Source organism: Pseudomonas sp. QC2 (assembly GCF_002859085.1).
Classification (GTDB): domain Bacteria; phylum Pseudomonadota; class Gammaproteobacteria; order Pseudomonadales; family Pseudomonadaceae; genus Aquipseudomonas; species Aquipseudomonas petroselini.
The window spans coordinates 57,672-288,357 of sequence record NZ_PKKS01000025.1 but is presented as its reverse complement, the minus strand read 5'-3'; the positions used below and the strand labels follow the sequence as shown (position 1 = coordinate 288,357).

The 230,686-nt window shown below is 61.4% G+C and carries 207 protein-coding genes and 1 riboswitch (2 of these 208 only partly in view); of the genes, 131 read left to right on the top strand and 76 right to left on the bottom strand.

Features of this window, described 5'->3' with window-relative positions; translation table 11 throughout:
* On the bottom strand, positions 1–153 hold the 5' portion of the coding sequence (locus QCBJ_RS27910; RefSeq protein ID WP_003193095.1) for a hypothetical protein. 27 nt of this gene lie to the left of the window's left edge; the window shows 153 of its 180 coding nt (coding positions 1–153); it begins with the start codon at positions 151–153; its stop codon lies beyond the left edge, outside the window.
* 324 nt (positions 154–477) lie between these two features.
* Here QCBJ_RS27910 and QCBJ_RS27905 point away from each other — a divergent pair, with 324 nt between their 5' ends.
* The 3 genes from QCBJ_RS27905 (at position 478) to QCBJ_RS27895 (ending at position 3,404) form a co-directional block, all read left to right on the top strand.
* The gene (locus QCBJ_RS27905) at positions 478–1,314 is read left to right on the top strand and encodes a S1 RNA-binding domain-containing protein (RefSeq protein WP_015885267.1); all 837 of its coding nucleotides are present in this window, start codon (positions 478–480) and stop codon (positions 1,312–1,314) included.
* Positions 1,315–1,365: 51 nt separating this feature from the next.
* Positions 1,366–1,764 carry a DUF2177 family protein gene (locus QCBJ_RS27900; protein ID WP_093543663.1) on the top strand — a complete coding sequence of 133 codons (399 nt, stop codon included), beginning with the start codon at positions 1,366–1,368 and terminating at the stop codon, positions 1,762–1,764.
* Positions 1,765–1,961: 197 nt separating this feature from the next.
* A complete protein-coding gene (locus QCBJ_RS27895; RefSeq protein WP_102062014.1) occupies positions 1,962–3,404 on the top strand; it encodes an NCS1 family nucleobase:cation symporter-1 in 1,443 nt (480 codons plus the stop codon).
* On the opposite strand, the gene QCBJ_RS27890 is transcribed toward QCBJ_RS27895, so the two are convergent.
* Complete coding sequence (locus tag QCBJ_RS27890) at positions 3,316–4,524, bottom strand: YbfB/YjiJ family MFS transporter (protein ID WP_102062013.1); 1,209 nt, start codon at positions 4,522–4,524, stop codon at positions 3,316–3,318. The genes QCBJ_RS27895 and QCBJ_RS27890 overlap by 89 nt on opposite strands.
* Positions 4,525–4,627: 103 nt before the next feature.
* Here QCBJ_RS27890 and QCBJ_RS27885 point away from each other — a divergent pair, with 103 nt between their 5' ends.
* The 3 genes from QCBJ_RS27885 (at position 4,628) to QCBJ_RS27880 (ending at position 6,613) form a co-directional block, all read left to right on the top strand.
* Positions 4,628–5,521, top strand: coding sequence for a LysR family transcriptional regulator (locus tag QCBJ_RS27885; protein WP_015885263.1), 894 nt, complete (start codon positions 4,628–4,630; stop codon positions 5,519–5,521).
* A 142-nt stretch (positions 5,522–5,663) separates the two neighbouring features.
* Complete coding sequence (locus QCBJ_RS30515) at positions 5,664–5,786, top strand: PA1414 family protein (protein ID WP_003193089.1); 123 nt, start codon at positions 5,664–5,666, stop codon at positions 5,784–5,786.
* Positions 5,787–6,010: 224 nt separating this feature from the next.
* Positions 6,011–6,613, top strand: a complete 603-nt coding sequence (locus QCBJ_RS27880; protein WP_102062012.1) for a peptidoglycan recognition family protein — start codon at positions 6,011–6,013, stop codon at positions 6,611–6,613.
* A gap of 47 nt (positions 6,614–6,660) precedes the next feature.
* Here the strand turns inward: QCBJ_RS27880 and QCBJ_RS30145 are convergent, their stop codons facing one another.
* Genes QCBJ_RS30145 through speB form a run of 5 tightly spaced genes read right to left on the bottom strand, consistent with a single transcriptional unit; the run spans position 6,661 to position 11,447 of the window.
* Entirely contained in the window at positions 6,661–7,011 is a 351-nt protein-coding gene (locus QCBJ_RS30145) for a hypothetical protein (RefSeq protein ID WP_158242102.1), read from the bottom strand.
* 46 nt (positions 7,012–7,057) lie between these two features.
* Positions 7,058–8,440 carry a sodium:solute symporter gene (locus tag QCBJ_RS27870; protein ID WP_046036003.1) on the bottom strand — a complete coding sequence of 461 codons (1,383 nt, stop codon included), beginning with the start codon at positions 8,438–8,440 and terminating at the stop codon, positions 7,058–7,060.
* Positions 8,441–8,463: 23 nt separating this feature from the next.
* Entirely contained in the window at positions 8,464–10,053 is a 1,590-nt protein-coding gene (locus QCBJ_RS27865) for a cytosine permease (RefSeq protein WP_015885259.1), read from the bottom strand.
* A 21-nt stretch (positions 10,054–10,074) separates the two neighbouring features.
* Positions 10,075–10,497, bottom strand: a complete 423-nt coding sequence (locus QCBJ_RS27860; RefSeq protein ID WP_046036004.1) for a nuclear transport factor 2 family protein — start codon at positions 10,495–10,497, stop codon at positions 10,075–10,077.
* Positions 10,497–11,447, bottom strand: coding sequence for an agmatinase (gene speB / locus QCBJ_RS27855; protein WP_015885257.1), 951 nt, complete (start codon positions 11,445–11,447; stop codon positions 10,497–10,499). The genes QCBJ_RS27860 and speB overlap by 1 nt, the downstream gene beginning before the upstream one ends.
* A gap of 296 nt (positions 11,448–11,743) precedes the next feature.
* Between speB and QCBJ_RS27850 the strand changes: the two genes are divergently transcribed.
* The 7 genes from QCBJ_RS27850 to QCBJ_RS27815 all read left to right on the top strand — a co-directional run bounded on the left by QCBJ_RS27850 (position 11,744) and on the right by QCBJ_RS27815 (position 19,588).
* Positions 11,744–12,637 carry a LysR family transcriptional regulator gene (locus QCBJ_RS27850; RefSeq protein WP_015885256.1) on the top strand — a complete coding sequence of 298 codons (894 nt, stop codon included), beginning with the start codon at positions 11,744–11,746 and terminating at the stop codon, positions 12,635–12,637.
* A gap of 6 nt (positions 12,638–12,643) precedes the next feature.
* Positions 12,644–13,249 (top strand): tRNA-uridine aminocarboxypropyltransferase, encoded by a 606-nt coding sequence (locus tag QCBJ_RS27845; RefSeq protein ID WP_102062010.1) that lies wholly within the window; start codon positions 12,644–12,646, stop codon positions 13,247–13,249.
* Between the two features lie 232 nt (positions 13,250–13,481).
* Complete coding sequence (gene cysM / locus QCBJ_RS27835) at positions 13,482–14,384, top strand: cysteine synthase CysM (protein ID WP_015885254.1); 903 nt, start codon at positions 13,482–13,484, stop codon at positions 14,382–14,384.
* On the top strand, positions 14,384–15,736 hold the full coding sequence (rlmD, locus tag QCBJ_RS27830; protein WP_102062009.1) for a 23S rRNA (uracil(1939)-C(5))-methyltransferase RlmD: 1,353 nt from the start codon (positions 14,384–14,386) through the stop codon (positions 15,734–15,736). The genes cysM and rlmD overlap by 1 nt, the downstream gene beginning before the upstream one ends.
* Before the next feature lie 138 nt (positions 15,737–15,874).
* Complete coding sequence (gene relA / locus QCBJ_RS27825; RefSeq protein ID WP_015885252.1) at positions 15,875–18,118, top strand: GTP diphosphokinase; 2,244 nt, start codon at positions 15,875–15,877, stop codon at positions 18,116–18,118.
* Positions 18,119–18,183: 65 nt separating this feature from the next.
* Positions 18,184–19,017, top strand: coding sequence for a nucleoside triphosphate pyrophosphohydrolase (gene mazG / locus QCBJ_RS27820; RefSeq protein ID WP_015885251.1), 834 nt, complete (start codon positions 18,184–18,186; stop codon positions 19,015–19,017).
* Positions 19,018–19,042: 25 nt separating this feature from the next.
* On the top strand, positions 19,043–19,588 hold the full coding sequence (locus QCBJ_RS27815) for a DUF2058 domain-containing protein (protein ID WP_003230516.1): 546 nt from the start codon (positions 19,043–19,045) through the stop codon (positions 19,586–19,588).
* A 199-nt stretch (positions 19,589–19,787) separates the two neighbouring features.
* Here the strand turns inward: QCBJ_RS27815 and QCBJ_RS27810 are convergent, their stop codons facing one another.
* The 4 genes from QCBJ_RS27810 to purM form a co-directional block, all read right to left on the bottom strand.
* Positions 19,788–19,976, bottom strand: a complete 189-nt coding sequence (locus tag QCBJ_RS27810) for a hypothetical protein (protein ID WP_003175379.1) — start codon at positions 19,974–19,976, stop codon at positions 19,788–19,790.
* Positions 19,977–20,239: 263 nt separating this feature from the next.
* A complete protein-coding gene (locus QCBJ_RS27805) occupies positions 20,240–20,953 on the bottom strand; it encodes a DUF3108 domain-containing protein (RefSeq protein WP_015885250.1) in 714 nt (237 codons plus the stop codon).
* A gap of 8 nt (positions 20,954–20,961) precedes the next feature.
* Positions 20,962–21,612, bottom strand: a complete 651-nt coding sequence (purN, locus tag QCBJ_RS27800; RefSeq protein ID WP_015885249.1) for a phosphoribosylglycinamide formyltransferase — start codon at positions 21,610–21,612, stop codon at positions 20,962–20,964.
* Positions 21,612–22,670 (bottom strand): phosphoribosylformylglycinamidine cyclo-ligase, encoded by a 1,059-nt coding sequence (gene purM / locus QCBJ_RS27795; protein WP_015885248.1) that lies wholly within the window; start codon positions 22,668–22,670, stop codon positions 21,612–21,614. The genes purN and purM overlap by 1 nt, the downstream gene beginning before the upstream one ends.
* A gap of 356 nt (positions 22,671–23,026) precedes the next feature.
* Here purM and QCBJ_RS27790 point away from each other — a divergent pair, with 356 nt between their 5' ends.
* The 5 genes from QCBJ_RS27790 (at position 23,027) to QCBJ_RS27770 (ending at position 27,604) form a co-directional block, all read left to right on the top strand.
* Complete coding sequence (locus QCBJ_RS27790; protein ID WP_046036010.1) at positions 23,027–24,067, top strand: DUF2066 domain-containing protein; 1,041 nt, start codon at positions 23,027–23,029, stop codon at positions 24,065–24,067.
* 32 nt (positions 24,068–24,099) lie between these two features.
* Positions 24,100–25,173, top strand: a complete 1,074-nt coding sequence (locus QCBJ_RS27785) for an AI-2E family transporter (RefSeq protein ID WP_064052705.1) — start codon at positions 24,100–24,102, stop codon at positions 25,171–25,173.
* Between the two features lie 203 nt (positions 25,174–25,376).
* Positions 25,377–26,081 carry a DnaA regulatory inactivator Hda gene (gene hda / locus QCBJ_RS27780; protein ID WP_015885245.1) on the top strand — a complete coding sequence of 235 codons (705 nt, stop codon included), beginning with the start codon at positions 25,377–25,379 and terminating at the stop codon, positions 26,079–26,081.
* A gap of 209 nt (positions 26,082–26,290) precedes the next feature.
* Entirely contained in the window at positions 26,291–26,920 is a 630-nt protein-coding gene (locus QCBJ_RS27775) for a C40 family peptidase (protein WP_043205719.1), read from the top strand.
* Between the two features lie 144 nt (positions 26,921–27,064).
* Positions 27,065–27,604 carry a C40 family peptidase gene (locus QCBJ_RS27770; RefSeq protein WP_046036011.1) on the top strand — a complete coding sequence of 180 codons (540 nt, stop codon included), beginning with the start codon at positions 27,065–27,067 and terminating at the stop codon, positions 27,602–27,604.
* Positions 27,605–27,770: 166 nt separating this feature from the next.
* Here the strand turns inward: QCBJ_RS27770 and QCBJ_RS27765 are convergent, their stop codons facing one another.
* Complete coding sequence (locus tag QCBJ_RS27765; RefSeq protein ID WP_102062008.1) at positions 27,771–29,084, bottom strand: sorbosone dehydrogenase family protein; 1,314 nt, start codon at positions 29,082–29,084, stop codon at positions 27,771–27,773.
* A gap of 99 nt (positions 29,085–29,183) precedes the next feature.
* Positions 29,184–29,437: riboswitch (cobalamin riboswitch) on the top strand.
* Positions 29,438–29,514: 77 nt separating this feature from the next.
* On the opposite strand from QCBJ_RS27765, the gene cobO reads away from it, so the two are divergent.
* The 13 genes from cobO to QCBJ_RS27700 all read left to right on the top strand — a co-directional run bounded on the left by cobO (position 29,515) and on the right by QCBJ_RS27700 (position 41,743).
* Entirely contained in the window at positions 29,515–30,126 is a 612-nt protein-coding gene (gene cobO / locus QCBJ_RS27760; RefSeq protein ID WP_015885241.1) for a cob(I)yrinic acid a,c-diamide adenosyltransferase, read from the top strand.
* A complete protein-coding gene (locus QCBJ_RS27755; protein WP_102062007.1) occupies positions 30,123–31,526 on the top strand; it encodes a cobyrinate a,c-diamide synthase in 1,404 nt (467 codons plus the stop codon). Before cobO ends, QCBJ_RS27755 begins: the two co-directional genes overlap by 4 nt.
* On the top strand, positions 31,523–32,173 hold the full coding sequence (bluB, locus tag QCBJ_RS27750) for a 5,6-dimethylbenzimidazole synthase (RefSeq protein ID WP_102062006.1): 651 nt from the start codon (positions 31,523–31,525) through the stop codon (positions 32,171–32,173). Before QCBJ_RS27755 ends, bluB begins: the two co-directional genes overlap by 4 nt.
* Entirely contained in the window at positions 32,170–33,078 is a 909-nt protein-coding gene (gene cbiB, locus QCBJ_RS27745; protein WP_046036015.1) for an adenosylcobinamide-phosphate synthase CbiB, read from the top strand. The genes bluB and cbiB overlap by 4 nt, the downstream gene beginning before the upstream one ends.
* Positions 33,071–34,069, top strand: a complete 999-nt coding sequence (cobD, locus tag QCBJ_RS27740) for a threonine-phosphate decarboxylase CobD (RefSeq protein WP_102062005.1) — start codon at positions 33,071–33,073, stop codon at positions 34,067–34,069. Before cbiB ends, cobD begins: the two co-directional genes overlap by 8 nt.
* Positions 34,066–35,517 (top strand): cobyric acid synthase, encoded by a 1,452-nt coding sequence (locus QCBJ_RS27735; RefSeq protein ID WP_015885236.1) that lies wholly within the window; start codon positions 34,066–34,068, stop codon positions 35,515–35,517. Before cobD ends, QCBJ_RS27735 begins: the two co-directional genes overlap by 4 nt.
* A gap of 937 nt (positions 35,518–36,454) precedes the next feature.
* Entirely contained in the window at positions 36,455–36,976 is a 522-nt protein-coding gene (gene cobU, locus QCBJ_RS27730) for a bifunctional adenosylcobinamide kinase/adenosylcobinamide-phosphate guanylyltransferase (RefSeq protein ID WP_046036018.1), read from the top strand.
* Positions 36,973–38,028, top strand: a complete 1,056-nt coding sequence (gene cobT / locus QCBJ_RS27725; protein WP_102062004.1) for a nicotinate-nucleotide--dimethylbenzimidazole phosphoribosyltransferase — start codon at positions 36,973–36,975, stop codon at positions 38,026–38,028. Before cobU ends, cobT begins: the two co-directional genes overlap by 4 nt.
* The gene (gene cobC / locus QCBJ_RS27720; protein WP_015885233.1) at positions 38,025–38,600 is read left to right on the top strand and encodes an alpha-ribazole phosphatase family protein; all 576 of its coding nucleotides are present in this window, start codon (positions 38,025–38,027) and stop codon (positions 38,598–38,600) included. The genes cobT and cobC overlap by 4 nt, the downstream gene beginning before the upstream one ends.
* 2 nt (positions 38,601–38,602) lie before the next feature.
* On the top strand, positions 38,603–39,331 hold the full coding sequence (locus QCBJ_RS27715) for an adenosylcobinamide-GDP ribazoletransferase (RefSeq protein ID WP_102062003.1): 729 nt from the start codon (positions 38,603–38,605) through the stop codon (positions 39,329–39,331).
* 42 nt (positions 39,332–39,373) lie between these two features.
* Entirely contained in the window at positions 39,374–39,778 is a 405-nt protein-coding gene (locus QCBJ_RS27710) for a MarR family winged helix-turn-helix transcriptional regulator (protein ID WP_015885231.1), read from the top strand.
* A gap of 63 nt (positions 39,779–39,841) precedes the next feature.
* Entirely contained in the window at positions 39,842–41,041 is a 1,200-nt protein-coding gene (locus QCBJ_RS27705; protein WP_162471080.1) for an MFS transporter, read from the top strand.
* Positions 41,042–41,191: 150 nt separating this feature from the next.
* A complete protein-coding gene (locus tag QCBJ_RS27700) occupies positions 41,192–41,743 on the top strand; it encodes a glutathione peroxidase (RefSeq protein WP_102062002.1) in 552 nt (183 codons plus the stop codon).
* A gap of 65 nt (positions 41,744–41,808) precedes the next feature.
* Here the strand turns inward: QCBJ_RS27700 and QCBJ_RS27695 are convergent, their stop codons facing one another.
* From QCBJ_RS27695 to QCBJ_RS27675, 4 genes are all read right to left on the bottom strand, one after another.
* Positions 41,809–43,104 (bottom strand): OmpP1/FadL family transporter, encoded by a 1,296-nt coding sequence (locus QCBJ_RS27695; protein WP_015885228.1) that lies wholly within the window; start codon positions 43,102–43,104, stop codon positions 41,809–41,811.
* 146 nt (positions 43,105–43,250) lie between these two features.
* Complete coding sequence (locus QCBJ_RS27690; protein WP_015885227.1) at positions 43,251–43,733, bottom strand: hypothetical protein; 483 nt, start codon at positions 43,731–43,733, stop codon at positions 43,251–43,253.
* 278 nt (positions 43,734–44,011) lie between these two features.
* Positions 44,012–44,233 carry a hypothetical protein gene (locus tag QCBJ_RS27685; protein ID WP_024076751.1) on the bottom strand — a complete coding sequence of 74 codons (222 nt, stop codon included), beginning with the start codon at positions 44,231–44,233 and terminating at the stop codon, positions 44,012–44,014.
* Positions 44,234–44,676: 443 nt separating this feature from the next.
* A complete protein-coding gene (locus QCBJ_RS27675) occupies positions 44,677–44,982 on the bottom strand; it encodes a hypothetical protein (RefSeq protein WP_015885226.1) in 306 nt (101 codons plus the stop codon).
* A 457-nt stretch (positions 44,983–45,439) separates the two neighbouring features.
* Between QCBJ_RS27675 and QCBJ_RS27670 the strand changes: the two genes are divergently transcribed.
* On the top strand, positions 45,440–45,763 hold the full coding sequence (locus QCBJ_RS27670; RefSeq protein WP_015885225.1) for a hypothetical protein: 324 nt from the start codon (positions 45,440–45,442) through the stop codon (positions 45,761–45,763).
* Positions 45,764–45,938: 175 nt separating this feature from the next.
* The gene (rmuC, locus tag QCBJ_RS27665) at positions 45,939–47,303 is read left to right on the top strand and encodes a DNA recombination protein RmuC (RefSeq protein WP_175538080.1); all 1,365 of its coding nucleotides are present in this window, start codon (positions 45,939–45,941) and stop codon (positions 47,301–47,303) included.
* Between the two features lie 25 nt (positions 47,304–47,328).
* Here the strand turns inward: rmuC and QCBJ_RS27660 are convergent, their stop codons facing one another.
* The 3 genes from QCBJ_RS27660 to QCBJ_RS27650 all read right to left on the bottom strand — a co-directional run bounded on the left by QCBJ_RS27660 (position 47,329) and on the right by QCBJ_RS27650 (position 51,909).
* The gene (locus QCBJ_RS27660) at positions 47,329–50,799 is read right to left on the bottom strand and encodes a PAS domain-containing hybrid sensor histidine kinase/response regulator (RefSeq protein ID WP_102062001.1); all 3,471 of its coding nucleotides are present in this window, start codon (positions 50,797–50,799) and stop codon (positions 47,329–47,331) included.
* 118 nt (positions 50,800–50,917) lie between these two features.
* Positions 50,918–51,301 (bottom strand): YbaN family protein, encoded by a 384-nt coding sequence (locus tag QCBJ_RS27655; RefSeq protein WP_043205714.1) that lies wholly within the window; start codon positions 51,299–51,301, stop codon positions 50,918–50,920.
* A gap of 20 nt (positions 51,302–51,321) precedes the next feature.
* Positions 51,322–51,909, bottom strand: coding sequence for a YecA family protein (locus QCBJ_RS27650; RefSeq protein WP_015885221.1), 588 nt, complete (start codon positions 51,907–51,909; stop codon positions 51,322–51,324).
* 276 nt (positions 51,910–52,185) lie between these two features.
* Between QCBJ_RS27650 and recQ the strand changes: the two genes are divergently transcribed.
* Together recQ and QCBJ_RS27640 are read left to right on the top strand one after the other, a co-directional pair.
* Positions 52,186–54,312 (top strand): DNA helicase RecQ, encoded by a 2,127-nt coding sequence (gene recQ / locus QCBJ_RS27645; RefSeq protein WP_102062000.1) that lies wholly within the window; start codon positions 52,186–52,188, stop codon positions 54,310–54,312.
* 121 nt (positions 54,313–54,433) lie between these two features.
* Positions 54,434–54,868: a MarR family transcriptional regulator gene (locus tag QCBJ_RS27640; RefSeq protein WP_015885219.1), complete on the top strand. Its 435-nt coding sequence runs from the start codon at positions 54,434–54,436 to the stop codon at positions 54,866–54,868.
* Between the two features lie 254 nt (positions 54,869–55,122).
* On the opposite strand, the gene QCBJ_RS27635 is transcribed toward QCBJ_RS27640, so the two are convergent.
* Positions 55,123–57,312 carry a patatin-like phospholipase family protein gene (locus QCBJ_RS27635; protein WP_043205713.1) on the bottom strand — a complete coding sequence of 730 codons (2,190 nt, stop codon included), beginning with the start codon at positions 57,310–57,312 and terminating at the stop codon, positions 55,123–55,125.
* An 84-nt stretch (positions 57,313–57,396) separates the two neighbouring features.
* Here QCBJ_RS27635 and QCBJ_RS27630 point away from each other — a divergent pair, with 84 nt between their 5' ends.
* Positions 57,397–57,684 (top strand): SelT/SelW/SelH family protein, encoded by a 288-nt coding sequence (locus tag QCBJ_RS27630; RefSeq protein ID WP_015885217.1) that lies wholly within the window; start codon positions 57,397–57,399, stop codon positions 57,682–57,684.
* 40 nt (positions 57,685–57,724) lie between these two features.
* Here the strand turns inward: QCBJ_RS27630 and QCBJ_RS27625 are convergent, their stop codons facing one another.
* The 3 genes from QCBJ_RS27625 to QCBJ_RS27615 all read right to left on the bottom strand — a co-directional run bounded on the left by QCBJ_RS27625 (position 57,725) and on the right by QCBJ_RS27615 (position 59,872).
* Entirely contained in the window at positions 57,725–58,006 is a 282-nt protein-coding gene (locus QCBJ_RS27625) for a hypothetical protein (protein WP_015885216.1), read from the bottom strand.
* A gap of 132 nt (positions 58,007–58,138) precedes the next feature.
* On the bottom strand, positions 58,139–59,023 hold the full coding sequence (locus tag QCBJ_RS27620) for a DMT family transporter (protein WP_102061999.1): 885 nt from the start codon (positions 59,021–59,023) through the stop codon (positions 58,139–58,141).
* A 99-nt stretch (positions 59,024–59,122) separates the two neighbouring features.
* Positions 59,123–59,872, bottom strand: a complete 750-nt coding sequence (locus QCBJ_RS27615) for an AraC family transcriptional regulator (RefSeq protein ID WP_046036026.1) — start codon at positions 59,870–59,872, stop codon at positions 59,123–59,125.
* Between the two features lie 137 nt (positions 59,873–60,009).
* On the opposite strand from QCBJ_RS27615, the gene QCBJ_RS27610 reads away from it, so the two are divergent.
* Positions 60,010–60,819, top strand: a complete 810-nt coding sequence (locus QCBJ_RS27610; RefSeq protein WP_015885213.1) for a UDP-2,3-diacylglucosamine diphosphatase — start codon at positions 60,010–60,012, stop codon at positions 60,817–60,819.
* A gap of 126 nt (positions 60,820–60,945) precedes the next feature.
* On the opposite strand, the gene QCBJ_RS27605 is transcribed toward QCBJ_RS27610, so the two are convergent.
* The 3 genes from QCBJ_RS27605 to phhA form a co-directional block, all read right to left on the bottom strand.
* The gene (locus QCBJ_RS27605) at positions 60,946–62,139 is read right to left on the bottom strand and encodes an amino acid aminotransferase (RefSeq protein ID WP_102061998.1); all 1,194 of its coding nucleotides are present in this window, start codon (positions 62,137–62,139) and stop codon (positions 60,946–60,948) included.
* Entirely contained in the window at positions 62,139–62,495 is a 357-nt protein-coding gene (locus QCBJ_RS27600; protein WP_010208721.1) for a 4a-hydroxytetrahydrobiopterin dehydratase, read from the bottom strand. Before QCBJ_RS27600 ends, QCBJ_RS27605 begins: the two co-directional genes overlap by 1 nt.
* 96 nt (positions 62,496–62,591) lie before the next feature.
* On the bottom strand, positions 62,592–63,383 hold the full coding sequence (gene phhA, locus QCBJ_RS27595; protein ID WP_015885211.1) for a phenylalanine 4-monooxygenase: 792 nt from the start codon (positions 63,381–63,383) through the stop codon (positions 62,592–62,594).
* A 257-nt stretch (positions 63,384–63,640) separates the two neighbouring features.
* Here phhA and QCBJ_RS27590 point away from each other — a divergent pair, with 257 nt between their 5' ends.
* From QCBJ_RS27590 to yegS, 51 genes are all read left to right on the top strand, one after another.
* Positions 63,641–65,203 carry a sigma-54-dependent transcriptional regulator gene (locus QCBJ_RS27590; RefSeq protein WP_102061997.1) on the top strand — a complete coding sequence of 521 codons (1,563 nt, stop codon included), beginning with the start codon at positions 63,641–63,643 and terminating at the stop codon, positions 65,201–65,203.
* A 383-nt stretch (positions 65,204–65,586) separates the two neighbouring features.
* A complete protein-coding gene (locus QCBJ_RS27585) occupies positions 65,587–66,327 on the top strand; it encodes a flagellar basal body rod protein FlgF (protein WP_015885209.1) in 741 nt (246 codons plus the stop codon).
* Between the two features lie 62 nt (positions 66,328–66,389).
* Positions 66,390–67,175, top strand: a complete 786-nt coding sequence (gene flgG, locus QCBJ_RS27580; RefSeq protein WP_094951600.1) for a flagellar basal-body rod protein FlgG — start codon at positions 66,390–66,392, stop codon at positions 67,173–67,175.
* 51 nt (positions 67,176–67,226) lie between these two features.
* Complete coding sequence (flgH, locus tag QCBJ_RS27575) at positions 67,227–67,922, top strand: flagellar basal body L-ring protein FlgH (protein WP_102061996.1); 696 nt, start codon at positions 67,227–67,229, stop codon at positions 67,920–67,922.
* A gap of 9 nt (positions 67,923–67,931) precedes the next feature.
* Positions 67,932–69,038, top strand: a complete 1,107-nt coding sequence (locus QCBJ_RS27570; RefSeq protein WP_015885207.1) for a flagellar basal body P-ring protein FlgI — start codon at positions 67,932–67,934, stop codon at positions 69,036–69,038.
* 4 nt (positions 69,039–69,042) lie between these two features.
* Positions 69,043–70,314 (top strand): flagellar assembly peptidoglycan hydrolase FlgJ, encoded by a 1,272-nt coding sequence (flgJ, locus tag QCBJ_RS27565; RefSeq protein ID WP_102061995.1) that lies wholly within the window; start codon positions 69,043–69,045, stop codon positions 70,312–70,314.
* Between the two features lie 10 nt (positions 70,315–70,324).
* Positions 70,325–72,373 (top strand): flagellar hook-associated protein FlgK, encoded by a 2,049-nt coding sequence (flgK, locus tag QCBJ_RS27560; protein ID WP_102061994.1) that lies wholly within the window; start codon positions 70,325–70,327, stop codon positions 72,371–72,373.
* A gap of 14 nt (positions 72,374–72,387) precedes the next feature.
* Positions 72,388–73,989, top strand: a complete 1,602-nt coding sequence (locus QCBJ_RS27555) for a flagellar hook-associated protein 3 (RefSeq protein WP_102061993.1) — start codon at positions 72,388–72,390, stop codon at positions 73,987–73,989.
* A gap of 276 nt (positions 73,990–74,265) precedes the next feature.
* Positions 74,266–75,195 (top strand): ketoacyl-ACP synthase III, encoded by a 930-nt coding sequence (locus QCBJ_RS27550; RefSeq protein ID WP_102061992.1) that lies wholly within the window; start codon positions 74,266–74,268, stop codon positions 75,193–75,195.
* Positions 75,196–75,460: 265 nt separating this feature from the next.
* The gene (locus QCBJ_RS27545) at positions 75,461–76,879 is read left to right on the top strand and encodes a flagellin (protein WP_102061991.1); all 1,419 of its coding nucleotides are present in this window, start codon (positions 75,461–75,463) and stop codon (positions 76,877–76,879) included.
* 74 nt (positions 76,880–76,953) lie between these two features.
* Positions 76,954–77,304, top strand: coding sequence for a flagellar protein FlaG (locus QCBJ_RS27540; protein ID WP_102061990.1), 351 nt, complete (start codon positions 76,954–76,956; stop codon positions 77,302–77,304).
* 80 nt (positions 77,305–77,384) lie between these two features.
* Positions 77,385–78,788, top strand: coding sequence for a flagellar filament capping protein FliD (gene fliD / locus QCBJ_RS27535; protein WP_102061989.1), 1,404 nt, complete (start codon positions 77,385–77,387; stop codon positions 78,786–78,788).
* 140 nt (positions 78,789–78,928) lie between these two features.
* On the top strand, positions 78,929–79,333 hold the full coding sequence (gene fliS, locus QCBJ_RS27530) for a flagellar export chaperone FliS (RefSeq protein ID WP_102061988.1): 405 nt from the start codon (positions 78,929–78,931) through the stop codon (positions 79,331–79,333).
* 26 nt (positions 79,334–79,359) lie between these two features.
* Entirely contained in the window at positions 79,360–79,656 is a 297-nt protein-coding gene (locus QCBJ_RS27525; protein WP_015885198.1) for a flagellar assembly protein FliT, read from the top strand.
* A gap of 171 nt (positions 79,657–79,827) precedes the next feature.
* A complete protein-coding gene (locus QCBJ_RS27520) occupies positions 79,828–81,303 on the top strand; it encodes a sigma-54 dependent transcriptional regulator (RefSeq protein ID WP_015885197.1) in 1,476 nt (491 codons plus the stop codon).
* Between the two features lie 269 nt (positions 81,304–81,572).
* Positions 81,573–82,784, top strand: coding sequence for a PAS domain-containing sensor histidine kinase (locus tag QCBJ_RS27510; RefSeq protein WP_046036084.1), 1,212 nt, complete (start codon positions 81,573–81,575; stop codon positions 82,782–82,784).
* A gap of 7 nt (positions 82,785–82,791) precedes the next feature.
* Complete coding sequence (locus QCBJ_RS27505; RefSeq protein ID WP_015885195.1) at positions 82,792–84,168, top strand: sigma-54 dependent transcriptional regulator; 1,377 nt, start codon at positions 82,792–82,794, stop codon at positions 84,166–84,168.
* 131 nt (positions 84,169–84,299) lie between these two features.
* Positions 84,300–84,629 (top strand): flagellar hook-basal body complex protein FliE, encoded by a 330-nt coding sequence (gene fliE / locus QCBJ_RS27500; RefSeq protein WP_015885194.1) that lies wholly within the window; start codon positions 84,300–84,302, stop codon positions 84,627–84,629.
* A 16-nt stretch (positions 84,630–84,645) separates the two neighbouring features.
* Entirely contained in the window at positions 84,646–86,427 is a 1,782-nt protein-coding gene (gene fliF, locus QCBJ_RS27495) for a flagellar basal-body MS-ring/collar protein FliF (protein WP_015885193.1), read from the top strand.
* Positions 86,420–87,436, top strand: coding sequence for a flagellar motor switch protein FliG (gene fliG, locus QCBJ_RS27490; RefSeq protein WP_015885192.1), 1,017 nt, complete (start codon positions 86,420–86,422; stop codon positions 87,434–87,436). The genes fliF and fliG overlap by 8 nt, the downstream gene beginning before the upstream one ends.
* Before the next feature lie 10 nt (positions 87,437–87,446).
* Positions 87,447–88,211: a flagellar assembly protein FliH gene (fliH, locus tag QCBJ_RS27485; RefSeq protein WP_102061987.1), complete on the top strand. Its 765-nt coding sequence runs from the start codon at positions 87,447–87,449 to the stop codon at positions 88,209–88,211.
* Entirely contained in the window at positions 88,201–89,559 is a 1,359-nt protein-coding gene (fliI, locus tag QCBJ_RS27480) for a flagellar protein export ATPase FliI (RefSeq protein WP_046036030.1), read from the top strand. The genes fliH and fliI overlap by 11 nt, the downstream gene beginning before the upstream one ends.
* Positions 89,560–89,562: 3 nt before the next feature.
* Positions 89,563–90,012, top strand: a complete 450-nt coding sequence (gene fliJ / locus QCBJ_RS27475) for a flagellar export protein FliJ (RefSeq protein ID WP_015885189.1) — start codon at positions 89,563–89,565, stop codon at positions 90,010–90,012.
* A gap of 261 nt (positions 90,013–90,273) precedes the next feature.
* Complete coding sequence (locus QCBJ_RS27470) at positions 90,274–90,579, top strand: STAS domain-containing protein (RefSeq protein WP_015885188.1); 306 nt, start codon at positions 90,274–90,276, stop codon at positions 90,577–90,579.
* A complete protein-coding gene (locus tag QCBJ_RS27465; protein ID WP_102061986.1) occupies positions 90,576–92,294 on the top strand; it encodes a fused response regulator/phosphatase in 1,719 nt (572 codons plus the stop codon). The genes QCBJ_RS27470 and QCBJ_RS27465 overlap by 4 nt, the downstream gene beginning before the upstream one ends.
* Positions 92,295–92,324: 30 nt before the next feature.
* A complete protein-coding gene (locus tag QCBJ_RS27460; protein ID WP_093543716.1) occupies positions 92,325–92,672 on the top strand; it encodes an Hpt domain-containing protein in 348 nt (115 codons plus the stop codon).
* 411 nt (positions 92,673–93,083) lie between these two features.
* Positions 93,084–94,424, top strand: coding sequence for a flagellar hook-length control protein FliK (locus QCBJ_RS27455; protein ID WP_102061985.1), 1,341 nt, complete (start codon positions 93,084–93,086; stop codon positions 94,422–94,424).
* A gap of 221 nt (positions 94,425–94,645) precedes the next feature.
* Positions 94,646–95,146, top strand: coding sequence for a flagellar basal body-associated protein FliL (gene fliL / locus QCBJ_RS27450; protein ID WP_015885184.1), 501 nt, complete (start codon positions 94,646–94,648; stop codon positions 95,144–95,146).
* Positions 95,147–95,155: 9 nt separating this feature from the next.
* Positions 95,156–96,124 carry a flagellar motor switch protein FliM gene (gene fliM / locus QCBJ_RS27445; protein ID WP_015885183.1) on the top strand — a complete coding sequence of 323 codons (969 nt, stop codon included), beginning with the start codon at positions 95,156–95,158 and terminating at the stop codon, positions 96,122–96,124.
* 56 nt (positions 96,125–96,180) lie between these two features.
* Positions 96,181–96,648: a flagellar motor switch protein FliN gene (fliN, locus tag QCBJ_RS27440; protein ID WP_015885182.1), complete on the top strand. Its 468-nt coding sequence runs from the start codon at positions 96,181–96,183 to the stop codon at positions 96,646–96,648.
* Position 96,649: 1 nt separating this feature from the next.
* Positions 96,650–97,087, top strand: coding sequence for a flagellar biosynthetic protein FliO (fliO, locus tag QCBJ_RS27435; protein ID WP_046036033.1), 438 nt, complete (start codon positions 96,650–96,652; stop codon positions 97,085–97,087).
* Entirely contained in the window at positions 97,087–97,830 is a 744-nt protein-coding gene (gene fliP / locus QCBJ_RS27430) for a flagellar type III secretion system pore protein FliP (protein WP_015885180.1), read from the top strand. Before fliO ends, fliP begins: the two co-directional genes overlap by 1 nt.
* A 4-nt stretch (positions 97,831–97,834) precedes the next feature.
* Positions 97,835–98,104 (top strand): flagellar biosynthesis protein FliQ, encoded by a 270-nt coding sequence (gene fliQ / locus QCBJ_RS27425; protein WP_010208761.1) that lies wholly within the window; start codon positions 97,835–97,837, stop codon positions 98,102–98,104.
* A 4-nt stretch (positions 98,105–98,108) separates the two neighbouring features.
* A complete protein-coding gene (gene fliR, locus QCBJ_RS27420; RefSeq protein WP_043205710.1) occupies positions 98,109–98,894 on the top strand; it encodes a flagellar biosynthetic protein FliR in 786 nt (261 codons plus the stop codon).
* A gap of 3 nt (positions 98,895–98,897) precedes the next feature.
* Entirely contained in the window at positions 98,898–100,034 is a 1,137-nt protein-coding gene (flhB, locus tag QCBJ_RS27415; protein ID WP_064052733.1) for a flagellar biosynthesis protein FlhB, read from the top strand.
* 352 nt (positions 100,035–100,386) lie between these two features.
* Complete coding sequence (locus tag QCBJ_RS27405) at positions 100,387–100,590, top strand: cold-shock protein (protein ID WP_102062042.1); 204 nt, start codon at positions 100,387–100,389, stop codon at positions 100,588–100,590.
* Between the two features lie 330 nt (positions 100,591–100,920).
* Entirely contained in the window at positions 100,921–103,035 is a 2,115-nt protein-coding gene (gene flhA / locus QCBJ_RS27400) for a flagellar biosynthesis protein FlhA (protein ID WP_370879642.1), read from the top strand.
* Positions 103,036–103,047: 12 nt separating this feature from the next.
* On the top strand, positions 103,048–104,364 hold the full coding sequence (flhF, locus tag QCBJ_RS27395) for a flagellar biosynthesis protein FlhF (protein WP_015885175.1): 1,317 nt from the start codon (positions 103,048–103,050) through the stop codon (positions 104,362–104,364).
* 105 nt (positions 104,365–104,469) lie between these two features.
* Positions 104,470–105,303, top strand: a complete 834-nt coding sequence (gene fleN, locus QCBJ_RS27390; RefSeq protein WP_003192912.1) for a flagellar synthesis regulator FleN — start codon at positions 104,470–104,472, stop codon at positions 105,301–105,303.
* Positions 105,300–106,040: an RNA polymerase sigma factor FliA gene (fliA, locus tag QCBJ_RS27385; RefSeq protein WP_015885174.1), complete on the top strand. Its 741-nt coding sequence runs from the start codon at positions 105,300–105,302 to the stop codon at positions 106,038–106,040. Before fleN ends, fliA begins: the two co-directional genes overlap by 4 nt.
* 167 nt (positions 106,041–106,207) lie before the next feature.
* Positions 106,208–106,582, top strand: a complete 375-nt coding sequence (locus tag QCBJ_RS27380; RefSeq protein WP_015885173.1) for a chemotaxis response regulator CheY — start codon at positions 106,208–106,210, stop codon at positions 106,580–106,582.
* An 18-nt stretch (positions 106,583–106,600) separates the two neighbouring features.
* Entirely contained in the window at positions 106,601–107,389 is a 789-nt protein-coding gene (locus tag QCBJ_RS27375; RefSeq protein WP_015885172.1) for a protein phosphatase CheZ, read from the top strand.
* Positions 107,390–107,400: 11 nt separating this feature from the next.
* Positions 107,401–109,617: a chemotaxis protein CheA gene (locus tag QCBJ_RS27370; protein WP_102061984.1), complete on the top strand. Its 2,217-nt coding sequence runs from the start codon at positions 107,401–107,403 to the stop codon at positions 109,615–109,617.
* Positions 109,618–109,665: 48 nt separating this feature from the next.
* Complete coding sequence (locus tag QCBJ_RS27365; RefSeq protein WP_102061983.1) at positions 109,666–110,799, top strand: chemotaxis response regulator protein-glutamate methylesterase; 1,134 nt, start codon at positions 109,666–109,668, stop codon at positions 110,797–110,799.
* The gene (locus QCBJ_RS27360) at positions 110,799–111,539 is read left to right on the top strand and encodes a flagellar motor protein (RefSeq protein WP_010166125.1); all 741 of its coding nucleotides are present in this window, start codon (positions 110,799–110,801) and stop codon (positions 111,537–111,539) included. The genes QCBJ_RS27365 and QCBJ_RS27360 overlap by 1 nt, the downstream gene beginning before the upstream one ends.
* Before the next feature lie 205 nt (positions 111,540–111,744).
* Positions 111,745–112,632, top strand: a complete 888-nt coding sequence (gene motD, locus QCBJ_RS27350; RefSeq protein WP_043205705.1) for a flagellar motor protein MotD — start codon at positions 111,745–111,747, stop codon at positions 112,630–112,632.
* A 50-nt stretch (positions 112,633–112,682) separates the two neighbouring features.
* Positions 112,683–113,471, top strand: coding sequence for a ParA family protein (locus QCBJ_RS27345; protein ID WP_015885168.1), 789 nt, complete (start codon positions 112,683–112,685; stop codon positions 113,469–113,471).
* On the top strand, positions 113,471–114,283 hold the full coding sequence (locus tag QCBJ_RS27340; RefSeq protein WP_015885167.1) for a CheW domain-containing protein: 813 nt from the start codon (positions 113,471–113,473) through the stop codon (positions 114,281–114,283). Before QCBJ_RS27345 ends, QCBJ_RS27340 begins: the two co-directional genes overlap by 1 nt.
* 79 nt (positions 114,284–114,362) lie before the next feature.
* The gene (locus tag QCBJ_RS27335) at positions 114,363–114,845 is read left to right on the top strand and encodes a chemotaxis protein CheW (RefSeq protein ID WP_005790025.1); all 483 of its coding nucleotides are present in this window, start codon (positions 114,363–114,365) and stop codon (positions 114,843–114,845) included.
* On the top strand, positions 114,846–115,238 hold the full coding sequence (locus tag QCBJ_RS27330) for a DUF2802 domain-containing protein (RefSeq protein ID WP_102061981.1): 393 nt from the start codon (positions 114,846–114,848) through the stop codon (positions 115,236–115,238).
* Positions 115,239–115,655: 417 nt separating this feature from the next.
* On the top strand, positions 115,656–116,576 hold the full coding sequence (gene yegS / locus QCBJ_RS27325; protein ID WP_102061980.1) for a lipid kinase YegS: 921 nt from the start codon (positions 115,656–115,658) through the stop codon (positions 116,574–116,576).
* On the opposite strand, the gene QCBJ_RS27320 is transcribed toward yegS, so the two are convergent.
* The 3 genes from QCBJ_RS27320 to QCBJ_RS27310 all read right to left on the bottom strand — a co-directional run bounded on the left by QCBJ_RS27320 (position 116,535) and on the right by QCBJ_RS27310 (position 118,902).
* Entirely contained in the window at positions 116,535–117,194 is a 660-nt protein-coding gene (locus QCBJ_RS27320; protein WP_015885164.1) for a response regulator transcription factor, read from the bottom strand. The genes yegS and QCBJ_RS27320 overlap by 42 nt on opposite strands.
* Positions 117,191–118,084: a sensor histidine kinase gene (locus tag QCBJ_RS27315; RefSeq protein WP_102061979.1), complete on the bottom strand. Its 894-nt coding sequence runs from the start codon at positions 118,082–118,084 to the stop codon at positions 117,191–117,193. Before QCBJ_RS27315 ends, QCBJ_RS27320 begins: the two co-directional genes overlap by 4 nt.
* Positions 118,085–118,455: 371 nt before the next feature.
* Positions 118,456–118,902, bottom strand: coding sequence for a hypothetical protein (locus QCBJ_RS27310; protein ID WP_102062041.1), 447 nt, complete (start codon positions 118,900–118,902; stop codon positions 118,456–118,458).
* Between the two features lie 543 nt (positions 118,903–119,445).
* Between QCBJ_RS27310 and QCBJ_RS27305 the strand changes: the two genes are divergently transcribed.
* Complete coding sequence (locus QCBJ_RS27305; RefSeq protein WP_102061978.1) at positions 119,446–120,381, top strand: chemotaxis protein CheV; 936 nt, start codon at positions 119,446–119,448, stop codon at positions 120,379–120,381.
* 179 nt (positions 120,382–120,560) lie between these two features.
* Positions 120,561–121,367, top strand: a complete 807-nt coding sequence (locus QCBJ_RS27300; RefSeq protein ID WP_064052739.1) for an MOSC domain-containing protein — start codon at positions 120,561–120,563, stop codon at positions 121,365–121,367.
* A gap of 66 nt (positions 121,368–121,433) precedes the next feature.
* Here QCBJ_RS27300 and QCBJ_RS27295 read toward each other — a convergent pair whose 3' ends face one another.
* From QCBJ_RS27295 to QCBJ_RS27260, 8 genes are all read right to left on the bottom strand, one after another.
* Complete coding sequence (locus QCBJ_RS27295; RefSeq protein ID WP_015885159.1) at positions 121,434–121,718, bottom strand: pyrimidine/purine nucleoside phosphorylase; 285 nt, start codon at positions 121,716–121,718, stop codon at positions 121,434–121,436.
* Positions 121,719–121,781: 63 nt separating this feature from the next.
* Positions 121,782–122,324 (bottom strand): exonuclease domain-containing protein, encoded by a 543-nt coding sequence (locus QCBJ_RS27290; protein ID WP_015885158.1) that lies wholly within the window; start codon positions 122,322–122,324, stop codon positions 121,782–121,784.
* A gap of 72 nt (positions 122,325–122,396) precedes the next feature.
* Positions 122,397–124,280: an acetyl/propionyl/methylcrotonyl-CoA carboxylase subunit alpha gene (locus QCBJ_RS27285; protein WP_102061977.1), complete on the bottom strand. Its 1,884-nt coding sequence runs from the start codon at positions 124,278–124,280 to the stop codon at positions 122,397–122,399.
* 160 nt (positions 124,281–124,440) lie between these two features.
* Entirely contained in the window at positions 124,441–125,202 is a 762-nt protein-coding gene (locus QCBJ_RS27280) for an enoyl-CoA hydratase/isomerase family protein (protein ID WP_015885156.1), read from the bottom strand.
* Positions 125,199–126,356, bottom strand: coding sequence for a citronellyl-CoA dehydrogenase (gene atuD, locus QCBJ_RS27275; RefSeq protein WP_015885155.1), 1,158 nt, complete (start codon positions 126,354–126,356; stop codon positions 125,199–125,201). Before atuD ends, QCBJ_RS27280 begins: the two co-directional genes overlap by 4 nt.
* A 46-nt stretch (positions 126,357–126,402) precedes the next feature.
* Complete coding sequence (atuC, locus tag QCBJ_RS27270) at positions 126,403–128,019, bottom strand: geranyl-CoA carboxylase subunit beta (RefSeq protein WP_102061976.1); 1,617 nt, start codon at positions 128,017–128,019, stop codon at positions 126,403–126,405.
* 3 nt (positions 128,020–128,022) lie between these two features.
* A complete protein-coding gene (locus QCBJ_RS27265; RefSeq protein ID WP_046036046.1) occupies positions 128,023–128,895 on the bottom strand; it encodes an SDR family oxidoreductase in 873 nt (290 codons plus the stop codon).
* A 13-nt stretch (positions 128,896–128,908) separates the two neighbouring features.
* The gene (locus QCBJ_RS27260; protein ID WP_102061975.1) at positions 128,909–130,687 is read right to left on the bottom strand and encodes an acyclic terpene utilization AtuA family protein; all 1,779 of its coding nucleotides are present in this window, start codon (positions 130,685–130,687) and stop codon (positions 128,909–128,911) included.
* A 153-nt stretch (positions 130,688–130,840) separates the two neighbouring features.
* Between QCBJ_RS27260 and QCBJ_RS27255 the strand changes: the two genes are divergently transcribed.
* Together QCBJ_RS27255 and QCBJ_RS27250 are read left to right on the top strand one after the other, a co-directional pair.
* Complete coding sequence (locus tag QCBJ_RS27255) at positions 130,841–131,464, top strand: TetR/AcrR family transcriptional regulator (protein ID WP_015885151.1); 624 nt, start codon at positions 130,841–130,843, stop codon at positions 131,462–131,464.
* Between the two features lie 94 nt (positions 131,465–131,558).
* Positions 131,559–132,347: an ABC transporter substrate-binding protein gene (locus tag QCBJ_RS27250; protein ID WP_093543728.1), complete on the top strand. Its 789-nt coding sequence runs from the start codon at positions 131,559–131,561 to the stop codon at positions 132,345–132,347.
* Positions 132,348–132,498: 151 nt separating this feature from the next.
* Here QCBJ_RS27250 and QCBJ_RS27240 read toward each other — a convergent pair whose 3' ends face one another.
* Positions 132,499–133,050 carry an RNA polymerase factor sigma-70 gene (locus QCBJ_RS27240; RefSeq protein ID WP_005789991.1) on the bottom strand — a complete coding sequence of 184 codons (552 nt, stop codon included), beginning with the start codon at positions 133,048–133,050 and terminating at the stop codon, positions 132,499–132,501.
* Between the two features lie 301 nt (positions 133,051–133,351).
* Here QCBJ_RS27240 and QCBJ_RS27235 point away from each other — a divergent pair, with 301 nt between their 5' ends.
* The 4 genes from QCBJ_RS27235 to QCBJ_RS27220 all read left to right on the top strand — a co-directional run bounded on the left by QCBJ_RS27235 (position 133,352) and on the right by QCBJ_RS27220 (position 152,799).
* Entirely contained in the window at positions 133,352–134,104 is a 753-nt protein-coding gene (locus QCBJ_RS27235) for a thioesterase II family protein (protein WP_102061973.1), read from the top strand.
* A gap of 51 nt (positions 134,105–134,155) precedes the next feature.
* Positions 134,156–147,046 (top strand): non-ribosomal peptide synthetase, encoded by a 12,891-nt coding sequence (locus QCBJ_RS27230; RefSeq protein WP_102061972.1) that lies wholly within the window; start codon positions 134,156–134,158, stop codon positions 147,044–147,046.
* Between the two features lie 150 nt (positions 147,047–147,196).
* Positions 147,197–149,896, top strand: a complete 2,700-nt coding sequence (locus QCBJ_RS27225) for a hypothetical protein (RefSeq protein WP_145994253.1) — start codon at positions 147,197–147,199, stop codon at positions 149,894–149,896.
* Between the two features lie 176 nt (positions 149,897–150,072).
* Positions 150,073–152,799 carry a hypothetical protein gene (locus QCBJ_RS27220; protein WP_102061970.1) on the top strand — a complete coding sequence of 909 codons (2,727 nt, stop codon included), beginning with the start codon at positions 150,073–150,075 and terminating at the stop codon, positions 152,797–152,799.
* Between the two features lie 62 nt (positions 152,800–152,861).
* Here QCBJ_RS27220 and dsbG read toward each other — a convergent pair whose 3' ends face one another.
* From dsbG to dsbD, 3 genes are read right to left on the bottom strand one after another with little or no spacing between them, the layout of a single operon-like run.
* Entirely contained in the window at positions 152,862–153,623 is a 762-nt protein-coding gene (gene dsbG, locus QCBJ_RS27215; protein WP_093543740.1) for a thiol:disulfide interchange protein DsbG, read from the bottom strand.
* Positions 153,599–154,450 carry a TlpA disulfide reductase family protein gene (locus tag QCBJ_RS27210; RefSeq protein WP_015885144.1) on the bottom strand — a complete coding sequence of 284 codons (852 nt, stop codon included), beginning with the start codon at positions 154,448–154,450 and terminating at the stop codon, positions 153,599–153,601. The genes dsbG and QCBJ_RS27210 overlap by 25 nt, the downstream gene beginning before the upstream one ends.
* Entirely contained in the window at positions 154,450–156,177 is a 1,728-nt protein-coding gene (dsbD, locus tag QCBJ_RS27205) for a protein-disulfide reductase DsbD (protein ID WP_102061969.1), read from the bottom strand. The genes QCBJ_RS27210 and dsbD overlap by 1 nt, the downstream gene beginning before the upstream one ends.
* Positions 156,178–156,339: 162 nt before the next feature.
* Between dsbD and QCBJ_RS27200 the strand changes: the two genes are divergently transcribed.
* The 5 genes from QCBJ_RS27200 to QCBJ_RS27175 all read left to right on the top strand — a co-directional run bounded on the left by QCBJ_RS27200 (position 156,340) and on the right by QCBJ_RS27175 (position 161,422).
* The gene (locus QCBJ_RS27200) at positions 156,340–157,020 is read left to right on the top strand and encodes a response regulator (RefSeq protein ID WP_015885142.1); all 681 of its coding nucleotides are present in this window, start codon (positions 156,340–156,342) and stop codon (positions 157,018–157,020) included.
* Positions 157,017–158,339, top strand: coding sequence for an ATP-binding protein (locus QCBJ_RS27195; RefSeq protein WP_015885141.1), 1,323 nt, complete (start codon positions 157,017–157,019; stop codon positions 158,337–158,339). The genes QCBJ_RS27200 and QCBJ_RS27195 overlap by 4 nt, the downstream gene beginning before the upstream one ends.
* Positions 158,340–158,463: 124 nt before the next feature.
* Positions 158,464–159,231, top strand: coding sequence for an N-acetylmuramoyl-L-alanine amidase (locus QCBJ_RS27190; RefSeq protein WP_102061968.1), 768 nt, complete (start codon positions 158,464–158,466; stop codon positions 159,229–159,231).
* Between the two features lie 492 nt (positions 159,232–159,723).
* Positions 159,724–161,118, top strand: a complete 1,395-nt coding sequence (locus QCBJ_RS27180) for an aspartate aminotransferase family protein (RefSeq protein WP_102061966.1) — start codon at positions 159,724–159,726, stop codon at positions 161,116–161,118.
* An 82-nt stretch (positions 161,119–161,200) separates the two neighbouring features.
* Positions 161,201–161,422 carry an MbtH family protein gene (locus QCBJ_RS27175; RefSeq protein ID WP_102061965.1) on the top strand — a complete coding sequence of 74 codons (222 nt, stop codon included), beginning with the start codon at positions 161,201–161,203 and terminating at the stop codon, positions 161,420–161,422.
* 146 nt (positions 161,423–161,568) lie between these two features.
* Here the strand turns inward: QCBJ_RS27175 and QCBJ_RS27170 are convergent, their stop codons facing one another.
* The 8 genes from QCBJ_RS27170 to minC form a co-directional block, all read right to left on the bottom strand.
* Entirely contained in the window at positions 161,569–162,906 is a 1,338-nt protein-coding gene (locus QCBJ_RS27170) for an amidohydrolase (protein ID WP_102061964.1), read from the bottom strand.
* 17 nt (positions 162,907–162,923) lie between these two features.
* Positions 162,924–165,089 (bottom strand): mechanosensitive ion channel family protein, encoded by a 2,166-nt coding sequence (locus QCBJ_RS27165; protein ID WP_046036054.1) that lies wholly within the window; start codon positions 165,087–165,089, stop codon positions 162,924–162,926.
* Positions 165,090–165,141: 52 nt separating this feature from the next.
* Entirely contained in the window at positions 165,142–165,318 is a 177-nt protein-coding gene (locus QCBJ_RS30250) for a hypothetical protein (RefSeq protein ID WP_015885135.1), read from the bottom strand.
* 208 nt (positions 165,319–165,526) lie between these two features.
* Positions 165,527–166,816 (bottom strand): M18 family aminopeptidase, encoded by a 1,290-nt coding sequence (locus tag QCBJ_RS27160; protein WP_046036055.1) that lies wholly within the window; start codon positions 166,814–166,816, stop codon positions 165,527–165,529.
* Between the two features lie 97 nt (positions 166,817–166,913).
* Positions 166,914–167,549, bottom strand: coding sequence for an RluA family pseudouridine synthase (locus QCBJ_RS27155; protein WP_102061963.1), 636 nt, complete (start codon positions 167,547–167,549; stop codon positions 166,914–166,916).
* 96 nt (positions 167,550–167,645) lie between these two features.
* Entirely contained in the window at positions 167,646–167,900 is a 255-nt protein-coding gene (gene minE / locus QCBJ_RS27150) for a cell division topological specificity factor MinE (protein WP_003175252.1), read from the bottom strand.
* 3 nt (positions 167,901–167,903) lie between these two features.
* Positions 167,904–168,716 (bottom strand): septum site-determining protein MinD, encoded by an 813-nt coding sequence (gene minD / locus QCBJ_RS27145; protein WP_017737535.1) that lies wholly within the window; start codon positions 168,714–168,716, stop codon positions 167,904–167,906.
* A gap of 200 nt (positions 168,717–168,916) precedes the next feature.
* Positions 168,917–169,654, bottom strand: coding sequence for a septum site-determining protein MinC (minC, locus tag QCBJ_RS27140; RefSeq protein WP_015885132.1), 738 nt, complete (start codon positions 169,652–169,654; stop codon positions 168,917–168,919).
* Between the two features lie 119 nt (positions 169,655–169,773).
* On the opposite strand from minC, the gene QCBJ_RS27135 reads away from it, so the two are divergent.
* Both QCBJ_RS27135 and QCBJ_RS27130 read left to right on the top strand, forming a co-directional pair.
* Entirely contained in the window at positions 169,774–170,706 is a 933-nt protein-coding gene (locus QCBJ_RS27135; protein WP_102061962.1) for a lipid A biosynthesis lauroyl acyltransferase, read from the top strand.
* Between the two features lie 161 nt (positions 170,707–170,867).
* Positions 170,868–171,998: a patatin-like phospholipase family protein gene (locus QCBJ_RS27130; protein WP_102061961.1), complete on the top strand. Its 1,131-nt coding sequence runs from the start codon at positions 170,868–170,870 to the stop codon at positions 171,996–171,998.
* Positions 171,999–172,046: 48 nt separating this feature from the next.
* On the opposite strand, the gene QCBJ_RS27125 is transcribed toward QCBJ_RS27130, so the two are convergent.
* The 8 genes from QCBJ_RS27125 to puuE all read right to left on the bottom strand — a co-directional run bounded on the left by QCBJ_RS27125 (position 172,047) and on the right by puuE (position 179,268).
* Positions 172,047–172,832: an outer membrane protein OmpK gene (locus QCBJ_RS27125; RefSeq protein WP_046036057.1), complete on the bottom strand. Its 786-nt coding sequence runs from the start codon at positions 172,830–172,832 to the stop codon at positions 172,047–172,049.
* A gap of 23 nt (positions 172,833–172,855) precedes the next feature.
* Positions 172,856–173,224 (bottom strand): hypothetical protein, encoded by a 369-nt coding sequence (locus QCBJ_RS30110; RefSeq protein WP_145994252.1) that lies wholly within the window; start codon positions 173,222–173,224, stop codon positions 172,856–172,858.
* Positions 173,225–173,266: 42 nt separating this feature from the next.
* Positions 173,267–174,613, bottom strand: a complete 1,347-nt coding sequence (locus tag QCBJ_RS27120; RefSeq protein WP_102061960.1) for a nucleobase:cation symporter-2 family protein — start codon at positions 174,611–174,613, stop codon at positions 173,267–173,269.
* 132 nt (positions 174,614–174,745) lie between these two features.
* Positions 174,746–176,050: a urate hydroxylase PuuD gene (locus QCBJ_RS27115; RefSeq protein WP_102061959.1), complete on the bottom strand. Its 1,305-nt coding sequence runs from the start codon at positions 176,048–176,050 to the stop codon at positions 174,746–174,748.
* Between the two features lie 51 nt (positions 176,051–176,101).
* Positions 176,102–176,605 (bottom strand): ureidoglycolate lyase, encoded by a 504-nt coding sequence (locus tag QCBJ_RS27110; RefSeq protein WP_102061958.1) that lies wholly within the window; start codon positions 176,603–176,605, stop codon positions 176,102–176,104.
* A 187-nt stretch (positions 176,606–176,792) separates the two neighbouring features.
* The gene (gene alc, locus QCBJ_RS27105; RefSeq protein ID WP_015885125.1) at positions 176,793–177,788 is read right to left on the bottom strand and encodes an allantoicase; all 996 of its coding nucleotides are present in this window, start codon (positions 177,786–177,788) and stop codon (positions 176,793–176,795) included.
* Positions 177,789–177,829: 41 nt separating this feature from the next.
* Positions 177,830–178,345 (bottom strand): 2-oxo-4-hydroxy-4-carboxy-5-ureidoimidazoline decarboxylase, encoded by a 516-nt coding sequence (gene uraD, locus QCBJ_RS27100; protein WP_102061957.1) that lies wholly within the window; start codon positions 178,343–178,345, stop codon positions 177,830–177,832.
* Entirely contained in the window at positions 178,342–179,268 is a 927-nt protein-coding gene (puuE, locus tag QCBJ_RS27095) for an allantoinase PuuE (protein WP_064052759.1), read from the bottom strand. The genes uraD and puuE overlap by 4 nt, the downstream gene beginning before the upstream one ends.
* Positions 179,269–179,656: 388 nt before the next feature.
* Between puuE and uraH the strand changes: the two genes are divergently transcribed.
* A complete protein-coding gene (gene uraH, locus QCBJ_RS27090; RefSeq protein WP_015885122.1) occupies positions 179,657–180,010 on the top strand; it encodes a hydroxyisourate hydrolase in 354 nt (117 codons plus the stop codon).
* A 227-nt stretch (positions 180,011–180,237) separates the two neighbouring features.
* Positions 180,238–185,373: a dermonecrotic toxin domain-containing protein gene (locus QCBJ_RS27085; RefSeq protein WP_256581570.1), complete on the top strand. Its 5,136-nt coding sequence runs from the start codon at positions 180,238–180,240 to the stop codon at positions 185,371–185,373.
* Positions 185,374–185,380: 7 nt separating this feature from the next.
* On the opposite strand, the gene QCBJ_RS27080 is transcribed toward QCBJ_RS27085, so the two are convergent.
* The 3 genes from QCBJ_RS27080 to QCBJ_RS27070 form a co-directional block, all read right to left on the bottom strand.
* Positions 185,381–186,007, bottom strand: a complete 627-nt coding sequence (locus tag QCBJ_RS27080) for a LysE family translocator (protein WP_046036061.1) — start codon at positions 186,005–186,007, stop codon at positions 185,381–185,383.
* A 63-nt stretch (positions 186,008–186,070) separates the two neighbouring features.
* Entirely contained in the window at positions 186,071–187,417 is a 1,347-nt protein-coding gene (locus tag QCBJ_RS27075; protein WP_015885119.1) for an NCS2 family permease, read from the bottom strand.
* A gap of 169 nt (positions 187,418–187,586) precedes the next feature.
* The gene (locus QCBJ_RS27070; RefSeq protein WP_015885118.1) at positions 187,587–188,021 is read right to left on the bottom strand and encodes a MarR family winged helix-turn-helix transcriptional regulator; all 435 of its coding nucleotides are present in this window, start codon (positions 188,019–188,021) and stop codon (positions 187,587–187,589) included.
* 82 nt (positions 188,022–188,103) lie between these two features.
* Here QCBJ_RS27070 and QCBJ_RS27065 point away from each other — a divergent pair, with 82 nt between their 5' ends.
* Positions 188,104–189,270: a PLP-dependent aminotransferase family protein gene (locus tag QCBJ_RS27065; RefSeq protein ID WP_046036062.1), complete on the top strand. Its 1,167-nt coding sequence runs from the start codon at positions 188,104–188,106 to the stop codon at positions 189,268–189,270.
* Positions 189,271–189,280: 10 nt separating this feature from the next.
* A complete protein-coding gene (locus QCBJ_RS27060; RefSeq protein ID WP_015885116.1) occupies positions 189,281–189,883 on the top strand; it encodes a glutathione S-transferase family protein in 603 nt (200 codons plus the stop codon).
* Positions 189,884–189,986: 103 nt separating this feature from the next.
* Here QCBJ_RS27060 and QCBJ_RS27055 read toward each other — a convergent pair whose 3' ends face one another.
* A complete protein-coding gene (locus QCBJ_RS27055; RefSeq protein ID WP_102061955.1) occupies positions 189,987–190,883 on the bottom strand; it encodes a LysR family transcriptional regulator in 897 nt (298 codons plus the stop codon).
* A 111-nt stretch (positions 190,884–190,994) separates the two neighbouring features.
* Here QCBJ_RS27055 and QCBJ_RS27050 point away from each other — a divergent pair, with 111 nt between their 5' ends.
* Genes QCBJ_RS27050 through QCBJ_RS27040 form a run of 3 tightly spaced genes read left to right on the top strand, consistent with a single transcriptional unit; the run spans position 190,995 to position 193,919 of the window.
* Positions 190,995–192,287 carry a CitMHS family transporter gene (locus QCBJ_RS27050; protein WP_015885114.1) on the top strand — a complete coding sequence of 431 codons (1,293 nt, stop codon included), beginning with the start codon at positions 190,995–190,997 and terminating at the stop codon, positions 192,285–192,287.
* A gap of 1 nt (position 192,288) precedes the next feature.
* Positions 192,289–193,614, top strand: coding sequence for an acyclic terpene utilization AtuA family protein (locus tag QCBJ_RS27045; protein ID WP_102061954.1), 1,326 nt, complete (start codon positions 192,289–192,291; stop codon positions 193,612–193,614).
* Positions 193,611–193,919, top strand: coding sequence for a hypothetical protein (locus QCBJ_RS27040; protein WP_102061953.1), 309 nt, complete (start codon positions 193,611–193,613; stop codon positions 193,917–193,919). Before QCBJ_RS27045 ends, QCBJ_RS27040 begins: the two co-directional genes overlap by 4 nt.
* A 117-nt stretch (positions 193,920–194,036) precedes the next feature.
* Here the strand turns inward: QCBJ_RS27040 and QCBJ_RS27035 are convergent, their stop codons facing one another.
* The 5 genes from QCBJ_RS27035 to QCBJ_RS27015 all read right to left on the bottom strand — a co-directional run bounded on the left by QCBJ_RS27035 (position 194,037) and on the right by QCBJ_RS27015 (position 196,820).
* On the bottom strand, positions 194,037–194,408 hold the full coding sequence (locus QCBJ_RS27035; RefSeq protein ID WP_015885111.1) for a glutathione S-transferase N-terminal domain-containing protein: 372 nt from the start codon (positions 194,406–194,408) through the stop codon (positions 194,037–194,039).
* Between the two features lie 102 nt (positions 194,409–194,510).
* Positions 194,511–195,056, bottom strand: a complete 546-nt coding sequence (gene folE / locus QCBJ_RS27030) for a GTP cyclohydrolase I FolE (protein ID WP_003442011.1) — start codon at positions 195,054–195,056, stop codon at positions 194,511–194,513.
* A gap of 78 nt (positions 195,057–195,134) precedes the next feature.
* Positions 195,135–195,692: a Smr/MutS family protein gene (locus QCBJ_RS27025; protein ID WP_015885110.1), complete on the bottom strand. Its 558-nt coding sequence runs from the start codon at positions 195,690–195,692 to the stop codon at positions 195,135–195,137.
* A 75-nt stretch (positions 195,693–195,767) separates the two neighbouring features.
* Positions 195,768–196,088 carry a hypothetical protein gene (locus QCBJ_RS27020; RefSeq protein WP_015885109.1) on the bottom strand — a complete coding sequence of 107 codons (321 nt, stop codon included), beginning with the start codon at positions 196,086–196,088 and terminating at the stop codon, positions 195,768–195,770.
* A gap of 141 nt (positions 196,089–196,229) precedes the next feature.
* Entirely contained in the window at positions 196,230–196,820 is a 591-nt protein-coding gene (locus tag QCBJ_RS27015) for a cysteine hydrolase family protein (RefSeq protein ID WP_015885108.1), read from the bottom strand.
* 239 nt (positions 196,821–197,059) lie between these two features.
* Here QCBJ_RS27015 and prmB point away from each other — a divergent pair, with 239 nt between their 5' ends.
* A complete protein-coding gene (gene prmB, locus QCBJ_RS27010) occupies positions 197,060–197,968 on the top strand; it encodes a 50S ribosomal protein L3 N(5)-glutamine methyltransferase (protein ID WP_015885107.1) in 909 nt (302 codons plus the stop codon).
* A 69-nt stretch (positions 197,969–198,037) separates the two neighbouring features.
* Here the strand turns inward: prmB and QCBJ_RS27005 are convergent, their stop codons facing one another.
* Complete coding sequence (locus tag QCBJ_RS27005) at positions 198,038–198,844, bottom strand: hypothetical protein (RefSeq protein ID WP_015885106.1); 807 nt, start codon at positions 198,842–198,844, stop codon at positions 198,038–198,040.
* A gap of 98 nt (positions 198,845–198,942) precedes the next feature.
* Entirely contained in the window at positions 198,943–199,905 is a 963-nt protein-coding gene (locus QCBJ_RS27000) for an alpha/beta hydrolase (RefSeq protein WP_015885105.1), read from the bottom strand.
* Between the two features lie 143 nt (positions 199,906–200,048).
* Between QCBJ_RS27000 and aroC the strand changes: the two genes are divergently transcribed.
* The 4 genes from aroC (at position 200,049) to QCBJ_RS26980 (ending at position 203,396) form a co-directional block, all read left to right on the top strand.
* Entirely contained in the window at positions 200,049–201,140 is a 1,092-nt protein-coding gene (gene aroC / locus QCBJ_RS26995; protein ID WP_102061952.1) for a chorismate synthase, read from the top strand.
* 85 nt (positions 201,141–201,225) lie between these two features.
* On the top strand, positions 201,226–202,389 hold the full coding sequence (locus tag QCBJ_RS26990; RefSeq protein WP_015885103.1) for an MFS transporter: 1,164 nt from the start codon (positions 201,226–201,228) through the stop codon (positions 202,387–202,389).
* Entirely contained in the window at positions 202,386–202,916 is a 531-nt protein-coding gene (locus QCBJ_RS26985; protein ID WP_015885102.1) for an acireductone dioxygenase, read from the top strand. The genes QCBJ_RS26990 and QCBJ_RS26985 overlap by 4 nt, the downstream gene beginning before the upstream one ends.
* Before the next feature lie 210 nt (positions 202,917–203,126).
* Positions 203,127–203,396, top strand: coding sequence for a response regulator transcription factor (locus tag QCBJ_RS26980; protein ID WP_102061951.1), 270 nt, complete (start codon positions 203,127–203,129; stop codon positions 203,394–203,396).
* A gap of 58 nt (positions 203,397–203,454) precedes the next feature.
* Here the strand turns inward: QCBJ_RS26980 and QCBJ_RS26975 are convergent, their stop codons facing one another.
* Positions 203,455–203,733 carry a DUF3509 domain-containing protein gene (locus tag QCBJ_RS26975; protein ID WP_003172952.1) on the bottom strand — a complete coding sequence of 93 codons (279 nt, stop codon included), beginning with the start codon at positions 203,731–203,733 and terminating at the stop codon, positions 203,455–203,457.
* Positions 203,734–204,128: 395 nt separating this feature from the next.
* Here QCBJ_RS26975 and QCBJ_RS26970 point away from each other — a divergent pair, with 395 nt between their 5' ends.
* From QCBJ_RS26970 to QCBJ_RS26950, 5 genes are all read left to right on the top strand, one after another.
* A complete protein-coding gene (locus tag QCBJ_RS26970; RefSeq protein WP_102061950.1) occupies positions 204,129–205,955 on the top strand; it encodes a long-chain-acyl-CoA synthetase in 1,827 nt (608 codons plus the stop codon).
* A 113-nt stretch (positions 205,956–206,068) separates the two neighbouring features.
* Complete coding sequence (locus QCBJ_RS26965) at positions 206,069–206,584, top strand: ankyrin repeat domain-containing protein (protein ID WP_015885099.1); 516 nt, start codon at positions 206,069–206,071, stop codon at positions 206,582–206,584.
* 41 nt (positions 206,585–206,625) lie between these two features.
* Positions 206,626–207,156 carry a hypothetical protein gene (locus QCBJ_RS26960; protein ID WP_015885098.1) on the top strand — a complete coding sequence of 177 codons (531 nt, stop codon included), beginning with the start codon at positions 206,626–206,628 and terminating at the stop codon, positions 207,154–207,156.
* Between the two features lie 68 nt (positions 207,157–207,224).
* Positions 207,225–207,416, top strand: a complete 192-nt coding sequence (locus tag QCBJ_RS26955) for a PLDc N-terminal domain-containing protein (RefSeq protein ID WP_015885097.1) — start codon at positions 207,225–207,227, stop codon at positions 207,414–207,416.
* 366 nt (positions 207,417–207,782) lie between these two features.
* Positions 207,783–209,870 carry an LTA synthase family protein gene (locus tag QCBJ_RS26950; RefSeq protein ID WP_015885096.1) on the top strand — a complete coding sequence of 696 codons (2,088 nt, stop codon included), beginning with the start codon at positions 207,783–207,785 and terminating at the stop codon, positions 209,868–209,870.
* 54 nt (positions 209,871–209,924) lie between these two features.
* On the opposite strand, the gene QCBJ_RS26945 is transcribed toward QCBJ_RS26950, so the two are convergent.
* Positions 209,925–210,077 carry a DUF3309 family protein gene (locus tag QCBJ_RS26945; protein ID WP_015885095.1) on the bottom strand — a complete coding sequence of 51 codons (153 nt, stop codon included), beginning with the start codon at positions 210,075–210,077 and terminating at the stop codon, positions 209,925–209,927.
* A 330-nt stretch (positions 210,078–210,407) separates the two neighbouring features.
* Here QCBJ_RS26945 and QCBJ_RS26940 point away from each other — a divergent pair, with 330 nt between their 5' ends.
* Both QCBJ_RS26940 and csrA read left to right on the top strand, forming a co-directional pair.
* Positions 210,408–211,223: an SDR family oxidoreductase gene (locus QCBJ_RS26940; RefSeq protein ID WP_102061949.1), complete on the top strand. Its 816-nt coding sequence runs from the start codon at positions 210,408–210,410 to the stop codon at positions 211,221–211,223.
* Positions 211,224–211,352: 129 nt separating this feature from the next.
* Positions 211,353–211,556, top strand: a complete 204-nt coding sequence (gene csrA, locus QCBJ_RS26935; RefSeq protein WP_015885093.1) for a carbon storage regulator CsrA — start codon at positions 211,353–211,355, stop codon at positions 211,554–211,556.
* 2 nt (positions 211,557–211,558) lie between these two features.
* Here the strand turns inward: csrA and QCBJ_RS26930 are convergent, their stop codons facing one another.
* From QCBJ_RS26930 to mnmC, 5 genes are all read right to left on the bottom strand, one after another.
* On the bottom strand, positions 211,559–211,786 hold the full coding sequence (locus QCBJ_RS26930) for a YheU family protein (RefSeq protein WP_003236706.1): 228 nt from the start codon (positions 211,784–211,786) through the stop codon (positions 211,559–211,561).
* A gap of 59 nt (positions 211,787–211,845) precedes the next feature.
* Entirely contained in the window at positions 211,846–213,030 is a 1,185-nt protein-coding gene (locus tag QCBJ_RS26925) for an osmoprotectant NAGGN system M42 family peptidase (RefSeq protein WP_015885092.1), read from the bottom strand.
* 24 nt (positions 213,031–213,054) lie between these two features.
* Entirely contained in the window at positions 213,055–214,788 is a 1,734-nt protein-coding gene (gene ngg, locus QCBJ_RS26920; protein ID WP_102061948.1) for an N-acetylglutaminylglutamine synthetase, read from the bottom strand.
* 3 nt (positions 214,789–214,791) lie between these two features.
* A complete protein-coding gene (locus QCBJ_RS26915; RefSeq protein WP_102061947.1) occupies positions 214,792–216,564 on the bottom strand; it encodes an N-acetylglutaminylglutamine amidotransferase in 1,773 nt (590 codons plus the stop codon).
* Positions 216,565–216,904: 340 nt separating this feature from the next.
* On the bottom strand, positions 216,905–218,884 hold the full coding sequence (gene mnmC / locus QCBJ_RS26910) for a bifunctional tRNA (5-methylaminomethyl-2-thiouridine)(34)-methyltransferase MnmD/FAD-dependent 5-carboxymethylaminomethyl-2-thiouridine(34) oxidoreductase MnmC (RefSeq protein ID WP_102061946.1): 1,980 nt from the start codon (positions 218,882–218,884) through the stop codon (positions 216,905–216,907).
* 157 nt (positions 218,885–219,041) lie between these two features.
* Between mnmC and pap the strand changes: the two genes are divergently transcribed.
* From pap to QCBJ_RS26890, 3 genes are all read left to right on the top strand, one after another.
* Positions 219,042–220,556: a polyphosphate:AMP phosphotransferase gene (gene pap, locus QCBJ_RS26905; protein WP_015885087.1), complete on the top strand. Its 1,515-nt coding sequence runs from the start codon at positions 219,042–219,044 to the stop codon at positions 220,554–220,556.
* A gap of 395 nt (positions 220,557–220,951) precedes the next feature.
* Positions 220,952–222,136 (top strand): thiolase family protein, encoded by a 1,185-nt coding sequence (locus QCBJ_RS26900; RefSeq protein WP_102061945.1) that lies wholly within the window; start codon positions 220,952–220,954, stop codon positions 222,134–222,136.
* A gap of 265 nt (positions 222,137–222,401) precedes the next feature.
* The gene (locus QCBJ_RS26890; RefSeq protein ID WP_015885085.1) at positions 222,402–223,358 is read left to right on the top strand and encodes a DMT family transporter; all 957 of its coding nucleotides are present in this window, start codon (positions 222,402–222,404) and stop codon (positions 223,356–223,358) included.
* Between the two features lies 1 nt (position 223,359).
* On the opposite strand, the gene QCBJ_RS26885 is transcribed toward QCBJ_RS26890, so the two are convergent.
* Complete coding sequence (locus QCBJ_RS26885) at positions 223,360–224,742, bottom strand: class II fumarate hydratase (protein ID WP_046036071.1); 1,383 nt, start codon at positions 224,740–224,742, stop codon at positions 223,360–223,362.
* A 193-nt stretch (positions 224,743–224,935) separates the two neighbouring features.
* Between QCBJ_RS26885 and QCBJ_RS26880 the strand changes: the two genes are divergently transcribed.
* The 6 genes from QCBJ_RS26880 to QCBJ_RS26855 all read left to right on the top strand — a co-directional run.
* On the top strand, positions 224,936–225,454 hold the full coding sequence (locus tag QCBJ_RS26880) for a DUF2059 domain-containing protein (protein ID WP_015885083.1): 519 nt from the start codon (positions 224,936–224,938) through the stop codon (positions 225,452–225,454).
* A 6-nt stretch (positions 225,455–225,460) separates the two neighbouring features.
* Positions 225,461–225,754: a BolA family transcriptional regulator gene (locus QCBJ_RS26875; RefSeq protein ID WP_015885082.1), complete on the top strand. Its 294-nt coding sequence runs from the start codon at positions 225,461–225,463 to the stop codon at positions 225,752–225,754.
* 187 nt (positions 225,755–225,941) lie between these two features.
* A complete protein-coding gene (locus QCBJ_RS26870) occupies positions 225,942–226,883 on the top strand; it encodes a rhodanese-related sulfurtransferase (protein WP_093543785.1) in 942 nt (313 codons plus the stop codon).
* Between the two features lie 36 nt (positions 226,884–226,919).
* Positions 226,920–227,522, top strand: coding sequence for a DsbA family protein (locus tag QCBJ_RS26865; protein ID WP_015885080.1), 603 nt, complete (start codon positions 226,920–226,922; stop codon positions 227,520–227,522).
* Positions 227,515–229,317, top strand: coding sequence for an ABC transporter ATP-binding protein (locus QCBJ_RS26860; protein WP_015885079.1), 1,803 nt, complete (start codon positions 227,515–227,517; stop codon positions 229,315–229,317). Before QCBJ_RS26865 ends, QCBJ_RS26860 begins: the two co-directional genes overlap by 8 nt.
* Positions 229,318–229,388: 71 nt before the next feature.
* Positions 229,389–230,686, top strand: the 5' portion of a protein-coding gene (locus QCBJ_RS26855) for an EAL domain-containing protein (RefSeq protein ID WP_015885078.1). Its footprint extends 1,165 nt past the window's final position; only the first 1,298 of its 2,463 coding nucleotides appear in the window; it begins with the start codon at positions 229,389–229,391; its stop codon lies beyond the right edge, outside the window.

Here is a 230,686-nt window from a genome sequence, read left to right as displayed (position 1 = left end):
GGATGGGCCGAAAGTCTGGCCGCTGACGCCCTTGGCAATTTGCTGGATTTCGCCGCCGGACTTGAGGAAAGCAGCAATCTGGCTGTTGATCGATTCGCTGGTTTCAACGGCGGGAGCTGGCTTTGCTTTGCTGTTGGATGCTTTTACACGCATGGCGGCCACTAACCTGTAGAAAATTAACTTGGCCAGGCATCGTACAGGAAATACTTGACAATTGCTTGGTAAATATCCTCGAAGAATAAGTGCGGCGGCTGAAAACAGCCAAGTTTCATCTTTGAAATGAACCCCTAACTTACTGTTTTAATTCGAAACCCTGGTGCTGGCTGCGGTGGGTTGCCTGAGAAAAATCAGCCGGATTGATCGGACGAGCGGGGCGATGCCATCGCAAGGCCACGCCAGGCCGTGATTTTTCAGGCGCGCGCGCGTGACGAGCGCAACTCGGGTAGAATGCCGCCCACGCAATGAGGGTATTTGGAAATGGCTTTAGTCGGGCGCTACAACAGCTTGCAAGTGGTTAAACACACTAACTTTGGTTTGTACCTGGACGGTGCGCAAGATGGCGAAATCCTCTTGCCTAATCGGTATATCCCCAAAGATATTCCCAGTGAAGATGAAGACTGGCTAAACGTTTTCATTTATCTGGACAGCGATGACAAACTTATCGCCACTACCGAAAAGCCCAAAGTCCAAGTGGGCGAATTCGCCAGTTTGAAAGTGGTGGAAGTCAACAGCATCGGCGTGTTTCTCGACTGGGGCTTGCCCAAGGATCTGTTGCTGCCGTATTCGGAAGAAAAGCGTCAGATGACCGCTGGCGAATACTGCGTGGTGCACGTTTATCTCGACAAACACACCAAGCGCATCACGGCCACCGCACGCCTGGACCGCTACCTGGACAAGACGCCTGCCAATTACCAGGTGGGCCAGGAAGTCGACCTGCTGGTGGCCGAAGCCACCGACATGGGCTTCAAGGCGATCATCAACAACAAGCATTGGGGCCTGATCCACAAGAATGAAGTGTTCAAGTTCCTGCGCCCGGGCAAGGAAGAAAAAGGCTTTATCAAGGAGATCCGTGCGGATGGCAATATCAGCCTGAGCCTGCAACCGGTTGGCCAGGAAGCAGCCTCGAGCCTGAACTCGAAGATCCTTGCCAAGTTGCGTGAAAACAACGGCACCTTGCCGGTCAGCGACAAGAGCGACCCGGCGGTGATCAGCAACTTGTTCGGCGTGAGCAAGGGTAACTTCAAGAAAGCCATTGGTGCGCTGTATAAGCAGGGCCAGATTGTGATTCACGCGGATCGCATTGAACTAAGCTGAGTACGCTTTGCTCTTCTGTAGGCGCCCGTTGGCGCTTACAGAGGTGCATCAATGACCAAGAAAACATCTTTCGCCTACCTCGGCACGTTGCTGGCTTTCCTGGTCCTCGACGGCCTTTGGCTCGGCGTGCTCATGGGGCCAACCTACAAGTCCCTGCTGGGCCCGCTGATGCTGGACCAGCCCCGCCTATTGCCGGCTCTGCTCTTCTACCTCCTCTATGTGTTCGGTTGCGTGGTATTCGTGGTTCTGCCCAGTGCCAGTTGGCAGCGCGCTGCGCGCAGGGGGGCGTTGCTTGGGCTGGTCGCTTATGGCACCTACGACCTGAGTAACTGGGCCACGCTGCAGGGCTGGTCAGCCCAGTTAGCGATCATGGACATGGCCTGGGGCACCTTCCTGACTGCCGCGTGCTGCACGGTGGGTCATTGGTGTGCACATCGAGTGCACCGCTGATTGTGTACAGGATTTCGGTGCACCGTTGCTGAGCATCGTCCCATGTCTATACCCATATCAATCCCTTTGGAGCGCCGTGCCAGAGGGATTGCGTTCAATTGGCACGTATTCTGCTGACTCTCTCGTATACAAACCATGCCGCCTTCCGTATGCACACCGCGACGCACGTGCAGGCTGGTATTTCGAGGAGCCCAGCGATGACCGAACAATTGCCCAAAGGCTACAGCCCGCGCCTGTATAACCAGGACCTTGGGCCACTGCCGCAAAAGTGGAACTGGTACAACATCTTCGCCTTCTGGATGAGTGACGTGCACAGCGTCGGCGGTTATGTGTTTGCCGCCAGCCTGTTTGCCTTGGGGCTGGCCAGTTGGCAGGTGTTGATCGCCTTGCTCGCCGGTATCTGCATTGTGCAATTGATCGCTAATCTATTGGCCAAGCCGAGCCAGCAAGCCGCAGTGCCTTACCCCGTCATTTGTCGGTTGGCGTTTGGGGTGTTCGGCGCGAATATTCCTGCGGTGATTCGCGGCTTGATCGCGGTGGCCTGGTACGGAATTCAGACGTATTTGGCGTCGAGTGCCTTGATCATCGTGGTGCTGCGTTTCTTCCCACAGATGGCCGTGTACGCAGAGCCGCATTTCGCTGGGCTTTCCTACCTCGGTTGGTTTGGTTTCCTCAGCCTGTGGCTGTTGCAAGCGGCGGTGTTCTGGGCGGGCATGGAGTCCATCCGCCGTTTTATCGATTGGGCGGGGCCGGTGGTGTATGCGGTGATGTTTGCCTTGGCCGGCTGGATCGTGTGGAAGGCCGGTTGGTCGAACATCAGCTTTACCTTGGCGGAGAAGTCGCTGTCGGGATGGCAGGCGTTTGGCCAGGTGATCGTGGCGACGGCGCTGGTGGTGTCGTATTTCTCCGGGCCGACCCTGAATTTCGGTGACTTCAGCCGCTACTGCCGCAGTATGAACGACGTACGACGCGGCAATTTCTGGGGGCTGCCGGTGAATTTCCTGGCGTTTTCCCTGGTCACCGTCGTGATCGTCTCGGGCACGTTGCCGGTATTTGGTGAAATGCTCCACGACCCGATCGCCACGGTTTCGCGCATCGATAACAACGTGGCGGTATTGCTCGGCGCCTTTGCGTTTGTCACTGCGACCATTGGCATCAATATCGTTGCCAACTTCGTCTCCCCGGCGTTTGACTTCGCCAACGTCGCCCCCAGCAAAATCAGCTGGCGCGCAGGCGGGATGATCGCTGCCGTGGCATCAATCTTCATTACACCGTGGAACCTGTTCAATAACCCGCTGATGATCCACTACACCCTGGATATCCTCGCGGCCTTTATCGGACCGCTGTTCGGGATCCTGTTGGTGGATTTCTACCTGATCAAAAAGCAGAAGATCGATGTGGATGCGCTGTTTGATGACAGCCCCAGCGGGCGCTATTACTTCGACGGTGGCGTGAACTGGACGGCGGTCAAGGCGTTGGTGCCCGCAACGCTGGCGGGCGTTGCGATCACCTTCACCCCTGCGTTGCAGGGCATGGCCAACTTCGCCTGGTTTACCGGATGCTTCCTGGGTGGGCTGTTTTTCCTGGTGCTGGCACGGCGTGAACAGGTGCGCGCACCTGCGCCTTTGGTTGCCGGCTGACCAACACCGAACCCGCCACCAGCAAGCCTGCACCGGCGACTACCAGCGCCGGTTGCAGGCCGCCGCTCAGGTGGCTGCTCACCGATGCCAACAAAGGGCCGCTCAATTGGCCAATGGCAAAGCTTGCGGTCAGCAGCCCGGTGCTGCGCTGGTAGCCGTGGGGCGCGACGTCCCGCAAACGTGCCATCACGAGTTGCATGCACGCCAGGAATGGCCCGCCGCACAGCAACACCCCCAATGCCAGGCCCCAGCCATTGCCCAGCAAGCAGGCAAACACGCCGGCCGCTTGCAGCCATAGGGTGGTCATCAGCCAGCGGCGAGTCGTGTGCGGATCCTTGCGGCGCAGGGTCGCCACGCCGACGCCCATCGCGGCTGCCAGACCAAAGCACGGCCAGAACAGATCGGCCTGCCAGGCGCCCTTGAACTGCGCACTGGCCATCTGCGACAGGAACGTCGCCGGGATGATGTAGCCAAGGCCGAACAACACATAGATCCAGCACAAATGCGCAATGCTGCCGTTGCTGCCCGCGTCCGTAGGGCTGGCAACCGCGGCACTGGCGGCAGGAGGCTTGGGTAGGAACGGCAGAATCGCCAACAACATCACCAGTGCCACCGTGCCGTACACCCACCACAAGGTTGCCGAGCTTTGCCCCAGCAAGTTGGAGCCCAACGCCAGCAACCCGGTCAGCAGGATCCCCAGTCCGGGCCCGGCGAATACCAATGCGCCCAGGCGCGGACGCCCGGCGGCAATCGCCAGTGGCTGGCTCAGGCTGGTGATCATCACCAATGCCCAGGCACTCGCGACACCGGTACCAAAGCGCAGCAACAGATGCGGCCAGAAGCCATGAGCCCAGTACGACGCCAGGGTCAGCAGCACACACAGCCACAACCCGCCGTACAAGCGCCCACGCACATGCTGATGGCTGCGCGCAAAGATCGAATCCACCGCCCCGACGAAGTAGCCCAAGTAGTTGGCGGCGGCGATCAGGCCAGCGCCGGTCAGGTCGATCTGCCCCTCGCTGAGCAGATGCGGCATTTGTGGGGTGAGGGCGAAACGGCCGATGCCCATCGCCATCATCAAGGCGACACCACTGGCAAGTAAGCGAATCAAGGGGGACATGGTCAGGTTTCCTGCGGATAAGCGAATACCCTCAGGCTAAAGCGCATTGACTTTCTGTAAAATTGAATAATAGTGAGCAACTTGTTCAGTTTTGGAGAAAGGTATGGAGTTCAGTCAATTGCGCATTTTCCAGGCGGTGGCGGAAGAGGGCTCCATTACCCGTGCCGCCGAGCGCCTGCATCGCGTGCCGTCAAACCTGTCGACCCGGCTCAAGCAGATGGAGGAACAGCTCGGTGTAGAGCTGTTCGTGCGCGAGCGCCAACGCCTGCAGCTTTCTCCGGCGGGCAAAGTGTTGCTGGACTACAGCGCCCGACTGCTGGCCCTGCACGACGAAGCTCACGGCGCCGTGCAGGGTGGGCAACCGGCTGGCGACTTTGTATTAGGCAGCATGTACAGCACGGGCGCCGTTCATTTACCGAAGCTGCTGGCGCGTTACCACAAGGCTTACCCGACGGTGAACCTACAGGTGCAATCGGCGCCGAGCGGCGAGCTGCTCGAAGGCTTGATTACCGGTCGCCTCGATGCTGCCTTTGTGGACGGTCCTATCACCATCGCGTCCCTGGACGGTGTTCCCCTGTGCGAGGAGCGTCTGGTGCTGATCTGCGAAGCCGATCACCCGCCGGTACGCGGGCCGCAGGATGTGGCGGGCCGGTCGGTGTTCACCTTCCGCCGCAGTTGCGCCTATCGCGCGCGGCTGGAAACCTGGTTTTCCCACGAGCACGTGGCCATGGGGCGGGCGATTGAGATCGAGTCCTATCAAGGCATGCTCGCCTGTGTGATCGCCGGGTCCGGGGTGGCGTTGATGTCCGAGTCCATGCTCAACAGCCTGCCAGGCAAGGACAGTGTGTCCGTTCATCCGTTGACAGGGCCTTTTGCCACTGCGACCACCTGGCTGATGTGGCGAAAGGGTATGCTCGGCGCTAACCTCAACGCATGGATCGACCTGCAGCAAGCTGACAGGGCCGAGGCGCTGCACGACGCACGCGCGATTGCTTGAGCGATCCGTCAGGATTTGGATCAATTCAGTAATAGTTCGTTGTGTTTTCGTTCAAGCAATACGTAGGACTTAGGGCTACTATCAGTGTAGGAAAAGGCGAAAGAACTTGCGCCTACCAGCATTACCCTCAAAGGGGGCAACCATGAAAGAGAAAATTCAAAACTGGCTCCATGATCTGGGTGTTGCACTGGGCTTGATCGAGCCGCCGTTGCAACCCGTGCCGATTCGCACCGATGATGAGCAGCGTCGCCCACGTCGCAGGTAAGCCCTGAAGCGCTCACGCGGCCGAACCGTGCGGGCGCTGTACTATCGGGCGTTTTTCATGGCGTGATGAGGCGCCTGTAATCCGCGCGCAGCCGTGATTTGATGCGTACCCTGTGTGAAGAGGTGCGCTTCATCGTCGGACCCTTCTGCTTAATCCGTCATCCTCACTTTTTCCCTGTTCGTGCTTCTATATTTTTGCCTTCTCATGGACGAAGAGGCATTGAAATGTCGAGCATTGATAGCGAAGGTATGCTGATTTCCTACCGAGTCGAACTCCGTCGGTTTCAAACGATCGAGCATGGTGATCTGCTGGGTGTGCGCGCTTTGGTGATCCACCAGACCGACGCACCGACGGCCCGGCACACCTTTAACGGTTACCTCTCCAAAGGTAATGGTGCGCACTTTTTGATTGAAAAAGACGGCGCCATCTACCAGACAGCCAGCGTCAAGAAGCGTTGTTATCACGTTGGGCGCTACCTGCGTTCCAAGTGCCTGGCGCTGGATAAAGCCACCTGCGATAGCCGTCAGGTCCAAAGCATTCAGGCGCTCACGTGGACATTACAGATTCGGGCGCTGGACCGGTATGAGCGCACCAAGGACTATCCTGAGCGATACCCGATGAATGCGGACTCCCTGGGCATCGAATTGGTCGGCAAACATCTGGATGCTGCACGTTATGAGGAGGTGACTGCTATGCAGAAGCAGTCTCTGCGGTGGTTGGTGTCTGAGCTGCATGGCCATTTCCGCCTGACGCCGAAAGATGTCTACACGCATCCGCAAATCTCATACAAACACCCAGGTGAAGCCAGTACTGCGGAGTGGCAATGAGTCTACGGTCAGCGTTGTTTGGCGTGTGCGCATTACTCGCCGGATGCTCATCCTCCCAGCTGGATCTCGACGACATTCGCATCTCTGGCTTTCACTCCGAAGAGCCCGAACGCTGCCGACCCAGTGACGTTGCGCTGGATGAGCGGCAGATAGCGTCCTTTTTCAAACGCGCCGCGCTTATTGATGGTCGCACGCTGCACGATGAGTTTGACTGGGCCCCTTGTTACCTTGAAGGCACGCTGAAATATCAGCAAACGGCCTGCGTCTGGCGGGTGAGGGCGGGGGCAACCGGGGAAATTGAGTGCCCGGCGACCGAGCAGTATTTTGGCTGCAAGGATTGCGGTGATTTGTTTGAAGGCGCGGCGCAATAGCGACGAATAAAAAAACGGGTGCGACATCCGACGTCGCACCCGCTGAAGAAACCGCTTTAACGCCTGTTGCTGATCAAACGGCGCGGGTCGCCACACCCTCTGGCCGGCGCGACAACACGCTCACCAGCACAAAACTCACCAGCCCAATGGCCAGGCTGTAGTAGATCGGCGTGTTCGCGTCCAGCCCATCCTTGAGCATAAACACCAGCGCGGTCACGAATCCCAGGGTCATGGAGGTGATCGCCCCCGACGTGGTCGCGCGTTTCCAGAAGATCGCGCCAATCAGTGGGATCAACATACCGCCCACCAGCAGGTTGTAGGCCAGTGTCAGTGCGCTGATCACATCGCTCACCACCAGCGCAATGCCCAGCACGGCGATGCCGGTCAGCATCGTAAACAGGCGGTTGACGGCCAGGCTCGACTGTTTGCCGCCACGCAAACGCGGCAACAGGTCTTCAGTCAGCACGGTGGAGGCGGCGAGCAGGCCGGCACTGGCGGTGGACATCATCGCTGCGAGGGCGGCGGCAATCACCAGGCCACGAATCCCGTCTGGCAGCGAGGCTTTCACGATAGCGGCAAACGCGTTGTTGACGTTGTCCAGGTCCGGGATCAGCACGTGTGCCGCCATGCCGATCAACGCACAGGCCAGGCCGTAGAGGATGCAGTAAAAACCGGCGAAAGTGCCTGCGTACTTGGCGACCTTTTCGTCACGGGCGGTGAACACGCGCTGCCAGATATCCTGGCCGATCAGGATGCCGAAGAAGTAGATCATGAAGTAGGTGATGATCGTGTCCCAGCCGATCGCGGTGAAGCTGAAGCTCGACGCGGGCAGCTTGGCCACCAGCTCATCCCAGCCGCCGACGCGGTACAGGCAGATTGGCAGCAGGATAAACATCAGGCCGACGGTCTTGATCACAAACTGCACGATATCGGTGAGGGTCAGCGACCACATGCCGCCGATGGTCGAGTACACCACCACCACACCACCGCCGAGCAGCACCGAGATCCAGAACGGCAGGCCGAACAGCACTTGCAGCACGGTGCCGATGGCCAGGATCGAGGTCACGCCGATCATCAGCGCGTAGGCCAGCATGATCACCGCACTGGCCTGGCGGGCCATGGGGTTGTAGCGTTTTTCGAGGACCTGGGTCACGGTGAAGATCTTCAGCTTCAACAGCGGCTTGGCCAGGAACAGGTTGAGCGCAATGATGCCCATGCCCAGCGCGGCACACAGCCAGAAGCCGGAGATGCCATGCACATAGCCCAGGCGCACGGTGCCGACGGTAGAGGCACCGCCCAATACCGTGGCGGCCATGGTGCCCATGTACAGCGACGGGCCCAGGTTACGTCCGGCCACCAGGTAATCTTCGTGGGTCTTGGCGCGGCGCATGCCGTAATAGCCGAGCACGAGCATGCCGGCGGCGTAGATGAGTACGACGAATAAATCCAAAGCCATGACGGCGGTTCTCCAATTATTTTTTATTGTGGTGAGCGTGCTTGCTGTGGTGAAGGCGCGTGTTGTGGCGAGGGAGCTTGCTCCCGCTGGGCTGCGAAGCGGCCCCAAAAAAGCCGGCTCCAGCTTCGCGGTCGAACGGGAGCAAGCTCCCTCGCCACAACGGTCGGCCCGTAGACAGCCGCCGGTTCCGGAAACACCCGCAGCAAGGTCAGGTACACCACCGACGCTAACCCCAGCGTCACCGGCAAGCTGATATCAATGCCATCGGCCAAATTGCCCAGCGGTCCCACAAACTGCCCCGGCAAATTGACGAAACACAGGCCCACCAATGCACTCGGAATCCACGCCCCCAACCCGCGCCAGTTCCAGCCATGGCTGAACCAGTAGCGCCCGCCGGTCTCACCGCGGGTAAACACCTGCAGGTCATCCGGGCAGTAGAAGCCGCGACGCACGATCAGGCCGATGATCATCATCACCATCCACGGCGTGGTGCAGGTGATGATCAGTACCGCGAACGTCGACACGCTTTGCACCAGGTTGGCGGCGAAACGTCCGATAAAGATGAAGGCAATCGACATCACCCCGATCAGCAGCGTGGCTTTCACCCGTGACAACAGGCGCGGGAACACGCTGGACATGTCCAGTCCGGTGCCATACAGCGACGTGGTGCCGGTGGACATGCCGCCGATCACCGCGATCAGGCACACCGGCAGGAAGAACCAGGTCGGCGCTACCGCCAGTAACCCGCCGACATAGTTATTCGCCGCGATGTAGTCCGGCGCCTTGATCGCGACGATGGTCGCGGTGGCCAGGCCAAACAGGAAAGGGATTAACGTCGCGATTTGCGCCAGCACCACTGCCAGCATGATGCGCATTTTCGGCGTCTCACGCGGGATGTAGCGCGACCAGTCACCCAGGAACGCACCGAAGGAAATCGGGTTGCTCATGGCCACCAGCGCGGCGCCGATGAAGGCGGCCCAGAAGCCCGTCTGGCCCATGGCTACAGTGCCCGCGAAGTGGCTGTCGAACGCCGGCGCGAAGGCAAAGATGCCCAACAGGAACAACAGGCTCGCCGCCCACACCGCAATGCGGTTGACCCACAGCATGAAGCGAAAGCCGTAGATGCACACCGTCAGTACGAGAATGGCGAACACGCCGTAGGCCAGGCCCAGGGTCAAGTCGGTTTCCGGCAGGCCGATCAGACGTTTCGCACCCCCCACCAACGCATCGCCCGAACTCCACACCGACAGTGAGAAGAAGGCAATCGCCGTCAGCAGTGAGAGAAACGAGCCGACAATCCGCCCGTGCACACCAAAGTGCGCACCGGAAGACACCGCGTTGTTGGTGCCGTTGATCGGCCCGAACAGGCCCATGGGCGCCAGGATCAGCGCACCCACCAGCACGCCCAGCACAATCGCCCAGACGCCGGCCTGGAACGACAAGCCGAACAACACCGGGAAGGAGCCCAGCACGGCGGTGGCAAAGGTGTTGGCACCGCCGAAGATCAGTCGGAACAGATCCTTGGGGCCGGCGGTACGTTCGTGGTCCGGGATCTGCTCGACCCCGTTGGTTTCTATCTTTCGAATACTTTTATCGTTGTTTTTATTATTCATGATCAGCTCCGATCACATTGGCTAAGGGGGCGGCAGCCCTTCCGGCATAGCGGACAAATGTTCGTGACAGGCCAGCCACAGGCCTTGTTTTTGTTGTGTGCCAGACCCTTGCCGTGTGAAGACAATGGTCTCGCGTTCCTGGCTAAAAAATTGCTCCCCGTTCATGCGCAGCTCGGTGGCCACGTCATGCATGAAAATCGCCACGTCACCCTGCAGGCTGACCACGGCGTTGCTTGAGGTGCAGGACAGCACCTCGAACCCCTCGTCCCGGCGCCAGCTGTCCCACAACGCCTGGTAGGCATCGCGACTCAGCAGTGGCTGGGGGAGGGTGTAGAACACAAAGCTCGCATCGGCGGTGAACGCGCCGAAGTAGGCGGCGCGGTCATTGCGCGCAAAGGCCGCGACCAGGTCGGCGGCGGCTTGCAGCACTTCGTGGGTGCTCATCAGCGATGGGCCACGCCAGGCAGTACGCAGAGCATTTCGTACAGCAGGTTGGCGCCCAGCAGCGAAGTGTTGCCGGTGGTGTCGTAGGGCGGCGAAACTTCGACCAGGTCGCAACCAATCAGGTCGAGGCCCTGGCAGCCGCGGATGATCTCAATCGCTTGGATGGTGGTCAGCCCGCCGATTTCCGGCGTACCGGTGCCCGGCGCCCAAGCCGGGTCGATGCCGTCGATATCAAAGCTCAGGTACACCGGGCCGCCGCCGACTTTCTCACGCACTTCGGCCATCAACGGCGCGAGGGAGTGGTGCCAGCATTCTTCGGCCTGGACCACACGGAAGCCCTGCTTGCGGCTCCAGTTGAAGTCTTCGGCGGTGTAGCCTTGGGCGCGCAGGCCGATCTGCACCACACGGTCGCAGTCCAGCAAGCCCTCTTCAACCGCGCGGCGGAAGGTGGTGCCGTGGGCGATTTTCTCGCCGAACATATGGTCGTTCACGTCGGCGTGGGCATCGATGTGCACCAGCCCGACCTTGCCGTGTTTCTTGTGGATCGCCCGCAGGATCGGCAGGGTGATGGTGTGGTCGCCGCCCAATGTCATCGGGACTACGTTGTGCTCGAGGATTTCGTCGTAGGCCTCTTCGATGATGCGCACGGCGTCCAGCAGGTTGAAGGTGTTGATCGCCACGTCACCAATGTCCGCGACCGACAGCGAGTCGAACGGTGCGGCGCCGGTGGCCATGTTGTAGGGGCGGATCATGACGGATTCGGCGCGGATTTCACGCGGCCCGAAACGGGTACCGGCGCGCAGCGAGGTGCCGATGTCCAGCGGCACGCCGATAAAGGCGGCATCCAGGCCCTTGGCCGTTTGCAGGTGGGGAAGACGCATCATGGTGGCGATGCCGGCAAAGCGCGGCATTTCGTTGCCGCCCAGTGGTTGGTGGAAAATCTTGTCCACGGGAGTGCCTCATCGTTGTTTTGTTTATTAGGGGCCGATTCTGCGAAATACATCGATACGAAAGAATCGGCAGGGGCAAATACTTAGTTCAGATTTTTCTAAACTAATACCAGCGGTTAAACTACGACAGCTGGACTGTAGTGAGCGGGCTTGCCCCGCGCTGGGGGGCGAAGCCGCCCTAAACCCAGGCACCTCGGTCTCTCTGAAACACTGCGGCGTCCTCATTAGGGCGGCTTCGCCCCCCAGCGCGGGACAAGCCCGCTCACTACAAGTAGCCCGATCATCTTGGAGACCCCATGGCCAACGCCTTGCCCGACCTGAAACTCCTGCGGATCTTCGCCAGCGTCGTGCGGCATCAGGGATTCGCCAATGCCCAGCACGAACTCAACCTGTCCACGTCGGCCATCAGCACTTACATGAGCCAACTGGAATCGGCGTTGGGCCTGGTGCTGTGCCATCGCGGCCGGGGCGGTTTCAGCCTGACCAGCAAAGGCGAGCTGTTCCATCAGGAAACCCTGCGGTTACTGGGCGAACTGGAAGGTTTCGAGCAATACGCCGCAGCCTTGAAAGGCGAGTTGCGCGGCACCCTCAAGCTCGGGGTGCTCGACTCTACCGTCAGCGACAAGGCGCTGCCGTTCGCCGAAGTCATCGGCGCCTACAGCCAGGAGCACCCGGCGGTGCACCTGCATTTGTCGGTGATGAGCCCCTACGAACTGCAACTCGGTGTGCAGGACAATCGCCTCGACCTGGCCATCGGCGCTTTCTCCAACCGCATGAGCGGGCTGATCTACATGCCGCTGTACCGCGAGCAGCACTGGTTGTATTGCAGCACCCGGCACCCGCTGTTCAACGAGCGCCGCATCCCGGAGCAAGTGATCACCCAGCAACGCATGGTCGGTCGCGGCTACTGGAGCCAGGCCGAACTGGCGCGCCATGGTTTCAAACACAGCGCGGCGACCGTGGAAAGTATGGAGGCTCAGTTGATCCTGGTGCTGTCCGGCGCCTATATCGGCTACCTGCCTGAGCACTACGCCCAGGCCTGGGCCGACAAGGGGGATTTGCGCGTATTGCTGCCGGCCACCTTCGGTTACCAGGCGCCGTTTTCGATGATCATGCGCCGCGGGCGCAGCCGTGAACCGTTGATCCAGACCTTCCGCGATCTGCTCAAAGCCCAGCTCAACCAGGCCTGATAATCCATGTCCAGACCCCAATGCCCGCGCTGCCTGCGACCCGCCACCCATTGCCTGTGCGCGCTGATCCCGAGCCTCGACAGCCGCACCCGCGTGTTGCTGTTGCAGCACCCGAGCGAGGTCAACCATGCGCTCAATACCGCGCGGTTGGCGGCGTTGGGGTTGAACAATGCGCAGTTGATAGTGGGTGAGGTCTTTGATGATCTGCCGACTCTATTGAACCCGCCTGGCTATCAGGCGCGGCTGTTGTTTCCGGCTGACGACACCCAGCCGCTGCAAGCCTATGTGCCTGGGGATCAACCGCTGTTGCTGGTGGTTCCCGACGGCACCTGGCGCAAGGCGCGCAAATTGCTGCACCTCAATCCGTTGCTGGCAGCGCTGCCACGGGTGACGCTGGCCGAGGGCGCTGTGTCGCGTTATCGGCTGCGCAAAGCGCCCGGGCCGGGAGCCCTGTCAACGGTTGAGGCAATTGTGCAGGCGTTGCAGGTGCTGGAGGCACCGGCATCGTTCGAGCTGCTGCTCAAACCCTTTGAGGCGCTGATCGACGGGCAGATTGCGGCGATGGGGGAGGAGGTTTTTCAGAAAAACCATGGCGATCGACATTTGGGCTAGGCGGGTTGTCGAGGTGCGGCCATCGGGGGGCAAGCCCCCTCTCACAGTTGACCGAATTCCAGCATGAGAATGCGCGCGAATGTGGGAGGGGGCTTGCTCCCGATAGCGTCTGCCCAGCCACCACCTCGCTCGCTTATTCCTATAAGCCATAAGCACCGCACTTTGCGTGATATGGCCCGCCGGCCTTTCCCGGTATGATGTTCGCCCCCGCAGTCTGGATTGCGAATACGCCATGACCTTGCAGTACCCTACAATCGCCGATTGCGTCGGCAACACCCCCCTGGTCCGCTTGCAACGCATGGCGGGTGAAACCAGCAATACCCTGTTGCTCAAGCTTGAAGGGAACAACCCGGCCGGTTCGGTAAAAGACCGCCCGGCGCTGTCGATGATCACCCGCGCCGAGTTACGCGGGCAGATCAAGCCCGGCGACACCCTGATCGAAGCCACCTCCGGTAATACCGGGATCGCGCTGGCCATGGCCGCGGCGATCAAGGGTTACAAGATGGTGCTGATCATGCCCGACAACGGCAGCGCCGAGCGCAAGGCGGCGATGACCGCCTATGGCGCCGAACTGGTGCTGGTGACCCAGGAAGAGGGCATGGAAGGTGCCCGCGACCTCGCCGAGCGCATGGCCGCCGAAGGCCGTGGCCAGGTGCTGGACCAGTTCGCCAACGGTGACAACCCCGAGGCGCACTACACCACCACCGGTCCGGAAATCTGGCGCCAGACCCAGGGCACCATCACCCATTTCGTCAGTTCCATGGGCACCACCGGTACCATCATGGGCAACTCGCGCTACCTCAAGGAGCAGAACCCGGCGATCCAGATCGTTGGGCTGCAACCCATGGAAGGCGCGGCCATCCCAGGCATCCGCCGCTGGCCCGAAGAGTATCTGCCGAAGATCTACAACGCGACCCGCGTGGACCGCATCATCGACATGGCCCAGCGTGAAGCCGAAGACACCACCCGCCGCCTGGCCCGTGAAGAAGGCATCTTCTGCGGTGTGTCCTCCGGTGGTGCCGTGGCCGGCATGTTGCGCTTGTCCAAAGAGGTGGAAAACGCGGTGATCGTCGCGATCATCTGTGACCGAGGCGACCGTTACTTGTCGACCGGCATTTTCGACGAACCCAACTGATGGCCAAGCACGAGAGAGGCCTGCGCTTCCAGCCGACGGGCGGCAGCCGGGCCCCGCAGATTCCGGTAGGCAAGAAACAACGCTTGACCATCGAGCGCCTGGCCAATGACGGCCGCGGCATCGTGTTCTTTGAAGGCCGCACCTGGTTTGTGAACGGCGCGCTGGCCGGCGAAGACGTGGAAGCGCGCGTGCTGGGCACCCACGCCAAGATCGTCGAGGCGCGCACCGAGCGGGTGTTCAAGGCCAGCGAACTGCGGCGTCCGGCGCCGTGTGCGCACTTCGGTCGCTGCGGCGGTTGCAGCGTGCAGCACTTGCCCCACGCCGAACAACTTGCCCTGAAACAGCGCATGCTCGCCGAGCAACTGTCCCGTGTGGCCGGTGTCGAACCGCAAGAGTGGGCCGCACCCTTAAGTGGGCCGGAATTCGGCTACCGTCGCCGCGCCCGTGTGGCCGTGCGTTGGGACGCCAAGGCGAAACATCTGGCAGTCGGTTTCCGCGCCGTGGCCAGCCAGGACATCGTCGCCATTGACGATTGCCCGGTACTGGTACAGGCCTTGCAACCGATCATGCAGCGTCTGCCCAACATGCTCCGCCGCCTGAGCAAACCTCAGGCGCTGGGGCATGTGGAAGTGTTCAGTGGGACCTCCATCGCCGTGTTGCTGCGGCATATGGCGCCGCTGTCCGAAGCGGACCTGCACATTTTGAAAGAATTCTGCACCTTCCATGATGCCCAGCTGTGGCTGCATGGCGAGGGTCAGCCGGAACCGGTCGACGCCGATGCGGTTCTGGGGTTTCGATTGGACCAGTGGGATCTGGAGCTGGCTTACCGGCCTGGAGACTTCGTCCAAGTCAACGCCGGGGTCAACGCGGCGATGGTCGCCCAGGCCCTGGAATGGCTGGCGCCCCAACCCGATGAGCGGGTGTTGGACCTGTTTTGCGGCCTGGGCAATTTCGCCCTGCCGCTCGCTCGCCAAGTGCGGGAAGTGGTGGCGGTGGAAGGCGTACAGACCATGGTGGACCGGGCGGCCGTCAACGCCGTCAGCAACAATTTGCATAATGCGCAGTTTTTTCAGGCCGATTTGTCTCAGCCTTTGACCGACGCGGAATGGGCCAAACAGGGCTTTTCTGCGGTACTCTTGGACCCACCTCGTGACGGTGCCCTGGAGGTTGTGCGCAAGCTCGCGACCCTCAAGGCCAAGCGTCTGGTGTATGTGTCCTGCAACCCGGCCACGCTGGCGCGGGACACGGTTGAGTTGGTCAAGCAAGGCTACCGGCTAAAACGTGCCGGGATCCTCGACATGTTTCCGCAAACCGCGCATGTCGAGGCCATGGCGTTATTTGAAGCGGGCTAGGATGCCCGTTTAATCCGACTGGCCTGCATTCTCCAAGGCCGCGACCTGCCAGGGAGTGTGTGTAAGCTTTATCAAGGTAAAGCAGGTCAGCGATGATTTTTGACGCATCCAAGGTGCGTCGTAGGGAAGGTAAGCAAGATGGTACAGGTGAGAGCACACCAGCCGATCAACACCGACGGCAGTATCAATCTCGAGGCATGGCTGGATCATGCCGTCAGTGTCGACCCGGCACTGGACCGTGAAGCCTTGAAAGCAGCCTGCGAGTTCGCTCGTGAGTCTGAGCAGCAAGACAATGCGGCCAAGAACCTGTGGGCCGAAGGCACTTCAAGTTTTCGCACCGGCTTGGAGATCGCCGAGATCCTCGCCGATCTTAAACTGGACCAGGACTCGCTGATCGCCGCCGTACTCTATCGCGGCGTACGCGAAGGGCACATCGCGTTGCCCATCGTCAGCCAGCGTTTCGGCACCGTGGTGGCCAAGCTGATCGACGGCGTGCTGCGCATGGCCGCGATCAGCGCCAGCCTCAGCCCGCGTCAATCCATGGTGCTGGGCACCCAGGGCCAGGTCGAGAACCTGCGCAAGATGCTGGTGGCGATGGTCGACGACGTTCGTGTCGCCCTGATCAAGCTGGCCGAACGCACCTGTGCCATCCGGGCGGTGAAGACGGCCGACGATGAAAAGCGCAACCGCGTTGCCCGCGAAGTCTTCGACATCTATGCACCCCTGGCGCACCGCTTGGGTATCGGCCATATCAAATGGGAGTTGGAGGACCTGTCCTTCCGCTACCTCGAACCCGATCAATACAAACAGATTGCCACCTTGCTGCACGAGCGGCGGCTCGACCGTGAGCGCTTTATCGCCGACGTGATGAACCAGTTGCGCTCCGAGTTGCAGGCCACCGGCGTCGAGGCCGACATCAGCGGTCGCGCCAAACACATCTATTCCATCTGGCGCAAAATGCAGCGCAAGGGCCTGGCCTTCAGCCAGATCTACGACGTGCGTGCCGTGCGTGTGCTGGTGCCGGAAATGCGTGACTGCTACACCGCGCTCGGTATCGTCCATACCCTGTGGCGGCACATTCCCAAGGAGTTTGACGACTACATCGCCAACCCCAAGGAAAACGGCTATCGCTCCTTGCACACGGCGGTGATCGGCCCCGAGGGCAAGGTGCTGGAAGTGCAGATCCGCACGCACGCCATGCACGAAGAGGCCGAGCTGGGTGTCTGTGCGCACTGGCGCTACAAGGGCACCGACGTCAAGGCCGGGTCCAACCAATACGAAGAGAAGATCTCCTGGCTGCGCCAAGTGCTGGAATGGCACGAAGAACTCGGCGACATCGGCGGCCTGGCCGAACAGTTGCGTGTGGATATCGAACCGGACCGGGTCTATATCTTCACGCCCGACGGACACGCCATCGACCTGCCCAAGGGCGCCACGCCGCTGGATTTTGCCTACCGCGTACACACCGAAATCGGTCACAACTGCCGGGGCGCCAAGATCAACGGGCGCATCGTGCCGCTCAACTACAGCCTGCAGACCGGTGAGCAGGTCGAGATCATCACCAGCAAGCACGGCACGCCGAGCCGTGACTGGCTGAACCCCAACCTCGGCTACATCACCACGTCGCGGGCGCGGGCGAAGATCGTCCATTGGTTCAAGTTGCAGGCGCGTGACCAGAACGTCGCGGCGGGTAAAACCTTGCTTGAACGCGAACTGGCACGCCTGGGCCTGCCTCAGGTGGACTTCGACAAGTTGGCCGAAAAAGCCAACATGAAGATCGCCGAAGACATGTTTGCCGCGCTGGGTGCCGGCGACTTGCGCCTGGCGCAACTGGTCAACCTGGCCCAGCAGCTGGTCGAGCCGGAGCGCGGCAGCGAACAGCTGGAACTGATCCCACGCAAGGCCACCGGCTACAAGCCCGGCAAGCGCGGCGATATCCAGATCCAGGGCGTGGGCAACCTGATGACGCAAATAGCCGGCTGCTGCCAGCCGTTGCCGGGCGATGCCATCGTCGGTTACATCACCCAGGGCCGTGGCGTGAGTATTCACCGCCAGGACTGCGCCTCGGTGCTGCAACTGGGTGGGCGTGAGCCGGAGCGGATCATCCAGGTCAGCTGGGGGCCGGTACCGGTGCTCACCTACCCGGTGGACATCATCATCCGCGCCTACGACCGTTCCGGCTTGCTGCGTGACGTGTCGCAAGTGCTGCTCAACGAGCGCATCAACGTGCTGGCGGTCAACACCCGCTCGAATAAAGAGGACAACACCGCGTTGATGTCCCTGACCATCGAGATTCCGGGGTTGGACGCATTGGGGCGGTTGCTGGGGCGGATTTCCCAGTTGCCGAACATCATTGAAACCCGGCGCAACCGCACCCCTTGATGCGGTCATAAATGTGGGAGAGGGCTTGCCCCCTCCCACATTTGATCTTCAGCGGAAAGAGACCGATGTATTCACTCGAAGACCTGCTGCACCTGATGAACCGCCTGCGCGACCCGCAATACGGGTGCCCATGGGACATCAAGCAAACCTACGCGACTATCGTCCCGCACACGTTGGAAGAAGCCTATGAAGTCGCCGACGCCATCGAGCGCGGTGACTTCGATCACCTGCAAGGCGAGCTGGGCGACCTGTTGTTCCAGGTGGTGTATTACAGCCAGCTGGCACGGGAGGAAGGGCGCTTCGAATTTGCCGGAGTGGTCGACAGCATTACGCGCAAGCTCATCCGCCGCCATCCCCATGTGTTCCCCACCGGCGATCTGTATGCGCCGCTGGATATCCCGCACCTGAGCGAAGAGCAGGTCAAGGCGCGTTGGGAGCAGATCAAGGCCGAGGAGCGCGCGGAAAAGTCCGACGCACCGGAGCAACTATCCCTGCTGGACGATGTGCCTACCGCGTTGCCGTCCTTGTCCCGTGCCGCCAAATTGCAAAAGCGCGCCAGCCAGGTCGGTTTCGACTGGCCGTCTGCCTTGCCGGTGGTGGATAACGTGCGCGAAGAGTTGGATGAAGTGCTCGAGGCCATGGCCGATAACGATCCGTCGGCCATTGCCGATGAGGTCGGTGACCTGCTGTTTGCCGCGGTCAACCTGGCCCGTCACCTCAAGGTCGACCCGGAAACCGCTTTGCGTGGGGCCAATGCCAAGTTCGAACGACGTTTCCGATTTATCGAACAGGCATTGCGCGACACGCACCAACCCATAGAAGATTGCACCCTCGAAACGTTGGATGCCCTCTGGGGCGAAGCCAAACGTCAGGAAAAGAACGTGTCCAGCTGCGGTTGAGCAGTTGCCTAAGTGAGTAAGCACCATGAGCCTTTCCCTTCGCGACCAGTTGCTCAAAGCAGGTCTGGTCAACCAAAAGCAGGCCAAGCAGGTCGGCAAAGAGAAACAGAAACAGCAACGCCTGGTTCACAAAGGCCAGGCCGAGGTCGATGACACCCAGGCCCGCCTGGCAGCCGAGGCACATGCCGAGAAGGTCAAGCGCGACCAGGAACTGAACCGCCAGCAGCAGGAAAAAGCCGAGGCCAAGGCCCGTACGGCGCAGGTCAAGCAACTGATCGAGACCTCGCGCCTGCCCAAGCTGACCACCGAGGACTACTACAACTTCGTGGATGACAAGAAGGTCAAGCGCCTGTCGGTCAACACGCTGATGCGCAACAAGCTGAGCAATGGCTCCCTGGCGATCGTGCATCACGGTGGCAGCTATGAGGTGATCCCGCGCGAAGCGGCGCTGAAGATCCAGGAGCGCGCACCTGAGCGTATCGTGCAGCTCAACATCCTCACCGAAAGCCAGGTGCCGGACGAGGATGATCCGTACGCCGCCTACCAGATCCCGGATGATCTGATGTGGTAAGGCGGTAGCAACCCATTGTGCTGAGCGGGCTTGTCCTTTGGTGAGCGCGCTTGCCTGGGGTGAGCAGGCTTGCCCTGCGTTGGGCTGCGAAGCGGCCCCGAAAACGCAAACGCCGCATTCTCCCTGAAAGAATGCGGCGTTTTTTGTGGGGCGGCTTCGCCACCCAGCGCGGGGCAAGCCCGCTCACTACACGGTAACTTCAGGAGCTTTGTGCCTGGCGTTTCATCTCAAGCGATTCAAGCTCGTTTTTATAATTATGAGCGTCGCTCTCATTGTGAAACATGCCGACCAGCAGGTCTTGCTGGTGTACATCCCAGATGTGAATCCCATGGCCCAGTGCTTCGTGGGACATATGTTCGTCGTCGCGTTCAGTTACTTTTACAGTCATCTGCTTGCTCCAATCTCTGGTGGATCTGCGGCAAGTCGTCGCAGGCCTTTGTTATATGTTTTGTTAGCTTGCTAAGTAAACCGACTTTTCGCGCAACAATTCATTGCAGCAAATGCAACAGTCCTGCAGGCCGCGTAAACCGCGACATTGCGCCGCAGGGTGCTGAGTTTTATGACAAAAGTTTCATGTTCGCGTCAGGGGCAGCTCAATCGACAGGCGAAAAAAAGCCCCGCATTCGCGAGGCTCCTTGTTCCATCTACCGATCAGCTACCTTTGACAGCCTTACCGTCAACGGTGCCGTCCTGCAGCATGATGTTGTATTCCTTGCCGTCGGTTTCCACCTGGCGCAGGGCAACCAGGATGCCGCCTTGGTCCTTGGCAAACCACATCTGGGTGATGCGCTTGCTTTGTGTCGGGTCACGCACGCGCTCGACCTTGATGGCGTCGATGGAGCCGACCTTGGTCTGGACCTTTTCCGGGCCGATCACGCGGAAGTCGTAGGTGTCGACGTCGGTGCCTTCGACCACGTTGTAGCTCATGCTCTTCTTGCCGGCAGCCACATCGCGCTGCAGGGCCAACTGGTAGGTCGACTTGTCGAGCATGCCGCTTTGCAGGGCGACGTTGACCGGGTCTTTGTTTTCAAAACCGGTGACTTTCTTGGCGGTCTGGTCGAAGTCCAGGTTGATCTTCTTCGCCTTGCCCAGGCCACCGCGCTCGAAGGTGTAGCTCTTCGGTTGCAGGGTGTCCTTGTCAAACTGGATCACGCTGGTTTCGGTCAGGCTGGCGATCATCATGGACGCCTTGAAGTTCAAGGTCCAAGTGCCATCGCCATTCTTGGCCAGGCTGCGTTCGGCCGAACCACTCATGGGCAACTGTTTCCAGTCGGCGGTGTAGCTGACGGAGAAAGGGTGTAGGTCTGCTGCTTGCACGGCAGGCAAGGCGAACAGCGCAAAAGCGAAGAGCAGGGCGCGACGCATAAAATCTCCTAGGTTCGAATCAAGTGGCCGCTGGCCGCAAGTAACTGACCGTCCAATAATGCACCCTGGTCACCGAGAATCAACCGCCCCTCGGCAAACCAGCGAACGGCCAGCGGGTAAATCCTGTGTTCCTGGGTGTGAACCCGTTGCGCAAGGCTCTGCGCCGAGTCGTCAGACTCTACCGGAACCACTGCCTGTACGACCAGAGGCCCGCCATCGAGTTCCTCGGTGACGAAGTGCACGCTGCAGCCATGCTCGCTGTCGCCGGCGTCGAGCGCACGCTGGTGCGTGTGCATGCCTTTGTACTTGGGCAGCAGGGAAGGGTGGATATTGAGCAGGCGCCCTTCGTAATGCCGCACGAAATCAGCGCTGAGGATGCGCATGAAACCGGCGAGTACCACGAGTTTGGGGTTGAAGGCGTCGATGAGTTCGATCAAGGCACTGTCGAAGGCCTCGCGGCCATCGAACGTCTTGTGATCCAGAGAGCGGGTTTCGATACCCGCGTCCCTGGCGCGTTGCAAGCCGTAGGCGTCGCTGCGGTTGGAGATCACCGCAGCAATGCGCACCGGGCTGTCGCCGGTGCGCGTGCTGTCGATCAAGGCCTGCAAGTTACTGCCGGTGCCGGAAAGCAGCACCACGACATCACAGGTCTGAGGCATCAGTGAGCCTTGAGGTTCTTCAGTTCGACCTGAGCTGCGCCTTCCGGGGCAGTGGCGATCTGGCCGATGACCCATGGCTGCTCGCCGGCTTCACGCAATACGTTCAGCGCGGTTTCAACGTGTTCTTGCGCCACGCAGATGACCATGCCGACGCCGCAGTTCAGCACGCGGTGCATTTCGGTTTCGTCAACGTTGCCTTTCTCTTGCAGCCAGTCGAATACCGCAGGACGCTGCCAGCTGGCCACGTCGACGATCGCCTGGGCGCCTTTTGGCAGTACGCGCGGGATGTTGTCCAGCAGACCGCCGCCAGTGATGTGGGCCATGGCTTTGACTGCGCCAGTGTCCTTGATCAGCTTGAGCAGTGGCTTGACGTAGATGCGGGTCGGGGCCATCAGCAGGTCGGTCAGCGGCTTGCCGTCGAGCTGGGTGTTCTCGATGTCGGCGCCGGACACTTCGATGATCTTGCGGATCAGCGAGTAACCGTTGGAGTGTGGGCCGGAAGAGGGCAGGGCCAGCAGGGCGTCACCGGCAGCGACTTTGGAGCCGTCGATGATTTCGGCTTTTTCCACCACGCCGACGCAGAAGCCGGCCAGGTCGTAGTCTTCGCCTTCGTACATGCCTGGCATTTCAGCGGTTTCGCCGCCGACCAGGGAGCAACCCGACAGCTCGCAACCCGCGCCGATGCCGGTGACCACTTGGGCAGCGGTGTCCACGTTCAGCTTGCCGGTGGCGTAGTAGTCCAGGAAGAACAACGGCTCGGCGCCGCACACCACCAGGTCGTTGACGCACATGGCAACCAGGTCGATGCCAATGGTGTCGTGCTTGTTCAGGTTCAGTGCCAGGCGCAGCTTGGTGCCCACGCCGTCGGTGCCGGACACCAGGACAGGCTGCTTGTAGCCGGCCGGGATTTCGCAGAGGGCGCCAAAACCGCCCAGGCCGCCCATGACTTCGGGGCGCGCAGTGCGCTTGGCGACGCTCTTGATGCGTTCGACCAATGCTTCACCGGCGTCGATGTCTACACCGGCGTCCTTGTAGCTCAGGGAGGGTTGCTTGCTCATGATCCAGGCCTTTAGGGGGGATTCAGGGGTAACGACCGAGCGGGCAGGCGCTTTTGGTAAAAGGCCCAGCCGTTGACGGTCTGCGAAGGCGCGCGATTTTATCAGGCTTGAGGGGCAGCGGCCATCCTCGGGCCGACGGGCAGGGCCATATAGGTTAAAAAAGCCGGTTAAAAAAATGCTGATGGGGTCTGCTTCGGCGCGTATTAAGGTATAGCCTTTAACCCGCTATCGTTATGACAGTACGAAAACTTACCAAGACCCTGTGAATGTTTTACCGGTGGCTGTGGTCACAGCCTTGCCAAACCGAGTTCACGCGGTCTGTTCCAGCCGCTAAATTTGTCGTTCGGGAATCTTCCATGCGTCTGTGTAAATTCTTCTTTGTAGGCTGCTTGTCGTTGGTCAGCCTGGCGAGTCATGCCGAAACCCTCAATGGCCTTTATCAAGTACTCGAACCCGTCAGCAGCCAATCGCCGCAAGAGCGCGACCAAGCCACCCAGCGTGCCGTGCAGACCCTGGTGATCCGCCTGACCGGCGACGCCAAGGCCGCCGATGGCCCGGGCCTGGCGGCGGTTCGCAAGGACCCGCAACAAATCATCAGCCAATACGGCTACGACGCCGGCCCGCCGGAAAGCCTGCAAGTGGATTTCGACCCGGTGAGCACTGATCGCGTCCTGCGTGAAGCGGGCCTGTCGATCTGGGGCAGCAATCGGCCATCGATCCTCGGCTGGTGGCTGAACGACTCCACCGAAGGTAGCAGCCTGGTGGGCGATGGCCAGACCGTGGCCCAGGCGCTGCGTCGTGCGGCACAACACCGTGGCCTGCCGCTGCGCCTGCCGCTGGGTGACTTGGATGAGCAGGTGGTCGCCACCGCACCGAATCTGGAAAGTGCTGACGCCACACCTTTGCGTGCCGCTTCCGAGCGTTACGGCGCCGACGCCTTGCTGGCTGTGCATGCGCGCCAGGAAGGGAGTCAATGGCAAGCCAAATGGCGTTTGTGGTTGGGCGACAAGAGCGAGCAGGGCACCGCCCAAGGGGCCGACACCGGCGCCGTGGCGGATGCGGTGATGCTGGCGGTCAGCCAGAAGCTGGCGCCACGTTTTGCGGTCAAGCCGGGTGTGAGCACGGAACAACTGCTCGAAGTGCAAGGCATGACCCTGGAGCGCTATGCAGCGCTGGGCCATCTGCTGGAGCCTTTTGGCGGCCAACCACAGTTAGTGGATGGCAATCGCATTGTGTATCGCGTCAACGGCAGTGCCGATCAGTTGCGCACCCAGTTGAGCTTGGCCAAGTTGCAGGAGATTCCCGCAGGCGAGGCGCCGGCCCAGCAACCCGTGACAGATGGCACGCAGCCTGCGGTAGCACCTGAGCCTCAGGCGCAGCTGCGTTTTCGTTGGTAGAAGTTTTCTTCTTTATATAGGTGGAGTGGTATATGGCGGATACGCGTCGTTGGGTGTGGCTTGGCGGGATCGTCCTGCTGTGCGTTTTTGTCTTCTTGCTGCATTCGATCCTGACGCCGTTCCTGGTCGCGTTGCTGCTGGCCTACCTGTTCGATCCGGTGGTGGATCGCTTGGAGAAGGCCGGGCTGTCGCGGACCTGGGGGGTGGTGGCGGTGTTCGCGCTGTTTACCTTGATTATCACGGCGTTGGTGTTGGTGCTGGTGCCGATGTTGGCCAAGCAGCTGTTCCGCTTGTATGAATTGGCGCCGCAGATGCTCGATTGGCTGCAGCACACGGCCATGCCGTGGGCCCAGGCTAAGTTAGGCCTGGCGGATGGCTTCTGGAAGTTCGATAAGGTCAAGGCGGCCATCAGCGAACACATGGGGCAGACCACCGATATCGTCGGTGTCATTCTCAGTCAGGCAACCGCATCCAGCCTGGCGCTGATTGGCTGGTTGACCAACCTGGTGCTGATCCCGGTGGTCGCGTTCTACCTGCTGCGCGACTGGGACATCATGATGGCCAAGATCCGCAGCCTGCTGCCGCGCAACCGTGAGGAGCGAATCGTCTCGCTCGCCGAGGAATGCCATGAGGTGCTCGGTGCATTCGTGCGTGGGCAGTTGCTGGTGATGCTGGCCCTGGGGATCATCTACGCGGCCGGCTTGATGGCCATCGGCCTGGAACTGGGTCTGTTGATCGGCCTGATCGCCGGCCTCGCCGCGATCGTGCCGTACATGGGCTTTGTGATCGGTATCGGTGCGGCACTGGTGGCCGGGCTGTTCCAGTTTGGCGGTGACCTGTATCCGATGCTGGGCATTGTGGCGGTGTTCATGGTCGGCCAGGCCCTGGAAGGCATGGTGCTGACGCCGTTGCTGGTAGGCGATCGGATTGGCCTGCACCCGGTGGCGGTGATCTTTGCGATCCTGGCGGGCGGGGAGCTGTTCGGCTTTACCGGCATCCTGCTGGCGCTGCCGGTGGCGGCGGTGATCATGGTGCTGGTGCGCCATGTGCATGATCTGTACAAGGATTCGGAGGTGTATACAGGGGTCGAAGACCCCGACCTGTAACCGCTTCTTTGCAAACCCGGCCCAGGCCGGGTTTGTTGTTTCTGGAGCGGCGGCGTCAAACAATCTGCGTAAATCCAACAAGTTAACGCAAACCTTTGATTTTGCTTGGGGTCTGTTGCATTGTGCGCCCGGCGTCACGGGTATAAACTTTGCAAACTTTACACAGAGGCCACTAACGGTTCGTTTGGAGCCGTTCAGTCAGCATGAAACCGATTCAGCTGCCCTTGGGTGTGCGTCTGCGTGATGACGCCACCTTTATCAACTACTACCCAGGCGCCAATGCCGCTGCACTCGGCTATGTCGAGCGGCTTTGCGAAGCCGACGCCGGGTGGACCGAAAGCCTGATCTATCTGTGGGGCAAGCACGGCGTAGGGCGTACCCACCTGTTGCAGGCCGCTTGCCTGCGTTTCGAGCAGATGGGTGAGCCGGCGGTTTACTTGCCTCTGGCTGAGTTGATGGACCGTGGCATCGGCATCTTCGACCACCTCGAGCAATACGAGCTGGTATGCCTGGACGATCTGCAAGCGATCGCCGGCAAGGCCGATTGGGAAGAAGCGCTGTTTCACTTATTCAACCGCTTGCGGGACAGCGGTCGGCGCCTGCTGATTGCGGCGTCCAGCTCGCCACGTGAGCTGCCGATCAAGCTGGCCGACCTCAAGTCACGGCTGACCTTGGCACTGATCTTCCAAATGCGCCCGCTGTCCGACGAAGATAAGTTGCGTGCCTTGCAACTGCGCGCCTCCCGTCGCGGCCTGCACCTCACCGACGAGGTCGGGCATTTTATCCTCACCCGTGGCACGCGCAGCATGAGCGCGTTGTTCGACTTGCTCGAACAGCTCGACCAGGCTTCTTTGCAAGCTCAACGAAAATTGACGATCCCTTTTCTCAAGGAAACGTTGGGCTGGTAACTCGTTGAATTTACGGGTTTCGCCAGTTTTCAGGCGCCAGGAAACCTGCGTTTGAGCCGCGTTGGCTACGCATTTGAACCGATAAATGGAATTACGGCTTAGATGTCATAGTCCAATCGCGAAGTCACATAGATCACGATTGAATTTGCAAATCGATGTGATAGTGGGCATAGTCTCGACTTCTTTACATATCAGCCACGGTCGTGCCCATGCTAAATCGCTTCGCACCCCTCGTGCCTCTCGCACTCGTTACCCTGTTGTTTGGTTGCGCCTCCCACCCTCAGCAGGTGGCGGAACAGCAAAAACCACAGGTTCAAAATCAGGCAAAGTTCGTTGCTGCACAGTCTGCTTCTGTTTACGAAGAAGAAATGGCAACCGAAAAAGAGCTGGCCAACTTCGCCGGCAGCAAGCCTTATCAGCTTCCTGTGCTGGCCGACAGCATCCTCGAACGCGGCATGTCCCTGATCGGTACCCGTTACCGTTTCGGTGGTACCTCTGAAGCCGGTTTCGACTGCAGCGGCTTCATCGGTTACCTGTTTCGCGAAGAAGCTGGCATGAACCTGCCGCGTTCTACCCGCGAAATGATCAACGTGAATGCACCGTTGGTCGCACGCAACAACCTCAAGCCCGGTGATCTGCTTTTCTTCAGTACAGCTGGCCGTGGTCGAGTGAGCCATGCCGGTATCTACCTGGGCGATAACCAGTTTATCCACTCCAGCAGCCGTCGCAGTGGCGGTGTTCGAGTCGACAACCTGGGTGACAGCTACTGGAGCAAAACCTTCATCGAAGCCAAGCGCGCACTCGCCATGGCCCCGACTACGGTTACTGCTAGCAAGTAAACTTAAAGTGATACTTGAAGTTTGACGTGTAAGCGCTAGAATCCCTGGACATTGTTGTAATCCGTTCGCGCGAGCTTTGCTTGCGCGTTCTGGTTTTCAGCGTTCGGCAGCGAAAGCCGCATCCAGACCAGGATTGTTCTGCACATGTCGACCTCGGCCCGCCTGATTCTTATTGTTTGCGCCGCGCTGCTCAGCGCCTGCGCAAGCCGTCCACCGCCGCCCGCGCCTGTCGCGGTGAAACCTAAGCCGGTGTTCAACTACTCCACCCAGAATTTCTCGCCTGCGGCCGAAGACGTGCTTTTCCGTGCGCTTGGCCTGGTCGGCACGCCGTACCGTTGGGGGGGGAATACCCCGGACTCGGGGTTTGATTGCAGCGGCCTGATTGGGTTTGTCTTCCGTGATGCTGCCGGGATCTCCTTGCCGCGTACCACCCGTGAACTGATCGTGATGCGCGCCCAGGATGTCAGCGAGCAGAACTTGCAGACCGGCGACCTCTTGTTCTTCGCCACCGGTGGCGGTTCCCAGGTCAGCCATGCCGGGATCTACGTGGGGGAGGGCCGCTTTGTGCACGCGCCGCAAACCGGCGGTACGGTGAAGCTGGATACCCTGTCCAAGGCGTATTGGCAGAATGCCTACCTGAGCGCCAAACGCGTGTTGCCGGCGAATCTGGCGCGTAATCCCTGAATTAAACCCAGGCCCAAAGGTGGGCTTGCTGTGGTGAGCAGGCTTGCCCTGCGCTGGGCTGCGAAGCGGCCCCACCGGATCCTCAGTGAACCCGGCGGGGGACTAGTCGAATCTTCGCGCCTCCCCTAATCACAGCAAACCCCCTCCCACATTGGTTTTGCGGTGTTTATTGGGCCGCCGACACGCGCCACACTTTATTCCCCACGTCATCCGCCACCAGTAAATCCCCCTGCTGATCAATCACCACACCTACCGGCCGGCCCATGGCTTTCTCATCCTTGTCGAGGAACCCGGTCAGCACGTCCACCGGCTGTCCTTTGGGCTGCCCACCTTCGAACGGCACGAAGATCACCTTGTAGCCACTGTGCGGCTTGCGGTTCCACGAACCATGCTGGCCGATGAACGCGCCGTGGCTGAATTGCGCTGGAAGCTTGCTGCCCTCTGCGAATGTCAGGCCTAACGACGCCGTATGGGGGCCTACCGCGTAATCCGGTGCAATCGCTTTGGCCACCAGGTCGAGATTCTGTGGGTTGACGCGCACGTCTACATGCTGGCCGTAGTAGCTGAACGGCCAGCCATAGAAGGCGCCATCCTTGACCGAGGTGATGTAGTCCGGCACCAGGTCGCTGCCGATCTCATCGCGCTCGTTGACCGCTGTCCACAGCTTGCCGGTCTGCGGTTCCCAGGCCATGCCGTTGGGGTTGCGCAGGCCGGAGGCGAAAATGCGGTGCTGGCCGCTGGCGCGGTCCACTTCCCAGATCGCCGCACGGCCCTGTTCCGCTTCAAGGCCGTTTTCCCCCACGTTGCTGTTGGAACCGACACTCACGTACAGCTTGCTGCCATCCTTGCTGGCCACCACGTTTTTCGTCCAGTGGTGGTTCAACGGCCCGCCTGGCAGGTCGACCACCTTAGTACCGGCTTGCTTGATCGCGGTTTCGCCCGGTTGATAGGGAAAGCGCAACAGCTTGTCCGAGTCCGCCACGTACAGGTCGTTGCCGACCAGTGTCATGCCAAAGGGCGAATTAAGATTCTCCAGGAATACCGTGCGGGTTTCCGCGACGCCGTCGTGGTCGGCATCACGCAGCAGTGTGATGCGATTCGGGCTCGGTACCCCGGCACCGGCGCGGCCTATGACCTTTTCCATGACCCAGCCACGAATACCTTTGGAGTCATCCGGCTTGGGTGGCGCGTTGGTTTCCGCCACCAGCACGTCGCCGTTGGGCAGTACATACAGCCAGCGCGGGTGGTCGAGGCCCTCGGCGAACGCCGCCACCTGAGTGCCGGCAGCGGCGGTTGGCTTCACGCCTTCGGGCCAGCCGATGGCGGGCGCGATATTCACCGTGGGGATCAGGGTTTTGTTCGGTTCCGGCAATTTGGGCGAAGGCCCGGTGCCGTCGGAGACCTGGAGGGTGGAGCTTTCACCGCAGGCGGCGAGGGTGCCGGCGACCATGATGAGTAGGGCAAGTCTGGTTTTATGCATGGTGTTCTCCTTAATACCTGTAAGGGTAGAGGAGGTAGCCGAGGCGTTGGTTCAAGTCCAAGGCCAGCTTTAATTGACGCTCCACCCCCAACCCACTAACCTTCGCGGCTTGTTCCAGGTGCTCCGTGACCCATGGGTCGACGGAGTGAAACAGGGAAGCCGGTGAGTGAGCGCACTTGTACACAGTGCTGCCGCAATTCCGGCGCTGCCCCCGCAACGGTAAATGAGTCAAGACGGTGCCTTTTGCCACTGTATCGCCAGCGATATGGGAAGGCGCACCGTCGGCCTGCCTGCTTGATTAACGCAAGCGCCACTCATGAGCCCGGAGACCGGCCTGAAACATCCAACAGCATCACGGTGGGCGATGCTTGGCTGTCTGTGTTTCTTTTTCCTGCCCGCCGTTTTTGTCCAGCCCCAACGGAGAGCTGCCATGACCGATTCCCCCGAACGCGACGAACGCCATCTGGCGCGCATGCTGCGCAAAAAAGCCGTGATCGACGAACGCATCGCCAATTCCCCCAACGAGTGCGGTTTGCTGCTGGTATTGACCGGCAACGGCAAAGGCAAAAGCAGCTCCGCGTTCGGCATGCTGGCACGGGCCATGGGTCACGGCATGCAGTGCGGTGTGGTGCAGTTCATCAAGGGGCGCAACAGCACCGGCGAAGAATTATTCTTCCGCCGCTTCCCCGAGCAAGTGCGCTTTCATGTGATGGGCGAAGGCTTCACCTGGGAAACCCAGGACCGCCAGCGCGACATCGCCGCCGCCGAAGCCGCCTGGGCGGTTTCCCGTGAATTGCTGCAAGACCCGACCATCGGCCTGGTGGTGCTGGACGAATTGAACATCGCCCTCAAGCACGGCTACCTTGACCTGGACCAAGTCCTCAGCGACCTGCAAGCCCGCCCGCCGATGCAACACGTGGTGGTCACCGGCCGTGGCGCCAAGCCTGAGTTGATCGAAATGGGCGACACCGTCACCGAAATGGGCATGCTCAAGCACGCGTTCCAGGCCGGTATCAAGGCACAGAAGGGCGTCGAACTTTGAATCAGCCCCGTCATTGCCCGGCCGTATTGATCGCCGCACCGGCGTCCGGCCAGGGCAAAACCACCGTCACCGCCGCACTGGCCCGTTTGCACCGCAACCTGGGGCGCAAGGTGCGCGTGTTCAAATGCGGCCCGGACTTCCTCGACCCGATGATCCACGAACGTGCCAGCGGTGCGCCGGTGTATCAATTGGACATGTGGATGGTCGGCGAGCAGGAAAGTCGCCGTTTGCTGTGGGAAGCGGCAGGGGAGGCGGACCTGATCCTCATCGAAGGCGTGATGGGCCTGTTCGACGGTACACCCTCGAGCGCCGACCTGGCGCGGCACTTCGGCGTGCCGGTGCTGGGTGTGATCGACGGCACCGCGATGGCGCAGACGTTCGGCGCGCTGGCGTTGGGCTTGGCGCGTTATCAGCCGGACCTGCCGTTCGCGGGCGTGCTGGCCAACCGCGTCGGCACCCTGCGGCATGCGCAATTGCTTGAAGGCAGCCTCACCGAAGGCTTGCGCTGGTACGGCGCATTGTCCCGCGAGACCGGTATCGAATTACCCAGCCGGCACCTCGGCCTGGTGCAGGCCAGTGAACTGAATGACCTCGATGTGCGCCTGGACGCCGCTGCGCAAGCGCTGGGCAGCAGTTGCGAAGTGGCCTTGCCGCCACCCGTGACCTTTGCCGCGCCGCAAATGATCCCCGCTGAGCCGTTGCTCAATGGCGTGCGCATCGCTGTGGCCCGCGACGAAGCCTTTGCCTTTACCTACGGCGCCAGCCTCGACCTGCTACGTGCGATGGGGGCCGAGTTGAGCTTCTTCTCGCCGATCCACGATCGCGAATTGCCTGACGCCGACAGTCTCTATCTGCCGGGTGGTTACCCGGAATTGCATCATCAGGCGCTGTCGGAAAATACCTCGATGCTTGACGCCATCCGTGCCCATCACGTGGCCGGCAAACCCTTGCTCGCCGAGTGCGGCGGCATGCTCTACCTGCTCGACTCGTTGACTGACGTTGAAGGCACCCGTGCCAAACTGCTCGGCCTGCTGCAGGGCGATGCCGTGATGCAAAAGAAACTGGCGGCCCTGGCGCTGCAAAGTGTCGAATTGCCGGAAGGCACCCTGCGCGGCCATACCTATCATCACTCCCTGACCAGCACCGAGTGGCAACCGATTGCCCGTGGCCTGAGCCCCAACGGTGGGCGCGGGGCCGAGGCGGTGTATCGGCAGGGACGGATGACGGCTTCCTACGTGCATTTTTATTTCCCGTCGAATCCGGCCGCGGTGGCCGCCTTGTTTGCGCCGGACCTTGAGACCGCCATCGCAGGCAAGCCAGCTCCCACCGCGACAGTGTTCACAGATCAACCTGTGGGAGGGGCGGTGCGAGGATTCGACTTGCCCGCGAAGAGGCCATGACCAACAACGCCTTCCCCGAGGCCGACCGCCAGGCCGTCTACCGTGCCATCGCCGAACGCCGCGACATGCGCCACTTCAGCGGCGGCACTGTCGCCCCCGAATTGCTCCACCGCCTGCTGCAGGCTGCACACCAGGCCCCCAGCGTTGGCCTGATGCAGCCCTGGCGCTTTATTCGCGTCAGCGACCGCGTGTTACGTAGCCAGATTCAACAGTTGGTGGAGGAAGAGCGCGTGCGCACTGCCGAGGCCCTGGGCGAACGTTCCGACGCGTTCATGAAGCTCAAGGTCGAAGGTATTCACGATTGCGCCGAAGTCTTGGTGGCGGCGTTGATGGACGATCGCGAGCGGCACATCTTCGGCCGGCGTACCTTGCCGGAAATGGACATGGCGTCGTTGTCCTGTGCAATCCAGAACCTGTGGCTGGCGGCCCGCGTCGAAGGCCTGGGCATGGGCTGGGTGTCGCTGTTCGAGCCTCAGGCCCTGGCCGATCTGCTGGGTTTGCCGCCCGGCGCGAAACCCTTGGCCGTGCTGTGCCTGGGGCCAGTAGCCGAGTTCTACCCGGCACCGATGTTGCAGCTCGAAGGCTGGACCGAACCTCGGCCATTGAGTGACATGTTGTATGAGAATGTGTGGGGAGTGAGTCAATGAGTGTGGCCTTGCTGTGTGTCGCTGCCGTGGCGCTGGACGCGCTGCTGGGTGAACCGAGGCGCTGGCATCCGCTGGTGGCGTTCGGCAATTTCGCCGGGCGCATCGAGCAACGTTTCAACAGCGGCGGTCGCGGCTGGCGCAGCCATGGCGTGACCGCGTGGGTGATCGCCGTGGTGCCGTTGACGCTGCTGGCCACCGCCTTGTCGTGGGCGCCGTATATCGGTTGGGTCCTGGAGATCCTGGCGTTGTACTGCGCACTCGGCATGCGCAGCCTCGGCGAACATGTGATGCCCGTGGCCCAGGCCCTGCGCAGCGATGACCTGGAGGAAGCGCGCAAGCGTGTGAGCTACCTGGTCAGTCGCCAGACCAGTGAGCTGGACCGCACCGAAGTCGCCCGCGCCGCCACCGAGTCGGTGCTGGAAAACGGCAGCGATGCGGTATTCGCCGCGATTTTCTGGTTTGTGGTCGCTGGCGTGCCGGGCGTGGTGCTTTACCGCCTGAGCAACACCCTGGATGCCATGTGGGGCTATCGCAACGAGCGCTTTGAACGTTTCGGCTGGGCGGCGGCAAAAATCGACGATGTGTTGAACTACATTCCCGCGCGCCTGGTGGCGTTGACCTACGCCGTACTCGGCAAAACCCGACTGGCGCTTCAATGCTGGCGCACTCAAGGCCCGACGTGGGACAGCCCCAACGCCGGTCCGGTGATGGCTGCCGGTGCCGGCGCCCTGGGCGTGGAGCTGGGCGGCGCGGCGATCTATCACGGTGAAGTGCACCAGCGCCCGCCATTGGGCGAAGGCCCGGCGGCGGATGCCGATTCCATCGACCGGGGCTGGCAACTGGTGCAGCGCGGCGTATGGTTGTGGCTGCTGATCCTATGTGCGGGGGCGCAATTCTATGCTTGAACACGGTGGCCGGCTGCGCAAGGCAGCGATTCAGTACGGGATAGCCGAAGCCAATTGGCTTGACCTGTCCAGCGGCCTCGCGCCCTGGCCCTGGCCGATTCCCGAGATCCCCTTGCGCGCCTGGGCGCGCCTGCCGGAAACCGACGACGGCCTGGAGCAGGCTGCCGGCGAGTATTACGGCGCTGCGCACCTATTGCCGGTGCCGGGCTCCCAGGCGGCCATCCAGTTGCTGCCACGCCTGCGCCGTGCCGGCAAGGTCGGGGTGTTGTCTCCGTGCTATGCCGAACACGCCGAAGCCTGGCGCCGTGCCGGTTACGTGGTGCGCGAAGTGCAGGAGCAGGAGGTCGACTTCTTTCTCGATAGCCTCGACGTGCTGGTGGTGGTCAATCCCAACAATCCCACTGGCCTGAGCCTCACCCCGCAACGCTTGCTGGACTGGCATTCGCGGCTGGCCCGGCGCGGCGGCTGGCTGGTGGTGGACGAAGCCTTCATGGACGTCACCCCGCAACTGAGCCTGGCGGGCCAGGCGGGCCAGGCGCATCAAGTCGGCCTGATTGTGCTGCGCTCGTTCGGTAAATTCTTCGGCCTGGCCGGCGTGCGACTGGGCTTTGTATTGGCCGAACGCAAGCTGCTCAAGCTGCTCGCCGAACAGGTCGGGCCTTGGGCCGTCAGCGGCCCGACGCGGGTGCTGGGCCAAGTGTGCCTGCGCGACACCGCCGGGCAGGCGCGGCAACGCGTGCGTTGCATTGAGGCGGGACAGCGTTTGTTCGCCTTGCTTGAGCGCCACGGCTTTCAACCCCAGGGCGGCTGCGCCTTATTCCAATGGCTGATCACGCCCCACGCCGAACGCCTGTACGAATTCATGGCCCAGCGCGGCATCCTGCTGCGCCTGTTTGTTCACGACAGTAGCCTGCGTTTTGGCTTGCCCGGCACTGAGGTCGACTGGCTGCGCCTCGACGAGGCCCTGGCCGCCTATAAGGAAGCTGCATGAGTACGCTGATGGTGCAAGGCACCACCTCCGACGCCGGCAAAAGTACCTTGGTGACGGCGCTGTGCCGCTGGCTGATACGCCAGGGCGTGGCGGTCGCGCCGTTCAAACCGCAGAACATGGCGCTCAACAGCGCGGTGACGGCCGAAGGCGGCGAGATCGGTCGCGCCCAGGCGGTGCAGGCCCAGGCCGCCAACCTGGCGCCGCACACCGATATGAACCCGGTGCTGCTCAAGCCCAACAGCGACACCGGCTCCCAAGTGATCATCCATGGCCGCGCCGTGACCAGCATGAACGCGGTGGCCTATCACGACTACAAAGCCATCGCGATGCAAGCGGTGCTGGCCTCCCACGCACGGTTGAGCGAGGCCTACCCGGTGGTGATGGTAGAAGGCGCAGGCTCTCCGGCCGAGATCAACCTGCGCGCCAATGACATCGCCAACATGGGCTTCGCCGAGGCGGTGGATTGCCCGGTGCTGCTGATCGCCGACATCAATCGCGGCGGTGTTTTTGCCCACCTGGTCGGCACCCTGGAATTGCTGTCGCCCACGGAACAGGCGCGGGTCAAAGGGTTCATCATCAACCGTTTTCGCGGCGACATTGCATTGCTGCAACCGGGATTGGATTGGCTGGAAGCACGCACCGGCAAACCGGTGGTGGGCGTATTGCCTTACGTGATGGATCTGCACCTGGAAGCCGAAGACGGCATCGACCGGCGTCAGATCGACAAGGCGGCGCAGGTGCTCAAGGTGGTGGTGCCGGTGTTGCCGCGTATCAGCAACCACACGGATTTCGATCCGCTGCGCCTGCATCCCCAAGTGGATCTGCAGTTCGTCGGCCCAGGCCAGCCGATTCCTGCCGCCGACCTGATCATCCTGCCAGGCTCAAAAAGCGTGCGCAGTGACCTGGCCTATCTGCGCGCCAACGGCTGGGAAACCGCCGTGGCACGGCACCTGCGCTATGGCGGCAAGGTGCTCGGTATTTGCGGCGGTTTGCAGATGCTCGGCGAGCAGGTGCATGACCCGCTGGGCCTGGAAGGGCCCGCCGGTTCCAGCGATGGCCTGGGGTTGCTGGCGTTCAGCACCACGCTGGAAGAAGAGAAGCAGCTGCGCAACGTGCGCGGGCGTTTGTTGCTCGAGGATGCGCAGGTCAGCGGGTATGAGATCCATGCGGGCGTGACGACCGGCGATGGCCTGTCGAATGCTGCGGTGTTGTTGGATGACGGGCGCAGCGATGGCGCCCAGAGTGCGGATGGGCAGATCCTTGGCACTTACCTGCACGGCTTGTTCGAAACAGCGGCGGCGTGCAGTGCTTTGCTGCGTTGGGCGGGGTTGGAGGATGTGCAGGCAGTGGACTATCACGCTTTGCGCGAGCGTGATATCGAGCGTCTGGCTGACTTGGTGGAAAACCATTTGGATACTGAACTGTTACGTGAGCTATGTGGGATTTGACGGTGTGCACGCGATTCCAGTGTGGGAGCGGGCTTGCCTGCGAAGGCGTTGGGTCGGTGTACATATCCATTCCTGTGGTAACGGCTGCTGGTGGTTCCGCTCTTACAGCGGGTCACTTTTGGAAGGACCCAAAAGTAACCAAAAGGTCCTCGCCCCACCACTCGGCACCTCGCCTGGGCTCGGTGTGCCCTCACTCCGGCTTTGGAGCGTGGGCCGCCGCGATGGGCCATCCTTGGCCCAGCGCGGCTAACCCGGCGTCCTGCCGGGTTACCCACGCTCCAAAGCCTGCGTTCGGCCAGCGTGGTTTTACGGGGCGCCTGAGATCAAAATCAAAAGCCAGATCAAACGCGAATCTGCTTTTCTGTGGGAGCGGGCTTGCCCGCGAAGGCGGCCTGACAGCCGACCCCTATTTACTTGATGCCCCACACTCCAAATGTGGGAGTGGGCTTGCCCGCGATGGCGGCCCGACGGCCGCCCCCTATTTACCTGATGCCCCCCACTCCAAATGTGGGAGTGGGCTTGCCCGCGATGGCGGCCCGACGGCCGACCCCTATTTACCTGATGCCCCCCACTCCAAATGTGGGAGTGGGCTTGCCCGCGATGGCGGCCTGACAGCCGACCCCTATTTACCTGATGCCCCCCACTCCAAATGTGGGAGTGGGCTTGCCCGCGATGGCGGCCCGACGGCCGACCCCTATTTACCTGATGCCCCCCACTCCAAATGTGGGAGTGGGCTTGCCCGCGATGGCGGCCCGACGGCCGACCACCCTTTACCTGATGCCCCACGCCCCAAAGGTGGGAGTGGGCTTGCCCGCGATGGCGGCCCGACGGCCGACCACCCTTTACCTGATGCCCCACGCCCCAAATGTGGGAGCGGGCTTGCCCGCGATGGCGGCCTGACAGCCGACCCACTTCAGCCAACCCAAGGTGCCATCCCATGCTTCAACTGATCCTCGGTGGCGCTCGCTCCGGCAAAAGCCGTCTCGCCGAAAGGCTCGCCAGCGACAGTGCCTTGCCCGTCATTTACATTGCCACCAGCCAACCGCTGGATGGCGAGATGAACGCGCGCGTCGCGCTGCATCGCCAACGTCGCCCGGATGATTGGGGCTTGATCGAGGAGCCTGTTGAGCTGGCGCGGGTGCTTCGGGAGAACGCTGCCGTGGGGCAGTGTCTGCTGGTGGACTGCCTGACGCTGTGGCTGACCAATCTGCTGATGCTCGAGGACGTCGAACGCTTGGCGCTCGAACGCGAACAACTGCTGGAAACCCTGGCCTCGCTGCCGGGTGAAATCATTTTTGTCAGCAACGAGACCGGTCTGGGTGTCGTGCCGCTGGGCGAATTGACTCGCCGCTATGTGGATGAAGCCGGTTGGCTGCATCAAGCCTTGGCCGAGCGGTGTCAGCGTGTTGTCCTGACCGTTGCCGGCCTGCCCCTGACTTTGAAAGGTACTGCGTTATGACTGACACCTGGTGGCTCAACCCTTGTAAGGCGATCGACGCTCAAGCGTACGAACAAGCCCTGGCGCGCCAGCAACAATTGACCAAGCCGGCCGGTTCCCTCGGTCAGTTGGAGGCGCTGGCAGTGCAATTGGCCGGTCTGCAGGGCCAGGTCAAGCCGTCGGTGGATTCTCTGTGGATCGCCATTTTCGCCGGTGACCATGGCGTGGTTGCGGAAGGCGTGTCGGCGTTTCCCCAGGAAGTCACCGGGCAGATGCTGCATAACTTTGTCACCGGTGGCGCGGCCATCAGCGTATTGGCGCGGCAGTTGGGTGCGCAGTTGGAAGTGGTCGACCTGGGGACGGTGACGCCGTCGCTGGATCTGCCGGGTGTACGGCACTTGAATATCGGCGCGGGCACGGCCAACTTCGTCAACGGCCCGGCGATGACCGAGGCTCAGGGGCAGCTCGCCCTGCAAGCCGGTCGCGACAGTGCGTGGCGTGCGTTGGCAAACGGGGCGCAACTGTTTATCGGCGGCGAGATGGGCATCGGCAACACCACCGCCGCCAGTGCGCTGGCGTGTGCCTTGCTCGATTGCCCGGTCAGCGACCTCACCGGGCCGGGCACCGGGTTGAATGCCCAGGGTGTCAGCCACAAAGTGGCCGTGATCGAACGCGCGCTGGCGTTGCATGCCGGTCAGCGCGGTAATGCGTTGCAGAGCCTGTTCAATCTTGGCGGCTTTGAAATTGCCGCACTGGTGGGTGCGTATCTGGCCTGCGCCCAGGAAGGCATCGTGGTGCTGGTGGATGGGTTCATCTGCACGGTCGCGGCGCTGGTGGCGACACGCGTGAACCCGGGGTGCCGTGAATGGCTGGTGTTTGGCCATCGCGGTGCCGAGCCTGGCCATCGTCATGTGCTGCAGCGTCTGGACGCGCAGCCATTGCTGGAACTGGGTCTGCGCCTGGGTGAGGGCAGCGGTGCTGCGCTGGCGGTGCCGTTGTTGCGCCTGGCCTGCGCGCTGCACGGGCAGATGGCGACCTTCGCCGAAGCCGCCGTGGCAGACCGTCCGGCATGACCTTGCGCCTGGACCTGCTGCGCCACGGCGAAACCGAGATGGGCGGCGGCCTGCGCGGCAGCCTGGATGACGCACTCACCACCAAGGGCTGGGCGCAGATGCGTGCTGCTGTTGTGGCGCAAGGGCCGTGGGACCGCTTGGTCAGTTCGCCACTGCAACGTTGTGCGCGGTTCGCCGAGGCATTGGGCGCTCAACTCAACCTGCCGGTCACGCTGGAAAAGGATCTGCAAGAGCTGCACTTCGGTGCCTGGGAGGGGCAAAGTGCCGCCGCCTTGATGGAGACCGACGCCGAGGGGCTGGGCTTGTTCTGGGCTGATCCCTACAGTTTTACGCCGCCGGAGGGGGAGCCTGTCAGCGACTTTTCCGGTCGGGTTCTGGGCGCTGTCGCACGTTTGCATCAGGCTTACGCCGGTGAGCGTGTGTTGTTGATCAGCCATGGCGGCGTGATGCGCCTGTTACTGGCGCAAGCGCGTGGCTTGCCTCGGGAGCAATTGCTAAACGTGGAAGTTGGCCACGGTGGGCTATTCAGCCTGCAGGTCGCCAACGACGGCGCGCTGAAGGAAGTGGGGTGACCATGCTGCCATTCTGGATCGCCCTGCAATTTCTCAGCAGCCTGCCGATTCGCCTGCCGGGCATGCCGCAGCCTCAGGAGCTGGGCCGCTCGTTGCTGTTTTATCCCGTCGTCGGTGTGTTGTTCGGTGTGCTGTTGTGGGCCCTGAACACTGCATTGATGGGCGCGCCACTGTTGCTGCATGCCGCACTGTTGCTGACGGCCTGGGTGCTGCTCAGTGGCGGCCTGCACCTGGACGGTCTGGCGGACAGCGCCGATGCCTGGCTGGGCGGCTTCGGCGATCGCGAGCGAACGCTCGCGATCATGAAGGACCCGCGTAGCGGGCCGATTGCCGTGGTCACGCTTGGGCTGGTGCTGCTGCTCAAATTCACCGCCTTGGTCGCCTTGATCGAACAGCAGAACGGCGCCGCACTGATCCTGGCTCCGTTGATCGGCCGCGCATCGATGCTGGCGCTGTTTCTCACCACGTGCTATGTGCGTGCTGGCGGATTGGGCCAGGCATTGTCGGATCATTTACCGAGGATCGTCGGCCAACAGGTGCTGGTCCTCAGTGGGCTGGCGTGCATCCTGATCGGCGGCTTCAGCGGTGGAGTTGCGGTATTGCTCGCGGCGATCTGTTTTATCGGGCTGCGCCAACTGATGGTCAATCGCCTGGGCGGCACCACGGGCGACACCGCGGGCGCCTTGCTGGAGCTGCTGGAAGTCGCGGTATTGGTTGGCTTGGCGCTGTAACACTTTCTTGCATTTCCTTAATCGCGGGTATATACACGTTCCATGCTTGCCTCCCAATGTTTATGTACCAACCTGCGACGTGCCGCCCGTGGCGTCAGCAGGCATTACGACGGCGCCCTTGATGGCTTCGGGATCAACGTCGCCCAGTATTCCTTGCTGTGCAACCTGCAGCGACTCGATCAGCCGAGCATTTCCAACCTGGCCGACGCCATGGGCCTGGATCGCAGCACCTTGGGGCGCAACCTGCGGGTGTTGGAAGGCGAGGGCCTGGTGCAGTTGGTTGAGGGGGATGACTTGCGTAACCGCCTGGTGAAGTTGACCGACGACGGTGAAGCGCGACTCGCCGCCGCATTACCCGCCTGGGAGGCGGCGCAGCAGAAATTGATCGATCAACTCGGCGCGGAAAAACGCGAAACCTTGTTGGCCTTGCTGGACGAACTCGCCTGATCGCGGGTTTGTTCGACTATAAGCGGGTATATACCCGCGAACGGAGAATAAGAAATGACCTCGATGTGGCGCACCAGTGGCTGGATTCTTGTGGGGAGTGCGCTGATCCTGGCGTTGTCGTTGGGTGTGCGACACGGGTTCGGCCTGTTCCTGGCGCCGATGAGCAGCGAGTTCGGCTGGGGCCGTGAAACCTTTGCCTTCGCCATCGCCTTGCAGAACCTTATCTGGGGCCTGGCACAGCCGTTTACCGGCGCCCTGGCCGATCGGTTTGGTGCCACCAGAGCGGTGTTTGTCGGCGGCGTTCTTTACGCGGTGGGCCTGGTGCTGATGGGCATGTCCGATTCGGCGTGGTCGCTGTCCCTGAGTGCCGGCCTGCTGATTGGTATCGGCCTGTCCGGCACCTCGTTCTCGGTGATTCTCGGCGTGGTCGGCCGCGCCGTGGCCCCGGAAAAACGCAGCATGGCCATGGGCATCGCGAGCGCTGCCGGTTCGTTCGGCCAGTTTGCGATGGTGCCGGGCACCTTGGGCTTGATCAGTTGGTTGGGGTGGTCTGCAGCACTGCTGGCGCTGGGCCTCATGGTGGCGCTGATTCTGCCGCTGGTCGCGATGCTCAAGGACCGGCCGTTGCCGGTGATGGCCGGTCAGCAAACCTTGCGTGAAGCGTTGAAGGAAGCCTGTTCCCATTCCGGCTTCTGGTTGTTGGCCTTCGGCTTTTTTGTCTGCGGTTTCCAGGTGGTGTTCATCGGTGTGCATTTGCCGGCCTACCTGGTGGACCAGCACCTGCCGGCCACCGTCGGCACCACGGTGTTGGCGCTGATTGGCCTGTTCAATATCTTCGGCACCTACACCGCCGGCTGGCTCGGTGGGCGCATGTCCAAGCCGCGCTTGCTGACCGGTTTGTACCTGTTGCGTGCGGTGGTGATTGTGCTGTTTCTGTGGGCACCGGTCACCGAAGTCACGGCCTACCTGTTTGGCATGGCCATGGGCTTCTTGTGGCTGTCCACCGTACCGCTGACCAACGGCACCGTCGCGACACTGTTTGGTGTGCGAAACCTCTCCATGCTCGGTGGGATCGTGTTCCTGTTCCACCAGCTTGGTTCATTCCTGGGCGGCTGGTTGGGCGGGGTGGTCTATGATCGTACCGGCAACTACGATTTGATCTGGCAGGTGGCAATTCTGTTGAGCCTGCTCGCCGCGGCGCTTAACTGGCCGGTGCGCGAGCGGCCGGTGGCACGATTGCAGGCGCAGATGGAGGCAGCATGAGCTTAGCGGTACGCGGTGTGATACTTATCGCAGGGTTGGTCCTGGTGCTGCTGGCCTGGTGGGGCTGGCAACACGTCGGGCTGGCGTTGATGCAACTGGGTATGTCGATCTGTTAAGTTCGTAGCCTGAATATTTTGAAGGACACCCGACATGCAGATGCGCTGGCTCGCTGTACCCGTCCTGATGGCAATCGGCAGTGTCGTCTCTGCTGCCAGTTGCCCGCCGCTGCTGGAAGGCCAATTGCCCAAGCTGCGCGCCAAGGAATCCATCGACCTGTGCCAACGTTTTGCCGGCAAACCCTTGGTCATCGTCAATACCGCGAGCTTCTGCGGGTTCGCCCCACAGTTCAAAGGGCTCGAAGCGTTGTATCAACGCTACAAGGGCGAAGGGCTGGAAGTGATCGGCGTGCCGTCCGATGACTTCAAGCAGGAAGCCAAGACCGGTGAAGAGACCGCCAAGGTGTGTTACGTGAATTATGGCGTGACCTTTACCATGACCGAGCCACAAAGGGTCAAGGGGCCGGACGCGGTGCATTTGTTCAAGGTATTGGCGCAGCAGACCGACACGCCGCCGAAGTGGAATTTCTACAAGTATGTGGTGGATCGGCAGGGCAAGGTGATTGCCAATTTCTCCAGCCTGACCAAGCCTGACAGCCCGGAGCTGATCAAGGCGGTGGAGGAGGCGATCGCCTCCAAACCGTGATCGGCGTGCATTAAAAAGCCCCGCCTCCTTTGCAGGAGAGCGGGGCTTTTTTATACGGCGTAGGGTTAGAACTTGTAGGTCAAGCCCAGGCCGAAACCGTTAGCGCTGTTTTCGTACTTGGCGTTGTACGTCTGACGCAGGGCATTGGTGCGCTGCACTTTGACGTCTTCTTCCTTGAGGTACGAGTAAGCCAGGTCGACGGTCATGTTATCCATGACCGCGTAGCCCAGGCCCACACTGAAGATTGTACGGTCGCCAGTAGGGATGCGCGGTGAACGATCGGTATTGTTGGTAGGCGACTGGTCGAAGGTCAGGCCGGTACGCAGTACAACTTGTTTGGTCAGTTGGTACGAAGTACCCACCGCGTATGCCCAAGTGTCATGCCAGTTCTGATCTTCTTTGATAGTACCGACCAGCGCCGGAGCAACGCCGCCGCCGTTGGCAGCGGTGACGCCTTCGTTGTTGACGGTGATGTCTTTCAGGCGGCTCCAACGGGTCCAGGTCGCACCTGCATAGAGTTTCCACGCATCGTTCATGTCCTGAGTGACCGACAGATCCCAGGATTCAGGGGTGTCGATTTTCAGCGAGGCATCGTAACGATTTCCGCGCAGGGCAATGCCTGGAACGCCCGTGCCCGGGGTCACTTCAGTATGGCCTTCGAGCTTGTACTTCACTTTCGAGTGATAAGTCAGGCCCACGCGCGTGGTATCGGTGGCTTGAACCAGAACGCCAAAGTTAAAGCCCAGGGCAGTATCGTCGCCCTTGATCTTGATGTTATTCGGGCCGCTGCCTGGAACCTGAGGCAACGAAACATCCGACTCCAGCACGCCGGAGATCCGGTTGATGGTTGGGCCAAAGCCGATGGAAACCCTGTCGTTAAAGGCATAGCTGACAGTCGGCTGGAAGGTCATGACCTTCACTTCGCTCTTGCTGCCAAAGCCACGGCCCTGGAAGCCATTTTCGTAGTCGGTCACCAAACCGAACGGAGCATAGACGCCGAAACCGATGGCCCACTGTTCATTGAGCTTGTTTGTGTAGAAGCCGAATGGAACGGCGGTGAAGGGCACCATGTCACCTTTGTTGCTACCGGTGGTGTTGGTGTTGCCACTGACGTGGCTGATATCGGTTGAAGCATCAATCGCTGCAACACCGCCCGTGATTTGCTGGCCTTCCAGCCGAGCCATACCGGCAGGGTTACCGTAAACAGTACTTGCATCATCGGCAGAAGAAGAGCGACCTGCGAAACCCGTACCCATCCCGCTGACGCTCTGTTCGTTCAGTGCGAAACCGCTTGCAAACAGTTGGGAGGATGCCATGGCAACGGCGAGGCTAAGTGTGGTCTTGAGCATTACTTTTTTCATTATTAGAACTCCGTGGTGATCACCGCTGCGGAAAGTAACAATAAATTTAAGATCGCGCTATAGGCTGTAATACTGGAGATAGAGCGGTTTTGTAGGACAATCCGACCAGAATTCGGGGTTTTTGGCGAATCTTGCAAATTGCCCGGTCAGCAAGCCACGTGATTCATGGGTGAAACACAGGTTTGCCAGGCTTGAGTGAAATCGCGCAGCCTTCCTTGTGGGTGAAATATTTCTTTCCAGATACGCGCCATTGCCAAGACATCACCGGGCGGTGGCAGGGTGCAGGTGTGTTGTTCAACCAAAAGCCAGGCGATTGCCGTGGCGTAGCGCAGGTTTACCGTCAACTCCAGTTGCGGCGCGCTGAGGAAGGCATGTTGGCTGGCCAGTCCACGCACCAGGCTGGCCCGTTCAGGGTCCAGCGCCAGGTACTTGTCCCATAAATCGCGATGGCGGGGCTCGGTGATGCTGTACAGGCCATGCCCGCGTCGGTCGTGCAAAGCGGAACCGAGTTCCGACTGGCTGGCGGCAATGCCCAGCAGCAGGGACTCAGCCGTCGGGTTATGGCGGCCGAGGTACAGTAATGTCGGCCGGATCACATAACGACACAATTCGCTGGCGGCGATACCCATACGAGCCTCAATCCGTGAAAGTGGTCGGCGAGGCCTGAGGAGGGGGCTTGGCAGCAGTGGATCGGATCTCAGGCTCGCCGGAGGCGGATCATGCCGCCTGAGTTGAAGTGTAGTGTCATATTTGTGATGTAAAGGACTGTTTTTAAAACATCTTATTCATTTAGTTATAACGTTTATATCTATTTGAACTTAATGTCATCACCTGTGCATAAAAGCCAGGCAATAAAAAACCCTGTTTTTTAAACAGGGTTTTTTTATGTTTCAGCGACTCAGGTCGATCAGGCAACCAGTGCCTGACGAGTACGTTCGATCACAGCCTGCAGCGGTTCTGCGCTGGAGTATTGATCGGGGTACAGGCGTTCGCTGTGACGAGCGATGCCGTGTTCATTGACCAGGGTGAAGCTGAAGCAGCCTTTACGAGCGGCCATGATCAGGCAGTTCATTGGGGCAAAAGCATTGGTGAGGGTGCGAATGGCATCCTGAGTATGGATAGTGGACATATTATTGGTGTTCCTACAAATGACACGGTTAAGAACCGTGCAACGTTAAAACGTTCCAGTGACGTTGATCACCATTGATCGAACGAAGAACCCGACTGGAACAAAGCAGCCAGTTTGAAGCGCTAATAAGTTAGGCGCGCTTGGGCTGGCAGGTAGGTACTTAGGAGGGCAGGCAACACAACAGGGGCAAAGGTTCTGGGCCCAGGGTGGAGATCCTGATCAATTTGCAGGCTGGTTCGGTCAGAGTATTGAAACTTCGCGACACCCTTTGTTTGTTCAAAGGCCGTGTCGTCGCAAGTGATACCTGGAAACCATCGAGGTGGTCGATCCCGTGTTGTTCAGGGGAGTTGTTCGACCAGAATTGACTTTCAGCTTGGTACTAACGCCGCGGATAGTAACGGAATGAATCTGGTAATGGAAGGGCTCTGACCAAAAAACTTCAATCAGCCGCCCAGCAGGCCCCGATAGACCAGCACCGTGGTTGCCGCTGCCAACGAGCAGCCCAGCCCGTAAGCTGCGAGGGTCAAGCGCAGGGACTGGCCGGTCTCCACCACTTTCATCACATCGGCCATGTCGTTGATCCGGCCTTCGCCCAGTTCAATGCACAGGCTTACGGCGGTAAACGCCGCCGACAGCAAGATAGCGATGGCAAACAGTGCGCCGTCCGGGGATGGCAGCGCCGCATTGATCCCCAAGGAAATGGCGCAGATGGCCAGTAGCAACACAGCGAATAACAGAATTCCTTTCATCGACCCTTCCAACGTTGCGCTGTAGGTCGGGGAGTGTGGCGAGCCGGGAAAGATTTGAAAAGTCCCTGGTTTGCCCCGGCGGTAACATTTTTGCAGCAAGTTGCTTCAAAAAAAGCCGGCGATATAACCATCGGATGGGTACTTGTGCACATTGGTTGCGCGGGGTGTAACCGCGCTGTCAACTGCACTGCAGCGCCGCCATTTGCCTGCAATGGAAATTTAAGTCAATGAAAAATCTGGCTTTTTTTTATTGGTGAAAAAATCGTCAGTTTGACTGCGGCCCCCATTCCATGGGGGTTTGCGCGGGTTAAAGGGGGGTTGTCCACTGAGTTATCCACAGCTTCTGTGGATTGTCCCGAGCGCTTGCTCTAGAACGGGCGTGCAGAGTTTTTTCAGCTTTACCTGTACGAAAAAAAGAGTAGAGTGGCGCGCCTTCCGTTCTGTCCCACAGTGCTTTATGAAGTTTCGCTCAGTATCACCTTCTGTTACCGACGCCCCTCACACTGTTACCGCCCCCAAGCGCTTTTCCTTGAAAGTGGCTTTGTGGTTGCTCGACAGCCCGCGCCTGGGTCACAACGTCAACGTCAAACACTTCGCCGGGCGCTTGCTCAAGCAGCCGGCCCGTGAAGGCGTGGTCGCTGCCCAAAGTCGCCTGGGCCAACTGATGTGCCGTGAGTGCGGGAATGCCCGTGACCGCCGCATCGGCCACGACCTGCTGCGCCTCGCGGCCCGTGCCGGTGACCGCCGCGCCCAACGTGAACTGGGCCAGGTCGAAGACTGAGCTGTCCTCAGGCCCTGTGCTCCGCTAACCTTGCTTTTTTTCGGTGATGGCAGACATGTCTATGGCGTTTGACTGGACCAGTATTGCCCTTGGCCTTGCTGGCGCTGCTGTGCCGTTATTGGCCCTGTGCTGGCAGCTTCAGCGACGGCTGACCGCGCGCATGACCGGCTGGGAACTGCTCGAAGAGCGTCTGGCCACTGCGCAACTGGCCCAGGAAGGCCTCGCCGCGCAGTTGGATGCCAGTCGCGATGAAATCAGCGACCTGAGCCAGGCCAATGCTGCCAAACAGGCTGACTTGGCGGCTGTGCGCCGCGAGGTCGAACTGCTGCAGATCGACCGCGACAATGCCCGCGACGCCGCGCATGCGTGGAACTTGGACCGCAGCGCCAAGGAGGCCGAGCTACGTCGCCTGGATGCATTGTCGTCCGCCCTGCGCGCCGAACTGCGTGAGCAGCAGGACAGCCATCAACAACGCCTTAACGACCTGCAAGGCTCGCGGGATGAGTTGCGCGCACAGTTCGCCGAGCTGGCGGGCAAGATCTTCGACGAGCGTGAACAGCGCTTCGCCGAAACCAGCCAGGAACGCCTGGGCCAGTTGCTTGATCCGTTGAAGGAACGCATCCAGTCCTTCGAAAAACGCGTAGAAGAAAGCTACCAGAACGAAGCACGCGAGCGTTTTTCCCTGGCTAAGGAGCTTGAACGCCTACAGCAACTGAACCTGCGTCTGTCAGACGAGGCTACCAACCTGACCCGCGCCCTCAAGGGCCAGAAAACCCAAGGCAACTGGGGCGAGCTGATCCTTGAGCGGGTGTTGGAGCATGCGGGCCTGGAGAAGGGCCGCGAGTATCAGACTCAGGTCAGCCTCAAGGGCCCGGACGGCGAGCGTTTCCAGCCGGACGTGCTGATCATGTTGCCCGGCGACAAGCAGGTAGTGGTGGATTCCAAGGTCAGCCTCACCGCTTATCAACAGTACGTGGCAGCGGAGGATGATGTGATCGGCCAAGCGGCGTTGAAGCAGCACGTGCTGTCGCTGCGCAATCACGTCAAAGGCTTGGCCGGCAAGGATTACAAACGCCTGGAAGGCCTGCACAGCCTGGATTTCGTGTTGCTGTTCGTACCGATTGAGGCGGCTTTTTCGGCCGCGTTGCAGGCCGAACCGAACTTATTCCAGGAAGCCTTCGATCGCCATATCGTCATCGTCAGCCCCACCACGTTGCTGGCTACCCTGCGGGTGATCGATAGCCTGTGGAAGCAGGAACGCCAGAGCCAGAACGCCCGGGAAATCGCCGAGCGTGCGGGCTGGCTTTACGACAAATTCGTGCTGTTTATCCAGGACCTGGACGAAGTGGGTAATCGTCTACAACAGTTGGATAAGGCTTACAGCGCCGCGCGTAACAAGCTGACAGATGGACGCGGGAATCTGGTCAGCCGGACCGAGCAATTGAGGTTGCTCGGCGCGCGAGCGAGTAAAAGCTTGCCGGCCGATCTGCTGGAGCGGGCGATGACCGATTCCGACGGCGTGGCCCATCTGCCCGAATAGGTACAAACCAAAATGTGGCACTGACCTAAAGGGGCAGATGCCGACTCAGCAACGCTCGCAACGCCGCCGGCTTCACCGGCTTGGCCAGGTAATCCAGCCCCGCCGCATGCACCTCGGCCACCATTTCCGGGCGGCCGTCGGCACTGATGACCACGCCGGGAATCGGCTCTGCCAATTGCGCGCGCAGCCAGCCCATCAACTCAGTACCGGTCTCGCCATGATCCAGGTGGTAATCCACCAGTGCCAGCTGCGGGCGCACGCCCTCGGCCAGCAGCGCCGCGCATTGCGCCTGGTCGGTGGCGGTCCACACTTCGCAACCCCAGCGCGTCAACAGGCTGCGCATGCCAATCAGGATGCTCTCTTCGTTATCCACGCACAGCACCTGCGCACCGCTCAACGGCAGCCCGGTTTCCTGCGGCGTCTTGACCAGCGGGGTGGCCTGGTTGCGTGCCAGCGGCACGCGCACACTGAACACGCTGCCCTTGCCTGGCCATGAGCGCACGCTCAAGCGGTGGTCCAGCACGCGGCACAGGCCGTCGGCGATCGCCAAGCCAAGTCCCAGGCCTTTCTCCGCGCGGGTCTGGTGGCTGTCCAGGCGCTTGAATTCTTCGAAGATCACCTTCTGTTTATCCTGCGGGATACCCGGGCCACGGTCCCACACTTCCAAGCACAGCTCGCCTTTACGTCGGCGTACGCCCAGCAGCACCGGGCCGTCGGCATAACGGAAGGCGTTGGTGAGAAAATTCTGCAGAATCCGTCGTAACAACTTTATGTCGCTGTCGACGCGCAAACGGCTGCCGCGCAGGCGGAAGCGCAGACCTTGCTCTTGGGCGAGCGCCTTGAATTCCGCGCCGAGGGTGTCGAACAGCTCATTGAGCACAAAGGGCTGGCGCTGTGGGTTGATCTTGCCGTTTTCCAGGCGAGAAATATCCAGTAGGTCGCTGATCAGGTCTTCGGCAGAGCGCAGCGAACTGTCCAGGTGTTGCACCAATTGCCGGGCTTCGCTGGACAGGCCGTCGTTCTGGTGGGAGAGGGCGGCGGAGAACAGGCGCGCAGCATTCAACGGCTGCATCAGGTCATGGCTGACGGCCGCCAGGAAGCGCGTCTTCGACTGGCTGGCAGATTCGGCAACGCCCTTTGCGTCAGTGAGCGCCACGTTGAGCTGGGACAGCTCGTGGGTGCGCTCGGTCACCCGTTGCTCCAGGCCTTCGTTGGCTTCGGTGAGTGCCTGTTCGGCTTCGCGGAACGCGGTAATGTCAGTGAAGCTCATGACGAAACCGCCGCCGGGCATTGGGTTGCCGATCAGTTCGATCACGCGGCCATTGGGGAATAAACGCTCGGACGTGTGCGCGCGGCCCTGGCGCATCCAGTGCAGGCGTCGCGCCACGTGCACTTCGGCCTCGCCCGGCCCGCACAGCCCGCGTTCGGCGTTGTAGCGGATGATGTCGGCAATTGGCCGGCCCACGCTGATCAGTCCGTCGGGGTAATTGAACAGCTCCAGGTAGCGCCGGTTCCAGGCCACCAACTTGAGGGACTGGTCGACCACGCTGATGCCTTGGGTGATGTTTTCGATGGCGCCTTGCAGCAACGCGCGGTTGAACTGCAGCACTTCCGACGCTTCGTCGGCGATGCGTACGACGTCCTCCAACTGCATTTCCCGCCCTTCGATGGCAGCTTTTACCACTGCACGGGTCGAGGATGCACCGAGTACACCGGCCAGCAAGCGTTCCGTGTGGGCGATCCAATCGTTGTCGGCATTCTGGTTGGGGTTGAAGCCTTTACCCTGGCGATAGGCGAAACGGATAAAGCTTTGCTGGGCCCGTTCTTCACCCACAAAGCGCGCAGCCAGGCTCAGCAGATCGCTGATCTGCACGGACAGCATCGAGCGGGCACTGGCGCGCTGGCTGATTTCCTGGCCGATAAAGCGCCCGGCTTGCCAGTGCTCGGACACCCGCGTGCGCGAGAGCATCGAGACCCACACAAACAGCGTGAAGTTACCCGCCAGTGAGAACACGGTGCCCAGGGTCAGCGAAGTGACGGAGAGGCCCAGCGGGTGCGAATGCATCCACGTCAGCCCTGGGAAAAGGCTGAGGGACCAACCCAGGCTTTTCGCCGTCACCGGTAGGACCAAGGTGTAGAACCACAGGAAGGTGCCCGCTGCCAGGCCCGCGAATACACCGCGTCGGTTCGCCTGTTTCCAGTACAGCGCGCCGAGCATCGCCGGCGCCAATTGGGTCACGGCGGCAAAGGCGATCTGGCCGATGGTCGCCAGGCTGGCGGACGAACCCAGCAGGCGGTAACTGACGTAGGCCAGCAACAGGATGATCACGATGCTCACCCGGCGGACCGAGAGCATCCAGTGGCGGAACACTTCGAACGGCCGCTCGGCGCTGGAGCGCCGCAGCAACCACGGCAGCAGCATGTCGTTGGACACCATGGTCGACAGCGCGATGCTCGCCACGATCACCATGCCGGTGGCCGCTGAAGCGCCGCCAATAAATGCCAGTACCGCGAGGGCGGGGTGGGCTTCGGCCATCGGCAGGCTGATGACATAGGAGTCCGGAAGCACCGAGCTAGGCAGCATCATCTTGCCGCCCAAGGCGATCGGTACTACAAACAGCGCGGCAAGAATCAAATACGCGGGAAACACCCACTTGGCCAGGCGCAGGTCCTGCGGGTCGATGTTCTCGACCACCGTGACATGAAATTGCCGAGGCAAGCAGATGATCGCCATCATGGCCACGCCGGTCTGCACCACCATCGAAGGCCAGTTGACGGTCTCCTTCCAGTATTCCTCCAGCCGTGGCGCCAGCATGGCCTGGCTGAACAGGTCGCCGAAACCGTCGTACAGGCCGTAGGTCACAAACGCGCCGACTGCCAGAAACGCGAACAGCTTGACCAGGGATTCAAACGCAATCGCCAGCACCATGCCACGGTGGTGTTCCGTGGCGTCGAGGTTGCGGGTACCGAATACGATAGTGAACAGCGCCAATACCAGCGACACGATCAGTGCGGTGTCCTGCGCGCGCGTGCCGGTGGTGTCGGCACCCGCGCCGATCAGCAGGTTGACTCCCAGCACGATGCCTTTGAGTTGCAGCGCAATATAGGGCAGTACGCCGACCAGGCAGATCAGTGCGACCACCACGGCCAGGGATTGGGATTTGCCGTAGCGCGCCGCAATAAAGTCGGCGATGGAGGTGATGTTTTCCTGCTTGCTGATCAGAATCATCTTCTGCAGCACCCAAGGTGCCAACACCAGCAATAGAACCGGTCCGAGGTAGATCGGTAAAAATGCCCACAGTTGTTCGGCAGCCTGGCCTACGGCGCCGAAGAAGGTCCAGCTGGTGCAGTAAACGGCCAGCGACAGGCTATACACCCAGGCACGTACACGTGGCGGCAAGGGCGCACGGCGACGATCACCGTAGAAGGCGATGGCAAACATAATGGCCATATAGGCCAGGGCAACGGCGGCGATCAGCCCGCTGGACAGCGTCATGGTAACTCCGAGCATAGGAACACCCAGGCATTCCGGGCCCGGTTGGACAGTCTCGCATGATGGCTGGGGTTAGTCAGTGTCGACCAAGGTCGTGTGGGATCGAATGTCGCAGGGGCGCTCAGCGAGGTGGCAGGGTTTTCTGGCGCAGGATGTAGAGTGTCACCAGCACGGCGCTGGTCAGCATGAAGCCACGCGCCCAGGGCAGGGGCACCAGGTAGCAGGAAACACCGATGCTCAGCCACATCAAGCCAATGGCGTAGACCTTGCCTTTGAGGGGGATACCGTTGCCGTCCAGGTAATCACGGATCCACGGGCCCAGGCGCGGGTGTTGCACCAGCCAGTGGTAGAAGCGCGGGGAGCTTCGAGCGAAGCAGGCGGCGGCGAGCAACAGAAAGGGCGTTGTCGGCAATACCGGTAGGAAAATGCCGATCACCCCCAGCGCTACGCTCAACCAGCCGATGGCCAGCAGCACGTAGCGCAGGAGCAGAGAACGATTGCCCATGGGTGTCACGGGCAAGCGACTCAGTGGTGACGTGGCTTGAGGATCGCCGGTTTTTCGTCAGGGGCGTTGCACAGCAGGTACAGCGCGGTCAGGGCTTCCGGGATCTGTACGATCATGTCATCCATCAGGTTGGCGTCGGCGGCGATGTCGGAGAACTCCGGCTGGTCGTCGAACAGGCCCGAACCGACCATGATCGGCAGCAGCATTTCGCTGACTTCTTCCTCGGCGGTTTCGAACCAGGCGGCTTCGCGCAGGAACACGCCTTCCATGAAGCCGATGCACCAGCCGCGCAGGTCGGAATCATCTGGCTCTTCGCCCAGGTCCAGCTCGCATGGCAATTCGAATTCCTCGTCGGAGGCCAGTTGGCGACCGATGTGGGCCTTGAGGGCCAGCAGGGTGGATTCGATTTCTTCGCGCTGGGCGGCGTCGGCGTAGTGCGGCTCTTCGGCGAACAGTGCGTCGATCCATTCGCGGTCGGGCACGACCTCGGAGCAGATCGACAGGGCGGTCAGGTAGCCGTGGGCGGCCACGTAGTCCAGCGCCTCGTCATGCAGCTCATCGGCGTCGAGGAAGGCTTGCAGGCGGGTTAGTTGCTCAGCGAAGGACATTGAAGGACTACCTTGGGAATAAACGATGCTGAATTCTAGGCCTTCTTGAGCGCCCAGGCCAGCCACACTGCATATTTGCCAGGTTTTAGATAGCGCTCGCTGTTCGTCAGTGGCGCCCTTTGCCGGGTATCGCTCGGGTATACTGCCGCGTTTTGTGATGCCCTTGCAGGCCAAGCGCCAGTCCGAGAAAACTTCGCTTACGGATTATTTCCCGTTAGAACGTGTTTTCTCGGCCAGCCTGTACAGAGGGATTTCGGCACTATTTTGGAGTTATACATGCTCGAGCAGGCTCAACGCGTCCTCAAGGACATCTTCGGCTACGACAGTTTTCGTGGCCGCCAGGGTGCGATCATTGAGCGTGTGGCCAGTGGCGGTGACGCCCTGGTCTTGATGCCTACCGGTGGTGGCAAGTCACTGTGCTTCCAGGTGCCGGCGCTGTTGCGCAATGGCTTGGCCGTGGTGGTGTCGCCGCTGATCGCGTTGATGGACGATCAGGTGGCGACCCTGGAAGAGCTGGGTGTCGCCGCCGCGTCCTTGAACTCCACCCTCAGCGCCGAACAGCAGCGCGACTTGGCTGCACGCATCAAGCGCGGTGAGGTGAAGATGCTCTACCTCGCTCCCGAGCGCCTGGTGCAGCCACGCATGCTGGCCTTTTTGCAAAGCCTGGAAATCGCCCTCTTCGCGATCGACGAGGCCCACTGCGTGTCGCAATGGGGCCACGATTTCCGTCGCGAATACCTGCAGCTCGGCCAGTTGGCGGAACTGTTTCCCGATGTGCCGCGCATTGCCCTGACCGCCACCGCCGACAAGCGTACCCGCGAAGAAATCGTCGAGCGCCTGCACCTGCAGAATGCCGAGCGCTTCCTGTCGAGCTTCGACCGGCCGAATATTTTCTACCGCATCGTGCCCAAGGAGCAGCCGCGCAAGCAGTTGCTGGCCTTCCTGTCCGAGCGGCGCAGCGATGCCGGCATCGTCTATTGCCTGTCGCGCAAGAAGGTCGATGAAGTCGCCGCGTTCCTCTGCGAACAAGGTTACCCGGCGCTGCCTTACCACGCGGGCCTGCCTAACGAAACGCGCTCCGCCCACCAGAAGCGCTTCCTCAACGAGGAAGGCCTGATCATGGTGGCCACCATCGCGTTCGGCATGGGCATCGACAAATCCAACGTGCGCTTCGTGGCGCATATGGACCTGCCCAAATCCCTTGAGGCGTACTACCAGGAAACCGGGCGTGCCGGCCGTGATGGCCTGCCGGCGGATGCCTGGATGGTCTACGGCCTCCAAGACGTGGTGATGCTCAAGCAGATGTTGCAAAACTCCGAGGGTGACGAGCGTCACAAGCGCCTGGAGCAGCACAAGCTCGACGCGATGCTCTCGCTGTGTGAAGAGACCCGTTGCCGTCGCCAGACCTTGCTCGCGTATTTCGACGAAGAAATGCCCCAGCCCTGCGGCCATTGCGACAACTGCGTCGACGGCGTGCAGACCTGGGACGCCACCGAACCGGCGCGCCAGGGTTTGTCCGCTATTTACCGCACCGGCCAGCGTTATGGCGTGGGTCATCTGGTGGATGTATTGCTGGGCAAGGATAACGAGAAGGTCCGCAGCTTCGGCCACGAAAAACTGTCGGTCTATGGCGTGGGCAAGGCCCGCGCTGAGGGCGAATGGCGTTCGCTGTTCCGGCAGATGGTCGCGCGTGGCTTGGTGGATATCGACATCGAAGGGTATGGCGGTTTGCGCCTGAATGACAGTTGCCGGCCATTGCTCAAGGGCGAAGTCAGCCTTGAGCTGCGCCGCGACCTCAAGCCGCAGACCACCGCCAAGAGCAGCACCAGCCAGGCCAGCCAACTGGTGCGTGGCGAAGAGCGTGAACAGTGGGAAGCCTTGCGCACCCTGCGGCGCAAACTGGCGCAGGAACACAGCGTGCCGCCGTACGTCATCTTTCCCGACTCCACCTTGCTGGAGATGCTGCGCGAGCAGCCCACCAGCATGGCCGAAATGGCGCGGGTCAGCGGCGTGGGTGCGCGCAAGCTCGAGCGCTACGGCCAGGCTTTCCTCGAAGTGCTGGGCGGCCAGGCCGAAGCGCCGAAGGAAATCGCCGATATTCGCCATGAATTGATCAGCCTGGCCCGCGCCGGCATGACCCCGATCCAGATCGCCGGTCAGCTGCAATGCTCGGAAAAAAACGTCTACACCTTGTTGGCTGAATCCATCGGCAAGCAGCAGCTGTCGTTGGAGCAGGCGCTTGATTTGCCGGAAGATTTGCTCGGCGAGATCCAGGACGCGTTCCTGGACGGAGAGGGCGAATTGCCACCAGTTGCGGAGATCGCACCGCTGTTTACCGGACGTGTTCCTGAGGGTGTCTTGTACTGCGTAAGGGCCGCTTTGCAGTCTGAATTCGAGATTTAGTGCGCCAATTAGGACAATGTAACGAATCAGTACATAGCAACTCTTGCCTACGGGCAGAGCGCATGCTTAGCTGACTAATAATTAGCCACACTTTATTTTCAGTCTAAAACATGAGTTTTTTATGCCGTTAACCGATCAACACCGATTTGGCATGCAGCTGGCGCAAATGTCCCGTGGTTGGCGCGCCGAGCTCGACCGCCGCTTGGCGGGGCTGGGCTTGTCCCAGGCGCGCTGGCTGGTGCTGTTGCACTTGGCCCGTTTCGAGGATGCACCCACCCAGCGCGAATTGGCGCAAAGCGTCGGCGTCGAAGGGCCGACACTGGCTCGCCTGTTGGACAGCCTGGAAGGCCAAGGCCTGGTGCAACGCCAGGCGGTGGTGGAAGACCGTCGTGCCAAGCGCATTCTGCTGTGTGATACCGCCCGGCCGTTGATCGAGCAGATCGAGACGATTGCTACCGCTTTGCGTCATGAGTTGTTTGTGGGGGTGGATGAAGCCGATTTGCGAGTGTGTATGCGGGTGCATGGGCACATTCTGGCGAATCTTGAAAAGTCCTGAGGCAAACAAACGCTGATTGACGCTGGGCGGGCCTGCTGTGGTGAGCAGGCTTTTGTGGTGAATGGGCTCGCTGAGGTGAATGGGCTTGCTGTGGTGAGCGGGCTGTTGTGGTGAGCGGGCTTGCCCCGCGCTGGGCTGCGAAGCAGCCCCACTGCAGTCACCGCGCTTCTTCAGTCAGAAATCAGTCGCCTGGTTTCGGGGCCGCTTCGCAGCCCAGCGCGGGGCAAGCCCGCTCACTACAATCCCCTCGTGTGTCAGAACGTCTGCCCCAGGTTCAGATACACCGCCTTCTGATTATCATCGTTGAACCCATAACTGAAATTCAGCGGCCCCAACGGTGTATCAAACCCCAGGAAGATACTCGCCGCGTTGATGTAGCCGCTGTCGAATTCATTGTCGTTGTTCCACGCCCGGCCGCGTTCCAATGACGCACCGAGGTACAGCGGGAAATCCAGCGGCAGGTACGAACGTGGCGTCAGTCGACGGTAATACACCGCTCGCATCAGGCTGATGTTCTGGCCTGAGATGGCGTCCTGGCGGAAGCCCGACAGCTGCCTCGCACCGCCCAGCAGGAAGCTGGAAATCACCACGTCCGAATCATCCAGCGTGCGCCCGTAGCGTCCCCCCAGCACCAGGGTGTCCGGGCCGTGGCTCATGGCCTTGTCCAACTTGAATTCCCATTGGCGGTAGCGCTGGTCCGAGCCCAGCCCCGGTTCGAATTCGCGGTAGGCCAGGCCGATGTCTTCGCCGGTATGGGGGAAGTACACATTGTCCAGGGAGTCGAAGGAGTACTTCAGTTCATAGAAGCCTTCGCTGAAGCTCACACTGGGCAGGTCCCGGTCGCCGATGCGTACATCCGCCTTGCCCCAGGCCTCGCCGACGCCGAAGCGGATCTCGCCGCTGTTGCCAATCTGCCTGCCGACGTTCAAGCCGAAGCCGTAGCGTTCCAGGCGGTATTCGGAGATGGGATCGTTGTCCAGGATCAGCTCGACGTTCTGTGCTTGGGCGCTGATATAAGGCGCGACAAAGTAACGCGAGCCGGTGTCCATCGGCTGGTAGAACTCGCTGTACAGCTCTTGCCGATCACCGATCTGCACCCGCGTCAGCCACTCGGCGCCGAGGCGGTTGATACCGTTCATGCGGTAGCTGGCGCCGAGGTTGAAGGCGCTGTCGCCGCGCATGTCATCCGAGAGGTTCAGGCCGAGGCGCAGGTAATCGGTGCCGCTGCGTTTGCCGCGCGCGCTGATCACCAGGGTGTTGTCCTGGCCTTTCTTGACCACGCGGTATTGCACCTGCTCGAAGTAATCCAGGCCGTACAAGGTGCCCATGTCCGACTGCAGGCGGCCCAGGTTCAACGGCTCGCCCAGGGGTTGGCGAATGTAGTAGCGGATCACGTCGTCGCTGACTTTCGAATCGTTTTCCACGGTGATCGCGGTGATCACCGGGGTGCGCTCGCCGGGGGTACGCGCGGCCACCAGTTGCGGGTCGATCGGTTCGGCAGGACGCAGGTGGGCCAGGCGCACGTCGAGGGCGCGAGTCGCGCGGTAGCCGGCGTCGATCATGTCCTTGGCGCGGCCGAAGTCGGTCACGCCATAGGCGGCGAGCGGTGGCTGGATCAGCACATCCTTGGGGTGCAAGTCCTTGAGTTGTTCTTCGGAGTTGCGCCGTGTCATCAGCGTGATGGACTGGTTGAGCACGTCCACCACCGTCGCCAGTTGCTTGCGCGAGCGCAGTGGGGTGCCGATGTCGACGACGATGGCGATATCCACGCCCATCTCCCGCGCCACGTCCAGCGGGATGTTATCAGTCATGCCGCCGTCCACCAGCAGCCGACCGTCCAGCTCCACCGGGGCGAATACCGCCGGGATCGACATGCTGGCACGGATCACCTGGGGCAGGTGGCCCTTGCGGAACACCACCTTCTCGCCGGTGGTGATATCGGTCGCTACCGCGCGGAAGGGAATCGGCAGCTTGTCGAAATTTCGCGTGTTGCTGCTGTGGGCGAACATGCTTTCCAGCAGCAGCGCCAGGTTCTGGCCCTGGATCACGCCCAGTGGCAGGCCCAGGCTACCGTCGTCACGAAAGCTGAGTTTCTGTTTGACCAGGAAATCCCGGTCATCCTGCTTGCGCCGGAACGGTACGTCCTCGCGGGGTGGTGCGTCGGACAGGGCCTGTTGCCAGTCGATGCTCAGCGCGAGCTTTTCCAGCTCGTCGATTTTGTAGCCGGAGGCGTACAGCCCACCGATCACCGCACCCATGCTGGTGCCGGCAATCGCATCGATCTGGATGCCTTGCTCTTCCAGCGCCTTGAGCACGCCGATATGCGCCAGCCCACGGGCGGCGCCACCGGACAGCACCAGGCCGATTTTTGGGCGTGGCGGTTCAAGGGCGTCGGCAACAAGAGGGAGTAGGCACAGGAACAGGCAGGACAGCAGGCGGCGCATCATGAATCTCGAGGCTGGGCGATAAAGGCCGCTATTATAGCCACTCGATCCGCCGAGCCCGTTACGCCAGGAGCCTCTCAAATTATGTCCTCGATCAAACCCGAGATCGTTATCACCTATTGCACCCAGTGCCAGTGGTTGCTGCGCGCGGCGTGGCTGGCGCAGGAATTGTTGAGCACGTTCGCCGATGACTTGGGCCAGGTGTCGCTGGCGCCGGCAACCGGTGGCGCATTTCGCATCACGTGCGATGGCGTGCAGATCTGGGAGCGTAAGGCCGACGGTGGTTTCCCTGAAGCCAAGGTGCTCAAGCAGCGCGTGCGCGACCAGATCGACCCGCAGCGTGACCTGGGGCACAACGACCGTACGCAGTAAAAGTCACCGCCGTCGGCAGGCGGTGACCGTGCAGGGGGGATTATTTGGCGGCCATTTTTTGCTTGATGAAGCCAATCACCCAGGTCAGCACCAGCCCGCCGACGCCACCGCCGACAATGTTGCTGCCAACCGTCGCCACATCCAGCGCTTCGCCACCGGAGGCGCCCGTCAGTACCGCGACGATCTGGCCCAGCAGCGCCCCGCCGACACCCCCGATCACGGTGTTAAGCCCTGTCCCAAGGCTCTGCCTGGTCATCCCGGCGATGTTGCCGCCGATGGTCCCGCTGATTATCTGCACCAACAAACTGATGAGCATTTCCATGGTAAAGCTCCCGCATCGCGTTGAGGTTGTGACCACTCGCGTGCAGCAACTTCAGAAAATACCCAGGCTGTCGTCGAGGTGTCGGTTATCCGTTGAACGACGACAAACTGTTGCGGATGTTTAAAGTGTAGATCACGCCGTCGCCGCAGGCTGTTTGGCCTGGCTGGCACTGCCCATCAGTCCGGAAAGCACGATAGCGACGATGATCAGCACGCCACCCAGCAGCATCCGCAGCGTCGGGGTTTCGGCAAACAGCAGCCAAGCCGCGGTGATGCCGTAGACCGGCTCCATGGCAAACACCACCGAGGCCGTGCGCGCCTTGATCACCGCGAGGCTGGCGACAAACAGGCTGTGGGCCAGGCCGGTGCAGAACACGCCGAGCAGGCCGATCCACAGCCAGTCAATCGCCCGCACCTCGGTCAGCCCCGGTGCCGCCACCGGCAACAGGCACACCGCGACCACCACGTTCTGGCACAACGCGGCCTGCACCGCCGGAATGCGGCCCGAACTGGCGCGATTGTTCAGCGACAGCAGGGAAAACAGCAGCCCCGAGGCGATCCCCCAGAGCAAGCCGCCGGTGGCTTCGCTGGCGAGGTTGAAGTCCGGGGTGACCAGCACCAGGCCGACGCTGACCAGTACCACCAGCACTATTTCATTGGCGCGGATACGCTCGCGGAAAATCAGCCCTTCAAGAATCACGGTAAAGGCCGGAAACGCAGTGAAACCCAGGGTCGCCACCGCAACGCCGGCGACCTTTACCGCAATAAAGAAGGTCACCCAATGCGCCGCCAGCAACACGCCGCTTACCAGCAGTCGACGCCAGTCGCGCCGCTCGAGTGTTTTCCAGGCGGTGTTGCTGGCGAACCGTGCGAATGCCGCCAGGGCCACTACGGCAAACACGGCGCGCCCGAAGACGATGATGGCCGGTGAAGCGGCCGCCAGTTTGCCGAATACGCCGGTAAGGCCAAACATCAATGCACCGATATGGAGGGCGCCGAGGGCTGAGCGGGGAGTCATTGCAGTCCTTGAATCAAGCGGGTGACAGAAGCGCAGTTTAGTGGCTCGGCCGTGCAGGCGTCTGTCGTGCGGCTCGCGATTGTTATCGCAAGGCTCTTCCTAGGCGTTGCGTCGCAATGCGCCCGGCGAGGCGCCAAACTCGCGCAGCATCGCGGCCGCAAAGGCACTTTGCGAGGTATAGCCGACGCGATCGGCGATTTCACCAACCGGCAAAGGCGTTTGGCGCAGCAGGTCCAAGGCCATGTGCAGGCGGCGACTGCGGATATAGTCCATGGGCGTTTGCCCGCATTCCGCCATGAAGCGTGCGTGCAAGCGCGCTACCGAGAGGTCGGCGATGCGTGCCAGGTCAGCCACCTGCAGCGGGTGCGCTACGTGGCGCTCGATGTGCGCGTTGAACGCCGCATACGGCAGGCGCCGGCCCGGCAGCGGTTGGGCAGACGGATGGTTGAGGCTGGCCAGCAACAGCACTGCGCCTTGCTGGGCGATCAGCGGGTCATCCACCGGGCTCTGCGCCAGCCATTGCACCAACTGGTGTTGCCGCGAATCCAGGGCCAGCCGTGCCGGTTGGTCGAGCAGGCGGCGACTGGCATCGGCATGCGTGCCCAAGGATTGCAGCACCCAGTGCTCGGTGGGCACGTCCAGCACCAGGCAGCGGCTGCCGTCGCGACTGCCGCAGGCGTGGTGGGCGGAGAAGGGCAGCACCATCACGCTGCTTTCGCGCACTTGGCTGCCACGCCCGTCGACTTCCAGGTCCAGGTGCCCGGACAGGCCGAACACCAACTGCGCATGGTCATGGCTGTGGGCGATGGGCGCTTCGAGGTAGTGGCGTAGCGTGAGAGTGGGGCTCATCGCGGTCTCCTGGGCGGCAAGTCGGCAGTCTACAACGCTTCGTGGTCGGTGGGCGCTGTCATCAGACTGACGCACAGTTGTCATGGGCTATTAATCGCACTGGCGCAAGCTCGCGAAAACACCGTCGAGGGATGCCCATGACCAGTGCCGAGTTGACCAAGCCCAGCCGCAAGCAACGGGTGCGTACCCTGTGGATTTCCGACGTGCACTTGGGCACACGGGATTGCCAGGCCGAACATTTGTCGCAGTTCCTCAAGGGCTACCACGCCGATAAGGTCTACCTGGTAGGGGACATCATCGACGGTTGGAAACTGCGTGGCGGCATGTATTGGCCCCAGGCCCACACCAACGTGATCCGCCGCCTGTTGACCATGGCCAAGCGCGGCACCGAGGTGATCTACGTTACCGGCAACCACGACGAATTCCTGCGCCGCTACTCCAAGCTGATCCTGGGCAATATCCAACTGGTGGACGAGGCCGTGCACGTGACTGCCGATGGCCGGCACCTGCTGGTGATCCACGGCGACCAGTTCGACGTGATCACTCGCTATCACCGCTGGCTGGCATTTCTCGGCGACTCGGCCTATGAGTTCACCCTCACACTGAACCGCTGGCTGAACCATTGGCGTGCGCGCTACGGCTATGGCTATTGGTCGCTGTCGGCGTACCTCAAGCACAAGGTCAAGACGGCGGTGAACTTCATCAGCGATTTCGAAGAAGCCATCGCCCACGAAGTCACCAAGCGCGAGTTGCACGGCGTGGTCTGCGGGCATATCCACCACGCGGAGATTCGCAAGGTGGGCGAGGTGGATTACCTCAACTGCGGGGATTGGGTGGAGTCGTGCACGGCGTTGATCGAGCACTGGGATGGGAGTATCGAGTTGTATCGGTTGGCGGATGCGCAGGCGAAGGAGGCGCAGCTTAAGGCCGAGATGGTCACAGGCTAAAGGGCTACTCAGGTCACAAATGTGGGAGGGGGCTTGCCCCCGATTGCAGAGTGTCAGTCGCTGTAAGCTTGACTGATATACCGCCATCGGGGGCAAGCCCCCTCCCACAGTTTTAATGCTGTTTCTTCAGTTGGACACGTCGGCGATGGCTTTGGCCAGCAGCGTCAACCGCGTGGCATCAATCCCTGCCACATTCGCCCGGCCAGAACTCACCATGTACACGCTGTGTTTCTCCCGCAGTTGTTTAACCTGCTCGGCACTCAGGCCGGTATAGGAAAACATGCCGCGCTGCGCGCCGATGTGCGCATACCGCTCCGACAGGCCATGGGGCGCCAACGCCTCCACCAGTCCGGAACGCAGGTGTGCGATGCGCGAACGCATGGCTTCTACTTCGTCGCTCCAGCGTTTTTTCAGCTCGGCATCGCCGAGGATGGTCGCCACCACCGCTGCGCCATGGTCCGGTGGCGTCGACCACAGGTTACGCGCCGTGTTCGCCAACTGGCTGCGCACATCCGTCAGCTTCTCCGCATCCGCCGCGCACACGATCAACGCGCCGACACGGTCGCTGTACAGGCCGAAGTTCTTCGAGCAGGAACTGGTGACCAGCACTTCCGGCAGCTCGGCTGCAAACAGCCGCACCGCCCAGGCGTCCTGCTCCAGGCCGTCGCCAAAGCCCTGGTAGGCGAAGTCGATCAGCGGCAGCAACTGGCGCTCGCGCACGATTTGCAGCACCTGGCGCCAGTCGTCCTGGGACAGGTCGAAACCGGTCGGGTTGTGGCAGCAGGCGTGCAGCAGCACGACATCGCCCTGGGGCACGCTGGACAGGGTGGCGAGCATCGCGGCCACATCCAGGCGATTGTCGGCGCCCACGTACGGATAATGGCTGACCGGGATCCCGGCCTTGGCAAAGATGGATTCGTGGATCGGCCAGGTCGGGTTGCTCAGCCAGACGCCACGGCCCGGCAGGTTTTGAGCGATAAAGTCGGCGCTCAGGCGCAGGGCGCCGGTGCCGCCTGGGGTCTGGGTGGCGCCGGCACGGTGTTCGCGGATCAGCGCGGAGTCGGCGCCGAGCACCAGCTCGCTGATCAGCTTGCCGAACGCAGCGTTACCGTGGCCGCCGATGTAGGTTTTGGTGGCCTGGGTGTCCACCAGGCGCTGCTCGGCCAGTTTCACCGAGTGCGGGATCGGCGTCAGGCCCTGGTCGTCCTTATAAACGCCGACGCCCAGGTCGAACTTGTTCGGGTTGGCGTCCTGGGCGTACAGGTCCATCAGCCCGAGGATCGGGTCGCCGGGCACGCGGCCAATGGCATCGAAATGCATTACTTGCGGCCCTCGGCGTCCTTGGCCACTTCGTCGGTGCGCGCGGCCATGATGAAGTCGTTGCGGTGCAGGCCTTTGATGGAGTGGCTCCACCAAGTCACGGTGACCTTGCCCCACTCGGTGAGCAGGCCGGGGTGATGGCCTTCGGCTTCGGAGATTTCACCCATGGCGTTGGTGAAAGCCAGGGCGAATTTGAAGTTCTTGAACAGGAAAACCTTTTCCAACTGCATCACGCCGTCGCGCACTTCGATGTTCCAGTCGGGGATCTGCTTGAGCAGCACCGGCAACTCTTCATCGCTGACTTGCGGGGCATCGGCGCGGCAGGCTTCGCAGTGGGCTTGGTTCAAGGTGGTCATGGGGGTGTCCTGAATTCGAAAGTTGAAGGTCAGTAGCGTCACCCTAAAGCAACGCGCGGCCAGGGAACAGACTCACCTGGCCTCAAGATGTAAGGTTCACGCGGCTTTGGGTTTGGGCGGAAACTTTGGAGCATGAAGACCCAACTGCATGCCGCGCTCAACCATGCCCATGATGTCCTCCTGCGCCACTTCGAACAGGCGCTTGAGGTTGGGCAGCACGAAGTACAGCGGTTGCAGGATGTCGATGCGATAGGGCGTGCGCATCGCTTCCAGCGGGTCGAACAGCTGGTGCTCAGGCTCAGAGGACAGGCTATACACCGTTTCCTTGGGCGACGACAGAATGCCGCCACCGTAGATACGCCGGCCTTCGGGGGTGTCCACCAGGCCGAACTCGATGGTCATCCAGTACAGGCGCGCCAGGTAAACCCGTTGCTCCTTAGTGGCCGCCAGACCGAGCTTGCCGTAGGTGTGGGTGAATTCGGCAAACCAGGGGTTGGTCAGCAGCGGGCAGTGGCCAAAGATCTCGTGGAAAATATCCGGCTCTTGCAGGTAGTCCAGTTCTTCGCGGGTACGTATAAATGTCGCCACCGGAAACTGTTTGTTGGCGAGCAATTCGAAGAAGGTCTGGAAGGGGATCAGCGCCGGTACGCGGGCGACTTGCCAGCCGGTTGTCTCGGCCAACACCTGGTTGATTTCGCCCAGTTGCGGAATCCGGTCATGGGGCAGGCCGAGCTTGTCGATGCCGTCCAGGTATTCCTGGCAGGCGCGACCCTCGATCACGTTCAATTGGCGAGTGATCAGGGTGTTCCACACCGCATGTTCTTCCGGCGAGTAGTGGATAAAACCTTGCGCGTCGGGCTCGCGGGCCACGTACTGCGTCTGCTTCATACGGCTCTCCTGCTAGGCATTCGTTCTTGTTATGTCCTGCGATGAGCCTATTGATAACCCGTGCGTGACCGGATTCCATCTGTTTAAAACGCCCTCGTGTAGGAAAATTTACCGATTTCCGTAAAGTATTCGTTACGCTTGTGCGCTCGGCCGTTGCGCTGGGCTGGGAAAACCCTTCTAGCTGTCACATAATCTTGACGACTATCTGCGTCCTGCGACAAAAACACGCGGCGCCTACCTACATTTCGGGCCTCTTCATGCGTATCAAAGTGCACTGCCAGAACCGCATCGGCATCCTGCGGGACATTCTCAACCTGCTGGTGGAGTACGGCGTCAACGTCGCCAAGGGCGAAGTGGGCGGTGAGCATGGCAATGCCATTTACCTGTACTGCCCGAACCTGGTGAACATGCAGTTCCAGGCGCTGCGCCCGCAGTTCGAGGCGATTACCGGGGTGTTCGGGGTGAAAAGGGTAGGGCTGATGCCCAGCGAGCGGCGCCACATGGAGCTGAATGCGCTGCTCGGCGCCCTGGAGTTTCCGGTGCTGTCGATCGACATGGGCGGCTCCATCGTCGCCGCCAACCGTGCAGCGGCGCAGTTGCTAGGGGTGCGGGTGGACGAGGTGCCGGGGATTCCGTTGTCGCGGTATGCCGAAGACTTTGATTTGCCGGAGCTGGTGCGTGCGAGCAAATCGCGGATCAATGGTCTGCGGGTCAAGGTCAAGGGTGACGTGTTCCTGGCGGACATCGCGCCGCTGCAATCGTCCGAACATGACGACAGCGAAGCCATGGCCGGCGCGGTGTTGACCCTGCACCGCGCGGACCGCGTGGGTGAGCGCATCTACAACGTGCGCAAGCAGGAGTTGCGCGGCTTTGACAGTATTTTCCAGAGCTCCAAAGTCATGGCTGCGGTGGTGCGCGAAGCCCGGCGCATGGCGCCGCTGGATGCGCCTCTATTAATAGAAGGCGAAACCGGCACCGGCAAGGAGTTGCTGGCCCGCGCCTGTCACTTGGCCAGCCCGCGTGGGCAATCGCCGTTGATGGCGCTCAACTGCGCCGGCCTGCCCGAGTCGATGGCGGAGACCGAGTTGTTCGGCTACGGCCCCGGCGCGTTCGAAGGTGCACGTGCAGAAGGCAAGTTGGGGCTGCTGGAACTGACGGCGGGCGGTACGTTGTTTCTTGACGGTGTGGGGGAGATGAGCGCGCGCTTGCAGGTGAAATTGCTGCGCTTCCTGCAGGACGGTTGCTTTCGCCGCGTAGGCAGTGATGAGGAGGTTTACCTGGATGTGCGGGTGATCTGCGCCACCCAGGTGGATTTGTCCGAACTGTGCGCCCGTGGCGACTTCCGCCAGGACCTCTACCACCGCCTCAACGTGCTGTCCCTGCATATCCCACCCCTGCGCGAATGCCTCGACGGCCTGGCGCCGTTGGTGGAGCACTTTCTCGACCAGGCCAGCCGTCAGATCGGCTGCCCGTTGCCCAGGCTGGCGCCCGCCGCGATGGATCGCCTGAGTCATTACCATTGGCCAGGCAATGTGCGGCAGTTGGAAAACGTACTGTTCCAGGCGGTATCGTTGTGTGACGGCGGGACGGTCAAGGCCGAACATATTCGGCTGCCGGACTATGGGGTGCGTCAGCCGCTTGGCGATTTTTCGCTGGAGGGTGGCCTGGAAGCGATTATCGGGCGGTTCGAGAAAGCGGTGCTCGAAGCCTTATATGCCGAGCATCCCAGCAGCCGGCAGATGGGCAAGCGTCTGGGGGTGTCCCACACCACCATCGCTAACAAGCTGCGCGACTACGAAATTCTCAAGGCTAATAAATAAATCCTTTGGGAAGGGGCTTGCTGTGGTGAGTGGGGCTTGTGCCCCGACGGGTTCGCCGCCGACTCAAGGGGGGCTGCTTCGCAGCCCGGCGCAGGGCAAGCCTGCTCACCACGGGGCAAGCCTGCTCACCACAGGGTAAGTCTGCTCACCACAGTAAACCCCTCCCACATTCGATCTTTGTCGCTTTCAAGGACGGGGCTTGCCGCAGGCGGCAGTAGTCCGCCGTTTTTTCGACTCTCACTCAATCCTGAAATTTTCATACCTTGCCGCAAACCCCCGCCCCGCCTGCACTTCCTGCTCTTTTCAAAAGTTGGTTCGCAAATTGCTTAAGCCTCATCAGTACAGCGGTGGGCGGCAAGCGTCCGTCAGAAAGAGGAAAGAGCGTGGACAAGTACCTTTATGTGGCAATGACCGGCGCCAGCCAGAATGCTCTGGCGCAGAAGGCCCATGCCAACAACCTGGCGAACATTTCCACCAATGGTTTCCAACGTGACCTGGAGCAGGCGCGTTCGATGCCGGTGTTCGGTGACAGCTTTCCGGCGCGGGCGTTTGCCTTGACCGAACGCCCGGGCACTGACTTCTCTCCTGGCGCGATGATCGAGACCGGCCGTGACCTGGACGTGGCCGTCAGCGGCAATGGCTGGATGGCCGTGCAGACCCCGGATGGCAGCGAAGCCTACGTGCGCAGCGCGAGCATGAACGTCGACGCATTGGGCGTACTGCGGGCCGGCAACGGCATGCCGATCATGGGCAACGGTGGGCCGATTGCCGTGCCGCCGCAGCAGAAAATCGAAGTGGGTGCCGACGGCACCATCAGCATCCGCGCCATGGGTGAAGGCCCGCGCGTGATGGCGGAAGTGGACCGCATCAAGCTGGTCCAGCCGGACCTGAAGAACATGAATAAAGGCTTGGACGGCACCATCCACACCAAGGATGGCCAGCCGGCCCAGGCTGACGCGACGGTCACGCTGACCTCGGGTTTCCTGCAGGCGAGCAACGTCAATGCGGTGGAAGAAATGACCGCAGTGCTGGCGCTTTCCAAGCAATTTGAGCTGCACATCAAGATGATGAACAGCGCTAAAGAAGACGACCAGGCCATGACGCGCGTCATGCAGATGAGCTGATTGCAGCCCATTAACTAATTTGTGATGTCGCGCCAACAAACAGGCGCACAGAGGAGAACAGCATGCTTCCGGCTCTATGGGTTGCCAAAACAGGCCTGTCCGCCCAGGACACCAACCTGACCACCATTTCCAACAACTTGGCCAACGTATCGACCACGGGTTTCAAACGTGACCGTGCCGAGTTCCAGGACTTGCTCTATCAGATCAAGAAGCAGCCGGGCGCTCAGTCGACCCAGGACAGCGAGCTGCCGTCGGGCCTGCAACTGGGTACCGGTGTGCAGATCGTCGGCACCCAGAAGAACTTCAGCGCCGGTAACCTGCAACAGACCGGCCAGCCGCTGGACATGGCCATCAACGGCCGTGGCTTCTTCCAGATCCTGCAACCGGATGGCACTACTTCCTACACCCGTGACGGTACTTTCCACCTGGACTCCAACGGCCAGATCGTGACCGCCAACGGTTTTGCCCTGGAGCCGGCCGTGGTCGTTCCAGCAGATGCCAAGACCTTTACCGTGGGTAACGACGGCACCGTGTCGATTACCGTCGCCGGCAGCCCGGCCTCGCAAGTGATCGGCAACCTGCAAACCGCCGACTTCATCAACCCAGCCGGCCTGCAAGCCATGGGTAACAACTTGTTCCTGGAAACCGCCTCCAGCGGCGCGCCGCAAATCGGCACCCCTGGGCTGAACGGCTTCGGCACCACGCTGCAAAGCACCCTGGAAACCTCCAACGTCAGCACCGTTGAGGAGATGGTCAACATGATCACCACCCAGCGTGCCTACGAGATGAACTCCAAGGTGATCTCCACCGCCGACCAGATGCTTTCGTTCGTAACGCAGAACCTGTAATCAAGTCTGGGGCGCTCTTGAGGGCGCCTGCAACACCGTGAGGTAAGGGTCATGAATCGCTATGTTTCTGTTCTGGCATTGAGTGGGATTGCCGTGCTCGCGGGCTGTGTCGCCCCGACGCCAAAGCCCAATGACCCGTACTACGCGCCGGTGTTGCCACGCACGCCGTTGCCGGCGGCGGCCAACAATGGCTCGATCTACCAGGCCGGTTTCGAACAGAACCTGTACAGCGACCGCAAGGCGTTCCGCGTGGGTGACATCATCACCATCACCCTGAACGAGCGGACCCAGGCCAGCAAGAATGCCAACTCCCAGATCGACAAGACCACGGCGGCCAGCCTGGGTCTGACCTCGTTGTTTGGCGCAGTGCCCAACGTCAACAACCCGCTGGGCGATGGTGACCTGACGTTGAACGCCGGCTACAGCGGCAACCGTGGTACCAACGGCAAGAGCGCGGCCGCGCAGGGCAACAGCTTGAGCGGTTCGGTCACGGTGACCGTGGCCGATGTGCTGCCCAACGGAATCATCGCCGTACGCGGTGAGAAGTGGATGACCCTCAACACCGGCGACGAGCTGGTGCGTATTGCCGGCATGGTGCGTGCCGATGACATTTCCACCGACAACACCGTGTCGTCGACGCGAATTGCCGATGCGCGCATTACCTACTCGGGTACAGGTTCGTTTGCTGATGCGAGTCAGCCGGGCTGGTTCGACCGTTTCTTCCTTAGCCCGCTGTTCCCTTTCTAGGTGGCCACTTTGAACTTCAAACAGCTGTTGGCGGCCGCACTCCTGCTTTCCTTGAGCGCTGTCGCCCAGGCCGAGCGCCTGAAAGACATCGCCAGTATTTCCGGCGTGCGTTCCAACCAGTTGATCGGCTACGGCCTGGTGGTGGGGCTCAGCGGTACGGGTGACCAGACCACCCAGACGCCGTTCACCCTGCAGACCTTCAACAACATGCTCTCGCAGTTCGGCATCAAGGTACCGGCGGGCTCGGGCAACGTGCAGTTGAAAAACGTCGCGGCCGTGTCCATCAGTGCCGACTTGCCGGCGTTCTCCAAGCCGGGCCAGGTGGTGGACATTACGGTGTCGTCTATCGGTAACTCGAAAAGCCTGCGCGGCGGCACCTTGCTGATGACGCCTTTGAAAGGTATCGACGGCAACGTCTACGCCATCGCACAGGGCAACCTGGTGGTGGGCGGGTTCGATGCCGAAGGCCGTGATGGTTCGAAGATCACCGTCAACGTGCCGTCGGCCGGTCGTATTCCGGGCGGCGCCACGGTTGAACGCACCGTGCCGAGCGGTTTCAACCAGGGCAATAGCCTGACCCTGAACCTCAACCGCTCCGACTTCACCACCGCCAAGCGCGTGGTCGACAAGATCAACGACATGCTCGGCCCTGGCGTCGCCCAGGCCATCGACGGCGGCTCGATCCGCGTCACTGCGCCGCTGGACCCAAGCCAACGCGTGGATTACCTGTCGATCCTGGAAAACCTCGAAGTGGACCCAGGGCAGGCGGTGGCCAAAGTCATCATCAACTCGCGGACCGGTACCATCGTGATCGGCCAGAACGTCAAGGTGTCGCCCGCTGCGGTCACCCACGGCAGCCTGACCGTGACCATCACCGAAGACCCTATCGTCAGCCAGCCTGGGCCTTTGTCCAACGGCCAGACGGCGGTGGTGCCACGCTCGCGCGTCAACGCCCAGCAAGAAGCCAAGCCGATGTTCAAGTTCGGCCCCGGCACCACCCTGGATGAAATTGTCCGTGCGGTGAACCAGGTGGGCGCAGCGCCCGGCGACTTGATGGCGATCCTTGAAGCATTGAAACAGGCCGGCGCCTTGCAAGCCGACCTGATCGTGATCTGAGGCCATGGCCATGGATATGCGCAAGAGCGGTATAAGCAGTACGGCGGACTCGGGGTCTTACTCCGACTTGAACCGGCTTAACCAGCTCAAGGTCGGCGACGACAAGAACAGCGAAGGCAACATGCGCAAAGTGGCGCAGGAGTTCGAATCGCTGTTTTTGAGCGAGATGCTCAAGTCCATGCGTTCGGCTACCGAGGCGTTGGGTAAAGACAACCCGCTGAACACGCCGGCGGCCAAGCAGTACCAGGAAATGTACGACCAGCAGTTGGCTGTCTCGATGTCCCGTGAAGGCGGTGGTATCGGCCTGGCCGACGTGCTGATGCGCCAGATGCAGAAGAACAAACCGGTGGCGGCCCAGGCCGCCACGCTGCAAGGCCCGGCGGCGGTCGAGTCGGCGAAAAAAGTCGCGGTGCCGACGGAAATTGCCGCAGGCACCCAGGCTGAGGGGCCGTTGGGCCGCTCCAATGGCCAGCGCCCGTTGTGGGCGTATCGCGTGGCTGAGCCCCAGGCTGGCGCCGCAGCGTCCCACAGCAATGACATGGAGCTGATGAACCAGCGCCGTATCGCCTTGCCAAGCAAACTGACCGATCGCTTGCTCGCCGGCATCGTGCCGAACGCGCCGGTCGCGATCGATGCCAAAAGCGCACCGCTGCGTAACAGTGCTGCCGACGACAACGTGGTCAACAGCACCGCGCGCACCTTTGCCGTGCCGAGCGGGCGCATGCAGGTCTACGGTCGCGCCGTGGCCCAGCCACCGCTGGCGCCGGCGAAAAAAGCCTTCAGTTCGCAGGATGAATTTGTCGCCACCATGTTGCCGATGGCCAAGGCGGCTGCCGCGCGCATTGGTATCGATCCGAAGTACTTGGTGGCCCAGGCTGCGCTGGAAACCGGTTGGGGTAAATCGGTGATGCGCGCCGAAGACGGCAGCAGCAGCCATAACCTCTTCGGCATCAAGGCCGGCCAGAGTTGGCAGGGCGGCCAGGCACGTGCAATCACCAGCGAGTTCCGCGACGGGGCGATGGTCAAGGAGACGGCGCAGTTCCGTTCCTACAACTCGTACCAGGACAGCTTCCACGACCTGGTGACCTTGCTGCAAAGCAATGATCGCTATAAAGAAGTTGTGAAGTCGGCCGACAACCCGGAACAGTTTGTACGCGAGTTGCAAAAAGCCGGGTACGCAACCGACCCGGCCTACGCCAGCAAGATTTCGCAGATCGCTAAAACGATGAACAGTTACCAGAACTACGCTGCCGCTGGCGCAACCACTCATTTATAAGGTCTGAACCATGAGTTTGCTCAATATCGGGATGTCGGGGCTTAACGCCGCTCAAGGATCGTTGTCGGTCTTGAGTAACAACATCGCCAACGCCAATACCGCAGGCTATTCGCGTCAGCAGACCACCCAGAGCGCGAATGCGTCGAACCAGTATGGCGGCGTGTTCATCGGCAGCGGCACCACCCTGGCCGATGTGCGCCGGGTGTACAACGAATACCTGGATACGGCCTACCAGAACAGCACCTCGCTGAACAGCGATGCCAAGGCCTACCTGGACCAAGTCAGTGCCGTCGACAAAACCCTGTCGGACAAGACCACCGGCATGTCGGCCGTGCTCAGTTCGTTCTTCGCTGCGGTTCAAACGGCCTCGGCCAACCCGAGCGATGTGTCGGCCCGCCAAGTGCTGTTGACCAGCGCCCAGACCTTGACGAACCGCTTCAATTCGATCGCGACCCAGTTGAGCGAGCAGAAAGAAACCATCAACGGCCAGTTGACCTCGATGACCGATCAGGTCAACCAGCTGACCTCGTCGATTGCGTCCCTCAACAAACAAATCACCCAAGTGCAGGGCTCGTCGAACACCACCCCGGCCAACCTGCTGGACGCCCGCGCCGAAGCCGTGCGTTCGCTCAATGAGTTGATCGGCGTGACCGCCACCGAGAAGAACGGTGTGTTCAGTGTCAGCACCGGTACCGGTCAGTCCCTGGTGCTGGGCGATCAGTCCAATAGCATTTCCGCCGTGCCGAGCAAGAGCGACACCAGCCAGTACACGATCCAGCTCAACGCGGCCGGCGGTACGACGCTGGATTTGGGCAATGTGATCAGTGGCGGGAGCATCGGCGGCCTGCTGCGCTACCGCAGCGACGCGTTGATGCCGGCGATCAACGACCTGGGCCGCATCGCCATTGTCGCCGCCGATACCGTCAATAGTCAGCTGGGCCAGGGCCTGGATCTTAACGGCGAGTTCGGTGCCTCGATATTCAACGACATCAACAGTGCCACCTCCGTCGCCCTGCGTAGCGTGGCTGCCCAGGGCAACCTGGGCGACGGCGCCCTGGGCGTGACGATCAAGGACAGCAGCAAGCTGACCAACTTCGATTACAAGGTCAGCTTCAACGACGGTACCGACCTCAACAAGGTTACGGTGCTGCGCTCCGACGGCAAGGCGATGGGCACCTATGACCTCAGCGCCACGCCGCCTCCGGTCATCGATGGGTTTACCCTGGCGGTCAACAGCGGTGCGGTGCAGGCGGGTGACAGCTTCAAGGTCAGCCCGACCGCTAACGGCGCCAAGGAAATCGGCACCGTCCTCAGCGACCCGACCAAGATTGCCTTCGCCGCGCCGTTGCTCGGCGAGGCCAGCAAGACTAACCAGGGTACCGGCACCTTCACGCCGCCCACCCTCACTGTGCCCCTGGATATCCAGGGCGGTGCGACCACCGCGCAACTGCGCGTGGGGATTGAACACTCGATGCCGGTGAAGATGGTGTTCGGCAAGCCGGCCGCCGATGGCACCCAGCCGTACACGCTCAATGATGCCCAAGGCAACCCTATCGGCACCGGCAATATCGTCCCGGGGCAGGGTAATAAGGTGACGGTCAATGTGCCGATGCGCGATGCTAACGGCACCCTGGTGGTGCCGGCCAAAAGCTTCAGCTTCGACACCACCGTGGGCGGTTTGCCCACCGATGGCGACAGCACGACCTTCTCGTTCAATGCCTCCGGCAAGTCCGACAATCGCAACGCCCAGCAACTGATAGGCCTGCAAACCAAGGCGACTGTAGGCACGGCGGCCGATGGCAGCGGCGGCAACAGCCTGGTGGGGGCCAACAGCAAGTTGGTGTCCACGGTCGGTGCCAAGGCCGCTTCGGCCGGTACCGACAGCACGGCCACCGGCGCACTGCTGACGGCCAATAAAAACGCGCGTAACTCGGTGTCCCAGGTCAACCTGGATGAAGAAGCGGGCGACATGATCAAGTTCCAGCAGTACTACACAGCGTCGTCGCAGATCATCAAGGCTGCGCAAGAAACCTTCAGCACGCTGATCAATAGTCTTTAAGGGAGTCTGGGACGATGCGCATTTCTACACAGCAGTATTTCGAAACCAGTTCCAGCAAGTATTCGGACAATTATTCGGGCGTGGTGAAGGCTCAGGAGCAGGCCAGTTCCGGCGTGCGTGTGCAGACGGCCGCGGATGATCCGGTGGCGGCGGCACGGTTGTTGATGCTGCAACAGCAGAAAGACATGGTGGCCCAATCCAGTAACAATATCACCAGCCTGAAAAATTCCCTGACCAACGAAGAAAGTGTGCTGGACGCTATCAGCGACGCCATGCAGCGTGCTACACAGTTGGCCCTGCGTGCCGGTGGTTCGATCAGCGACGCCGATCGACGCTCGATTGCCAGCGAGGTCGGTGCGATTGAAGATCAGGTCTTGGGCCTGCTCAACAGCAAGGATTCTTCCGGCAATTATCTGTTCTCCGGGTCCAAGACCCAGACCCCGCCGTATGCCCGTAACAACGATGGCACCTACAGCTATCAGGGGGATGAAACCCCATTGAGCCTGCAGATTTCCAATACCCTGAGTGTCAGCGCGGGTGATACGGGCAAGACCATTCTGGAAGGCGCGGCCAATGCTGGGCGCACCCAGGCCACGTGGCTGGCGCCGAACCCTCAGACGGTGCCGCCTACGGTCAACGACAACAAGGTTGCACTGTCGGCTGGCCTGGTGACTTCCAGCAGTGACTACTCGAACAAGTTCGCCGACGGTGAGCCCTACAAGCTGACCTTCACCAGCAGCACGCAGTACGCCGTGTTGGATAAGAATGGTAACGACGTCACGTCCGAGATTCCCGGCAACGGCACGTTTGACGCCACCAAGGAGGGCAGCGCCAGCGTTGCACTGCGCGGCGTGAAATTTGATATCTCCCTGAACCTTGGGGATGTGACGCCGGGCGCCAACTCCGATGCGCTGGTCAAGGATCGTTCGTTCAGCCTGGCAGCCAAGCCGGACACGTTCAGTGTCTCGCGCACACCCAGCAACCCATCGAGCGTGCAACTCACGGGCGCCCGCGTGTCCAGCCAGGCGGCCTATACCAGCACCTTCCCGAGCAACAGCGGTGCGATCATCAAGTTCACCAGCACGACTGCCTATGAGGTATACGCGCAGCCTTACTCGAGTGCCAGCAAGGCGATCGCCACGGGTGATACCGGCGGTGGAGCCACTGTAACGGCGGCTGGGGTGACGTTCGACATCAGTGGTGGGCTGCCGCAAGCGGGTGATCAATTTTCTGTCGGTGCCAACACCCAGAAGACCCAGAATGCCTTGGATACCCTTGGCCAGTTGCGCAGGGCCCTGGAAATCCCGGCCGACGGCAACCCGGCGGCGACGGTCAAGCTCAAGGATGTCCTGGATACTTCCATCGCCAATCTGGCCAACTCAACGTCCCAGATCCTCAACGTGCGTGGCTCCATCGGGGCGCGGGAGAATGCGTTGGATATCCAGGCCGATGAAAACTCGAGTATTAGCATCGCCACTACCAGCACCATGAGCGACCTGGCCAACATCGATATGGGCGAGGCGGCGATCAACTTGTCGCTGCAGCAGACCATGCTCCAGGCCTCGCAATTGGCCTTCGTGAAAATCTCGCAGTTGAGCCTGTTCAACAAGATGTAAGCGGCATTACGTCAAGCGGCCCGCTCTGGAAACAGGGCGGGCCGTTGTCGTTTATGGGGTTTAATTGTTTGAAGGTTTTGCACAAAGCACACAAAATTGAGTGACCTGTGAGTCATAAAGCGCATCTTCACTGTATCGTGTGAAAAGGATAAGTCGTCACAGGGTCCTTGCGAGGCGGCTTTCAGCGAGATTTTTATGGGGTTATCCCCTTTATTGTCAGCACTCCGGGCCCAGGCCCTGGGGTGTTCTCCAGCTATTTAGTATTGGGAAGCCACAATGATTGGCATAAAAAGCATCGCCAGTTACGTGCCGGCAGACGGGATCGATAACTACGCCCAGGGTGCCAAATTCGCCAAGGATGAAGAGTTCATCATTGGCAAGATCGGTTCGGCGTTCCTGCCGCGCAAGGAAGCTGCGCAGGAAACCTCCGATCTGTGTGTCGAGGCGGTCAACGCTTTGTTTGCCAACAACCCCACGCTGTCGCGCGAGTCGATTGATGCGCTGATCGTCGTTACCCAGAACGGTGATGAAGAGGGCCTGCCGCACACGGCCGCCATCGTCCAGGACAAGCTCGGCCTGCCGACCCACGTTGCGGCCTTTGATATTTCCCTGGGCTGCTCCGGCTATGTCTACGGCATCTATGCGATGAAGGGCTTCATGGAAGCCGCCGGCCTGAAAAACGGCCTGCTGGTCACCGCCGACCCGTATTCGAAGATCGTCGACCCGGAAGACCGCAACACCACCATGCTCTTCGGCGATGCCGCCACCGCCACCTGGATGGGCGAAGACGCGCCGTGGTTGCTCGGCAAGTCCAAGTTCGGCACCGACGGTTCCGGCGCACCGCACCTGAAGGTCAGCGACGGTGTGTTCTTCATGAACGGTCGCCAGGTCTTCAACTTCGCCTTGCTCAAGGTGCCGGCACACTTGCACGAGCTGCTCAACGAGTCGGACCTCAAGGCTGATGACATTGATGCGTTCTGCATTCACCAGGGTAGTGCGGCGATTGTCGACGCCGTGGCCCGCCGTTTCGAAGACGCGCCCGTAGAGAAGTTCATCAAGGACATGGTCGAGACCGGCAACACCGTGTCGTCGAGCATTCCGTTGCTGCTGGAAAAGCACGTGATGGACGCCACCTGGAAGCGCGTGGCCATCAGCGGTTTTGGTGTGGGTCTGTCGTGGGGTTCGGCAATTCTCTATCGCCCATGACGTTTTAGTGGGTAGCACAACAAAACGCCGATGATCGAAAGATCATCGGCGTTTTTTATTTGGCGCCAAAAAAACCAATGAAATCGAGGTTTTTCGCTTACGTAAGCCCTTGAATTGCAAGGGGTGGCACGGCGCCATTAAAAAAATCAAAAAAAATCCTCAAGCAACCGGCTACCACGACGATAACTATTACGTAGGTTCTCAGGCCACACCCGGCGGTTGCCAGGGCCGGAAGCCGCAGTATCCATCCAACGAGGATTTCGTCATGGCTTTAACAGTAAACACCAACATTGCTTCGATCACTACTCAGGGCAACCTGAACAAAGCCGGCGGCGCCCTGGCCACCTCCATGCAGCGTCTGTCTTCCGGCCTGCGTATCAACAGCGCAAAAGACGGCGCAGCCGATCTGGGTATCGCCACCCGTATGACCAGCCAGATTAACGGCCTGGGTCAAGCAATCAAGAACGCCAACGATGGTATCTCCATCGCGCAGACCGCTGAAGGCGCAATGCAGGCTTCGACCGACATTCTGCAAAAAATGCGTACCCTGGCTCTGTCTTCGGCTACTGGCTCCCTGAGCACCGACGACCGTAAGTCGAACAACGACGAATACCAGGCTCTGACTTCGGAACTGACCCGTATCTCGCAAACCACTACTTTCGGTGGCCAGAAGCTGCTGGACGGTTCGTACGGTACCAAGTCCATTCAGGTTGGCGCCAACGCTAACGAAACCATCGGCCTGAGCCTGGAGAACGTTGCAGCCAACAACATTGGTTCGCAGCAAATCAACAGCCTGGGTATCGCCCCAAGCACCACTGGTGTAGCTGGCGGCGCAATCGCCGTTACTGGTAACGGCCAGACTTCCAGCATCACCTTGGCTGCTGGTGCATCGGCTAAAACCATCGCTGCTCAACTGAGCGGCGCCGTCGGTGGCCTGAGCGCTACCGCCAGCACCGAAGCTCAGTTCGTAGTCGGCGCGGGTGCTGCGACTGCTCCAGCTTCGTTCACCATGACCGTTGGCGGCCAAGCCACCACGTTCGTTGGCGTGAAGGATACCGCCAGCCTGGCTGACCAACTGAAGTCGAACTCTGCCAAACTGGGTATCAGCGTTAACTACGACGAATCCAAAGGCACCCTGTCGGTTAAATCCGATACCGGTGAAAACCTGGCATTCAGCGCTTCGACCGCTGCGGGCACCATCACCGTCGCCACCAAAGATGGCGCCGGCGCTTTCGGCACAGGCGTTGCCCTGGCTGACGGCTTGATCGCCACTGGTGCGGTGAACATGAACTCCTCCAAGGGTTACTCCCTGGAAGGCGCTGGTGTAACCAACGTCTTCGGTGCAGCCACTTCGGCAGCTTCGGCCAAGACCTCCGTATCGCAGACCGACGTAACTGACGCCACCAAGGCTCAGAACGCTGTTTCCGTGATCGACCAGGCCATCGCTACCATCTCCAGCTCCCGTTCGGGCCTGGGTGCTGTACAGAACCGTCTGACCAGCACTGTAGACAACCTGTCCAACATTCAGAAAAACAGCACCGCTGCCCGTAGTACTCTTCAGGACGTCGACTTCGCATCCGAAGCCGCTGAACTGACCAAGCAGCAAACCCTGCAGTCGGCTTCCACCGCGATCCTGTCGCAGGCTAACCAACTGCCATCCGCTGTACTGAAGCTGCTTCAGTAATAACGGCACGTGGTGATTGACGGAAGGGCGCGTTTACGTGCCCTTTCGTCTTTTCCAATCAGAGGAGATTGGGCATGGACATGAATGTAAAATTGAACTTGTCTTATCCGCCGCTCGCCCCTCAAGGCGCCGTGGCACCTGTGGTTGCAGACAAAGACAAGAGTAAGGTTGAAGCGACCGCGCCAACCGCAGGCACGTCCGACAAGGGCAGCCTGGAAAAAGCGGTCACCGATATTAAAGAATTCGTACAAGCGGCCCAGCGTAATCTGGATTTTTCGATTGATGATTCCACTCACAGGGTTGTGGTTAAAGTCATTGCCACCGACACCGGTGAAGTGATTCGCCAGATCCCTTCGGAAACAGCCCTGAAGCTGGCGCAGAGTTTGTCCAGTGCCAGTCACGTGTTGTTTGACGACAAGGCGTGAGCTGGCATGAAACTTGTTGCTGTCGCCGTTTGAAGCGATATTCGCCAAGATAACGGCAGCCACCGACTAGGAGAAAGATGATGGCGGGTACAACGATTACAGGCGTGGGGTCGGGCTTCGACACCCAGGCCATTGTGAAGTCCCTGGTGGATGCCGAGCGAGCGCCGAAACAAGCGCAGATCAACCTGCAGTCGCAGAAGGCAACGACCCAGCTGTCGTCTATCGGCAAGATCCAGGCAGCTCTGGACGCCTTCCGTGGTGCGTTGACCAGCATGGGCACCGATAGCAGCTTCAGTGGCTTGACCGGTACGTCTTCGGACGAAAAGGTGGCCACCATGACTGCGAACCAGGGTGCGTCCAACGGCAGCTTTTCGCTGATCGTCAACCAGCTGGCGCAGCCGTCAAAGTTGTCGACCGCCAGCTTCGCCGGTGGCCAGTCCACTGTCGTCAACAGTACTGACAAGGCCACCACGCTGACCATCACTCAGTCGGGCAAGAAGTTCGACCTGAGTGTGCCGGCCGGCGCCACCTTGCAGCAGGTGCGCGACTCGGTCAACTCGACGTTCGGCACCTCGGGCCTGAGTGCCAACATCCTCACCGACTCCAATGGTTCGCGTCTGATTCTGACGTCCACCAATGGGGGTGTGGGTTCGGACTTGACCCTCTCGGGCGACTCCGGGATCGATACCGGCTACAAAGTGGTCGATGTGCCTAAGAACGCCAAGTACGTGATCGATGGCGTTGCGGCGGAATCCAAGACCAACAGCATCTCTGATGCGGTGAGCGGTGTGAGCATCAAGCTGCTCAGCCTTTCGGCTTTGACTACGCCCTCGGATACGACGTCCACGGCGCGAAACGCCATGACCATTTCCGTCAGCACCAGCACCACTGCGCTTAAATCCGGGGTCAAAGGCTTTGTCGACACCTACAACGCGTTGCTCAAGGCGATGAATGCCGAGACCAAGGTGACCAAGGATGCTGCGGGTAACTCCATTGCTGCGACGCTGACCGGCGATGCGACCATGCGCACGCTGCAGTCGGCGATTCGCAACGAGTTCAACGCGCTGTCCGGCAATGGCACCTTGAAGTCGCTGGCGCAATTCGGTGTGACGACTGACCAGGACACCGGCGCACTGAGCATTGATGACAAGCGGTGGGACAAGGCGGTGGTGACCAATGCTGCCGACATCACCAGTATTTTCAGCGGCAAAACCGGTCTGCTGGCGCGTATGACGGCGGCCACCGATGCCTATGCCAAGCCCGCCACCGGGATCCTGGCCACGCGCACTGCGTCGTTGTCCGAAAGCCTGAAAACCTTGATCAAGGATCAGACCAGCCTGGATGATCGTATTACGACAATGCAGGATTCCCTTACCCGCAAATACACCGCGATGGACACGCTGGTCGCGCAATTGCGTCAGCAAAGCAGCAGTATTCTCGGCACGCTCAGTGCGCTGAGTAAATCGCAAACCAGCGATAGCTGATTGATCGCGCATGAAAAAGCCCAGGTCCATTGACCTGGGCTTTGTGTTTCAGAAGATCGCCGGGTTAAAGTTTTTTGCGATCCGGTCGACATAATGGTTACTGCAACCCTTCTAGCTGTTGCCTGTCACGAGGTAGAAACATGAATCCCATGAGAGCCCTTCGCCAATACCAGAAGGTCAATTCCCACGCTCAAATCTCCGAAGCCAGCCCGCATCGCCTGGTGCAACTGCTGATGGAAGGCGGGCTTGACCGTATGGCGCAAGCCAAGGGCGCGCTGGCGCGTGGCGATATCGCGGCGAAGGGCCTGATGCTGGGCAAGGCCACCGATATCCTGATCGGGCTGCGTGATGGCCTGAGCGCGGAAAAGAGCGACAACAAGGATTACGTTCAGCAGCTGGACGGTCTGTACGTCTACATGACCAACCGTTTGATGGAAGCCAATCTGCACAACGATGTCGACATGATCGACGAAGTCGCCCGTTTGCTGATTACCGTGAAAGAAGGCTGGGATGCCATCGGCACGCCACAAGGTGCTGCACAATAAGGCCAAGCGGCCTTGAGGAACACATCATGAGCCAAGCACTGCAACGCATTGATGAAACCCGTGAGGCGCTGATGGGCGCGCTGGCGGACCGCAACTGGGACGCCATCGGCGAACTGGACCTGGGCTGCCGTCACGTGATCGACGAAGTACTCAGCGAAGCACCGGTAGATGAGGATGCGTTGCGGGAGAAGCTTGAAAGCTTGCTGGCGGTATACCAGCAACTGCTTGAGGTGACGACTGGCGAGCGCCAGGCGATTTTCGAAGAGATGTCGCAGATCAACCAAGCGAAAAACGCGTCAAAGGTTTACCATCTGTTCGGCTGAACAGTCGCAGTTAATCCTACCGGTGCGTCATAAATTTGACCGTGCCAGCTTTTTTGACTTAACTAGTGCTGTTTTCAGATTTCAGACGTCTAGTAAGGTAAGAAGTCTTACAGGCGCCTCGATTGCCCTCAATCTCGGGGCAGGAAGTTTTACTAGGGAAGTTGCTATTGCATGTGGCGTGAAACCAAAATTCTGCTGATCGATGACGATAGCGTCCGCCGCCGCGACTTGGCGGTGATTTTAAATTTTCTGGGTGAAGAAAATTTGCCCTGCGGCAGCCATGATTGGCAGCAGGTGGTCAGCTCATTGTCGTCGAGCCGTGAAGTCATATGCGTGCTGATCGGGACGGTAAACGCTCCTGGCGCTGTTTTGGGCTTGTTAAAGACACTGTCTACCTGGGATGAGTTCCTTCCCGTGTTGCTAATGGGCGATATTTCTTCTGTCGAGCTGCCGGAAGACCAGCGCCGCCGCGTGCTTTCCACCCTGGAAATGCCCCCCAGCTACAGCAAATTGCTCGACTCCCTGCACCGCGCCCAGGTCTATCGCGAGATGTACGACCAGGCCCGCGAGCGCGGTCGTCATCGCGAACCCAACCTGTTCCGCAGCCTGGTCGGCACCAGCCGCGCCATCCAGCACGTACGCCAGATGATGCAGCAAGTGGCCGACACCGACGCCAGCGTGCTGATCCTCGGCGAGTCCGGCACGGGCAAGGAAGTGGTCGCACGCAACCTGCACTATCACTCCAAGCGCCGCGACGGGCCTTTTGTGCCGGTCAACTGCGGGGCGATCCCGGCAGAGCTGCTCGAAAGCGAATTGTTCGGCCATGAGAAGGGCGCCTTTACCGGGGCGATCACCAGCCGTGCCGGGCGTTTCGAGCTGGCCAACGGCGGCACCTTGTTCCTTGACGAAATCGGCGACATGCCACTGCCGATGCAAGTCAAACTGCTGCGCGTGTTGCAGGAGCGCACCTTCGAACGCGTGGGCAGCAACAAGACCCAGAGCGTCGATGTACGCATCATCGCGGCGACCCACAAGAACCTCGAAAGCATGATCGAGGTCGGCAGCTTCCGCGAAGACCTGTACTACCGCCTCAACGTATTCCCTATCGAGATGGCCCCGTTGCGTGAGCGCGTGGAAGACATCCCGCTGCTGATGAACGAACTGATCTCGCGCATGGAACACGAAAAGCGCGGCTCGATCCGTTTCAACTCCGCCGCGATCATGTCCCTGTGCCGTCACGGCTGGCCAGGTAACGTGCGCGAGCTGGCGAACCTGGTGGAGCGCATGGCGATCATGCACCCCTACGGTGTGATCGGCGTGGTCGAGTTGCCGAAGAAATTCCGCTACGTCGACGACGAAGACGAGCAACTGGTCGACAGCCTGCGCAGCGACATGGAAGAGCGGGTGGCGATCAACGGTCATACCCCGGATTTCGGCTCCACTGCCATGCTGCCGCCCGAAGGCCTGGACCTGAAGGACTACCTCGGCAACCTGGAACAAGGCCTGATCCAACAGGCCCTGGACGACGCCAACGGCATCGTCGCCCGCGCCGCCGAGCGCCTGCGTATCCGTCGAACCACGCTGGTGGAAAAGATGCGCAAGTACGGTATGAGCCGCAAAGAAGGTGATGAACAGGCGGATGATTGACGCCTGTTTTTCAAGCCGCTGATTTTGGGTGTCCGGCCTCGCCAATACTGTTCCGTTTTTGACGGCGTCTGTTGCCGTCATACTGCGTTGCAGCTCCTCCCCATAGCCAGCTATGAGTCGTCGCTGCGCCTTGTCTGACGGCAACAGCCACTCGTCAAAACGAAACTGTATTGGCGAGGCCGGGCACCTTGGTTTTTTTTCGGCACAAGTATTGCTACAGCCCTCGCAACGTTCCGTTTAACTGACGGTCAGCCAAGCGAGAGAGCATGATGCCCCACGCCGCCCAACTATCTACGGCCCCTGCCATCCAGGGGCTGGTCCCGCCTGTAGAGCCGCCGACCCGGCAGGGTCTTGAACAGGCGTTCTCGCAGTTCAACCAGATGTCGAGCCAACTGACCGATTCCTACAGCCTGCTCGAAGCCCGGGTTTCCGAGCTCAAGGGCGAGTTGGCGGTGGTCAGTGCCCAGCGCATGGAAGAGCTGGCCGAGAAAGAGCGCTTGGCCAACCGTCTGCAAAACCTGCTGTCGCTGTTGCCCGGTGGCGTGATCGTCATCGACGAAGAAGGCCGCGTACGCGAAGCCAACCCGGCCGCCTGCGACATGCTCGGGCTGCCGCTCGAAGGTGAGCTGTGGCGCCACGTCATCACCCGCTGCTTTGCGCCGCGTGAAGACGACGGCCACGAAATCTCCCTCAAGGACGGGCGCCGCCTGTCCATCGCCACGCGTTCCCTGGACGCGGAGCCGGGCCAATTGGTGCTGCTCAACGACCTGACCGAAACCCGGCACCTGCAAGACCAACTGGCGCGCCACGAGCGGTTGTCGTCGTTGGGACGCATGGTCGCTTCTCTGGCGCATCAGATCCGCACACCGCTGTCGGCCGCGTTGATCTACGCCAGTCATTTGACTGATGAACAATTGCCCGTCGCCACCCACCAACGTTTTGCCGGTCGCCTCAAGGAGCGCCTGCATGAGTTGGAGCACCAAGTGCGCGACATGCTGGTGTTTGCCCGCGGCGAATTGCCGCTGACCGACCGCATCACGCCGGCCGAGTTGATGCAGGCCCTGCAAGCGGCGGCCGCTACCCATATCCAGGACGTGCACGTGCGTTGGCAGTGCGACAGCCACCTCGGCGAGCTGCTGTGCAACCGCGACACGCTGGTCGGTTCGCTGCTCAACCTCATCGAGAACGCCACCCAGGCCAGCGGCCCCGGCGCGCGGCTCAAGGTGCACCTGTACAACCGCGAGCAAAACCTGCGCCTGTGCATCAGCGACAGCGGCAGCGGTATCGAGCCCGCCGTGCTGCAGCGTTTGGGCGAACCTTTTTTCACCACCAAGACCAACGGTACCGGCCTCGGCCTGACCGTGGTCAAGGCCGTGGCACGTGCGCATCAGGGAGAATTGCAGCTGCATTCCCGGGTTGGGCGTGGCACTTGTGCATTGATGACCTTGCCGCTGTTTTCATGCGCGGCAAGCGCGGAGTAAAAAGGTTATGGCTATCAAGGTTCTATTGGTGGAAGACGATCGCGCCCTGCGTGAAGCATTGGCTGACACGCTGCTGTTGGCGGGCCACGATTACCGGGCGGTCGGTTCTGCCGAGGACGCCTTGGAGGCGGTGGAGCAGGAGTCCTTCAGCCTGGTGGTCAGCGATGTAAACATGCCCGGCATGGACGGCCATCAACTGCTCAGCCTGCTGCGCGCGCGTCAACCGCAGCTGCCGGTGTTGCTGATGACCGCCCACGGCGCTGTCGAGCGCGCGGTGGATGCAATGCGTCAGGGCGCGGCGGATTACCTGGTCAAGCCATTCGAACCTAAAGCGTTGATTGAGCTGGTCGCACGGCATGCCTTGGGCGTGATCCCGGCCAGTGACGGCGAAGGTCCGATTGCCTTCGAACCCGCCAGTGCACAATTGCTGGAACTGGCGGCCCGCGTGGCGCGCAGTGATTCCACCGTGTTGATTTCCGGCGAGTCCGGCACCGGCAAGGAAGTGCTGGCGCGTTACATCCATCAGCAGTCGACCCGCGCCAAGCAGCCGTTTATCGCCATCAACTGCGCGGCGATCCCCGACAACATGCTCGAAGCCACGCTGTTCGGCCACGAAAAAGGCTCGTTCACCGGCGCCATCGCGGCCCAGGCGGGCAAGTTTGAACAGGCGGACGGTGGCACCATTCTGCTCGATGAAATCTCGGAAATGCCCCTGGGCCTGCAAGCCAAGTTGCTGCGGGTGCTGCAGGAGCGTGAAGTGGAGCGCGTCGGCGCGCGCAAGCCGATCCAGTTGGATATCCGCGTGGTTGCCACCACCAACCGCGACCTGGCGGGTGAAGTGGCGGCAGGGCGCTTCCGTGAGGATTTGTTCTACCGCCTGTCGGTGTTCCCGCTGGCCTGGCGCCCGTTGCGCGAGCGCCCGGCGGATATCATTCCGCTGGCCGAGCGCCTGCTGAACAACCACGTCAAAAAAATGAAGCATGCCCAGGCACGCCTGTCGGCTGAGGCCCAGGCTTGCCTGATCAGTTATCCGTGGCCGGGCAACGTGCGGGAGTTGGACAACGCCATCCAGCGCGCGCTGATCCTGCAACAGGGCGGCCTGATCCAGCCCCAGGATTTCTGCCTGGCCATGGGCAGCGGCGCCGCGCCGCTGCCCACCCTGGCGCCCGCGCCAATCGTCGCGGAAACCGAAACCGCGGGTGCACTGGGTGACGACCTGCGTCGGCGCGAATTCCAGATGATCATCGACACCCTGCGATCCGAGCGCGGTCGCCGCAAAGAGGCCGCCGAGCGCCTGGGCATCAGCCCAAGGACTTTGCGCTACAAGCTGGCACAGATGCGCGACGCCGGAATGGATGTGGAGGCGTATCTTTTCGCCACATAACTGGTAACAAGGTCGACAACCTTTGTCGCCTTTTCTTACGAGTTGATCCAGAGCTGGCACCCTTGTTGCTACTTCCCTAGTAATTGCGGCGTAGCGTCAAAAAACATGCGGGTTGTCGGAGAGAGAAGTTCATGAGCCAGGGTATTGAGTTCAATCGGTTGATGTTGGATATGCGCTCCATGCAAATGGATGCCATGGCTCAACCGAAATCTGTCGCGCCAGCGCCGGAATTGGGCCAAAGCAGCTTCGCCGACATGCTCGGCCAGGCCATCAACAAAGTCAGTGACACCCAGCAAGCCTCCAGCCAGTTGGCCAATGCCTTCGAGATCGGCAAAAGCGGCGTGGACCTTACCGATGTGATGGTTGCCTCGCAAAAGGCCAGTGTTTCGTTCCAGGCGTTGACCCAGGTGCGTAACAAGCTGGTTCAGGCCTATCAAGACATCATGCAGATGCCGGTTTAAGGACGAGATTTAAGTCATGGCAGAAGCAGTCGTGGACAACGCACCCGCCAAGGCAGACGGCAAGCCGCCGCTGTTTGGCCTGTCGTTCCTGGAAAACCTCTCCGAAATGACCATGTTGCGTCAGGTGGGCCTGATGGTCGGCCTGGCTGCCAGCGTGGCGATTGGTTTTGCCGTGGTGTTGTGGTCGCAGCAACCCGATTACCGGCCGCTGTATGGCAGCCTGGCGGGCATGGATTCCAAGCAGATCATGGAAACCCTGGCCGCCGCCGATATCGCCTACACCGTGGAGCCCAACTCCGGGGCCCTGCTGGTCAAGGCCGACGATGTAGCCCGTGCACGCATGAAGCTTGCGGCAGCCGGCGTGACCCCGTCCGACAGCAACATCGGGTTTGAAATCCTCGACAAGGACCAGGGCCTGGGGACCAGCCAGTTCATGGAAGCCACTCGCTACCGTCGTGGCCTGGAAGGCGAACTGGCGCGCACCATCTCCAGCCTGAACAACGTCAAGGGTGCCCGCGTGCACCTGGCCATTCCGAAAAGCTCAGTGTTTGTGCGCGATGAGCGCAAGCCGAGCGCCTCGGTATTGGTCGAACTGTTCTCCGGCCGCTCCCTGGAGCCGGGCCAGGTACTGGCGATCGTCAATCTGGTGGCTACCAGCGTTCCTGAGTTGAGCAAGTCGCAGATCACCGTCGTCGACCAGAAGGGCAACCTCCTGTCCGACCAGGGTGAAAACTCCGCGCTGACCCAGGCCGGTAAGCAGTTCGACTACAGCCGCCGTGTAGAAAGCATGCTCACCCAGCGTGTGCATAACATCCTGCAACCGGTGCTGGGCAACGACCGCTACAAGGCTGAAGTGTCCGCCGACGTGGACTTCAGCGCCGTCGAGTCGACCTCCGAGCAATTCAACCCGGACCAGCCGGCGCTGCGCAGCGAGCAATCCACCAGCGAACAACGCACCGCCGCCAACGGCCCGCCGCAAGGCGTACCGGGTGCCCTGAGCAACCAGCCACCAGCGCCGGCCTCGGCCCCGCAAACCACCGGTGGCGCTGCCGCTACCGCTGGCGCGATCCAGCCAGGCCAACCGCTGTTGGACGCCAACGGCCAGCAGATCATGGACCCGGCCACTGGCCAGCCGATGCTCGCACCGTACCCGGCGGACAAACGTAACCAGTCCACCAAAAACTTTGAGCTGGACCGCTCCATCAGCCACACCAAGCAGCAACAAGGCCGCGTCAATCGCCTGTCGGTGTCGGTGGTGGTCGATGACCAAGTCAAGGTCAATGCGGCAGATGGCGCCGTTACCCGTGCCCCGTGGAGCGCCGATGAATTGGCGCGCTTCACTCGATTGGTGCAGGACGCCGTCGGTTTCGATGCCAGCCGTGGCGACAGTGTCAGCGTGATCAACATGCCGTTCTCCGCCGAGCGTGGCGAAGTGATCGCTGAGCCGGCGTTCTACTCGCAGCCATGGTTCTGGGACATCGTCAAGCAAGTGTTGGGTGTGTTGTTCATCCTGGTTCTGGTGTTCGGCGTGCTGCGCCCAGTGCTCAACAACATCACCGGCAACGGCAAGAAACAACTGGCGGCCTTCGGTGGCAGCGATGTCGAGTTGGGTGGCATGGGCGGCCTGGATGGCGAACTGGCCAACGACCGCGTCAGCCTTGGCGGTCCGCAAAGCATCCTGTTGCCGAGCCCGAGCGAAGGCTACGACGCTCAGTTGAACGCAATCAAAAGTCTGGTGGCAGAAGACCCGGGTCGTGTGGCCCAGGTCGTGAAAGAGTGGATTAACGCAGATGAGTGATCGAGCCGCTGTTGCCAAACTTACCAAGGTCGACAAAGCCGCAGTCCTGCTGCTGTCCCTCGGTGAAACCGACGCCGCCCAAGTGCTGCGCCACATGGGCCCCAAAGAAGTTCAGCGGGTGGGCGTGGCCATGGCGCAAATGCGCAATGTGCACCGTGAGCAAGTCGAACAGGTGATGAGCGAGTTCGTCGAGATCGTCGGCGACCAGACCAGCCTGGGCGTCGGCTCCGACAGCTACATCCGCAAGATGCTCACCTCGGCCCTGGGCGAAGACAAAGCCAACGGCCTGATCGACCGCATCCTGCTCGGTGGCAACACCAGCGGCCTCGACAGCCTGAAATGGATGGAGCCGCGCGCCGTTGCCGACGTGATCCGCTACGAGCACCCGCAGATCCAGGCGATCGTGGTGGCCTACCTCGACCCGGACCAGGCCGGTGAAGTGCTGGGCCACTTCGACCATAAAGTGCGCCTGGACATCATCCTGCGCGTGTCGTCGCTGAACACTGTGCAGCCGGCGGCCCTCAAAGAACTCAACACGATTCTGGAGAAGCAGTTCTCCGGCAACTCGAATGCCTCGCGTACCACCTTGGGTGGCATCAAGCGCGCGGCCGATATCATGAATTTCCTCGACAGCTCGGTCGAAGGCCAACTGATGGACTCGATCCGCGAGATCGACGACACCCTGTCCGGCCAGATCGAAGACCTCATGTTCGTGTTCAACAACCTCTCCGATGTCGACGACCGTGGCATCCAGGCGTTGCTGCGCGAAGTGTCCTCCGACGTGCTGGTGCTGGCCCTCAAGGGCTCCGACGAAGGCGTCAAGGAAAAGATCTTCAAGAACATGTCCAAGCGTGCCTCGGAACTGTTGCGCGACGACCTGGAAGCCAAAGGGCCGGTGCGCGTCAGCGACGTCGAAACCGCGCAGAAAGAGATCCTCACCATTGCCCGCCGTATGGCCGAAGCCGGAGAAATCGTTCTCGGCGGGAAGGGCGGCGAAGAAATGATTTAAGGCGCTTTCCATGTCGAACAAAGATGAGGCTCCCAGCGATCTGATTCGCGCGCGGGATGTCGGCGGGTTCGACATCTGGTCGTTGCCCAGCTTCGATCCGCATGTGCCCGAGCCCGAGCCGGAACCGGTTGAAGAGCTGCCGGTGGAAATGGAAGAAGTGCCGCTGGATGAAGTCCAGCCGCTGACCCTGGAAGAGTTGGAAAGCATCCGCCAGGAGGCCTACAACGAAGGCTTCGCCGCCGGTGAAAAAGATGGTTTTCGCAGCACCACCCTCAAAGTGCGCCAGGAAGCCGAGGCGGCGCTGAGCGTCAAGCTGGCCAGCCTGGAGCGCTTGATGGGGGTGCTGTTCGACCCCATTGCCGAGCAGGATTCGCAGATCGAAAAAGCCATGGTCGGCCTGGTCGAGCACATCGCTCGCCAAGTGATCCAGCGCGAGCTGGTGCTGGACTCCAGCCATATCGAAAGCGTGATGCGCGAAGCCCTCAAGCTGCTGCCTCTGGGCGTCGGCAATGTGCGGTTGTACATCAACCCGCAGGATTTCGAACAGGTCAAAGCCCTGCGCGAGCGCCACGAAGAAACCTGGCGCATCGTCGAAGACGCCGCGTTGCAGCCCGGCGGTTGCCGCGTCGAGACCGAACACAGTCGCATCGATGCGACGGTGGAAACCCGCATCAGCCAGATCATGGCCAAGCTGCTGGACCAGGTGCATGAGCAGGTTCTGAACCCCGCCGGGCCTGACCTGAGCGTGGACCTGGACGCCCCCGATGCGCCTTGATCGCACCAGCTTCGCCAAGCGCTTGAGCGGTTACGCCGAAGCCACAGCGTTGCCCGGCCAGCCTATCCTCGAAGGGCGCCTGTTGCGCATGGTCGGCCTGACCCTCGAAGCCGAAGGCCTGCGCGCCGCCATGGGCAGCCGCTGCATGGTCATCAACGACGACAGCTACCACCCGGTGCAAGTCGAAGCCGAAGTGATGGGTTTTTCCGGCAACAAGATTTTCCTGATGCCTGTCGGCAGCCTGGCGGGCATTGCCCCCGGCGCCCGCGTGGTGCCCTTGGCCGACACCGGCCGCCTGCCGATGGGCATGAGCATGCTCGGCCGCGTACTGGACGGCGCCGGTCGCGCGCTGGATGGCAAGGGCGGCATGAAGGCCGAAGATTGGGTGCCGATGGACGGCCCCACCATCAACCCGCTCAACCGTAACCCCATCAGCGTGCCGCTGGACGTGGGCATTCGCAGCATCAACGGATTATTGACGGTCGGTCGCGGCCAGCGTCTGGGCCTGTTCGCCGGTACCGGCGTGGGTAAGTCGGTGTTGCTGGGCATGATGACGCGCTTTACCGAGGCCGACATCATTGTGGTGGGCCTGATCGGTGAGCGGGGCCGTGAGGTGAAGGAATTCATCGAGCACAGCCTCGGCGAAGAAGGCCTCAAGCGCTCCGTCGTGGTCGCCTCGCCGGCGGACGATGCGCCGCTGATGCGTTTGCGCGCCGCGATGTACTGCACGCGCATCGCTGAGTATTTTCGCGACAAGGGCAAGAACGTCCTGTTGCTGATGGACTCGCTCACGCGTTTTGCCCAGGCCCAGCGGGAAATCGCCCTGGCCATTGGCGAACCGCCTGCGACCAAGGGTTACCCGCCGTCGGTGTTCGCCAAGTTGCCCAAACTGGTGGAACGCGCCGGTAATGCCGAGGCGGGCGGTGGCTCGATCACCGCGTTCTATACGGTGCTGTCCGAAGGCGATGACCAGCAGGACCCGATTGCCGACTCGGCGCGGGGCGTGCTCGACGGCCACATTGTGCTGTCGCGGCGTCTGGCCGAAGAAGGGCACTACCCGGCCATCGATATCGAAGCGTCCATCAGCCGGGTGATGCCGGCGGTGGTCACCCCGGAACACATGGCCCGCGCGCAACACTTCAAGCAACTGTGGTCGCGCTACCAACAAAGCCGCGACTTGATCAGTGTCGGCGCCTACGTGGCCGGCGGTGATCGCGACACCGACCTGGCCATCGCCCTGCAACCGCAACTGGTGACCTACTTGCGCCAAGGCCTCAACGACAAGATCAGCATGGGCGAAAGCGAAGCGCACCTGCAGTCGATCTTCGCCCCCGCGCCGGGCGGCTAAGCCATGGCCAACAGCCGCGCCGCACGCCTGGCTCCGGTGGTGGACATGGCCGAAAAGGCCGAGAAAACCGCCGTTCAGCGCCTGGGTTATTTCCAGGGCCAGGTGCGCCTGGCGGAAAGTAAACTCGGCGACCTGGAGCGTTTTCGCGGTGAATACCAGCAACAATGGATCGAACGCGGCGCCAAAGGCGTGTCGGGCCAGTGGTTGATGGGTTACCAGGGCTTTCTCAACCAATTGGAAACGGCCGTCGGCCAGCAGCGCCAGAGCCTGGCGTGGCACCAGAACAACCTCGATAAAGCGCGCGAGAGCTGGCAAGCGGCGTTTGCCCGGGTCGAAGGCCTGCGCAAGCTGGTGCAACGCTATATCGATGAAGCGCGGGCACTTGAAGACAAGCGCGAGCAAAAGCTGCTCGACGAACTCTCTCAGCGCCTTCCACGCCAAGAACAGTATTAAGGCGCGGGCTTACCTGCGATGACACACGCGTGTAGTGAGCGGGCTTGCCCCGCGCTGGGCTGCGAAGCGGCCCTAAAACCTGACACCGCGTTTTACCTGAATAACCCTATGGCCTTTTTGGGGGAGGCTTCGCCCCCAGCGCGGGGCAAGCCCGCTCACTACAAATAGTGCATAGCCCACACACATTTGATGTGTTGTGTTGCCCATAGCCGGTTCACCTGCTAAACCTTGTGTCATTGCCAATGACAAGGAAGCAGTCGCATGTCAGTCGAGTCAGATGTATCCCTGGATGGGAAGAAGTTGACGATTTCAGTCAAAGGGCGGTTTGATTTCGGTAGCCATCAAGCCTTTCGTGACGCCTACGAGCGGTTTTACAAGGTGCCCGAGATCTACGTGGTGGACTTGAAGGAGACCACGTATATGGACAGCTCTGCGCTGGGCATGCTCCTGCTGTTACGTGACCATGCCGGCGGCGATGAGGCCGAGGTTCAGGTCGTCAACAGCAACTCCGACGTGCGCAAAATCCTCGCCATTTCCAACTTCGACAAATTGTTCGACCTCACTTGAGCGTCCTGGCCCCGGTTGCGCAAGCGCTGAGTGTATTGATCGCTGAAGACAGCGCCGCCGATTTGCTGTTGCTGTCGACCATTATCCGGCGCCAGGGCCACCAGGTGCTCACCGCCACCAACGGAGCGCAAGCGGTCGAGGTGTTTACCCGTGAGCGCCCGCAGTTGGTGTTGATGGATGCGCTGATGCCGGTGATGGACGGCTTTGAAGCTGCGCGGCAGATCAAGCAGCTGGCGGGGGAGGCGCTGGTGCCGATCATTTTCCTCACGTCACTGCGCCAGAGCGAGGCGCTGGCGCAGTGCCTGGATGCGGGGGGTGATGACTTCCTGCCCAAGCCTTACAACCCGCTGATCCTGGCAGCGAAGATCAACGCCATGGACCGTTTGCGCCGCCTGCAGGCCACGGTCTTGCAGCAGCGCGACCTGATCGCCAAGCATCACGACTACCTGCTGCATGAGCAGCGGGTGGCCAAGGCGGTGTTCGATAAGGTCGCACATTCCGGCTGTATCAATGCCGCACCGAATATCCGCTACCTGCAGTCGCCCTACGCGCTGTTCAACGGCGACCTGCTGCTGGCCGCCTACACGCCGTCCGGCGATATGCACGTGCTGCTCGGCGACTTCACCGGCCACGGCTTGCCGGCGGCGGTGGGCGCCATGCCCCTGGCGGAAGTGTTCTATGGCATGACCGCCAAGGGCTACGGCCTGGCGCAGACCCTGCGCGAGATGAACGCCAAGCTCAAGCGCATCCTGCCGGTGGACATGTTCTGCTGCGCCACCCTGTTGTGCCTGAGCACGCAGCGGCGGGTGGTGGAGGTGTGGAACGGCGGCATGCCTGACGGGTATGTGCATGAAGTCGCGACCGGCAAGCGTACGCCGCTGGCGTCGCGGCATCTGCCGTTGGGGGTGCTGTCGGCCGAAACCTTTGATGACCGCACCGAAGTCTGGCCCATGGCCCTGGGCGACCGGGTGTTCCTGTTGTCCGATGGGGTACTGGATACCGCCGACGCCAATGACCAACTGTTCGGCGCCGAACGCTTGCAGCAGGTGTTCGCCGCCAATCGCGAGCCTGATCGTTTATTTGAAGCGATCGAACAGGCCCTGGCGGCGTTTCGAGGTGAGGCGCGGGATGACGTGAGCATGGTGGAAATCACCCTGCAAGCCGGGCCGCCACTGCGTGCCAGCGGGCCGTTGTATGCCGACAGCGGGCAGTCGTGCCCGCTGGATTGGTCGGTGAGTTTTGAATTCCGCGCCGAGACCTTAAAGCGTTACAACCCATTGCCGTATCTGCTGCAACTGCTGCTGGAGATCCACGGCCTGCGCGAGCAGAGCGGGGCGCTCTACAGCGTGATGGCCGAGTTGTACTCCAATGCCCTGGAGCATGGCGTACTGGGCCTGGATTCGCGGCTCAAGCGCGATGCCGATGGGTTTGCCGAGTATTACCGCCAGCGCAATGACCGCCTGGCGCAGCTTGATAGCGGCCATATACGCGTGCATGTGCAGGTGGTGCCGACCGAGACGGGCGGCACGATGACCCTGCGTGTCGAAGACAGCGGGCTTGGTTTCGACGTGGAACAGGTGCTGGCGCGGCCGCTGGATATCGACCGTCTGTCTGGCCGGGGCTTGAGCCTGGTGCGTCAGTTGAGCAGCGCTGTACGCTGGTCCGATGGCGGGCGCAGTGTCTGCGTGGAGTTTTCCTGGGAGGCTCTGGCATAATCCGTCGATTCTTGATCAAGGAGCGAGCAAGTGGTTGATCTACATCTGGACCCTGATGTGTTGTCGGGTTTGCAGGAAGTCATGGAGGGTGAGTATCCCAAGTTGCTCGATACCTTTCTTGATGACTCCCAGAAACGCGTCGAAGCGTTGCGTAAGGCCAGGGATGATGCCAAGGCGTTGGGGCGGATTGCGCATAGTTTCAAGGGGAGCAGTGGGAACCTTGGCGCGGTGCGGTTGGCGCAGTTGTGCCAGCGGCTGGAGGTTGAGTCGGTTGGGGCTGGGGCTGGTGATTTGGGGGAGTTGGTGGACCAGATTGATCGGGAGTTTGCGTTGGTGAAGCCGTTGTATGAGACGGAGCGGCAGCGCTTTCAGATTTGAGTTGAGGTTGTGTACATATCCGTTGCTGCGGTAACGGCTACTTAGGGGGCCGCGCTTACAGCGGCTAACCCGTCGTCCTGCCGGGTTCTTACTGTCGATCTCGGTTAAATGTGGGAGGGGGCTTGCTCCCGATAGCAGTAGGGCAGTTGCAGGTGTATTAGCTGACACACTGCAATCGGGGGCAAGCCCCCTCCCACCGTTTGATCTCCATCCATCAGGTAGATATCAGCCTGCTTATGATCGTGATCTGGGGCACATCGAGCCCAGGCGAGGTGCCGAGTGCTGGGGCGGACCCCGATCAGCCGTTACCCACACAACGGATAGGTACCCGTAAAATCAAAACCTGGCCCAACTCTTGCTCTACCTCTAGATACTGCATCCCCGATCCCCATGCAGTGGAGACCTTTACCTATGCCAGTCGCCCCGAATTCCCTCCTGCAGGCTGCCCCCGCGGCCAAGCCTCAAGCGCCCGCCGCCAATCAACCGGCGGTGGCTGCGGACCCACGGGACAAGGGCCCTGGCTTCGCTCAAGTGTTCGCCAGCCAAGGCGCCAAACCCGCAGCCAAAGCCGACGACAACTCGCCCAAACCCACGCGGGACAAGCCTTCCGACGCCAGCGCCAAGCCGGCATCAGGCAATGACAAGCCTGCCGCCAGCACACCAGCGGTTGCCGATAGCGGCAATACCTTGCCTGCCAGCCCGCCGGCCAAGACCGACGACAGCGCCAGCAAAGATGACGACGCGCCGGCCGATCCGACCTTGGTGCAGCAGCCTCCGGTTGACCCGGTGGTCGACCCGGCATTGATTGCCACCGTCACCCCGGTGGCCGTGCCGGTGCCGGTTGAGACCCCGGCGCCCGTCACCACAGCCAAGGATGACAACGCTCAGCCGGTGGTTGCAGCGCCGGTCGCCGCGACCGAGGCGGCCAAGCCGGCCTTCGATCCGGAGGCCGACCCCTTGGACGCCATGCCGGCCGTGCGCCTGGCGATGGAGCAGGGTGGGCATGTGTCGGCCAGCAGCCAGGCCTCGGCGAAGGCCGCACCGGCACCGACTCAGGATCAGCCGACCGCCGCGCAGAACTTTGCCGCTGGCCTGGCCAATATGGTCGACCAGCAAGCGACCAAGGACAGCACCGACCAGGGCGGCGACAAGGCGTTCAGCGGGCTGATCGAAGATGGCCTTAAAGACTTGAAGAACGCCAGCAGCGACACCCGTGTCGATGACTTCGCCAACCGTCTGGCTGCGTTGACGCAAGCGGCCACGCCGAAAACGGTGAACGCTTTGCCGCCGGTGACCAATGCGCCGTTGGCCATGCACCAGAGCGGTTGGACCGATGAGATCGTCAACCGTGTGATGTACCTGTCCAGCGCCAACCTCAAGTCGGCGGAGATCCAGTTGCAACCCGCTGAGCTCGGCCGCCTGGATATCAAGGTCAACATGACCGCCGACCAGCAGGCCCAAGTCAATTTCATGAGCGCCCACCCGGTGGTGCGTGAAGCGCTGGAAAGCCAGTCCGGCCGTCTGCGGGAGATGTTTGCCCAGCAGGGCATGGGGCAGGTGGACGTCAATGTCTCCGACCAGTCCCGTGGCCAGGAGCAGCAGCAACAACAGGCCCAGACCCGTGGCGTGAGCAGCAGCGGCGGTCGGGGTGGCGATAACGGCGACAGCGGTAGCCCTGTTGATGTGGCTGAAGCGGTAGCGCCGGTAACGTCGACGGTGATCGGCTCCAGCGCCGTCGACTACTACGCCTGATCTGATTTTTGCGCTGGATGAAATGTGGGAGGGGGCTTGCTCCCGATGAGGGGTTGTCAGCTGAAACATGGGTGACTGATACACCGCTATCGGGGGCAAGCCCCCTCCCACAATTTGACTTGCCGCGTCCGTACGTCCCCCACTTCAGACAACTCTGGCATAACACTTGCTCTTGCCTTTCCGTAGATCTATGAATCCCCGAATAGTGACGGATTATTGGCATGGCGAAGAGCGACGACGCAGCAAAAGCACCCGCAGGAAAAGGTAAGCTCAAGCTTATCCTGTTGATAGTCCTGGGCCTGCTCCTGGCCATCGGCGCTTCGGTGGGTGGCACCTGGTACATCATGCACAGCAGCGCCAGCAAACCGGCCCCCGCTGCCGAAACCGCCAGCAACGTCAAGCAACCGGCAATCTTCGAGCCGATGCTCCCGGCCTTTGTCGCCAACTTCAATCAGAACGGTCGTCAACGCTACCTGCAGGTGAGCATCACCTTGCTGGCGCGCAACCAGTCGGACCTGGATGCCCTCAAGGTGCATATGCCGGTGATCCGCAACAACCTGGTGATGCTGTTCTCCGGCCAAAGCTTCGACACACTCGCCACCCCGGTGGGCCAGGAAATGCTGCGCCAGAAGGTCACTGCCAGCGTGCAGGAAGTGGCCCAGAAAGAGCTCGGCAAAGTCGTGATCGAGCAGGCGCTCTTCACTAACTTCGTATTGCAGTAGGATCACGACATGGCCGTGCAGGACCTGCTGTCCCAGGATGAAATCGACGCACTGTTGCATGGCGTCGACGATGGTCTGGTACAGACCGAAATGGCTGCCGAACCCGGCAGTGTCAAAAGTTATGACCTGACCAGCCAGGATCGCATCGTCCGTGGACGCATGCCGACCCTGGAAATGATCAACGAGCGTTTTGCCCGCTACACCCGTATCAGCATGTTCAACATGCTGCGCCGTTCGGCGGACGTGGCGGTGGGTGGCGTGCAGGTGATGAAATTCGGTGAATACGTGCACTCGCTGTACGTGCCTACCAGTCTCAACCTGGTCAAGATCAAGCCGCTGCGCGGTACCGCGCTGTTCATCCTCGACGCCAAGCTGGTGTTCAAGCTGGTGGACAACTTCTTCGGCGGTGACGGCCGTCACGCCAAGATCGAAGGCCGTGAATTCACCCCCACCGAGTTGCGGGTAGTGCGCATGGTGCTGGAGCAAGCCTTCATCGATTTGAAGGAAGCCTGGCAGGCAATCATGGAAGTCAATTTCGAGTACATCAACTCGGAAGTGAACCCGGCCATGGCCAACATCGTCGGCCCCAGCGAAGCCATTGTGGTGTCCACCTTCCACATCGAACTCGATGGCGGTGGCGGCGACCTGCACGTGACCATGCCGTACTCGATGATCGAGCCGGTGCGCGAGATGCTTGATGCCGGTTTCCAGTCAGACCTCGACGACCAGGACGAACGCTGGGTCAAGGCCCTGCGCGAAGACCTGTTGGACGTCGACGTGCCGCTGAGCGCCACGGTGGCCCGTCGCCAGTTGCGCTTGCGCGATATTTTGCACATGCAGCCGGGGGACATCATCCCGGTCGAATTGCCGGAAGAAATGATCATGCGCGCCAATGGCGTGCCGTCGTTCAAGGTCAAGCTGGGTTCCCACAAGGGCAACCTGGCACTGCAGGTGGTGGAGTCGATCACTCGTCGCTGAGCCACCGCTGTTGATGCACCCCTATTTATGAATGTTTGCTCCGCCGAGGACATGTAATGGCTACCGAACAAGAAATCACTTCCGCCGAAGACCAGGCCCTGGCTGACGAATGGGCAGCGGCATTGGAAGAAACCGGCGATGTTGGCCAGGACGATATCGATGCACTGCTGGCCGCTGATGCCGCCACTGCACCGGCCGGCAAGCGCCTGCCGATGGAAGAATTCGGCAGCGTGCCGAAGAACAATGACCCAGTGACCCTTGATGGCCCGAACCTGGATGTGATTCTCGACATCCCGGTGTCGATCTCCATGGAAGTGGGCAGCACTGACATCAACATCCGCAACCTGCTGCAACTCAACCAGGGGTCGGTGATCGAGCTTGACCGCCTGGCCGGCGAGCCGCTGGATGTGCTGGTCAACGGCACCCTGATCGCCCATGGCGAGGTGGTGGTGGTCAACGAAAAGTTCGGCATCCGCCTGACGGACGTGATCAGCCCGAGCGAACGCATCAAGAAGCTGCGCTGATATGAAACGGCTGATGGTGGGACTGTTAGTCGCGCTGCCATTGGACGCCTGGGCGGCCGAACCGGTGGCTCAGGCCGCGGCCGCTGCGCCGGTAGGCACTGGCCTGGGCGGGCAATTGACCCAGCTGGTGCTCGGGCTGTTGCTGGTGGTCGGCTTGATCTTCGTGCTGGCCTGGTTGCTGCGTCGAGTGCAGAGCGTCGGCCCGGGCAACGCCCAGGTCATCGAGCTGATCGGCTCGCGCGCCCTCGGCCCGCGTGATCGGCTGGTGCTGGTGCAAGTGGGTGAGGAACAGATCCTGCTGGGCATCACCCCCGGCCGCATCACCCCTTTGCACGTGCTCAAGACTCCGGTGAACGTGGACTCGTCCAAGCCCGCCACGCCAGAATTCGCCCAGCGCCTGATGGAGTTGCTGGGCAAGGATCAGAAGGATAAGAAGTAATGCGCGTTTTATTGACGCTCATGCTGTTGCTGGCGACGCCATTGGCGTTCGGCGCCGACCCGTTGTCGATCCCGGCCATTACGCTGGGGACCAACGCGGCGGGGGCGCAGGAGTATTCGGTCAGCCTGCAGATCCTGCTGATCATGACCGCGCTGAGCTTTATCCCGGCGTTTGTCATGCTGATGACCAGCTTCACGCGGATCATCATCGTGTTCTCGATCCTGCGCCAGGCCTTGGGCCTGCAGCAGACGCCGTCGAACCAGATCCTCACCGGCATGGCCTTGTTCTTGACGCTGTTCATCATGGCGCCGGTGTTCGACAAGGTGAACCAGCAAGCCCTGCAACCCTACCTGGCGGAAAAAATGACCGCCCAGGACGCCATCGACAAGGCCCAGGGCCCGATCAAGGATTTCATGCTGTCGCAGACCCGCTCCAGCGACCTTGAGCTGTTCATGCGCCTGTCCAAGCGGACCGACATCGCCACCCCGGACCAGGCGCCGTTGACCATCCTGGTGCCTGCGTTCGTCACCTCCGAATTGAAGACGGCGTTCCAAATCGGCTTCATGATCTTTATCCCGTTCCTGATCATCGACCTGGTGGTGGCGAGCGTGCTGATGGCCATGGGTATGATGATGCTGTCGCCGCTGATCATCTCGTTGCCGTTCAAGATCATGCTGTTTGTGCTGGTGGACGGCTGGGCGCTGATTATCGGCACCCTGGCCAGTAGTTTCGGCGGGGTATAGCGCAATGACTCCCGAAGTCGCCGTCGACCTGTTCCGTGAAGCGCTGTGGCTGACCACCGTGATGGTCGCCGTGCTGGTGGTGCCGAGCCTGTTGGTGGGCCTGCTGGTGGCGATGTTCCAGGCCGCGACCCAGATCAACGAACAGACCTTGAGCTTCCTGCCGCGCCTGCTGGTGATGCTGGTCACCCTGATCGTCGCCGGCCCGTGGCTGGTGCAGACCTTCATGGAATACATCCTGCAGCTGTACGGCAGTATTCCGCAGTTGATCGGCTGACCCGATGCAATCCTTGCTGGCATTGACCGATACCCAGATCAGCACTTGGGTGGCGTCCTTCATTTTGCCGCTGTTCCGGATAACGGCCATGTTGATGGCCATGCCGGTGTTCGGCACGACCCTCGTGCCACGGCGGATCCGCTTGTATTTCGCCGTGGCTATTACGGTGGTGCTCGTGCCTGGCCTGCCGCCGATGCCGCCGGTCAATGCGCTGGACCTCAGTGCCCTGATGCTCATCGCCGAGCAGGTCCTGATCGGTACGCTGCTGGGCTTCTCGCTGCAGCTGTTTTTCCAGGCGTTTGTGATTGCCGGGCAAATCATCTCGATCCAGATGGGCATGGGCTTCGCGTCCATGGTCGACCCCACCAACGGCGTGTCGGCGGCGGTGATCGGGCAGTTCCTGACCATGCTGGTGACCTTGCTGTTCCTGGCGATGAACGGCCACCTGGTGGCGTTCGAGGTGCTGACCGAAAGCTTCACCACCTTGCCGGTGGGCTCGGGGCTGGTGGTCAACCATTTCTGGGAAGTGGTGGGGCGGCTTGGCTGGGTGTTGGGTGCCTCGCTGTTGCTGGTGCTGCCGGCCATTACTGCGTTGCTGGTGGTCAATATTGCGTTTGGCGTAATGACCCGTGCGGCGCCGCAACTGAACATCTTTTCGATCGGTTTCCCGTTGACCCTGGTATTGGGCATGGGGATTTTCTGGGTCGGCCTGGCTGACATTCTCAATCAGTATCAACCGCTGGCGACCGACGCCTTGCAGTTCTTACGTGACCTGGCACGGGCGCGCTGAGCCATGGCCGAGAGCGAGAGTGGTCAGGACAAAACAGAAGACCCCACGGAGAAACGCAAAAAGGACTCCAGGGAAAAGGGCGAGATTGCGCGCTCTAAAGAGCTCAATACCGTCGCCACCATGATGGCCGGCTCCGGCGCCTTGCTGATCTACGGCGGTGGCCTGGCGCTGGACTTGATGGAGCTGATGAAGCACAACTTCGCCTTGCCTCGTGAAGTGCTGCTCAACCCCGACGCCATGGGCCAGTACCTGCTGCACTCCGGCAAGATCGCGATCCTGGCGGTGCAGCCGATCCTGATCACCTTGCTGCTGGCCGCGCTGATTGGCCCGGTCGCCCTCGGTGGCTGGCTGTTCGCTGCCGGCAGCATGGCGCCCAAATTCAGCCGCATGAACCCCGGTGCCGGGCTCAAGCGCATGTTTTCCGCCAAGGCCTTGGTGGAGCTGCTCAAGGCCTTGGCCAAGTTCATCCTGATCCTGTTTGTGGCGTTGATGGTGTTGTCGTCCGACATCGACGACCTGCTGCGCATTGCCCATGAACCGCTGGAGTCGGCGATCATCCACAGCGTGCAGGTGGTGGGCTGGAGCGCGCTGTGGATGGCGGCCGGGCTGATCATCATCGCGGCGGTGGATGCGCCGATCCAGCTGTGGGAAAGCCACAAGAAACTGCTGATGACCAAGCAGGAAGTGCGCGATGAGCACAAGGACCAGGAAGGCCGCCCCGAGGTCAAGCAGCGCATTCGCCAGCTGCAGCGGGAAATGTCCCAGCGCAAGATGATGGCCTCGGTGCCCGACGCCGACGTGATCATCACCAACCCGACCCACTACGCCGTGGCCCTCAAGTACGACCCGGAGAAGGGCGGCGCGCCGATGCTGCTGGCCAAGGGCAGCGATTTTACCGCGTTGAAAATCCGTGAAATTGCGGTGGCCCACGACATCCTCCTGCTGGAGTCGCCGGAGCTGGCGCGGTCGATCTTCTACTCCACCGACCTCGACCAGGAAATCCCTGCCGGGTTGTACCTGGCCGTGGCGCAGGTATTGGCCTATGTCTATCAGATTCGCCAGTACCGCGCGGGCAAGGGCAAACGCCCGGATCCGCTCAAAGACCTGCCAATCCCGCCGGAATTGCGCCGCGATTCCTGATTTCTGTTGGCGACCACTCGTCATGAATGCCTGTCTACCTGTCAACTTTGACAGTAGTCACTGGGGCGTTCTCGCGGTTCTATTGCCTAAAGCACTGCGCGAAGGCTGTAGATGAGAGGCAGGGAGAGTGGTTTTGAAGGCGGTCAGAGGCACTGTCAAATATTACGACGAGAAATCCGGGATGGGTTTGATTGCCCTGGAAAACGGTGAAGACGATGTGCGAGTGGACTTCATGGTTTCGCGATGCATTCAGCTTTCCGTGGGCTTGCGGGTGGAGGTCCAGAGAATCCATGGGCGCGATGCGGTCTATGCATCCGCAGTGAGCTTTATCCCGCAAGTCAGGAGAACGGCAATGGCAACGGGTACTGTGAAGTGGTTTAACGCGACGAAGGGGTTTGGCTTTATTACTCCGGATGATGGAAGCGCAGATGTTTTCGCCCATTACTCGGCGATCCAATCGGATGGGTACAAAACCCTGGAAGAGAACCAAAAAGTAGAATACGAAATTGCGGACGGACCGAAGGGCCCGCAGGCCGGAAACATACGGGTTCTGTAAACGTTCATCTGATAACAATCGCCCTGCCTCCATCAGCTGCGCAACGGCTAGAGCGGGCTACGGATGCACACCAATCCAAATGTGGGAGGGGGCTTGCTCCCGATAGCGGTGTGTCAGTGGCCTGTTCTTGGCCCGACACACTGCAATCGGGAGCAAGCCTCCTCCCACATTTGATTGGGGTCGCACCCCTTAAAAATCAGACGTCTGCAGCCATCTACGCCCTCAAGACAAAAGTTGGAAGGCTTCTTGCAATACCGCCTGCAGGACGCCTCCCGGCGTCAAAAGTTTGCTTCAAGGAAACGAGGAATACCGGTGGTGGATCGCTCTCAAATGTTCGGCACGGCCCGTACCACCCTGACTGACCTCTCGCGGGGCAATCTGGGTGTGCCGTTGTTGTTGCTGGTCATGCTGGCAATGATGATGTTGCCGATGCCGCCGTTCCTGTTGGACGTGTTCTTCACCTTCAACATCGCCCTGTCGGTGGTGGTGCTGCTGGTGTGCGTCTACGCCTTGCGACCGCTGGATTTCGCGGTATTCCCCACCATTTTGCTGGTCGCGACCCTGTTGCGCCTGGCGCTGAACGTGGCGTCGACCCGTGTGGTCATGCTCCACGGCCAGGACGGCCACGCCGCCGCCGGTAAGGTGATCCAGGCCTTCGGTGAGGTGGTGATCGGCGGTAACTACGTGGTCGGTATCGTGGTGTTTGCGATCCTGATGATCATCAACTTCGTGGTGGTGACCAAGGGCGCCGGGCGGATCTCCGAGGTGAGCGCGCGCTTTACCCTCGACGCCATGCCCGGCAAACAGATGGCCATCGACGCCGACCTCAACGCCGGCCTGATCGACCAGAACCAAGCCAAATCCCGCCGTTTGGAAGTCGCCCAGGAAGCCGAGTTCTACGGCTCCATGGACGGTGCCAGTAAATTCGTGCGCGGTGACGCCATTGCGGGCCTGCTGATCCTGTTCATCAACCTCATCGGCGGCATGGCAGTCGGCATCTTCCAACACGGCATGACTTTCGGCGATGCGGGCAAGGTGTACGCCTTGCTGACCATCGGTGACGGTTTAGTGGCGCAATTGCCATCACTGTTGTTATCCACAGCAGCGGCGATCATGGTGACCCGTGCTTCGGGCTCCGAAGACATGGGCAAGCAGATCAGCCGCCAGATGTTCGCCTCGCCCAAGGCGCTGGCCGTGGCGGCGGGCATTATGGCGATCATGGGCATCGTGCCGGGCATGCCGCACGTGTCGTTCCTCAGCATGGCTGCGCTGGCCGGTGGCGGTGCGTACCTGTTCTGGAAGAAGCAGAACGCCGTCAAGGTTCAAGCCTTGCAGGAAGTCGCGCGCCAGCAGGAGCTGCTGCCATCCCCGGCCCGCGCCCAGGAAACCAAGGAGCTTGGCTGGGATGACGTGACCCCGATCGACATGATCGGCCTGGAAGTCGGCTATCGCCTGATTCCGCTGGTGGACCGCAACCAAGGCGGGCAATTGCTCGCGCGGATCAAGGGTGTGCGCAAGAAGCTGTCCCAGGACCTGGGCTTTTTGATGCCCACTGTGCATATCCGCGACAACCTCGACCTGGCGCCCAGTGCCTACCGCTTGACGCTGATGGGCGTGATCCTGGCCGAAGCCGAGATCTACCCGGACCGCGAGCTGGCGATCAACCCTGGGCAGGTGTTCGGCAGCCTCAATGGCATCACCGCCAAAGATCCGGCTTTTGGCCTGGAAGCGGTATGGATCGAAATCAGCCAGCGCAGCCAGGCCCAGTCGCTCGGCTATACCGTGGTGGACGCCAGCACCGTGGTTGCCACTCACCTTAACCAGATTCTGTACAAGCACTCCCATGAGCTGATCGGCCACGAGGAAGTCCAGCAATTGATGGGTTTGCTCGGCAAAGCCTCACCAAAACTCGCCGAAGAGCTGGTGCCGGGCGTGCTGTCGTTGTCGCAATTGCTCAAAGTGCTGCAGGCGCTGCTGGCCGAACAAGTGCCGGTACGCGACATTCGCAGCATCGCCGAGGCCATCGCCAACAACGCCGCCAAGAGTCAAGATACTGCCGCCTTGGTGGCTGCGGTGCGCGTCGGATTGTCGCGTGCAATCGTGCAAAGCATTGTAGGGCTTGACTCCGAGCTGCCTGTGATCACCTTGGAACCAAGGTTGGAACAAATATTGCTCAATAGTATTCAGAAGGCAGGACAAGGCCAGGAAGAGGGCGTTCTGCTGGAGCCAAGCATGGCTGAGAAGCTGCAGCGTTCGTTGATCGACGCCGCACAGCGCCAGGAAATGCAGGGCCAACCGGTGATCCTGCTGGTGGCAGGCCCCGTCCGGGCGATGTTGTCGCGGTTTGGGCGCCTGGCAGTACCGAATTTGCACGTTTTGGCTTATCAGGAAATTCCTGACAACAAGCAAGTGACTATCGTCGCGACAGTAGGGCCCAACGGCTGAGGGTAGTGGGTTATGCAAGTTAAGCGTTTTTTCGCCGCCGATATGCGTCAGGCCATGAAACTGGTTCGTGATGAGCTGGGCGCCGACGCCGCGATTATCGGAAACCGTCGTATTGCCGGCGGTGTCGAGCTGACGGCTGCCCTGGATTACACCCCCCAGGCCCTGGCGCCACGCGTGCCGAACATGGAGCTTGAAGACGAGCTGCGCAAGACCGCTTCGCGCATTGTCTCGGCCCAGGCTGAGCTGAGCATGCGGGGCGACAGCGATGCCACCACCAATCGCCAGTTGTTCGCCGGCTTGCCGTTGACCGCTGCCGAGCCGCTGGTCGAGCCCACCTTCAAAGAGCCGCCACGTCCGGCCGCGCCTGCCCCGGCTGCGGCTGTTGACCAGCGCGTGTTCGACTCGATGCGCTTTGAACTCAACGGCTTGCGCGAACTGCTCGAAGTGCAGCTTGGCTCGCTGGCCTGGACCCAATTGCAAGGCAGCAAGCCGCAACAGGCCAACCTGTGGCGCCGTTTGCAACGCATCGGCTTGTCCGGCCCGTTGTCCCGCGACCTGCTGGCGCTGACCACTGAAATCGAAGAACCCCGCCAGGCCTGGCGCATGTTGCTGGCCCACTTGGCGCGCATGATTGCCACCCCGGAAATCGAACCCCTGGAAGAGGGCGGTGTGATTGCCATGGTCGGCCCAGCCGGCATGGGCAAGACCACCACCCTGGCCAAGCTGGCCGCACGCTATGTGCTCAAGTACGGCGCGCAGAATATCGCGCTGGTGAGCATGGACAGCTACCGCATTGGCGCCCAGGAACAGCTCAAGACCCTGGGCCGGATCCTCAATGTATCGGTGACCCATGTCGACCCGGGCCAGTCCCTGGCCAACGCCCTCGACCCGCTGCTGCGCAAGCGCGTGGTGCTGATCGATACCGCCGGCCTGCAAGCCAGCGACCCGGCGTTGCGCATGCAACTGGAAAGCCTGGCCGGTCGCGGCATCAAGTCGAAAAATTACCTGGTGCTTGCAACCACCAGCCAGAAACAGGTTCTTACCGCTGCGTACCACAGTTACAAGCGTTGTGGCCTGGCCGGTTGCATCCTCACCAAGCTCGACGAAACTGCGAGCCTGGGCGAGGTGCTGAGCCTGGCCATCAGTCATGAATTGCCGGTCGCCTACCTGACCGACGGACCGCGGATCCCGGATGATCTGCATCTGCCGCGCCGTCATCAGTTGGTCAGCCGCGCAGTCAGCGTGCAAATGCAAGAAGAGCCTAGCGAGGAAGCGATGGCCGATATGTTCGCCGACCTTTACCACAGCCCGGCAAAACGGGTGGGTTGAGTCAGGATGAACACCGTGAAATGTACCTACATCGATGGTCTGCAAGCGATTCACGCGGCCAAGCCATGTAGCCTGCGTCTAAGCAAGACAAGGTAAAGAAATAAAATGGGCAGCATGCATCCCGTACAGGTGATCGCGGTGACCGGCGGCAAAGGTGGCGTCGGGAAAACTAACGTGTCAGTGAATTTGTCCCTGGCCCTGGCAGAGCTTGGCCGTCGCGTCATGCTGCTGGATGCTGACCTGGGGCTGGCGAACGTCGACGTTCTGCTGGGGCTGACGCCCAAACACACCCTTGCCGATGTGATCGAGGGCCGCTGTGAGCTGCGCGATGTGCTGCTGCAGGGCCCCGGCGGCATCCGCATCGTGCCTGCCGCCTCCGGCACCCAGAGCATGGTGCACCTGAGCCCGGCACAGCATGCCGGGCTGATCCAGGCCTTCAGTGATATCGGCGACAACCTCGACGTGCTGGTGATCGACACCGCGGCCGGGATCGGCGAGTCCGTGGTCAGCTTCGTGCGCGCCGCGCAGGAAGTATTGCTGGTGGTCTGCGACGAACCCACCTCGATCACCGACGCCTACGCCCTGATCAAACTGCTTAACCGTGACTACGGCATGAACCGCTTCCGCGTCCTGGCCAACATGGCCCAGAGCCCGCAGGAAGGGCGCAACCTGTTCGCCAAGTTGACCAAGGTCACGGACCGCTTCCTCGATGTCGCCTTACAATACGTCGGCGCAGTTCCCTACGACGAGTGTGTGCGCAAGGCTGTGCAAAAGCAGCGTGCAGTCTACGAAGCGTTCCCTCGTTCCAAATGCGCATTGGCGTTCAAGGCTATTGCCCAGAAGGTCGATACCTGGCCGTTGCCCGCCAACCCTCGGGGGCATCTGGAGTTTTTCGTCGAGCGATTGGTGCATCAGACGAGCGCAGGACCCGTGCTATGACAGCGAACGGCTATAACGCTTACAAAAAGTCGGCCCGTGACAGCCAGGGTGAGTTGATCGAGCGCTACGCGCCACTGGTCAAGCGCATCGCCTATCACTTGCTGGCACGCCTGCCCGCCAGCGTCCAGGTCGAAGACCTGATCCAGGCGGGCATGATCGGTTTGCTCGAAGTGTCGACCAAATACGACGCGAGCAAGGGGGCGAGCTTCGAGACGTATGCGGGGATTCGTATCCGTGGCGCGATGCTCGACGAGGTGCGTAAAGGTGACTGGGCACCGCGCTCGGTGCATCGCAATACGCGCATGGTCAGTGACGCAATTCGCGCAATTGAAGCAAAAACCGGTCGCGACGCTAAAGATCACGAAGTTGCGGCCGAACTCCAATTGAGTCTCGACGATTATTACGGGATTTTGAACGATACCTTGGGCAGCCGCCTGTTCAGTTTCGACGACCTCTTGCAGGACGGCGAGCACGAAGGGCTGCACGAGGATGGCGCGAGTGCTCATATGGAGCCGTCGCGTGACCTGGAAGATGAACGCTTCCAGGGTGCGCTGGCGGACGCGATTGCCAATTTGCCGGAGCGTGAGCGGTTGGTGTTGGCGCTGTACTACGACGAAGAGCTGAACCTCAAGGAAATCGGTGAGGTCCTGGGGGTCAGCGAATCGCGGGTCAGCCAGTTGCACAGCCAGTGCGCAGCCCGCTTGCGGGGGCGTTTGGGAGAGTGGCGAGCGCGCTGACAGGCAGTGTGGGGACACTGCAGACGATACCGCGAGGGCAGCAAGCCTTCGCGGTTTCGACCCGTGGTGCCCGAGGCGTCCTTTTTGTGTAATGCCTGTTGATTGAAATGGCGCGTCCAGGTGCTGGGCGCGTTTAAGACTGCTTGGAGGTCGAATTGGACAAGAACATGAAAATCCTCATCGTTGATGACTTTTCAACGATGCGGCGGATCATAAAAAACCTGTTGCGTGACCTTGGGTTCACTAACACGGTCGAGGCGGATGACGGCATTACGGCGATTCCGATCCTCAACAGCGGGAGCATCGACTTTCTGGTAACGGACTGGAACATGCCGGGCATGACCGGTATCGACTTGCTGCGCCACGTGCGCGCTGACGAAAAACTACGCAGCCTTCCCGTGCTGATGGTGACCGCCGAAGCCAAGCGTGAACAGATCATCGAAGCCGCCCAAGCCGGGGTTAACGGTTACGTGGTCAAGCCATTCACTGCATTGGCCTTGAAAGAGAAGATCGAAAAAATCTTCGAACGCATCCACGGCTAATGCCATCGCGGGGGAGCTATGGAGCATAAAGAAACGTCACAGGGAGACTTTGAGTCGACCCTGAAAAAGCATGCTCACCAGTTGGTCGACAGCCTTGAAAAAGGCCAGTTCGGCGATGCGGTGCAGTTAATCCATGAGCTCAATCAGACCCGTGACCGCGGCCTGTATCAGGAAGTGGGCAAGCTCACGCGCGAGCTGCACAGTGCGATCGTCAATTTCCAGATTGACCCGCATATGCCCCAGGCCGAAGAGATCTCGCAGATCACCGATGCCACCGAACGCCTGTCCTATGTGGTCAGGCTGACTGAGGCGGCGGCCAACCGCACCATGGACCTGGTGGAAAACGCCACGCCCCTGGTCAACGGCATGGCCACCGAGGCCCAGGCCTTGAGCCACGACTGGGGCCGTTTCATGCGCCGCGAAGTCGGGGCTGAAGAGTTTCGTGAGTTGGCGCGTCGGGTCGACGGGTTCTTGTCACGCAGCGAGCAGGAAAACCGCACGGTTTCCAGCAACCTCAACGACATTCTGCTGGCCCAGGATTACCAGGACCTCACCGGTCAGGTGATCAAGCGTGTGACCCAATTGGTCACCGAAGTGGAAAGCAACTTGCTCAAATTGGTGCTTATGGCAGGCCAAGTTGATCGTTTCGCCGGCATTGAACATGACCGCGAAGCGATCCTCTCGGAAAAAGATCCACAAAAACATCTCGCCAAGGGTGAAGGTCCGCAGATTCATGCCGATAAACGTGAAGACGTTATGTCAGGTCAGGATGACGTAGATGACCTGTTATCCAGTTTAGGCTTCTAAGGAGCACACCCATGAGCTTCGGCGCCGATGAAGAGATCCTTCAGGATTTCCTTGTAGAGGCCGGCGAAATTTTAGAGCAACTGTCCGAGCAACTGGTCGAGCTGGAAAGCCGCCCGGATGATGCGAACCTGCTCAATGCAATTTTTCGCGGTTTTCATACTGTAAAAGGGGGCGCCGGCTTCCTCCAGCTCCATGAGCTGGTGGAGTGCTGCCACATCGCCGAGAACGTGTTCGACATCCTGCGCAAGGGTGAGCGTCACGTTGATTCGGAGTTGATGGACGTGATTCTCGAAGCACTCGATGCGGTCAACGGCATGTTCAGCGAAGTGCGCGAACGTGCCCCGATCACCGCAGCCACTCCGGAGCTGCTGGCCGCCCTGGCGCGCTATGCCGAGCCTGCCGACCTGTCGGCTGCGCCGGTGGCTGAAGCGGCGCCGGAACCTGTGGCAGAGCCCGAAGCGGATGTGACCGACAGCGAGTTTGAACAGCTGCTCAACTCCCTCAGTGCCGTCAAGGCCGAGGCAGAAGCACCGGCCGCCGTTGCTCCGGCAGCGGTGCCGACCAGCGAAGACATTACCGACGCTGAGTTCGAATCCCTGCTCGACCAGTTGCACGGCAAAGGCCAGTTCGCGGCCGACGCCGTGCCACCGGCTGCTGCTGCCGCGGCACCTGCCGCGCCCGTCAGCACTGACATCACCGACGACGAATTTGAAGCGTTGCTCGACCAACTGCATGGCAAGGGCACTTTCGCGGCCGATGCCTTGCCGGCCGTCGCCGCCACGCCTGCAGCGGCTGCCAGCACTGCAGCGCCTGCCGCTGCTGCACCGGCAGGCGATGGGTTGATTTCCGATCACGAATTCGAATCCCTGCTGGACGAGTTGCACGGCAAGGGCAAGTTCAGCGAAGTTGCTCCGGCCGCTGCGGTGGCCACGGCTGCACCGGTTGCCGCCAAAGCCGCCGCCCCTGCACCGGCCGCCAAGCCTGCGCCCGCACCGGCCGCCGCTCCGGCGCCTGCACGTGCTGCAGCGGCACCGGTTGCCGAGAAGCCCGCCAGTGAAGCCGAAACCACCGTGCGGGTTGATACCGCGCGCCTGGACGACATCATGAACATGGTCGGCGAACTGGTGCTGGTGCGTAACCGCCTGGTCCGCCTGGGCCTGAGCAGCGGCGATGAAGCCATGCAGAAGGCCGTGTCGAACCTCGACGTGGTGACCGCCGACCTGCAGACCGCCGTGATGAAAACGCGGATGCAGCCGATCAAGAAAGTCTTCGGCCGCTTCCCACGGCTGGTTCGTGACCTGGCTCGCCAGCTCAAGAAAGAGATCAACCTGGAACTGGTGGGTGAAGAAACCGACCTCGACAAAAACCTTGTCGAGGCCCTGGCCGACCCGCTGGTCCACTTGGTGCGCAACGCCGTCGACCACGGCGTGGAAACCCCGGAAGAACGCGAAGCCTCGGGCAAGTCCCGTGGCGGCAAGGTGATCCTGGCGGCGGAGCAAGAAGGCGACCACATCCTGCTGTCGATCACCGATGACGGCAAGGGCATGGACCCGAGCATCTTGCGCAGCATCGCAGTCAAGCGTGGCGTGATGGACAAGGACGCCGCCGACCGCCTGACCGACACCGAGTGCTACAACCTGATCTTTGCCCCGGGCTTCTCGACCAAGACCGAGATCTCCGACGTGTCCGGCCGTGGCGTCGGCATGGACGTCGTGAAGACCAAGATCAGTCAGCTCAACGGCTCGATCAACATCTACTCGACCAAGGGCCAGGGCTCGAAGATCGTCATCAAGGTGCCGTTGACCCTGGCGATCATGCCGACCTTGATGGTGATGCTGGGCAACCAGGCGTTCGCCTTCCCGCTGGTCAACGTCAACGAAATCTTCCACCTCGACCTGTCGCGCACCAACGTGGTGGACGGCCAGGAAGTGGTGATCGTGCGCGACAAGGCGTTGCCGCTGTTTTACCTCAAGCGTTGGCTGGTGGCATCGGCTGCCCATGAAGAGCAGCGCGAAGGCCATGTGGTGATCCTCTCCGTGGGCACCCAGCGGATCGGCTTTGTCGTCGATCAGTTGGTGGGCCAGGAAGAAGTGGTCATCAAGCCTTTGGGCAAAATGCTGCAGGGAACCCCGGGCATGTCGGGTGCGACCATCACCGGTGACGGTCGGATCGCGCTGATTCTCGATGTTCCGAGCATGCTCAAGCGTTACGCCGCTCGGCGTATTTGATTCTGGTGGGGCAGGGCGGTAATGCCCGCCCCGCCTAACGGAGTGTTTATGGCAGTCAAGGTCCTGGTGGTGGACGATTCGGGTTTCTTCCGCCGTCGCGTCTCGGAAATTCTTTCCGCCGATCCAACGATCCAGGTGGTCGGCACGGCCACCAACGGCAAAGAAGCGATTGATCAAGCCATTGCGTTGAAGCCGGACGTGATCACCATGGACTACGAGATGCCGATGATGGATGGCATCACGGCAGTTCGCCATATCATGCAACGCTGTCCGACCCCGGTGTTGATGTTCTCCTCGCTGACCCACGAAGGCGCTCGAGTGACCCTCGACGCGTTGGACGCTGGCGCGGTGGATTTCCTGCCGAAGAATTTCGAAGACATCTCGCGCAACCCCGAGAAGGTCAAGCAGATGCTGTGCGAGAAGGTGCACAGCATTTCGCGCAGTAACCGACGCAGCCTGTTCAGCGCGCCGACGCCGACGCCTGCACCGGTCGCGGCCCCGTCTGCGCCGGCGCCTTCGTTTGGTCGACCTGCTCCTGCGCCAGCACCGGTTACTCGGCCTGCCGTGGCGCCTGCCCGTGCATCGGCCTCCAGCGCTCATTCGCCGGCGCCCAAGCGCAAGGCCTACAAGCTGGTCGCCATCGGTACATCCACCGGCGGCCCGGTCGCCCTGCAGCGCGTGTTGACTCAACTGCCGGCCAACTTTCCGGCGCCGATTGTGCTGATCCAGCACATGCCCGCCGCCTTCACCAAAGCCTTCGCCGAACGCCTGGACAAGCTGTGCCGCATCACCGTCAAGGAAGCGGAGGATGGTGACATCCTGCGCCCTGGCCTGGCGTTGCTGGCCCCAGGTGGCAAGCAAATGATGGTGGACGGGCGTGGCGCGATCAAAATCCTGCCGGGCGATGAGCGCCTGAACTACAAGCCGTGCGTGGATATCACCTTCGGTTCGGCAGCCAAGTCCTACGGCGACAAAGTTCTGGCGGTGGTGCTCACCGGCATGGGCGCCGACGGCCGTGAAGGCGCGCGCCTGCTCAAGCAGGGCGGCAGCGCCATCTGGGCGCAGGACGAAGCCAGCTGCGTGATCTATGGCATGCCCATGGCCATCGTCAAAGCGGACCTGGCCGACGCGGTCTACAGCCTGGACGATATCGGCAAGCATCTGGTGGAGGCTTGCCTCTGATGGATGTATTGAGCCTGATCGGCATCATCATGGCGTTTGTCGCGATCATCGGCGGCAACTACCTCGAAGGCGGCCATCTCGGCGCCTTGGCCAACGGTCCGGCAGCGTTGATCGTGATCGGCGGCACGGTGGGCGCGGCATTGCTGCAGTCGCCCATGAGTTCGTTCAAGCGTGCCATGCAGATCCTGATCTGGATTATTTTCCCGCCGCGTGTCGACTTGCCGGGCGGCATCGACCGAGTGGTCAACTGGAGCCTCACCGCCCGCAAGGAAGGCCTGCTGGGCCTGGAAGGCGTGGCCGATGCCGAGCCCGACAGCTACGCGCGCAAAGGCCTGCAATTGCTGGTGGACGGTGCCGAGCCGGAAGCGATCCGCAGCATCCTGGAGGTGGATTTCTATACCCAGGAAAGCCGCGACATCAATGCCGCCAAAGTCTTTGAAAGCATGGGCGGCTACGCGCCGACCATCGGTATCATTGGTGCGGTCATGGGCCTGATCCACGTGATGGGCAACCTGGCCGACCCTTCGCAACTGGGCAGCGGGATTGCCGTGGCGTTTGTCGCCACCATCTACGGCGTGGCGAGTGCCAACCTGGTGCTGTTGCCGGTGGCGAGCAAGCTCAAGTCGATCGCCATGCGCCAGTCGCGTTATCGCGAAATGCTCCTCGAAGGCATCCTGTCGATCGCCGAGGGCGAGAACCCGCGTTCGATCGAATTGAAGCTCCAGGGCTTCATGGATTGATGGGTATGAACATCGACACGACCTTACTGTGGCGAGCGAGCTTGCTCGCGCTGGGCTGCGAAGCAGCCCCAAGACGTGCAACCCGGTTTCCGCGAGAGAGCGGTGGTGGATTTATCAGGGCCGCTTCGCGCCCCAACGCGAGCAAGCTCGCTCGCCACAATGAACCGGTTGGCAGTGAGTCTTGTGTTCAGGGAGGTAGTTGCCTGTGAGCCGTCGCCGTCGCGAGCCTGAAGAACACGTCAACCACGAACGCTGGCTGGTGTCCTACGCGGACTTCATCACCTTGCTGTTCGCGTTTTTTGTGGTGATGTACTCCATCTCGTCGGTCAATGAAGGCAAGTACAAAGTCATTTCCCAGGCGCTGATCGGCGTGTTCAACGACGCCGACCGTGCCCTCAAGCCGATTCCTATCGGTGAAGAACGGCCCAAGACCGTGACCCCGGCCAAGCCGCTGGTCAACGACAGTGACGAAACCGCCGCCGGCGTGGGCGGCACCAGCGATCCGCTGAAAAGCATCGCCGACGACATCAGTGCCGCGTTTGGCGACCTGATCAGCTCCAACCAGATGACCGTGCGTGGCAATGAGTTGTGGGTGGAGATCGAGCTCAATTCCAGCCTGCTGTTCGCCAGCGCCGATGCGATGCCCAGCGACCAGGCGTTTACCATCATCGACAAAGTGGCGTCGATCCTGCGGCCGTTTGAAAACCCGATCCACGTTGAAGGCTTTACCGACAACTTTCCGATCAACACGGCGCAGTACCCGACCAACTGGGAACTGTCTTCGGCGCGTGCCGCCAGCATCGTTCGCATGCTCGCGATGCAGGGCGTGAACCCCGGACGGCTGGCCTCGGTGGGGTACGGCGAGTTCCAGCCGGTGGCCAATAACGCTACGGTGGAAGGCCGCGCGCGCAACCGTCGCGTGGTGCTGGTGGTGTCCCGCAACCTGGATGTACGCCGCAGCCTGACCGGCACGGGCACCGCCAATGCAACACCGGATGCGGCCTTGAAGCGGGCTGGCACACAAACTGCACCGGCCCCTGCAAAGCCGCCGGTTCGTCAGAGTGCCGTCAATTCTCCGTCGCCGGCTCAATAACCTATGCAATGTCTCGGTCGCGCCAATGCCTGCCGGGAGGAACCAACCGAATGAGAGTCTGGGCAGTTGCCAATCAAAAAGGTGGAGTCGGCAAGACCACCACCTCCATCGCTTTAGCCGGCTTGCTGGCGGAGGCGGGCAAGCGTGTGGTCGTGGTGGACCTGGATCCCCATGGCTCGATGACCAGCTATTTCGGCTACGACCCGGATGCGCTGGAGCACAGCAACTACGACCTGTTCCTGCACAAAGGCAGCGTGCCTGCCGACTTGCCGGGGCAACTGCTGCTGCCGACCAGCAATGAAAGCATTTCCTTGCTGCCGTCCAGCACCGCGCTGGCAACCCTTGAGCGCCAGTCGCCGGGGCAGAGTGGCCTGGGCCTGGTGATCGCCAAGACCCTGGCGCAACTGTGGCAGGACTTCGACTACGCGATTATCGACAGCCCGCCGTTGCTGGGCGTGCTGATGGTCAACGCCTTGGCGGCCAGCCAGCAACTGGTGATCCCGGTGCAGACCGAACACCTGGCGGTCAAAGGCCTGGAGCGTATGGTCAGCACCCTCGCGATGATCAACCGCTCGCGTAAGCAGGCGTTGCCCTACAGCATCGTGCCGACCCTGTTCGACCGTCGCACCCAGGCGTCCCTCGGCACGTTGCGCGTATTGCGCGATGCCTACCCGGACACCATCTGGAATGGCTACATACCGGTGGACACGCGCCTGCGTGACGCCAGCCGCGCCGGCCTGACGCCGTCGCAGTTCGACGGCAAGAGCCGTGGCGTGCTGGCGTACCGCGCGTTGCTCAAGCACCTGCTGTCCCAGCAACTTGTGGCGCAGGTGGCGTGATGAACCGTCCCGTCGAACTCAAGACCAAGACCCGGCCGCAACTGGCGCTGGAATCCTATCTGGATGCCTTGCTGCAGGAGGCCACGGCGCAAGAACTGCCCGAACCGATCCTGGTGCTGGAGCCCGCCGTCGAACCCGAAGCCGCACTGGATGAATTCCAGTTGGCGGTGCTGGAAGAACAAGCGCGTGATGCGCAGATTGTGGTGCCGATCACGCCCACGGTGGTGGCGCCTGTCGTGGCTGCGCCTGTGGTGGTTGCACCCGTGGTGGTCGAGCCGGTGGTCGAAGTCCATCTGCCGCCGAGCATCACACCGCCACCGGTCACCGGTGATGGCCGCCCGGCGTGGGCCGCCGAGCCGTTCGAGTGCCTGCTGTTCGACGTCGCCGGGCTGACCCTGGCGGTGCCACTGGTCTGCCTGGGCTCGATCTATTCCCTGGAAGGCCAGGAGCTGACGCCGCTGTTCGGGCAACCGGAGTGGTTCCTCGGCATCCTGCCCAGCCAGGCCGGCAACCTTAAGGTGCTGGACACCGCGCGTTGGGTCATGCCCGACCGCTACCGCGATGATTTTCGCCAGGGCTTGCAGTATGTGATTTCGGTGCAAGGCTATGAGTGGGGGCTGGCGGTGCATCAAGTCAGCCGCTCGTTGCGCCTGGACCCGAACGAAATCAAATGGCGCAGCCACCGGGGCCAACGGCCTTGGCTGGCGGGTACCGTGATCGAACACATGTGCGCGTTGCTCGACGTCGCCGAACTGGCCGAGTTGATTGCCAGTGGCGCGGTCAAGGCGATGCCACAGAACAAACGCAGTTGATTGAACAATAAGGTCCGCATGCGAGTGCGGTCAGCGAAGCACACACGCCGTATACATCGGCATTTGAGGGGTCAGGGGTATGAATAAGTCAGCGTCCGCACAAGGTTTAGATGATCCGATCCTGCAATGGGTTACCTTCAAACTGGACAACGAAACCTACGGCATTAACGTGATGCGCGTGCAGGAAGTGCTGCGCTACACCGAGATCGCTCCGGTACCGGGTGCGCCAAGCTACGTGCTGGGCATCATCAACCTGCGCGGCAACGTGGTCACGGTCATCGACACGCGTCAGCGTTTCGGCCTGGATACCGTTGAAGTCAGCGACAACACGCGCATCGTGATCATTGAAGCCGACAAGCAAGTGGTCGGTATCATGGTCGACAGCGTGGCCGAAGTGGTTTACCTGCGCCAATCGGAAGTGGAAACCGCGCCGAATGTCGGTAACGAAGAATCCGCCAAATTCATCCAGGGCGTGTGCAACAAGAACAACGAACTGCTGATTCTGGTTGAGCTGGACAAGATGATGAGCGAAGAAGAATGGTCGGAACTGGAGAGCATCTGATTGTTCTTTGAGGCCGTGGTAATTGTCCTGGCCCTGTTGTGGGCCGGGACGTTGGCATTCTTGCTGCGTTATGTGCGCCAGCAGCGTGAGTTGGGCCTGCAACAGGCCGAGCGTGATGCGGTGCGTGACCGGCGCATTCTGGAGTTGGTCAGGCGGGTTGATCATTACCAGCAGAGTGCGGTGAAGGTGGGGGATGAGGTGCATGAACTGCGCGCCATTCTTGCGCCGTTGCCCGATAAACTTGCGCAGATTGAGCAGCGGGATCCTTCCAGTCTTTCGTTTGCACAGGCGGCGAAGTTGGTGGGGATGGGGGCTACGGTGGATGAGCTTACTCAATCGTGTGGGTTGACCCAGGCTGAGGCGCAGTTGATGAGTAAGCTTCATAAGAGCTGACTGGGTACCTATCCATTGCTGCGGTAAAGGCTAACCCGGCGTCCTGCCGGTTTACCCACGCTCCAAAGCCTGCGTTCGGCCAGCGCGTTTGACGGGGCGCCCCAGATCAAGATCAAAAGCAAGAGCACGGCGGCCTGGAGCCGGCCGGGTTGTTACTGTCGATCTCGGTTAAATGTGGGAGGGGGCTTGCTCCCGATAGCAGTGGGGCAGTTGCAGATGCATCAACTGACACACCGCCATCGGGGGCAAGCCCCCTCCCACCGTTTGATCTCTATACGTCAGGTAGCCCCCGAGCCTAGGCGAGGTGCCGGGGGACAGGCCCACCATTACCAAAAAAATGGATAGGCACTCAGTAAACCAAACCCACTCCCCAAAGGTCCCATTCTCCAAGCACCTTTGAATCAGGAGATTCCCCCAATGACCACCCCCAAAGCACTGTTGATCCTCCACGGCAAGCAAGCCCTCAACGAGGACGTGCGCGCCGCCGTGCAGGCCCGGCGCGAGCAGGGCGAAGAATTGGCGGTGCGGGTCACCTGGGAAGGCGGCGACGCCCAGCGCCTGGTCAACGAAGCCTTGGCTGACGGCTACACCCACATCATCGCCGGTGGCGGCGACGGTACCCTGCGCGATGTGGCCGAAGCCATGGCCCAGGCCAAGACCGACGCCAGCCTGGTGCTGATGCCGCTGGGCACCGCCAACGATTTCGCCAAGGCCGCCGGCGTGCCGTTGGAGCCCGCCCAGGCGCTGGCGCTGCTGGACGTGCCGCCCAAAGCCATCGACCTCGGCCAGGTCGGTGGGCAAATCTTCCTCAACATGGCGACCGGCGGTTTCGGCAGCCAGGTCACCGCCAACACTTCCGAAGACCTGAAAAAAGTCCTCGGCGGTGCGGCCTACCTGTTCACCGGCTTGACGCGTTTCAGCGAGTTGAAGGCTGCCTATGCCGAGCTGGATGGTCCCGATTTCCACTGGAAAGGCGAACTGCTCGCCTTGGGGATCGGCAACGGTCGCCAGGCAGGCGGTGGGCATGAGCTATGCCCAGGCGCGATGGCCGACGACGGCCTGCTGGATGTCAGCATCCTGCCGGCGCCCCAGGAAGTGGTCGGTACGTTGCGTGAGCTGATGAACAATGGCTGGGGCCTGGACACCATGTTCGTGCGGGCGCGGCTGCCGTGGGTGAATATCAAGGTTGCACAGGGCCTGTACATCAACCTGGATGGCGAGCCGCTGGAGGGTGATGACCTGCACTTCGAGGCGTTGCCCAAGGCCTTGCGGGTGCACTTGCCGGTGGGTTCGCCGTTAGTCGTCCAGGCTGATGATCTGCTCGCGCACCGCGAATAGCACCAGGCCGGCCACGTCGAAGATTTGCAGGCGCTTCATGATCTGCGAGCGGTGCGCCTCGACGGTCTTGATGCTCAGGCCCAGGCCGTGAGCGATCTCCCGGGTGGACTTGCCGCGCACGATCAAGCGCAGGATCTCCAACTGCCGCGCCGTGAGGTTGTGGCTGTGGCCGGCGGGTGTGATCGGCCCCTGGCTGCGCACCAGCGCCTGGTTGATCACCGTGTGGGCAATCGCCGGGCTCAGGTAGCGCTCGTTGTTGCGCAACGCCAGCAGCGCGTGTTCCAGCTCGTTGGCTGTTGTGTCTTTGAGCAGGTAACCATGGGCCCCGGACTCCAGCGCGCACATGATCAGCTCCGGGTCGGTGTGCATCGACAGGATCAGCACCTTGCTCTTGGGGTAGGCGCGCTTGAGTTGCTGCAAGGCATCCAGGCCGCCGGTGTGCTTCATCGACAGGTCCAGCAGCACGATATCAGGCAGCAGGGCACTGAACTGCTCCAGTAACTGCGCGCCATCGTTGGCTTCGCCGATCACCGTGTAGCCGGGAATGTCTTGGACCAGCGCGCGGACGCCGGCCCGGATCAGTGCATGGTCATCTACCAGGAGTAATTTGCAGGTCACTCGAGAACCTTAGGGGAACTGGCCCGTTCGAGGGCGCGGGGCGCCCAGGGGAAAAGCGCTTCGATCCGTGTTCCTTTGCCTGGCTGGCTGCTGACGGATAATGAACCGCCAAGCTGATCAATCCGCTCGGACATGCCGGCCATGCCCCGTTGGCCTTCCAGGCCTGGGTTGATGGCCGGCGAAAAGCCCTGGCCGTCATCACTGATAAACAGCGAGAGGCCCTCGGGCAGACGTTGCAGGCGAACCAGCAGATTGCGCGCCTGGGCGTGGCGCAGCATGTTGGTCACCGCTTCCTGGGTGATCCGAAAGGCGGCCACGGCCGTTTCTTCCGGGATGCCGGTCAGCCGTTGCTGGCATTCCAGGCTCCAGTGGATCGGGGTGTTTTCCAGGGTCTTGAGCAGGTGCGCACGCAGGCTGGCTTCCAGGCCCAGGCTGGCTAACTGGCGAGGATTGAGGATGGCGGAGACGTCGCGCACCTTGGCCAGGGTTTCATTCAGGGTGTTGCACAGCACCGTGCACTGGCTTTGCAGGTCGTCGGGCAGGCGGCGCTTGAGCCATTCGCTTTGCAGCTTGGCGGCGGTGAGCAGTTGGCCGATATCGTCGTGCAATTCGCGGCTGAGGCGGTGGCGTTCGTTCTCCTGCACTTGCAGCAGGCGGTCGGCCAGTTCCTGGGGCTGGAACTTGATCGACTTGCGTGACCGCCACTGTTGCAGGCCAACCACCACCAGGGTGGCCAGGTTGAGCACAATCACCAGCAATGGAAGCGGCGCGGCGCGGGTATAGGCCCACAGGCTCAGCAGCAGCGAGCCAAGGCACAGGGCGAGGATCAAACGGCGTGCATTACTGCGGGACGCGGACCATGCGAAGAGTGTCTTGAGACTGGCGTACATAGCGGATGGAGCCAATGAGGGTTCGCTGCGGGAAGACCGGTCACGGCGGCTGACAGGGCTCTGTTTAGAATGCGTTATCGAATCGTGTTTATGCATGATGAAGTTGAGTCACTTCGAGTGGGGCATAGTACCACCACTATTACCGTTGGTCGCCTGGTGCCGTGCCTGGCGGGGTTTTTAACCGCACAAATGCTCCGGGCGGTATTCCCAGAGTTTATGGCGTGGGGGAGTTATATTATTTGCGTTTGATTGTATCGTTATGACCGTTAATGGCTAATTGATATCTTTGCCTGCGAGATTCAACCCCATTGTATTAATAGGGTTATGTCGTTTTCAGATAACTTCAGGTTTAAATACGACCTGATATTCGATCAAGACGCGTGATGTACCCGTTGTTGCGGTTTAGAACCGAAATCTTTTTGCGGAATATGCAGCGTTACAGTGGCAATCAACGTCGTTTGCTCTGCTTCATCCAATCCCAGTTTGCCGGTCTTTGCATCAATCAACTCCAACTGCCAGGCCAGCAATGTCAGGCACTGTTCCAGCGCGTCCAGGGCTTGATCATGCAGATGCAAAGGGTTTTCGGCATTGGCGATCAGGTACTGGATATGCCGCGAGAATTCGCTGATCGCCCGAAGGGCCAGGCAGTCGGCCTTTTCGGCGAGCTTGATCAGGCTGACCTTCATGCAGTCGATGGCGTCGCTGTCGTTGCGGATCATGTGCAGGTGGCTCAGGCACTCTTCCGATTTGGCCAGCAGCTTTTCAGCCTCGTGCAGGAATTCGGGCAATGCAAGTTGCCACTCGTTACCGTCGTTCATCATGCAAGTCTCCACAACAGAAGGTCGGGTGATGAGATGTCGCTCCGGGTGAATGGCTTCAAACTAGCGCTGAAATATGACTGAAATCTGTAGGTCGCTTCTGAGATTTCAGTAGGACGTTTATTAGAATGACGGCGACGGCTGTGCGCGGCGAGCATGAGCGGAGTCCATTGCACACCTTCAATTGCCGACATCTGAATGTCCGAAAGACCCGTGGGCCGAGGGCTTGGGATGGCAAACAAAAGCCTGACTCCATTCATGCATTGAGAATGGCGTCACATTAATGGCTATTAGATATTGCGAATATCAGGTTGGGCCTGATTGTGCATAGGGGAATCCCTTACGCGGCGGAACCTTGCGTCGAAATGAATGTCGCGCAACGTCGCTACACCCCTGTCTGGAGAGGCCAGTGCAGTAAACCATGATGTCAGTGTGACATCAATGAATTTACGTGGCATTTTACCGGGGTCAAGGTCTGGCGTTCGCCGCCGATAACCCACTGTATGTGAACTGCACAATCCCTTAGCGCATCAGGAGCTTTTAATGGCCGGCATTCTCGACACGGTAGATCAACGCACGCAACTGGTGGGTGAGAATCGCCTGGAGATCCTCATGTTCCGCCTGGCCGGGCGTCAGTTGTTCGCGATCAACGTGTTCAAGGTGCAGGAAGTCCTGCAACTGCCCAAGCTGACGTTGATGCCGCAACGCCATCCGTTCGTGTGCGGCGTGGTCAACCTGCGTGGGCAGACCCTGCCGGTGATCGACCTGTCCCAGGCCATCGGCATGCGCCCGTTGGTGCCGGGTCCCAACAGCACCATTATCGTCACCGAGTACAACCGCTCGGTGCAGGCGTTCCTGGTGGGCGGCGTGGACCGCATCGTCAACATGAACTGGGAAGCCATCCTGCCGCCGCCGACCAGTGCCGGACGCCAGCATTACCTCACCGCCATCAGCAAGGTCGACGACCAGTTGGTGGAAATCATCGACGTGGAAAAAGTCCTGGCCGAAATCGTGCCCTACAACGCCAAGGTCTCGCGTGAAAAACTCGAGGACCCGATCCTGGAACGCGCCCGTGGCCGGGAAGTGCTGCTGGTGGATGACTCCAACGTGGCCCTCTCGCAACTGCGCGACACCCTTGGCCAACTGGGTGTGAAGATGCATATCGCCAGCGACGGTCTCAAGGCGCTGAATATGCTCAAGGCTTGGGCCGACGCCGGCCATGTAATGACCGACAAACTGTTGATGATCTTCACCGACGCCGAAATGCCCGAGATGGACGGTTACCGCCTCACCACCGAGATCCGCAACGACCCGCGCCTGCGCAAACTTTACGTGGTACTGCACACCTCGCTGTCGGGCAGTTTCAACGACTCGATGGTGAAGAAGGTCGGCTGCGACAACTTCCTGTCCAAATTCCAGCCCGACAAGCTGGTGGACGTGGTGCGTCAACGTCTGATGCTCGACGAAGTGCCCGCCTGACTGTAGTGAGCGGGCTTGCCCCGCGCTGGGGGGCGCAGCCGCCCCACATTCGGCCACCACGGTTTGTCTGTAATAACGCGGTGACGGGGTTGGGGCGGCTGTGCCCCCAGCGCGGGGCAAGCCCGCTCACTACAAGAGCGGTTATAGTGTCGGCTTTACTCCTTCAGGAATGCAGGCCCATGCTTCGTCTCAGCGCGTTGTACCGTTACCCCTTGAAGTCCGGCAAGGCCGAAATACTGCAACAGGTCGGCCTGGATAAACTCGGGGTGGACGGCGATCGACGCTGGATGCTGGTGGACGAAGCCAGCGGGCGTTTCCTCACGCAACGGGCCGTGGCCAAGATGAGCCAGCTGTCGGCGCTGTGGAACAGCAGCGGCGGGCTCACCCTGAGTTCGCCTGGCTACACGCCGCTGGACGTGACCCTGCCCGACAACGAGGCCGAACTGCGTGGCGTGACCATCTGGCGTGACACCTTGCGCGTGCCGGATGCGGGCGACGCGGCTGCCGCGTGGGTCAGCGACTTCATCGGCAAGCCGACACGGCTGGTGCAAATCCCTCTCGAACGTGCCCGCACCACCCAGGCCGGTTATGGCAAGGACGATGACCAGGTCGCCTTCGCCGACGGTTATCCGTTGTTGGTGATCGGCCAGGCCTCGCTGGACGACCTCTCGCAACGCATCGGTCGCCCCATGGAAATGCTGCGTTTTCGTCCCAACCTGGTGATCGAAGGCAGCGAAGCCTTTGCTGAAGACGGCTGGAAACGCCTGCGCATCGGCGATGTGGAGTTCCGTGCGGTCAAGCCGTGCTCGCGCTGCATCCTCACCACCATCGACCCGCAGACCGGCGAACGCAGCGCCGACCGCGAACCCTTCGCCACGCTGGAAACCTATCGCAAGACCGAGGATGGCGCGATTTTCGGCCAGAACCTGGTCAACGACGGCGTAGGTCGTCTGGAAGTCGGGATGCCGGTGACGATTCTCGAGTAATGTGCCGTGGTCATAAAAAATGCCCGTCTCCTGCGAGACGGGCATTTTTTTGCCTGCTGGTCACCCTCAGCCGCGGTATTCGCACAGGTAGGCGGTGTCCACGGCGACCTTCAGTTGGAACTTGCTGTTGGCCGGCACGTTGAACTGGCTGCCGGCGGCGAAGGTTTCCCACGTGCTGGCGTCAGGCAGCTTAACGGTCAGGGCGCCAGACACCACGTGCATGATTTCACGCTGGGCGGTGCCGAATTCGTATTCGCCGGGGGCCATTACGCCGATGGTCGCCGGACCTTCTGCGGTGCCGAAAGCGATCGACTTGACGGTGCCGTCGAAGTACTCGTTGACTTTAAACATGGGCGATTCCTCGGAAAAGGGTCTGGAAAGGTCGGCCAGTATGCCCAAGGGCAGGGGAACTGCCTAGACCGGCAAAATCAGCGGCAACAGGCGCGCGGTGTTGCGGGCGTCCTCCAGCGCGCGATGTTGCTGGCCATGGAACTGCATCCCCGCCAGTTGCAGGGCGCCATTGAGCCCCAGGGGCTTGTCCAGGCGCCGGGCCTTGGCGAAACGCTGCTTGAGGTTCACATGGGGCGTGTGGGCGAGTGCGCTGGCCAGGCCATGGCGTTGCCACTCCAGTTCAAGCTGCGCGCGGTCGTAGTCACCCCAACTGGCCCAGCCCTCCAGGCGTGCGTGGTGCTGGCCCAGCCAACGCTCGAACAGCGGCCACACCTCGGTGATCGGCGCCGCGCCGTCCATGTTCGCCTGGGTGATGTGGGTCAGCTGGCGGCAGAAGGGCGTCAGCAATGGCCGCCGCAGCGGCCGCACAAAGCGCTGGAAGTGGTCCAGTTCGCGGCCCTGGCGGTTGACCAGGCTCGCGCCGATCTCGATGACTTCCATCTCCGTCACGGGCCAGCCGCCTTCATCCGTTGTGGCTTCAAGGTCAATAATCAGCCAATGAGGCATCGCGCAGGTTCCCGTACTCTTCCCTTTCTGTTGGGGGTAGAGCGTAGCCCGGCCCTGTAGTTCCGCCTAGGGCTAGACGATCTCGAGTAACACCTGACGATTGCGCACTTGATCACCCGCAATGACCTGCACACCCTTGATCACGCCGTCGATACCGGCCGTCAGTGGGTGCTCCATTTTCATCGCTTCGAGCACCAACAGCAGTTGGCCTTTGGTGACGCTGTCACCGGCGCTGACCCGCACATCGACAATTGCACCGTCCATCGGCGCCTTGACCGTCCCGCTGCTGGCGTCGGCCTGGCGGCTGGCGACCTGCTGGGTGCGGTCGATCACCGTCAGGCCGGGTAGCCACAGTCGGTTGCCGTCGAGGTGATAGGCCATGCGACGGCGAATGCCGTTGAACACCCCTATGGCGTAGCGACCGTCGGTGGTGAGTGGCAGGGGCTCAGCGCTGACGTCGTGGATCTCGCCGTTGACCTCCAGTCGGTAGGTGCAGAGTGTGCGGGCGGTGTTGCGCCAGCCTGCCAGCGCCGGGGGATGCGGGTGCGCGCTGTGTGCGTAAAACAACGCGGCGGCCAGGCTAAGGTGTTCTTTTGATGGGGGCTGGGGCGGGATCTCGCTGAAGTGTTGCGCGATAAACCCGGTGCTGAAATCACCCGCGATAAACTCCGGGTGCTTGAGCAGATCGGCCAATAACCGTTGATTGGTCGCCACCCCCAACAGCAACGTGTCTTCCACCGCCCGCAACAACTTGCGCCGCGCCTCTTCGCGGGTGGCGCCATGGGCGATGATCTTGCCCAGCATCGGGTCATAGAACGGGCTGATGCGTTGGCCTTCTACGACACCGTGGTCAATGCGTACGCCCGCCGCCGGTTCCCAGCGCAGCACATCGCCGGTTTGCGGCAGGAAGCCCTGGGCCGGGTCTTCGGCGTACAGGCGCACTTCCATGGCGTGGCCGCTCAGGGTGACCTCCGCTTGTGTCAGCGGCAGCGGTTGGCCGGCGGCGATCTGCAGTTGCCAGTCCACCAGGTCGAGGCCGGTGATCAGCTCGGTCACCGGGTGCTCCACTTGCAGGCGGGTGTTCATTTCCAGGAAGTAGAACTGGCCGTGGCGGTCGAGCAGGAACTCCACGGTGCCGGCGCCGACGTAGTTCACCGCGCGCCCGGCCTTCAGGGCGGCTTCGCCCATGGCCAGGCGCAGCTCGGGTGTCATGATGGGGCAGGGGGCTTCTTCGATGACTTTCTGATGGCGGCGCTGGATCGAACAGTCGCGTTCGCCGAGGTAGATCAGGTGGCCGTGGCTATCGCCGAACAGCTGGATTTCGACGTGACGGGGGTCGATCAGGGCGTGTTCGAGGATCAGTTCGTCGCTGCCGAAGGCGTTCTTGGCTTCCGAACGGGCGGTCTGCAGGTTGTTCAACAGGTCTTTTGCGTGGTGCACCAGGCGCATGCCGCGACCGCCACCGCCGGCGCTGGCTTTGATCATCAGTGGGTAGCCGATGCGCTCTGCTTCTTGTTGCAGGGTGACGTCGTCCTGGGCGCTGCCTTGGTAGCCGGCGATGCAGGGCACGCCGGCGTCGAGCATGGCGAGTTTGGACAGGCGTTTGCTGCCCATCAGTTCGATGGCGGCGACGCTGGGACCGATGAAGGTGAGGTTGGCGTGTTGGCAGGCGCGGGCGAAGTCGGGGTTTTCGGAAAGGAAGCCGTAGCCGGGGTGGATGGCGTCGGCGCCGGTGAGTGTGGCGGCGTTGAGGATGGCTTCGATGTTGAGGTAAGACTGTTGGACGGGGGAGGGGCCGATGTAGACGGCTTCGTCGGCCATCTGGACGTGCAGGGCCTGGGCGTCGGCTTCGCTGTAGACGGCGACGGTGCGGTAGCCCAGGGCTTGGGCGGTGTGTTGGATGCGGCAGGCGATTTCGCCGCGGTTAGCGATCAGGATTTTCGTTAGCTGCGGCATTGTTGCGGTCCTCGAGTACACATCCATTTCTGCGGTAACGGCCGCGGATTCAAGCCTGCGTTCGGCCAGCGTGTTTGACGGGGCACTCCCAGATAGAGCCGACCGGTGTGGTTGTGGCGTACTCAGTACAAATGTGGGAGGGGGCTTGCCCCCGATGGCGTCATTTGCACCACCGAGGCTTTCTTTTCTGCACAAACGCCTGCGTCCCCTCAATCCCTTCCTCACTCCTCACCGCTTCGGCAAACCACTGCGCCCCACGGTCCAGCACAGCCTCAAGCGGTTCATCCACACTGGCCAGCAACAGGGATTTGGTCCGTCCATTCGCGCCCGGTGCGCAGCGCAGCACCTGTCCCAACACGTCATCCAGCCGTTCCGCCAATGCCTGCGGGTCGCGTTCGGTAAAGTGCACGACGCCCAGTCGCTCGGCTTCCAGGCCGTCAAAGCGCGCCGCGGTCAGCGCCAGGCGGCGGGCTTGGGTCAGGCCGATACGCTTGACCACAAACGGCGCGATTTGCGCCGGCAGTAAGCCCAGGCTGGTTTCCGGCAGGCCGAATTGCGCCTGGTGATCGGCTATGGCGATATCACTCACGCACGCCAGCCCAAAGCCGCCACCCAGCACCGCGCCTTGCAGCACCACGATCACGACTTGCGGTACCGCTTCGACTTCCTGCAGCAAGGTGCCGAACGCGCGATTCAGCGCCTGGAGTTGATTGCCCGCAGTGACCAGGTCCTTCACATCGGCGCCGGCGCAGAAGTGCCCGCCGGCCCCGCTGATCACCAGTGCGCGGACCTGGCTGTCCAATTGCGCCAGCACCGTGCGCAGTTCGTTGACCATCTCCAGGCTCATCGCATTGCGGTTTTCCGGGCGGTTGAGGGTGATGTGCAGCACGCCGTTATGGGGTTCGAGCAATAAGGTGTTCATGGCTTTTTCCCAGGCAACGTGCCCATCAGTTTGCAGAGGATGCCCAGCATGATTTCGTCGGCGCCGCCGCCGATCGAGACCAGGCGCACATCGCGATAGGCGCGGGCGACGGGGTTGTCCCACATGAAGCCCATGCCGCCCCAGTATTGCAGGCAGCTGTCGCTGACTTCTCGGCCCAGGCGCCCGGCCTTGAGCTTGGCCATGGAGGCCAGGCGAGTCACGTCCTGGCCTTTGATGTATTGCTCGGTGGCCTGGTAGACCAGCGCGCGCAGGCATTCGATTTCGGTGGAGAGTTCGGCCAGGCGAAAGTGGATGACCTGGTTGTCGATCAGCGCCTTGCCGAAGGTCTGGCGCTCCTTGCAGTATTCGATGGTGGTGTCGATGCAATGCTCCAGGCCCTTGATCATGTTGGCCGCGCCGAACAGGCGTTCTTCCTGGAACTGCAGCATCTGCATCATGAACCCCGCGCCTTCGTGGCCGATGCGGTTGCGCTGCGGCACGCGCACGCCGTCGAAGAACACCTGGGCGGTCTCGGAGCTGTGCATGCCGAGTTTTTCCAGGGGCGGGCTGACGCTGATGCCGGGGGTGTTCATCGGCACCATGATCAGCGATTTGTTGATGTGCGGCTTGTCGTCGGAGGTGTTGGCCAGCAGGCAGATGAAGTCGGCGCTGGGTGAGTTGGTGATCCACATTTTGCTGCCGTTGATCACATAGTCGTCGCCGTCCTTGCGCGCATGGGTTTTCAGCCCGGCCACGTCGGAACCGGCACCGGTTTCCGAGACACCGATGCAGCCGACCTGCTCGCCGCTGATGGCCGGACGCAGGAATTCATCCCGCAACTCATCGGAGCCGAAGCGGGCGAGGGCGGGGGTGCACATGTCGGTCTGCACGCCGATGGACATGGGAATGCCGCCGCAGTGAACGGTGCCGAATTCCTCGGCGGCGACGATGGAATAGCTGTAGTCCAGGCCCATGCCGCCGAATTTTTCCGGCTTGGAGATGCCCAGCAGGCCGAGGTCGCCGGCCTTGCGGAAAATATCGTGGATGGGAAAGCGCCCGGCCTTTTCCCATTCGTCGACGTGGGGGTTGATCTCGCGATCAACGAAGGCGCGGACGGTGCGGCGTAGTTCCTGGTGTTCTTGGGTAAAGATCATTTTTTATTGTTCTCCTTATCGTGACGCGCAGCGTCTCGGGCGAAATTTAGAGACGCGCTACACCGAAGGTATTGGCTTGCAACTCACGCACCTCGGCCTCGTGGCAGATATCCAGCACAAAGCCCAGCAACGTCCGCGTATCCCGTGGATCAATCAGCCCGTCGTCCCACAGATTCGCGCTGCCATACAGCGCAGTGGACTGGCTGTCGAGCTTCTGCGCGGTGACCTGTTCCAGCATGTCCAGCACCTTGGGATCCGGCACCAGGCCATCCTTCAACTGCTTGGCTTCGGTGACGATACGCAGCACCTTGCCCGCCTGGGCGCCGCCCATCACCGCCGTGCGGCTATTGGGCCAGGCGAAGATGAAGCGTGGGTCCAGGCCACGGCCGCACATCGCATAATTGCCGGCGCCGTAGGAGCCGCCGACCACAATCGTGAGTTTAGGCACTCGCGCATTGGCCACCGCCTGGATCATCTTCGCGCCGTGCTTGATCACCCCTTGTTGCTCCGACTCGGTGCCTACCATGAAACCGGTGGTGTTGTGCAGGAACAGCAGCGGCGTGCGGCTCTGGTCGCACAGTTGGATAAACTGCGCGGCCTTGCTCGCACCCTTGGGTGTGATGGGGCCGTTGTTGCCGATCACCCCGACGGCACGCCCCTGGATATGCAGGTGGCCGCACACGGTGTGGGCGTCGAACTCGCCCTTGAATTCGAGGAAGTGCGAGCCGTCGGCCAGGCGGGCGAGGATTTCACGCACGTCGTAGGGTTTTTTCGGGTCATCCGGGATCAGGCCCAGTAGCTCTTCGATGGGGTACAGCGGCTCGGCGTAAGCGCGTTGGGGCGCCGGCGGCAGACGATCATTCCAGGGCAGCAGGCTGACAATCTCACGGGCGATGCGCACGCCGTCGGCGTCATTTTCCGCCAGGTATTCGGCGGTGCCGGCGGTTTGGGCGTGCATTTCGGCGCCCCCCAGTTCTTCGTCGGTGGCCACTTCGCCGGTCGCGGCTTTGAGCAGCGGCGGGCCCGCGAGGAACAGCTTGGCGCGGCCGCGCACCACCACCACGTAATCCGACAGCCCCGGCTGATAGGCGCCGCCCGCCGTGGCCGAGCCATGTACCACGGTGATTTGCGGCAAGCCCAGGGCCGACAGGCGCGCCTGGTTGGCGAAGCTGCGCGCACCCTCGACGAAAATTTCGGCGGCGTAGTTGAGGTTGGCACCGCCGCTTTCGGCGAGGGTCACCACCGGCAGTTTGTTCTCCATGGCGATCTGTTGCAGGCGCAGGGACTTTTTCAGGCCGGAAGGGGAAATAGTCCCGCCCTTGATCGCGCTGTTATTGGCCACCACCAGCATGCGCACGCCGCTGACGTAGCCGATGCCGGCGATCAACCCACCGCCGGCGGCGCTGCCGTCTTTGTCGTCGTGCAGCTTGTAGCCGGCCAGGCTGGCCAGTTCCAGGAACGGCGCGCCGGGGTCCAGCAGCAGGTTGAGGCGCTCGCGGGGCAGCAGTTGGCCGCGCTTGTCGAACTTGGGCTTGGCTTCCTGGGCCTTGGCGAGCAGGTTGTGTTCCAGTTGGTGCAGCTGGGCGATGGCCGCCAGCATGGCCTCGCGGTTTTGCGCGAACTGGGCGCTGTGGGCGTCGATCAAGGATTCAATCACCGGCATGGTTTATTGCTCCGCCTTGAGCACATCCGGCAGGTAGGCACGGTGGAAGCCATTGAAGGGCTCACTCGGCGCCTGCGCCTTGTGCAACGGCCAAGCGCGGCTGCCCAGGCTGGCGGCACCGTCGATGCGCAGGGTGCTGCCGCTGATAAAGGCGGCGGCGGGGCTGAGCAGGAACACGATGGCCGCGCTGACTTCCGACTCCGTGCCGATACGCTTGAGCGGCACGTGTTCGCGCAAGGTCGGGATCACCGCCTTGAACGCGCCTTCATAGGTGTCCATGCCGCTGGAGGCGATCCAGCCCGGCGCCACGGCGTTGACCCGCACGCCGGCATACCCCCATTCGAAGGCGGCGGTCTTGGTGAAGTTGTCCATGCCGGCGCGCGCCGCACCCGAGTGGCCCATGCCGGGCATACCGCCCCACATGTCGGCGAGCATGTTGACGATGGCGCCGCCGTGCTTGCTCATGGATTGGTTGAACACTTCCCGGGCCACCAGGAAACCGCCGACGAGGTTGGTGCGCAGAACGGTTTCGAAGCCTTTCTGGTTGATTGAAGCCAGTGGCGAGGGGTACTGGCCGCCGGCGTTATTCACCAAACCATGGAGTTGACCGTGGTCATTCAAGACCTGGCCAACCAGTGCCTTCACTGCTTCTTCTTCACGAATGTCGCAGGCGTGCCAATGGGCGATGCCACCGTCTTCAGCGATTTCCGTCGCGACCGCTTGCAGCTTTTCCGGCTTGCGTCCCACCAGAATCACCTGTGCACCCAGCGCCGCCAATTCATGTGCAGTGCAACGGCCGATGCCACTGCCTCCGCCGGTGACCATCACGGTTTGCCCCTGGAACAGGTCGGCTTTGAAGATTGAGTCGAAGGCCACGGCAACGCTCCTGTCAGTTGAGAAAATCGGCGATGTGTTGCGGCACGGCAATGGGGATGTCCAGCAGTTGCTGGGCGAAGGCTTTGCCTTGCGGGTCGATGCGCAGGCTGGCGATGCCGCCACCGCCCAAGGCGTTTTCCAGCAGGAAATTGAGGCTGTGGCTGCCGGGCAAATACCAGCGCTCGACGCGGCCGTGCACGGGGTCCAGCACGTGGCCCATCCAATCGACGATGACTTCCGGGGTCAGCGCCTCGGCGATCCACGGCAGGTAGTCGGGATCGCGCGCGATCACGCCGATGTTGCTGTGGTTACCCTTGTCGCCGGAACGCGCCACGGCCAGTTTCACCAGCGGCACGCTGGCGTCGGCGCGCCCTTGGGGCTTGGGCGGGGCTATCGGCGCGTCGGGCAGGGTGGGCGCATCGGCCATCGGCAATGCGCAGGCGTGGCGTTCGCCCTGGAAATCGATCAGCACGTCACAGGACGCCTTATCGATCAGGAACGAAAACAGCCTTATCAACGGGTACACCGTCGGCCGCCCGCCGACGATGCCGGTCAGGCCCGGGGCCATGCCGGTGGCGGCCTGGGCAATCTCGCGGGCGAACAGCACCAATGCCTGTTTGCTCGGGTGACGCACCGCCAGTTTCACCACCACTTCGCGGCAGTCCTGGCGCATCGCGTGGGCGCCGTAGGTGGCTTCGCTGCCGAGCAGTTCGATGTTCACTTCGGTATAAGGCGCCCAGCCGCGTTGGCAGAACAGTTCCGAGGTCTTGTTGATGATCGCCTGGCTGACCCGTTCGGCCTTGGCCACCGCATCGATGCCGGCGATCAGGCAACTGGCGGTGCAACGGAAACCGTCCGGGTACGTGGCGCTGACTTTGTACTGCTCGGTCGGCGGCGAGCCCTTGGCGCCGTGCAGGCGTACGCAGTGTTTGCCTTGCTGCTGCAACTTGACCTGGCTGAAGTCGCAGATCACATCCGGCAGCAGGTACGCGCGGGGGTCGCCGATTTCATACAGCAACTGTTCGGCCGCGCTGAGTTCGCTGATCAACCCGCCGGTGCCGTCGACCTTGTTGACGGTGAACTGGCCGTCGGCGCTGACCTCGACGATGGGAAAACCGATGTGCTCGTAGTCCGGCACGTCGCGCCAATCGGTGAAGTTGCCACCGGTGCACTGCGCGCCACATTCGATGATATGCCCGGCCAGTGCGGCCTGGGCGAGGCGGTCGTAGTCCTGCCATGACCAGTTGAATTCATGCACCAGCGCGGCGCTGACCACCGCGCTGTCCACCACCCGGCCGGTGATGACGATATCCGCCCCCAACTGCAGCGCCTGGGTAATGCCCGGTGCGCCCAGGTAGGCGTTGGCGGACACGCACATCGGCGGCAGCGGCGTGCCGTTGAACATGTCGGTGATGCCGTGCAATTGCTTGAGTTGGGGCTGCAGGTCATCGCCCAGCAGCACGGCGATTTTCAGTGCAACGCCTGCCTTGTCGCAGGCTGCTTGCAAGGCCGCGGCGCAGGCTTGGGGGTGGATGCCGCCGGCGTTGCTGATCACGCGAATGCCTTGGCGCTGGATTTCCGCCAGCAAGGGCGTAAGCACGTCGACAAAATCCGTGGCATAACCGGCCTGGGGATCTTTCATGCGCGCGCCGGCGAGGATCGACATCGTGACTTCCGCCAGGTAGTCGAAGACCAGGTAATCCAGCGCGCCGCCCTGTACCAATTGGGCGGCGGCGGTGCAGGTGTCGCCCCAGAAGGCGCTGGCGCAGCCGATACGAACCGTCTTGCTCATGAGAAATCCTTCCTCGAATGGCTGGTAGCGAGACTACCAAGCAAGCGCTTGGTTTGTAAACTCTGCGCACAAGTTTTAGCCAAGCGCTTGCTTGGGTGGCTGCCACGGCCTAAATTGCCGCCCAAGACGTCCGTGGAAGTAGAGGAGAGAGGCATGGATGAGCAAAAAGCCCTGCGGGTGATGCGCACCATGGTCGATGGCGGCCAGTTGACCGACCCCGACAGTGCCCGTGGCAAGCTGCTGCAAACCGCGGCCCACCTGTTTCGCAACAAGGGCTTCGAGCGCACCACCGTGCGCGACCTGGCCAGTGCGGTGGGCATTCAGTCCGGGAGCATCTTTCATCACTTCAAGAGCAAGGACGAGATCCTGCGCGCGGTGATGGAAGAAACCATCCACTACAACACGGCGATGATGCGCGCTTCGCTGGAAGAGGCGACCACTGTGCGCGAACGGGTGCTGGCGCTGATCCGTTGCGAATTGCAGTCGATCATGGGCGGCAGCGGCGAGGCCATGGCGGTGCTGGTGTACGAGTGGCGCTCGCTGTCGGCTGAAGGCCAGGCCCAGGTGCTGGCCCTGCGCGATGTGTATGAGGCGCTCTGGCTGCAAGTATTGGGCGAGGCCAAGGACGCCGGCTATATCCGCGGCGATGTGTTTATCGCCCGGCGGTTCCTCACCGGCGCCTTGTCCTGGACCACCACCTGGTTTCGCGCCGAGGGCAGCCTGACGCTTGAGCAGCTGGCCGAAGAAGCCCTGTTGATGGTTCTGAAAGCCGATTGAGACGCAAGCTATTAATTTGCCGATGGAAAGTTGTCTCGCCAGACAAAAACGCCTAGCTTATCGGCATTAGCGTTTTTGAACGGTGTGTGCCTTGATGTTTTCGCCATGGCGGCTGGCTGCAGGACTTACCTTTTGGGCACTGGGCACCGCGTGGTGGATGCCGGCTTCGGCTGCGCAATTAGTGCGCATCGGCGCGGCACATTTCCCTCCCTACACCGTGCGCCCCGAGCAGGGCGCCGACACCGGTTTGCTGCCGCAACTGGTCGAGGCCCTGAACGCCTCGCAAACCGACTACCAATTTGTCTTGGTGCCCACCTCCATTCCGCGACGCTTTCGCGATTTCGAGCAGGGCCGGGTCGATATGGCTATCTTCGAAAACCCTGACTGGGGCTGGCAGAAGATTCCCCACACCACCGTCGACATGGGCCTGGAAGACGCGGAAATCTTTGTCGCCCAGCGTGAGTCCGGTCGCGACCAAGGCTATTTCGCTGACCTCAACGGCAAACGCCTGGCGGTGTTCAGCGGTTATCACTACGCCTTCGCCAACTTCAACCCTGACCCCAAGTACATGGCCGAGCACTTCAATGCCACGTTGACCTACTCCCATGACAGCAACCTGCTGATGGTCGCGCGCGGGCGTGCCGACATCGCCTTGGTGACCCGTTCGTACCTGAGTGACTTTATGGTGCGCAACGCGGAGATGGCCGGGCAGTTCCTGGTGTCGGAACGCATCGACCAGGTGTATCACCATTACGCGTTGCTGCGCCCGAAAGCGCCGATCACGGGGGAGGCGTTTGCCGCGTTGCTCAAGCGCTTGCGTGACGATGGCGAGATGTTGAAGATTTTCGAGCCGTATCGCATTGATGTGATGCCCACGCCCTGACAGGTACAACACCGATCAAAAGTGTGGCGCGAGCTTGTGTGGGAGCTGGCTTGCCTGCGATAGCATCAACTCGGTGCAACTGAAAAACCGAGGTGCCTGCATCGCAGGCAAGCCAGCTCCCACATAAGGCGCACATTTCATCTGCTGGGGATCAAACCCTGCGCGCAAACGTATCGCTATGGCTGCCCGACACCTTGCGGCAGTGCACCAGCGCATCACGGATCATGAAGTTCACCAGGGTCGGCGAGACGCCCAGCTCCTTGGCGATGTCCTTTTGCGGCACGCCGTGCAGGCGGTACATCTCGAACGCGTAGCGGGTGCGCTGGGGCAGTTCGGTCAGCGCGTCGGCGATGTTTTCCAGGGTATTGAAATTAATGTGCGAGGTTTCCGGTGAAGCGCCGTGAATAACCACATTCAAGCCTTCCTCTTCCGTTCCGGAGTATTTGAGCTCCAGGGCCTGCTTGCGGTAGTGATCGATCGCCAGGTTGCGCACGATCTGGAACAGATAGCTCAATTGAGCCTTGAACGATGACGTGATCGTCGGCGCCGATTGCAGCCGGAAGTAGGCATCCTGCACTACGTCTTCGGCCCGCGAGCGGCACCCGGTAATGCGTGCCGCGATCTTCACCAGAATCAGCCGATTATCGACGAATGCCTGGAGAAGCGGTGAGTCGCACCTGCCTGTGGATACTTGTTCCGTCATGGAAATCACCTTGTCGCAAAAGAGGTTAGGGGAGGGCGTCCTTGCTGAGGCCTCCTACACATCGGGCAACAAATTATGCTTAATGATAATGATTGTCAAATGAGAAGGCGAACTAATCTTATGCTTTCTTGTTCGGTGTGAACCACGTCTCGCGCGTACCCGGCGACTAATTATTTGCCGGTGCCGTCCGTTCTTCTGGGTGACAGGTCCGTTAGCAAACGGCCAAGGATCCGCACCCGCAGGAGGACGAAATGGGTTTTTATCGTGCATACAGCGTGTTTCAGTTTGGCGTCGTGACGCGATGAGTACGCCGACTCGACTGCGCCTGTTCTGCCTGCCCTATTCGGGCGCCAGCGCCATGGTCTATGCGCGTTGGCGCCGTGCCCTGCCCGAGTGGTTGCAGGTGTGTCCGCTGGAATTACCCGGCCGCGGCATGCGCATGGACGAACCGCTGCAGCGCGATATCAAGGCCTTGGCCGCGCAGCTCGCCGACGAAATCAGCCGCGACTTGAACGGTCCCTACGCGTTGTTCGGCCACAGCCTTGGCGGCCTGCTCGCCTTTGAACTGGCGCACGCCTTGAGCGCTCGCGGTGTGCCCGCGCCGCTGGCGCTGTTTGCGTCCGGTACGGCCGGGCCGGCGCGTCGTGACGTCAGCGAATACGCCGTCGAAAAGACCGACGAACAACTCATCGCCCGTCTGCGCGAACTGCAGGGCACCGCCGAAGAAGCCCTGGCCAACCCCGAGTTGATGCAGTTGATGCTGCCGATCCTGCGCGCCGATTTCCTGCTGTGCGGCAGCTTTACCTACGGCGAGCGCGCACCGCTGGAGATCCCGATCCACGTGTTCGGCGGCAAACAGGACAGCGTGCGCGCCGACCAGTTGCTCGACTGGCAACTCGACGCCGCCAGTGGCTTTTCCCTGGACATGTTCGACGGTCACCACTTCTTCCTCATGCAGCACGAAAGTGCCGTGCTGCGCTGCCTGCGGCGCTACGCCGACGAACACCTGGCCCGCTGGCGCAATGGCGCGGCGCGGCAACTGGCCGCGGGCTAGACGCAACCTATTCCCCGAATTTCCCGTAAGCCGCTTTCAGGCAGGAACCCCATGATGGACGCCTTCGAACTTCCCCAAACGCTGGTCCACTCCCTTCAACGTCGCGCCGCGCAGACTCCGGACCAGGTCGCCCTGCGCTTCCTCGCCGAATCCGCCGAGCACAGCGTTGTACTCAGTTACCGCGACCTGGACCAGCGCGCCCGCACCATCGCCGCCGCCCTGCAAGCCAATGCGGACCTGGGCGACCGTGCGGTGCTGTTGTTCCCCAGCGGCCCGGATTACGTCGCGGCGTTCTTTGGTTGCCTGTACGCCGGGGTCATTGCGGTGCCGGCCTATCCGCCGGAATCCACCCGTCGCCACCATCAGGAACGCTTGCTGTCGATCATCAGCGATGCCGAACCACGCCTGTTGCTGACCATCGCCAGCTTCGCCGACGGCCTGGCGCAGATTGAAAACGCGCCGCCAGTATTGAGCGTCGATAGCCTTGAGAGTGCCGACAACTGGATCGCTCCCGACCTGCAGCCGGACGACATCGCCTTCCTGCAATACACCTCCGGTTCCACCGCGCTGCCCAAGGGCGTGCAAGTCAGCCATGGCAACCTGGTGGCCAACGAAGTGTTGATCCGTCGCGGTTTCGGCATTGACCTCAACCCGGATGACGTGATCGTCAGCTGGCTGCCGCTGTACCACGACATGGGCCTGATCGGCGGCCTGCTGCAACCGATTTTCAGTGGCGTGCCGTGCGTGCTGATGTCGCCGGCCTACTTCCTCGGCCGGCCGTTGCGCTGGCTCGAAGCGATCAGCGAATACGGTGGCACCATCAGCGGTGGCCCGGATTTCGCCTATCGCCTGTGCAGCGAGCGGGTCAGCGACTCGGCGCTGGAACGCCTGAACCTGAGCCAGTGGCGCGTGGCCTATTCCGGTTCCGAACCGATCCGCCTCGACACCCTGGAACGCTTCGCCGAGAAGTTCGCCACCTGCGGTTTTACCCCGAACAATTTCTTCGCCTCCTACGGCCTGGCCGAGGCGACCCTGTTTGTCGCCGGTGGCACGCGGGGCCATGGCATCCCCGCGCTGCGGGTCGACGAGCAGGCCCTGGCCGCCAATCGCGCCGAACCGGGGCAGGGCAGTGCAATCATGAGCTGTGGCACCCACCAGCCCGAGCATGCGGTCCTGATTGCCGACCCGCAGACCCTCACCGAACTGCCCGACAACCGCGTCGGCGAACTCTGGGCCAGCGGCCCAAGCATCGCCCACGGCTACTGGCGCAACCCCGAAGCCACCGCCAAGACCTTCGTGCAGCATGCCGGCCGTACCTGGCTGCGCACCGGCGACCTGGGGTTTATCCGTGACGGTGAGGTGTACATCACCGGCCGCCTGAAGGACCTGCTGATCGTGCGCGGCCACAACCTGTACCCGCAGGACATCGAGCAGACCATCGAGCGCGAAGTGGAAGTCGTGCGCAAAGGCCGGGTCGCGGCATTTGCAGTGAATGACCAAGGCCTGGAAGGTATTGGCATTGCCGCCGAAATCAGCCGCAGCGTGCAGAAAATCCTGCCGCCCGAAGCACTGATCAAGGCGATCCGCCAAACCGTTGCCGAGGCGTACCAGGAGGCGCCGAGCGTGGTGGTGCTGCTCAACCCTGGCGCCCTGCCGAAGACCTCCAGCGGCAAGGTGCAACGTGCGGCGTGCGCGCTGCGGCATGCCGATGGCAGCCTCGACAGCTATGCGCAGTTCCCTGATCTGCACGTGCAGGTCAGCGATGCAGCGTTGGGCTGCGAACTGCAAAACCAGATTGCCGCGATCTGGTGCGAGCAACTGCACGTCGCGACGGTCGCGGCCGATGACCATTTCTTCCTGCTCGGCGGCAACTCCATCACCGCCACCCAAGTGGTCGCGCGCCTGCGTGAAACACTCGGCCTGGAGCTGAACCTGCGCATGCTGTTCGAAGCGCCAACCCTGGAAGGCTTTGCCGCCAACGTTGCGCAGTTGCAACAGGATGGCGGTGTTGCCCAAGGCGCGATCCAACCCCTGTCACGCCAGGAAGACCTGCCCCAATCCCTTGCACAAAACCGCCTGTGGATCACTTGGCAACTGGACCCCCACAGCAGCGCCTACACCATCCCCGGCGCCCTGCGCCTGCGCGGCGAGCTGGATGAAGACGCCGTGCGCTTGAGCTTTCAACACCTGGTCCAGCGCCACGAAGCCCTGCGCACCCGCTTCTACGAACGCGACGGCCAGGCCTTCCAGCGCGTCGAGGCCAAGGCGGATTTCGAGCTGCAAGTCATCGACCTCAGCGACCTGCCCGCTGCCGAGCGTGAAACCCGCGCGCAGCAGATCCGCGAAGACGAAGCACGCACCCAGTTCGACCTGGAAAAGGGCCCGCTGCTGTGGGTGACCCTGGTGCGCCTGGACGATGAGGATCACCAGCTGTTGGTGACGCTTCACCACATCATCGCCGACGGCTGGTCGCTCAACATCCTCATCGACGAATTCTCGCGCCTTTACGCCGCCGCCGCCCAGGGCCAAACCCTGGAGCTGCCACCGCTGGCCCTGCAATACGCCGACTACGGCAGTTGGCAGCGCCAATGGCTGGCCGAAGGCGAAGGCCAGCGCCAACTGGCGTACTGGAAAGCGCAGTTGGGTGAAGAGCATCCCACCCTGAGCCTGGCCACCGACCACCCGCGCTCGGCACACCACCGTCACACAGCTTCACGCCACACGGTACGTCTTGGTGTGAGCCTCAGCGAAGCGATTCGCCAGACCGCCCAGGCCCACGAATCCACACCCTTCATGCTGTTGCTGGCAGCCTTCCAGAGCCTGCTCTACCGCTACAGTGGCCAGCGCGATATCCGCATCGGCGTGCCCAACGCCAACCGTCCGCGCCAGGAAACCCAAGGCCTGGTCGGCTTCTTCATCAACACGCAGGTCATGCGGGCCGAGCTGGACGGGCGCCTGCCGTTCAGCGAGCTGTTGGCCGCGACACGCCAGGCGGCATTGGGCGCCCAGGCCCATCAGGACCTGCCCTTCGAACAGTTGCTGGAAGCTTTCCCGCAAGCTCGCGAACAGGGCCTGTTTCAGGTCATGTTCAACCACCAGCAACGCGACCTCAGCGCCTTGCGCCGTCTACCGGGCATGCTCGCCGACGAACTGCCATGGCACAGCCGTGACGCCAAGTTCGACCTGCAATTGCACAGCGAAGAAGACCGCAACGGGCGCCTGAGCCTGTCGTTCGACTACGCCGACGAGCTGTTCGACAGCGCGACCGTCCAGCGCTTGGCCGAGCACTTCATCAACCTGTTGCAAGCCGCGTGTGACCAGCCGCAGCAAGCCATCGGCGATCTAAAGCTGATGCAGGAAGACGAGCAGCAGCCGTGGAGCGAAGCACCTTGCACACCTGCCCAGCAATGGCTGCCGGAGCTGCTCAATAGGCACACCTCGGACAACATCGCGCTGGTCTGGCAGGGCGGCAGCCTGACCTTCGCCCAACTGCACACCCAGGCCAACCGCCTGGCCCACTACCTGCGCGACAAAGGTGTCGGCCCGGACGTGTGCGTGGCCATCGCCGCCGAGCGCTCGCCGCACCTGCTGATCGGCCTGCTGGCGATCATCAAGGCCGGTGGCGCCTACGTGCCGCTGGACCCGGATTACCCCGCCGAGCGCCTGGCCTACATGCTTAAAGACAGTGGCGTCCACCTGCTGCTGACCCAGACCGCATTGCTGGAACAGGTGCCGAGCGCCGACGGCGTGTGCGTGATTGCGATGGACAGCCTGCACCTCGACAGCTGGCCCACCCAGCCACCCGGCTTGCACCTGCACGGCGATAACCTCGCCTACGTGATCTACACCTCCGGCTCCACCGGCCAGCCCAAAGGCGTGGGCAACACGCATGCGGCATTGGCCGAGCGCTTGCAGTGGATGCAGGCCACCTATCCACTCAACGACACCGATGTGCTGCTGCAAAAGGCGCCGATCAGTTTCGACGTGTCGGTGTGGGAATGCTTCTGGCCGCTGATCACCGGCTGCCGACTGGTACTCGCCGGCCCTGGTGAACATCGCGACCCGCATCGCATTGCGCAGTTGGTGCAGGCACACGGCGTGACCACGCTGCACTTTGTGCCGCCGCTGTTGCAGTTGTTTATCGACGAACCGCAGGTGGCCGAATGCACCAGCCTGCGCCGCCTGTTCTCCGGCGGCGAAGCCTTGCCCGCCGAACTGCGCAACCGCGTCCTGGCGCAGTTGCCGGCGGTGCAATTGCACAACCGTTATGGTCCGACCGAAACCGCGATCAACGTGACCCACTGGCACTGCCGCGCGGAAGACGGCGAGCGCTCGCCGATTGGGCGTCCCCTGGGCAATGTGATCTGCCGTGTGCTGGACGAGCAACTCAACCCCGTGCCACTGGGTGTGCCGGGTGAATTGTGCATCGGCGGCATTGGCCTGGCCCGGGGTTACCTCGGCCGCGCCGGGTTGACGGCTGAACGCTTCGTTGCCGACCCCTATGGTGAGGCGGGCGCGCGCCTGTACCGCACCGGTGACCGTGCCCGTTTCAACGCCGAGGGTGTGATCGAGTACCTTGGGCGCCTCGACCAGCAGGTCAAGCTGCGTGGCTTCCGTGTGGAGCCGGAAGAAATCGAAGCGCGCATGCTTGCCCTGGAGGGCATCGCCCAAGCTGTGGTGCTGGTGCGTGATGCACAGCTGATCGGCTACTACACCGCCCCTGCCGAGCTGGACGAACACCACGTCAAGAGCTCCCTGGCCGCCGAGCTGCCGGAGTACATGGTGCCCGCGCTATTGATGCGCCTGGACGCCATGCCCCTTAGCCCCAGCGGCAAGCTGGACCGTCGCGCGCTGCCGGAGCCGGTGTGGCACGTGCGTGAACATGTCGAGCCCGAGACCCCGCTGCAACAGCAGATCGCCGCCATCTGGCGCGAAGTCCTCGGCTTGCCCAGCATCGGCCTGCGCGATGACTTCTTCGCCCTTGGCGGCCACTCGTTGCTGGCCACGCAAATCATCTCCCGCACCCGCCAGGCGTGTGACGTCGAACTGCCGTTACGGACCTTGTTTGAAGCCAGCGAGTTGGGCGCTTTTGCCGAGCAGGTCGGCCTGATCCAGGCGTCGGGCCAACGCAACCAACAGACCGCCATCGCCAAGGTCGACCGCAGCCAACCGGTGCCGCTGTCCTATTCCCAGCAGCGCATGTGGTTCCTGTGGCAGATGGAACCGGACAGCCCTGCCTACAACGTCGGCGGTATGGCGCGCCTGCGTGGCGTGCTGGATGTGGGGCGTTTCGAGGCGGCGCTCCAGGCCTTGATCATACGTCACGAAACCCTGCGCACCACGTTCCCGAGTGTCGACGGCGTGGCCTGTCAGAAGGTCTCGGCCCAGACCGGCCTGCGCATGGACTGGCAGGACTTCTCCGCGCTGGACGAAGCCGAACGCCAGTCACGGTTGCAGCAATTGGCGGATCACGAGGCGCATACGCCGTTCAACCTGGAAACCGGACCGTTGCTGCGAGCCTGCCTGGTCAAGGCCGCCGAGCGCGAACACTACCTGGTGCTGACCCTGCACCACATCGTCACCGAAGGCTGGGCCATGGACATCTTTGCCCGTGAACTCAGCGCGTTGTATGAAGCCTTTATCGACGAGCGCCTGTCACCGCTGGCGCCGCTGCCGGTGCAGTACCTCGATTACAGCGTGTGGCAACGCCAGTGGATGGAAGCGGGTGAGCGTCAGCGTCAGTTGGACTATTGGACCCAGCAGCTGGGTACGGAACATCCGTTGCTGGAACTGCCCGGCGACCGCCCACGTCCGCCGGTACAAAGCCATCGGGGCGAGCTGTACCGCTTCGACCTCAGCGATGACCTGGCGGCCCGCGTGCGGGCCTTCAACGCCGAACGTGGCCTGACCCTGTTCATGACCATGACCGCCACCCTGGCCGTGTTGCTCTACCGCTACAGCGGCCAGACCGACCTGCGCATCGGTGCCCCTGTGGCCAACCGTATTCGCCCGGAAAGCGAAGGGCTGATCGGCGCTTTCCTCAATACCCAGGTGCTGCGTTGCCAGCTCAGTGGGCAGATGAACGTCGCTGAGTTGTTCGAACAGGTGCGCCACACCGTCATCGAAGGCCAGTCCCACCAGGACCTGCCGTTCGATCACCTGGTGGAAGCCCTGCAGCCGCCGCGCAGTGCGGCGTACAACCCGCTGTTCCAAGTGATGTGCAATGTGCAGCGCTGGGAGTTCCAGCAGAGCCGCCAACTGGCCGGCATGACCGTCGAGTACCTGGCCAACGATGCGCGCGCGACCAAGTTCGACCTCAACCTGGAGGTCACCGACCTCGATCATCGCCTGGGCTGCTGCCTGACCTACAGCACCGACCTGTTCGACGAGCCGCGCATTGCGCGCATGGCTGAACATTGGCGCAACCTGTTGGAAGCCTTGATCGCCAACCCGCAACAACGCCTCAGCGAACTGCCGTTGCTGACCGCCGCCGAGCAACGCGCCTTGCAGGACAGCCTGGGCATCGAGGCGGGCGAGCACCGTCTCGACCAGTGCATTCATCAACTGTTCAGCCAGCAAGCGGCAGCCCGTGGCGATGCGCCGGCGCTGACCTTTGCCGGTGAAACCCTGAGCTACCGCGAACTCGACGCCCGCGCCAACCGCCTGGCCTGGATGCTGCGCGAGCGTGGCGTCGGACCGCAGGTGCGCGTGGGCCTGGCGCTGCCGCGCTCGCTGGAAATGGTGATCGGCCTGCTGGCGATCCTCAAGGCCGGCGGCGCCTATGTGCCGCTGGACCCGGAATACCCGCTGGACCGTCTGCACTACATGATCGAAGACAGTGACGTCGGCCTGCTGCTCAGCGATGCGGCGATGTTCGAAGCCCTCGGCGAATTGCCCGCGAGCGTGGCGTGCTGGTGCCTCGAAGATGACCTGCCGGTGCTCGCCAACTACCCGGCCGATGAGCCGCCCTTTATCAGCCTGCCGCAGCACCAGGCGTACTTGATCTACACCTCCGGCTCCACCGGCAAGCCGAAAGGCGTGGTGGTGTCCCACGGTGAAATCGCCATGCATTGCGCGGCGGTGATCGAGCGCTTTGGCATGCGCCCTGATGACTGCGAGTTGCACTTCTATTCGATCAACTTCGACGCTGCCACCGAACGCTTGCTGGTGCCGCTGCTCAGCGGCGCGCAGGTGGTATTGCGTGCCCAGGGCCAGTGGGATGCAGAAGAAATCTGCACGCTGATCCGCACCCATCGCATCAACATTCTGGGCTTCACGCCGAGCTATGGCAGCCAGTTGGCGCAATGGCTGGCGACCCAGCAGCAGACCTTGCCGGTGCGCATGTGCATCACCGGTGGCGAAGCGCTCACTGGCGAACACCTGCAGCGCATCCGCGCCGCGTTCCAGCCGCAGGTGTTTTTCAACGCCTACGGCCCGACAGAAACGGTGGTGATGCCGCTGGCCAGCCTCGCGCCCGAGCAGTTGGAGGAGGGCGCTGCGAGCGTGCCGATCGGCAGCATTATCGGTGACCGCGTGGCCTATATTCTCGACGCCGACCTGGCGTTGGTGCCGCAAGGCGCGACCGGCGAGTTGTACGTCGGTGGAGCGGGTCTCGCCCAGGGTTATCACCAGCGTCCGGGCATGACCGCCGAGCGGTTTGTCGCCGACCCGTTTACCCACAATGGCGGGCGCCTGTACCGCACCGGCGACCTGGTGCGCCAACGCGGCGATGGCCTGGTGGAGTACCTGGGGCGTATCGACCATCAGGTGAAGATTCGCGGTTTCCGTATTGAACTGGGCGAGATCGAGACCCGCCTGTTGGAACACGCGGCCGTGCGCGAAGCCGTGGTGCTGGCGCTGGATGCGCCGAGTGGCAAACAGTTGGTGGCGTACCTGGTCAGCGATGCCGAGCACGGCGCATTACGCGATGCGCTCAAGGCTCACCTCAAGGCGCAACTGCCGGACTACATGGTGCCCGCGCACCTGATTGTGCTCGACAGCATGCCGCTGACCGCCAACGGCAAACTCGACCGTCGCGCTTTGCCGCAGCCGGACCCGGAAGCCAACCGCCAACAATACGTGGCCCCGCGCAACGAACTTGAAAGCACGTTGGCCGCCATCTGGTGCGCTGTGTTGAATGTGCAGCAAGTCGGTCTCGACGATAACTTCTTTGAGCTGGGCGGCGACTCGATCCTGTCGATCCAGGTGGTCAGCCGTGCGCGGCAGGCCGGGATTCACTTCAGCCCCCGCGACCTGTTCCAGCACCAGACCGTGCAAACCCTGGCGGCGGTCGCCACGCGCTCCGAGCAGGTCACGGCCGAACAGGGTGTGTTGACCGGCACCTCCGGACTGACGCCGATCCAGCACTGGTTCTTCGACACTGAGATCCCACAGCGCCAACACTGGAACCAGGCGCTGGTCCTCAAGCCGCTGCAACTGCTGGTGCCGCATCGCCTGGAGCAAGCCTTGCTGGCGGTGCTGGAACACCACGACGCCCTGCGCCTGAGCTTCTCCCAGCGTGACGCGCACTGGCATGCCGAGCACCTGGCCGTGCCGCAAGGCGGCGTACTGAAGCAGGCGCAAGTGCGCGATATGGCGCAATGCACCGCGCTGTTCACCGACACCCAACGCAGCCTCGACCTGCAACACGGCCCGCTGCTGCGCGCCTTGCTGGTGGACGGGCCCGAGGGGCAGCAACGCCTGCTGATCGCGATCCATCACCTGGTGGTGGACGGCGTGTCGTGGCGGGTCTTGCTGGAAGATTTGCAAACGGTTTACCGCCAGTTGAGCGACGGCCAGTCCGTCAGCCTGCCGGCCAAGACCAGCGCCCTGCGTGAGTGGGCCGCGCGTTTGCAGGCCTACGCCGGCAGTGAATCCCTGCGTGAAGAATTGAGCGTCTGGCAAGCGCAGTTGGCGGGCCCTGATGTGGCGTTGCCGGTGGCCCGCCCGCAAGGTTCGCTGCGCAACCGCGATGCCGACACCGTCAGCGTGCGCCTGGATGCCGAGCATACGCGTCAGCTATTGCAACAGGCTCCGAGCGCCTACCGCACCCAGGTCAACGATCTGCTGCTGACGGCCTTGGCCCGTGTGCTGTGCCGCTGGAGCGGCCACGCGTCGGCGCTGATCCAGTTGGAAGGCCACGGCCGCGAAAGCCTGTTCGATGACATCGACCTGACCCGCAGCGTCGGCTGGTTCACCAGCGCCTACCCGCTGCGCCTCACTCCGCACGCTGCTCAGGGCGACTCGATCAAGGCGATCAAGGAACAACTGCGCTCTGTACCGCATAAAGGCTTGGGCTACGGCGTGCTGCGCTACCTGGCCGATGATCTGTGCCAACAGAGCATGGCCGTCTTGCCGAGCGCGCAGATCACCTTCAACTACCTCGGCCAGTTCGACCAGAGCTTCGGCGCCGATGCGCTGTTCCACCCCTTGGATGAATCCGCAGGCCTGGCCCATGACCCGGACGCGCCGCTGCCTAACGAGTTGAGCGTCGACAGCCAGGTCTACGGCGGCGAGTTGGTGCTGCGCTGGACCTTCAGCCGTGAACGCTTCGATCACGCTACCGTGCGCGAATTGGCCGAGGCGTATCTGGCCGAACTGCACAGCCTGACCCAGCACTGCCTGCAGGACGATGCCGGTGGCCTTACGCCGTCCGACTTCCCGCTGGCCCACCTGAGCCAGGTGCAACTCGACAGCTTGCCGGTACCGGCCACCGTTATCGAAGACGTCTACCCGCTGACCCCGATGCAGGAAGGCCTGTTGCTGCATACCCTGCTGGAGCCGGGCACCGGCCTCTACTACATGCAGGACCGCTACCGCATCAACAGCGCCCTGGACCCCGAGCGTTTCGCCCAGGCCTGGCAGGCGGTGATCGCCCGTCACGAAGCCCTGCGTGCCTCGTTCTGCTGGAACGTCGGCGAAGACATGCTGCAAGTGATCCACAAACCGGGCAGCACGCCGATCGAGTATCTGGACTGGAGTGCTGACCCGGAAAGCGAACAGGAACCGCGCCTGCAAGCGCTGCTCAAGCAAGAGCGCGAGGCCGGTTTTGATCTGCTCAACCAGGCACCGTTCCACCTGCGCCTGATCCGTGTTGGCGCCGAACGCTACTGGTTCATGATGAGCAACCACCACATCCTCATCGATGCCTGGTGCCGTTCGTTGCTGATGAATGACTTCTTCGAGATCTACATGGCCCTCGGCGAAGGCCGCGAAGCGCAACTGGCCACACCGCCGCGTTATCGCGACTACATCGCCTGGCTGCAACGCCAGAACCTCAACGAGGCTCGCCAGTGGTGGCAGCAGAACCTGCAAGGGTTCGAGCGCACCACGCCGATCCCGAGCGACCGGCCGTTCCTGCGTGAGCACGCGGGTCACAGCGGCGGCATGGTGGTGGGCGATTGCTACACCCGTCTCGACGCCTGCGATGGAGCACAACTGCGCGAACTGGCCCAGGCCCATCAGCTGACCGTCAATACCTTCGCCCAGGCGGCGTGGGCGCTGGTGCTGCGGCGCCTGAGCGGTGATCGCGACGTGCTGTTCGGCGTCACCGTGGCCGGGCGTCCGGTGGAGATGCCCGAGATGCAACGCACCGTCGGCCTGTTCATCAACAGCATCGCGCTGCGGGTAAAACTGCCCGAGGACGACCAGCCTTGCAGCGTGCGCCAGTGGTTGAGCGGCCTGCTCGACAGCAATATGCAACTGCGCGAGTACGAATACCTGCCGCTGGTGACGATCCAGGAACACAGCGAACTGCCCAAGGGCCAGCCGCTGTTCGACAGCCTGTTCGTGTTCGAAAATGCCCCGGTGGAAGTCTCGGTGCTGGACCGCGCACACAGCCTGAATGCCACCTCGGACTCCGGCCGCACCCACACCAACTTCCCGCTGACTGCCGTGTGTTATCCGGGCGATGACCTCGGTTTGCACCTGTCCTACGACCAACGCTACTTCGACGAAACCACCGTGCAAGGCATGCTTGGCGAGTTCAAGCGCCTGCTGCTGGCGCTGGTGCAGGGCTTCCACGGCGACATGGCCGACCTGCCGCTGATTGGCGAGCAGGAGCGCGAGTTCCTGGTGGATGGTTGTAACCAGAGCGAACATCAGTATCCGCTGGAGCGCAGCTACATCGAGCTGTTCGAAGAGCAGGTGGCCGCGCATCCGCAGCGCGTCGCCGCCAGTTGCCTCGACCAGCAATGGACCTATGACGAACTGAACCGTCGCAGCAACGGCCTGGGCCACGCGCTTATCGCAGCGGGTGTCGGTCTCGATCAACCGGTGGCGCTGCTCGCCGAACGCAACCTCGACCTGCTGGGCATGATCATCGGCAGCTTCAAGGCCGGTGCCGGCTACCTGCCGCTCGACCCGGGCCTGCCGAGCCAGCGTTTGCGCAGCATCATCGACTTGAGCCGCACGCCGTTGCTGGTCTGCACCGAGGCGTGCCGCGAGCAGGCCATCGAGTTGCTGGACGGTTTCGACTGCCAACTGCTGGTGTGGGAAGAAATACCGGCGCGTGGCGAAAACCCCGGCCTCTACAGCGGCCCGGACAACCTCGCCTATGTGATCTATACCTCGGGCTCCACCGGCCTGCCCAAGGGTGTGATGGTGGAACAGCGCGGCATGCTCAATAACCAGTTGAGCAAGGTGCCGTACCTGGCCTTGAGCGACGCGGATGTGATTGCGCAAACCGCTTCGCAGAGCTTCGATATTTCGGTGTGGCAATTCCTCGCCGCGCCGCTGTTCGGCGCACGGGTGGATATTGTGCCGAACACCCTCGCCCACGATCCACAGGGCCTGCTGGAACATGTGCAGGCCCAGGGCATCACCGTGCTGGAAAGCGTACCGTCGCTGATCCAGGGTATGTTGGCCCAGGACCGTATCAGCCTGGACGGCCTGCGCTGGATGCTGCCGACCGGTGAAGCCATGCCGCCGGAACTGGCGCACCAATGGCTGCTGCGCTACCCGCAGATAGGTTTGGTGAACGCGTATGGCCCGGCGGAATGCTCGGACGATGTGGCGTTTTACTGCGTCGACCTGGCCTCGACCCGTGGCACTTACCTGCCGATCGGCACGCCGACCGACAACAACCGTTTGTACCTGCTCGATGGTGCATTGGAGCTGGTGCCGCAAGGTGCTGTCGGCGAGTTGTGTGTCGCCGGGACCGGCGTCGGTCGCGGTTACGTCAGCGACCCGCTGCGCACCGCGCCGGTGTTTGTGCCGAACCCGTTCGGTGCACCCGGCGAACGCCTCTACCGCACCGGTGACCTGGCGCGCCGCCGCAGTGACGGTGTGCTGGAGTATGTTGGTCGCGTCGACCACCAGGTGAAGATTCGCGGCTACCGCATCGAACTGGGTGAAATCGAAGCGCGCCTGCACGAACAACCGGAAGTGCGCGATGCGGCGGTGGGCGTGCAGGAAGGCGTCAACGGCAAGCATCTGGTCGGCTATCTGGTAGCCGCGGATGCAGCACTGAACCCAGGCGAGCGCCTGGACCGCATCAAGCAACGCCTGCGTGCCGAACTGCCGGAATACATGGTGCCGCTGCACTGGCTATGGCTCGACCGCCTGCCGCTCAACGCCAACGGCAAACTCGACCGCAAGGTCCTGCCGGCGCTGGAGATCGGCCAGTTGCACAGCCAGGACTACCTGGCACCGCGCAACGAACTGGAAACCACCCTGGCCGCTATCTGGGCCGAGGTGCTGAAAGTCGACAGGGTAGGGGTGCAGGACAACTTCTTTGAACTGGGCGGGCATTCGTTGCTGGCCACGCAGATTGCCTCGCGGGTGCAGAAAACCCTGCAACGGGATGTGCCGCTGCGGGCGATGTTTGAGTGCAGCACGGTGGCGGAGTTGGCTGAGTATATCGAGGGGTTGGCGGCGAATGAGATCAGTGCCGAGAAGGTGGATCGGTTGAGTGATTTGATGGCGGAGTTGGAGGGGTTTTGAGGCGGCCGTTGGTCGGCTACGGCGTGGAATTTCGTCAGAACTGTTAACTCTGACAGTAGGCATGAACGCATCAAATAGAACTCACTAGAGGGAGATCCTCGGCCTTAGATCTGGCCGAGGATAATAGGTCCTGAACACGGAGTTCTTATCATGGCTAAAAAAATCTCAACGCCGAACGTTTCCCCAAAGACGCTCAAAGCGCCAAAGTCCGCAGCGCTGGAGGTGGACAGTCCGTTACTTTCCAGTGAAGTGAACGGAACAGTGTCTACCTCAAGAATGAAGGGGTCATACCTGACATTCGATCCGCGAATGGATGAGGACAAACCCATTACTGTCACGTTCCACACAAAGGAAACGCCTGGACCGGTGTTCGAGGATATTGAGTATCCAGGCGCTGAACCAGGCGTAGGAAAGACTGAAATCCCTCTGCATTACATGACGGCGGCGATGGGATACACGCTCGTAATAACGTATACCGGTACAGTCAATGGGCAAGCTGCCGCTTCTTTGGATAAAGAAGTGTTGATGGAGTTTTACCCTGCGAACGAAGGCAAAGAATTCGCCCCTTACTTTCTCCACGAAAAAATGGTTCAAAACACACCTACTTTTGATATGCACGATTTCAAAGGGGATGGCATTGTTAAAACGAAGGTTCCTTATCTTGCCCAAGTAGGCGATAAGTTTTACTGCACGCTCGTTACGCAGCAATTTAGCGGGATGCCCGTTTTCTACAAAGTGGCTTATGGATATCGGTTAACGGATCAGGATATCGCTTTGGGCGAGCTTACTCACGCTGTCAGTCGTGCTTGGCTGGCACGGCAAATACCACGCTATGAATCAATGACCCTGCAATGTGCCTATATAACAAGTGGCTTAGAGGCGCAGCCTCCAGCCGACGTGACTAATCCTGATGAGAAGACACTTCTTCCGAGGAATGCCCTTCAAATCCAACATCGCCGTACTGCTGCTTTTATTGGGGATCAAGGCCTTGATCTTCTGCCTGCGCATCTGCGGCAATCCGTGCTTTTCAACGATGAGTGGTACCTCAACCCGGAACTCACCACACGGGGTGGGAATGTATATATTCCTGACTTGGAGACTTATGCAGACGACCAAATCTGTTTTTATGTGAGCGGGTCGGATTATGGGAACAAGCCGCTTGGCTGCGTGACAATTAAACACGACGGGGAACCGGCAACCACCGAGTTATCGCCCTGTGTCATTGCCTGCTTTTTTAACACGCCGATGGCACTGACCTACACCGTTCAGTTCCCCCACAGTAATGGCCCACAACAATCCCCTGAACGAGTGATTAACGTGTTGCTGCCCCGATTTCCCCTCTCTGGGATCGAACAGGCAACGGGCGATATCCTTGATCTCAGTACATTCGCAATGGACGCGACGGCTTTTGTGCCTGTCTGGGACTATGCCGAGTGTTCGAATCTTTGTTGGATGTGGATCACGGGCGAACGTGAAAACGGCAGCGCGTACCGGTTCGACATTTTGTCTGATGCACCTGTCACCGAGGACTGGAAGGTGCATGGCGTGGATGCGCGGATCCCAAGGGAAGTATTGCTACAGTTGGCCGATTGCAGTGAATTCAAACTGCACTTCGCGGCGAGCTTCTGTGAAGCCACCGCCCTGGCGGACGCCCATGAGTTTCCCGCGCAGGCATTCAACATCGAGCAGGAACCTCTGGTGCTGGCGGCGCCCAAAGTGACGGAAGCGGTCGGCACCGACTTGACTGCCTGGAATGGGCGCGAGGGCGTCCATGTCGAAGTGAGTTACACCGGCAAACACCCCAAGCACAGTATCAGCCTGTGTTGGGAGAGACCGGAGGGTACCTGCTGGCCGTTGGCCTCCAAGCCCGGCAGTGCTGTGGGTGCAGTCATTTTCTCACTACCGCGGGAAGCGGTTATCGAGAGCATGGGCAAAACAGTGGCGATCACCTACACCGTGACCACGGCGTGCAAGGTGCAGACATCACTGCCGTTGAATGTGAAGATCAGCAAACCTGTGCGTCTGCCGACGCCGGTTGTCCCACAGGCCACGCCACCGGTCGTGCAGGGTGGCATTCTGGATCTGGCCACCTTTTCAGGCGATGCGTCCATCACCGTGGAAAAATGGTGGTTTGCCCTGGCGGGCCAGCGAGTATGGCTAAAGTGTTCGGGCATTAGAAAGGATGGGAATGCTCACACCTTCTACGTATTGAAAGGCACAAGGCTGACGGACGAACAGGCCAAGAACGGGCTTGTGGAGTGGATGAGTCGACATGAGCTGGACGCGTTAAGACACGACACACCTCTGATAGTCACCTGTGTCACTGCACTCTATGACAGTGAACTTGAAGCAGATTCGATTGTTTTCCCGACGCTGCGCGTGATTATCAGAAAACCACTTGAATGTAAGACAGAAGATTTCGAATCACTGCCGTTGGAGCGTTTTGGCGCGGGCAACAGTGTGCAGACCCCGTTGATGAAAATAACCTTTCAGTCCGGATCGGGTGTGGCAGGCATTGTCACGTATGGCAATGACCCGTTCTATTCGGGCAAACATTTTGTCATGTGTGAAAACGAGGGCGACCAAGATCCGCCACAATTACATCGTATTGATTTCCCTCACGCCCTGGAGTCCATCAGGTTCGCGTGGTCGTGGAAACAGGCTCCCGCGACGCTCATTTTTTATAATCAGGCAGGCGGTGTGATTACCAAGCTTGATTACAATGACGATTGGCGAGGGGGATTCTGGGTTGATTATGTAACGGAACCGGGGACGGCTATTGCATGGATGACGATTCTGGTGAGGGACTACTCGTTTATTGACAACTTCAAAATGTGTTATCGAGTTTGAACCGGGGGCGCAGTGCGATGTTCGTCACGGACGCTGGTGAGTAAAAGACTGGCGTTCCGTTAGAACTGTCAATTCTGACAGTAGGCAAGGTTTCTGTTCCCTGCGTTAGATAACCGGAGTTCCCGGCCGGTCAGGCCCGCTTCGATCGTTATCTAACGTTGGACAGGAGTCTTATCGTGGCTAAAAAAACCATTCCTAAGCAAACTTCATCCACTCCACCCGTCAAACTGCCCCCCCGCCTGCCAAAAAAGCCTAAGGCGCAATTGCCCTTTCCGATTATCGCGTTCGCGGCGAATAACAGTGTGCTGTATCCCATCGATGCGATTGATGGGACGTGGGCCACGCTGACCCTGCCTACGGGCGCGACTGACCGCAGATTTTTCATGGCTATCAAGGGCCAGGTCGAACCTGCATTCGATCCCGTCTTGGTTGATGACGATGAGGATGTAGTACCGATTGCTGCGCCGTCCCTCAGTTTGATGATCGGGCATACGGTACTGATGTGGTACACCGCGCGTGTAGAAGGGAAGGAGAAGACCTCCTTGGTGTTGGAGCTGGAGGTTCAGCACATCAGGGAGGTACATCTCGCGGGGTCAAGACCGGAGTTTGTGCACGCTGAGTATGAGTGGAGCACGTGGTGGCTGTGGATGAGTGATTTCGAGGGCGATGAGACGATCACGATCGACGCCTGGCCGATGATCCAGCCCGGGCAGCGCTTGTTTGTTACCGTGGCCGGCGATCAGCATCAGGCGCCTTACCCCTTTATCTGGGTAGTCTATGACCATGTGGTGACGGAGGCCGAAGCGCATGCCGAGCATGTGTTTGAACTCGAACTGTCGCGCCGCTGGATGTCACAGCGCCAGGACTACTCGGCCCTGACGATCCACTTTGGGGTGATCTGGGACGGCACGGAGCCCGTGCCGCCGGATCCGGGAGATCCGCATCTGGAAAACCCATTGCCCACCAACGCCCAGGATTTCCACCTGCGCACTACCACGTTGTTGCGCGTTGACCCTGGGTTGGATTTACCGCCGCCGCATTTGCGTGAATCAACGGAGTGCACGCCAGGTCACTGGGTGCTCAACCCGGTCAACAGTGCTTCCGGTGGGCATGCGGACGTTACCTACGACTGGATAGCACCGGGAGACCACGTTTGCGCCTACGCATCCGGCCCGGGGCTGGAGACGCAGCCGCTCGGCTGCAAGGACGTGAAAAAGGGCGAAACCTCGCTGGCATTTGAGGTCGTGCCGTGGATTATCGCTGCGCTGTTCAACCAGACGTTAACGTTGACCTATACCGTGAGTTCCAACGGGAGCGATCCGCAGCACTCCCCCGAACGTGTCATCAAGGTCCTTGAGCCTTTGCTGACCGTGCCGGAGATCGCAGAGGCGACAGCGGGCATTGTGGACCTCAATACCTTCAATGGTAACGCAACAGGCGTGGTTCCCATTTGGGAGTACGCGGCGCGGGGAGAATGCTGCTGGATGTGGATCACCGGCACGCTTGAGGGCGGTGGTGCCTATCGGTTTGACGTGTTTGAGGATGAGCCGCTTACGTCCGAGTGGCTGCATGATGGGGTGAACACGCCGATCTCTAGAGCTGATCTGCAAACGTTGGCGGACTGCAGCGATTTCGTACTGCATTTCGCGGCGAGCTTTGATGGGCAGTGTGAACGCGCGACGGCTATTGAGTTCCCGTCGAGAACCTTCACCATGGTGCAGGAAGACCTGGTCTTGGTCGCACCGACCGTACGCGAAGCCGTGGGTAACCAACTGACGATTTACAACGGCAGAGAGGGCGTGACGGTGCGGGTGAAATATCCGAGCATCAGTGATCACCAGCAAATCCGCGTGTGCTGGAAACGGACAGACGGGACCTGCCTGCCCCTGGCCTCCCAGCCAGGTAATCATGCGCTGGGCCATGTGGACTTCAGCATCCCGCGTGAGGCGGTGATTGAGGCTGCCGGTGAAACGGTCACGATCAACTACACGGTAACGAGTGCGTGCAAACTTGCGACCTCCGAGTGTCTGGCGTTGCACATCAGCCTGCCGGTGCGTTTGCCCACGCCTGGGGTGCCACAGGCAACGCCGCCAGCGACCCAGGGCGGTATTTTGGACCTGCGTACCTTTGCAGGCGATGCCAGCATCACCGTGGAAAAATGGTGGTTCATCCTATTAGGGCAGGTGGGTTGGCTTGAGTGCCGAGGCACCCAGGAAGATGGCTCTTCCTACACCATTCATGTGATGGTCAACCAGCCGATCAACGCGAATGATCTGGCCAATGGGTTGTCACGCGTGCTCAAACGCGATGAGTTGAACAAACTGCGCAACAGGACGCCGTTGGACGTCGTATTCAAGTGCACCACAAAGGTCGGCGGCCATGCCGGGAACGCGGTCGAGTTTCCACTCTTGCACTTGGCGTTTCGTAAGGCGTTTTACGACTACACGGATTTTGATCCGGACGGTAAAGGTTGGAACGGCTGGCAAAGAGGCTTGGGTGCCGCCTCCCCGGCTGATTTGGTACATGAGCATGAAGCGGGGCTGCCTCCAGGGCCGAACCCGGTACATTTCCTGAAGGACTGGGGGTATACCGACACGAGGGATCCTGCTACCCAGAGTGAGAAAATGTACAAGGAGTTCAATGAACTTGAACAGGGGCGTACTTACACGTTCAGGGCCAGAGTTCGTGACAGTTACGGCTTTGCTTATAAACCCCGCTTGGTACTGCTGGCGAACGGAACTGAGATTAGCCCGATTGTAGAGCCGGGCCTTGCTTGGCAATTCATCGAGGGGGTGTTCACCGCCAGGTCAACCTCTACTCGGCTCAGTTTTGATAATCGCCGAATGGGGATTGCGCCCGGCAATGATTACGACGTTGAGTCGTTTCTCATAGAGGAGGTCTGATCAGATAACGCGGAAGGAATCAGGACAGGCCTCCATTTGAGGGAGGCCTTTTCTTTGCAGGCTTATTTAGGCCCGAGGATCTTCACCAACTTATCCGGCGAAGGCGCCCCCTGCTGTTGCTGCAAGCCACCCTTGTCATCCAGATAGAAAATCGCCGGCGTCGCCGACAATTCCAGTTCATCCATCAACTTCATATTGGCATCGAGCTTGGCCTCGATATCCGCCGGGATCTTGGCCAACGCCTGCAACTTGCTGCCCTTGCCGGCGGCTTCGTGTTCTTCCAGGGCTTTCTGCGGGTCTTTGGCCGCGAACAGCGCGGCGGATTTGCCTGGGCTGTCTTCGCGGATGATGCCGACCATGATGTGGCGCAATTGCACCTTGCCGGCTTTCACCCAAGGACGGGCTTGTTCCCAGAACATATTGCAGTAAGGGCAGTTGGGGTCGCTGAACAAGTAGACGATGCGTGGGGCTTTAACGTCGCCGTCCTGGATCCAGCTGCTTTTTTCCATCTTGGCCCAGACTTCCTTGGCCATCGGTGCGTACACCAGTTTTTCCAGCGGTGCGCTGCTGAGGTCATTGCCCTGGGCGTCGTACAGGTTGCCGGCGATCACGCTTTTGCCGTCGGCGGTCAGGTACAGGGCCATGCCCCGGTTCTGGTATTGGGCGGCGTAGCCGGTGAGGCCGCTGGGGGCGTCGAATGTGCCGAGGATCCTGGCGCCTTTGGCCTCGATCTGTTTGATCGGTGCCGGCCAGTCGTCGGCCTGGGCCAGGGTGGCGGCAAGCGTCAGCGGCAGCAGGGTCAGCAGGTGGCGGAGGCGGGGCATGTCGGTTTCCTTGTGGCGGCAGGAGCGGTGTCGAAGGGTTCCATGGCACGGGCCAGGCTGGCCTGGGACAGTTCGCCCAGGTGGCTGTTGATCAGGCGTCCGTCGGCGCGGTAGAACAAGGTGGTGGGCAGGGCCATTGAGCCCACGGCCTGGCCGAGGCGGCCGCTGGCGTCGAACAGCACGTTGTCGAGGGTCAGGCCTTGGGTGGCGAGGAAGGTGCTGACGCTTTGCATGCTTTCGGCCTGGTTGACGAACAGGAAGGTCACGTCGGGGCGTTGGTGCTGGGCGCGTTCGAGTACCGGCATTTCGCGGCGGCATGGCGGGCACCAAGTGGCCCACAGGTTGATCACCAGCGGGCCACCCTTGTAGTCGGCCAGTTGCACCACGTCGCCATTGGCATTGCGCAAGGTGATGTCCGGCAGTTGCGAGCCTTTGTCATACAGGTTCAGGGACACACTGGTCATACCCCAGAACACCAGGCCGGTGATTACGCCGGCACTCAGCGGTTTGCGCAGCGCCGGTCGCCGCCAACCGTAGGCCAGTGCGCCCAGGACCAGCGCGATCACGCCGGGCCAGGCGAGAAAACCGCCGTCGCGCAGGTCGACCATCTGCAGCCAGTCGTAGCTGTAGTCGCTCCAGTACATCAGTACAAAACTGACGCGGGCGACCAGCATGCCCAGCAGGAACAGGCTGAACAGCACCGATTCCGGGTTTTCACCGCCACGCTTGGCCACGCGCCAGCCTACCAGGGTGGCGATAATCAGCGCACTGATCAGCAGGATGTGATTCAGGGCGATGGCGAAGGTGCCGATGGTCAGGGTCAGCATCAGAGGGCGTCCCGGGTTTGCGTCCAGCGTTGCAGGAAAGTGGCGGCATCCACTTCGCCGGTGATGCGGTGGGCGCGGCGTTCTTCACCGTCCGGGCCGATCCACACAAAGCTCGGTGGGCCGGGGACTTTGTAGCGGCCGAGCAGCTCGCGGCTGGCGGTGTTGTCAGCGGTGACGTCCAGGCGCAGCAAGCGCACGTCCTTCAGGGCATCGAGTACTTCAGGTTTGCCGAACACCTGTTTTTCCATGATCTTGCATGCTACGCACCAGTCGGCGTAATAGTCGACCAGCACCCACTGGCCTTGGGCCTTGGCGCTGTCGAGTTGGCTTTGTAGCACGGCCGGGTCGTTGAGGGTCATGAAGGCGTCGTGGGCGGTGGGAGAGGCGGCGGCCCGCGAGCCGCTGTAGACCTTCAGCGGTTGCCACAGGTCATCGCTGCCCCCCGCGGCGCCCACCACCAGCACGGCGCCCCACAGGCCCAGCACCAGGGAGCCGGCGCCGAACACTTTGGCGGCCAGGCCGTACTCGCGGGCCAGGGTCCAGCCGCTGTAGGCCATCACCAGCGCGAGTGCGCCCCATAAACCGATCCACAGGTTTTCGCCGACCACCGGGCGAATCATCCACACCGCGGTGCCGAGGAACAGGAAGCCGAAGATACCCTTGAGCACGTTCATCCAGGTGCCGGGTTTGGGCAGGAAGCGATTGCCCACGGTCACCAGCAGCAACAGCGGAATACCCATGCCGATGCCCATGTAGAACAGAATCAAGCCCCCGTGCAGTGCATTGCCACTTTGCGCGATATACAGCAGCACGCCCGCCAGTGGCGCGGTCATGCAGGGGCCGACCAGCAGGCCGGACAGCGCGCCGAGTACGCCCGCGCCCATCAGGCTGCCGCCGCTTTGCTGGCGGCTGACGTTGTCCAGGCGGTCACGCAGGAACGCCGGCAGTTGCAGTTCGAAGAAGCCGAACATCGGCAGGGCCAGGATCACAAACAACGCGGCGAAACTGCCGAGGATCCAGGGGGTTTGCAACAGCGCGGCGAGGTTGCTGCCGAGCAACGCGGCCAATACGCCCAGCGCGGCATACACCAGCGCCATGCACACCACGTAGCTGCTGGCCAAGGCGAAGCCGCGACGCGGGCTGGCGCCACTGCCCACCACCAGGCCGGCCAGGATCGGCAGCATCGGCAACGAGCACGGGGCAAACGCCAACAACAGGCCAAGGCCGAAGAACACCAACAAGCTCCAACCCAGGCTGCGTTGTTGCAGGCCGCTGGCCAGGCTTTGGTCCTGGGCTTGGGCGGTAGCGGTGACTGCCGGGTTGCCGCCCAGGTCCACGGTGATCGACTGCGGTGGGTAGCACAGGCCCGCATCGGCGCAGCCCTGCCAGCCCAGCTTGACCTGGCCGGTGACCCCTGCCGGAATCTTCACTTCCAGGCCCTGGCGATACACTTGCTGCTCGCCGAAGAACTCATCGCTATGGGCTTCGCCCTGGGGTAGCGTCGGTTTTTCGGCGAGGCCGTCGAATTTCATGCGTTGTTGGTACAGGTAATAACCGTCGGCAATCTGCCAATACAGCTGGGTCTCGCCACTTTCAAGACGTTCGGAGGTAAAGGTGAAGGCCTTGCCCACCGGGAGGAAATCGGGTTTGGTCTCAAACGGGTTGCCCGGCGAGGCCTGGGCGAACCCCGCGAAAAAAACCAGCAGGAAGGTAAACAGATACCGCATCGTCAAGCCTTAGTTCGTTGCAAGTAGGCACACAATGTGTGGCGTTGATTAACCGATGATTAACCCAGGCTATTCTAGATGGAGTGTGGATCCTTTAGCGGCATAATCTGCGCTTAATCCGCTGCACTTTTAATCACCCCCATCTTTCATGAAGGGTTCACCATGCACGTACTGGTCTGTGAAGACGACGAACTGATCGCCAGCGGCATTGTGGCCGGCCTCACCGCCCAGGGTTTTACCGTCGAGCGCGTGGCCACGGCGGGCGCTGCACGCGCGATGCTCAAGGCGGCCACCTTCGACATCATGGTGCTTGACCTCGGCCTGCCGGATGAAGACGGCCTCAAGCTGTTGCAGCAGCAGCGCAGCCAGGGCCTGGAAATCCCGGTGCTGATCCTGACCGCACGGGACTCGGTGACCAACCGCGTCGACGGCCTGCAGGCCGGCGCCGACGACTACCTGCTCAAACCCTTCGACCTGCGTGAACTCGCCGCGCGCCTGCAAACCCTGTTGCGTCGGGTGGCGGGGCGCAGCGTCAACCTGATCGAGCATGGCCGCCTGGCCTACAACCCCAGCAGCCGCGAAACGTTCCTGGGCGGCCAGCCGGTGGACCTGTCGCGCCGCGAACAGGCGCTGCTGCAAGCCCTGCTGCACAACAAAGGTCGGGTGCTGTCCAGCGAGCAGCTCAAGGACAGCGTCTACGGCTTCAACGACGAATTGGAAAGCAACGCCCTCAACGTGCATATCCACCACCTGCGGCGCAAATTGGGCAATGGCATCGTCGAGACCGTGCGCGGCCTCGGGTACCGCCTGGGCCCGGCTGACGGGGGCGAGGACGCATCGTGAAAAGCCTGCGCCTGCGCCTGACGTTCAAGCTGGGCGCCGCTTTTGTGTTGATCTGGGCCCTGGCGGCGGCCTGGATGCTCAACGATCTGCGCAACCAGATGATGTTCTCCCTCGACCAGCGCCTGGTGGCGTCGGCGCGCATGGTGGCAGGCCTGACCGAGCAGATGCCGGGGCTGGCCAGTGTGAGCGGCGGTGCGCATTTCAGCGCCGAACAGCTGCACGTGCCCGGCGGCATGGCCTGTCAGGTCAGCTCCTTGCGTGGCGAAGTCCTGGCGCGCAGCCATACCACTCCAGAGGAGGGGCTGGAGTCGCGCAAGAGCGGTTTCCGGGACCAGGTCATCGATGGCGTGGGCTGGCGCAGTTTTACCTTGTCCCGTGGCGATCTGTTGATCACCACCGCCGACCGCCAAGTGGAACGTGAGGCGCTGAACCTGTCGATCCTGCTGGCGGCGTCGGTGCCGGTGGGCGTGGCGATGCTCGGCTGCCTGTGCCTGCTGTGGCTGGGTATCGGCCAGAGCCTGCTGCCGCTCAATCGCATGCGTGACGCCTTGATGCGCCGCAGTGCCGACTCCCTGGAGCCGCTGCAGATCCACCCGTTGCCCAGCGAACTCAAGCCGCTGCTCGACACCCAGAACCAACTGTTGCAACGCATCGCCAAGACCATCGAACGCGAACGCCGCCTGACCGGCGACGCTGCCCACGAACTGCGCAGCCCGCTGACGGCGATCAAGACCCACCTGCAAGTGGCGCGCATGACCGAAGGCGCGGCCCGCGACCAGTCCCTGGCCCATGCCGAGGAGGGCGCCGACCGCCTGCACCGGACCCTTGAGCAATTGCTGTTACTGGCACGGGTGGAAGGCAGCCTGTCCTTCGACGATGGGTTGCAATCGAGTGCCGAGGAAGTGGCGCGGTTGGCCATCCAGGATGCGAACGCCGGCGACAATTCGCGCATTGACCTGATCCTGCCGGATAACCTCTCCGGCGCCCCCGTGGAAATGCCGGTGGGCCTGGCGGTCGCCGCCTTGCGCAACCTGTTGGACAACGCTTTGCGCCATACACCGGCGGACACCCGGGTGGAGCTCAGTGTGTTCACCTCTGCCGATAACGTGGTGTTTCGCGTGCGTGACCACGGCAAGCAGATCTCCACCGAGGACCTGCAATACCTGACCCAACGCTTCTGGCGCAATGGCAACAGCGAAGGCTGCGGCCTGGGCCTGGCGATCGTGCAAGCGATTGTGCAGCGCTGTTCCTGCTCCTTGAAGTTCGACAGCCAGCCCGATGGCCTGCGCGTCGATTTGGGCATGCCGCTGCGGCGCTGATCACTTTTCTCTCACGTGCCAAATAGTTACCGCCCTCCTGGGGTTCAAATCTTCAGGATGGCGGTAATTTTTTTGCGCTTGAACGGGCTGAACGACTCGGCCTGTATTGAAAAGGACGGTTCTTATGTTGGTCATCGATACCAGTTTCCCAGCCAAAGGCTTTAACGAACGTAACGGCGAGCCGGTGCGGCAGGTGATCCTGCATTACACCGCCGCACCTTTTGGCTCCTCCCTGCGCACCCTGACTCAGGATGGGGTCAGTGCGCACTACTTGCTGCCCGACCCTGATGAGCCCAGTTACCGGGCTGCTGGCTATGAAGAGTTGCGTGTCTTTCGCCTGGTGGAGGAAGGCAAGCGCGCCTGGCATGCCGGCGTGAGCCATTGGGCGGGCCGCGATAACCTCAATAGCCGCTCGATTGGCATTGAGATCGTCAACCTGGCGCGGGATGATGGCGGGGTGTTTACGTTTCCGGCCTACGGGGAGGAACAAATCGAGGTGTTGATTGCGCTGGTTCGCGACGTTCTTGGGCGTTACCCGCAGATCGGCCCCACCGACATCCTCGGGCACTCGGACGTGGCGTACGGGCGCAAGAGCGATCCGGGGCCTCGGCTGCCGTGGCGGTGTTTGCATGAGGCGGGGGTAGGGGCCTGGTTTGATGAGGTGACGCGGGCCATGTACCAGCGAAGGTTTTGCCTTGGGTTACCGCCCGAGGTCGAGGTGGAGCGGGCGTTTCAGCGTTATGGGTATGCGCCGGCAAAGAATCGGCAGGCATTCGAGCAGAGGACGCGGGCGTTTCAGATGCACTTTCGGCCGCGGGATTATTGTGGGTTCCTGGATGCGGAGACTTGCGCGATTTTGTATGCGCTGAATGAAAAATACCTTGGGTTATGAAGCTTGGCGCGGTTCAAATGTGTGGGCTTGCTCGCGAAAGCGGCCTGACAGCTGACCTGGATGTTGGATCAGACAGGGTACATATCCGTTATTTGAGTAACGGCTGCTATGGGTTCCGCTCTTACAGCGGGTCACTTTTGGAAGAGCGCCAAAAGTAACCCAAAACGCTTCGCCCCAACACTCGGCACCTCGCCTAGGCTCGGTGTGCCCGTAATCCGCCAGGGATTTGGGGGGCCGCCTGAGATCAAAAGCCAAAGCGCGGCGGCCTTAGAGCCGACCGGGTTCTTGCTGCTGATCTCGGTCAAATGTGGGAGCGAGCAAGCCCATTCCCACACTTGGCTCCTCATCCATCAGTTAAAGATCGGTGGCGACTAAATCCCTCCCCTGCTGGTGCGTTTCCAGAACAGGAAATCCGTGCGCATGCCCCCTTGGGCCAGACGCCAGCGGATCGGCAGTTTGGTCACCATCATCAGCGTATTGAGGGATCGAGAAATGTCAGTCGCTACCAGCCGTATCGAAGACGCCCAGGTGCATGAAACGCTCTACCAGTTCGACGAAAACCCGCTGCTCGCCCGTCAGCGCCAGCAGGAGTCCAACGCCCGCAGCTACCCTCGGCGCATTCCCTTGGCGCTCAAGCGCGCCAAGGGGATTTACGTGGAAGACGTGGAGGGCCGCAGTTTCATCGACTGCCTGGCCGGCGCCGGCACCCTCGCGTTGGGGCATAACCACCCGGTGGTGATCGAGGCGATCCAGCAAGTGCTGGCCGATGAACTGCCGTTGCACACGCTGGACCTGACTACGCCGGTCAAGGATCAGTTCGTGCAGGACTTGTTCGGCCTGTTGCCGCCAGCGTTGGCGCGCGAAGCGAAAATCCAGTTCTGTGGCCCCACCGGCACCGATGCGGTGGAAGCCGCGTTGAAGCTGGTGCGCTCCGCCACCGGGCGTAGCACAGTGTTGTCCTTCCAGGGCGGTTACCACGGCATGAGCCAGGGCGCCTTGAGCCTGATGGGCAGCCTGGGGCCGAAGAAACCCTTGGGCGCGTTGCTCGGCAATGGCGTGCAATTCTTGCCGTACCCCTACGACTACCGTTGCCCGTTCGGCTTGGGCGGCGCGGAAGGGGTGCGGGTCAACCTGCACTACCTGGAAAACCTGCTGAATGACCCAGAGGCTGGCGTTTTGCTGCCGGCGGCGGTGATTGTCGAAGTGGTGCAGGGCGAGGGCGGTGTGATTCCGGCTGACCTGGACTGGCTGCGCGGTCTGCGCCGCATCACCGAACAGGCAGGTGTGGCGTTGATCGTCGATGAGATCCAGAGCGGTTTCGGTCGCACCGGCAAGATGTTTGCCTTCGAACACGCCGGCATCATCCCGGATGTGGTGGTGATGTCCAAGGCCATCGGCGGCAGCCTGCCGTTGGCGGTGGTGGTGTACCGCGACTGGCTCGACACCTGGCTGCCGGGCGCACACGCCGGGACTTTCCGTGGCAACCAGATGGCGATGGCGGCGGGTTCGGCGGTGATGCGCTACCTCAAGGACCACGACCTGGCCGGCCACGCGGCGGCCATGGGCGAGCGCCTGGGTGAACACCTGTGCATCCTGCAGCGCGACTTCCCGCACCTGGGGGATATCCGCGGTCGTGGGCTGATGCTCGGCGTGGAACTGGTTGACCCCAATGGCCCGCCAGACATCCAGGGCCACCCGCCCGTGCATCGCCAATTGGCGCCGCTGGTGCAGCGCGAATGCCTCAAGCGCGGGCTGATCCTGGAGCTGGGCGGCCGTCATGGCAGCGTTGTGCGTTTCCTACCGCCGTTGGTGATCACCGCCACCGAAGTGGACCGCGTGGCGGATATCTTCGGACGTGCGTTGGCGGCGGCGGTTGCCAGCCTCTAATTTTTTTGCAACCTGGTACGTTTCTACAGGTATCAGTGCTGCGCGCGTTGCGCAGCCAGCCTTTCAGCGATGGAGAACAGCAATGACCTCAGTATTTGACCGCGACGACATCCTGTTTCAGGTAGTGGTCAACCATGAAGAACAGTATTCCATCTGGCCCGACTACAAGGCTGTGCCGGAAGGCTGGCGCACCGTGGGCAAGAGCGGCATGAAGAAAGAGTGCCTGGCGTACATCGAAGAGGTCTGGACCGATATGCGTCCGTTGAGCCTGCGCCAGAAGATGGACGGCGCTGCGCTGGCTTGAAGAGGGTGCGCTTACTGTGGTGAGCGGGCTTGTCCCGCGCTGGGCTGCGCAGCAGCCCCAAAGAAGCCGGGAGCGCTTCGCACTCCAGCGCGAGCAAGCTCGCTCACTCCAATGATCCTGTTAACCGCAAGAACGCATTTCGGCGGTTACTGGGTGTAGAGGTAATCCGTCGCCAACGACGCCAGCGTCCGCACGCCCACCACCAACGCCGACTCATCCACAAAGAACCCCGGATTGTGGTTCGGTGCTGCCTTGCTCGTGTCCTGATCCCTCGGCGTGACCCCCAGGAATACGAACAGCCCCGGCGCCTCCTTGGCATAAAACGAGAAGTCTTCGGCGCCGCCCACCAGTGGGCCCTGCACCACGTCATCCTTGGTCGCCCAGCGCAGGCTCGGCAGCATTTTCTCGGTCAATGCCGGGTTGTTGATGGTGGGGTCGTACTTCTCGATGATGGTGACTTCGGCCTTGGCGCCACCGCTTTCGGCGATTTTTTCCACGGTCTGCCGTACGTCCGCGTGCAGCTTCTGACGGATGCCGTAGTCATAGGAGCGAATGGTGCCGGTCATGTCCACCGACTCAGGGATGATGTTGTAGCGCGTACCACCGTTGATGGTGCCAATGCTCACCACCGAGGGGAACGAGGAGATGTCGGTGCGGCGGCTGACCACGGTCTGCAAGCCAACGATGGTCTGTGCACCCACGGTGATCGGGTCGATGCCGTCCCAAGGGCGACCGGCGTGGGTCTGTTTGCCGAGGATCTTGATACGCAAATCATCCGAGCTGGCCAGGGTCGGTCCCGGGCGGTAGGCAATCTGGCCGGCGGGCACACCGGCCCACACATGCAGGCCGAATACCGCGTCTGGCTTGGGCGCTTTCATCACGCCTTCCTGCACCATCATTTTGGCGCCCCAGGTATTTTTGCCGTCGGGAATGAAATCACTCGGGCCTTCCTCGGCCGGTTGGAAGTAGAACACCACGGTGCCGGGCAGGCGCTCGCGCATGCCGGTCAGGATCGTCGCCGTGCTCAGCAGGATGGCGACATGGGCGTCGTGCCCGCAGGCGTGCATCACGTCGACTTCCTTGCCCAGGTAGGTGCCCTTGGCGTTGGAGGCGAAGGGCAGGTCGGCGACTTCCTTCACCGGTAGCGCATCCATGTCGGCACGCAGGGCCACGGTCGGGCCGGGCAGGGCGCCTTTCAGCACGGCCACCACACCGGTGCGGGCTACGCCGGTCTTGACCTCAAGGCCGAGGTCGCGCAGTTGTTTGGCGACCAACTCGGCCGTACGGGTTTCAGTGTTGCCCAGTTCAGGGTGGGCGTGAAGGTCGCGTCGGGTTTCCAGCAACGCCGGTTCAAGCGCTTTTGCCTGGGCGGCGATTTCCTCCCGGGCACTGTCCTGGTCGCTGTTGGCGGCAATCACGGCACTGCTGGCAACGGCGCACAGCGCGCCGAAAACCCACGTGTGTTTCAGACCGGTTAAACGCATAAGGACCTCTCCTGAGTTTATTGTTGTTGATCTTTCTCCTGCACCGTGCCGGCGGTCACCACCTGCACACTCAAGCGCGGCGTGGCCAGGTCCAGCCCGGCTTCGTCCAGATGACGCTTGAGCGACAGGTTGAACGCCCGCGACACTTCCCACTGCTTGATCGGTGCGGTCTTGAACCGTGCGCGCAGGATCGCGCTGCCCGACTCGAAACTTTCGACACCCTGTATCTCCAGCGGCGACCAGATATTGCGGCGTTGCAGCGGGTCGTTGCGCATTTTCTGACCGACATCGCGCATCAGCTTGATGGCATCGTCAATGTCCATGTTGTAGGGGATCGCCACCCGGAAGATCGCGTAGCCGAACTCCCGCGAGTAGTTCTTGATGCTCTTGATTTCGCTGAACGGGATGGTGTGCACGATGCCGTCGATGTCGCGCAGGCGCACGGTGCGGATGGTCAAGCCTTCTACCGTCCCCAGGTGGCCGCCCACATCCACGTAGTCATCGATGGCCAGGGAGTCTTCGATGATGATGAACAGGCCGGTGATCAAGTCCGCCACCAGCGACTGCGCGCCGAAACCAATGGCCAGGCCGATCACACCGGCACCCGCCAACAGTGGCGTGACGTTCATGCCCATGTTCGCCAGGGCGACAATCGCGGCGATGATAAAGATGGTCACGAACAGCACGTTGCGGATCAACGGCATCATGGTCTGCGCTCGTGCGTTGGCCAGGCCTTTGCGCGAGCGGGTGAGGGCGTGGTGGATCGCCGTGTCGCTGAGGATCCAGATCAGCCAGGCGAACAGCAAGGTGCCGCCCAGGCCGAACAGCTTGACGCTGATTTCGTGGCCATCGCCTTCGGTAAAGCGAATCAGCGACAGGCCCCACACCCGCAGGCCCAACTCGATAAACACCAGCCACACCACCAGGTGGGCCAGGGTGTAGACGAAGCTTTTCAGGCGCTCGGAGTACAGCGCGTGTCGCTTGTGCCCGCGTTGCGGCTTGAGGGCGTGACGGCGGACCAGGCCGTTGATGACCATGCACAGCACCAGCAACACGGTGCACAACAGCGACTGACGCAAGGCGGTGCTGGTATCGCCGGCAGAGACAAAGGTGGCGAACAGCGAAATGCCCACCAGCAGCAATGCGGGGATGTACCAGAAGGAGCCGATGATTTCGATGGTGTCGCTGAGGGCCCTGCGGGTCAGGCGACGGGACAGCGGCTGGTTGCGGATCAGGTGGGCGATGGGCCGGCGGAAACGCAGGATAAACACACCGGTCGACAGCGCTGCCATCACATTGGCGATCGTCGCGGCGGTGTGTGACAGGTGCTGGCCCAGAGCCAGGACGAGACGCGGGTCGCTCAAGGCCTCACCGAAGGCGGCAAAGCTGCCGATCCACCACAGGGGACGGAACGCCTGGTGACGCAGGATGTACAGCGCGCGATGGCGATGCGGGCCGTCGAGCACCGAAAAGGCAATCACGCAGATGGCAGAGAAGCAGGTACCGACCACCAGCGCGTAGGCCAAGACCATCGCCAGGGATTTGCCCAGGGACGAGGGCAGGGCGTAGCTCAGGTAGACCGTGATCACCAGGGCGATCAGCCATGGGCCGAGCTTGCGCAGCGCGAAGCGCACCATGTCCCAGGTGCGTGGGTGTTGCGGCAATTCTTCGGGCAGGCCGAAGCGTTCGCGGACGCGGTGGCTGAGCCAGATCAGCGCGGCGGCGAGCAGGCTCCACACCGCCAGGATCAGGGCAAACCCGAAAATGATCGGCAGCCATTCGTTGGCCGGCAGCATCAGCGCACTGAGTTCTTCCTTGGCCAGGTCGACTTCGTTGGACCAACGCCCCACTGGGCTGTCTTCGCCGGAGAACTGCTGCTCAAAGCCCGACAGCGTACTGCCGATGAGCCCCAGTACGCCTTGCTCGGCGGCGGGCTGGGCTTTTTGTGTGGCGGCGCGCAGCTTTTTCAGGTCGCTCAGCAACTGAGTGCGCTGCTGGTCGTTTTCCAGGGTCTTGATCACCTCGTCCAACGACTGCCCCAGCGGCACGTCGGCCTGGGGCTGGGTTTTGCTGTTGTTACCCAATAGGCCGGGCAGGCCCACGGCTTGGGCAGGCGTGAGCGGCAGCAGGGTTAGCAGGGCAATCAGGCAATAGCAGGGCAGGGCAAACAGACGGGAAAGCACGAGGCGGTCAACCTTGAAAACGACGGGTTGAGCGAGTGTACGAGTGCAATCGTCATTCGGCCAGTTTGGCGAGGATCTTGTACACCACGGTGCCCAGGATCAGCAGCATGCCGACCCACATGCCGAACACGCCGACAGGCTTGTCACGAAAGTTGAAGCCTACAGCCAACAGGATCATGCCGATCAGAATCGGGATAAGCATGGCGTGGAAGGAGGACATGGAGATCATGGTGCGACGGCCTTGTCGGAGTGGGAATACTGACAAGTCTAGGTCGGATTGCAGAAAGTGCAGCTGATGCAGGTCAGGTGTACGCAGATCTAATGTGGAAGGGGGCTTGCCCCCGATTGCAGAGGGTCAGACTACAAATATAGTCACTGATCCGCCGCCACCGGGGGCAAGCCCCCTCCCACATTTTTGACCGAGTCAGCCCAAATTATCAGGGCAGGTCGTGGCTCGCGTAGAACGCGCCCAGCACTTTCACCAAATGCGCCAAGTCATGGCTGCCGCACAGCTCGCGAATGGAGTGCATGGCAAATGTCGGCAGGCCGATGTCCACGGTGCGCACGCCCAGGTGGCTGGCGGTGATCGGGCCGATGGTCGAACCGCAGCCCATGTCGCTGCGCACCACGAAGCTCTGCACCGGTACTTCCTGGGCCATGCACAGGTGGCGGAAGAACCCGGCGGTTTCGCTGTTGGTGGCGTAGCGCTGGTTGCTGTTGACCTTGATCACCGGGCCGGCGTTGAGCTTGGGACCGTGGTTGGCGTCGTGCTTCTCGGCGTAGTTCGGGTGCACGCCGTGGGCGTTGTCCGCAGACACCAACAGGGATTTCTGAATGGTACGTACGAACTCATCACCTTCCGGCAGCAGACGGCGCAGGGTCTGTTCGAGCATCGGGCCATCGGCACCGCAGGCTGAGCAGGAGCCCACCTCTTCGTGGTCGTTGCAGACCAGCACGCAGGTTTCATCGGTCTCGCTGGTGAGCAACGCTTGCAGGCCGGCATAGCACGACAGCAGGTTATCCAGGCGCGCGCCGGCGATGAAGTCGCCGTTCAGGCCGATCACCGCAGCGCTTTGGGTGTCGTAGAAGCTCAACTCATAGTCGAGCACCACGTCGGCGTTCAGCCCATGCTCACGCGCCAGTTGATCGGTGAGCACGGCGCGGAAGTCCACGCGCTCATCACCGGCAAACTGCGCGAGGATCGGCGGCAGCTCGGTCTGGGCATTGATCGCCCAGCCCTGGTTGGCTTCACGGTTCAGGTGAATGGCCAAGTTGGGGATGATGGCGATGGGCAATTTGAAGTCGATCAGTTGGCTTTCGACCTTGCCGTCGCGGCGGAACGTCACGCGGCCGGCCAGGGACAGGTCGCGGTCGAACCACGGTGCCAGCAGCGCGCCGCCGTAGACTTCCACGCCCAACTGCCAGAAACCCTGGCGCTGCAGCTCCGGCTGCGGCTTGACGCGCAGGCACGGGCTGTCGGTGTGGGCGCCGACCAGGCGGATACCGCCTTGCAGCGGCGAGTGGCGGCCGAGCTTGAAGGCGATGATCGAGGAGTCGTTACGGGTCACGTAATAGCGCCCGTTGGCCTCGGTGGTCCAGGTCTCGCGCTCGTCGAGACGCTGATAGCCGGCCGCTTCCAGGCGCTGGGCCAGGGCAGCAGTGGCATGAAAAGGAGTAGGGGAGGCCTTGAGGAAGTCGATCAGGCCTTGATTCAACGCTTCGCGCATAAATAGCTCCAGACAGCAATGCGCGGAGTTTACCGTTCGAGGGTGAGAAGTGCACAGAACAAATGTGGGAGGGGGAAAGCCCCCTCCCACAACCGCTTTAAAATGACGCTGGGCACTCGAAGCGCAGGCGCTCGCCGCTTTGCGGGTGAGTGAAGCTCAGCATGCTCGCATGCAGGCACAGGCGCGGCCACGCAGCCAGGGCCTGTTCATGGGCATACAGGCCATCACCCAACAGCGGATGACCGATGGACAGCATGTGCACACGCAGCTGGTGCGAACGCCCGGTGATCGGCGTCAGCTCGACGCGGCACCAGTCACCACAGCGTTCCAGCACCTTCCAGAAGGTTAGTGCATGCTTGCCGAACTCATGGTCGACCACGTGGCGCGGCTTGGTGGGCGGGTCGTAGCGCAGGGGCAGGTCGATGCTGCCGCTGTCCAGTTCCGGCTGGCCCCAGGCCAAGGCGGTGTAGGCCTTTTCGGTTTCTCGGTCGTGAAACTGGCGGGACAGTTCGCGGTGTGTATCGGCGTCCCGCGCCAGCAGGATGATGCCCGAGGTTTCCCAGTCCAGGCGATGGACGATGCGGGCTTCGGGGTAGCCGTTCTCCTGCAGGCGGCTGATCAGGCAGTCCTTGTTGTCGTCGGCGCGGCCAGGCACCGAGAGCAGCAGGGTGGGCTTGTTCACCACCAGGACGGCAGCGTCCTGATAGAGGATATGGATGTTGGACAGCGGCATTAAACAGCCTCGTAACAAACGCCAACGGCGGCTCGCCCACCCGGTCCGCAAAAAGGGATCAGGGTGAACGAGCCGCCGTGGCGGCCGCCTGTTCGATCAACGATCAGGCAGGGTGATATTGAGTTCCAGAATCGAGCAGCTGCCGTCATTTTCCAGGGCGACATGCACGTCATCGTTGCCGATATTGACGTACTTGCGGATCACCTCGACCAGTTCCTTCTGCAAGGCTGGCAGGTAGTCCGGCGTGCTGCGTTGGCCGCGTTCGTGCGCCACGATGATCTGTAGACGCTCTTTCGCTACCGACGCGGTACTTGGCTTTTTGTTGGCGCGAAAGAAGTCGAGAAATTTCATTGTTTAGTTGCCTCCAAAGATACGCTCGAAGAATCCCTTCTTCTTAACATCGAGGAAGCGATGTTCCACGGTCTTGCCCAGCAAGCGATCAACCGCATCGCTGTACGCCTGGCCGGCGTCGCTCTGGTCGTCAAGAATGACTGGAACGCCTTGGTTGGAAGCCTTCAGGACGGCCTGGGATTCCGGGATCACACCCAGCAGGGTCACGGCGAGGATGTCCTTCACGTCTTCAACGCCCAGCATTTCGCCGTTGCTGACGCGCTCAGGGTTGTAGCGGGTGAGCAGCAGGTGCTCCTTGATCGGGTCTTCGCCTTTTTCGGCGCGCTGGGACTTGCTGGCCAGCAGGCCGAGCATGCGGTCCGAGTCACGTACCGAGGAGACTTCCGGGTTGGTCACCACGATGGCTTCATCGGCGAAGTACATCGCCAGGTGAGCACCGGTTTCGATACCGGCCGGGGAGTCGCAGACTACGTATTCGAAGGTTTCCTTCAGCTCAGCCAGGACTTTGCCTACGCCTTCTTTGGTCAGCGCGTCTTTGTCACGGGTCTGGCTGGCGGCCAATACGTACAGGTTCTCAAGGCGCTTGTCCTTGATCAGGGCCTGTTGCAGGTTGGCTTCACCGTTGACCACGTTGACGAAGTCATACACCACGCGGCGTTCGCAGCCCATGATCAGGTCGAGGTTACGCAAGCCGACGTCGAAGTCGACGATAACTGTCTTGTGGCCGCGCAGAGCGAGACCGGTACCGATAGCGGCGCTGGTGGTGGTCTTACCCACACCACCCTTGCCGGATGTAACCACGAGAATCTTGGCCAAGGTGTTTCACCCCTAAGGAAAAAGGACTTTTGAGTCCCTGAAAAACATCTCTTGAAACTCGCTGCAGGCGGACAGCCTTTGTAGGAAAAAGATGGGGTTTCCCGAGGAAAAACGCCACTTTCAATTATTCCTACGCAAGTCTTGCCGGTTTCGCTGTGCTATCAGAGTCTAGAGATGCTTGGAAAATGCGGCAGTATCCGTTAAAGACGGATGATGTTCAACACATCGCCCGACAGGTTGACCTGCACCGAAGCCCCCCACAGCGGGTCGCGACGCAAATCTTCTGAAACCTTGTACTGGCCCGCGATGGACACTAGCTCAGCGGTCAACTGCTGGCAAAAAATACGGGCCTTGGTATCACCCTTGATGCCGGCGAGGGCACGTCCGCGCATCGGGCCGTATACATGGATGTTGCCATCGGCAAGAAGTTCCGCCCCCGGGCTGACCGAGGAGATCACGACAAGGTCGCCACCCTGGGCATAAATCTGCTGCCCACCACGTACGGGCGAGGTGATGATCTTTGTCGGCTTGATCGTCGGCTCGGGTGGTTTTTCCGGTTTTTTCTTCTCTTCACCGACCAATGGTTCAAGCGGTCGCTCACGCGCGCCGGACGGTGGCAGTACTGGCAGTTCAATGGCGATGGCGGCGGCAATGTCTTCAATTCGACTGGCGCGGATGGCCAGGGTACGCAGGCCATGGGAGCGGCACACGCGCATCAGCCCAGGCAAGTCGATCACCCCTTGGCCGGCGGGCAGTTTGTCCAAGGCCAGCACCAGCGGGGCGTTGTTGAAGAAATTCGGCGCCAGGGCGACCTTGGCGGCGAGCTGGCGGTCCAGGGCGTCGAGGTCGTTGCGGGCAAGTTCCAGCACGGTGATGGCGAGCATGCTGCCTTTCAGCTGGAACACGGGATCTTGGTCTAGCGGTTCGGTTTGGCTCATGGTCGGCAAAAGCGGCTTGTCACGAAAAGTGTCGAGACTTATAACGAGAACACTCACCCGCCGCAAGCCGAGTCGAACCGTTGTAGAATGCGCGGCCCTTGTCTTTACCGGAATCTGTAATGGATCGCCCGCGTTTTCGAGCTGTATTTTTTCACCCGCGTTTTTGGCTGTTATGGCTGGGGCTCGGCCTGCTGTGGCTGGTTACCCAACTGCCGTACCGCGCCCTGCTGACCATTGGTCGCCTGCTGGGTGCCGGCATGTACCGCGTGGCCGGCGAACGTCGCCGCATCGCCGCGCGCAACCTGGAACTGTGCTTCCCGGAAAAATCCGCCAAAGAGCGTAAACGGTTGCTCAAGGAAAACTTTGCCTCCACCGGCATCGCGTTCTTTGAAATGGCCATGAGCTGGTGGTGGGCACGTCAGCGTTTGGCGCGCCTGGCCCACGTCGAAGGCCTGGAACACCTCAAGCAGGCTCAATTGGACGGCAAGGGCGTGATCCTCATGGCCCTGCACTTCACCACCCTGGAAATCGGCGCAGCGCTGCTGGGGCAGAAGCACACCATTGATGGCATGTACCGCGAGCACGGCAACGCGCTGTTCGACTTTGTCCAGCGCCGTGGCCGCGAGCGTCACAACCTCGATTCCCTGGCCGTGGAGCGTGAAGACGTGCGTGGCATGCTCAAGCTGCTGCGCGCCGGCCGCGCCATCTGGTACGCGCCGGACCAGGACTACGGCGCCAAGCAAAGTATCTTCGTGCCGCTGTTCGGCATCCAGGCGGCGACGGTGACCGCCACCAGCAAGTTCGCCCGCCTGGGCAAGGCGCTGGTGGTGCCGTTCACCCAGGAGCGCCTGGCTGATGGCAGCGGCTACCGCCTGGTGATCCACCCGCCGTTGACCGATTTCCCCGGTGAAAGCGACGAAGTCGACTGCCTGCGTATCAACCAGTGGGTCGAAGCTTCGGTACGTGAATGCCCCGAGCAATACCTGTGGACCCATCGCCGCTTCAAAAGCCGGCCACCGGGTGAAGCCAAGTTGTACGAAAAACGCCGCTGATAAGATGGATAAGTACTGCGAGTGTGGCGAGGGAGCTTGCTCCTGTTGGGTCGCAAAGCGGCCCCAGCGTTAGGCGCAAGAAGATTAGGACTGCTGCGCAGTCCAACGGGAGCAAGCTCCCTCGCCACAAAGACAGACCTTTCCCTACATGGAGTGACGCAATGCGCCCAGCTGAACCGGTTACTGGCTTGATTCTTTCCGGCGGCGGGGCGCGAGCGGCGTATCAGGTAGGGGTATTGGCGGCCATTGCCGAGCTGTTGCCGCCGGGGGCACCCAATCCTTTCCCGGTGATCGTCGGCACCTCGGCTGGCGCGATCAATGCTGTGACCCTGGCCAGTGGCGCCATGGACTTTACCGCTGCGATCCAACGCCTGACCGCGTTCTGGCAGGGCTTTCGCAGCCATCTGGTGCTGCGCAGCGATTGGCCGGGGGTGATTCGCCAGGCGGGCCGCTTTTTCATCCACAGCCTGCTGGGCATCGGCGCCCAAGTGCCGGTGGCGCTGCTCAACAGCTCGCCGCTGCGCGAGCTGTTGCAGGATCGCTTGAACCTCGACGGCATCGACGAGGCTATCCGCCACAAACACTTGCACGCAGTGGCGGTGACGGCCTTCGGTTATGAGTCCGGGCAAGCGGTGACCTTCTACCAGGGCGGCGGCACCATCGACGCCTGGTTGCGCCACCGCCGCATCGGCGTGCCGACCCAACTGACGGTGGAGCACCTGCTGGCCAGCTCGGCGATCCCTTTGCTGTTTGCCCCGGTGAAACTCGACCAGGAGTATTTCGGCGATGGCGCCGTGCGGCAGTCGGCGCCGATCAGCCCGGCCTTGCACCTGGGGGCCAGTCGCGTGCTGGTGGTGGGGGTCAGTGGCAACCCGCGTGGCATTGAGCCGGTGACGCAACGCACCTACACCGGCCAGGAACCGACCCTGGCGCAGATCGGTGGGCACATGCTCAACAGTACGTTCATTGATAGCCTGGAAAGCGATATCGAATTGCTGGAGCGCTTGAACCAGTTCAGCCATGCCGCGCCTGGGGTGGCGGCGGTGGAAGTGCTGGTGATTGCACCCAGCCAGCCCATCGACGAAATCGCGGCACGGCATCGCCAGGAATTGCCGGCGGCGTTGCGGTTGTTTTTGCGCGGGCCGGGGGCGACCAAGACGAGTGGGGCGGGGGTGTTGAGTTACTTGTTGTTCGAGGCGGGGTATTGCAGCGAGTTGATTGAGCTGGGGCGGCGGGATGCGTTGGCCAAGCGCGAAGAAATCACTCGGTTCCTCGGTTTGAAACAGGACTAAATGTGGGAGGAGGCAAGCCCCCTCCCGCATTAGATCTGCAGTGTTCTGTCAGAAGTGGTACTTGACCAGGAAACTCGCCGTGTCCTGGTTGGTCTTGAACGCGCCGGAATCTTCGATCCCGTACTTGTTCTTCCAGTAGTCGTACTCAAAGCCCACATACAGCTGCTTGTCGCCCCAATGCAGCGCTTTACCCAGGTCATATTTGACCTGTGGGTTGAAGTGCAGGTTGGCGTGGTAAGTGCCACGGGCGTTCTTGTCGTTGTCCGTCACCCAGTCCATGAAACCATCGATCAGCACATCGGAGTTGCCGACCGGAATCGTGTACGACCAGACCGGGGTGATCTGCCAAACGCCGTCACCCGGGCGATTGCCTTCGGTCTGGCGCTGGTAGAAGTTCAACTGGAAGTAATCGAAACCGGGGATGTTCAAGTCAAAGCCGGGGCCGACCAGATACGACTCGTTATCGCCTTCGCCGAACTCGTAAGTCAGTGCCAGCAGCACATCTTTGATCGGGCCGAAGGACAAGTCTTTGTCCAGGATTTTGCCGAATGATAGCCGTGGGCTGATTTCGCCGTAATACGTACTTGGGCCGACGTTGCCGTCTTCCTTGCCGTTGTAAAAGATGCGGTCGACAAAGAGGAAGTTGTCGCCGTACTTCCAGGCATCGGCATGTTCGAACGTGACGGTTTGCTGGATCTGCGGGTTGACGGTAAAGCTCTTGCCCCACAGGTAAGTCAGGCTGTTGTTCTGCCACTGCAACAGGTCACCGGCCACGGCTTGGCCACCGGCCAGCAGGGATCCCGCCAGCATCAGGCCTTGGAACATAGGTTTCATTCGGTTGCTCCCGAGTTAAAGTTTTATGGTTTTTCTTCTACGCAGGCGCTCTGGTGTGGCGCCTTTGGCTTCGCTGCAAAAATCGTCTGTTTGGTCAGCTTTAGTGCTTTTAGCAAGAGCTGCGCCAAGGTGTTTAAAAAGCCAAAAAATCCCCGTCGGCTGCATCGGATGCAGTCGAATTCAGAGGACGTTTGCGCACGTTGGCCGCAGACATAAGGCCGGGATAAGTTGGCCTTGCAGTCAGCTTTTACATTCGCTGTTTTTTTTTGAGTTGATTCGAGCGGGCGCGGAGAATACTGGCTCCAAAGCTTGGGCTCAAGTGCGCTGTAACAGCGCGCGTGGGGCGAGAATGGGGCACGGCTTGTGGCCGGCCCCAGGTGAAAGGTGTGCATATGAGGGTTCCCTGTCTTGTTATTGTTTTACTAACAAAGGAATCAATGCGTGTGAGCAACGGCAGGTCGTTCTGCGCCGCCGAGAATGTTGAATAGGATATTCAGCGACAACGCGCTGAGGGTGGCCATGGCGATGCCGCTGTGGGTAATTGGGCTCATCCACAGCGGCAGCTGCGCGAAGAACTCCGGGCGCACCACTGGGATCAGGCCCATGCCGATGCTCACCGCCACTAACAATTGGTTGCGACGGTCGGCGATGTCGGCTTCCTGGAGGATCTTGATCCCGGTGGCCGCCACCATCCCGAACATGGCAATCGCCGCGCCCCCCAGTACCGCCGGTGGAATCGATGCCACCAGGTAGGCGGCCTTGGGCAGCAGGCTGAGTACGATCAGAAATGCGCCGGCCATCATCGTCACCGAGCGGCAACGCACGCCGGTCATCTGCACCAGGCCGATGTTCTGGGCGAACGAGGAGTGGGTGAAGGTATTGAAGAAGCCGGCAAAGAACGACGCACCGGCATCACACAGCAGGCCGCGACGAAGCATCTTCGGCGTGACGTCCTGGCCGGTGATCTTGCCCAACGCGAGGAACATCCCAGTGGACTCGACAAAGATGATCACCACCACCAGGCACATCGACAGGATCGGCGCCAACTCGAACTTGGGCATGCCGAAGTGCAGCGGCGTCACCACTTGCACCCACGGCGCCTGAACCAGGCCGCTCAGGTCGACCATGCCGATAGCCCCGCACAAGGCGTAGCCCAGGCCCATGCCGATCAGCACCGAGATATTCACCCAGAATCCGCGCATGAAGCGGTTGATCAGCAGGATGGTGGCCAGTACCAACGCGGCAATTGCCAGGTAGATGGGGGAGCCAAACGTCGCAGCGGCACTGCCGCCACCGGCCCAGTTCACGGCCACCGGAAACAGCGACAGGCCGATCGCAGTGATCACCGTGCCGGTCACCAACGGCGGGAAAAAGCGTACGACCTTGGACATGAACGGCGCGATCAACAGGCCAAATAACCCGGCGGCGATGGTTGCGCCGAAGATCCCCTGCAAGCCGATACCCGGCATGCCGGCCATGGCGACCATGCTGCCGACGGCGGCAAAACTGGCGCCCATCATCACTGGCATGCGAATGCCCACAGGGCCGATGCCGAACGACTGCACCAGGGTGGCGATGCCGGCCACCAGCAGGTCGGCGTTGATCAGAAAGGCGATTTCTTCAAGACTCAGGCCGGCGGCCTGGCCAATAATCAGGGGCACGGCGACGGCGCCGCCGTACATCAGCAAGACGTGTTGCAGGCCTACCAGAATCAGTTGCAAGAGGGGCAGCCGCACCATGGCGGGCGCGGCAGGAATCTGCGGTTCGACTAACTCGGTCATGCAACACCTCGGATCTTTTTATTGTTGTGTTGTTCGGCATTCAATTGCCGGGTGTAACTCGATCTTCAAAACACGGCAGGCCCAAAGGTGGGAGGGGGCAAGCCCGTCCCACACTGGATCTCTGTGAATCAGTTAATGGGTGCGCGCTCCCTGGTTGATCCAGGTGCCGATCAGATCCCGCTCCTGCTGGGTCATTTGGGTGATGTTGCCCAGCGGCATAATCTGGCTCGCCACGGCCTGCGCTTGAATACGCGCGGCCTGCTGCTGGATCTGCGCCGGGGTGTCGAACATCACCCCGGCCGGTGCGGTGCTGAACAACGGGCTGGTCGGCTTGGCCGAATGGCATACGGCGCAGCGTTCCTGGATCACGCCATGGACCTTGTCGAAATCAATCGTCGCCTGGGCAGGTGCCGCAGGGGCTGCAGCCGTTTCGGCAGGCGCAGCGGGCGCGGCGGGTTTCAAACCTCCGCCCAACGCCGTTTCCGGCAACGGCTGATACTCAATGGCCGCCGGCGCCTTGGCCACTTCCGGGGTCGTCGACACCGGTTTCGGCCCGGTCACGTACGCCAGGCAAATCATCGCCAAGGCGCCTACCGGCAAGGTCCACGCATACTTCTGGCTGTTATGCCGCGTGTTGAAGTAGTGCCGCACCAACACCGCCGCCACCGCAATACCGGCCAGGATCAGCCAGTTGTATTGGCTGCCGTAGGTGCTCGGGAAGTGGTTGCTGATCATGATGAACAGCACCGGCAAGGTGAAGTAGTTGTTGTGTCGCGAACGCAGCAGGCCTTTGGCTGGCAGCGCCGGGTCCGGCGTGCGGTTCTCGGCAATCGCCGCGACCAGTGCGCGTTGCGCCGGCATGATGATGCGGAACACGTTGCCGACCATGATGGTGCCGATCACCGCACCCACGTGCAGGTAGGCGCCACGGCCACTGAACACTTTGCTGAAGCCGTACGCGGCGGCAATCAACAGCACGAACAGGATGAAACCGAGCAGGGCAGGGCGCTTGCCCAGGGCCGAGTCGCAGAGGAAGGAGTAGATGAACCAGCCGGCGAACAATGAGCCAATGCCCAGCAATACGCCTTCCGGACCACTGAGGCTGCTGCCCGGTGCCAGCAGGTACAACGTGGGGTTCCAGTAGAACACCACACACAGCAGCGCTATCCCGGACATCCAGGTGAAATAGGCTTCCCATTTGAACCAGTGCAGGTTGTCCGGCATGGTCGGTGGGGCCAGTTTGTATTTTTCCAGGTGGTAGATACCGCCACCGTGGATCGCCCACAAGTCACCGGCCAGGCCGCTCTTGGGGTTGACGCGATTAAGGTTGTTTTCCAGCCAGACGAAGTAGAAAGAAGCGCCGATCCACGCGACGCCTGTGATCATGTGAACCCAGCGCACGCTCAGGTTCAGCCATTCCATCAAATGTGCTTCCACAGTCTTTACCTCTCGCCTGTCACCCTTGTTGTCGGGTGATCCGGCCTTCTCTTATTGGTGGGGGGCGAGGATCAACCGCTCATCCTCTTCAAAAAAATGCTCATCGCAGTTATTGCCTGTGCCACTGCGATCAACCACCAGGAAGTCATCCCGCTTTTCGATCGTCAGCACCGGGTGGTGCCAGACGCCGCGATGGTAATTAATGCCCTGCCTGCCGTTGGTGACGAAGGCGCGGACCAAGCCCGATACAGGTGCATCGCCAAGTGGCGCGACCACGATCAGAAAGGGGTTGCCGAGCAGCGGAATGAAAGCCTGGCTGCCCAGCGGGTGTCTCTCCAGCATGCACACGGTCAATGGCATATCCAGCGCGTCGGCGCGGAAGATGCTGATGATGGCGTTGTCTTCCTGCTTGGCGGTTTCGACCGTTGCCAGTTTGTGAAAGCGCATGGTCGACCCGTTGTTGATCATGAAGTGATCGCTGCCGTCGGTTTCGATAACGTCTCCGAAAGGGGCGAAGGCTTCTTTGGTCAGGGGTTCGATCATCAGTGTGCGCATGGCTGTCTTCTTATCCGGATTCTGTGTGTTTGTTTTGCTTCTGTAGTGAGCGGGCTTGCCCCGCGCTGGGTGGCGAAGCCGCCCTAAAACCAGGCGCCTGAGTTCTGTCTGACAGAACGCGGTGGCTGGATTGGGGCGGCTTCGCCACCCAGCGCGGGGCAAGACCGCTCACTACAGGGTTCACCGCTTACTTCGAAACTTTACCCAGTACGCGCAGGCGACTCACGCCACCATCCGGGAACACGTTCAGGCGGATGTGGGTAATCGGCCCCAGCGCCTTGATCTGCTCGGCGAAGGTGTGTTCGGCGTGCATTTCCAGCTTCTGCGCCGGCAGCAGTTCGCGCCAGAACAGCGATTGGGTTTCGATCTGGCTGTCGGTGCCGCCCTTCACGAACGCGCCCTGGATCGAGCAGGTGTCCGGGTAGTTGCCCTTGAAGTGCAGGGTGTCGACGATGATCTTCTCGATCTCGCCCGGGTGGCCCAGGGCGACGATCACCCAGTCATTGCCCGGTGTACGACGACGCGCGGTTTCCCAGCCGTCGCCCATGTTGACGCCACGACCTGGGTTGAGGATGTTGCTCATGCGCCCGAAGTGTTCGTCGGAGCACGCCAGGGCACGCCCACCGTTAAGTGCGGCAGCCAGGTCGACCTGTTCGTTGTCGCCCACCGAGGACCAGTCGCGGAACGGCACGCCGTACACACGCAGACGCGCCACGCCGCCATCCGGGTAGATGTTGAAGCGCAGGTGGCTGAACGCCTGGTCGTTGTTGATCTCGTGGTAGTGGTGGCTGTTGCCTTGCAGCTCGACGGCCGACAGCACTTCCACCCACTGGGTGGTTTCGTCAGGCTCGCCCGAGGCCAGGAAGCAGGCTTCCAGGGAGGCCGACGGCGGGTAGTTGCCGGTGAAGAATGAAGTGTCGATGTCCACGCCCTTGATCGAGCCCGGTACGCCCAGGCGGATCACCGCGCTGTCGTAGCCTTCGAAGCGCTTGCGGCGCGACTCCCAGCCGTCCATCCACTTGCCGTTGTCATCGAAAACGCCCTCCTTCCACACGGCCGGGGTCGGCTGGAACAGGCGGTTGGCGTCGGCGAACCAGTCATCGGTGACAGAGATGATCTTGGTGCCCAAGCGGGCGTCGGCCAGGTTGACGAACTTCTCGAAAGGTGCGGCGTAAGCTTTCATTCTTCTTGTCTGCCTTAGATAAAGTGGCTGGGGATGGTCGTTTAGAGGGTCAGTAAGCGGAACAACGCGATCTTGTTGATCTCGTCCAGCGCGCACTTGAACTCGGTGTCCACCGCGTTGTGGATGCGCGTTTCGAACGCGGCGAGGATCTGATGCCGGTTGCTGCCTTTTACCGCCATGATGAAGGGAAACTTGAACTTGGCCTTGTAGGCCTCATTCAGCTCGGTGAAGCGCGAGAACTCTTCGGCCGTGCATTGGTGTATACCGGCGCCAGCCTGTTCATTTGTGCTGGCTTCGGTCAACTGGCCCTGGACGGCGGCTTTGCCGGCCAGGTCCGGGTGAGCGTTGATCAGTGCAAGTTGCTTGGCATGATCGGCGCTCAACAGGATGTCGCTCATGCGCTGGTGCAGGGTTTCGATCTGGTCGATCGACGCGTCCTGGCCCAGGTCGAAGGCCTTTTCGGCCACCCATGGCGAATGTTCGTAGATGTCGGCGAAAGCCTGGACGAAGGTGTCGCGGCTCAGGGTCGACGGTTTCAGCGTTTGGAACGCAGTCATTTCGCTGCTCCCGTGTACGGATGGGTTGCGTGCCAGTGACGGGCAATGTCGACGCGGCGGGTGAACCACACCTGTTCATGGCCCTTGGCGTATTCGATAAAACGCTTCAAGGCGGCCAGGCGGGCAGGGCGGCCGATCAGGCGGCAATGCAGGCCGATGGACAGCATCTTCGGTGCCTCGGCGCCTTCGGCGTAGAGCACGTCGAACGCATCCTTGAGGTACTCGAAAAAGTCATCGCCCTTGTTGAAACCCTGCACCTGCGTGAAGCGCATGTCATTGGTGTCCAGGGTGTAGGGGATCACCAGGTGCGGCTTGCCGGTGGGGTTGTTGGGTTCCCAGTAGGGCAGGTCGTCGTCGTAGGTGTCGCAATCGTAGAGGAAGCCGCCTTCCTCCATCACCAAGCGACGGGTGTTGGGGCCGGTGCGCCCGGTGTACCAGCCCAGCGGGCGTTCGCCGGTCAGTTCGGTGAGGATGCGGATGGCTTCGAGCATATGCTCGCGCTCCTGGGCCTCGTCCATGTACTGGTAGTCGATCCAGCGGTAGCCGTGGCTGCAGATTTCGTGGCCGGCCTCGACCATCGCGCGGATCACATCCGGGTGACGCTGGGCGGCCATGGCCACGGCGAAGATGGTCAGCGGGATATCGAATGCTTTGAACAGTTTGAGGATGCGCCATACGCCGGCACGGCTGCCGTATTCGTACAGCGACTCCATGCTCATGTTGCGCGCGCCTTGCAGCGGCTGGGCCGAGACCATTTCCGAGAGGAAGGCTTCGGACTCCTTGTCTCCGTGCAAAATATTGCGCTCGCCGCCTTCTTCGTAGTTGAGTACGAAAGACAGCGCAATGCGCGCCTTGCCCGGCCAATGGGGGTGAGGAGGGTTACTGCCGTAACCGATCAGGTCGCGTGGGTAGTCAGCGCTCACTGCAGTCTTCCTTCTTGTTCGTCGAAGTAGCGATGAGTGATTGTATACAACTTATTGCTCAGTTTGTAAGCCTGCATTTCTGCATTTTTTCCGAATGGCATGCGTTTCAGTTACTGCAAGAAACCTGCCTGACTGGTCAGCTAAAGCCTAAAAACTTTTTGGTAGACGCCCACCTGTAGGCGTCAGCTTACCGGCAAGCATTCTAACTGGGTATAGCAGGTGCACCACTGTCGCCACCCTGGTCGTCACTCACGGGGACCGGGTGTTTGTTAAATTTATTGTGTACAAGTTTTTTGAAAAGTGTCTTAATCGTTCATCGCCGGCTTTTTTGATGCCCTGAAAGAGTGCGGTTTCCTCTATTACTGACCACGGGAGGCGCACAGACGCCATGGGACGTTTGACCACACACGTTTTGGACGCCGCACACGGCTGCCCCGGCAGCGCAATCAAGGTCGAGCTGTATCGCGTCGAAGGCGCGCAGCTGGAACTGGTTGCCACCGCACAGACCAACAGCGACGGCCGCTGCGATGCCCCCCTGCTGCAAGGTGATGACTACCGCAGCGGTGTCTATCAGCTGCAGTTCAGTGCGGGCGACTACTACCGCGCTCGAGGCGTGCAATTGCCGGAGCCTGCGTTTCTTGATGTGGTGGTCCTGCGGTTTGGCATCAGCGCCGAGCAGGACCACTATCACGTCCCGCTGCTGATTTCGCCCTACAGCTATTCGACTTACCGCGGTAGCTGACTAACGTACACCACTGACTTCGTTGGTTTTGGCCCGCCCACACTGCGGGCTTTTTTTCGAGTGTTGTTCAAGGAGGGCGATCCGGCACGGGCGCTTTCTAAGGTTTCCCTGGCATACGAACAGGGAGAGCGCCCGCGATATTTTTATTAGGCCAAGGTTATTTATGTACATCGGGAGCAGTCGTCGATCTGCGTAGCCTCGTGTTTTTCAGAGCAACGGAGGCGAAGATGAGCGAGGTACCCGACTCTCAGGCAGGACGTGTCGACGATGACCCTATCAAGGACGGCTTGACCCGCCGAATCAATTCCAGCGCTTCGCCCAGCCGCACGATCAACGAGCTGCACGCCGCCAGCCTGCGAGCCCGGGCATCGACCAAACGCCTGAACACCTTACTGAGCCGTGCCCCACGCATTCGCCGGATTACGCGCGTGGCATTACAAAAGGCCTTCGGCGTGAACCTTGAAGCCCTGCCGGGCAAAGTGCCGATGCAGGAGGGCCAGGTATGCTCACTGCCGGACTTGATCGAGGCGAGCCTGAGGTTGCTGGCGTCGGAGCCCGATGATGATGGCGTGGCCCCGTGTACGCTGGATGACACGTCCCAGGCGGCCTTGTTGGATGCTCTTGGAGAGTGGGACCACGCGCAGCTTGATGAGGCCCAGGCGGATTACTGGACGGGATTGGCGGGCGACTCCTGGCTGTCACGCCAGGCACGTTGGCGTGAGGTCTACAGCGAGTGGTTAGCCGACCAGGCGTTGCTGGCTCACGGCGTGTTGGAGCTGTCGGATCATGGCGTGGAGATGGTCCAGGGCATCCTCGACGCGCCCACCTTGGCGGCGCGGCAGCAGGCGGGTGGGTTTTGGGGCGGCTTGCAGGTTTCACCGCTATTTTGGCCGGCCAAGGGAGCGGTCCGCGTGCTGTTGGGCGGCGCCTTGCATATCTATCAGGACGAGGGGCGCCGCCATCAGCGGCAGGTGATTGTTCTGCCGGGGTTGGCCCAGGTGTTTCACGAATTTGGCTCCTTGATCAGCTTGCAAGAGCAACTGCCGAGGTTGATCAATCGGCATTTGGAGGCCGTGTGGCCACGTTTGCCCCTGAGTCGTCGACACGAATTACCGGACGTTGTCTCACAGGATGCCGTTCCTCTCACCGTCCAGCCCCCGCAACCGCTGACGGATAACGCACTGCACCACAGCGCCGATAGCGTGGTGCGCGTCCAATGGGAAAATGAGCGCGATTGTGTCCGGCAGATCAACTTGGTCCTGGTGTTTCCTCGCGACGCGGCACGCGGCAGCGAGGGGAGTATTATCCAGCGCTTGCAGCGGGTTGAGCAGGAGCGCAAGCAGTGGATCCAGCCACGACCGGACCTTCACGCTGCGTTGGAGCAAATGCTGGAGTGGGACCGGCTGCGTCGGTTGCAGCACATCGATTTTGCCAGCCTGGATTCGGACCTGGCGATCAAAACCCGCGAAGCCAAGCTGCTGCGCTATGAGAAAGCGCTGTCGGGGCTGTTGGACCCCACGGACCTGAACCATGAGACCTCCGCGCATAGCGACTTCCAAGCGCTGCACCGGCAGTGGCAGGAGGCCTTTGCCGCTGCGCAAACGCTGGTCTCTGACTCGCGCCTGGCAGACCTCGAATACTGGAAATATAGCCCCGCAGGCCAGCGTTCACGGGCTTCGCAACTGCTGAAGGCATGCCATACGGCTTTGGATGCCGAGGTGCGCCTGCAACACCAGTTGAAGTTGATCGGGCCCCGCCATCTGAAGGTCGGGCTTGAAGCCCTGGAAAAAAAACCAGCCACCGCCGATGCACGCAGTACAACGCGGTGGCTGGGTGTCTCGATCGGCAGCGGCCATCGCTTGCTCGGAGCATGGGTCATCACCACTGCCGAGGCTGTGGCTCGGCCGGTTCGCCAAGAGCCGGTGCTGTTTTATTTGCCGGGTATCCACGGTGGGCTTCAAGGGTTCAATTCACTGGAGCAACTGTCTGCCGCGCTGGACGCCAGTCTTAAAGACGCGGACGGCTCACCCCTGTGGCGCAGCGTTCACCGTCCGAAGCGCGCACGGGCCATGGCTGAAGTCAACGCTTTGGCGACCGACCAGCCGTTGACGGTGACCTGGTCGGTGATTGAAGGGCACGCGCTGATGCTGGCGATTCGTGAGCAGCTCGAAGGCTTCAATCAACTGCGGGTGAGCGTGGAAAAAGGCGAGCAAGTTTTTGGCGAAGTCAGTGACACCGCCTTGGCCAAAATGCTGTTGGCCGATGAAGCGGCCAGCAGCTTGCAGATCCCACCCAACGACACGCGGGACCAGGCGTTGGCCAATGTCGAGGTCTTGCGCCTGGCGGCGGCGCAGGTCAAGCGTTTGCCCGCCTGGATGGCCCAGGCCGCAGTGGCCCAACGCAGGCAATATGGACGGCTGCAAACCCAGGCACTGAGTGCGCGCCAGGCCCTCGAGCGCGGCCTGTTGCACCAGTTGCCGGCGCTGGCGACGTTTGCTCGCCAAGCGCTGATCGCGCAGTTGACCGCCGATGGTTTTTATCCCGAGGTGAACATCGACCAACCGATGCTGGAGTTGCCCGATGATGTCAGCACCCACTGGGAAGGCCACCCACAACGCCCGGCGGGCGGTTCGGGGATCAAGACGGTGGTCAGCCAGCAACGCAGCCAGTTCAGCCTGTTACAACTGGCCCTGAGCAACCTGGATGCCGAGGCGCCCTGGACACGACAGAGATTGCGCCATGCGCGTTACTTGGAACCCTCCTGGAAGACTCGCCTGACCCCTGACTATTTGCTTGAAACGATTTCGGCCCTGGACCTGGGCGGGCAGTACGACCACCAGATCAGTCAGGCGTTTTATGGTGATGGCGAGGGTTCGACTGGCCTGCGGGCTGTCCTGTTACGGGCGTTTCGGTTGGCGGCGCGATGGGAGCTGTTCAGTGCCGTCAACGCGGGGTTGAGTGCCCATGCGCAAAGCCTGTTTGACGTTGCGCTGAGCGCCCGCTCGGTGTCTGACCTGGAACGTAACGGTCATCGGGTTCAGTTGTGTTGCGTTCGGCTGGAGGCGTTGACGTTACCCCAGCCGCGACATGTGGCCGGCATTGTGGTGATCCTCGATCAAGTCGATGGCCGGTGCTTGGTGTATTGGCCCGAGGCAACAGGGCACCCGGCGTTAACCGAGCATCTGAACCTGGCGCGAGCTCGTCAGGCACTGATCGACCTTGCGGCTGAACCGGACATCTGTCTGGACATTGCCCGCAAAATCGCGCCGGGTTGGGAGGCTCAGGCCCTCGGCAGTTACCCGGAAGTCCTGCACCGTGTTGCCGAACCATTGAGCTGGTTGAGGGTCATCCACGGGTTTGCAAGCAACGGTTGGCCGGGCATCGCAAAGGCTGTGCGGCGATGGTTCATGACCTGGCGCGTACAGCCGGCCAAAGCCTTGACGGAGATCGAAGCCGAAATCAGTGAGCAACAGGCCGCAGCACCGCGTCAGTGGTTGGGGATTACCCTCAGCAACGGCTGTCACCTGTTGGCCATGGTGGCCCATGCTCGGGTACTCGGTGTCCAGCGCCAGGCGCGCAGTGAGTCTAACTCCCGTGAAGAGTTGCAGGCCTATCGCGAATGGCGCTTGGGTGAACAGGTCGACGCCAGGCGGCGCGGGCTATTGTCCTACGTGCCGGGGGCGGGCCTGGGTGTCAAGGTGTACGAAGTATTGCTGGCTGCCAGGCGGGTGTATCAACGCGCCTCGCCACATGCAGTGTTCGACCTGGTGTCGAGTGTCCACATGGCCGTGGTCGAAGCGCTCATGACCTTAAGCCCCGGCATCCTGGCGCGGGGCAGTCGTGGCCTCAGCACCGCGACCCTGCGCCAGGCACTCAAGCAGTTGCACCGCCAGCAGCGAATGGCACATGGCGGCCACTTTTATTTGCGTTCGTCGCCCGGCGCGCGTTCGCTCAAGGGCCTTGACGGCTATAGCACCTCGACCACCGTCGACGGTGCGATTGCCCTTCGTGGCCACAGCAAGGGCAGTTATGTGAAAGGCGGCGAACAGTTTGTGGTCGACGGTGCAGAGCGCTACGCCGTTTATCGTCGCCCAGGGGAGCGCGACCTGCGCATGAAAAACACCAGGGCCGGCGGTGAGAACGAACTGGTGCTACGTATTCAAGAACCCTCCGAGTGGCTACTGGGGGCCGACGCTCCGGAACCGACGCCCGGTCCCAGCTCCGGGCGGTGGAGGCCTTGGGATACAACGGAGGGGAACACCGGCTGGTCGGCACCGCAGGCTCCTCCCCGCACCGGTTATCGGGACCGCGCCGTGCTGGCGGATCATGCCTGGCAGGGCTGGGGGCAGGAAGTACCGGCCGAGCCACCGCAGGCGATATCCGAGTCCAAGCGCTTGTACCGTATGCCTGGCCCCCGACCTTACGACGCACTGCTGTTGGGCAACAAATATTACGAGATCCTCCCCGCAGGCGCGAAGGCACCGGACGATCTGGTTTTCGTGAGGCGTAGCGTACGCATGGGAGAAGGGTCTTATGACGAACTGGTCCACTGGCTCAGCGATGACCTGGCTTCCCAGCCCATTCCTTTTACCTTGGGGGCCGACGGCTTGTGGACGCCGCGTCAACCGCTGTTCGTTGGGCCCTTGGTCGAGTCGGTGGCTACGGCTTTTCCTGGCTTGACCCGTTCGAGTCAGTACGCCGTAGCCCATCGTCTGGTAGAACTGGCCGATACGGGGAACTCAATGACCGCCACGCGCCTGCTCAATATTCGCGCGACCCTCGATGATTGGCTGCCGCCGGTGCCCCGCGTTCTGGGGCAGACGGATGACCTGTTAAGGATGCTCAAGCCGCTGCGACTGGAGAAGCGAGCGAGCATCAACATCGCCACTGAAAGCACTGGGATGGGGTTTGCCCGCGTGGACTTCATCGTGCCTTTTCGACTGCCTCCTGCACTGTCTGGCCCAAAAGGCACCGCGAGTACGCACACCAAAAACTTGACCGTGCGCAAGGCCGTCAGGCAAGTGCTTGAGCGCCAGGGTTTTACCGTCACGGCAGTGGAGAAACGCAAGATGGGCAACCAGTACAACTTTATCTGCACCCATCCCAAATCCAGCAATGTGTACTTCATGATGACGCGCTGGACGGAGTCGAGCAGCCTGAATATCCAGTCCACGGATGTGCTGCAGTTGTCCGACACCTGGTTTCGACGAACCCTGACCCATAGCCCTGCCAGCAAGAAGGGGCTGTACGAGCCCGTCAAGCAAGCCATGAAGGACAAACGCCTAGTCAAAATGCTGGTGGGCATACAGCACAACCGCAGCGCGGGTTACTTTACGGTGTTCATGATTAAGGTGACGGACTAGGTAACGATCAGCGACTGAGCAGTGACGCCGCGCCCGCACCACTGAACAACCCTGCGCTGATGCGGTTGAACCAGCGTTGCCCCTTGCCGCTGCGCAGGTACTGCGCTGCGCCATGGGCGCCGAGGCCGTAGGCCAGCTTGCACAGCAGGTCGAGTACGGTCCACGTGGCGATCATGATCAACAGCTGTGGCACAAACGCCTGCTGGGCACTGAGGAACTGCGGCAGGAAGGCGGCAAAAAACAGGATGTCCTTGGGGTTGCTGGCGCCCAGTATAAAGGCGCGGCCAAACAGCGTGCGAAAGCGCGGCGTAGCGACGGCCTGCGGTACCACGGCACCTTGGGCCGGTTGGCGCGATTGCTGCCAACTCTGCCAGGCGAGATAAAACAGGTAGACCGCGCCGACAATTTTCAACGCGCTGAACAGGTGTTCCGACGCCAGCAGCAGGGCGCCCAGGCCTAATGCCGATGCGCTCAACAGGCAGATCGAGGCAGACACGCCACCGAGAAATGCCGGGTAGGAACGGCGCAGACCGAAATTCAAACTGTTGCTGATCATCAGCAATGACAACGGTCCCGGGATCAGGATCACTACCAGCGCAGCGCCGCTGAACAGCAGCCAGGTTTCCAGACTCATTGCGTTCCTCCCTTCATACAAAAGCCCCACCCGACGGGGTGAGGCGGGGTCAAACCGGTGTCCCTACAGGAACGCGAACTTGGCAATGAAGATCGCGCAGAGCACCCACAGGCTGACAGAAATTTCCCTATGCTTGCCGGTACCGGCCTTCAGTGCCACATAGGTGATAAAACCCAGGGCGATCCCGTCGGCAACCGAGAAGGTCAGCGGCATCATGATCGCCGTAACAATCGCCGGGATGCTGTCGGTGGCGTCGTCCCAGTTGATATGGGCCATGCCGCTCATCATCAGCATTGCGACATAGATCAACGCGCCGGCCGTGGCGTACGCAGGAATCATGCCGGCCAGCGGCGCGAAGAACATCGCCGCCACAAACAGAACGCCCACGGTCACAGCCGTCAGCCCGGTGCGGCCACCGGCGGCGACACCGGCAGCACTTTCCACGTAGCTGGTCACCGGTGGCACGCCGACCATGGCACCGAACACGCTGGAGGCACTGTCGGCCTTCAACGCGCGGGACAGGTTATCGATCTTGCCATCGGCATTGACCAGCCCGGCTCGTTGCGCGACGCCCATCAGTGTACCTGCGGTGTCGAACATGTGTACAAAAAGAAAGGCAAATACAACGCTGATCATGCTGACATTGAACACACCTTTCACGTCCATGGCCATCCAGGTCGGCGCCAGGCTCGGTGGGGTTGAGATCATGCCGTTGTAGTGCACCAGCCCCAGCCCCCATCCGGCCAGGGTGACGGCGATGATGCTGATCAGGATCGCGCCAAACACGCGGTGGTAGCTGAGAATGGCGATGAGCAGGAAACACACGGCCGCGAGCAGTGGCGCGGGTTCATGCAGCGAGCCGAGCTTGATCAGCGTGGCCGGGCTGTCGACGATGATCCCGGCGGTTTTCAAACCGATCACCCCGAGGAACAAACCGACGCCCGCGCCCATGGCATGGCGCAGGCTGACCGGAATGCTGTTGAGCAACCACTCACGCACCCGCGAGAGCGTCAGGCCCATGAACAACACGCCGGAGATAAACACCGCGCCCAGCGCGGTTTCCCAGGTGTAACCCATGGTGCCGACCACGGTGTAGGTGAAAAACGCGTTCAACCCCATGCCTGGTGCGAGACCCACTGGCCAGTTGGCGTACAGGCCCATCAACAGGCAACCCAGCGCGGCGGCGATGCAGGTGGCGACGAACGCCGCGCCATGATCGATGCCGGCGTCGGCCATGATGTTCGGGTTGACGAAGATGATGTACGCCATAGTGATAAAGGTGGTGAGGCCGGCGATCAGCTCGGTCTTCACTGTGGTGCCATGCAAGCGCAGTTTGAACAGGCGTTCCAGCCAGCCGGTGTGGGTGGGTTGGAGGTCCAGGGGTGAGGCTTCGGATTTGCGGCTATCCACAGCGAGTACTCCTCAAGCATTTTATTGTTATGGCCAGCGCGTAGGCGCTGAGAGGTACTGGCGGGTTTGTTGACCAATAGGTCAGGAACTCGCACGAAGCGAATTATGCTTTTGTATACAAATAAAGCAAATAATGTTTTCGATTGACTGGGTAAAAGGGGATGAAAGGCTAATTAGCCGCACTTAACGCCTGATTCACCGCCAGCCATCCCGCCACCGCGTCTTCGCCCGCTTCACTGAACGCTCGCTGTAACAGCTTCACCTGTTCACGGCGTAATGACTGCTCGAAACGCCGACCTTCCTCTGTCAATTCCAGCAGGCGTTTGCGCTTGTCGGTTTCGGACGCAACGCTGTCCACCAGGTGCATTTCCTGCAATTGACGCAACGGCATGTTCAGCGCCTGTTTGCTCACCCCGAGCAATTCGAGCAGTTCCTTCACGCTCAGGGCGGGGTAGCGTGCGATAAAAAACACGATGCGCTGGTGCACCCGGCTCAGGCCACGGCGCTCAAGCATTTCGTCGGCCTTGGCGGTAAAGGCCTGGTAGCCGAAGAAGAACGCCTCCATGGCTGTTTGCTGGCTGGTCGGGTTTTTAAGGTCAAGCATATTGACGTATCCACTGAAGTCGTCGTAATTTCGGTCAACCAGTTTGACGTATTTTCTACAGTCTTCGCTACCGGTGACCCTAATGGCCTTCTCTGAACGTGTTACGCGCCTCAAAAGCTCCCTGATCCGTGAAATCCTCGCGGCGGCCCAGCGTCCGGAAGTGATGTCGTTCGCCGGTGGCCTACCCGCGCAAGCCATGCTGCCCGCCCTGGACTGGGATGACATGCCGCTCACTATCGGCCAATACGGCATGAGCGAAGGCGAACCCCACTTGCGCGAACTGCTCGCTGCGCAGGCTCGCGCCTTGGGCGTACCGTGCCAGGCCAGCCAGGTGCTGGTGGTCAGCGGCTCCCAGCAAACCCTGGACCTGGCCGCCAAACTGTACATCGACAAAGGCACCCAGATCCTGCTGGAAGGCCCGACCTACCTGGCTGCTTTACAGATCTTCCAACTCTTCGGTGCCGACTGCCTCACCGTGCCACTGGAAACCGACGGTCCCGACCTGGCCGCGTTGCGCGCTAACCTCGAACGTCACCACCCGGCGTTTATCTACCTGATTCCAACCTTCCAGAACCCGTCGGCTGTACGCTACAGCGAGGCCAAGCGCGCAGCGGTCGCCGCCTTGCTCGACGAGTTTGGGGTGACGCTGATCGAAGACGAGCCCTACCGCGAACTGACCTTTGACGGCGGCAGTGCCAAGCCCATCGTTGGTCGCCTGAAAAAAGCCAGCTGGATCTACACCGGCACTGTGTCCAAGACGTTGTTGCCCGGTTTGCGCGTGGGTTACCTCATCGCCAGCCCGGATCTGTTCCCGCACTTGCTCAAGCTCAAGCAATCGGCGGACCTGCACACCAACCGCGTCGGCCAATGGCAGGCGATGCAGTGGGTCGGCACGGAAAAATACCAACAGCACTTGGTAGAACTGCGCAGCTTTTACCGCGAGCGCCGTGACGCATTCCAAGTGGCGCTGGCGCATCACTTCGCTGACCTGGCCGACTGGCAGGTGCCCCAGGGTGGATTATTCTTCTGGCTGACCTTGAAACAACCGCTCGACACCCGCACCTTGTTGGCGCAAGCGTTAGAACAGAACGTCGCGTTCATGCCCGGTGAACCGTTCTTTTCCGAGCCGGACCAACACCTGGGTTCGCTGCGGCTCAATTTCAGCCATATCGACCCGGCCCGCCTGGACGAAGGTCTCAAGCGCCTGGCCGCGGTGGTCCGTCAAGCACAGCACGCGCAAGCGGCATAAGGGGAGCCCCATGTACAAAGTTTATGGCGATTACAAGTCGGGCAACTGCTACAAGGTCAAATTGATGCTCAGCCTGCTGGGCATCCCGTACCAATGGATCGATGTCGATATCCTCAAGGGCGACACCCAGACCGCCGAATTCCTGGCCAAGAACCCCAACGGCAAGATCCCGGTACTGGAACTGGAAGACGGCACCTGCCTGTGGGAGTCCAATGCGATCCTCAACTTCCTCGCCGATGGCAGCGAGTTCCTGCCGACCGAACCGCGCCTGCGTACCCAGGTGTTGCAGTGGCAGTTCTTCGAGCAGTACAGCCACGAGCCTTACATTGCGGTGGCGCGGTTTATCCAGTTCTACCTGGGGCTGCCCGAGGAACGCCTGGAGGAATACAAGAAGCTGCACAAGGGTGGCTACAAGGCGCTCAAGGTCATGGAGCGCCAACTGCAACTGACGCCGTACCTGGTGGGTGATCAGTTCTCCATCGCGGACGTGGCCTTGTATGCCTATACCCATGTGGCCCATGAGGGTGGTTTTGAGCTGGACGCTTATCCGGGTGTGCAGGCGTGGTTGAAACGTGTTGCCAGTCATCCTAAGCATGTGGCCATGCTGGACTGATTCACTCGGTCAAAATGTGGGAGCTGGCTTGCCTGCGATAGTATCGCCGCAGTGCAACTGGCAGACAGTGTCGTCTGCATCGCAGGCAAGCCAGCTGCCACATTCAGCTCAGTGGTGTGTCAGAGAGTTGTTCTTTCAACAGGTCAAAGCAGCGTTGCGCCGCCGGGCTTAACCCCATCCCGCTGCGGCTGATCAACCCGATCTCCCGGTTCACGCCGGGGTGATCGATGCTGATGCGCTTCAACCCTTCCAGGCTGTCCGCCGCCGATTCCGGCAGCACACTGATGCCCAATCCCTGGCGCACCAACGCCAGCACCGTCGACATGTAGTTGGCTTCCATGCCGGCGTTCATCGTCAGGCGTGTCTCATCGAATAGCGCATGCACTTGCTCCCGTACGCTGCTGTCACGGCCAGTGAGGATGATCGGCTGGTCCGCCAACTGTTCCAGGCTCAGTTGACGGTGGCGAGTGAGGGGATGATCCACCGGCACGAATGCACACAAGCGATCATTCAATACCGGCACGAACTCCAGGCCATGGCTGAGCCGTGCGCGCACGCCGATGCCGAAATCCACCTCGCCGGAACGCACCTGGGCATGAATCCGGTGGGCCACCAGGTCATGCAGGCGCACTTCGATCCCGGCAAAACGCTCGCGAAACAGGCGCAGCGCCGGCGGCAGGGTGCCGGCGCAGACCGAGGGCAGGGCGGCGATGGTGACCACGCCCCGGCGCAGGGCGGCCAAATCGCGGGAGCCGGTGACGATGTTGTCCAGGTCCAGCAGCAGTTTTTCCATGGGCCCGCGGGCTTCCTGGCCGGCGGCGGTGATGCTCACATGGCGCGGGCTGCGGTCGAGCAGGGCGACGCCGAGCCAGTCTTCCAGTTGCTGGACCTGCACCGTCAGTGCGGAAGGCGACAGATGCAGTTCATTGGCCGCCTTGGTGAAGCTGCCTGTGCGAGCCACCGCAAGAAACGCTTGAATGTGTTGGATACTGTTCTTCATTTTGTTTTTCCGAACACTAGCTGGTGAATATTCCAATTTACAAAGACTACCTCGCTTCCAATACTCCAGGGAAAACAATAACCGGCCACCAAGGCCGCTCTGGAGTAACCCATGCTCGCTACCCTGGGTGTCATCACCATCCTGTGCCTGCTCGCTGCTGTCATGAGCAAACGCCTTTCACCGCTGGTGGCGCTGATCGCTTTACCGATCATCGCCGCGCTGCTTGGTGGGTTCGGCCTGCAGACCAGCGCCTTCATCATCACCGGTATCAAGAACGTCGCCCCCGTGGTGGGCATGTTTGTGTTTGCGATCCTGTTTTTCGGGATCATGACCGATGCCGGCATGCTCGACCCCATCATTGACCGCATCCTGCGTACGGTAGGCACGCGTCCTACGCGGATTGTCGTCGGCACCGCGACCCTGGCGCTGCTGGTGCACCTGGATGGCTCCGGTGCGGTGACCTTCCTGGTGACGGTGCCGGCGATGTTGCCGCTGTATACCCGGCTGGGCATCGACAAACGTATCCTCGCCTGCGTATGCGCGATGGCGGCCGGGGTCAACTTTCTGCCATGGACCGGTCCGGTGTTGCGCTCGTCGGCGGCGCTGCATGTGCCGGTAGCCGACCTGTTCCAACCGCTGATTCCAGTGCAGATCGTCGGCCTGGTCTTCGTCTTCGGCTGTGCGTGGTGGCTCGGCCGTCGCGAAGAAAAACGCCTGGGCCTGGGCGCCGGTTCAACCGTCGATGCGGTGCCGCAACGGGTACTCAGCGACGATGACATCAAGCTGCGTCGCCCTCGGCTGTTCTGGGTCAACCTGATCCTGACTGTGCTGGTCATGGTGGTGATGATCGCCGGCTGGGTCGACCCGGTGGTGATGTTCATGCTCGGCACGGTGCTGGCACTGTGCATCAACTACCCGAACGTGGATGCCCAACGCGCCCGCATCGACGCCCATGCAAAAACCGCCCTGACCATGGCCAGTATCCTGCTCGCCGCCGGGGTGTTTACCGGGATCATGCAAGGCACCGGGATGCTAAAGGCGATTGCCGAAGTGGCAGTGGCACAGATTCCCGCCGGCCACGGCAAGCTGATCCCGGCCGTGGTGGGCTTTATTTCCATGCCTCTGAGCATGCTATTCGACCCCGATTCCTACTATTTCGGCGTAATGCCGGTGATCGCCGAAGTCGGCAAGGCCCTCGGCGTCGACCCGCTGCAAGTGGCCCAGGCCTCGTTGTTGGGCGTACACACCACCGGCTTCCCGGTCAGCCCGCTGACCCCCGCGACCTTTCTGTTGGTGGGCTTGTGCAAGGTCGAATTGGCCGATCACCAGCGCTTTACCATCCCTTTTCTGTTTGCCGCGTCGGTGTTGATGACCCTGACCGCGTTGCTCCTGGGAGTGATTTGAGATGAAAACCTTGCGCATCGGTTCCGGCGCCGGCTACTCCGGCGACCGTATCGAACCTGCCGTGGAACTGGCCGAGCAGGGCGACCTGGATTACCTGGTCTTCGAGTGCCTGGCCGAACGCACCATCGCCCTGGCGCAGCAGGCGCGGATCACCGACCCCGCTGGCGGTTATGACCCGTTGTTGAGTGAACGCATGCGTCGTGTGCTGCCCTTCGTAGGGATAAGCGCCGGGCGTCGCCGTCTGCGGGTGATCACCAATATGGGCGCGGCCAACCCGCTGTCGGCGGCTGTTGAAGTGCGGCGGATTGCCGGCGAGCTGGGCCTTGATCTCAAGGTGGTTGCCGTGGTCGGCGACGACGTGTTGGCGGTGCTGCAGCCCGAGTTTCTGCTGGATAACGGCCAGACTGTCGGTTCCCTGGGCGAGCGGATCATTTCTGCGAATGCCTACTTGGGCGTCGATGGCATTCTGGAGGCGTTGCGCGCGGATGCGGATGTGGTGATCACTGGGCGTGTGGCCGACCCCTCCTTGTTCCTGGCGCCGCAGATGTTTGAGTTCGGCTGGGCAGCGGATGATTGGCAGCGCCTGGGGCGCGGTACGTTGGTGGGGCATTTGCTCGAGTGCGCCGGGCAAGTCAGTGGCGGCTATTTTGCCGACCCTGGTCGCAAGGCGGTGGAGGACCTGGCCCGCCTGGGCTTCCCCCTGGCCGAGATCGATGCCGAGGGTGAAGCGCTGATCACCAAGGTCGCCGGCTCCGGTGGCCGGGTCAGCCGCGCCACGTGCACGGAGCAACTGATCTACGAAGTGCACGACCCGGCGGCGTACCTCACGCCTGACGTGACCGCTGATTTTTCCCACGTGGGATTTTTCGAGGAAAGCGCTGATCGCGTTCGCGCCGTGGGTGCGGGTGGCCGTGCGCGACCCGAGCAGTTAAAGGTCAGCGTCGGTTATCTGGACGGTTGGATCGGCGAAGGGCAGATGTCCTACGGTGGCCCCGGTGCTGTCGCACGAGCGCAGCTGGCGCGGGATGTCGTCCTCAAGCGTCTTGAGTTGACGGGCGTGAAGATGCAGGACGTGCGTGCCGAACTGATCGGCATGGACGCGCTCCACGGACCGCGCAGCACGGTCGAGCCCTGGGAAGTGCGCCTGCGCGTGGCGGCCCGCTGTGAAGCACGCAGCGAAGCGGTGCGTGTGGGCAATGAAGTGGAAACGCTCTACACCAACGGCCCGTCTGGTGGCGGCGGCGCCAGCAAAAGCGTACGCCAGGTGGTGGCAGTGGCATCGTTGCTGCTGCCGCGTAACGTGGTCAACCCGAGGATCGAAGCATGAAGCTGCACACGCTGGCCCATTCCCGGACCGGGGATAAGGGCGATACGTCGAACATCTCGATTATTGCGTACCGTGCCGAGGACTATTCGCTGCTGTGCGAAACGCTGACCGCCGAGCGCGTGGCTGAGTTTTTTGCGGACCAGTTGGAGCCCGGCGCCGCACCAGTGCGGCGTTATGAATTGCCTAACGTGCAGGCACTGAACTTCGTGCTGCCGGGGATCTTGCGGGGTGGCGTCACGCGTTCGCTGGCGCTGGATGCCCATGGCAAGTGCCTGGGCTCTGCATTATTGGATCTCGACCTGTAAATACCGTAACTGTGGGAGGGGGCTTGCCCCCGATGGCGGTGTATCAGTCAACTTATGTGTGACTGACACTCTGCTATCGGGGGCAAGCCCCCTCCCACATTGGTTATCCAGTGTCTGTCAGACCGCCGCGAAACGTTTGTCGAGGTAGTCGATGATCACCTTGGAGTCATACATCCAGGTGGTCTGGCCATTTTCTTCAATGCGCAGGCATGGCACCTTGATCTTGCCACCTTGCTCCAGCAGGGTCTGGCGGTCTTGCTCATTATTCTTCGCATCCTTCAAGGCCACCGGTACGTTCAGGCGGTGCAGGGTGCGGCGGGTCTTCACGCAGAACGGGCAGGCGTGGAACTGGTAGAGGGTCAATTCCTTGGCCGCTGCGTTCACCTGCGCCTGCTGTTCGGCGGGGCGCTGTTTTTTGCGCGGGCGGGTCAGGTAGTCGCCCGCGATGATGACGTGGCCGAGGCCGACTCGAAGTGCTTTGACGAACATGGCTGAAACCTCTTGCCCATGACAGAAGGGGCCGCAGCTTACCTTAATTCTGCAGGCGAAAAAAAACCGGCGATGAACGCCGGTCTTTTCCTACGCAGCCTGTTACTTGATCAGACTGAGGAATTCGCTACGGGTGGCCGCGTTTTCGCGGAACTCACCCAGCATCACCGAGGTGATCATCGACGAATTCTGTTTTTCCACGCCGCGCATCATCATGCACATATGCTTGGCTTCAATCACCACGGCCACGCCCAGGGCACCCGTCACTTGCATCACCGCGTCGGCGATCTGGCGGCTGAGGTTTTCCTGGATCTGCAGGCGGCGCGCATACATGTCGACAATCCGCGCGACCTTCGACAGGCCCAACACTTTGCCGCTCGGGATATAGGCGACATGAGCCTTGCCGATAAACGGCAGCAGGTGGTGTTCGCACAGCGAGTACAACTCGATGTCCTTGACCAACACCATTTCGCTGTTGTCGGAGCTGAACAAGGCACCGTTGGTGACTTCTTCCAGTGTCTGCTCATAGCCGCGGCAGAGGTACTGCATGGCCTTGGCGGCACGTTTTGGCGTGTCGAGCAGGCCCTCGCGGGAAACGTCCTCGCCGAGTTGGCCGAGGATCGCGGTGTAATTCTGTTCCAGGGACATGAAACTACCTGTGGGATTTTCGCAAAGCGCAAGGTTACGGTGGCGGACACATCGCTGCAAGCCTGACGATGGCACTTGTTACTCGTCGCGCCCTTCCATCATGGTGCGCTTGAGCATCACATACACCGCACCCGCGCCGCCGTGGCGGGCCTGGCACGAGGTAAAGCCGAGCACCTGCGTGTGCTGGCGCAACCAGGTGTTGACGTGGCTCTTGATCATGGGGCGTTTGCCGTCCAGCCGCACCGCCTTGCCGTGGGTAACACGTACGCAGCGGATTTCGAACTTGGTCGCTTCGGCGAGGAAGGCCCACAGGGTTTCCCGGGCTTTCTCCACGGTCATGCCGTGCAGGTCGAGGCTGCCCTCGAACGGGATCTGGCCGACCTTGAGCTTGCGCATCTGGCTTTCCTGTACGCCGTCGCGGGCCCACATCAGCTCGTCTTCGGGGCCGACGTCGATCACGAACTGGTCCGACAGGCCGTCCACCGTGGTGGCATCGGTGCGTACGGTCGCGGCCTGGCGCAGCTTGGCGATCTGCGCACGGTCAGCCTTGGGTTTGCCCGTGTCGGCGCGGTCGTGTTTGATCGGCTTGACGCCGCGCAGCTCATTTTTGAACAGGGAAAAATCGTCGTCTTGCATGTCAGCCTCCGCGAAGGGCGGGCAGTTTACCTAAATCGCGGCGGCCAGGGCGCAGGAAACGCTATCCAAGCGCCATCAGTCGTGCTTTTTCATCAGGTGTGAAGCGATGTTCAGCGACAACGGCTGACGCATCTTCCGACGGCTACGGCGCCACAACCATACGCCCAACCACAGCACCAATAGTCCGATCACTGCCAGGATTGCCGAGCCGCCTGGGCTGGCATTCAGTTCGCCAAGGGCCGGCGAGTGACCGAACAGACCGGCGCCACCAGCGCCGGCCAACAGCACACCTACAATCGCCAGCAGCGCGGCAATGCCGGCCACCAAGCGCAGACGCCAGTTGCTCGGGCCCTTGGGGCGCAAGCGACGAGCATCAAAACCATCGGATATCTTCATTCCGACCTTTCCTCCAGGGTATCGGCCCTTCGACCGGACAATACACAGGTTGTTCCTGTACCCGAGGCAATTGCAGCAAATGACAGGCATTTGCTGATGAGCGGAGACATAAACAGGTCGCGCCGCTCATCAGAAGGACGATCAGATCAGATCTTTGGTCAGCGCCAGGGTGGCGAAGTTGTCGGCCATGATGGCCATTTCGGTCTGTTGCACATGTTCGGCGCTCAGGATGCCGCCTTTGTAAGGCAGGTCACGGGTGGCGCAGGCGTCTTCCACGAGGGTGCAGCGAAAGCCCAGGTTCTTGGCGGCGCGCACGGTGGTGCTGACGCTGGAGTGGCTCATGAAACCGCAGACGATCAGGTCCAGCGAGCCGAGGTCCTGCAGGTGCTTTTCCAGCCCGGTGCCATGGAACGCGCTGGGCAGCAGCTTGCCGATGATGGTTTCGTCGCCTTCAGGCGCGAGCCCCGGGATGAACTCGCCGCGCTCGCCCTGCGGGTCAAACAGGCCGCCAACGGTGCCCAGGTGGCGCACATGCACGATCGGGCGCCCGGCGTTGCGGGCTGCGGCGACCAGTTGCTTGATATTGCCAACCGCTGCGTCCATGCCCGAGAGGGCGAGTGGACCGCTGAGGTATTCCTTCTGGGCGTCGATGATCACGAGGGTCGCATGGCTGAGGTTCGCTGCTGCGTAACCACGACCGCTGAGTTGAAACATCGTCTTTGGAACGGACATTCTGGGGCTCCTGTGAGGGGGGCTTTTGTGACATTGTCCACTGGCTGAGCGGTTCTGTGAATCGCTACCATCGTAAGGTACGCCGTTGTTGGCGTGCAGCCATGTCAAGAGGTGTGCGTGTTTAACCCAATGATGGCAATTTGGATGAATTCCGACGGATGGCGAAGGGGTTTCGTACATCGTCGGTACCGGTGAAGACTGTTAGAATCGCCAGTCGTTTTTTCCAGGAGTTTGCCCCCGTGATCACTTCCCGCCTGCGCACCTTGCGCGACCACATCCGATGGGCTGTCAGCCGTTTCCATGGGGAAGAGCTGTTTTTCGGGCATGGTACCGACAATGCCTGGGACGAAGCCCGGCAATTGGTGCTCGGCGCCTTGCACCTGCCGTGGGAAATTGCCGACAGCTACCTGGATTGCAACCTGGAAGAAGAAGAGATTTCCCACGTTCAGCGTTTGCTGCATCGCCGTATCCACGAGCGCGTGCCCACCGCTTACCTGCTGAAAGAGGCCTGGTTCTGTGGTATGTCGTTTATCGTTGATGAGCGCGTGCTGATCCCGCGTTCGCCGATCGGCGAGCTGATCGAAAACCGCTTTGAGCCCTGGCTGGCCCAACCGCCGGCACGCATCCTCGACCTGTGCACAGGCTCCGGGTGCATCGGCATCGCTTGCGCCTATGAGTTCCAGGACGCCGAAGTGGTGCTGGGGGACTTGTCCTTCGAAGCCCTTGAAGTGGCCAACCAGAACATCGAGCGCCATGGCGTCGACGAGCGCGTGTACACCGTGCAGGGTGATGGTTTCGACGGTCTGCCGGGCCAGCGCTTTGACCTGATTGTGTCCAACCCGCCGTATGTGGATGCCGAAGACTTCGCCGACATGCCGGATGAATACCAGCACGAACCGGAACTGGGCCTGGCCTGCGGTGATGATGGCTTGAACCTGGTGCGGCGCATGTTGGCCGAGGCGGCGGACCACTTGACCGAGAAGGGTTTGCTGATTGTTGAAGTGGGCAACAGCCAGGTGCATGTCGAGGCGCTGTACCCGGAAGTGGACTTCGCCTGGCTGGACTTCCAGCGCGGTGGGCACGGGGTGTTCATGTTGACGGCGGAGCAGTGCCGCCAGCATCAGGCCGTCTTCGCCGCCCGCGTTTAAACCGGTCAATGTGGGAGGGAGCAAGCCCCCTCCCACCGCTGGAACCGGTACAGTCAGGTACGCCCCGACTTACCGGTGCGTGGCAATCCAGATCAACAGCCCGGCCTGAAACACCGTGAACGCCACCAGGCACGTGATGGTAAAGCGCAGCCCGCTGTCTTCACGCTTGAACTTGGTGACCTTTTCCTCTTCCTTGCGCAGCTTCACTTCCTGCTCCATCAGGTTCTGCTCGGCCTGTTGCAGCATCTGCGCCGCTTCGAGAATCTCCACGAACTGCACTTTTTCGGTGTTCCAACTGTCCAGCACATCGCTGACCTTGCCGGGCTGCACGTTGCCCTTCAGGTGCTGCACATCGGCGTAGGCCACATCAAAACCCTGGACACGCAGGAAATGATCGCGGCGCAGGCGGGTGGCTTCGTTCAACGCGTCTTTGTTGGCCAGGTCGACACCGTCGACGCGGTAATGTGACCACTTCTTCTTCGCCCAGGCGGCGCCTTGAGCGACCAGGAAGCGCCCGATGCCTCGGTTGGCCGGTTCGATTTCCAGGCTGTTGCCAGGGCCGAAGTGCACGCGGTGTTTGTCGTGATCGACCCAAATGTCCAAGTGGTTCTGCTCACGGCGCACCCGCTGGCCCGGCAGTTGGATGACCATGCGCAACAGGCTGTGGTGTTTGTCATTGCGCTCGGCATAGCCGAACTGCACGAACCGCAACGGCCGCACACCGGTGGCGCGGTCGATGGCCAGGGGCGCCAACCGCAGCATCTTGAAATGCTCGGCCTGAACCTCCGCCCACGGCAGGGGCGCCGTGTCGACGGCCTCGGTTTTTTCAGCCGGGCTCTCGGCAGTCGGTTCCGGTGTTGCTTCAGTGGTTGTCATGCGTGCGATCCTGTCCAAACCCAGCCAGTCGACAGTCTTTTTACTGTCGACCCTGGGCTTATCGGCCGTTTTTGTCAGGACTGGAGGCAATTTGTCGTTTAACGGGGCTGAAGTCCGTCGATAAAGCGCACCAGGCGACTGCCCAGCTCGGCGGCGAGAGGCAGTTGCGGGTCATTGTAGGAGGCCAATTGTTGCTTTACGTCGTTGGGCACGATGCGCATCACGTGGTTCATGCCTTCGATCACCGTCAACTGGGCGTCGGGCTTGGCTTTTTTCAGCTGTTGGGCGTCGCCGACGCCCACCTGGATGTCGTTGGTGCCCTGGATGATCAGCGCGGGCATACGCAGCTTGGCGAAGGCTGCCGAGGGATCGGCGCGAAACAGGCTGATCAGGTAGGGCTGCACACTGGGTCGGAAAATACCTTCCAGCGGGCCAGGCACATCGGCATCCACCTGGCCGGCCTTGAGGTGATCGAGGATCTCATTACTGCGCAGCAACAGGGCCGGGGGCAAATGATCAGCCAGTTGCTGGCGGATCACCTGGTCCACGGGGCGAGCGCTGCCGGACAATGAAATAACGCCTGCCGGATCGAGTTGCGGCGCGGCAAGGGCGGCCACCAGGGCGCCTTCGCTATGGCCCAGCACAATCAGCGGGCCCATGCGTTTGTCGGCCTTGAGCAGTTTCCCCCAGGCCACTGCATCGGACACATAGGCGTCCAGGGTCAGGTTGCGTTCATCCGGCGTGGCGGCCAGGCTCGCGGCCACACCGCGCTTGTCGTAGCGCACGCTGGCGATGTTATGCCGCGCCAGTACCCAGGCCAGGCGCTTGAGGCTGTCGTTGCGCGCGCCGTCGGCGCTGTTGCCATTGCGGTCGGTGGGGCCGGAACCGGCGATGATCAGCACCACCGGCACGGGGGTGTCGGACTGGGGCAGCAACAGCGAGCCAAACAGCTCGCCACTGCCGGTGTCCAGGCTGATGGGCCGTTGCAGCACGACAGGGGAGGCGGCGAAGCCAAGGCTGGAAAATAGAGTGAGGGTCAAAAGCAGAACTCGAAGCATCATCGCGCCATCATGAGGAAGGTGCCGGTTGGACCAAGGTCTACCGGTAAGGTTTCGAGGATGAACTAGTCGGTTAGCCTGCGTATACTGGCCGCCTTAAGTTATTACGGTTGACTTGATTCAACTGATTTCACGGAGCGCCCTGCATGTCCGGCAATACCTTCGGCAAGCTGTTCACTGTCACCACCGCGGGCGAAAGCCATGGCCCGGCGTTGGTCGCCATTGTCGATGGCTGCCCGCCCGGCCTCGAGCTGTCCCTGGAGGACTTGCAGCGTGACCTCGACCGCCGCAAGCCCGGCACCAGCCGCCACACCACCCAACGCCAGGAACCCGACGAAGTCGAAATTCTCTCTGGCGTGTTCGAAGGCCGCACCACCGGTTGCGCCATCGGCCTGCTGATTCGCAACACCGACCAGAAGTCCAAGGACTACTCGGCGATCAAGGACCTGTTCCGCCCGGCTCACGCCGACTACACCTACCACCATAAATACGGTGAACGCGACTACCGTGGCGGCGGCCGCAGCTCGGCCCGCGAAACGGCCATGCGTGTGGCCGCGGGTGCCATCGCCAAGAAATACCTGGCCACCCAGGGCATCATTATTCGCGGCTACATGAGCCAGTTGGGCCCGATCGAAATCCCGTTCAAAACCTGGGACAGCGTCGAAGACAATGCTTTCTTCAGCCCCGACCCGGACAAAGTACCGGAGCTGGAGGCCTATATGGACCAGCTGCGCCGCGACCAGGATTCCGTCGGTGCCCGAATCACGGTGGTGGCCGAAGGCGTTAAACCCGGCCTGGGCGAGCCTATCTTCGACCGCCTCGACGCTGAACTGGCTCACGCGCTGATGAGCATCAACGCGGTCAAGGGTGTAGAGATCGGCGCCGGCTTTGCCTGCGTGTCCCAGCGCGGCACCGAGCACCGCGATGAGCTGACCCCGGAAGGTTTTCTCAGCAACAACGCAGGCGGCATCCTCGGCGGTATTTCCTCCGGCCAGCCGATCGTGGCGCACCTCGCGCTCAAGGCGACGTCCAGCATCACCACGCCGGGCCGTTCGATCGATGTGCACGGCAACCCGGTGGACGTGATCACCAAGGGCCGCCATGACCCTTGCGTCGGCATCCGTGCCACGCCGATTGCCGAAGCAATGATGGCCATCGTGCTGATGGACCACCTGCTGCGCAACCGTGGGCAAAACGCCAATGTGCGCGTGAGTACGCCGGTGCTGGGCCAGCTGTGACAGCCTGTCATGGCAGGCGCGCTTGCTGTCGTTGTAGTGAGCGAGCTTGCTCGCGCTGGGCTGCGAAGCAGCCCCAAAAATCGACATGACGCCCCCACTTCCCTACTGGCGCCTCTCCAGCTTCTACCTCTTCTACTTCGCCCTCCTCGGGGCGACCGCGCCTTTCCTGGCGCTGTACTTCGATCACCTGGGGTTCTCCAGCGCGCGCATCGGCGAGCTGGTGGCCATCCCCATGCTGATGCGCTGCGTGGCGCCCAACCTGTGGGGCTGGCTGGGCGACTACACCGGTCGGCGCCTGGCGATCGTACGCTTTGGCGCGGTGTGCACCCTGGCAAGTTTTTCGCTGATCTTCGTCAGCCACACCTACGCCTGGCTGGCCCTGGTGATGGCTTTGCATGCGTTCTTCTGGCATGCGGTGTTGCCGCAGTTTGAAGTGATCACCCTCGCGCACCTGCAAAAACAGACCTCCCGCTACAGCCAGGTCCGCCTGTGGGGCTCCATCGGTTTCATCCTCACCGTGGTAATCATGGGTCGCCTGTTCGATTGGCTGAGCCTGGACATCTACCCGGTCGTCGTCGTGGTGATCATGGCCGGCATCATTGGCGCCAGCCTGTGGGTGCCGAATGCGCAGCCCACCACCCACGGCAATCGCCTGGCTGGCGATGGCTTCCTGAAACAATTGCGCAGCCCTGGCGTGCTGGCGTTTTATGCCTGTGTGGCGTTGATGCAAATGAGCCATGGCCCGTATTACACCTTTCTGACCCTGCACCTCGAACACCTGGGCTACAGCCGTGGCGTGATCGGCCTGCTGTGGGCCCTGGGCGTGGTGGCGGAAGTGCTGATGTTCCTGGCGATGAGCCGCATCCTCTCGCGCTTTTCGGTGCGCCGGGTGCTGCTGGCCAGTTTCCTGTTGGCGGCGCTGCGTTGGTTGCTGTTGGGCTCGTTTGCCGAGTTTTTCTGGGTGCTGTTAGTGGCGCAGGTAATGCACGCCGCCACTTTCGGCAGTTTCCATGCCGCGGCGATTGCCTTCGTGCAACGCAGTTTTGGCGATAAGCAACAAGGCCAGGGCCAGGCGTTGTACGCCGCCTTGGCGGGTACCGGCGGTGCGCTGGGTGCCCTTTATTCCGGTTACAGCTGGAACCTGTTGGGGCCGACCCTGACCTTCAGCATCGCCAGCGTCGCGGCCCTGGCCGCCGCCGCTATCATCGGTCTTCGATTGCAAGAGCAGAACCAAGGAACCCTTCAATGAGCTATGTCGCTGTTTACTCCGCCGCTTCACCGGACACGCCGAACAAGGTCCTGACCCATTTTGACGATATCGCCGCGACCCTGGCGGAGCACGGCGTGCGCTTTGAACGCTGGCAGCCGAGCCCGATAGGGCAGGGGGCCAGTGACGCTGAAATGATTGCGGCGTACCAGATGCACATTGATGCCCTTGGCTACGAGGCTATTGAGGTGGTACGCGTGACCGGCGATCACCCGCAGAAGGCTGAACTGCGTGCGCAGTTTCTTGACGAGCGCTGCTACAGCGAAGATGAGGTGCGTTTTTTCATCGCGGGGCAGGGTTTGTTTTCCCTGCACATTGGCGACTACGTGTACGCCGTGCGCTGTGAGAAAAATGACCTGTTGGTGATCCCGGCCGGTATCAAGCACTGGTTCGATATGGGCGAGAACCCGCATTGTGTTGCCTTGCGGTGTTTCAATACCGCACAAGGGCTGGTGCCCCTATTGACGGGCGACACTATCGCCCGGCACTTCCCTGGCTTGGACGACTAACCGAGATTTATCAGAAACTACAATCCCTATAGGTTGGAAGTTTCTGTGGGAAGAAACTTAAACTTCTGTAAGGCTCGGCTGTTTATTCTGGGCCCTGCGCCTTAATACCACTCGTTATGTAACTCTCTCCGGCATCAACGTTTATGTCGCCTGTCAATAGGAGGAATCCGAATGTGGCGCGGCAGAGACAGAAAATAAGGAGAGGATTGAATGAACGCCCCCAAGGAATTATTGATACCACCGTATACGGTGCCCAATGCGGTCAGACGACGTCTGAACCTGGCGGGAAAACCGCTGACCCCGGCGGAGTTAGAGATCCTGCGCTGGGCCTCGGAAGGCAAGACCGTCTGGGAGATCAGCCAGATTCGCACCACGTCCGAAGCCACGGTGAAATTTCACTTGCGCAATATCTACGGCAAGCTGGAAGTCAGTAACCGTGTGCAGGCGATGAACGAAGCGGCGCGTCAGGGACTTTGCTGAAGGCAAAAAAAGGGCCGCGACACTCAACGGTGTCACGGCCCTTTTTACGGCCTGGCGTTTAAGCCGAATGATAAGTCGGCAGGGCAAAGCGGTTCTGGCTTTGCAGCATGGAAATCTGCGGCAGCTCGCTGGCTTGTTCCGCCAGGTCGCGGCGAATGGCACTGATCACCCAGGTCAGCTGATCGGCAGTGTGCAACTGCTGATAGGAGATCGAACGCTTGACCTGCTTACCTTCGCTGTTGCGCAGCGTCAGCAGGATACCGCCGTCTGGGCGAGGCTGGGTGGTGACGTCGTAGTTGGAGAATACTGAAGCGAATTTATCTTGGATCAGGCTCATGTCTATCAGCTCCGTTGGCTCAAGTTGGCAAGCATGGAGTGATAGGTGCAGTGATTGTGCCATCTAGCGGTTAGATAAAATATCTTTATAAAACAATCACTTAAAAAAATAACAAATTTTCGATTTCGTGCAATTTGCATGAATGGCCATCATGCATCCTGCATTTTGCGTGGCTCAGCCGGGTTGAGCGGGCGCGCCTCATTCTTAAATGACTGCGCCAGCACCGCGAAATTCCTTTTATCAGCGGTCGCCCCTTGGGATACAAAACTTTTCAAATCCCGCGTGTACAGCCGAAGAAGGGCTGACGTATTTTCCTGCAAGGCACTCGGTCTCTCGCCTATGGGCGCACGGGTGTTACAGGATCATTCGAAGAATAAGAAAAAGGACGTTCCTCCATGAGCCACTCGCAAAATGACATGATCACCTGGCGCATGATGCTGCGTAAGGTGCCCGCGATTGTGCGTGCCATGCCGCGCGTGGTGCGAGGGATGCGTGCTGCCAATGTCACCGACCCCGAGCAGCCCTGCGGACTGGGCTGGCACTTCGAACAAGCCACCCTGCGTAACCCGCAGGGAACCGCCTTGCTGTATGGCGACCGTGTGATCAGTTACACCGAAGCCAACCAGCAGGCCAATCGCATCGCCCGCCACCTGCAAGAAAAAGGCATCGGCAAGGGCGATGTGGTGGCGATGTTTATTGAAAACCGTCCCGAATTATTGTTGAGCGTGCTGGCCGTGGCCAAGCTGGGCGGTGTCTGCGCCATGCTCAATACCGCGCAAACCCACGGGGCGCTGGTGCACAGCCTGACGCTGGTGAGCCCGGCGGCGATTGTGGTGGGGGCGGAATTGGTGGCCGCCTATGAGGCGGTGCGCGATCAGGTGGCGATCCCTGCGCAGCGCAGCTGGTTCGTCGCCGAGCAGCAGGGCGCGGCGGTGCCCGAGGGGTACAGCGACCTGATGGCCGCCAGCGCTGAATGTCCGGTGGAGAACCTCGCCAGCGCAGCGCAGATCTTCTTTAACGATCCCTGCTTCTATATCTACACTTCCGGCACGACGGGATTGCCCAAGGCCGGCATCATGAAACATGGCCGATGGACCAAGACCGCCATCAGCTTCGGCCGCATTGCCCTGGACATGGGGCCGGACGACGTCCTCTATTGCACCTTGCCGCTCTACCATGCCACTGGCCTGTGTGTGTGCTGGGGCTCGGCAGTGGTCGGGGCGTCGGGCTTCGCCATTCGGCGTAAATTCAGTGCCAGCCAGTTCTGGGGCGATGTCCGCAGATTCGAGGCGACCACCCTCGGTTATGTCGGCGAGTTGTGCCGGTACTTGCTCGATCAGCCAGCCAGCGAAAACGACCGTGATCACCGCGCGACCAAGATGGTCGGCAATGGCTTGCGTCCTGGCGTGTGGGCGCAGTTCAAGGCGCGTTATGGCGTCGAGCATGTGTGCGAGTTGTATGCCGCCAGCGACGGCAATATCGGCTTCACCAACGTATTGAATTTTGACAACACCGTCGGCTTTTGCCTGCAGCACTGGGCGCTGGTGGACTACGGCCACGACACCGGTGAGCCGCTGCGTGGCAGCGATGGTTTCATGCATAAAGTGAAGAAGGGCGGGCAGGGGCTGTTGTTGGCGAGAATCGATGAAAAATCCCCTTATGACGGCTACACCGACCCGGAAAAAAACCGCAAGGTGATCCTCACTGACGTGTTTGAGAAGGGCGACCGCTATTTCAACACCGGCGATCTGGTGCGCAGTATTGGCTTCGGCCACGCGCAATTTGTCGACCGCTTGGGGGATACCTACCGCTGGAAGGGCGAAAACGTCTCCACCACCGAAGTGGAAAACGTCCTGTTGCAGCACCCGCAGATCGCCGAAGCAGTGGCCTATGGGGTGGAAATCGAAAACACCAATGGTCGCGCCGGGATGGTTGCCATCACCCCGAGCGAATCCCTGGCCGCGCTGGACATGCGTGAGTTGCTGCAATTTGCCCACGGTCAGTTGCCGCACTATGCGGTGCCGCTGTTTCTGCGGATCAAGGTGAAGATGGAAACCACGGGGACCTTCAAGTACCAGAAGGTACGGCTCAAGGAGGAAGCGTTCGACCCGGACAAGGCGGGCAATGATCCGGTCTACGCCTGGCTGCCGGGGTCGGACTGCTACGTGCCAGTGACCGGCCAGTTGTTGGCGCAGATTCAGGGTGGGCACTTTCGTTATTAAAGGCAGCGCTATTGAATATGCCTATGGGGGCTTTTGACAAAAAAGCCATGACAGGTGGGAACTCCATCGCGACACTGGGCGCCTATAAAGGACCACACACGGAGCCGTCCCACATGTCAGACCAAGCCAAACAGATGACCGACGACGAAGCCGCAGAATTTGCCGAGCAGGTGTTTGACGTTGCCCGCAAAGGCGACGCCGCCATGCTCGCCGCGTTGCTGGCCAAAGGCTTGCCGGCCAACTTTCGTAACCACAATGGCGACACCTTGCTGATGCTCGCGGCCTACCACGGCCATGCCGAGGCGGTAAAAGTGCTGCTGGAATTCAAGGCCGATCCGCTGATCGCCAATGACAAGAACCAATTGCCGATCGCCGGTGCGGCGTTCAAGGGCAACCTGCCAGTGGTCAAGGCGCTGATCGAAGGCGGTACGCCGGTCGAGGCGGCCTCTTCCGATGGCCGTACCGCATTGATGATGGCAGCGATGTTCAATCGCGTTGAAATGGTCGACTACCTGCTCGGCCAGGGCGCCAACCCCAAGGCCACCGATGCCCAGGGCGCGACGGCATTGGCCGCCGCGCAAACCATGGGCGCGGTGGATACGGCGGCGCAATTGCAAAAACTGGTGTAGGCTTTGCGCCCTCGAAAACCAGCCCGCTACAGGATCACCCCATGAAAGCCGCCCTCGTCGAACTTATCAGCAACATCAGCGCCGGCGTCATGGGCGAGGACGAGGTGGCGCGTATCGCCGATGAAGCGGCGCAGGCCTACGCGGACCCGGTGGCGTTTCTGGCGGCCAACCCGGATATCAACTACGACGACACATTCCCCATTCCGTTGGGGGAGTGGGTCGTGGTTGGCAGCCTGCCGGACACCGTGGTGTTCCAGGCCGACACCTACGGCGACCTGTTCGCGCAGATCGTCGCGTCGTTCGGCCCAGGCGTGGCGTTCAATCTCACGCCCAAGCAACTGGCCAAGACCGAAGCCCTGACGGCCCTGAACCGTATCCAGATCCAGATGAGCGCGCTCAGCCCGGAAGACGGCGGCTATGTGCTGCTCAACTTCAGCCAACCGTTGGATGACGAGATCCAGGCCGTGTTGGTCTACGGTAACGACCTGCCGCGCGTGCTCGAGCTGTGTGCCGAAGTCGGCATTAAGGCCGAACCCTCCCTGGAAGCGCTGAAAGTTGCCGTCCACGTCTGAAATAAAACGGAACCCCGGCCAGGGCTGGCTATCCTAAAGGTGCATGCCCTCACTTTAGGAGCAACACCATGGGTTCCACTTTTAATGGCTTGATCGGGCTGATTATCCTGGCGCTGGATATCTGGGCGATCATCAACGTATTCAAAAGCGGCGCGAGCACGGGCGCCAAGGTGCTGTGGATCCTGTTGATCCTCCTGCTGCCGGTGCTGGGCCTGATCATCTGGGCGATCGCCGGGCCACGGGGAAATGTGCGGCTCTAGAGTGAGCACAATCCATGTAGGCGCGGGCTCGCTGTGGTGACCGCGCTTGTTGTGGTGAGCGGGCTTGTTGTGGTGAGCGGGCTTGCCCCGCGCCGGGCTGCGAAGCAGCCCCATCCGATCTCCGGTGAACCCTCTCACCACACCCCTGAGATTTGTGTATCGAAATATTCGCTGCACACAATTTTCACATCTTATCCAAGACAATTCGCCGGTTGAATCTCCCTGCCAAGGCCCTGCCTCAAGGTGTCTTAAACGCGGGACGGCGCTGCTCGTTCAGTAATTAATAGCCTTGCTGTGATTGATCGGGCACCATTCGCGCCACTGCACCACTTCGTCACTTAAACTTCCAATGGGTCCTGAAACGACATGGCAAACCCGGACGCCCTGAGTCAGCAGCGAGCTTCTAATCGCCTGCTGCAACCGACCGTCAAATCCCATCTGGCATACACGCTGCTCTGCGCACTGGTCATGATGGTGATGTTCTCCCTGCTGCGCCTGGCGCTGCTGGTCTACAACCGCGAGATGATCCTCGATACGCCGGCCTCGACCTTCCTTGAAGCGTTCGCCAACGGCCTGCGCCTGGACCTGCGTCTGGTGGTGTACCTGATCATTCCGTTGCTGCTGGCACTGTTCAGCGTACGAGCAATGGCAGCCCGCGGGTTCTTTCGTTTCTGGCTGACCGTGGCGTCCAGCATTGCCCTGTTCCTGGGCCTGATGGAAATGGACTTCTACCGCGAGTTCCACCAGCGCCTCAACGGCCTGGTCTTCCAGTACGTGAAGGAAGACCCGAAAACCGTGATGAGCATGCTCTGGTACGGTTTCCCGGTGGTGCGCTACCTGCTGGCCTGGGCCGTGGGCACGCTGATCCTCAGCATGGCGTTCAAAGGTGCCGACCGTGCGACACGCCCGCGCGGCCCCTTCAGCGGTGGCAGCATCGGCACCCGCCAGGTCGCGCCGTGGTACTCGCGCATCGCGGTGTTCGTGGTCTGCCTGCTGATCGCCGTGGTCGCCGCCCGTGGCACCCTGCGCCAGGGCCCGCCGCTGCGTTGGGGTGACGTGTACACCACCGACTCGAACTTCGCCAACCAGTTGGGCCTCAATGGCACGCTGTCGCTGATCGGCGCGGCCAAGGCCCGCTTCTCGGAACACCGGGATAACACCTGGAAAGCCACGCTGGAGCAGCCGCTGGCAACCCAGACCGTGCGCGACATGCTGGTGCTGCCGACGGAAAAACTGGTGGATACCGACACCGCCGCCGTGCGCCGCGAGTTCACGCCACCGGCCGAGAAAACCCTGCCGATCAAAAACGTCGTCGTGATCCTGATGGAAAGCTTCGCCGGTCACTCGGTGGGGGCGCTGGGTCGTCCGGGCAATATCACGCCGTACTTCGACAAACTGTCCAAGGAAGGCCTGCTGTTCGACCGCTTCTTCTCCAACGGCACCCATACCCACCAGGGTATGTTCGCGACCATGGCGTGCTTCCCGAACCTGCCCGCCTTCGAATACCTGATGCAGACCCCGGAAGGCAGCCACAAGCTGTCGGGCCTGCCGCAGTTGCTCAGCGCACGCAAGTTTGACGACGTGTATGTCTACAACGGCGACTTCGCCTGGGACAACCAGTCGGGCTTCTTCAGCAACCAGGGCATGACCAATTTCATCGGTCGCAACGACTTTGTCGACCCGGTGTTCTCTGACCCCACCTGGGGCGTGTCCGATCAGGACATGTTCAACCGTGGCCTGGAAGAGTTGAAAGCCCGTGAAGGCGGCAAGCCGTTCTACGCGTTGCTGCAAACCCTGTCCAACCACACGCCGTACGCTTTGCCGACCCCGTTGCCGGTGGACAAAGTCACTGGCCGTGGCAGCCTCGACGAGCATTTGACCGCGATGCGCTACTCCGACTGGGCCCTGGGTCAGTTCTTTGAGAAAGCCCGCAAAGAGCCGTATTTCAAGGAAACCCTGTTCGTGATCGTCGGCGACCATGGCTTCGGCAACGAGCAGCAAATCACCGAAATGGACCTGGGCCGCTTCAACGTGCCGATGCTGATGATCGCACCGGGCATGCAGGAGAAGTTCGGCGAGCGCAACCATACCGTCGGTACTCAGATCGACATCGTGCCGACCATCATGGGGCGCCTGGGCGGCGAGACCCTGCACCAGTGCTGGGGCCGTGACCTGTTGAACCTGCCGGAAGGCGATAAAGGTTTCGGCGTGATCAAGCCATCGGGCAGCGACCAGACCGTGGCATTGCTCACCGGCGACCGTGTACTGGTACTGCCCAAGGAAATGCCACCGAAGCTGTGGGAATACGAACTGGGCGCCAACCCGACCGGTAAAGTGATTGCTGAATCGCCGGACGAGGCGGCACTGAGGCAGAAACTTGAGTCGTTCCTGCAGACGGCTACCAAGAGCCTGTTGGATAACACCGCCGGTGTGATTGACGGCAAGCCGGATTAATTAACCGGCAATAAAAAAGAGGCCTTTAAAAGGCCTCTTTTTTTTGCCCGGCGTTTATATCCGACCGAGCAACAACAGCACCAGCAGGACCACCAGTACCACACCCAGGATGCCCGACGGGCCATAACCCCAGTTACGCGAGTGAGGGAACACTGGCAGACCACCGACCAGCAGGAGGATCAAGATAATGATCAGAATGAGGCTCATGGTTTTTTTTCCTTATTGGCCTTCTGCAAAGACCGGTTATTTAACGATAGGCCCGCAGTTTAATAACGAACGCCTTAACAACTCCGACTGGTGCCCCTGGTGGAAAATTCAGTATTTTTTTAAAGCATTTCGCACACTTGCTTATTTCTTTTAATGCAGTTCGCAACTGCGCCCGATTAGTTGAAAAATATTGAACTTAGGCTATATGCAACCCTCCGACCCAGCCGCTGGTTTGCCAGGGGCATTCATCAATCTGATGGTGGGTGGGGGCTGGAAAAACCTTCGCTACACTGCCGGTCACTTCTTCCGTGAACCACAAGGCAACTTTCTATGCAAAATCGCATGATGATCACTGGCGCCGGGTCCGGCCTGGGTCGTGAAATCGCGCTGCGTTGGGCCCGCGAGGGTTGGCAGTTGGCCTTGTCGGATGTCAGCGAGCCGGGGCTGCAGGAAACCCTCAAATTGGTGCGTGAAGCCGGGGGTGATGGCTTCGTCCAGCGTTGCGACGTGCGCGACTACAGCCAGCTCACTGCATTCGCCCAAGCCTGCGAGGTAAAGCTCGGCGGGGTTGATGTGATCGTCAACAATGCCGGCGTCGCCTCGGGAGGCTTCTTTGCCGAACTGTCCCTGGAGGACTGGGACTGGCAGATCGCAATCAACCTGATGGGCGTGGTCAAGGGGTGCAAGGCGTTCCTGCCGCTGCTGGAAAAGAGCAAGGGCCGTATCATCAACATCGCGTCCATGGCCGCGCTGATGCAGGGGCCGGCGATGAGCAACTACAACGTGGCCAAAGCTGGCGTGGTAGCGCTGTCGGAAAGCCTGCTGGTGGAACTCAAGCAACAGGAGGTCGGCGTGCATGTGGTCTGCCCATCGTTCTTCCAGACCAACCTGCTCGACTCGTTCCGTGGACCGACCCCAGCGATGAAGGCCCAAGTGGGCAAGCTGCTGGAGAGTTCGCCGATCTCGGCGGCGGATATCGCCGATTACATCTATCAACGCGTCGCGGCGGGTGAGTTCATGATCCTGCCCCACGAACAGGGGCGCATGGCCTGGGCGTTGAAGCAGAAGAATCCGCAGTTGCTCTATGATGAAATGACCACTATGGCCGACAAGATGCGCGCCAAGGCTCAGGCTGCCAAGGCCTGAGCCGGTAGCGGTCTGTCAGGTAATTTACCTGCGTACGTAGGGCCTGCCTGATTTCGTCGCAAGCCATTGATGCTCCGACACCGAGCGCGCATGGTCGAGGTCCTTTCATTGCTAATAAGGACATCCGCCATGCTGGTCTTAAGCCGCGCCGTAGGCGAAGTCATCTCTATCGGTGATGACATCGCCGTACACATTCTTGAATTGAACGGCAGCCAAGTGAAATTCGGTGTGGAGGCGCCGAACGGGGTGCATGTACACCGTGCCGAGGTCTACCAGAAGATCCGCGATCGGCTGGGCGCCACGACCCATCCGGTGCCGGTGCCCAATCTCTGATCTCAGTCGAACAGATGCTTGGGCACGTCGTGCTTGAGCATCAACTGGCACTGCTCGCTGTCCGGGTCGAACACGATCAGCGCCTGCCCCTTGGTGAGCGCCTGGCGTACGCGCAGCACGCGGGTCTCCAGGGGCGTGTCGTCACCATTGTCGGTGCCGTCACGGGTGACGAAGTCTTCGATCAGGCGCGTCAGCGTGTCGACTTCAAGTGCATCGTAGGGAATCAGCATACAAGCCTCGGGTGATGGATCCCGGCGATCCTACTGCGCCGGGATCAGAGTTGCCAGCGTCAGGACTTATTGCCGACCAGGCTGTCCACCGAGGGCACGCGTGTGTCGCTCTCCATCTGCGTCTCGTGCTCGATCTGATGACTGAACCGATCCAGCGAGCCCTGGGCCGGTTGCGCATCGCTGGCGAACACCGGCGGGCTGAGAATGTAGGCGCCCAACAGGCGACTCAGCGCCGCGAGGCTGTCGATATGGGTGCGCTCATAGCCGTGGGTCGCATCGCAACCAAACGCCAGCAGTGCAGTGCGGATGTCGTGCCCGGCGGTCACGGCCGAGTGCGCATCGCTGAAGTAATAGCGGAACAGGTCGCGGCGCACCGGCAGTTCGTGGTCAGACGCCAAACGTAGCAAGTGACGGGACAGGTGATAGTCATACGGCCCGCCGGAGTCCTGCATGGCCACGCTCACCGCATGCTCGCTGGAGTGCTGGCCGGGAGCGACTGGAGCGATATCGATGCCGACAAATTCACTGACGTCCCAGGGCAGGGCGGCCGCTGCGCCACTGCCGGTTTCTTCGGTGATGGTGAACAGCGGGTGGCAGTCGATCAGCAAGGGCTCGCCACTGTCGACGATGGCCTTGAGCGCGGCGAGCAGGGCGGCGACGCCGGCCTTGTCGTCCAGGTGGCGGGCGCTGATGTGCCCGCTCTCGGTGAATTCCGGCAGCGGGTCGAAGGCCACATAGTCACCGATACCAATGCCCAGGGAGTCGCAATCGGCACGGGTCGCGCAGTAGGCGTCGAGGCGCAACTCGACGTGGTCCCAACTCACCGGCATTTCATCCACGGCGGTGTTGAACGCGTGCCCGGAGGCCATCAACGGCAACACGCTGCCACGGATCACGCCATTATCGGTAAACAGGCTGACGCGGCTGCCTTCGGCAAACCGGCTCGACCAGCAACCTACGGGCGCCAGGCTCAGGCGGCCGTTGTCCTTGATCGCACGCACGGCGGCGCCGATGGTGTCCAAGTGGGCGGACACCGCACGGTCAGGGCTGTTTTTCTGGCCCTTGAGGGTGGCGCGGATGGTGCCGCGCCGGGTCATTTCGAAGGGGATGCCCAGTTCTTCCAGGCGCTCGGCGACATACCGCACGATGGTGTCGGTAAACCCGGTGGGGCTGGGAATGGCGAGCATTTCCAGTAGGACTTTTTGCAGGTAATTCAGATCCGGTTCTGGGATGGTTCGGCTCATAAAGACTCCTGGGGTTCGGATCGTTCAGCTATGGGGAAACAGCAAATCCACAAATTTTTCCGCAGTAGGCTGCGGTTCATGATTGGCCAGGCCGGCCCGTTCGTTAGCTTCGATAAACACGTACTCGGGTTGGTCGGCGGCAGGCACCATCAGGTCCAGGCCGACCATGGGGATGTCCAGGGCGCGGGCGGCGCGTACGGCGGCGTCCACCAGCGTGGGGTGCAGGATGGCGGTGACGTCTTCCAGGCAACCGCCGGTGTGCAGGTTGGCGGTACGGCGCACGGCCAGGGTTTTTCCACGTGGCAGGATGCTGCTGTAGTAGTAGCCGGCCGCGTGCAGGGTGCGTTCGGTTTCGGCGTCGACAGGGATTTTGCTTTCGCCATCAGTCGCCGCCTGGCGACGACGGCTCTGGGCTTCGATCAACGCGCCGATGGAATGTTGACCGTCACCGGTCACTTCCGCAGGACGACGAATCGCAGCCGCAACCACCTCGAAACCGATCACCAGGATGCGCAGGTCCAGGCCTTCATGAAAGCTTTCCAGCAGCACACGGCTGTCAAACTGGCGCGCCGCTTCAATCGCCTGCTGCACCTCTTCGATGCTCTGCAAATCCACCGCCACGCCCTGGCCTTGCTCACCGTCCAGCGGCTTGACGACGACGCGCTGGTGCTCGTCGAGGAACTCCAGGTTGTCATCGGCGCTGCCCGCCAGTTGTTGCGACGGCAGTTTCAAACCGGCCGCCTTGAGCACTTTGTGGGTCAGGCTCTTGTCCTGGCACAAGGTCATGCTGATGGCGCTGGTCAGGTCGCTCAACGACTCACGGCAACGCACACGGCGCCCCCCGTGACTGAGGGTGAATAAGCCCGCGTCGGCGTCATCCACCTGCACATCGATACCGCGCCGATGCGCTTCTTCGACGATGATCCGGGCATAAGGGTTAAAGCCTGCCTGCGGACCCGGGCCGAGAAACAGCGGCTGGTTGATGCCGTTCTTGCGTTTGATCGCAAAGGTGGTCAGCGCCCTGAACCCCAGCTTGGCGTAAAGGTTCTTGGCCTGGCGGTTATCGTGCAGCACGGACAGGTCCAGGTAGCTCAGCCCACGGCTCATGAAGTGTTCCACCAAGTGGCGCACCAGCACCTCACCCACGCCAGGGCGGGTGCACTGCGGGTCCACGGCCAGGCACCACAGGCTGCAACCGTTTTCCGGGTCATGAAAGGCTTTCTGGTGGTTGAGGCCCATGACGCTGCCGATCACCGCGCCGCTGTCTTCATCTTCCGCCAGCCAGTAGACAGGCCCACCGGCATGGCGCGGCGTAAGGCGTTCGGCGTCGACGGGCAACATGCCGCGTCCTTGATAGAGCTGGTTGACGGCCAGCCAATCGGCTTCGGTCTGCACCCGACGAATGCGGAAACCGCGAAATACCCGGGTGGCCGGCCGATAGTCGGTGAACCACAGGCGCAGCGTGTCGGACGGGTCGAGGAACAGTTGCTGCGGATCGATCCCGAGAATCTGCTGCGGTGCAGCCACATAGAGTGCGATGTCGCGCTCGCCCGGCTGTTCATTCAGCAGTTCCTGGGCCAGGGTCGCCGGGTCGGGAAAGGTGTGCCCGATCAACAAGCGGCCCCATCCGCAATGCACGGCAATCGGCTCGGCTGCCAAGGGGCTGCCATCTTCCGCCAGGCGGGCCTGCAGGCGCTCATAGGTCGGCGCCTGGCCCTTCAACAAGCGTTGGCTGTAAGCCGCTGCGAGAGGTTTCATTACTCAGATTCCTTGTTCGCTGAGCCACAGGTTCAGCGCCGCCAGTTGCCACAGCTTGGAGCCGCGCAGCGGGGTCAATTGGCCTTGCGGGTCGGTCAGCAAGCGGTCGAGCATGGCGGGATTGAACAGGCCGCGATCCTGGCTCGGGTCCAGCAACAATTCACGCACCCAGTTCAGGGTATCGCCCTGCAAGTGTTTGAGGCCTGGCACGGGGAAGTAACCTTTCTTGCGGTCGATCACTTCGCTCGGGATCACGCGGCGCGCGGCCTCTTTCAACACCTGCTTGCCACCGTCGGGCAACTTGAACTTGCCGGGTACACGGGCCGACAGCTCAACCAAGCGGTAGTCGAGGAACGGCGTACGCGCTTCCAGGCCCCAGGCCATGGTCATGTTGTCGACGCGTTTGACCGGGTCGTCCACCAGCATGACCGTGCTGTCCAGGCGCAGGGCTTTGTCCACTGCCGCATCCGCGCCGGGCATGGCGAAGTGCTCGCGCACGAAGTCACCGGCGGCGTCGTTGGCGGTCAGCCATTTTGGCGCGACGGTGGCGGCATAGTCGTCGTAGCTGCGGTCGAAAAACGCATCGCGATACGCGGCGTAGGGATCGGCGGCGCCGTCCACCTGCGGGTACCAGTGGTAACCGGCAAACAGTTCGTCGGCGCCCTGGCCGCTCTGCACCACCTTGCAATGCTTGGCCACTTCCCGTGACAACAGGTAGAAGGCGATGCAGTCATGGCTGACCATCGGCTCGCTCATGGCACGGAACGCCGCCGGGAGTTGCTCGATGATCTCGCTTTCGGCGATGCGCAATTGATGATGACGGGTGCCGTAGTGCTTGGCGATCAGGTCCGAGTACTGGAACTCGTCGCCACGCTCGCCACCGGCGTCTTCAAAGCCGATGGAGAAGGTCGACAGATCTTGCACGCCGACTTCACGCAGCAAGCCCACGAGCATGCTCGAATCGACGCCGCCGGACAGCAGCACGCCGACATCCACGGCGGCGCGTTGGCGGATGGCCACGGCTTCGCGGGTGCTGTCGAGTACGCGGTCAGTCCAGTCTTCCAGGCTCAGGTTGCGTTCATCGTCATGTGGGCCGTAGGGCAGGGTCCACCAGGTTTTCTGCTCGGTCTTGCCGTTGGCGTCGATGCGCATCCAGCTCGCCGGCGGCAGTTTTTCGATGCCTGCCAGCAAGGTACGCGGCGCGGGCACCACGGCGTGGAAGTTCAAGTAGTGATTGAGTGCCACCGGATCGAGGATCGGGTTGATATCCCCGCCTTTGAGCAGCGCCGGCAAGGCCGACGCAAAGCGCAGGCGCTGGCCGGTGCGCGACAGGTACAGCGGCTTCACGCCCAGACGGTCGCGGGCAATAAACAGGCGTTGGGCATCACGTTCCCAGATGGCGAACGCGAACATGCCATTGAGCTTGGGCAGCAGCGCTTCGCCCCAGGCGTGATAACCCTTGAGCAGCACTTCGGTGTCGCCGCCGGAGTAGAAGGCGTAGCCGAGGGCTTCCAGCTCTTCTCTCAGTTCGGGGAAGTTATAGATCGCGCCGTTGAACGCCAGGGACAGCCCCAGTTGGGCGTCGACCATCGGTTGGGCAGAGCCATCCGACAGGTCCATGATTTTCAAGCGCCGATGGCCCAGCGCCACAGGCCCCTGGGCATGAAAACCCCAGGCGTCGGGCCCACGCGGGGCCAGGTGATGGGTGATGCGCTCAATAGCTGCCAGGTCGGCAGGTTGGGCATCGAAACGTAACTCTCCAGCTAATCCGCACATAAATTCCTTACCGGTTTTTCCGTTGGGGAGGGATGAAATGCCGCACGCCAAAAAGGCCGGGCGTTGAGAAACTGACCCGTGTGGTGGGTGGGAGTTTTAGAACGATCGGTTATAAGGCGATTGGGCATCAGTGCGGTAATGCGTCAGTCGAGGGGTGTTAGATAGGTAGGCGCAACAGCCTCAAGCCCGTTGATAAGGTTTGGCGAAACACCTGCCATACGGACAATTGCCATGCCGGCCGTACCCTCTGGAACACCCCAACCCTTGAGTTCCGAGATGAAGCTGGCGGCCCTTCTTCAACTGACCGGCGACTTGCCCAAGCGTGCAGTGTGTAAAACCCTCAGGACGTGCCCCGGATCAATCCCCGCAGGGCAAAACGGTTGGGGTGGCAGGCGTGGGCGACGCTGGCGGGGACGGGCAGCGGTTCATCATTCAGCCAGGCGGCCAGCAGCTCTGCCGCCAGCGGGGCGGTGATCAAACCTCGCGAGCCGTGCCCGCTGTTGATGTACAGGCCATCGAGCCAGGGGCAGGCAATGTCCGGGACTTGCCGAGCATCCTTGCGCAGCGCCGCGTAGGCCAGGTGGAACGCCTCGCGGTTGGCCAGTGGCCCGACAATCGGTAGATAGTCGGGGCTGGTGCAGCGAAAGGCCGCACGGCCTTGCAGGTGCTCGGGGTCAAGGGTGTCGGCGTGCAGGCGTTGCAGCAGGTCAACGGAGATTTCCCGCAACATCTGCAGGTTACCGAGGTGTTCGGCGGTGCTGGGGGTGAGGTCTTCGCTGGCGAAGTTGAAGCTGGCGCCGAGCGTATGTTCCCCCAAGCGCGCAGGCGCGACGTAACCCTCGGCGCACACCACCGTGGCCAGTGCCTGGCTTTGCGGGGTTTGCGGCAGGCGGCTGATTTGCCCGCGAATGCGTTTGAGGGGCAGCTTGGCGCTGACCGGGAAGCGGTTGATCTCGGCGGCGCCGGCCAGTACCACCACGCTGGCGCTGGCCAGCAGGGTGTGGCCGTCGTGGGCGTGCCATTGGCCATCGACCTGGCGCAACTCAAGGGCCTCGCGATGCTGCAACAGCGTGATCAGCGGATGTGACGCTTGCCACTCACACAGTGCCGGCGGATGCACCCAGCCGCCTTCGGGGAAAAACAGCCCGCCGTGTTCCAAGGCCACGCCGGCGCGCGCCTGGGCCTGCGCCTGATCCAGCACGTGCAAAAGCTCCGGCGCGAAGGCTTGGGCCAGCTGCGCCTGGCGTTCGGCCTCCTTGGCATTAAACGCCAGTTGCAGCACGCCGCAACCGTCCCAGTCGACGCCACGGTGCAGGTGTTCGAGCAGCCGGCGGGTATGGCCGAAGCCGCTGAGGATCAATTGCGACAGCGCCGTGCCATGCGCCGAAAGCTTGAGGTACAGCACGCCCTGCGGGTTACCCGAGGCTTCCTGCGCCAGCGCCGCGTGACGCTCCAGCAGCGTCACCTGCCAGCCGCGCGCCGCCAGGCTGGCGGCGCTCGTGCAGCCGGCCAGGCCGCCGCCGATCACCAGGGCCGTGCGCGCGCCGGGCGGCGGCGCGGGGCGGGCAAACCAGGGTTTGATAGCTTCCGGCGCGGGCGTTTCGGCGGGCCAGCCGAGAAACTCGCCGCGCAGGATTTCCCACTTGTGGCCGATGCCCGGCGTGCGCTTCATCTTGAAGCCGGCGGCGTTGATCAAGCGGCGCACCCAGCCGGTACTGGTAAAGGTGCTGATGGTCGAGCCGGGGGCCGCCAGCCGCGCCAGTTCGGCAAACAGCTCGGCGGTCCACATGTCGGGGTTCTTGGCCGGGGCAAACCCGTCGAGAAACCAGGCGTCGACCTGGGCGTCCAATTGGGGCAGCTGTTCAAGGGCGTCGCCGATCAGCAGCGTCAGCGTCACGCGGCCGTGAGCCAACACCAGCCGTTGGAAGCCTTGATGAATGGCGATGTACTGCGCCAGCAACTGATCGGCAAACGGCTGCAGTTCCGGCCAGAGTGCGAGGGCGCGCTGCAGGTCGGCGTGGCTCAGCGGGTACTTTTCCACGCTGACAAAATGCAGGCGGGCACCGGCCACGGCGTGTTGCTCGAACAACTGCCAGGCGCAGAGAAAATTCAACCCCGTGCCGAAACCGGTTTCGCCAATTACCAAGTGGCCCTGGGCCGGCAGGGCGGCGAAGCGCTCCTGCAAACGGTTCTGTTCGAGGAACACGTAGCGCGTTTCTTCAAGGCCCGACTTGTCGGAGAAGTACACATCGTCGAAGACCCGCGAGTGTGGGCGACCTTGCTCATCCCAGTCGAGCTGGGCGTGGGTAACGGGGTTCATGGGCGACTCATAGGCAATAGAAGCAGGCAAAGGCAAGGCGGCCATTCTAGCTGATCAACAAGCGTTGAATTGACCTACGGCAAGCATGCGTGGAATTTCCTCCCGCACGGCGTTGCCCAATCCGCTAGTCTTGAGCCATCTTGAAACGGAGCTGCCCATGTTCGAATCCGCCGAAATCGGTCACGCCATCGACAAAGACACCTTTGAGGCCGAAGTGCCGGCCCTGCGCGAAGCCTTGCTGGAAGTGCAGTACGAACTGCAGCAGCAGAAGCGCTTCCCGGTGATCATCCTGATCAACGGCATCGAAGGCGCCGGCAAGGGGGAGACGGTCAAGCTGCTGAATGAATGGATGGACCCGCGCCTGATTGAAGTGCGCACTTTCGACCAGCAGACCGACGAAGAACTCGCCCGGCCACCTGCCTGGCGCTACTGGCGCCAACTGCCGGCCAAAGGGCGCATGGGGATTTTCTTCGGCAACTGGTACAGCCAGATGCTGCAAGGCCGGGTGCATGGGCAGATCAAGGACGCCCGGCTTGACCAGGCCATTGCCGGCGCCGAACGCCTGGAAAAAATGCTCTGCGACGAAGGCGCGCTGATCTTCAAGTTCTGGTTCCACCTGTCCAAGAAGCAGATGAAGGCGCGGCTCAAGGCCCTGGCCGATGACCCGTTGCACAGCTGGCGCATCAGCCCGTTAGACTGGCAGCAGTCCGAGACCTACGACAAGTTCGTGCATTTCGGCGAGCGCGTGCTGCGGCGTACCAGTCGCGACTACGCGCCGTGGCATGTGATCGAAGGCGTCGACAGCAACTATCGCAGCCTCACCGTGGGCAAGATCCTGCTCGAAGGCCTGCAAAACGCCTTGAAACTGCCCAAGGGCAAGGCCAGCGGCATGAACCCGGCACCGTTGCCGTCGGCTGTCGACCAGATGAGCCTGCTCAACAGCCTCGACATGACGCTGCACCTGGACAAGGACGATTACGAAGAGCAGCTGATCACCGAGCAGGCGCGGTTCTCCGGCCTGATGCGCGACAAACGCATGCGCAAGCACGCTCTGGTCACGGTGTTCGAAGGCAACGATGCGGCGGGCAAGGGCGGGGCGATTCGCCGGGTGGCGGCGGCGCTTGACCCACGCCAATACCATATCGTGCCGATCGCCGCGCCCACCGAAGACGAACGTGCCCAGCCTTACCTGTGGCGGTTCTGGCAGAAAATCCCGGCACGGGGCAAGTTCACCGTGTTTGACCGCTCCTGGTACGGCCGCGTGCTGGTGGAGCGGATCGAGGGCTTCTGCACCCCGGCCGACTGGCTGCGCGCCTATGGCGAGATCAATGACTTTGAAGAGCAACTGCGCGACGCAGGGGTGATCGTGGTCAAGTTCTGGCTGGCCATCGACAAACAGACCCAACTGGAACGCTTCCAGGCGCGTGAAGAGATCCCGTTCAAGCGCTTCAAGATCACCGAAGACGACTGGCGCAACCGCGACAAGTGGGATGACTACCGCGCCGCCGTGGGCGATATGGTCGACCGCACCAGCACCGAAGTCGCGCCCTGGACCCTGGTGGAAGCCAACGATAAGCGCTGGGCGCGCGTCAAGGTGTTGCGCACCATCAACCTGGCCTTGGAGGAGGCGTTCGCCAAGTCCGACAAGCACGATAAAAAGAAAAAGAAATAATGGCCGTCAGGCTCGCCTATTGTAGTGAGCGGGCTTGCCCCGCGCTGGGCGGCGAAGCAGCCCCAACCCAGGGCCCGTGTCCTATCAGGCAAACCTGATTGGCAGGTTTTGGGGCCGCTTCGCAGCCCAGCGCAGGGCAAGCCTGCTCACCACAACAGCCCCAACCCACGCGCCGCGTCCTTTCAGACAAACCTGATTGGCAGGTTTTAGGGCCGCTTCGCAGCCCAGCGCAGGGCAAGCCTGCTCACTACAACAGCCCCAATCACCACAACAACCCAGGTCACCGCAGGGCGAGCACGCGGGCCATGCTTTTGTATACGCCGGGTGAATGATCGTCGCGGTTGCGCGGGGCTGGCTCTATGCTCGATCCAACCACCACACGATCGAGGTAGCCCATGCGTGAAGTAGTGATTGTCGACAGCGTGCGAACCGGCCTGGCCAAATCCTTTCGCGGTAAGTTCAACCAGACCCGCCCGGATGATATGGCGGCCCATTGCGTCAACGCGCTGCTCGCCCGCAACGGCATCGACCCGGCCACGGTGGAAGATTGCATCGTCGGTGCCGGTTCCAACGAAGGCGCGCAGGGCTACAACATCGGCCGCAACGTGGCGGTGCTCTCGCAACTGGGCACGGGGACGGCGGGCATGACCCTCAACCGTTTCTGCTCGTCGGGGTTGCAGGCGATTGCCATCGCCGCCAACCAGATCGCCTCGGGCTGCAGCGATATCATCGTCGCCGGGGGTGTCGAATCCATCAGCCTGACCCTGAAAAGCGTCAACACCGACAACCTGATCAACCCGCTGTTGAAAGAGCAGGTGCCGGGCCTCTACTTCCCCATGGGCCAGACCGCCGAGATCGTCGCGCGTCGCTACAACGTCAGCCGCGAAGAACAGGACCTGTATGCCCTGCAAAGCCAGCAGCGCACCGCCCAGGCCCAGGCCGATGGGCTGTTCAACGATGAAATCGTGCCGATGGCGGTCAAGTACAAGGTCGAGGACAAGAACACCGGCGAAGTACAGGTGCTTGACGGCGTCGTTGATCGCGATGACTGCAACCGTCCCGACACTACGCTGGTCAGCTTGCAGGGCTTGAAACCGGTGTTCGCCGAAGACGGCTCGGTGACGGCGGGCAACTCCTCGCAGCTCTCCGACGGTGCGTCGATGACCCTGGTGATGAGCCTGGAAAAAGCCCTGGCCCTGGGGCTTAAGCCCAAGGCGTTTTTCCGTGGGTTTACCGTGGCGGGCTGCGAGCCGGACGAGATGGGCATCGGCCCGGTGTTCTCGGTGCCTAAGCTGCTCAAGGCCAAGGGGTTGCAGGTGGCGGATATCGACCTGTGGGAACTCAACGAAGCGTTCGCCTCCCAGTGCCTGTATGCGCGCAATCGCCTGGAAATCGACAATGCCCGGTACAACGTCAACGGCGGCTCGATCTCCATCGGGCACCCGTTCGGCATGACCGGTTCACGGCAGGTCGGGCATTTGGTGCGTGAGTTGCAGCGGCGTAATCTGCGCTACGGCATCGTCACCATGTGCGTGGGCGGCGGCATGGGCGCGACGGGGCTCTTCGAAGCCGTGCGCTAGAACCGGAAGCGGACTTGTGTAGTGAGCAGGCTTGGTGTGGTGAGCAGGCTTGCCCTGCGCTGGGGCGCGAAGCGGCCCCAAAACCTGCCAATCAGTTCTGCCTGAAAGAACGCGGCGCCTGGGTCAGGGCCGCTTCGCAGCCCAGCGCAGGGCAAGCCTACTCACTACACCCACCCTGCTTCCCTATTTTGAACTGCGGCGTATCTACAATTGTGCGCTTGCCCCTAGAATGCCCGCTCCACTTCCTCTGGCTTCTGGGGCGCTCATGCACATCTCTTCCGGCCGCTGGGTCTATGGTTTTCTCCTGACCCTTCTGACCGCGCTGCTCTGGGGCATTCTGCCGATCAAACTCAAACAGGTCCTGCAGGTGATGGACCCGATCACCGTCACCTGGTTTCGCCTGACCGTGGCCGGTGGTTGCCTGTTCATCTACCTGGCGCTTACCAAGCGCCTGCCCAGCCGCAAGGTGCTGGGCCCCAAGGGCGGCTGGCTGGTGGGGATGGCGGTGTGTGGCCTGGTGGGCAACTATGTGTTGTACCTGGTGGGCCTGAAAATGCTCAGCCCCGGCACCGCGCAGTTGGTGGTGCAGATGGGGCCGATCTTTTTGATGATCGCCAGTGTGTTTGTGTTCAAGGAGCGCTTCAGTCGCGGACAGGTTCTGGGGTTGTTTGTGTTGATCGCAGGCTTTGGCCTGTTCTTCAATCAGCGCCTGGAAGAGTTGCTGACGTCCCTCGGCGCCTATACGGCCGGGGTACTGACGATCCTGCTCGCCACCTCTATTTGGGTGTTCTACGCCCTGGGTCAGAAACAGCTGCTGACGGTGTGGAATTCGTTGCAGGTCATGATGGTGATCTACCTCACCTGCGCCTTGTTGCTCACGCCCTGGGCACATCCCTTGGAGGCACTGGACCTGAGCCCGCTGCAAGGCTGGCTGTTGCTGGCGTGCTGCATGAATACCCTGGTGGCCTATGGCGCCTTTGCCGAAGCGCTCGCCCACTGGGAAGCCTCGCGGGTCAGTGCGACGCTGTCGCTCACGCCGCTGGTGACGTTTGTGGCGGTGGCCTTGGCGGCCTGGCTGTGGCCCGAATATGTGCAGGCCGAAGAAATCAACGCCCTGGGGTATGCCGGGGCGTTGGTGGTGGTACTGGGCTCGGCGACCGTGGCGCTGGCGCCGTCGTTGCTCGCCGGGCTCAAGGCCCGGCGGTTACGGGTGACGTCCTAGGCTAGGCGCCCAGCATGTCTTGCGGTCGAACCCATTGGTCGAATTCCGCATCGGTGAGGTAGCCCAGGTCCAGCGCCGCTTCCCGAAGCGTCAACCCTTCGGCGTAAGCCTTCTTGGCGATCTCTGCGGACTTGTCGTAGCCGATGTGCGGATTGAGCGCTGTGACCAGCATCAATCCACGTTCCAGGTGTGCGGCCATCTGCACGGGGTCAGGTTCGAGCCCGGCCACGCAGTGTTCCTGGAAGTTATTACAACCGTCGGCCAGCAGGCGGATCGATTCCAGCAGGTTGTGAATGATCACCGGCTTGTACACGTTCAACTGCAAGTGCCCTTGGCTGGCGGCGATGCCGATGGTCACGTCGTTGCCCAAGACCTGGCAGGCCAGCATCGACAGCGCTTCGCACTGGGTAGGGTTGACCTTGCCGGGCATGATCGAGCTGCCCGGTTCGTTGGCCGGCAACTTCACCTCCGCCAGCCCGGCGCGCGGGCCGGAGCCCAGCAGGCGCAGGTCGTTGGCGATTTTCATCAGGGCCACGGCCAGGGTTTTCAGCGCGCCATGCAGGGTCACCAGCGGCTCGTGGCCGGAGAGGGCGGCGAATTTGTTCGGCGCCGTGACAAACGGCAGTCCCGACAGCGCCGCCAGTTCGGCGGCAATCGCCTCGCCAAACCCATGGGGCGCATTCAGCCCGGTGCCGACGGCGGTGCCGCCCTGGGCCAGCTCGCACACGGCGGGCAGGGCGCTGCGAATCGCGCGTTCGGCGTAATCGAGCTGGGCGATAAAGGCTGAGAGTTCCTGGCCAAAGGTGATCGGCGTGGCATCCATCATGTGGGTGCGACCGGTCTTCACCAGCTTCATATGCCGCGCGGCCAACTCGGCCAGCCCGCCGGACAGTGTCGCGATCGCCGGCAACAAGCGCTGATGCACTGCTTGTACGGTCGCAATGCTCATGGCGGTCGGGAAGCAGTCATTGGAACTCTGGGAGCGGTTGACATGATCGTTGGGGTGCACCGGGCTCTTGCCGCCGCGCGGGTTGCCCGCCAGCTCATTGGCGCGGCCGGCGATCACTTCGTTGGCGTTCATGTTGCTCTGGGTGCCGCTGCCGGTCTGCCAGACCACCAGGGGGAACTGGTCGTCGTGTTGACCCGCCAGCACTTCGTCGGCGGCCTGTTCGATCAGGCGGGCGATGTCGGCAGGCAGGTCGCCATTGCGGTCGTTGACGCGTGCCGCGGCTTTCTTGACCAGGGCCAGGGCGTGCAGTACCGCGAGGGGCATGCGTTGTTCGCCGATGGCGAAGTTCACCAGCGAGCGTTGGGTCTGCGCGCCCCAGTAAGCGTCATCCGGGACATGGACTTCTCCCAGGCTGTCGGTTTCGATACGGCTCATCGGGCACACTCCTTCAGGTTCGTTTGCGCAGTTTAGGCTGTGATGAGCCCTGGGGGTTCCCCTAAAAGACTTTTCATCGGATTGGGCGCCGCAAATCCAGGCCCTACAAGGCGTGGGGTTGAGCCATGGCGTTTTTTAGGCGCAGAATGGGCGCCCTTGGGGTCTTACCTCGCCTGCTAGAAAAGGAAACTCGATGACTCGTCTTCGTGCCATCTGTACCGCGGTTGCTCTGGTTTGCGCCAGCGGCCAGGTTTTTGCCGATACCGCCAGCCACAACGCCAGTGCCGAAGCCTTCCTTACCCTGGCCCATGCCGACAAGCTGGGTACCCCGGTGTACATGCAAGTGCAGCAAATGTTCGCCCAGCGTTTCGAACAGACCAAGGCGCCTGCCGCCAAGCAGTCCGTACTGGACAGCTATCAGGCCAAGGCCAACGCCGCCCTGGACCAGGCTATCGGCTGGCCAAAGCTGAAGCCTGACATGGTCAAGCTCTACACCACCAACTTCAGCGAATCCGAACTCAAGGACCTGGTTGCCTTCTACCAGTCGCCACTGGGCAAGAAAGTCCTGGAAAAAATGCCGCAACTGACCCAGCAATCGGCCCAGATGACCCAGCAAAAGCTGGAAAGCGCCGTGCCGGTGGTGAACAAGCTGTTGGAAGACATGACCAACGAGCTGACGCCAAAAGCCGCCGCACCGGCCAAGAAGAAGTAAGCAGGAATGACCATGCAACAGCGTATCGAAACGGCGCTTGCCGCCCTGGGCACCGACCACTTGAGCGTGCTGGATGAAAGCCATATGCACAGCCGTGGGTTGCAGACCCACTTCAAGGCCGTGCTGGTCAGCCCGCAGTTCGAGGGGCTCAACCGCGTCAAGCGCCACCAGAAGGTCTACGCCACCCTGGGTGACCTGATGAGCGAGTTTCATGCGCTGGCGCTGCATACCTACACGCCTGATGAATGGGCGAAAATCGACGCAGCCCCGGCCTCGCCGACCTGCGCCGGCGGGCACTGACACTCTGGCGCATGGGCTTGTTGGGGCTGCTTCGCCGCCCAGTGGGAGCAAGCTCCCTCGCCACAGTAAAGAGGCGGTCCATAAACGTCGCCAATTTTGTTAGAATCCGCAACGCGCCGCTTAGCCGGCGCGTTTTTTTTGCATCCGGTTCACCCCTTACGAGGGTAGCCACCTGGAGAGAACACCCATGACTCAACCGATCGTCGTGGCGGCACTGTATAAGTTCGTCACTCTCGAAGATTACGTCGCCCTGCGCGAGCCACTGTTGCAGGCGATGGTCGACAACGGCATCAAAGGCACCTTGCTGATCGCCGAAGAAGGCATCAACGGCACCGTTTCCGGCAGCCGTGAAGGCATTGATGGCCTGATGGCCTGGCTGAAGACCGACCCCCGCATGGTCGACATCGACCATAAAGAATCCTACTGCGACGACCAGCCGTTCTACCGCACCAAGGTCAAGCTCAAGAAAGAGATCGTGACCCTGGGCGTCGAGGGCGTCGACCCGAACAAGAAAGTTGGCACCTACGTCGAGCCGCAGGACTGGAACGCGCTGATCAGCGACCCGGAAGTGCTGTTGATCGACACCCGTAACGACTATGAAGTGTCCATCGGCACGTTTGAGGGCGCGATCGACCCGAAAACCACCAGCTTTCGCGAATTTCCCGATTACATCAAAGCCAACTTCGACCCCGCCAAGCATAAGAAAGTCGCCATGTTCTGCACAGGTGGCATTCGCTGTGAGAAGGCCTCGAGCTACATGCTCAGCGAAGGCTTCGATGAGGTTTATCATCTCAAGGGCGGCATCCTGAAGTACCTCGAAGAGGTGCCCCAGGCGGAAACCAAGTGGCAGGGCGACTGCTTTGTTTTCGATAATCGCGTGACCGTACGCCACGACCTGAGCGAAGGCGACTACGATCAATGTCATGCTTGCCGCACACCGGTGAGCGTTGAAGACCGCGCCTCCGAGCACTACGTGGCTGGCATCAGTTGCCCGCATTGCTGGGATAAGCTGCCGGAGAAAACCCGTCGCAGCGCGATCGACCGGCAAAAGCAGATCGAGCTGGCCAAGGCCCGCAACATGCCGCACCCGATTGGTTTCAACTACAAGCAAACCCCTTCCGAGGCCTGAGCCATGTCCGCGCGCCTGCTCTACGTAATGGACCCGATGTGTTCCTGGTGCTGGGGCTTTGCCCCGGTGGCCGAGGCGTTGGTGGAGCAGGCCCAGGCGGCCGGCGTGGAACTGCACCTGGTGGTGGGCGGCTTGCGCACCGGCAGCGGTGCGGCGCTGGAGCCAACCACTCGGCGCTACATCCTGGAGCACTGGCAGGCGGTCACCGAGGCCACCGGCCAGCCGTTCAAGCGTGAAGGCGCGTTGCCCGATGGTTTTGTCTACGACACCGAGCCGGCGTGCCGCGCCATCGTCACCGCCCGCAGCCTGGCGCCGGACTGTGCCTGGACGCTGCTGGGGCTGATCCAGCGCGCATTTTATGTCGAGGGTCGCGACGTGACCTTGGCCAGTGTGCTGGTGGAGTTGGCCGAGCAAGCGGGCATCCCGCGTATCGAGTTTGCGGGCGCCTTCGACCGTGCCGAGCAACACGCCGCCACCGCTGCCGACTTTACGTGGGTGCAGGATCTGGGCATCGCTGGTTTTCCGACGCTGCTGGCCGAGCGCAATGGCCAGTTGGCCCTGCTGACCAATGGTTACCAGCCGTTGTCCGAGCTGTCGCCGTTATTGGGCCGATGGCTGGAGCGGGCAACCTGTGCATGAACGCCCTCAACGCACCGATCGCCTGACCTGGGCAGAAATTCGCCGGCTGGCCCTGCGCCACAAGAAATCCCTGTGGATCGCCAACGGCGTTGCCGTGCTGGCGACCCTGTGCAGCGTTCCTATCCCTTTACTGTTGCCGTTATTGGTGGACGAAGTGCTGCTGGGCCACGGCGATGCGGCCCTGAACGTGATGAACCACGCGCTGCCTCTGGGTTGGCAGAAGGCGGCCGGCTATATCGGCCTGATGCTGCTGGTGACCCTGTTGCTGCGCTGCGGTGCGCTGGTATTCAACGTGGTGCAGGCGCGGCTGTTTGCGCGGCTGGCCAAGGACATCGTGTACCGCATCCGCGTGCGCCTGATCGAACGGCTCAAGCGTATTTCCCTGGGCGAATATGAAAGCCTGGGCAGCGGCACGGTCACCACGCACCTGGTCACCGACCTGGACACCCTGGATAAATTCGTCGGTGAAACCCTCAGCCGCTTTCTGGTGGCGATGCTGACGCTGGTGGGCACCTCGGCCATTCTGGTGTGGATGCATTGGCAGCTGGCCTTGCTGATCCTGCTGTTCAACCCGCTGGTGATCTACGCCACGGTGCAGTTGGGCAAGCGCGTCAAACACCTTAAGAAGCTGGAGAACGACAGCACCTCGCGCTTTACCCAGGCGCTGACCGAAACCCTGGACGCCATTCAGGAAGTGCGCGCCGGCAACCGCCAGGGTTTCTTCCTCGGGCGCCTCGGCCAGCGTGCCCAGGAGGTGCGTGACTACGCGATCCATTCCCAGTGGAAAACCGACGCTTCCAGCCGCGCCAGTGGTTTGCTGTTCCAGTTTGGTATCGACATCTTCCGCGCCGCCGCGATGCTCACGGTGCTGTTCTCCGACCTGTCCATTGGCCAGATGCTCGCGGTGTTCAGTTACCTGTGGTTCATGATCGGCCCGGTGGAACAGCTGCTGAACCTGCAATACGCCTACTACGCGGCGGGCGGGGCGCTGACGCGGATCAACGAACTGCTGGCGCGTGCCGATGAGCCGCAGTACGCCGGGGGCCAAGACCCGTTTGCCGGGCGTGAGACCGTGGGCATCGAGGTGCGCGGCCTCAGTTTCGGCTATGGCGAAGACCGGGTGCTCGACCAGTTGAACCTGGCCATCGCGCCCGGTGAAAAGGTGGCGATCGTCGGCGCCAGCGGTGGCGGCAAAAGCACCCTGGTGCAGCTGCTGCTCGGGCTCTACACGCCCCAGGCCGGGACGATCCGATTTGGCGGCGCCACCCAGCAGGAAATTGGCCTGGAGACCATTCGCGAGCACGTCGCTGTGGTGCTGCAACACCCGGCGCTGTTCAACGACACCGTGCGCGCCAACCTGACCATGGGCCGCGAGCGCAGTGACCAAGCCTGCTGGCAGGCACTGGAAATTGCGCAGTTGGAGGCTACCGTCAAGGCATTGCCGATGGGCCTGGACAGCGTGGTGGGGCGTTCCGGAGTGCGGTTTTCCGGCGGGCAGCGTCAGCGCCTGGCGATTGCGCGCATGGTGTTGGCCGAGCCGAAAGTGGTGATCCTCGACGAAGCGACTTCCGCCCTGGACGCCGCCACCGAGTACAACCTGCACCAGGCGCTCGCGCGCTTCCTCAGCGGGCGTACTACACTGATTATTGCCCACCGCCTGTCGGCGGTTAAGCAGGCCGATCGAGTATTAGTCTTCGACGGCGGTCACATTGCTGAAGATGGTGATCATCAACAGTTGATTGCCGACGGCGGCCTGTACGCCAAACTCTATGGACACCTGCAACAAGTGCGTTGATTTAGCCTAGGCTGAGCTATCAGAAGCGGATTTTCGCGTGCGTATCCAGCAGTGCATGTGCAAGGGACTTCATGAAGCAAAAGCGGACTCTCGGAACGCCAAGGCTGTTGGGCATTGTCTGGCCCTTTATAGCCGTCGTACTGTTCCAGGCATTGTTAGGCTGCGTCAGTCTTTACGTGCTTTCGGCAGTACGTGGCTATGTGGCCGGCGAAAGCCTGTGGTCCAAGGGCCAGAAAGACGCCATCTATTACCTGACGCTGTACGCCGATAACCGCGACGAAACCACTTACCTCAAATACCAGCAGGCCATTGCCGTGCCCCAGGGCGGGCATGAACTGCGCATTGCCCTGGACCGTTCCACGCCCGACCTGAGCGCTGCACGCCTGGGCATTCTCAAAGGCGGCAACCACCCGGATGACGTTTCCAGCCTGATCTGGTTGTACCTCAATTTTCGCCATTTCAGCTACCTGGAAAAAGCCATCGAGCTGTGGACCGTAGGCGATGGCTACCTGGTGCAATTGGATGAACTGGCGCGTGAGATGCACAGCTCGATCACTCGCGACCAGGTCAGCGCCAACGATGTGCAGCAATGGAAGGCGCATATCATCGCCATCAACGAAGGCGTGACGCCCGCTGCCAAGGCCTTTAGTGATGCGTTGGGCGAAGGCTCGCGGATGATCCTGGGGTTGCTGCTGATCACCAACCTGGCCACGGCGCTCGGCCTGATTGTGCTGGCGTTGTTGCGTACGCATAAGTTACTGGCTCAGCGCCACGCCTTTGCCGATGCCCTGCAACAGGAGAAGGAGCGGGCGCAGATCACCCTGGAGTCGATTGGCGATGGGGTGATCACGACCGACGTCGACGGCGCCATCAGCTATATGAACCCGGCGGCCGAGGCGCTGACCCACTGGAATTCGGCCCAGGCGCAAGGGTTACCGCTGGCAGCGCTGTTCAACTTGCTGGATGACAATGCCCAGCCCGACGGCTTTACCCTGATCGAACATATCGTGAAGGGCCAACTGAGCGGTGGCAGCGAGCATTCGAAAACCATCCAACGCCTGGATGGCAGTACGGTGTCGGTGACCCTGGTGGGCGCGCCGATCCGCAGCGGGGGTAAAGTCACCGGGGCGGTGCTGGTGTTGCATGATATGACCCAGGAGCGTCAATACATTGCCAACCTGTCCTGGCAGGCGACTCACGACGCCCTGACCGGCCTGGCCAACCGTCGTGAATTCGAGTTCCGCCTGGAACAGGTGCTGCATCCTGCCGCTCAGCAGTACGGCGGGCGACATGCCTTGATGTTTCTTGACCTGGACCAGTTCAAGCTGGTCAACGACACCTGTGGCCACGCGGCGGGTGATGAGCTGCT

Bases quoted from the DNA above. Each gene is read 5' to 3' on its own strand.
- QCBJ_RS27905 (WP_015885267.1), top strand. From the start codon at position 478: ATGGCTTTAGTCGGGCGCTACAACAGCTTGCAAGTGGTTAAACACACT.
- QCBJ_RS27900 (WP_093543663.1), top strand. From the start codon at position 1,366: ATGACCAAGAAAACATCTTTCGCCTACCTCGGCACGTTGCTGGCTTTC.
- QCBJ_RS27895 (WP_102062014.1), top strand. From the start codon at position 1,962: ATGACCGAACAATTGCCCAAAGGCTACAGCCCGCGCCTGTATAACCAG.
- QCBJ_RS27890 (WP_102062013.1), bottom strand. From the start codon at position 4,524: ATGTCCCCCTTGATTCGCTTACTTGCCAGTGGTGTCGCCTTGATGATG.
- QCBJ_RS27885 (WP_015885263.1), top strand. From the start codon at position 4,628: ATGGAGTTCAGTCAATTGCGCATTTTCCAGGCGGTGGCGGAAGAGGGC.
- QCBJ_RS30515 (WP_003193089.1), top strand. From the start codon at position 5,664: ATGAAAGAGAAAATTCAAAACTGGCTCCATGATCTGGGTGTTGCACTG.
- QCBJ_RS27880 (WP_102062012.1), top strand. From the start codon at position 6,011: ATGTCGAGCATTGATAGCGAAGGTATGCTGATTTCCTACCGAGTCGAA.
- QCBJ_RS30145 (WP_158242102.1), bottom strand. From the start codon at position 7,011: ATGTCGCACCCGTTTTTTTATTCGTCGCTATTGCGCCGCGCCTTCAAA.
- QCBJ_RS27870 (WP_046036003.1), bottom strand. From the start codon at position 8,440: ATGGCTTTGGATTTATTCGTCGTACTCATCTACGCCGCCGGCATGCTC.
- QCBJ_RS27865 (WP_015885259.1), bottom strand. From the start codon at position 10,053: ATGAATAATAAAAACAACGATAAAAGTATTCGAAAGATAGAAACCAAC.
- QCBJ_RS27860 (WP_046036004.1), bottom strand. From the start codon at position 10,497: ATGAGCACCCACGAAGTGCTGCAAGCCGCCGCCGACCTGGTCGCGGCC.
- QCBJ_RS27850 (WP_015885256.1), top strand. From the start codon at position 11,744: ATGGCCAACGCCTTGCCCGACCTGAAACTCCTGCGGATCTTCGCCAGC.
- QCBJ_RS27845 (WP_102062010.1), top strand. From the start codon at position 12,644: ATGTCCAGACCCCAATGCCCGCGCTGCCTGCGACCCGCCACCCATTGC.
- cysM (WP_015885254.1), top strand. From the start codon at position 13,482: ATGACCTTGCAGTACCCTACAATCGCCGATTGCGTCGGCAACACCCCC.
- rlmD (WP_102062009.1), top strand. From the start codon at position 14,384: ATGGCCAAGCACGAGAGAGGCCTGCGCTTCCAGCCGACGGGCGGCAGC.
- relA (WP_015885252.1), top strand. From the start codon at position 15,875: ATGGTACAGGTGAGAGCACACCAGCCGATCAACACCGACGGCAGTATC.
- mazG (WP_015885251.1), top strand. From the start codon at position 18,184: ATGTATTCACTCGAAGACCTGCTGCACCTGATGAACCGCCTGCGCGAC.
- QCBJ_RS27815 (WP_003230516.1), top strand. From the start codon at position 19,043: ATGAGCCTTTCCCTTCGCGACCAGTTGCTCAAAGCAGGTCTGGTCAAC.
- QCBJ_RS27810 (WP_003175379.1), bottom strand. From the start codon at position 19,976: ATGACTGTAAAAGTAACTGAACGCGACGACGAACATATGTCCCACGAA.
- QCBJ_RS27805 (WP_015885250.1), bottom strand. From the start codon at position 20,953: ATGCGTCGCGCCCTGCTCTTCGCTTTTGCGCTGTTCGCCTTGCCTGCC.
- purN (WP_015885249.1), bottom strand. From the start codon at position 21,612: ATGCCTCAGACCTGTGATGTCGTGGTGCTGCTTTCCGGCACCGGCAGT.
- purM (WP_015885248.1), bottom strand. From the start codon at position 22,670: ATGAGCAAGCAACCCTCCCTGAGCTACAAGGACGCCGGTGTAGACATC.
- QCBJ_RS27790 (WP_046036010.1), top strand. From the start codon at position 23,027: ATGCGTCTGTGTAAATTCTTCTTTGTAGGCTGCTTGTCGTTGGTCAGC.
- QCBJ_RS27785 (WP_064052705.1), top strand. From the start codon at position 24,100: ATGGCGGATACGCGTCGTTGGGTGTGGCTTGGCGGGATCGTCCTGCTG.
- hda (WP_015885245.1), top strand. From the start codon at position 25,377: ATGAAACCGATTCAGCTGCCCTTGGGTGTGCGTCTGCGTGATGACGCC.
- QCBJ_RS27775 (WP_043205719.1), top strand. From the start codon at position 26,291: ATGCTAAATCGCTTCGCACCCCTCGTGCCTCTCGCACTCGTTACCCTG.
- QCBJ_RS27770 (WP_046036011.1), top strand. From the start codon at position 27,065: ATGTCGACCTCGGCCCGCCTGATTCTTATTGTTTGCGCCGCGCTGCTC.
- QCBJ_RS27765 (WP_102062008.1), bottom strand. From the start codon at position 29,084: ATGCATAAAACCAGACTTGCCCTACTCATCATGGTCGCCGGCACCCTC.
- cobO (WP_015885241.1), top strand. From the start codon at position 29,515: ATGACCGATTCCCCCGAACGCGACGAACGCCATCTGGCGCGCATGCTG.
- bluB (WP_102062006.1), top strand. From the start codon at position 31,523: ATGACCAACAACGCCTTCCCCGAGGCCGACCGCCAGGCCGTCTACCGT.
- cbiB (WP_046036015.1), top strand. From the start codon at position 32,170: ATGAGTGTGGCCTTGCTGTGTGTCGCTGCCGTGGCGCTGGACGCGCTG.
- cobD (WP_102062005.1), top strand. From the start codon at position 33,071: ATGCTTGAACACGGTGGCCGGCTGCGCAAGGCAGCGATTCAGTACGGG.
- QCBJ_RS27735 (WP_015885236.1), top strand. From the start codon at position 34,066: ATGAGTACGCTGATGGTGCAAGGCACCACCTCCGACGCCGGCAAAAGT.
- cobU (WP_046036018.1), top strand. From the start codon at position 36,455: ATGCTTCAACTGATCCTCGGTGGCGCTCGCTCCGGCAAAAGCCGTCTC.
- cobT (WP_102062004.1), top strand. From the start codon at position 36,973: ATGACTGACACCTGGTGGCTCAACCCTTGTAAGGCGATCGACGCTCAA.
- cobC (WP_015885233.1), top strand. From the start codon at position 38,025: ATGACCTTGCGCCTGGACCTGCTGCGCCACGGCGAAACCGAGATGGGC.
- QCBJ_RS27715 (WP_102062003.1), top strand. From the start codon at position 38,603: ATGCTGCCATTCTGGATCGCCCTGCAATTTCTCAGCAGCCTGCCGATT.
- QCBJ_RS27710 (WP_015885231.1), top strand. From the start codon at position 39,374: ATGCTTGCCTCCCAATGTTTATGTACCAACCTGCGACGTGCCGCCCGT.
- QCBJ_RS27705 (WP_162471080.1), top strand. From the start codon at position 39,842: ATGTGGCGCACCAGTGGCTGGATTCTTGTGGGGAGTGCGCTGATCCTG.
- QCBJ_RS27700 (WP_102062002.1), top strand. From the start codon at position 41,192: ATGCAGATGCGCTGGCTCGCTGTACCCGTCCTGATGGCAATCGGCAGT.
- QCBJ_RS27695 (WP_015885228.1), bottom strand. From the start codon at position 43,104: ATGAAAAAAGTAATGCTCAAGACCACACTTAGCCTCGCCGTTGCCATG.
- QCBJ_RS27690 (WP_015885227.1), bottom strand. From the start codon at position 43,733: ATGGGTATCGCCGCCAGCGAATTGTGTCGTTATGTGATCCGGCCGACA.
- QCBJ_RS27685 (WP_024076751.1), bottom strand. From the start codon at position 44,233: ATGTCCACTATCCATACTCAGGATGCCATTCGCACCCTCACCAATGCT.
- QCBJ_RS27675 (WP_015885226.1), bottom strand. From the start codon at position 44,982: ATGAAAGGAATTCTGTTATTCGCTGTGTTGCTACTGGCCATCTGCGCC.
- QCBJ_RS27670 (WP_015885225.1), top strand. From the start codon at position 45,440: ATGAAGTTTCGCTCAGTATCACCTTCTGTTACCGACGCCCCTCACACT.
- QCBJ_RS27660 (WP_102062001.1), bottom strand. From the start codon at position 50,799: ATGACGCTGTCCAGCGGGCTGATCGCCGCCGTTGCCCTGGCCTATATG.
- QCBJ_RS27655 (WP_043205714.1), bottom strand. From the start codon at position 51,301: ATGGGCAATCGTTCTCTGCTCCTGCGCTACGTGCTGCTGGCCATCGGC.
- QCBJ_RS27650 (WP_015885221.1), bottom strand. From the start codon at position 51,909: ATGTCCTTCGCTGAGCAACTAACCCGCCTGCAAGCCTTCCTCGACGCC.
- recQ (WP_102062000.1), top strand. From the start codon at position 52,186: ATGCTCGAGCAGGCTCAACGCGTCCTCAAGGACATCTTCGGCTACGAC.
- QCBJ_RS27640 (WP_015885219.1), top strand. From the start codon at position 54,434: ATGCCGTTAACCGATCAACACCGATTTGGCATGCAGCTGGCGCAAATG.
- QCBJ_RS27635 (WP_043205713.1), bottom strand. From the start codon at position 57,312: ATGCGCCGCCTGCTGTCCTGCCTGTTCCTGTGCCTACTCCCTCTTGTT.
- QCBJ_RS27630 (WP_015885217.1), top strand. From the start codon at position 57,397: ATGTCCTCGATCAAACCCGAGATCGTTATCACCTATTGCACCCAGTGC.
- QCBJ_RS27625 (WP_015885216.1), bottom strand. From the start codon at position 58,006: ATGGAAATGCTCATCAGTTTGTTGGTGCAGATAATCAGCGGGACCATC.
- QCBJ_RS27620 (WP_102061999.1), bottom strand. From the start codon at position 59,023: ATGACTCCCCGCTCAGCCCTCGGCGCCCTCCATATCGGTGCATTGATG.
- QCBJ_RS27615 (WP_046036026.1), bottom strand. From the start codon at position 59,872: ATGAGCCCCACTCTCACGCTACGCCACTACCTCGAAGCGCCCATCGCC.
- QCBJ_RS27610 (WP_015885213.1), top strand. From the start codon at position 60,010: ATGACCAGTGCCGAGTTGACCAAGCCCAGCCGCAAGCAACGGGTGCGT.
- QCBJ_RS27605 (WP_102061998.1), bottom strand. From the start codon at position 62,139: ATGCATTTCGATGCCATTGGCCGCGTGCCCGGCGACCCGATCCTCGGG.
- QCBJ_RS27600 (WP_010208721.1), bottom strand. From the start codon at position 62,495: ATGACCACCTTGAACCAAGCCCACTGCGAAGCCTGCCGCGCCGATGCC.
- phhA (WP_015885211.1), bottom strand. From the start codon at position 63,383: ATGAAGCAGACGCAGTACGTGGCCCGCGAGCCCGACGCGCAAGGTTTT.
- QCBJ_RS27590 (WP_102061997.1), top strand. From the start codon at position 63,641: ATGCGTATCAAAGTGCACTGCCAGAACCGCATCGGCATCCTGCGGGAC.
- flgG (WP_094951600.1), top strand. From the start codon at position 66,390: ATGCTTCCGGCTCTATGGGTTGCCAAAACAGGCCTGTCCGCCCAGGAC.
- flgH (WP_102061996.1), top strand. From the start codon at position 67,227: ATGAATCGCTATGTTTCTGTTCTGGCATTGAGTGGGATTGCCGTGCTC.
- flgJ (WP_102061995.1), top strand. From the start codon at position 69,043: ATGGCCATGGATATGCGCAAGAGCGGTATAAGCAGTACGGCGGACTCG.
- flgK (WP_102061994.1), top strand. From the start codon at position 70,325: ATGAGTTTGCTCAATATCGGGATGTCGGGGCTTAACGCCGCTCAAGGA.
- QCBJ_RS27555 (WP_102061993.1), top strand. From the start codon at position 72,388: ATGCGCATTTCTACACAGCAGTATTTCGAAACCAGTTCCAGCAAGTAT.
- QCBJ_RS27550 (WP_102061992.1), top strand. From the start codon at position 74,266: ATGATTGGCATAAAAAGCATCGCCAGTTACGTGCCGGCAGACGGGATC.
- QCBJ_RS27545 (WP_102061991.1), top strand. From the start codon at position 75,461: ATGGCTTTAACAGTAAACACCAACATTGCTTCGATCACTACTCAGGGC.
- QCBJ_RS27540 (WP_102061990.1), top strand. From the start codon at position 76,954: ATGGACATGAATGTAAAATTGAACTTGTCTTATCCGCCGCTCGCCCCT.
- fliD (WP_102061989.1), top strand. From the start codon at position 77,385: ATGGCGGGTACAACGATTACAGGCGTGGGGTCGGGCTTCGACACCCAG.
- fliS (WP_102061988.1), top strand. From the start codon at position 78,929: ATGAATCCCATGAGAGCCCTTCGCCAATACCAGAAGGTCAATTCCCAC.
- QCBJ_RS27525 (WP_015885198.1), top strand. From the start codon at position 79,360: ATGAGCCAAGCACTGCAACGCATTGATGAAACCCGTGAGGCGCTGATG.
- QCBJ_RS27520 (WP_015885197.1), top strand. From the start codon at position 79,828: ATGTGGCGTGAAACCAAAATTCTGCTGATCGATGACGATAGCGTCCGC.
- QCBJ_RS27510 (WP_046036084.1), top strand. From the start codon at position 81,573: ATGCCCCACGCCGCCCAACTATCTACGGCCCCTGCCATCCAGGGGCTG.
- QCBJ_RS27505 (WP_015885195.1), top strand. From the start codon at position 82,792: ATGGCTATCAAGGTTCTATTGGTGGAAGACGATCGCGCCCTGCGTGAA.
- fliE (WP_015885194.1), top strand. From the start codon at position 84,300: ATGAGCCAGGGTATTGAGTTCAATCGGTTGATGTTGGATATGCGCTCC.
- fliF (WP_015885193.1), top strand. From the start codon at position 84,646: ATGGCAGAAGCAGTCGTGGACAACGCACCCGCCAAGGCAGACGGCAAG.
- fliG (WP_015885192.1), top strand. From the start codon at position 86,420: ATGAGTGATCGAGCCGCTGTTGCCAAACTTACCAAGGTCGACAAAGCC.
- fliH (WP_102061987.1), top strand. From the start codon at position 87,447: ATGTCGAACAAAGATGAGGCTCCCAGCGATCTGATTCGCGCGCGGGAT.
- fliI (WP_046036030.1), top strand. From the start codon at position 88,201: ATGCGCCTTGATCGCACCAGCTTCGCCAAGCGCTTGAGCGGTTACGCC.
- fliJ (WP_015885189.1), top strand. From the start codon at position 89,563: ATGGCCAACAGCCGCGCCGCACGCCTGGCTCCGGTGGTGGACATGGCC.
- QCBJ_RS27470 (WP_015885188.1), top strand. From the start codon at position 90,274: ATGTCAGTCGAGTCAGATGTATCCCTGGATGGGAAGAAGTTGACGATT.
- QCBJ_RS27455 (WP_102061985.1), top strand. From the start codon at position 93,084: ATGCCAGTCGCCCCGAATTCCCTCCTGCAGGCTGCCCCCGCGGCCAAG.
- fliL (WP_015885184.1), top strand. From the start codon at position 94,646: ATGGCGAAGAGCGACGACGCAGCAAAAGCACCCGCAGGAAAAGGTAAG.
- fliM (WP_015885183.1), top strand. From the start codon at position 95,156: ATGGCCGTGCAGGACCTGCTGTCCCAGGATGAAATCGACGCACTGTTG.
- fliN (WP_015885182.1), top strand. From the start codon at position 96,181: ATGGCTACCGAACAAGAAATCACTTCCGCCGAAGACCAGGCCCTGGCT.
- fliO (WP_046036033.1), top strand. From the start codon at position 96,650: ATGAAACGGCTGATGGTGGGACTGTTAGTCGCGCTGCCATTGGACGCC.
- fliP (WP_015885180.1), top strand. From the start codon at position 97,087: ATGCGCGTTTTATTGACGCTCATGCTGTTGCTGGCGACGCCATTGGCG.
- fliQ (WP_010208761.1), top strand. From the start codon at position 97,835: ATGACTCCCGAAGTCGCCGTCGACCTGTTCCGTGAAGCGCTGTGGCTG.
- fliR (WP_043205710.1), top strand. From the start codon at position 98,109: ATGCAATCCTTGCTGGCATTGACCGATACCCAGATCAGCACTTGGGTG.
- flhB (WP_064052733.1), top strand. From the start codon at position 98,898: ATGGCCGAGAGCGAGAGTGGTCAGGACAAAACAGAAGACCCCACGGAG.
- QCBJ_RS27405 (WP_102062042.1), top strand. From the start codon at position 100,387: ATGGCAACGGGTACTGTGAAGTGGTTTAACGCGACGAAGGGGTTTGGC.
- flhA (WP_370879642.1), top strand. From the start codon at position 100,921: ATGTTCGGCACGGCCCGTACCACCCTGACTGACCTCTCGCGGGGCAAT.
- flhF (WP_015885175.1), top strand. From the start codon at position 103,048: ATGCAAGTTAAGCGTTTTTTCGCCGCCGATATGCGTCAGGCCATGAAA.
- fleN (WP_003192912.1), top strand. From the start codon at position 104,470: ATGGGCAGCATGCATCCCGTACAGGTGATCGCGGTGACCGGCGGCAAA.
- fliA (WP_015885174.1), top strand. From the start codon at position 105,300: ATGACAGCGAACGGCTATAACGCTTACAAAAAGTCGGCCCGTGACAGC.
- QCBJ_RS27380 (WP_015885173.1), top strand. From the start codon at position 106,208: ATGAAAATCCTCATCGTTGATGACTTTTCAACGATGCGGCGGATCATA.
- QCBJ_RS27375 (WP_015885172.1), top strand. From the start codon at position 106,601: ATGGAGCATAAAGAAACGTCACAGGGAGACTTTGAGTCGACCCTGAAA.
- QCBJ_RS27370 (WP_102061984.1), top strand. From the start codon at position 107,401: ATGAGCTTCGGCGCCGATGAAGAGATCCTTCAGGATTTCCTTGTAGAG.
- QCBJ_RS27365 (WP_102061983.1), top strand. From the start codon at position 109,666: ATGGCAGTCAAGGTCCTGGTGGTGGACGATTCGGGTTTCTTCCGCCGT.
- QCBJ_RS27360 (WP_010166125.1), top strand. From the start codon at position 110,799: ATGGATGTATTGAGCCTGATCGGCATCATCATGGCGTTTGTCGCGATC.
- QCBJ_RS27345 (WP_015885168.1), top strand. From the start codon at position 112,683: ATGAGAGTCTGGGCAGTTGCCAATCAAAAAGGTGGAGTCGGCAAGACC.
- QCBJ_RS27340 (WP_015885167.1), top strand. From the start codon at position 113,471: ATGAACCGTCCCGTCGAACTCAAGACCAAGACCCGGCCGCAACTGGCG.
- QCBJ_RS27335 (WP_005790025.1), top strand. From the start codon at position 114,363: ATGAATAAGTCAGCGTCCGCACAAGGTTTAGATGATCCGATCCTGCAA.
- yegS (WP_102061980.1), top strand. From the start codon at position 115,656: ATGACCACCCCCAAAGCACTGTTGATCCTCCACGGCAAGCAAGCCCTC.
- QCBJ_RS27315 (WP_102061979.1), bottom strand. From the start codon at position 118,084: ATGTACGCCAGTCTCAAGACACTCTTCGCATGGTCCGCGTCCCGCAGT.
- QCBJ_RS27310 (WP_102062041.1), bottom strand. From the start codon at position 118,902: ATGAACGACGGTAACGAGTGGCAACTTGCATTGCCCGAATTCCTGCAC.
- QCBJ_RS27305 (WP_102061978.1), top strand. From the start codon at position 119,446: ATGGCCGGCATTCTCGACACGGTAGATCAACGCACGCAACTGGTGGGT.
- QCBJ_RS27300 (WP_064052739.1), top strand. From the start codon at position 120,561: ATGCTTCGTCTCAGCGCGTTGTACCGTTACCCCTTGAAGTCCGGCAAG.
- QCBJ_RS27295 (WP_015885159.1), bottom strand. From the start codon at position 121,718: ATGTTTAAAGTCAACGAGTACTTCGACGGCACCGTCAAGTCGATCGCT.
- QCBJ_RS27290 (WP_015885158.1), bottom strand. From the start codon at position 122,324: ATGCCTCATTGGCTGATTATTGACCTTGAAGCCACAACGGATGAAGGC.
- QCBJ_RS27285 (WP_102061977.1), bottom strand. From the start codon at position 124,280: ATGCCGCAGCTAACGAAAATCCTGATCGCTAACCGCGGCGAAATCGCC.
- QCBJ_RS27280 (WP_015885156.1), bottom strand. From the start codon at position 125,202: ATGAACACCTTATTGCTCGAACCCCATAACGGCGTGCTGCACATCACC.
- atuD (WP_015885155.1), bottom strand. From the start codon at position 126,356: ATGATCTTTACCCAAGAACACCAGGAACTACGCCGCACCGTCCGCGCC.
- atuC (WP_102061976.1), bottom strand. From the start codon at position 128,019: ATGCCGGTGATTGAATCCTTGATCGACGCCCACAGCGCCCAGTTCGCG.
- QCBJ_RS27260 (WP_102061975.1), bottom strand. From the start codon at position 130,687: ATGAGCAAGACGGTTCGTATCGGCTGCGCCAGCGCCTTCTGGGGCGAC.
- QCBJ_RS27255 (WP_015885151.1), top strand. From the start codon at position 130,841: ATGGATGAGCAAAAAGCCCTGCGGGTGATGCGCACCATGGTCGATGGC.
- QCBJ_RS27250 (WP_093543728.1), top strand. From the start codon at position 131,559: ATGTTTTCGCCATGGCGGCTGGCTGCAGGACTTACCTTTTGGGCACTG.
- QCBJ_RS27240 (WP_005789991.1), bottom strand. From the start codon at position 133,050: ATGACGGAACAAGTATCCACAGGCAGGTGCGACTCACCGCTTCTCCAG.
- QCBJ_RS27235 (WP_102061973.1), top strand. From the start codon at position 133,352: ATGAGTACGCCGACTCGACTGCGCCTGTTCTGCCTGCCCTATTCGGGC.
- QCBJ_RS27230 (WP_102061972.1), top strand. From the start codon at position 134,156: ATGATGGACGCCTTCGAACTTCCCCAAACGCTGGTCCACTCCCTTCAA.
- QCBJ_RS27225 (WP_145994253.1), top strand. From the start codon at position 147,197: ATGGCTAAAAAAATCTCAACGCCGAACGTTTCCCCAAAGACGCTCAAA.
- dsbG (WP_093543740.1), bottom strand. From the start codon at position 153,623: ATGCCCCGCCTCCGCCACCTGCTGACCCTGCTGCCGCTGACGCTTGCC.
- QCBJ_RS27210 (WP_015885144.1), bottom strand. From the start codon at position 154,450: ATGCTGACCCTGACCATCGGCACCTTCGCCATCGCCCTGAATCACATC.
- dsbD (WP_102061969.1), bottom strand. From the start codon at position 156,177: ATGCGGTATCTGTTTACCTTCCTGCTGGTTTTTTTCGCGGGGTTCGCC.
- QCBJ_RS27200 (WP_015885142.1), top strand. From the start codon at position 156,340: ATGCACGTACTGGTCTGTGAAGACGACGAACTGATCGCCAGCGGCATT.
- QCBJ_RS27190 (WP_102061968.1), top strand. From the start codon at position 158,464: ATGTTGGTCATCGATACCAGTTTCCCAGCCAAAGGCTTTAACGAACGT.
- QCBJ_RS27180 (WP_102061966.1), top strand. From the start codon at position 159,724: ATGTCAGTCGCTACCAGCCGTATCGAAGACGCCCAGGTGCATGAAACG.
- QCBJ_RS27175 (WP_102061965.1), top strand. From the start codon at position 161,201: ATGACCTCAGTATTTGACCGCGACGACATCCTGTTTCAGGTAGTGGTC.
- QCBJ_RS27170 (WP_102061964.1), bottom strand. From the start codon at position 162,906: ATGCGTTTAACCGGTCTGAAACACACGTGGGTTTTCGGCGCGCTGTGC.
- QCBJ_RS30250 (WP_015885135.1), bottom strand. From the start codon at position 165,318: ATGATCTCCATGTCCTCCTTCCACGCCATGCTTATCCCGATTCTGATC.
- QCBJ_RS27160 (WP_046036055.1), bottom strand. From the start codon at position 166,816: ATGCGCGAAGCGTTGAATCAAGGCCTGATCGACTTCCTCAAGGCCTCC.
- QCBJ_RS27155 (WP_102061963.1), bottom strand. From the start codon at position 167,549: ATGCCGCTGTCCAACATCCATATCCTCTATCAGGACGCTGCCGTCCTG.
- minE (WP_003175252.1), bottom strand. From the start codon at position 167,900: ATGAAATTTCTCGACTTCTTTCGCGCCAACAAAAAGCCAAGTACCGCG.
- minC (WP_015885132.1), bottom strand. From the start codon at position 169,654: ATGAGCCAAACCGAACCGCTAGACCAAGATCCCGTGTTCCAGCTGAAA.
- QCBJ_RS27135 (WP_102061962.1), top strand. From the start codon at position 169,774: ATGGATCGCCCGCGTTTTCGAGCTGTATTTTTTCACCCGCGTTTTTGG.
- QCBJ_RS27130 (WP_102061961.1), top strand. From the start codon at position 170,868: ATGCGCCCAGCTGAACCGGTTACTGGCTTGATTCTTTCCGGCGGCGGG.
- QCBJ_RS27125 (WP_046036057.1), bottom strand. From the start codon at position 172,832: ATGAAACCTATGTTCCAAGGCCTGATGCTGGCGGGATCCCTGCTGGCC.
- QCBJ_RS30110 (WP_145994252.1), bottom strand. From the start codon at position 173,224: ATGCACACCTTTCACCTGGGGCCGGCCACAAGCCGTGCCCCATTCTCG.
- QCBJ_RS27120 (WP_102061960.1), bottom strand. From the start codon at position 174,613: ATGACCGAGTTAGTCGAACCGCAGATTCCTGCCGCGCCCGCCATGGTG.
- QCBJ_RS27110 (WP_102061958.1), bottom strand. From the start codon at position 176,605: ATGCGCACACTGATGATCGAACCCCTGACCAAAGAAGCCTTCGCCCCT.
- alc (WP_015885125.1), bottom strand. From the start codon at position 177,788: ATGAAAGCTTACGCCGCACCTTTCGAGAAGTTCGTCAACCTGGCCGAC.
- uraD (WP_102061957.1), bottom strand. From the start codon at position 178,345: ATGACTGCGTTCCAAACGCTGAAACCGTCGACCCTGAGCCGCGACACC.
- uraH (WP_015885122.1), top strand. From the start codon at position 179,657: ATGGGACGTTTGACCACACACGTTTTGGACGCCGCACACGGCTGCCCC.
- QCBJ_RS27085 (WP_256581570.1), top strand. From the start codon at position 180,238: ATGAGCGAGGTACCCGACTCTCAGGCAGGACGTGTCGACGATGACCCT.
- QCBJ_RS27080 (WP_046036061.1), bottom strand. From the start codon at position 186,007: ATGAGTCTGGAAACCTGGCTGCTGTTCAGCGGCGCTGCGCTGGTAGTG.
- QCBJ_RS27070 (WP_015885118.1), bottom strand. From the start codon at position 188,021: ATGCTTGACCTTAAAAACCCGACCAGCCAGCAAACAGCCATGGAGGCG.
- QCBJ_RS27065 (WP_046036062.1), top strand. From the start codon at position 188,104: ATGGCCTTCTCTGAACGTGTTACGCGCCTCAAAAGCTCCCTGATCCGT.
- QCBJ_RS27060 (WP_015885116.1), top strand. From the start codon at position 189,281: ATGTACAAAGTTTATGGCGATTACAAGTCGGGCAACTGCTACAAGGTC.
- QCBJ_RS27055 (WP_102061955.1), bottom strand. From the start codon at position 190,883: ATGAAGAACAGTATCCAACACATTCAAGCGTTTCTTGCGGTGGCTCGC.
- QCBJ_RS27050 (WP_015885114.1), top strand. From the start codon at position 190,995: ATGCTCGCTACCCTGGGTGTCATCACCATCCTGTGCCTGCTCGCTGCT.
- QCBJ_RS27045 (WP_102061954.1), top strand. From the start codon at position 192,289: ATGAAAACCTTGCGCATCGGTTCCGGCGCCGGCTACTCCGGCGACCGT.
- QCBJ_RS27040 (WP_102061953.1), top strand. From the start codon at position 193,611: ATGAAGCTGCACACGCTGGCCCATTCCCGGACCGGGGATAAGGGCGAT.
- QCBJ_RS27035 (WP_015885111.1), bottom strand. From the start codon at position 194,408: ATGTTCGTCAAAGCACTTCGAGTCGGCCTCGGCCACGTCATCATCGCG.
- folE (WP_003442011.1), bottom strand. From the start codon at position 195,056: ATGTCCCTGGAACAGAATTACACCGCGATCCTCGGCCAACTCGGCGAG.
- QCBJ_RS27025 (WP_015885110.1), bottom strand. From the start codon at position 195,692: ATGCAAGACGACGATTTTTCCCTGTTCAAAAATGAGCTGCGCGGCGTC.
- QCBJ_RS27020 (WP_015885109.1), bottom strand. From the start codon at position 196,088: ATGAAGATATCCGATGGTTTTGATGCTCGTCGCTTGCGCCCCAAGGGC.
- QCBJ_RS27015 (WP_015885108.1), bottom strand. From the start codon at position 196,820: ATGTCCGTTCCAAAGACGATGTTTCAACTCAGCGGTCGTGGTTACGCA.
- QCBJ_RS27005 (WP_015885106.1), bottom strand. From the start codon at position 198,844: ATGACAACCACTGAAGCAACACCGGAACCGACTGCCGAGAGCCCGGCT.
- QCBJ_RS27000 (WP_015885105.1), bottom strand. From the start codon at position 199,905: ATGATGCTTCGAGTTCTGCTTTTGACCCTCACTCTATTTTCCAGCCTT.
- aroC (WP_102061952.1), top strand. From the start codon at position 200,049: ATGTCCGGCAATACCTTCGGCAAGCTGTTCACTGTCACCACCGCGGGC.
- QCBJ_RS26990 (WP_015885103.1), top strand. From the start codon at position 201,226: ATGACGCCCCCACTTCCCTACTGGCGCCTCTCCAGCTTCTACCTCTTC.
- QCBJ_RS26985 (WP_015885102.1), top strand. From the start codon at position 202,386: ATGAGCTATGTCGCTGTTTACTCCGCCGCTTCACCGGACACGCCGAAC.
- QCBJ_RS26980 (WP_102061951.1), top strand. From the start codon at position 203,127: ATGAACGCCCCCAAGGAATTATTGATACCACCGTATACGGTGCCCAAT.
- QCBJ_RS26975 (WP_003172952.1), bottom strand. From the start codon at position 203,733: ATGAGCCTGATCCAAGATAAATTCGCTTCAGTATTCTCCAACTACGAC.
- QCBJ_RS26970 (WP_102061950.1), top strand. From the start codon at position 204,129: ATGAGCCACTCGCAAAATGACATGATCACCTGGCGCATGATGCTGCGT.
- QCBJ_RS26965 (WP_015885099.1), top strand. From the start codon at position 206,069: ATGTCAGACCAAGCCAAACAGATGACCGACGACGAAGCCGCAGAATTT.
- QCBJ_RS26960 (WP_015885098.1), top strand. From the start codon at position 206,626: ATGAAAGCCGCCCTCGTCGAACTTATCAGCAACATCAGCGCCGGCGTC.
- QCBJ_RS26955 (WP_015885097.1), top strand. From the start codon at position 207,225: ATGGGTTCCACTTTTAATGGCTTGATCGGGCTGATTATCCTGGCGCTG.
- QCBJ_RS26950 (WP_015885096.1), top strand. From the start codon at position 207,783: ATGGCAAACCCGGACGCCCTGAGTCAGCAGCGAGCTTCTAATCGCCTG.
- QCBJ_RS26945 (WP_015885095.1), bottom strand. From the start codon at position 210,077: ATGAGCCTCATTCTGATCATTATCTTGATCCTCCTGCTGGTCGGTGGT.
- QCBJ_RS26940 (WP_102061949.1), top strand. From the start codon at position 210,408: ATGCAAAATCGCATGATGATCACTGGCGCCGGGTCCGGCCTGGGTCGT.
- csrA (WP_015885093.1), top strand. From the start codon at position 211,353: ATGCTGGTCTTAAGCCGCGCCGTAGGCGAAGTCATCTCTATCGGTGAT.
- QCBJ_RS26930 (WP_003236706.1), bottom strand. From the start codon at position 211,786: ATGCTGATTCCCTACGATGCACTTGAAGTCGACACGCTGACGCGCCTG.
- QCBJ_RS26925 (WP_015885092.1), bottom strand. From the start codon at position 213,030: ATGAGCCGAACCATCCCAGAACCGGATCTGAATTACCTGCAAAAAGTC.
- ngg (WP_102061948.1), bottom strand. From the start codon at position 214,788: ATGAAACCTCTCGCAGCGGCTTACAGCCAACGCTTGTTGAAGGGCCAG.
- QCBJ_RS26915 (WP_102061947.1), bottom strand. From the start codon at position 216,564: ATGTGCGGATTAGCTGGAGAGTTACGTTTCGATGCCCAACCTGCCGAC.
- mnmC (WP_102061946.1), bottom strand. From the start codon at position 218,884: ATGAACCCCGTTACCCACGCCCAGCTCGACTGGGATGAGCAAGGTCGC.
- pap (WP_015885087.1), top strand. From the start codon at position 219,042: ATGTTCGAATCCGCCGAAATCGGTCACGCCATCGACAAAGACACCTTT.
- QCBJ_RS26900 (WP_102061945.1), top strand. From the start codon at position 220,952: ATGCGTGAAGTAGTGATTGTCGACAGCGTGCGAACCGGCCTGGCCAAA.
- QCBJ_RS26890 (WP_015885085.1), top strand. From the start codon at position 222,402: ATGCACATCTCTTCCGGCCGCTGGGTCTATGGTTTTCTCCTGACCCTT.
- QCBJ_RS26885 (WP_046036071.1), bottom strand. From the start codon at position 224,742: ATGAGCCGTATCGAAACCGACAGCCTGGGAGAAGTCCATGTCCCGGAT.
- QCBJ_RS26880 (WP_015885083.1), top strand. From the start codon at position 224,936: ATGACTCGTCTTCGTGCCATCTGTACCGCGGTTGCTCTGGTTTGCGCC.
- QCBJ_RS26875 (WP_015885082.1), top strand. From the start codon at position 225,461: ATGACCATGCAACAGCGTATCGAAACGGCGCTTGCCGCCCTGGGCACC.
- QCBJ_RS26870 (WP_093543785.1), top strand. From the start codon at position 225,942: ATGACTCAACCGATCGTCGTGGCGGCACTGTATAAGTTCGTCACTCTC.
- QCBJ_RS26865 (WP_015885080.1), top strand. From the start codon at position 226,920: ATGTGTTCCTGGTGCTGGGGCTTTGCCCCGGTGGCCGAGGCGTTGGTG.